The 221,871-nt window shown below is 61.5% G+C and carries 236 protein-coding genes and 4 tRNA genes (2 of these 240 running past the window's edge); 86 read left to right on the top strand and 154 right to left on the bottom strand.

The features are described from left to right. The 23 genes from AB8B20_RS01440 to AB8B20_RS01330 all read right to left on the bottom strand — a co-directional run. Positions 1-475 carry the start of a hypothetical protein gene (locus AB8B20_RS01440; protein ID WP_439071451.1) on the bottom strand. 950 nt of this gene lie to the left of the window's left edge, so the window shows 475 of its 1,425 coding nt (coding positions 1-475); it begins with the start codon at positions 473-475; its stop codon lies off the left edge, out of view. Positions 476-516: 41 nt separating this feature from the next. Continuing rightward, on the bottom strand, positions 517-984 hold the full coding sequence (locus tag AB8B20_RS01435; protein ID WP_439071450.1) for a hypothetical protein: 468 nt from the start codon (positions 982-984) through the stop codon (positions 517-519). A gap of 8 nt (positions 985-992) precedes the next feature. After that, complete coding sequence (locus tag AB8B20_RS01430; protein ID WP_439071449.1) at positions 993-4,814, bottom strand: host specificity factor TipJ family phage tail protein; 3,822 nt, start codon at positions 4,812-4,814, stop codon at positions 993-995. Continuing rightward, positions 4,811-5,209: a C40 family peptidase gene (locus AB8B20_RS01425; RefSeq protein ID WP_439071448.1), complete on the bottom strand. Its 399-nt coding sequence runs from the start codon at positions 5,207-5,209 to the stop codon at positions 4,811-4,813. Before AB8B20_RS01425 ends, AB8B20_RS01430 begins: the two co-directional genes overlap by 4 nt. A 242-nt stretch (positions 5,210-5,451) precedes the next feature. Further along, the gene (locus AB8B20_RS01420; RefSeq protein ID WP_439071447.1) at positions 5,452-5,934 is read right to left on the bottom strand and encodes a DUF1833 family protein; all 483 of its coding nucleotides are present in this window, start codon (positions 5,932-5,934) and stop codon (positions 5,452-5,454) included. A gap of 17 nt (positions 5,935-5,951) precedes the next feature. After that, on the bottom strand, positions 5,952-6,311 hold the full coding sequence (locus AB8B20_RS01415; protein WP_439071446.1) for a hypothetical protein: 360 nt from the start codon (positions 6,309-6,311) through the stop codon (positions 5,952-5,954). 3 nt (positions 6,312-6,314) lie between these two features. After that, a complete protein-coding gene (locus AB8B20_RS01410; protein WP_439090626.1) occupies positions 6,315-8,147 on the bottom strand; it encodes a hypothetical protein in 1,833 nt (610 codons plus the stop codon). A 309-nt stretch (positions 8,148-8,456) separates the two neighbouring features. After that, entirely contained in the window at positions 8,457-8,909 is a 453-nt protein-coding gene (locus AB8B20_RS01405; protein ID WP_439071444.1) for a gene transfer agent family protein, read from the bottom strand. Next, a complete protein-coding gene (locus tag AB8B20_RS01400) occupies positions 8,906-9,331 on the bottom strand; it encodes a phage tail tube protein (protein ID WP_231080170.1) in 426 nt (141 codons plus the stop codon). The genes AB8B20_RS01405 and AB8B20_RS01400 overlap by 4 nt, the downstream gene beginning before the upstream one ends. Positions 9,332-9,341: 10 nt before the next feature. Further along, positions 9,342-9,764: a DUF3168 domain-containing protein gene (locus AB8B20_RS01395; RefSeq protein ID WP_439071443.1), complete on the bottom strand. Its 423-nt coding sequence runs from the start codon at positions 9,762-9,764 to the stop codon at positions 9,342-9,344. Positions 9,765-9,766: 2 nt separating this feature from the next. After that, positions 9,767-10,156 carry a hypothetical protein gene (locus AB8B20_RS01390; RefSeq protein WP_439071442.1) on the bottom strand — a complete coding sequence of 130 codons (390 nt, stop codon included), beginning with the start codon at positions 10,154-10,156 and terminating at the stop codon, positions 9,767-9,769. Next, positions 10,153-10,494 carry a phage head closure protein gene (locus tag AB8B20_RS01385; RefSeq protein WP_439071441.1) on the bottom strand — a complete coding sequence of 114 codons (342 nt, stop codon included), beginning with the start codon at positions 10,492-10,494 and terminating at the stop codon, positions 10,153-10,155. The genes AB8B20_RS01390 and AB8B20_RS01385 overlap by 4 nt, the downstream gene beginning before the upstream one ends. Further along, entirely contained in the window at positions 10,494-11,087 is a 594-nt protein-coding gene (locus tag AB8B20_RS01380) for a class I SAM-dependent methyltransferase (protein ID WP_439071440.1), read from the bottom strand. The genes AB8B20_RS01385 and AB8B20_RS01380 overlap by 1 nt, the downstream gene beginning before the upstream one ends. After that, positions 11,014-11,970 (bottom strand): hypothetical protein, encoded by a 957-nt coding sequence (locus AB8B20_RS01375; RefSeq protein ID WP_439071439.1) that lies wholly within the window; start codon positions 11,968-11,970, stop codon positions 11,014-11,016. The genes AB8B20_RS01380 and AB8B20_RS01375 overlap by 74 nt, the downstream gene beginning before the upstream one ends. After that, positions 11,955-12,479, bottom strand: coding sequence for a hypothetical protein (locus AB8B20_RS01370; protein ID WP_439071438.1), 525 nt, complete (start codon positions 12,477-12,479; stop codon positions 11,955-11,957). The genes AB8B20_RS01375 and AB8B20_RS01370 overlap by 16 nt, the downstream gene beginning before the upstream one ends. A 52-nt stretch (positions 12,480-12,531) precedes the next feature. Further along, positions 12,532-12,876, bottom strand: a complete 345-nt coding sequence (locus tag AB8B20_RS01365; RefSeq protein ID WP_439071437.1) for a head-tail connector protein — start codon at positions 12,874-12,876, stop codon at positions 12,532-12,534. After that, a complete protein-coding gene (locus tag AB8B20_RS01360; RefSeq protein WP_439071436.1) occupies positions 12,876-13,907 on the bottom strand; it encodes a hypothetical protein in 1,032 nt (343 codons plus the stop codon). Before AB8B20_RS01360 ends, AB8B20_RS01365 begins: the two co-directional genes overlap by 1 nt. Continuing rightward, positions 13,904-15,295, bottom strand: a complete 1,392-nt coding sequence (locus AB8B20_RS01355; protein WP_439071435.1) for a phage portal protein — start codon at positions 15,293-15,295, stop codon at positions 13,904-13,906. Before AB8B20_RS01355 ends, AB8B20_RS01360 begins: the two co-directional genes overlap by 4 nt. 4 nt (positions 15,296-15,299) lie before the next feature. Next, positions 15,300-15,575, bottom strand: coding sequence for a hypothetical protein (locus tag AB8B20_RS01350; RefSeq protein WP_439071434.1), 276 nt, complete (start codon positions 15,573-15,575; stop codon positions 15,300-15,302). A gap of 54 nt (positions 15,576-15,629) precedes the next feature. Next, positions 15,630-17,009 (bottom strand): phage major capsid protein, encoded by a 1,380-nt coding sequence (locus AB8B20_RS01345; protein WP_439071433.1) that lies wholly within the window; start codon positions 17,007-17,009, stop codon positions 15,630-15,632. A 6-nt stretch (positions 17,010-17,015) separates the two neighbouring features. After that, a complete protein-coding gene (locus AB8B20_RS01340) occupies positions 17,016-17,639 on the bottom strand; it encodes an HK97 family phage prohead protease (protein ID WP_439071432.1) in 624 nt (207 codons plus the stop codon). A gap of 12 nt (positions 17,640-17,651) precedes the next feature. Further along, positions 17,652-19,346 carry a terminase large subunit gene (locus AB8B20_RS01335; RefSeq protein ID WP_439071431.1) on the bottom strand — a complete coding sequence of 565 codons (1,695 nt, stop codon included), beginning with the start codon at positions 19,344-19,346 and terminating at the stop codon, positions 17,652-17,654. Further along, positions 19,346-19,915, bottom strand: a complete 570-nt coding sequence (locus tag AB8B20_RS01330; RefSeq protein WP_231080156.1) for a hypothetical protein — start codon at positions 19,913-19,915, stop codon at positions 19,346-19,348. Before AB8B20_RS01330 ends, AB8B20_RS01335 begins: the two co-directional genes overlap by 1 nt. A 1,176-nt stretch (positions 19,916-21,091) precedes the next feature. Between AB8B20_RS01330 and AB8B20_RS01325 the strand changes: the two genes are divergently transcribed. Then, on the top strand, positions 21,092-21,328 hold the full coding sequence (locus tag AB8B20_RS01325) for a DUF2188 domain-containing protein (RefSeq protein ID WP_439071430.1): 237 nt from the start codon (positions 21,092-21,094) through the stop codon (positions 21,326-21,328). 73 nt (positions 21,329-21,401) lie between these two features. Here the strand turns inward: AB8B20_RS01325 and AB8B20_RS01320 are convergent, their stop codons facing one another. Further along, positions 21,402-21,614 carry a hypothetical protein gene (locus tag AB8B20_RS01320; RefSeq protein ID WP_439071429.1) on the bottom strand — a complete coding sequence of 71 codons (213 nt, stop codon included), beginning with the start codon at positions 21,612-21,614 and terminating at the stop codon, positions 21,402-21,404. A 206-nt stretch (positions 21,615-21,820) separates the two neighbouring features. On the opposite strand from AB8B20_RS01320, the gene AB8B20_RS01315 reads away from it, so the two are divergent. Further along, positions 21,821-22,084 carry a hypothetical protein gene (locus tag AB8B20_RS01315; protein ID WP_439071428.1) on the top strand — a complete coding sequence of 88 codons (264 nt, stop codon included), beginning with the start codon at positions 21,821-21,823 and terminating at the stop codon, positions 22,082-22,084. On the opposite strand, the gene AB8B20_RS01310 is transcribed toward AB8B20_RS01315, so the two are convergent. The 16 genes from AB8B20_RS01310 to AB8B20_RS01235 form a co-directional block, all read right to left on the bottom strand. After that, positions 22,085-22,273: a hypothetical protein gene (locus AB8B20_RS01310; protein WP_439071427.1), complete on the bottom strand. Its 189-nt coding sequence runs from the start codon at positions 22,271-22,273 to the stop codon at positions 22,085-22,087. Between the two features lie 264 nt (positions 22,274-22,537). Next, positions 22,538-22,957, bottom strand: coding sequence for a helix-turn-helix domain-containing protein (locus tag AB8B20_RS01305; RefSeq protein ID WP_439071426.1), 420 nt, complete (start codon positions 22,955-22,957; stop codon positions 22,538-22,540). Between the two features lie 97 nt (positions 22,958-23,054). Then, positions 23,055-23,663 carry a transcription termination/antitermination protein NusG gene (nusG, locus tag AB8B20_RS01300; protein WP_439071425.1) on the bottom strand — a complete coding sequence of 203 codons (609 nt, stop codon included), beginning with the start codon at positions 23,661-23,663 and terminating at the stop codon, positions 23,055-23,057. 170 nt (positions 23,664-23,833) lie between these two features. Then, entirely contained in the window at positions 23,834-24,919 is a 1,086-nt protein-coding gene (locus tag AB8B20_RS01295; protein WP_441253318.1) for a hypothetical protein, read from the bottom strand. After that, positions 24,919-25,401, bottom strand: coding sequence for a GIY-YIG nuclease family protein (locus AB8B20_RS01290; protein WP_439071423.1), 483 nt, complete (start codon positions 25,399-25,401; stop codon positions 24,919-24,921). The genes AB8B20_RS01295 and AB8B20_RS01290 overlap by 1 nt, the downstream gene beginning before the upstream one ends. Beyond that, the gene (locus tag AB8B20_RS01285) at positions 25,401-25,679 is read right to left on the bottom strand and encodes a DUF2312 domain-containing protein (protein ID WP_439071422.1); all 279 of its coding nucleotides are present in this window, start codon (positions 25,677-25,679) and stop codon (positions 25,401-25,403) included. The genes AB8B20_RS01290 and AB8B20_RS01285 overlap by 1 nt, the downstream gene beginning before the upstream one ends. Continuing rightward, positions 25,676-25,894 carry a hypothetical protein gene (locus AB8B20_RS01280; protein WP_439071421.1) on the bottom strand — a complete coding sequence of 73 codons (219 nt, stop codon included), beginning with the start codon at positions 25,892-25,894 and terminating at the stop codon, positions 25,676-25,678. The genes AB8B20_RS01285 and AB8B20_RS01280 overlap by 4 nt, the downstream gene beginning before the upstream one ends. Then, on the bottom strand, positions 25,891-26,466 hold the full coding sequence (locus AB8B20_RS01275; RefSeq protein ID WP_439071420.1) for a phosphohydrolase: 576 nt from the start codon (positions 26,464-26,466) through the stop codon (positions 25,891-25,893). The genes AB8B20_RS01280 and AB8B20_RS01275 overlap by 4 nt, the downstream gene beginning before the upstream one ends. Then, positions 26,463-27,053, bottom strand: coding sequence for an MT-A70 family methyltransferase (locus AB8B20_RS01270; protein WP_439071419.1), 591 nt, complete (start codon positions 27,051-27,053; stop codon positions 26,463-26,465). Before AB8B20_RS01270 ends, AB8B20_RS01275 begins: the two co-directional genes overlap by 4 nt. Beyond that, positions 27,050-27,403 carry a hypothetical protein gene (locus AB8B20_RS01265; RefSeq protein ID WP_439071418.1) on the bottom strand — a complete coding sequence of 118 codons (354 nt, stop codon included), beginning with the start codon at positions 27,401-27,403 and terminating at the stop codon, positions 27,050-27,052. Before AB8B20_RS01265 ends, AB8B20_RS01270 begins: the two co-directional genes overlap by 4 nt. Then, the gene (locus tag AB8B20_RS01260; RefSeq protein WP_439071417.1) at positions 27,403-27,765 is read right to left on the bottom strand and encodes a hypothetical protein; all 363 of its coding nucleotides are present in this window, start codon (positions 27,763-27,765) and stop codon (positions 27,403-27,405) included. The genes AB8B20_RS01265 and AB8B20_RS01260 overlap by 1 nt, the downstream gene beginning before the upstream one ends. Further along, entirely contained in the window at positions 27,762-28,448 is a 687-nt protein-coding gene (locus AB8B20_RS01255) for a hypothetical protein (protein WP_439071416.1), read from the bottom strand. Before AB8B20_RS01255 ends, AB8B20_RS01260 begins: the two co-directional genes overlap by 4 nt. After that, positions 28,445-28,990, bottom strand: coding sequence for a GcrA family cell cycle regulator (locus AB8B20_RS01250; RefSeq protein ID WP_439090628.1), 546 nt, complete (start codon positions 28,988-28,990; stop codon positions 28,445-28,447). The genes AB8B20_RS01255 and AB8B20_RS01250 overlap by 4 nt, the downstream gene beginning before the upstream one ends. Before the next feature lie 23 nt (positions 28,991-29,013). Then, the gene (locus AB8B20_RS01245) at positions 29,014-29,604 is read right to left on the bottom strand and encodes a hypothetical protein (protein ID WP_439071414.1); all 591 of its coding nucleotides are present in this window, start codon (positions 29,602-29,604) and stop codon (positions 29,014-29,016) included. A 6-nt stretch (positions 29,605-29,610) separates the two neighbouring features. Then, positions 29,611-29,904: a hypothetical protein gene (locus tag AB8B20_RS01240; RefSeq protein ID WP_439071413.1), complete on the bottom strand. Its 294-nt coding sequence runs from the start codon at positions 29,902-29,904 to the stop codon at positions 29,611-29,613. Between the two features lie 67 nt (positions 29,905-29,971). Next, positions 29,972-30,199, bottom strand: coding sequence for a helix-turn-helix domain-containing protein (locus tag AB8B20_RS01235; RefSeq protein WP_439071412.1), 228 nt, complete (start codon positions 30,197-30,199; stop codon positions 29,972-29,974). A 157-nt stretch (positions 30,200-30,356) separates the two neighbouring features. On the opposite strand from AB8B20_RS01235, the gene AB8B20_RS01230 reads away from it, so the two are divergent. The 23 genes from AB8B20_RS01230 to AB8B20_RS01120 all read left to right on the top strand — a co-directional run bounded on the left by AB8B20_RS01230 (position 30,357) and on the right by AB8B20_RS01120 (position 40,713). Next, positions 30,357-30,977 (top strand): XRE family transcriptional regulator, encoded by a 621-nt coding sequence (locus tag AB8B20_RS01230; RefSeq protein ID WP_439071411.1) that lies wholly within the window; start codon positions 30,357-30,359, stop codon positions 30,975-30,977. Positions 30,978-30,988: 11 nt separating this feature from the next. Further along, complete coding sequence (locus tag AB8B20_RS01225; protein ID WP_439071410.1) at positions 30,989-31,465, top strand: hypothetical protein; 477 nt, start codon at positions 30,989-30,991, stop codon at positions 31,463-31,465. Between the two features lie 55 nt (positions 31,466-31,520). Continuing rightward, positions 31,521-31,781 (top strand): hypothetical protein, encoded by a 261-nt coding sequence (locus AB8B20_RS01220; protein ID WP_439071409.1) that lies wholly within the window; start codon positions 31,521-31,523, stop codon positions 31,779-31,781. 99 nt (positions 31,782-31,880) lie between these two features. Continuing rightward, positions 31,881-32,390 (top strand): hypothetical protein, encoded by a 510-nt coding sequence (locus tag AB8B20_RS01215; protein WP_439071408.1) that lies wholly within the window; start codon positions 31,881-31,883, stop codon positions 32,388-32,390. A 9-nt stretch (positions 32,391-32,399) separates the two neighbouring features. Beyond that, the gene (locus tag AB8B20_RS01210) at positions 32,400-32,582 is read left to right on the top strand and encodes a hypothetical protein (protein WP_439071407.1); all 183 of its coding nucleotides are present in this window, start codon (positions 32,400-32,402) and stop codon (positions 32,580-32,582) included. Positions 32,583-32,774: 192 nt separating this feature from the next. Further along, positions 32,775-33,422 (top strand): hypothetical protein, encoded by a 648-nt coding sequence (locus tag AB8B20_RS01205; protein WP_439071406.1) that lies wholly within the window; start codon positions 32,775-32,777, stop codon positions 33,420-33,422. After that, positions 33,419-33,676: a hypothetical protein gene (locus AB8B20_RS01200; protein ID WP_439071405.1), complete on the top strand. Its 258-nt coding sequence runs from the start codon at positions 33,419-33,421 to the stop codon at positions 33,674-33,676. Before AB8B20_RS01205 ends, AB8B20_RS01200 begins: the two co-directional genes overlap by 4 nt. Further along, positions 33,676-33,867: a hypothetical protein gene (locus AB8B20_RS01195; RefSeq protein ID WP_439090629.1), complete on the top strand. Its 192-nt coding sequence runs from the start codon at positions 33,676-33,678 to the stop codon at positions 33,865-33,867. Before AB8B20_RS01200 ends, AB8B20_RS01195 begins: the two co-directional genes overlap by 1 nt. A 77-nt stretch (positions 33,868-33,944) precedes the next feature. Continuing rightward, the gene (locus AB8B20_RS01190) at positions 33,945-34,634 is read left to right on the top strand and encodes a hypothetical protein (RefSeq protein WP_439071403.1); all 690 of its coding nucleotides are present in this window, start codon (positions 33,945-33,947) and stop codon (positions 34,632-34,634) included. Then, positions 34,631-34,870, top strand: coding sequence for a hypothetical protein (locus AB8B20_RS01185; protein WP_439071402.1), 240 nt, complete (start codon positions 34,631-34,633; stop codon positions 34,868-34,870). The genes AB8B20_RS01190 and AB8B20_RS01185 overlap by 4 nt, the downstream gene beginning before the upstream one ends. Continuing rightward, positions 34,870-35,025 (top strand): hypothetical protein, encoded by a 156-nt coding sequence (locus tag AB8B20_RS01180; RefSeq protein WP_439071401.1) that lies wholly within the window; start codon positions 34,870-34,872, stop codon positions 35,023-35,025. Before AB8B20_RS01185 ends, AB8B20_RS01180 begins: the two co-directional genes overlap by 1 nt. Further along, complete coding sequence (locus AB8B20_RS01175; protein ID WP_439071400.1) at positions 35,022-35,435, top strand: HNH endonuclease; 414 nt, start codon at positions 35,022-35,024, stop codon at positions 35,433-35,435. Before AB8B20_RS01180 ends, AB8B20_RS01175 begins: the two co-directional genes overlap by 4 nt. After that, positions 35,432-35,875 (top strand): hypothetical protein, encoded by a 444-nt coding sequence (locus AB8B20_RS01170; protein ID WP_439071399.1) that lies wholly within the window; start codon positions 35,432-35,434, stop codon positions 35,873-35,875. Before AB8B20_RS01175 ends, AB8B20_RS01170 begins: the two co-directional genes overlap by 4 nt. Further along, positions 35,868-36,116, top strand: coding sequence for a hypothetical protein (locus AB8B20_RS01165; RefSeq protein ID WP_439071398.1), 249 nt, complete (start codon positions 35,868-35,870; stop codon positions 36,114-36,116). The genes AB8B20_RS01170 and AB8B20_RS01165 overlap by 8 nt, the downstream gene beginning before the upstream one ends. Beyond that, positions 36,113-36,895 carry a Lar family restriction alleviation protein gene (locus AB8B20_RS01160; protein WP_439071397.1) on the top strand — a complete coding sequence of 261 codons (783 nt, stop codon included), beginning with the start codon at positions 36,113-36,115 and terminating at the stop codon, positions 36,893-36,895. Before AB8B20_RS01165 ends, AB8B20_RS01160 begins: the two co-directional genes overlap by 4 nt. Next, a complete protein-coding gene (locus AB8B20_RS01155) occupies positions 36,888-37,208 on the top strand; it encodes a hypothetical protein (RefSeq protein ID WP_439071396.1) in 321 nt (106 codons plus the stop codon). The genes AB8B20_RS01160 and AB8B20_RS01155 overlap by 8 nt, the downstream gene beginning before the upstream one ends. Further along, positions 37,205-37,564 (top strand): hypothetical protein, encoded by a 360-nt coding sequence (locus AB8B20_RS01150; protein ID WP_439071395.1) that lies wholly within the window; start codon positions 37,205-37,207, stop codon positions 37,562-37,564. The genes AB8B20_RS01155 and AB8B20_RS01150 overlap by 4 nt, the downstream gene beginning before the upstream one ends. Continuing rightward, the gene (locus tag AB8B20_RS01145) at positions 37,551-38,072 is read left to right on the top strand and encodes a DNA N-6-adenine-methyltransferase (RefSeq protein ID WP_439071394.1); all 522 of its coding nucleotides are present in this window, start codon (positions 37,551-37,553) and stop codon (positions 38,070-38,072) included. The genes AB8B20_RS01150 and AB8B20_RS01145 overlap by 14 nt, the downstream gene beginning before the upstream one ends. Further along, complete coding sequence (locus tag AB8B20_RS01140) at positions 38,069-38,494, top strand: hypothetical protein (RefSeq protein ID WP_439071393.1); 426 nt, start codon at positions 38,069-38,071, stop codon at positions 38,492-38,494. The genes AB8B20_RS01145 and AB8B20_RS01140 overlap by 4 nt, the downstream gene beginning before the upstream one ends. Further along, positions 38,491-38,952 carry a hypothetical protein gene (locus tag AB8B20_RS01135; protein WP_439071392.1) on the top strand — a complete coding sequence of 154 codons (462 nt, stop codon included), beginning with the start codon at positions 38,491-38,493 and terminating at the stop codon, positions 38,950-38,952. The genes AB8B20_RS01140 and AB8B20_RS01135 overlap by 4 nt, the downstream gene beginning before the upstream one ends. After that, positions 38,949-39,488, top strand: coding sequence for a hypothetical protein (locus AB8B20_RS01130; RefSeq protein ID WP_439071391.1), 540 nt, complete (start codon positions 38,949-38,951; stop codon positions 39,486-39,488). Before AB8B20_RS01135 ends, AB8B20_RS01130 begins: the two co-directional genes overlap by 4 nt. Then, entirely contained in the window at positions 39,485-39,862 is a 378-nt protein-coding gene (locus AB8B20_RS01125; protein ID WP_439071390.1) for a hypothetical protein, read from the top strand. The genes AB8B20_RS01130 and AB8B20_RS01125 overlap by 4 nt, the downstream gene beginning before the upstream one ends. After that, positions 39,859-40,713 (top strand): site-specific integrase, encoded by an 855-nt coding sequence (locus AB8B20_RS01120; protein ID WP_439071389.1) that lies wholly within the window; start codon positions 39,859-39,861, stop codon positions 40,711-40,713. Before AB8B20_RS01125 ends, AB8B20_RS01120 begins: the two co-directional genes overlap by 4 nt. Positions 40,714-40,768: 55 nt before the next feature. Here AB8B20_RS01120 and AB8B20_RS01115 read toward each other — a convergent pair. From AB8B20_RS01115 to AB8B20_RS01085, 7 genes are all read right to left on the bottom strand, one after another. Then, a tRNA-Pro gene (locus tag AB8B20_RS01115) sits at positions 40,769-40,846 on the bottom strand. Between the two features lie 80 nt (positions 40,847-40,926). After that, positions 40,927-41,742 carry a MerR family transcriptional regulator gene (locus AB8B20_RS01110; RefSeq protein ID WP_439071388.1) on the bottom strand — a complete coding sequence of 272 codons (816 nt, stop codon included), beginning with the start codon at positions 41,740-41,742 and terminating at the stop codon, positions 40,927-40,929. Between the two features lie 96 nt (positions 41,743-41,838). After that, a complete protein-coding gene (locus AB8B20_RS01105) occupies positions 41,839-42,174 on the bottom strand; it encodes an integration host factor subunit alpha (protein WP_068730933.1) in 336 nt (111 codons plus the stop codon). Between the two features lie 145 nt (positions 42,175-42,319). Then, complete coding sequence (locus AB8B20_RS01100; protein ID WP_309944155.1) at positions 42,320-43,297, bottom strand: beta-ketoacyl-ACP synthase III; 978 nt, start codon at positions 43,295-43,297, stop codon at positions 42,320-42,322. Next, positions 43,294-44,355 (bottom strand): phosphate acyltransferase PlsX, encoded by a 1,062-nt coding sequence (gene plsX / locus AB8B20_RS01095; RefSeq protein WP_093759130.1) that lies wholly within the window; start codon positions 44,353-44,355, stop codon positions 43,294-43,296. Before plsX ends, AB8B20_RS01100 begins: the two co-directional genes overlap by 4 nt. A 202-nt stretch (positions 44,356-44,557) precedes the next feature. Then, entirely contained in the window at positions 44,558-45,148 is a 591-nt protein-coding gene (locus AB8B20_RS01090) for a YceD family protein (protein WP_093758804.1), read from the bottom strand. After that, on the bottom strand, positions 45,145-45,687 hold the full coding sequence (locus tag AB8B20_RS01085; protein ID WP_439071387.1) for a ubiquinol-cytochrome C chaperone family protein: 543 nt from the start codon (positions 45,685-45,687) through the stop codon (positions 45,145-45,147). Before AB8B20_RS01085 ends, AB8B20_RS01090 begins: the two co-directional genes overlap by 4 nt. Positions 45,688-45,827: 140 nt before the next feature. Between AB8B20_RS01085 and AB8B20_RS01080 the strand changes: the two genes are divergently transcribed. Together AB8B20_RS01080 and AB8B20_RS01075 are read left to right on the top strand one after the other, a co-directional pair. After that, positions 45,828-46,298, top strand: coding sequence for an outer membrane protein assembly factor BamE (locus AB8B20_RS01080; protein ID WP_170849688.1), 471 nt, complete (start codon positions 45,828-45,830; stop codon positions 46,296-46,298). A gap of 157 nt (positions 46,299-46,455) precedes the next feature. Then, positions 46,456-47,460, top strand: a complete 1,005-nt coding sequence (locus AB8B20_RS01075; RefSeq protein ID WP_093758806.1) for a Bug family tripartite tricarboxylate transporter substrate binding protein — start codon at positions 46,456-46,458, stop codon at positions 47,458-47,460. A 128-nt stretch (positions 47,461-47,588) separates the two neighbouring features. Here AB8B20_RS01075 and AB8B20_RS01070 read toward each other — a convergent pair whose 3' ends face one another. The 4 genes from AB8B20_RS01070 to AB8B20_RS01055 form a co-directional block, all read right to left on the bottom strand. Then, a complete protein-coding gene (locus AB8B20_RS01070) occupies positions 47,589-47,831 on the bottom strand; it encodes a DUF2171 domain-containing protein (protein ID WP_089264607.1) in 243 nt (80 codons plus the stop codon). Positions 47,832-47,913: 82 nt separating this feature from the next. Continuing rightward, entirely contained in the window at positions 47,914-48,069 is a 156-nt protein-coding gene (locus AB8B20_RS01065) for a hypothetical protein (protein WP_165826963.1), read from the bottom strand. 88 nt (positions 48,070-48,157) lie between these two features. Then, entirely contained in the window at positions 48,158-48,991 is an 834-nt protein-coding gene (locus AB8B20_RS01060) for an arylamine N-acetyltransferase family protein (RefSeq protein WP_439071386.1), read from the bottom strand. A 1,064-nt stretch (positions 48,992-50,055) separates the two neighbouring features. Continuing rightward, complete coding sequence (locus tag AB8B20_RS01055; protein WP_093758807.1) at positions 50,056-50,856, bottom strand: hypothetical protein; 801 nt, start codon at positions 50,854-50,856, stop codon at positions 50,056-50,058. Between the two features lie 158 nt (positions 50,857-51,014). Between AB8B20_RS01055 and AB8B20_RS01050 the strand changes: the two genes are divergently transcribed. From AB8B20_RS01050 to AB8B20_RS01040, 3 genes are all read left to right on the top strand, one after another. Then, positions 51,015-51,497, top strand: coding sequence for a YaiI/YqxD family protein (locus tag AB8B20_RS01050; protein ID WP_093758808.1), 483 nt, complete (start codon positions 51,015-51,017; stop codon positions 51,495-51,497). Positions 51,498-51,506: 9 nt separating this feature from the next. After that, positions 51,507-53,318, top strand: a complete 1,812-nt coding sequence (locus tag AB8B20_RS01045; RefSeq protein ID WP_439071385.1) for an ABC-F family ATP-binding cassette domain-containing protein — start codon at positions 51,507-51,509, stop codon at positions 53,316-53,318. A 113-nt stretch (positions 53,319-53,431) separates the two neighbouring features. Continuing rightward, on the top strand, positions 53,432-54,511 hold the full coding sequence (locus tag AB8B20_RS01040) for a D-TA family PLP-dependent enzyme (RefSeq protein ID WP_439071384.1): 1,080 nt from the start codon (positions 53,432-53,434) through the stop codon (positions 54,509-54,511). 127 nt (positions 54,512-54,638) lie between these two features. Here AB8B20_RS01040 and AB8B20_RS01035 read toward each other — a convergent pair whose 3' ends face one another. The 9 genes from AB8B20_RS01035 to AB8B20_RS00995 form a co-directional block, all read right to left on the bottom strand. After that, positions 54,639-55,880, bottom strand: coding sequence for an NAD(P)/FAD-dependent oxidoreductase (locus AB8B20_RS01035; RefSeq protein WP_439071383.1), 1,242 nt, complete (start codon positions 55,878-55,880; stop codon positions 54,639-54,641). Positions 55,881-55,907: 27 nt separating this feature from the next. Beyond that, entirely contained in the window at positions 55,908-56,825 is a 918-nt protein-coding gene (locus AB8B20_RS01030; protein WP_439071382.1) for an SDR family NAD(P)-dependent oxidoreductase, read from the bottom strand. Between the two features lie 12 nt (positions 56,826-56,837). Then, complete coding sequence (locus AB8B20_RS01025; protein ID WP_439071381.1) at positions 56,838-57,299, bottom strand: MaoC family dehydratase; 462 nt, start codon at positions 57,297-57,299, stop codon at positions 56,838-56,840. Positions 57,300-57,405: 106 nt separating this feature from the next. After that, positions 57,406-59,148, bottom strand: a complete 1,743-nt coding sequence (locus tag AB8B20_RS01020) for an AMP-binding protein (protein ID WP_439071380.1) — start codon at positions 59,146-59,148, stop codon at positions 57,406-57,408. A 13-nt stretch (positions 59,149-59,161) separates the two neighbouring features. Further along, positions 59,162-60,049, bottom strand: a complete 888-nt coding sequence (gene mmsB, locus AB8B20_RS01015; RefSeq protein WP_089267276.1) for a 3-hydroxyisobutyrate dehydrogenase — start codon at positions 60,047-60,049, stop codon at positions 59,162-59,164. An 82-nt stretch (positions 60,050-60,131) separates the two neighbouring features. Further along, positions 60,132-61,202 (bottom strand): enoyl-CoA hydratase/isomerase family protein, encoded by a 1,071-nt coding sequence (locus AB8B20_RS01010; RefSeq protein WP_439071379.1) that lies wholly within the window; start codon positions 61,200-61,202, stop codon positions 60,132-60,134. After that, a complete protein-coding gene (locus AB8B20_RS01005) occupies positions 61,199-62,344 on the bottom strand; it encodes an isobutyryl-CoA dehydrogenase (RefSeq protein WP_439071378.1) in 1,146 nt (381 codons plus the stop codon). Before AB8B20_RS01005 ends, AB8B20_RS01010 begins: the two co-directional genes overlap by 4 nt. Positions 62,345-62,432: 88 nt before the next feature. Beyond that, positions 62,433-63,929 (bottom strand): CoA-acylating methylmalonate-semialdehyde dehydrogenase, encoded by a 1,497-nt coding sequence (locus AB8B20_RS01000; RefSeq protein WP_068730703.1) that lies wholly within the window; start codon positions 63,927-63,929, stop codon positions 62,433-62,435. 163 nt (positions 63,930-64,092) lie between these two features. After that, positions 64,093-64,788 (bottom strand): TetR family transcriptional regulator, encoded by a 696-nt coding sequence (locus AB8B20_RS00995; protein ID WP_439071377.1) that lies wholly within the window; start codon positions 64,786-64,788, stop codon positions 64,093-64,095. A 175-nt stretch (positions 64,789-64,963) separates the two neighbouring features. On the opposite strand from AB8B20_RS00995, the gene AB8B20_RS00990 reads away from it, so the two are divergent. The 4 genes from AB8B20_RS00990 to fabF all read left to right on the top strand — a co-directional run bounded on the left by AB8B20_RS00990 (position 64,964) and on the right by fabF (position 69,711). After that, complete coding sequence (locus tag AB8B20_RS00990) at positions 64,964-65,734, top strand: enoyl-CoA hydratase (RefSeq protein ID WP_089267272.1); 771 nt, start codon at positions 64,964-64,966, stop codon at positions 65,732-65,734. Positions 65,735-65,843: 109 nt separating this feature from the next. Beyond that, positions 65,844-67,040, top strand: coding sequence for an acetyl-CoA C-acyltransferase (locus AB8B20_RS00985; RefSeq protein ID WP_439071376.1), 1,197 nt, complete (start codon positions 65,844-65,846; stop codon positions 67,038-67,040). Between the two features lie 74 nt (positions 67,041-67,114). Then, positions 67,115-68,398, top strand: a complete 1,284-nt coding sequence (locus AB8B20_RS00980; protein WP_439058180.1) for an MFS transporter — start codon at positions 67,115-67,117, stop codon at positions 68,396-68,398. A 50-nt stretch (positions 68,399-68,448) separates the two neighbouring features. Beyond that, complete coding sequence (fabF, locus tag AB8B20_RS00975) at positions 68,449-69,711, top strand: beta-ketoacyl-ACP synthase II (RefSeq protein ID WP_439071375.1); 1,263 nt, start codon at positions 68,449-68,451, stop codon at positions 69,709-69,711. A 1-nt stretch (position 69,712) separates the two neighbouring features. Here fabF and AB8B20_RS00970 read toward each other — a convergent pair whose 3' ends face one another. Next, positions 69,713-71,269 carry an acyl-CoA carboxylase subunit beta gene (locus AB8B20_RS00970; RefSeq protein ID WP_184516056.1) on the bottom strand — a complete coding sequence of 519 codons (1,557 nt, stop codon included), beginning with the start codon at positions 71,267-71,269 and terminating at the stop codon, positions 69,713-69,715. Continuing rightward, a complete protein-coding gene (locus tag AB8B20_RS00965; RefSeq protein WP_439071374.1) occupies positions 71,199-72,167 on the bottom strand; it encodes an IclR family transcriptional regulator in 969 nt (322 codons plus the stop codon). The genes AB8B20_RS00970 and AB8B20_RS00965 overlap by 71 nt, the downstream gene beginning before the upstream one ends. 238 nt (positions 72,168-72,405) lie before the next feature. Between AB8B20_RS00965 and AB8B20_RS00960 the strand changes: the two genes are divergently transcribed. The 3 genes from AB8B20_RS00960 to AB8B20_RS00950 all read left to right on the top strand — a co-directional run bounded on the left by AB8B20_RS00960 (position 72,406) and on the right by AB8B20_RS00950 (position 76,208). Next, entirely contained in the window at positions 72,406-72,627 is a 222-nt protein-coding gene (locus tag AB8B20_RS00960; protein WP_068730696.1) for an acetyl-CoA carboxylase biotin carboxyl carrier protein subunit, read from the top strand. Between the two features lie 179 nt (positions 72,628-72,806). Then, complete coding sequence (locus tag AB8B20_RS00955) at positions 72,807-73,958, top strand: TAXI family TRAP transporter solute-binding subunit (protein ID WP_439071373.1); 1,152 nt, start codon at positions 72,807-72,809, stop codon at positions 73,956-73,958. Positions 73,959-74,003: 45 nt separating this feature from the next. Then, positions 74,004-76,208 (top strand): TRAP transporter permease, encoded by a 2,205-nt coding sequence (locus AB8B20_RS00950; RefSeq protein WP_439071372.1) that lies wholly within the window; start codon positions 74,004-74,006, stop codon positions 76,206-76,208. 35 nt (positions 76,209-76,243) lie between these two features. On the opposite strand, the gene AB8B20_RS00945 is transcribed toward AB8B20_RS00950, so the two are convergent. Then, complete coding sequence (locus tag AB8B20_RS00945; protein WP_089267265.1) at positions 76,244-76,696, bottom strand: hypothetical protein; 453 nt, start codon at positions 76,694-76,696, stop codon at positions 76,244-76,246. A 158-nt stretch (positions 76,697-76,854) separates the two neighbouring features. Then, on the bottom strand, positions 76,855-78,372 hold the full coding sequence (gene ilvA / locus AB8B20_RS00940) for a threonine ammonia-lyase, biosynthetic (protein WP_115033224.1): 1,518 nt from the start codon (positions 78,370-78,372) through the stop codon (positions 76,855-76,857). 222 nt (positions 78,373-78,594) lie between these two features. Here ilvA and AB8B20_RS00935 point away from each other — a divergent pair, with 222 nt between their 5' ends. Next, positions 78,595-79,668 (top strand): acyltransferase family protein, encoded by a 1,074-nt coding sequence (locus AB8B20_RS00935; protein WP_439071371.1) that lies wholly within the window; start codon positions 78,595-78,597, stop codon positions 79,666-79,668. Here the strand turns inward: AB8B20_RS00935 and AB8B20_RS00930 are convergent. Then, positions 79,665-81,095: an O-antigen ligase domain-containing protein gene (locus AB8B20_RS00930; protein WP_439071370.1), complete on the bottom strand. Its 1,431-nt coding sequence runs from the start codon at positions 81,093-81,095 to the stop codon at positions 79,665-79,667. The genes AB8B20_RS00935 and AB8B20_RS00930 overlap by 4 nt on opposite strands. A gap of 105 nt (positions 81,096-81,200) precedes the next feature. Between AB8B20_RS00930 and AB8B20_RS00925 the strand changes: the two genes are divergently transcribed. Then, positions 81,201-81,277 (top strand) — tRNA-Arg (locus AB8B20_RS00925). Between the two features lie 46 nt (positions 81,278-81,323). Here the strand turns inward: AB8B20_RS00925 and AB8B20_RS00920 are convergent. Continuing rightward, on the bottom strand, positions 81,324-82,280 hold the full coding sequence (locus AB8B20_RS00920) for a hypothetical protein (protein ID WP_439071369.1): 957 nt from the start codon (positions 82,278-82,280) through the stop codon (positions 81,324-81,326). A 242-nt stretch (positions 82,281-82,522) separates the two neighbouring features. On the opposite strand from AB8B20_RS00920, the gene AB8B20_RS00915 reads away from it, so the two are divergent. The 3 genes from AB8B20_RS00915 (at position 82,523) to AB8B20_RS00905 (ending at position 83,593) form a co-directional block, all read left to right on the top strand. Next, on the top strand, positions 82,523-82,834 hold the full coding sequence (locus AB8B20_RS00915) for a pilus assembly protein PilZ (RefSeq protein WP_089267262.1): 312 nt from the start codon (positions 82,523-82,525) through the stop codon (positions 82,832-82,834). A gap of 157 nt (positions 82,835-82,991) precedes the next feature. Continuing rightward, entirely contained in the window at positions 82,992-83,210 is a 219-nt protein-coding gene (locus AB8B20_RS00910) for a hypothetical protein (RefSeq protein ID WP_093759133.1), read from the top strand. Between the two features lie 104 nt (positions 83,211-83,314). Next, entirely contained in the window at positions 83,315-83,593 is a 279-nt protein-coding gene (locus AB8B20_RS00905) for a hypothetical protein (RefSeq protein ID WP_439071368.1), read from the top strand. Here the strand turns inward: AB8B20_RS00905 and AB8B20_RS00900 are convergent. Beyond that, positions 83,562-83,801, bottom strand: coding sequence for a hypothetical protein (locus tag AB8B20_RS00900; RefSeq protein WP_439071367.1), 240 nt, complete (start codon positions 83,799-83,801; stop codon positions 83,562-83,564). The genes AB8B20_RS00905 and AB8B20_RS00900 overlap by 32 nt on opposite strands. A 498-nt stretch (positions 83,802-84,299) precedes the next feature. On the opposite strand from AB8B20_RS00900, the gene AB8B20_RS00895 reads away from it, so the two are divergent. Then, positions 84,300-85,499, top strand: coding sequence for an MFS transporter (locus tag AB8B20_RS00895; protein WP_439071366.1), 1,200 nt, complete (start codon positions 84,300-84,302; stop codon positions 85,497-85,499). Positions 85,500-85,503: 4 nt separating this feature from the next. On the opposite strand, the gene AB8B20_RS00890 is transcribed toward AB8B20_RS00895, so the two are convergent. After that, positions 85,504-85,956, bottom strand: coding sequence for a hypothetical protein (locus AB8B20_RS00890; RefSeq protein WP_439071365.1), 453 nt, complete (start codon positions 85,954-85,956; stop codon positions 85,504-85,506). A 402-nt stretch (positions 85,957-86,358) separates the two neighbouring features. On the opposite strand from AB8B20_RS00890, the gene AB8B20_RS00885 reads away from it, so the two are divergent. Beyond that, the gene (locus tag AB8B20_RS00885; protein WP_089267259.1) at positions 86,359-86,718 is read left to right on the top strand and encodes a GrlR family regulatory protein; all 360 of its coding nucleotides are present in this window, start codon (positions 86,359-86,361) and stop codon (positions 86,716-86,718) included. A 9-nt stretch (positions 86,719-86,727) separates the two neighbouring features. On the opposite strand, the gene AB8B20_RS00880 is transcribed toward AB8B20_RS00885, so the two are convergent. Together AB8B20_RS00880 and AB8B20_RS00875 are read right to left on the bottom strand one after the other, a co-directional pair. After that, complete coding sequence (locus AB8B20_RS00880) at positions 86,728-89,409, bottom strand: PAS domain S-box protein (RefSeq protein WP_439071364.1); 2,682 nt, start codon at positions 89,407-89,409, stop codon at positions 86,728-86,730. Between the two features lie 102 nt (positions 89,410-89,511). Next, the gene (locus AB8B20_RS00875; protein WP_439071363.1) at positions 89,512-91,692 is read right to left on the bottom strand and encodes a PQQ-dependent dehydrogenase, methanol/ethanol family; all 2,181 of its coding nucleotides are present in this window, start codon (positions 91,690-91,692) and stop codon (positions 89,512-89,514) included. Between the two features lie 242 nt (positions 91,693-91,934). Here AB8B20_RS00875 and AB8B20_RS00870 point away from each other — a divergent pair, with 242 nt between their 5' ends. After that, positions 91,935-93,503 carry a long-chain-fatty-acid--CoA ligase gene (locus tag AB8B20_RS00870; RefSeq protein WP_439071362.1) on the top strand — a complete coding sequence of 523 codons (1,569 nt, stop codon included), beginning with the start codon at positions 91,935-91,937 and terminating at the stop codon, positions 93,501-93,503. 9 nt (positions 93,504-93,512) lie between these two features. Here AB8B20_RS00870 and AB8B20_RS00865 read toward each other — a convergent pair whose 3' ends face one another. The 9 genes from AB8B20_RS00865 to AB8B20_RS00825 all read right to left on the bottom strand — a co-directional run bounded on the left by AB8B20_RS00865 (position 93,513) and on the right by AB8B20_RS00825 (position 102,437). Then, positions 93,513-94,313: an NUDIX hydrolase gene (locus AB8B20_RS00865; RefSeq protein ID WP_439058165.1), complete on the bottom strand. Its 801-nt coding sequence runs from the start codon at positions 94,311-94,313 to the stop codon at positions 93,513-93,515. 161 nt (positions 94,314-94,474) lie between these two features. Further along, positions 94,475-95,431, bottom strand: a complete 957-nt coding sequence (locus AB8B20_RS00860) for a dihydrodipicolinate synthase family protein (protein WP_439073006.1) — start codon at positions 95,429-95,431, stop codon at positions 94,475-94,477. A gap of 79 nt (positions 95,432-95,510) precedes the next feature. Continuing rightward, positions 95,511-96,389, bottom strand: a complete 879-nt coding sequence (locus AB8B20_RS00855) for an SDR family oxidoreductase (protein ID WP_439071361.1) — start codon at positions 96,387-96,389, stop codon at positions 95,511-95,513. 141 nt (positions 96,390-96,530) lie between these two features. Then, positions 96,531-97,391: a MaoC/PaaZ C-terminal domain-containing protein gene (locus tag AB8B20_RS00850; protein WP_439071360.1), complete on the bottom strand. Its 861-nt coding sequence runs from the start codon at positions 97,389-97,391 to the stop codon at positions 96,531-96,533. 144 nt (positions 97,392-97,535) lie between these two features. Then, complete coding sequence (locus AB8B20_RS00845; protein WP_089267252.1) at positions 97,536-97,925, bottom strand: Zn-ribbon domain-containing OB-fold protein; 390 nt, start codon at positions 97,923-97,925, stop codon at positions 97,536-97,538. After that, a complete protein-coding gene (locus AB8B20_RS00840) occupies positions 97,925-99,073 on the bottom strand; it encodes a thiolase domain-containing protein (protein ID WP_068730675.1) in 1,149 nt (382 codons plus the stop codon). The genes AB8B20_RS00845 and AB8B20_RS00840 overlap by 1 nt, the downstream gene beginning before the upstream one ends. Positions 99,074-100,112: 1,039 nt before the next feature. Then, positions 100,113-100,550, bottom strand: coding sequence for a DUF1489 family protein (locus AB8B20_RS00835; protein ID WP_116664113.1), 438 nt, complete (start codon positions 100,548-100,550; stop codon positions 100,113-100,115). 50 nt (positions 100,551-100,600) lie between these two features. Continuing rightward, positions 100,601-101,554, bottom strand: a complete 954-nt coding sequence (locus tag AB8B20_RS00830) for a hypothetical protein (RefSeq protein WP_439071359.1) — start codon at positions 101,552-101,554, stop codon at positions 100,601-100,603. 226 nt (positions 101,555-101,780) lie between these two features. Continuing rightward, positions 101,781-102,437: a glutathione S-transferase family protein gene (locus AB8B20_RS00825; protein ID WP_120290250.1), complete on the bottom strand. Its 657-nt coding sequence runs from the start codon at positions 102,435-102,437 to the stop codon at positions 101,781-101,783. Between the two features lie 128 nt (positions 102,438-102,565). On the opposite strand from AB8B20_RS00825, the gene AB8B20_RS00820 reads away from it, so the two are divergent. Further along, positions 102,566-103,282 (top strand): DUF599 domain-containing protein, encoded by a 717-nt coding sequence (locus tag AB8B20_RS00820; protein WP_439064611.1) that lies wholly within the window; start codon positions 102,566-102,568, stop codon positions 103,280-103,282. Here the strand turns inward: AB8B20_RS00820 and AB8B20_RS00815 are convergent. Further along, a complete protein-coding gene (locus AB8B20_RS00815; protein ID WP_439071358.1) occupies positions 103,257-104,195 on the bottom strand; it encodes a hypothetical protein in 939 nt (312 codons plus the stop codon). The two genes, AB8B20_RS00820 and AB8B20_RS00815, sit on opposite strands and share 26 nt — an antisense overlap. A 116-nt stretch (positions 104,196-104,311) precedes the next feature. Here AB8B20_RS00815 and AB8B20_RS00810 point away from each other — a divergent pair, with 116 nt between their 5' ends. After that, positions 104,312-104,623, top strand: coding sequence for a DUF3253 domain-containing protein (locus tag AB8B20_RS00810; RefSeq protein ID WP_439071357.1), 312 nt, complete (start codon positions 104,312-104,314; stop codon positions 104,621-104,623). A gap of 4 nt (positions 104,624-104,627) precedes the next feature. Here AB8B20_RS00810 and AB8B20_RS00805 read toward each other — a convergent pair whose 3' ends face one another. The 5 genes from AB8B20_RS00805 to AB8B20_RS00785 all read right to left on the bottom strand — a co-directional run bounded on the left by AB8B20_RS00805 (position 104,628) and on the right by AB8B20_RS00785 (position 108,383). Beyond that, a complete protein-coding gene (locus tag AB8B20_RS00805) occupies positions 104,628-105,431 on the bottom strand; it encodes a YdcF family protein (RefSeq protein ID WP_439071356.1) in 804 nt (267 codons plus the stop codon). An 86-nt stretch (positions 105,432-105,517) separates the two neighbouring features. Then, complete coding sequence (locus AB8B20_RS00800) at positions 105,518-106,336, bottom strand: aldo/keto reductase (RefSeq protein ID WP_439071355.1); 819 nt, start codon at positions 106,334-106,336, stop codon at positions 105,518-105,520. A 96-nt stretch (positions 106,337-106,432) separates the two neighbouring features. Continuing rightward, entirely contained in the window at positions 106,433-106,765 is a 333-nt protein-coding gene (locus AB8B20_RS00795) for a helix-turn-helix domain-containing protein (protein WP_439071354.1), read from the bottom strand. A gap of 279 nt (positions 106,766-107,044) precedes the next feature. Beyond that, positions 107,045-107,803, bottom strand: a complete 759-nt coding sequence (locus tag AB8B20_RS00790) for a hypothetical protein (RefSeq protein WP_439071353.1) — start codon at positions 107,801-107,803, stop codon at positions 107,045-107,047. Positions 107,804-107,897: 94 nt separating this feature from the next. After that, a complete protein-coding gene (locus AB8B20_RS00785) occupies positions 107,898-108,383 on the bottom strand; it encodes a lysozyme inhibitor LprI family protein (protein WP_439071352.1) in 486 nt (161 codons plus the stop codon). Positions 108,384-108,944: 561 nt separating this feature from the next. On the opposite strand from AB8B20_RS00785, the gene AB8B20_RS00780 reads away from it, so the two are divergent. After that, positions 108,945-109,340 (top strand): hypothetical protein, encoded by a 396-nt coding sequence (locus tag AB8B20_RS00780; RefSeq protein ID WP_089267240.1) that lies wholly within the window; start codon positions 108,945-108,947, stop codon positions 109,338-109,340. Positions 109,341-109,429: 89 nt separating this feature from the next. On the opposite strand, the gene AB8B20_RS00775 is transcribed toward AB8B20_RS00780, so the two are convergent. Next, positions 109,430-110,653, bottom strand: a complete 1,224-nt coding sequence (locus AB8B20_RS00775) for a CaiB/BaiF CoA transferase family protein (RefSeq protein ID WP_439071351.1) — start codon at positions 110,651-110,653, stop codon at positions 109,430-109,432. 286 nt (positions 110,654-110,939) lie between these two features. Here AB8B20_RS00775 and pstS point away from each other — a divergent pair, with 286 nt between their 5' ends. After that, entirely contained in the window at positions 110,940-112,223 is a 1,284-nt protein-coding gene (pstS, locus tag AB8B20_RS00770) for a phosphate ABC transporter substrate-binding protein PstS (protein WP_441253317.1), read from the top strand. A 352-nt stretch (positions 112,224-112,575) separates the two neighbouring features. Here pstS and AB8B20_RS00765 read toward each other — a convergent pair whose 3' ends face one another. Next, a complete protein-coding gene (locus tag AB8B20_RS00765; RefSeq protein ID WP_439071347.1) occupies positions 112,576-112,938 on the bottom strand; it encodes a hypothetical protein in 363 nt (120 codons plus the stop codon). A 412-nt stretch (positions 112,939-113,350) separates the two neighbouring features. Between AB8B20_RS00765 and AB8B20_RS00760 the strand changes: the two genes are divergently transcribed. After that, positions 113,351-114,241, top strand: a complete 891-nt coding sequence (locus tag AB8B20_RS00760; protein ID WP_244558524.1) for a tetratricopeptide repeat protein — start codon at positions 113,351-113,353, stop codon at positions 114,239-114,241. A 189-nt stretch (positions 114,242-114,430) separates the two neighbouring features. Here AB8B20_RS00760 and mgtE read toward each other — a convergent pair whose 3' ends face one another. Then, positions 114,431-115,861, bottom strand: coding sequence for a magnesium transporter (gene mgtE, locus AB8B20_RS00755; RefSeq protein WP_439071345.1), 1,431 nt, complete (start codon positions 115,859-115,861; stop codon positions 114,431-114,433). 136 nt (positions 115,862-115,997) lie between these two features. Between mgtE and AB8B20_RS00750 the strand changes: the two genes are divergently transcribed. After that, positions 115,998-116,807 carry a polysaccharide deacetylase family protein gene (locus AB8B20_RS00750; protein WP_439071343.1) on the top strand — a complete coding sequence of 270 codons (810 nt, stop codon included), beginning with the start codon at positions 115,998-116,000 and terminating at the stop codon, positions 116,805-116,807. A gap of 117 nt (positions 116,808-116,924) precedes the next feature. Then, positions 116,925-118,223 (top strand): polysaccharide deacetylase family protein, encoded by a 1,299-nt coding sequence (locus tag AB8B20_RS00745; protein WP_439071341.1) that lies wholly within the window; start codon positions 116,925-116,927, stop codon positions 118,221-118,223. A gap of 11 nt (positions 118,224-118,234) precedes the next feature. Here AB8B20_RS00745 and AB8B20_RS00740 read toward each other — a convergent pair whose 3' ends face one another. After that, the gene (locus AB8B20_RS00740; protein ID WP_092151266.1) at positions 118,235-118,606 is read right to left on the bottom strand and encodes a hypothetical protein; all 372 of its coding nucleotides are present in this window, start codon (positions 118,604-118,606) and stop codon (positions 118,235-118,237) included. A gap of 449 nt (positions 118,607-119,055) precedes the next feature. Here AB8B20_RS00740 and AB8B20_RS00735 point away from each other — a divergent pair, with 449 nt between their 5' ends. The 3 genes from AB8B20_RS00735 to AB8B20_RS00725 all read left to right on the top strand — a co-directional run bounded on the left by AB8B20_RS00735 (position 119,056) and on the right by AB8B20_RS00725 (position 121,047). Continuing rightward, positions 119,056-120,252 (top strand): MFS transporter, encoded by a 1,197-nt coding sequence (locus AB8B20_RS00735; RefSeq protein ID WP_439071339.1) that lies wholly within the window; start codon positions 119,056-119,058, stop codon positions 120,250-120,252. Positions 120,253-120,547: 295 nt separating this feature from the next. Further along, on the top strand, positions 120,548-120,700 hold the full coding sequence (locus tag AB8B20_RS00730) for a type II toxin-antitoxin system RelE/ParE family toxin (protein ID WP_439071337.1): 153 nt from the start codon (positions 120,548-120,550) through the stop codon (positions 120,698-120,700). Between the two features lie 2 nt (positions 120,701-120,702). Further along, positions 120,703-121,047: an addiction module antidote protein gene (locus AB8B20_RS00725; RefSeq protein WP_439071335.1), complete on the top strand. Its 345-nt coding sequence runs from the start codon at positions 120,703-120,705 to the stop codon at positions 121,045-121,047. A 46-nt stretch (positions 121,048-121,093) separates the two neighbouring features. On the opposite strand, the gene AB8B20_RS00720 is transcribed toward AB8B20_RS00725, so the two are convergent. Continuing rightward, positions 121,094-121,178: transfer RNA gene (locus AB8B20_RS00720), tRNA-Leu, on the bottom strand. A gap of 101 nt (positions 121,179-121,279) precedes the next feature. Further along, complete coding sequence (locus AB8B20_RS00715; protein WP_068730739.1) at positions 121,280-121,522, bottom strand: FliM/FliN family flagellar motor switch protein; 243 nt, start codon at positions 121,520-121,522, stop codon at positions 121,280-121,282. 81 nt (positions 121,523-121,603) lie between these two features. Here AB8B20_RS00715 and lipB point away from each other — a divergent pair, with 81 nt between their 5' ends. Further along, entirely contained in the window at positions 121,604-122,332 is a 729-nt protein-coding gene (lipB, locus tag AB8B20_RS00710) for a lipoyl(octanoyl) transferase LipB (protein WP_439071333.1), read from the top strand. 15 nt (positions 122,333-122,347) lie between these two features. On the opposite strand, the gene AB8B20_RS00705 is transcribed toward lipB, so the two are convergent. The 3 genes from AB8B20_RS00705 to AB8B20_RS00695 are packed head-to-tail and all read right to left on the bottom strand — an operon-like array spanning position 122,348 to position 125,526. Next, entirely contained in the window at positions 122,348-122,647 is a 300-nt protein-coding gene (locus AB8B20_RS00705) for an acylphosphatase (RefSeq protein ID WP_439071332.1), read from the bottom strand. Next, a complete protein-coding gene (locus AB8B20_RS00700) occupies positions 122,648-123,454 on the bottom strand; it encodes an isocitrate lyase/PEP mutase family protein (protein ID WP_439073005.1) in 807 nt (268 codons plus the stop codon). A 56-nt stretch (positions 123,455-123,510) separates the two neighbouring features. Beyond that, entirely contained in the window at positions 123,511-125,526 is a 2,016-nt protein-coding gene (locus AB8B20_RS00695; protein WP_439071330.1) for an acetyl-CoA carboxylase biotin carboxylase subunit, read from the bottom strand. Between the two features lie 156 nt (positions 125,527-125,682). On the opposite strand from AB8B20_RS00695, the gene AB8B20_RS00690 reads away from it, so the two are divergent. Next, positions 125,683-127,512, top strand: coding sequence for an alkaline phosphatase family protein (locus AB8B20_RS00690; RefSeq protein WP_439071328.1), 1,830 nt, complete (start codon positions 125,683-125,685; stop codon positions 127,510-127,512). Positions 127,513-127,581: 69 nt separating this feature from the next. Here the strand turns inward: AB8B20_RS00690 and AB8B20_RS00685 are convergent, their stop codons facing one another. After that, a complete protein-coding gene (locus AB8B20_RS00685) occupies positions 127,582-128,148 on the bottom strand; it encodes a hypothetical protein (RefSeq protein WP_439071326.1) in 567 nt (188 codons plus the stop codon). Between the two features lie 100 nt (positions 128,149-128,248). Next, positions 128,249-128,464: a hypothetical protein gene (locus AB8B20_RS00680; RefSeq protein WP_089267221.1), complete on the bottom strand. Its 216-nt coding sequence runs from the start codon at positions 128,462-128,464 to the stop codon at positions 128,249-128,251. Positions 128,465-128,531: 67 nt separating this feature from the next. Between AB8B20_RS00680 and AB8B20_RS00675 the strand changes: the two genes are divergently transcribed. The 3 genes from AB8B20_RS00675 (at position 128,532) to AB8B20_RS00665 (ending at position 131,456) form a co-directional block, all read left to right on the top strand. Beyond that, positions 128,532-129,191 (top strand): peroxiredoxin, encoded by a 660-nt coding sequence (locus AB8B20_RS00675; RefSeq protein ID WP_089267220.1) that lies wholly within the window; start codon positions 128,532-128,534, stop codon positions 129,189-129,191. 331 nt (positions 129,192-129,522) lie between these two features. Continuing rightward, complete coding sequence (locus AB8B20_RS00670) at positions 129,523-131,019, top strand: cryptochrome/photolyase family protein (RefSeq protein WP_439071324.1); 1,497 nt, start codon at positions 129,523-129,525, stop codon at positions 131,017-131,019. 74 nt (positions 131,020-131,093) lie between these two features. After that, a complete protein-coding gene (locus tag AB8B20_RS00665; RefSeq protein ID WP_068730647.1) occupies positions 131,094-131,456 on the top strand; it encodes a hypothetical protein in 363 nt (120 codons plus the stop codon). A gap of 82 nt (positions 131,457-131,538) precedes the next feature. On the opposite strand, the gene AB8B20_RS00660 is transcribed toward AB8B20_RS00665, so the two are convergent. Further along, positions 131,539-132,426, bottom strand: coding sequence for a DMT family transporter (locus AB8B20_RS00660; RefSeq protein WP_439071322.1), 888 nt, complete (start codon positions 132,424-132,426; stop codon positions 131,539-131,541). 102 nt (positions 132,427-132,528) lie between these two features. Between AB8B20_RS00660 and AB8B20_RS00655 the strand changes: the two genes are divergently transcribed. Further along, a complete protein-coding gene (locus AB8B20_RS00655) occupies positions 132,529-133,656 on the top strand; it encodes an S-(hydroxymethyl)glutathione dehydrogenase/class III alcohol dehydrogenase (RefSeq protein WP_439071320.1) in 1,128 nt (375 codons plus the stop codon). Positions 133,657-133,736: 80 nt separating this feature from the next. On the opposite strand, the gene AB8B20_RS00650 is transcribed toward AB8B20_RS00655, so the two are convergent. Then, positions 133,737-134,747 carry a bile acid:sodium symporter family protein gene (locus AB8B20_RS00650; RefSeq protein ID WP_439071319.1) on the bottom strand — a complete coding sequence of 337 codons (1,011 nt, stop codon included), beginning with the start codon at positions 134,745-134,747 and terminating at the stop codon, positions 133,737-133,739. 98 nt (positions 134,748-134,845) lie between these two features. On the opposite strand from AB8B20_RS00650, the gene AB8B20_RS00645 reads away from it, so the two are divergent. Then, a complete protein-coding gene (locus AB8B20_RS00645; protein WP_439071317.1) occupies positions 134,846-135,709 on the top strand; it encodes a LysR substrate-binding domain-containing protein in 864 nt (287 codons plus the stop codon). Between the two features lie 42 nt (positions 135,710-135,751). Here the strand turns inward: AB8B20_RS00645 and AB8B20_RS00640 are convergent, their stop codons facing one another. The 15 genes from AB8B20_RS00640 to AB8B20_RS00570 all read right to left on the bottom strand — a co-directional run bounded on the left by AB8B20_RS00640 (position 135,752) and on the right by AB8B20_RS00570 (position 152,518). Continuing rightward, a complete protein-coding gene (locus AB8B20_RS00640) occupies positions 135,752-137,830 on the bottom strand; it encodes an acetate--CoA ligase family protein (RefSeq protein WP_439071315.1) in 2,079 nt (692 codons plus the stop codon). Beyond that, positions 137,827-138,195, bottom strand: coding sequence for a Zn-ribbon domain-containing OB-fold protein (locus tag AB8B20_RS00635; RefSeq protein ID WP_439071314.1), 369 nt, complete (start codon positions 138,193-138,195; stop codon positions 137,827-137,829). The genes AB8B20_RS00640 and AB8B20_RS00635 overlap by 4 nt, the downstream gene beginning before the upstream one ends. Next, a complete protein-coding gene (locus tag AB8B20_RS00630) occupies positions 138,192-139,328 on the bottom strand; it encodes a thiolase family protein (RefSeq protein WP_439071313.1) in 1,137 nt (378 codons plus the stop codon). Before AB8B20_RS00630 ends, AB8B20_RS00635 begins: the two co-directional genes overlap by 4 nt. A gap of 174 nt (positions 139,329-139,502) precedes the next feature. Further along, on the bottom strand, positions 139,503-140,669 hold the full coding sequence (locus AB8B20_RS00625; protein ID WP_089267210.1) for an acyl-CoA dehydrogenase family protein: 1,167 nt from the start codon (positions 140,667-140,669) through the stop codon (positions 139,503-139,505). Positions 140,670-140,672: 3 nt separating this feature from the next. After that, positions 140,673-141,896 carry a CaiB/BaiF CoA transferase family protein gene (locus AB8B20_RS00620; RefSeq protein WP_439071310.1) on the bottom strand — a complete coding sequence of 408 codons (1,224 nt, stop codon included), beginning with the start codon at positions 141,894-141,896 and terminating at the stop codon, positions 140,673-140,675. Between the two features lie 142 nt (positions 141,897-142,038). Then, complete coding sequence (locus AB8B20_RS00615) at positions 142,039-143,592, bottom strand: class I adenylate-forming enzyme family protein (protein ID WP_439071309.1); 1,554 nt, start codon at positions 143,590-143,592, stop codon at positions 142,039-142,041. 29 nt (positions 143,593-143,621) lie between these two features. Then, complete coding sequence (locus tag AB8B20_RS00610; protein WP_439071307.1) at positions 143,622-144,791, bottom strand: acetyl-CoA acetyltransferase; 1,170 nt, start codon at positions 144,789-144,791, stop codon at positions 143,622-143,624. 49 nt (positions 144,792-144,840) lie between these two features. Further along, a complete protein-coding gene (gene eda, locus AB8B20_RS00605) occupies positions 144,841-145,503 on the bottom strand; it encodes a bifunctional 4-hydroxy-2-oxoglutarate aldolase/2-dehydro-3-deoxy-phosphogluconate aldolase (RefSeq protein WP_439071306.1) in 663 nt (220 codons plus the stop codon). Positions 145,504-145,539: 36 nt separating this feature from the next. Further along, positions 145,540-146,442: a sugar kinase gene (locus AB8B20_RS00600; protein WP_439071304.1), complete on the bottom strand. Its 903-nt coding sequence runs from the start codon at positions 146,440-146,442 to the stop codon at positions 145,540-145,542. A 7-nt stretch (positions 146,443-146,449) separates the two neighbouring features. After that, entirely contained in the window at positions 146,450-147,436 is a 987-nt protein-coding gene (denD, locus tag AB8B20_RS00595) for a D-erythronate dehydrogenase (RefSeq protein WP_439071302.1), read from the bottom strand. 163 nt (positions 147,437-147,599) lie between these two features. After that, positions 147,600-148,517, bottom strand: coding sequence for a carbohydrate ABC transporter permease (locus AB8B20_RS00590; RefSeq protein WP_089267203.1), 918 nt, complete (start codon positions 148,515-148,517; stop codon positions 147,600-147,602). Then, positions 148,510-149,469, bottom strand: a complete 960-nt coding sequence (locus AB8B20_RS00585; RefSeq protein ID WP_120291092.1) for a carbohydrate ABC transporter permease — start codon at positions 149,467-149,469, stop codon at positions 148,510-148,512. Before AB8B20_RS00585 ends, AB8B20_RS00590 begins: the two co-directional genes overlap by 8 nt. 70 nt (positions 149,470-149,539) lie before the next feature. After that, entirely contained in the window at positions 149,540-149,953 is a 414-nt protein-coding gene (locus AB8B20_RS00580) for a RidA family protein (protein WP_439071300.1), read from the bottom strand. A 98-nt stretch (positions 149,954-150,051) separates the two neighbouring features. After that, positions 150,052-151,377 (bottom strand): ABC transporter substrate-binding protein, encoded by a 1,326-nt coding sequence (locus AB8B20_RS00575; protein WP_093758875.1) that lies wholly within the window; start codon positions 151,375-151,377, stop codon positions 150,052-150,054. Between the two features lie 73 nt (positions 151,378-151,450). Continuing rightward, the gene (locus AB8B20_RS00570) at positions 151,451-152,518 is read right to left on the bottom strand and encodes an ABC transporter ATP-binding protein (protein WP_089267200.1); all 1,068 of its coding nucleotides are present in this window, start codon (positions 152,516-152,518) and stop codon (positions 151,451-151,453) included. Between the two features lie 234 nt (positions 152,519-152,752). Here AB8B20_RS00570 and AB8B20_RS00565 point away from each other — a divergent pair, with 234 nt between their 5' ends. The 3 genes from AB8B20_RS00565 (at position 152,753) to AB8B20_RS00555 (ending at position 156,216) form a co-directional block, all read left to right on the top strand. Continuing rightward, the gene (locus AB8B20_RS00565; protein WP_439071298.1) at positions 152,753-154,591 is read left to right on the top strand and encodes an IlvD/Edd family dehydratase; all 1,839 of its coding nucleotides are present in this window, start codon (positions 152,753-152,755) and stop codon (positions 154,589-154,591) included. Between the two features lie 127 nt (positions 154,592-154,718). After that, a complete protein-coding gene (locus tag AB8B20_RS00560) occupies positions 154,719-155,453 on the top strand; it encodes an SDR family oxidoreductase (RefSeq protein ID WP_439071296.1) in 735 nt (244 codons plus the stop codon). A 16-nt stretch (positions 155,454-155,469) separates the two neighbouring features. Continuing rightward, positions 155,470-156,216 carry an SDR family oxidoreductase gene (locus tag AB8B20_RS00555; protein ID WP_120291084.1) on the top strand — a complete coding sequence of 249 codons (747 nt, stop codon included), beginning with the start codon at positions 155,470-155,472 and terminating at the stop codon, positions 156,214-156,216. Positions 156,217-156,229: 13 nt separating this feature from the next. On the opposite strand, the gene AB8B20_RS00550 is transcribed toward AB8B20_RS00555, so the two are convergent. The 6 genes from AB8B20_RS00550 to AB8B20_RS00525 form a co-directional block, all read right to left on the bottom strand. After that, positions 156,230-157,018, bottom strand: a complete 789-nt coding sequence (locus AB8B20_RS00550) for an energy transducer TonB family protein (protein WP_309944423.1) — start codon at positions 157,016-157,018, stop codon at positions 156,230-156,232. A gap of 15 nt (positions 157,019-157,033) precedes the next feature. Beyond that, complete coding sequence (exbD, locus tag AB8B20_RS00545; RefSeq protein ID WP_439071294.1) at positions 157,034-157,516, bottom strand: TonB system transport protein ExbD; 483 nt, start codon at positions 157,514-157,516, stop codon at positions 157,034-157,036. Positions 157,517-157,518: 2 nt separating this feature from the next. Beyond that, positions 157,519-158,448, bottom strand: coding sequence for a tonB-system energizer ExbB (exbB, locus tag AB8B20_RS00540; protein ID WP_439071292.1), 930 nt, complete (start codon positions 158,446-158,448; stop codon positions 157,519-157,521). Positions 158,449-158,450: 2 nt separating this feature from the next. Beyond that, positions 158,451-159,140 (bottom strand): Fe2+-dependent dioxygenase, encoded by a 690-nt coding sequence (locus AB8B20_RS00535; protein ID WP_439071291.1) that lies wholly within the window; start codon positions 159,138-159,140, stop codon positions 158,451-158,453. Between the two features lie 3 nt (positions 159,141-159,143). After that, entirely contained in the window at positions 159,144-161,588 is a 2,445-nt protein-coding gene (locus AB8B20_RS00530; protein WP_439071289.1) for a TonB-dependent receptor, read from the bottom strand. Between the two features lie 176 nt (positions 161,589-161,764). Then, a complete protein-coding gene (locus AB8B20_RS00525) occupies positions 161,765-162,004 on the bottom strand; it encodes a hypothetical protein (protein ID WP_089267192.1) in 240 nt (79 codons plus the stop codon). A 336-nt stretch (positions 162,005-162,340) separates the two neighbouring features. On the opposite strand from AB8B20_RS00525, the gene AB8B20_RS00520 reads away from it, so the two are divergent. Both AB8B20_RS00520 and AB8B20_RS00515 read left to right on the top strand, forming a co-directional pair. After that, positions 162,341-163,507, top strand: coding sequence for an efflux RND transporter periplasmic adaptor subunit (locus AB8B20_RS00520; RefSeq protein ID WP_439071288.1), 1,167 nt, complete (start codon positions 162,341-162,343; stop codon positions 163,505-163,507). Positions 163,508-163,509: 2 nt separating this feature from the next. Next, on the top strand, positions 163,510-166,653 hold the full coding sequence (locus AB8B20_RS00515; RefSeq protein WP_439071286.1) for a multidrug efflux RND transporter permease subunit: 3,144 nt from the start codon (positions 163,510-163,512) through the stop codon (positions 166,651-166,653). Positions 166,654-166,665: 12 nt separating this feature from the next. On the opposite strand, the gene AB8B20_RS00510 is transcribed toward AB8B20_RS00515, so the two are convergent. Next, positions 166,666-167,391 (bottom strand): spermidine synthase, encoded by a 726-nt coding sequence (locus AB8B20_RS00510; protein ID WP_439071285.1) that lies wholly within the window; start codon positions 167,389-167,391, stop codon positions 166,666-166,668. A 188-nt stretch (positions 167,392-167,579) separates the two neighbouring features. On the opposite strand from AB8B20_RS00510, the gene AB8B20_RS00505 reads away from it, so the two are divergent. Next, positions 167,580-167,777 carry a response regulator gene (locus AB8B20_RS00505; RefSeq protein WP_158596832.1) on the top strand — a complete coding sequence of 66 codons (198 nt, stop codon included), beginning with the start codon at positions 167,580-167,582 and terminating at the stop codon, positions 167,775-167,777. Here the strand turns inward: AB8B20_RS00505 and AB8B20_RS00500 are convergent. From AB8B20_RS00500 to AB8B20_RS00490, 3 genes are all read right to left on the bottom strand, one after another. Beyond that, positions 167,753-168,079, bottom strand: coding sequence for a pilus assembly protein PilZ (locus AB8B20_RS00500; RefSeq protein ID WP_068730616.1), 327 nt, complete (start codon positions 168,077-168,079; stop codon positions 167,753-167,755). The genes AB8B20_RS00505 and AB8B20_RS00500 overlap by 25 nt on opposite strands. Positions 168,080-168,087: 8 nt before the next feature. Then, entirely contained in the window at positions 168,088-168,969 is an 882-nt protein-coding gene (locus tag AB8B20_RS00495) for a CheR family methyltransferase (protein ID WP_439071283.1), read from the bottom strand. Between the two features lie 302 nt (positions 168,970-169,271). Continuing rightward, a complete protein-coding gene (locus AB8B20_RS00490; RefSeq protein ID WP_439071281.1) occupies positions 169,272-170,963 on the bottom strand; it encodes a methyl-accepting chemotaxis protein in 1,692 nt (563 codons plus the stop codon). 1,392 nt (positions 170,964-172,355) lie between these two features. On the opposite strand from AB8B20_RS00490, the gene AB8B20_RS00485 reads away from it, so the two are divergent. Beyond that, positions 172,356-173,765, top strand: a complete 1,410-nt coding sequence (locus AB8B20_RS00485; RefSeq protein WP_439071279.1) for a tyrosine-type recombinase/integrase — start codon at positions 172,356-172,358, stop codon at positions 173,763-173,765. Positions 173,766-174,351: 586 nt separating this feature from the next. Here the strand turns inward: AB8B20_RS00485 and AB8B20_RS00480 are convergent. The 9 genes from AB8B20_RS00480 to AB8B20_RS00440 all read right to left on the bottom strand — a co-directional run bounded on the left by AB8B20_RS00480 (position 174,352) and on the right by AB8B20_RS00440 (position 182,470). Further along, a tRNA-Gln gene (locus AB8B20_RS00480) sits at positions 174,352-174,425 on the bottom strand. Positions 174,426-174,608: 183 nt separating this feature from the next. After that, positions 174,609-176,030 (bottom strand): purine-cytosine permease family protein, encoded by a 1,422-nt coding sequence (locus AB8B20_RS00475; RefSeq protein WP_439071277.1) that lies wholly within the window; start codon positions 176,028-176,030, stop codon positions 174,609-174,611. Between the two features lie 72 nt (positions 176,031-176,102). After that, entirely contained in the window at positions 176,103-177,062 is a 960-nt protein-coding gene (locus tag AB8B20_RS00470; RefSeq protein WP_068730601.1) for a catechol 2,3-dioxygenase, read from the bottom strand. 152 nt (positions 177,063-177,214) lie between these two features. After that, entirely contained in the window at positions 177,215-178,063 is an 849-nt protein-coding gene (locus AB8B20_RS00465; protein ID WP_439071276.1) for an ABC transporter substrate-binding protein, read from the bottom strand. A gap of 17 nt (positions 178,064-178,080) precedes the next feature. Beyond that, positions 178,081-178,773 (bottom strand): 4-carboxy-4-hydroxy-2-oxoadipate aldolase/oxaloacetate decarboxylase, encoded by a 693-nt coding sequence (locus AB8B20_RS00460; RefSeq protein ID WP_089267178.1) that lies wholly within the window; start codon positions 178,771-178,773, stop codon positions 178,081-178,083. Then, a complete protein-coding gene (locus tag AB8B20_RS00455; RefSeq protein ID WP_439071275.1) occupies positions 178,770-179,492 on the bottom strand; it encodes a PIG-L deacetylase family protein in 723 nt (240 codons plus the stop codon). The genes AB8B20_RS00460 and AB8B20_RS00455 overlap by 4 nt, the downstream gene beginning before the upstream one ends. 28 nt (positions 179,493-179,520) lie before the next feature. Beyond that, positions 179,521-180,390 (bottom strand): amidohydrolase family protein, encoded by an 870-nt coding sequence (locus AB8B20_RS00450; RefSeq protein ID WP_439071273.1) that lies wholly within the window; start codon positions 180,388-180,390, stop codon positions 179,521-179,523. Continuing rightward, positions 180,387-181,391: a Bug family tripartite tricarboxylate transporter substrate binding protein gene (locus tag AB8B20_RS00445; protein WP_439071272.1), complete on the bottom strand. Its 1,005-nt coding sequence runs from the start codon at positions 181,389-181,391 to the stop codon at positions 180,387-180,389. The genes AB8B20_RS00450 and AB8B20_RS00445 overlap by 4 nt, the downstream gene beginning before the upstream one ends. A gap of 182 nt (positions 181,392-181,573) precedes the next feature. Next, positions 181,574-182,470, bottom strand: coding sequence for a LysR family transcriptional regulator (locus AB8B20_RS00440; RefSeq protein WP_439071270.1), 897 nt, complete (start codon positions 182,468-182,470; stop codon positions 181,574-181,576). A 305-nt stretch (positions 182,471-182,775) separates the two neighbouring features. Here AB8B20_RS00440 and AB8B20_RS00435 point away from each other — a divergent pair, with 305 nt between their 5' ends. From AB8B20_RS00435 to AB8B20_RS00425, 3 genes are all read left to right on the top strand, one after another. Then, on the top strand, positions 182,776-184,536 hold the full coding sequence (locus AB8B20_RS00435; RefSeq protein WP_439071269.1) for an ATP-binding protein: 1,761 nt from the start codon (positions 182,776-182,778) through the stop codon (positions 184,534-184,536). Positions 184,537-184,626: 90 nt separating this feature from the next. Continuing rightward, positions 184,627-185,205, top strand: coding sequence for a peroxidase-related enzyme (locus tag AB8B20_RS00430; RefSeq protein ID WP_089267324.1), 579 nt, complete (start codon positions 184,627-184,629; stop codon positions 185,203-185,205). A gap of 27 nt (positions 185,206-185,232) precedes the next feature. Beyond that, complete coding sequence (locus tag AB8B20_RS00425; protein WP_439071267.1) at positions 185,233-185,742, top strand: MgtC/SapB family protein; 510 nt, start codon at positions 185,233-185,235, stop codon at positions 185,740-185,742. Here the strand turns inward: AB8B20_RS00425 and AB8B20_RS00420 are convergent. Continuing rightward, on the bottom strand, positions 185,703-186,329 hold the full coding sequence (locus AB8B20_RS00420) for a ParB-like protein (RefSeq protein ID WP_093758901.1): 627 nt from the start codon (positions 186,327-186,329) through the stop codon (positions 185,703-185,705). The genes AB8B20_RS00425 and AB8B20_RS00420 overlap by 40 nt on opposite strands. A gap of 175 nt (positions 186,330-186,504) precedes the next feature. Here AB8B20_RS00420 and AB8B20_RS00415 point away from each other — a divergent pair, with 175 nt between their 5' ends. The 7 genes from AB8B20_RS00415 to AB8B20_RS00385 all read left to right on the top strand — a co-directional run bounded on the left by AB8B20_RS00415 (position 186,505) and on the right by AB8B20_RS00385 (position 192,460). Further along, positions 186,505-186,852: a hypothetical protein gene (locus AB8B20_RS00415; RefSeq protein ID WP_068730592.1), complete on the top strand. Its 348-nt coding sequence runs from the start codon at positions 186,505-186,507 to the stop codon at positions 186,850-186,852. Positions 186,853-187,041: 189 nt separating this feature from the next. Then, positions 187,042-187,323 (top strand): acyl carrier protein, encoded by a 282-nt coding sequence (locus AB8B20_RS00410; protein WP_002711294.1) that lies wholly within the window; start codon positions 187,042-187,044, stop codon positions 187,321-187,323. A 9-nt stretch (positions 187,324-187,332) separates the two neighbouring features. After that, entirely contained in the window at positions 187,333-187,806 is a 474-nt protein-coding gene (locus AB8B20_RS00405; RefSeq protein WP_093758902.1) for a 3-hydroxyacyl-ACP dehydratase FabZ family protein, read from the top strand. Then, positions 187,799-189,001: a beta-ketoacyl-ACP synthase gene (locus AB8B20_RS00400; RefSeq protein ID WP_439071265.1), complete on the top strand. Its 1,203-nt coding sequence runs from the start codon at positions 187,799-187,801 to the stop codon at positions 188,999-189,001. Before AB8B20_RS00405 ends, AB8B20_RS00400 begins: the two co-directional genes overlap by 8 nt. A 116-nt stretch (positions 189,002-189,117) precedes the next feature. After that, entirely contained in the window at positions 189,118-190,398 is a 1,281-nt protein-coding gene (locus AB8B20_RS00395; protein ID WP_089267167.1) for a beta-ketoacyl-ACP synthase, read from the top strand. A gap of 104 nt (positions 190,399-190,502) precedes the next feature. After that, entirely contained in the window at positions 190,503-191,525 is a 1,023-nt protein-coding gene (locus tag AB8B20_RS00390; protein WP_439071263.1) for a zinc-binding dehydrogenase, read from the top strand. After that, positions 191,525-192,460, top strand: a complete 936-nt coding sequence (locus AB8B20_RS00385; RefSeq protein ID WP_439071262.1) for a lipid A biosynthesis lauroyl acyltransferase — start codon at positions 191,525-191,527, stop codon at positions 192,458-192,460. Before AB8B20_RS00390 ends, AB8B20_RS00385 begins: the two co-directional genes overlap by 1 nt. A 3-nt stretch (positions 192,461-192,463) precedes the next feature. Here AB8B20_RS00385 and AB8B20_RS00380 read toward each other — a convergent pair whose 3' ends face one another. From AB8B20_RS00380 to AB8B20_RS00325, 12 genes are all read right to left on the bottom strand, one after another. Beyond that, positions 192,464-193,531 carry a polyamine ABC transporter substrate-binding protein gene (locus AB8B20_RS00380; protein ID WP_439073004.1) on the bottom strand — a complete coding sequence of 356 codons (1,068 nt, stop codon included), beginning with the start codon at positions 193,529-193,531 and terminating at the stop codon, positions 192,464-192,466. A 64-nt stretch (positions 193,532-193,595) separates the two neighbouring features. Next, entirely contained in the window at positions 193,596-194,750 is a 1,155-nt protein-coding gene (locus AB8B20_RS00375) for an aminotransferase (protein ID WP_439071260.1), read from the bottom strand. Between the two features lie 7 nt (positions 194,751-194,757). Then, positions 194,758-195,090 (bottom strand): rhodanese-like domain-containing protein, encoded by a 333-nt coding sequence (locus tag AB8B20_RS00370; protein WP_439058099.1) that lies wholly within the window; start codon positions 195,088-195,090, stop codon positions 194,758-194,760. 169 nt (positions 195,091-195,259) lie between these two features. Further along, positions 195,260-197,182 (bottom strand): potassium transporter Kup, encoded by a 1,923-nt coding sequence (locus tag AB8B20_RS00365; RefSeq protein WP_439071258.1) that lies wholly within the window; start codon positions 197,180-197,182, stop codon positions 195,260-195,262. Positions 197,183-197,306: 124 nt separating this feature from the next. Beyond that, entirely contained in the window at positions 197,307-199,208 is a 1,902-nt protein-coding gene (locus AB8B20_RS00360; RefSeq protein ID WP_089267162.1) for a potassium transporter Kup, read from the bottom strand. Positions 199,209-199,379: 171 nt separating this feature from the next. Then, positions 199,380-200,204, bottom strand: a complete 825-nt coding sequence (locus AB8B20_RS00355; RefSeq protein WP_068730582.1) for an OmpA/MotB family protein — start codon at positions 200,202-200,204, stop codon at positions 199,380-199,382. Positions 200,205-200,232: 28 nt separating this feature from the next. Next, positions 200,233-201,006: a motility protein A gene (locus tag AB8B20_RS00350; RefSeq protein ID WP_068730581.1), complete on the bottom strand. Its 774-nt coding sequence runs from the start codon at positions 201,004-201,006 to the stop codon at positions 200,233-200,235. A 213-nt stretch (positions 201,007-201,219) separates the two neighbouring features. Next, on the bottom strand, positions 201,220-201,966 hold the full coding sequence (locus tag AB8B20_RS00345; RefSeq protein WP_439071257.1) for a class I SAM-dependent methyltransferase: 747 nt from the start codon (positions 201,964-201,966) through the stop codon (positions 201,220-201,222). A gap of 132 nt (positions 201,967-202,098) precedes the next feature. Further along, positions 202,099-202,818, bottom strand: a complete 720-nt coding sequence (locus AB8B20_RS00340) for an RraA family protein (protein ID WP_309944514.1) — start codon at positions 202,816-202,818, stop codon at positions 202,099-202,101. Positions 202,819-202,991: 173 nt separating this feature from the next. Beyond that, the gene (gene pssA / locus AB8B20_RS00335; protein WP_309946216.1) at positions 202,992-203,867 is read right to left on the bottom strand and encodes a CDP-diacylglycerol--serine O-phosphatidyltransferase; all 876 of its coding nucleotides are present in this window, start codon (positions 203,865-203,867) and stop codon (positions 202,992-202,994) included. Positions 203,868-203,947: 80 nt separating this feature from the next. After that, entirely contained in the window at positions 203,948-204,646 is a 699-nt protein-coding gene (locus tag AB8B20_RS00330; protein WP_068730577.1) for a phosphatidylserine decarboxylase, read from the bottom strand. 51 nt (positions 204,647-204,697) lie between these two features. After that, positions 204,698-206,653: an ABCB family ABC transporter ATP-binding protein/permease gene (locus AB8B20_RS00325; protein ID WP_439071255.1), complete on the bottom strand. Its 1,956-nt coding sequence runs from the start codon at positions 206,651-206,653 to the stop codon at positions 204,698-204,700. Between the two features lie 209 nt (positions 206,654-206,862). On the opposite strand from AB8B20_RS00325, the gene AB8B20_RS00320 reads away from it, so the two are divergent. After that, entirely contained in the window at positions 206,863-207,468 is a 606-nt protein-coding gene (locus AB8B20_RS00320) for a TIGR00730 family Rossman fold protein (RefSeq protein ID WP_089267321.1), read from the top strand. 6 nt (positions 207,469-207,474) lie between these two features. Here AB8B20_RS00320 and AB8B20_RS00315 read toward each other — a convergent pair whose 3' ends face one another. The 3 genes from AB8B20_RS00315 to cysS form a co-directional block, all read right to left on the bottom strand. Continuing rightward, positions 207,475-207,867, bottom strand: a complete 393-nt coding sequence (locus AB8B20_RS00315) for a VOC family protein (RefSeq protein ID WP_439071254.1) — start codon at positions 207,865-207,867, stop codon at positions 207,475-207,477. A gap of 25 nt (positions 207,868-207,892) precedes the next feature. Next, positions 207,893-208,387, bottom strand: coding sequence for a GNAT family N-acetyltransferase (locus tag AB8B20_RS00310; RefSeq protein ID WP_231081152.1), 495 nt, complete (start codon positions 208,385-208,387; stop codon positions 207,893-207,895). A gap of 115 nt (positions 208,388-208,502) precedes the next feature. After that, positions 208,503-209,897: a cysteine--tRNA ligase gene (gene cysS / locus AB8B20_RS00305; protein ID WP_439071252.1), complete on the bottom strand. Its 1,395-nt coding sequence runs from the start codon at positions 209,895-209,897 to the stop codon at positions 208,503-208,505. Between the two features lie 302 nt (positions 209,898-210,199). Here cysS and AB8B20_RS00300 point away from each other — a divergent pair, with 302 nt between their 5' ends. After that, the gene (locus AB8B20_RS00300; protein WP_089267154.1) at positions 210,200-210,505 is read left to right on the top strand and encodes a hypothetical protein; all 306 of its coding nucleotides are present in this window, start codon (positions 210,200-210,202) and stop codon (positions 210,503-210,505) included. 230 nt (positions 210,506-210,735) lie between these two features. Next, the gene (locus AB8B20_RS00295) at positions 210,736-211,923 is read left to right on the top strand and encodes a DUF2865 domain-containing protein (RefSeq protein WP_439071251.1); all 1,188 of its coding nucleotides are present in this window, start codon (positions 210,736-210,738) and stop codon (positions 211,921-211,923) included. 12 nt (positions 211,924-211,935) lie between these two features. On the opposite strand, the gene AB8B20_RS00290 is transcribed toward AB8B20_RS00295, so the two are convergent. The 3 genes from AB8B20_RS00290 to AB8B20_RS00280 are packed head-to-tail and all read right to left on the bottom strand — an operon-like array spanning position 211,936 to position 215,478. Then, positions 211,936-213,690, bottom strand: a complete 1,755-nt coding sequence (locus AB8B20_RS00290) for an NAD+ synthase (RefSeq protein WP_439071249.1) — start codon at positions 213,688-213,690, stop codon at positions 211,936-211,938. Between the two features lie 43 nt (positions 213,691-213,733). Then, the gene (locus tag AB8B20_RS00285) at positions 213,734-214,087 is read right to left on the bottom strand and encodes a diacylglycerol kinase (protein WP_120291006.1); all 354 of its coding nucleotides are present in this window, start codon (positions 214,085-214,087) and stop codon (positions 213,734-213,736) included. Between the two features lie 2 nt (positions 214,088-214,089). Next, the gene (locus AB8B20_RS00280) at positions 214,090-215,478 is read right to left on the bottom strand and encodes a class II 3-deoxy-7-phosphoheptulonate synthase (protein WP_184515692.1); all 1,389 of its coding nucleotides are present in this window, start codon (positions 215,476-215,478) and stop codon (positions 214,090-214,092) included. 159 nt (positions 215,479-215,637) lie between these two features. On the opposite strand from AB8B20_RS00280, the gene AB8B20_RS00275 reads away from it, so the two are divergent. Further along, positions 215,638-216,558, top strand: coding sequence for an alpha/beta hydrolase family protein (locus AB8B20_RS00275; protein WP_309944529.1), 921 nt, complete (start codon positions 215,638-215,640; stop codon positions 216,556-216,558). Between the two features lie 118 nt (positions 216,559-216,676). On the opposite strand, the gene gor is transcribed toward AB8B20_RS00275, so the two are convergent. The 3 genes from gor to rpiA are packed head-to-tail and all read right to left on the bottom strand — an operon-like array spanning position 216,677 to position 219,378. Next, complete coding sequence (gene gor / locus AB8B20_RS00270) at positions 216,677-218,062, bottom strand: glutathione-disulfide reductase (protein WP_439071247.1); 1,386 nt, start codon at positions 218,060-218,062, stop codon at positions 216,677-216,679. A 54-nt stretch (positions 218,063-218,116) separates the two neighbouring features. Continuing rightward, positions 218,117-218,656 carry a DUF2059 domain-containing protein gene (locus AB8B20_RS00265; protein ID WP_093758922.1) on the bottom strand — a complete coding sequence of 180 codons (540 nt, stop codon included), beginning with the start codon at positions 218,654-218,656 and terminating at the stop codon, positions 218,117-218,119. 23 nt (positions 218,657-218,679) lie between these two features. Further along, positions 218,680-219,378 (bottom strand): ribose-5-phosphate isomerase RpiA, encoded by a 699-nt coding sequence (rpiA, locus tag AB8B20_RS00260; RefSeq protein ID WP_184515683.1) that lies wholly within the window; start codon positions 219,376-219,378, stop codon positions 218,680-218,682. A 192-nt stretch (positions 219,379-219,570) separates the two neighbouring features. On the opposite strand from rpiA, the gene AB8B20_RS00255 reads away from it, so the two are divergent. The 3 genes from AB8B20_RS00255 to moaA all read left to right on the top strand — a co-directional run. Beyond that, positions 219,571-220,254: an HAD family hydrolase gene (locus AB8B20_RS00255; RefSeq protein ID WP_184515680.1), complete on the top strand. Its 684-nt coding sequence runs from the start codon at positions 219,571-219,573 to the stop codon at positions 220,252-220,254. Positions 220,255-220,403: 149 nt separating this feature from the next. Then, complete coding sequence (locus tag AB8B20_RS00250; protein WP_089267143.1) at positions 220,404-220,847, top strand: hypothetical protein; 444 nt, start codon at positions 220,404-220,406, stop codon at positions 220,845-220,847. Positions 220,848-220,959: 112 nt separating this feature from the next. Next, positions 220,960-221,871 carry the 5' portion of a GTP 3',8-cyclase MoaA gene (gene moaA, locus AB8B20_RS00245; protein WP_175367385.1) on the top strand. The gene runs 120 nt beyond the window's last position, so 912 of the gene's 1,032 nt are visible here — the first part of the coding sequence; it begins with the start codon at positions 220,960-220,962; the stop codon falls past the right edge of the window.

Raw genomic sequence — 221,871 nt, 5'->3', positions numbered from 1 at the left:
CCCCGACCACGCAGGCCGACCCGAAAGATGTGATCGGCGTTGTGCCATTGATCGTCTGAACGGCGGACGGAGCCGCGCAGATATCCGTGGTGGAGGCGGCCGTGACGGAGGCCGTTCCACCGCCGACGGGCGGAGCCCAGAGGTGGTTCGTGGAATCCAGCGCGCCGAGCGCCACCCAAGAGGTCCCGTCATACTGCTTGAACACATTCGGCGTCACCGATGTATCAAGCCAGACCTGGCCTTTGATCGCGACGGCTGAGCAGTCCGTGGCAGGCGCCGTTGCGCCAGAATTGCTCGATATCAGAGCGGCTACAGCCGCATTGACGCCCTGCGCAAAAGTGAGCCCCGAGACGGTCCCCGTCGTCGGTAGACACCCGGTGCCTTGCGCGGCCGGCGATTGATTGGTGCCGCCCAGCGTGAGGGCAAGTGCGATGGCCGCAAGCGGGAGCGCTCGCAGAAAGCGGAGAGCTTTCATTCTGATATCCTCAGCGGTGAACGGTTTGGGTTGGTGCGCGGTCAGCGCGTCTTGCGGCCGATCGCAAGCGCGATCCGCGTCTTGTCAGTCCATTCTGGACCTAGGATTGACGCGGTCAGACGTCCAGCTGTCGCTTCTTTGATTGCATCGGCGAGCGCCTGCGATGACGTCCCGATACCTTTGGCATCATCTGCGAACGGGCGCTGGATATCGGTCTGCCACTTTGCCGACTCGAAAGCGTTATCGAAGTCCAGCGTGATGTCGCGGCAATTGTCATCGCTGCAGAAAATGGTCACCGGTTGCTTTGGCATCGCCTCCAGTAGCTTCTGAAGCGCATTGACTTCAGCCTGTTCAAGCTCCCCCCAAGCGTATGGGTTGACCTTGCCCGATGCAGTCGCCTGCTTCACGGGTTCGATCCGCGTAACGTTCACGGGAGGCTTAAAATATGCCGCCGCAGACAAGCCGAGCGCCGCGGTCGAAACCGCATAAAGAATGACGATGTGCTTCATGGTATCTCCTACCAGCCTTGGATGGTGATGTTGGTCTTTGGTGCGTCGGTCGGCACGCCGACCAGCCGCGGAATGATCGTGCAGCCGTTGAGGGTCTCGTTGATCACTTCGAAGTCGAAGGCCTGCAGCGCGGTGTTGGTGATCTGGATGGCCGGCAACGGGTCGGTATTGGGTCCGGCATTGAACGGCTCTGCGAGCGTCTTCCCGTTTGAGGCATAGACAATTGCAAGCCCGGCCGCCGGCACCGTGATCTGATTGAGCGAGGTGCCGACCCCAGCGACGAGTGCCCAGGTATCGAGGCGGTCGGGAACATCGACTGTAACGGTGAATGACAGCGCGATAGCGACGACTTGGGGGTCTCGGGTTTTGAGAACCAGCCGCGCTCGGAAGTAGCGACCGACATAAAGCCCCGGCTCGTATTTAGTCCAAGGCCCGAATGAGACGTCGGCGTTGAAGACATCCGGCTCAGCAAAGATGTCGTTGTCGGGATTGTCGACGGGATCGAGCGAAAAGACGTCGCCGACGGCATCGTTCTGGGCGACGGAGACTTCTGGATACACCTCGACAAGGTCAGACGATCCAGTCGCTAGAAAGTCTGGATTGTTGAGGATGTCAGGATTGTTGAGGAAGTCGTCCGTAACGGTCTGGCTCGTGCCTTTCCATGTGATCGTAACCCGGCACGGCATTGCTCTGAGCGCGTCAATGTAGCGTGACGGATGCAACTCGTATGTGCCGTCGCCCTGCCCGCCCTTGTTGAGAACATCGGCTTCGGCAAGGAAGTCATCGATCGAGAGGAAATCGCTCGTTCCGCCAGTTCGGATGAGAGACCCCGATTTGCCGACGGTGCCGGTAAAGACACCATTCCAACCATCGGCGAGCTCGTCGCGAACAGCGAGCACGTTCCGAACAAGCGATGCGCCGACGATCTCAAGCTTGGCTGCATTAACACTGTAGGCTCGGCTCAGATCGGGACCGACATAAGCCTTTACCCAATACGTCCCGTTGCCGTGCGCCGCGAAAGGCGGATGAGCCAGCGTCCCGAGTTCAAGCGCCGATTCCCAGCTGTCTCCCTTGCGTACCGCATAGCGAACCGGTCGGTAATCCGTGACCTCATTCCACGAGATTGATCCAGTACCATCCACGTAGACGGCACCACGAATGATATCAACATCATGAGGGGCCGCGGAGAGTCCGAGCAGCGTCAGCCCGGATAGCGTGCTCCATCCGGATACGTCGTTGCCCTCGAACTGGAAGCGGACCCTGTAGCCCCAGACACCCGGCGCCGGCAGCGGCACGTCGAGTGAAAATTGCGGATATGGCAGGACATCCAGCGGCTGCCACGGTCCATCACCATCTGCGAACTGAACTTCCGACGCGGCGATGCGCCCCCGCCGAGCCGCAGTCCAGGACAGACGGATGATGGCGCGAACCGAATTTCCGATTCCATCGGTCGCTTCGAGATACCGGAAGTCCTGCGGGGCAAGACTGAAGGGATCGGCCGGCACCGTGACATTAGGGTTATACGGCGGGATCGCTCCCTGATCCGCCAGCGATATTTCGGGCGCGTCATCGACCAGCGTCAGGGTCGCGACGAGGTCTTTTTGATGCGTGATGCCTTTGACGCGATAGATGGCGGTCTCTTGCTCGGTCTCGCCGAAACCGAACAGCGTGCCGCGCTTCACCAGCGAGAGGTCGCCGAGGACGGTCAGGCTTGTGTATTCGCCTGCCTGCGTGGCCGGGTCGACCGAACAACCAAACGACCGGACATCCTCCGGCACACGGAACCGGAAGCCATACGACTTGCCAAGCTCGATGGTGACGACCTCGTCAAAGGTCACCACCTGCCCGCTCACTGATTTAACCCGGCCTGATGCGAGGCCGATCAGCATGACATCGTGCGTGACCCTGACGCGATCGCCGCGGGTGCAGATCAGATGCTCCCACCCGACATTGAGCGAGATGTTTTCCGGCCGAAGCCGGTTTTGCGCGATATGGAAGCGCCCATGCTTCCAGATCAGGTCTGGATCAGTGACACCGGGGAACTGCAGTCCTTCGAACAACGTGGCGTTGGTGGCGTCATAACCGTCGTCGTAAACGATGCGCTCATCGGCGGTGTACGAATTGTTCTCGTTGATAAAGTTAACGCGCCATCCGTGCGGCTGCTGAGCATACGTCCGCTGGCCCTGAAAGCCCCACGAGTTGCGCGGCGTGAAGTGGTCCACGATAGAATCGGTCGGCCGATCCCAGATCACGCCCCACTTGCCGTCGATGAAGGTCGGAACGGCGCGGCCCGCCGCTGCAACGTCACAGAGCTTGTCGTACACCGACCCGACGGAGGTGATGACCTGGTTGAATTTGAAACCGTTGTTGACGCAGTACACCCACCACGCCTGCAGATTGCCCAAGTCGATCTGATCGTCGGGCACGGGACGAGCGTTCGCCGGCCCTTGAAGAACGTGCCGAAACAGGTCGGCAGGCCACTGCGAAGCGGTGTTCGGCGTCCATTCCGTCCCATTAAAAGCCGTCACGAGCGACGAGCACAGCCCGTTGAGCGTGCTGATCACGCCATTCAGCTGGTTTGTCGCCTTGATCCGAATGGCCGTCAGACATAGCGGCTTCGGGAACGTGATCGGCGGCATCACCTTGATGCTGCGGAGCGCTGTCCACGTAAGGTCATCGACGATCTTGTCGTTGTCGTCGTGATCGCCGCTCGTCTTCCAAAGCCGGACGTCATACTGACCACGGGCGACCGTAAAGATCGTTCCTCGCCGCGAGGTGGTGGTCGATCGGTTAAAAAAGACCGTCCCGCCGGAGACCCAGTTGTTTTGACCGGTCAGACTATATTCGATGCCGACATGCGCTGTGATCGCGCGTTGCTCACCGCTTTTCTCGTCGATCAGGTACATGCCCTTCGGGGCGGTGATATCGACCGATATCTGATCCGTGTCCGGAGCCGTCGTCCGCAGATGCCAGCCGTCTGCATTCCGCAGTTCGATCGACAGCGATTCCTGATCCACATCGCCGGGATACAGTGTGATCGGCGGATCGCCGGGAAGTCCGGCGCGATGCTCGATCTCCACATCCGAGTACTGCGCAAGGGGCGTTTCGCCGATCTGCATCTGGCTGACGTCTTGCGCACCGTATCCCCAACAGAAAAGCATCCGTAGATATTCGTCATCGCCAATAAGCTCGGTGTACGGCTTCGCCGCGTAGTAAGGCGACTGCCGATGAACGCCGAGAACAACGGGGATCAGTCCGAACGGATTAGCCTGGTTTTGCGCTCCTTGGATCGAGTTGACGGAAGCTGGCGCCCCGTTTGAAACCGAGTCTGCGGGGCGCACGGGGAACAGCGCGTTTAGTGCCATCGTACCCGCTAGGACGATCCCTGCGGAGGTCAACGCCGTCGCAACGGATATCCCGGCAGCACTGGTAACTCCGATCGCGCCTGCCAAGGCCCCGCCGACTGGCCCCGCCAACGCGAATGCCGCCACCACGACGACGAGCGACAGCACCGAACGCAGGATATTGCCGTTCTGTGGACGCAGCCGAAACGTAAGCGTGGTGCCGGCCTTCACGCGCACCTTGGACCAGTTCGCCGTTTCGACGATATGGTCGCCCAGATACACGACGAAGTCGCGGCTCAGCACCAGACCTGGACGAGCCGACAGCGCCATCATCATGATTTCCATGATGGACAGGCCAGCCGGAACGAAGCATCTGATACGGTGTCCAGAAATCGCATTTAACGGGTGCGTGGTCCCGATAACGCGCACCGACGCCTCGGGCGGGATGATCTCCCCGTGCAGCGATGCTTTGATGAGAGCGTTCATTCATGGTCTCGATACCGATAGAAGCCCACGACCCGATGCTTCAGCGGGCCTTCGCGATAGCGTTCGATGATGCTGGTCTCGCCGGCCGAGACATGGAGAAGCCGGCCCGGCTCGGTGACTATGCCGACATGACGCGGGAAGCGGCCCTCACGCATCAGCACAGCGTCGAAGGCCTGCTCTTGCCCGGCGGTTATCTCGTCCCACGGGTCGAGTTCTTCGGCGATCAGCGCCGCCAGCGCCTTGCGGTCGTCAGCAGTGACGTATTGGTCGGAATAGGATGGAAGCTCGATGCCGCGCAGCTCGCGCATCACAGCCTGCAGCAAGCCCCAGCAATCGTATGTCGGGCCCCTGCCCTTATCGGCATATGGGAGGCCGACAAAGCGATCGAAGGTCACCTGGGATAAGAGCCCACTAGCGGCCCGGCAGGCCTAACCTCCCGCGCTTCGCCACGGCAGTCCGCGGCGATCATCGCCATAGCGGAGCTTCGCTGCATCACTGCATCGCGCAGGAAGACGCAGGTTTGCTGGGATGGAAGTTCCGCCCGCTGTTCGACGCGGTCCATCGGACCGCAGAATTCGCCGTAGCAGGTGAACGTCAGGACAAAGACAGCCGTCATTACGCCGGTCATCGCATCACCTCAGATAAAAAGGCCGGGGAAGTAAGCCGGCGAAAAACTTCCTGATGGGTAAGGCTCCGTCGTCAGTGAATCCATCGTCAGGTCGAACTGCAGCGTCATCGCGTCGTATGTCAGGTTCGACATGTCGAGCGCCGGCCAGTTCATCTCGACCATGTCCGGGTCCGAGGCCAAGACCGCTTCGATCTTCACCGAGGGCGGCGAATTCACCGAGCGTGCAAGTGGCACAAGGCCGCGGTCGACGTTGGCGATCGTCAGCTTCGATGCCGGCGGCGATTTGTCCTGTTCATCCGGGATCGTGACGTCGACGCCCGCATACATAAAGGTGATGCCGCGGCTTACCGTGCCGTAGGTCAACGGGTCCGTACCCAAGCGCGTGGTCGGATCAGTCGTCAGATAGATCGGCTCATCCAATTCTGGGTGCGTGATGGTCAGCAGGAAGATCGGCACCTCGCCGGACTCCTGCCCGAAGATCGCCTCCCGCATATTGAGCGAAAGGACCCTCACGGCAGCACCTCAAGCGAAATAGGGACGCGGTACGTCCCGCCGCCGATCTGTTGCCAGCTGATCTGACTTCCTTTCGGGAACCGGACTAGCAACGTCTCACCAAGCACCGTCGGGTCAGGGAAATTGAACGGCAGCGCGCCCTTGATGAGCGTCACGTTGAAAAACTGACGTAAAATTGCGAGTTGCGACCGCTCCACTTTGATCTGTCCTGACAGCGGACGCACCACGGCCGAAGTGCGGAGCCTAGTGATCGAAACACCGGCATCCGGCTTATATTCGAGGATCCCATCGCCCTCACCTTCGGAATAACCGATGTTGAGGCACTGAGGCAGTTCGGCGGGCCAAGCATCAACCACGGGTCACCTCGACGCCAGCCGGCCGCGCTGGGCCAGCACCTGGCTGGTCGCGCTGCCCGGGTTTGCGGCGTTCTTTGCTGTGATTGAATCGACGAACACGGTCAGGTCGAAACCGCCGGCGCCGTCGTCTGACTTTTGCGTTTGGCCGGCGCGGCTGGAATCTTCGACCAAATTGACGGTAACGTCTCCGCCACCACCACGGGAAGCCGCGGAGTTCGGGATCACCTGAGACCCTCTGGGCAGATTGACGATCTCCGGTCCGTTTTCGCCGACCCAGCTTGGACCGCCCCGCCAGTTATCAGTTCCACTGGCGTTACGACCCGTTCCGAAAATCGATGAAAAGAACGATGCTGCAGGCGACAAGCCGCCGGATGATGGAGCGTTAAAGATCGACGCGAAACTGGAGTTGATCGCGCTGCTGGCCAACGTGCGGGCAAGATTGGCCAGAACATCGTTCAGGCTCCTACCCTGCACGATTGCATCACTGAACGCCGTTGACAACGCAGACCCAAACTGCTGGCTGGCGCTGTTGATCCTCGCCAAGGATTCCCGCGCCATATCGTAGGCGGCCGTCGCCGCTCCCACCGCCACAGGCGTCTCAAGGAACTTCTTGTTATGCTCTGCGGTCAACTGAATGCCTGACGCGGTCAATGCTTGTTGGGCACTCATCGTGGTGCGAAGCTTCTCATATGCATTGATCTGCGCCTGGGTGACTTCGCCGCCATCCCGCATGATCGCGTTCAAAAGCTGGAATTCTGCACGCAGTTGTTGCTGCACTGCGTTGTTCTGAAATGTCGCTGCGGTATCGGCATTTATCGTTGCCGTTCGCTTGGTGAGCTGGTCGATGGTGGTCTCGAACTGATCACGCCCATTGTCGGCTGCAATCTTCGGACCAGGATTGACGCTAACATTTCGGTTTATAGGTACACGGATCGGGTCGACGTCCTTCTGACGCTTGGCGATCTCATCATTCAGGTCCTGGATGGCGTCGTCGACGGCGTCCTTGGTAATCTGATGATCGGCATTCTGGATGTTCGATCCCTGGAACAGTTGGATCGGGTTCAGCGGCTGGCCGGCGTCTAGGGTCTTCTTGATGTCTTCATACTGCTTCAGCAACCCGTTGAGCTGATTGAGGCTTGCCGTGTCGATGTTTGGCGTGATCGCGAAGTCTTTGATCGCAGAGATGAAGCTGTAAACGGACTTCACAGCATTGATCACGGCGACGGCGCCATTTACTGCGTCGTTGAGCAGCGGCAGCACATCACCGACGGCCGCCTTCAAGCTGGAACCCCAGATCGTGGCGGCCTTCTGCCATTCCTCGGTGAAGACCTTGGCCTTCTGAATGGTTGCGTCGTCGATCACGGCGCCTGCGGCGTTGGCCTGGGCTGCCAGCTTCAGATAATTGTCGCCGGCCTCATGCAAGCTCTGAGAGAACTCCCGCGAGAAGCCGAGGAAGCTGCCTATCTGCAAGGCGTCCTGGATAGTCGGCGCGCGCTTGATGATGTCGACGGCACTGACGATGAGCGAGTTGGTGTCTTTGAGCTGCCCGTTGCTGTCCTTGATCGCGACGCCATTCGCCTGGAAGACCCGGGTCAGATCGTTGGCCTGGAACTTGGCGTCCTGAAGGCGGGTCGCGAAGGAATCCACCGAGCGGCTAAATTCGTCATCACCAAGGCCGAGCGAATTCGCGCCAAACTTGAGCTGTTGAAAGCGCTCGGTGCTGAGCCCGACGCGATCGGCAATCGAGGCAGTATCGGCGAGCGATTTATTCAGGCCGGCAACGAGAGTAATGACCGCGCCAACGGCTACGCCGGCGATACCGAAGCCGGCGACCATGGAAGTCAGGGATTTCGTGTAGCTCTCGGTGTTCAGCTGTGGGTCAAAGGATTCAAACTTGGCCTCGATTTCGGCGACCTTCTTGTCGGCGGTGTCGCCGATAGCCTGCATCGCCTTGTCGTACTTCGTCGTCTTGGCATCGACGTCAATTGTTAGCGCTGGATTGGCCATCGCGTTCTAGCATCCTATTGAAGGCAGCATCACTGGGCGCTTCTGGCTTCTGTTCGGCGCCGTGGACGGCATTCCAGCCCTGAACGCAGGCGGCCAGCTCCCACGGCGTCAGTTCGTCGATCTCGCGCGGCGAAAAGCCTATTGCGGCTCCGGTTCCGTATTGAGCGGAGCGGACGAAGTAGAAGCGGCCGGCTTCGCTGCCCGCGTCTTTCGTTTTTTTTTACCCAGTTCGTCACCCTGCACGCCGTAGACGCCGGCGTACAAGACGCGCGCCGCCAATGGGGCCAGGGGGCCGAGCGGCTGATCCTCGACGAACTCTTTCATGAGCTTCAAGGTTTCCGGCACCGACGTTCCGCCGCCGATCAAGCCGAGCCTGATCGCATTGACAACATCAGCCTCGCGCCACGATCCGCCGCGGAGACGAGTGAAAATCTCCAGCGGCCCGCTCGGAATATGGATGATCTCGCCATCCATTCCCGTGGCGGAAACGCCGCACTTGTCCTGCAGCTCGAAAAGCTGCTTGTGCTTGGCGACGTTGAAGTCGTACTCGGCATTCCCGAACGGAAGCCGGATCGTGCCGTGACCGCTCACGGCGTGGTCCGCGAGACCTGACCGTCAGACTGCAGAGTGGCCGTGAAGGTGACGCGCTGGCCGCGCTGGCCAGTGATCTCAAGATCGGAAATCTTGAATGGGCCGAGCCAGACCAGCGTGCCCAAGGTAATCTGGACATTCTTGGTCTCACCGGACTCGAAATAGTCGTCCCAGTCAGTGAAGTCGTCTTTGTCGACGACACCCGAGAAGTCGCAGCTGGCGGAGTTCGATGTCACGTCGCGCTCGAGCCACGACGGCGCATCTTCGTCCGCGCAATCGGGCACATTCGTTTCCGACAGTGCCGCGGTTCGCTTGAACCCGCGCGACGTCGCGCCGCAGGGCTGAGCGAAGACTTCGGGCGACGCACCGTCACCGAGCTTGATGAGAAATTCAGAAAACCGAACCGTATCTGCGCGCGCCATGGCGAGCCTCCTAGTTTGTCAGGATGTGAAAGGTGAAAATGCCATGGCTGGTCAGGCCGTCGGGGTCGGGGATATAGTTCACGTCTTCGAGCAGGCAGCTGTTGACCGACAGCCCCGATTCCGAAAGGTCGACGTCATCGAGGGCGGCGATGATTTGCCTGCCCAAGGTCTTCAACTCGACTTTTCCGACAGCGCGCGACCAAGCATCGACCGTCACATACACCTCGGCTCCTTGGACGCACTCAATCTTTTCGTTGATGACCTGAACGTTTCCGAGCGATATGTAGGGCCATGCCGCGCCGGTGTCCGTCAATCGCTTTTGTTCTGTCGGCACGGCATCGTAAACACGTTGGCCCGCTACCGAGCCGGATCCCTTCAATGCGGCTACAATCGCCTTCTGAAGAGGAAGTGAGGGATCATCGATACCGGCCATGATCAGCTCAACACGCCGTCGGTGATTTTTTGGACAGCCCGCCGCTTCACGCCGGCTTTCTTAGCTCGGTAGGTGTTGAAGAAGAACGGTACGGCCGGTGCGTTGACGGTGCCGAATTCTTCGGCACGGGTGTAATCGTAAAACTTTCCCGAGCCTTGCCGCACTTCCTTGGTCGTCAGATCGCCGCCGGCCTGCACGCGCCACCTATTCCCACCGAGGTGAACGGCGGCCACTGATTTGGCCGTGTTGCCGCTCTTCACCTTCGCGCGTCCGCGGATAGCACTCGCCAGATCCTGCGCAGCAAACTCCGTGGCGCTTCCTGCATTCGCCTTGAGCTTTTCGCCGCGACGCTGCAGCTCGGCCTTAAGGGCTATGACACTGGCCTTGCTCATGCGGCGACTCCGATCTGACACAACATCTCGAGCCAGGCGCCGCCGTCGTCGGGGTCAATGATCGACTTGATGGCGTATTCCTTGCCTTCGCGCACGTCGCGCACGCGCCAGTCGGGTTGAACAAGGATCGTCTTGGAGTTCTGGCGGACCGTGATGTTAACGGCGTTCTGACTCTGCAGCCGGGCTGCTAGGATCGTCTCGCCGCCGAGTTTCGGCTTCACTTCTGCCCAGACAGCAAACTTTTCAACCCATCCGGATTGCGTATTGCCATAGTCGTCTTCAGCCTCTTCACGGCAATCAAAGACGATCCGATGGCGCAACGACCCGCTGGTTGCCATCACACCCTCTCGAACGCCAGCCATGTACCGGCGACATGCACGATGTCAGCGCCGGCGGCGGCCAGATCATCCAACACCTTGCTGACGTCGACGACTTCGAGTCCGTTGTCGTCATGATATACGATGACACCGCCGGGTCGGACGATCGCCTTTGCGAGATTCCGATCGTTCAGCACCGCCGCACGGCTGTGGTCTGCATCGACGAAGACGACGTCGCAGCCGGGCAGATCATCACGGACAAGGTCGAAAGTGCCACGGTCGCGTAGAAGCAACTCGAACCGCCCATCTGCGATGGCAAGCTCGCCCGGTGCCGCTGGGATTTCCTTCGCCTGAACCTTGCATGTGAAGTTGTAGCCCGGAGGAACATCGACGCCGACATAGCGGTCGACCGTCGCGACGTTCCGCAGGATGGCCGCCGCAGTGCGACCATTGTTGCAGCCAAATTCCACAACGGTACGGGCCTCAACGCTGCGCATGAGATGGATCAGGATATCGAGCTCGCCCGGATGGACGTATCGGCTAGGCAGCCCGCTCAGATCGGCCTTCGGCGCATCGATGGTGACGGTCGATCGCTTCGCTGGCGAATAGGTCAAGGCGGGATTTGGCTTGCTCAAGGTCAATGCTCTTTTTGCATGCGTGATGATGGCTGAAGCACTCACAGGGGTTGATGGGGTCGATACCCAGCACCGGTGCCGACTTCGCGCCATCGAAGAAGAAATCGCTTCGCTCGTATCCGCCGAATGTCATAGCCACCGGCGTTCCGACGGCCTGGGCGAGGACACCGGCGAAGCCCGGCGAGCAGAATACCATCGCGGACATGGACGTCAGCGCAGCCAAGGTCTCGAATTCGAGCTCGCCGGCATGACATTTTGCGTCCGCTTCAATGCGCTCGCCAACAATCCACTCCTTGCCCGGGACCAGATCGGCGACGGATACGACGAAAAACCGCTCACGGATCGATCGAAACAATTCTGCATACGCGGCATGGTCCGGATTGCGGGCGCCGCAGCCGCCCCAATCGGCGGGCCGGTCGACCAACGGCCGATACAGCATGATCGGCCGGTCCGTACCCCATTGCTCGAGCCAGACGGCTGCCTTTGCCTTCCAGCTCATCGGGATCGGTAACCGGAAGTCCGCGGTCTCGATGCCGGTCCCGGTTGTGGCGCACATTGCGGCCATGACAGAGCCGTGGCGGCGGACTAAGTCCGGCGGATAGGTGACGGTGAGTGCTCGGACGCCTGCCGGTGGGCGCGATCGCGAGAAAAGACTGAACTCCCGCATTGCATTCTTCGCCTGCGTGCGCAGCCGAGTCCGCTTGTTGATTACCTTTAGGCCCTCGCCTATCAGGTCGTGATAGACAGAGACCCATGAGCTCTCGAGCCAGACATCATGCGATGCCATCAGCTGGCGAATTACGGCTCGTTGGCGCAGATTGTCGCCAAGGCCCATCATCCCACGGACTAGAAGCGGCTCCATGCTTCCTCGAAACTCATTTTCGGATAGGCGTTGAGAGCCGATTCCGGATTGCAATTGAAGATCTCGATGCCTGGCGGCGTCGACCACTGAGCGGATAGCCAGCGCCGCACATTGTGCTGGCGCGGATTGTTGAGTCCTGCGGGATGCCGACCGTGCCAATGCTCGCCAGCAGCAAGCGTCATGTCATAGCCGACCAGGAGTATTCGCTTGGCGCCCCAATTGATCGCAAGGTTCAGCGCCTGAAACCCACTGTTCCCGCCGTCCCCAACCTGGTCGTCCGCCAGCAGGATGGAATGCTCACCGCGGGCGATCCTGACCCTCATTAAATCGAACTGCCGTGCCGCTGCGATCTCGTATGTCAGCCGCAGCCCCTTGAACGCTGGGACGCCCATATTCTTGCGCCACCACGCGCCGTCGCATGCATAGAGCGCATCGGCCCATGGACACAGCCGCCAGCTTTCGTTGACGGCAAGAAACTTCGCTCTCCCCCAGGCTCGACAAAGGGGCACGTTCTTTGCGCTCGGTCCCGACGCGACGACAACGGCCGTCTCGCCAGACCAATCAGGCGCACACAGGGTCATGGTACCGATGCAGCAGCGCCTTCACTGCGATTGAAAGATAGCCCTCGGCGAGCGTGTCTTCGTCGCCTCGATGCTCCCAGAGCCATGCAAGGATCATCAGCGTGGCGGCCTTGACCTGGGCCGGCGCTGTCTCTTCGTCCCAGGTTGGCGCTTCCCGCACCACGTAGCTGGCAATGTAATCTTCGACGGTTGATGTCGCCGCCGCGATCATGCGCTCCACTTCAGCGAAGCGGATGTCTCCCGAAAAGTCCGGGGGGCTGCCATCATCGCTTTCCAGGTCAAGCCGCAACTGGTCGTTGGCTTCCTCGATCGTGATCAAGTCCATCACGCAGCCTTACCGTCTTTGCCGTTCTGACCGCGCTTCACCGCCAACCGCCACGCGTCGGACGTCTCTGGCTTATCGGATGTGTCGCGCTGCGCGATCCAGAAGGAGCCGGACCAAGTCACGCCAGAGCCTTTTGCATAGTCCTGCGGACGCCAGACACCGCGATCCGTCACGACGGGTAGCGGGAAATCCTTCACAACGTCGCCGCGCGAGAACCGGAGCGTAAAGCCGCGTTCATCTTCAACGAGATCAAAATCATCGAAACCGAGACCGTCAGCACCATCGCGGCCGTCGGCGCCGTTCGCGCCCGGCAGGCCATCGCGCCCATCAGCGCCATTCTTACCAAGCACCGGTCCGAGATTCTTGTGCTCACCATTTGTCAGTGTCACGAGGAGATCCCCAGCGCGATCGATCACAGCGCCCGCAAGTCCGATGCCATTGAGACCGTCGGCCCCCTTCGCACCCGACGGTCCGTCCTTGCCGTCAGCGCCATCGCGACCTGCGGCCCCATCAACGCCATCGCGGCCATCATTCCCAGGAGCGCCATCAACACCGTCACGGCCGTCCTTACCGTCAGCGCCATCACGACCTGCGGCCCCATCAACGCCGTCGCGGCCATCTTTTCCGGCAGCGCCATCAACACCGTCACGGCCGTCCTTACCGGCCTGCGGTGGATGGGTCTCGATATAGCGCGCAACAGCAGCAGCGATTTGCTCATCTGACACGGGCGGCGCATCCTTGCCGGCCGGGCCGGGATCGCCTGGGGGGCCGGCCTCACCTTTCTCGCCGGCAACACCACGCTCACCGACGGGACCAGGCGCACCTTCCTTACCGTGGGCGCCGGGCTCGCCTTGCGGACCAGCAACCCCATCCGCGCCGCGCGCACCAGGTTCACCCTTCTCGCCGCGTTCTGGCTGACGGGCCTCCAGTTCAGCGATACGCTTCAAAAGCGACGCCTGCTCTGAGGCTACGAATTCACGGATGACCGGAGCAAGCTCGACGATCATGGCCTTGATCTGCTCAGTCTTCATGCTGCATCCCGATAAAGACCGAGTTCTTTGCGCAGGAGAGTTGCCGCAATCAGCCCGCGCGCTTCGTCGTCGCTGGCGTCATCTTCAGGCTTCGCCGGCGTCGGCAAAGCTAGAGCGCCAGAATCCGTCTTGAATGGATCGTCCTGGGCGTCCCGCTTTGCGAGCGCCGCAAGGCTGAAATCCTGTTGCTGCCTGTAGACGACGTTGCCGCCGGGCGTGGGACCAAGATTAATCCTCGCGCGGGCCTCATCGGGCGTGAAAGTGTTCTTGCCCTTATCGATCACTTCCATCTGCGTGACGCTATCCATGCGCAGCAGGTTGTCGGTGTCGAATTCAACGCCAAGGTTTTCGCCGTAGCCAATACCAAGTCCGAGATCGAGGCATTCCTCTGCATCTTCGATCAAGCGCTGAAGCGCCTGCGAGTAGTATTCGAGGTTCAGAGCTTGGACGTTCGATACTGTCGGCATCTGGCCGATACCGACCTTGTAAGGCGGGACATGATAGGTGGAGCATACGACCGTGTCGGCCCATTTCAGCTGTTCGATCAGCTGGGAGTCCTCGGCCGTGGTGGCGATCGACAAGAACTTCAGGTCATCGCCAAGCACGGCGACCTTGCCGACATTGTCGCCGGTGTAGTTCTTCTCCCAGTTATCCTTCAGCCGCTTCGCCGTATCTTCGGAAATCACCCCGGGCGCCGTCAGAATGCCGCTTGGCATCGATCGGTTGCCGAAGAACCGGGCCGAACTGTTCTGGATGTTGAGAGCTTTCGTCGCTGCAACCCCGTTCGCAAAGATCGGCGAGAGGCCGACCAGCGGATGGAACAGGCAGTTATAGCGATCGTGGATGATCTCAGTAGCCGGGACGATAACGCTCTCGGTGAGACCCGAGAGATTGTCCTGGTTCAACTGGTAGAATACGGACCCCTCATCGGACACCAGTGGCGTCACAAGACCAGGGTCGAGAATGTAGAGCGCCTTGACGTTGCCGCTGCCTTGGCCGCCGCGGTTATCCCTGCCCTTCAGTGCATAGGTATTGCCGCTGCTGAGCTTGGACAGGATCCAACTCTCCCAGAACTGGTTGCGGGTCTGGAAATGGTTCGGCTTCCGCAGCACAGGGCTATAGGCCGCGTTGTCGACTTCTTTCCAAATACCGTGGGAGTCCTTGGCGACCAGCTTCACCCGCAGCTTTGCAATGTCCGACGCGATAAGCGTCTTGCACGCGAAATTCGCCGGATTGGATAGAACATTGTCCCGGTTGACCTTGATGTTCCGCTGCCACGCGCCGACGAACGGCTCAAGGATCGTATACCACCCACGAGACTCGGCGACCGGCGACAAAGTGGTCGGCGCCGCCTTAGTGCGTGAAATATCAAACCCGAGCAGGCGCAATGGACTATTCCCCAGCCTGCGTGGCGACGATCTTCTCGAGCAACTGGTCTGACGTCCACCCATGGTACGGTTTCTTGCCCAGGACACGCTCATATTCCGCGCGCATCGAGCGCAGATCAGCGTCGTCGCCGTCCACCTCCGGCTTTACGACACCGGCCTTGGCCTTGCCGAGAGCGACCAGAACGCGGCTGTCCTTTTCGGACCGGACGATGAAGCCATCACCAGCCTTGAGACGGCGGGTGGCATATGTGAACGGCTTGGTCGCAATAAGATTTCGCATCATCAATCCTCGCGCGAGAGGAAGCGGGCGGCGAACCGCCCGCTCCAGTTTCGATTAGCCGGAGATAGCGCCGTAGTCCGCATCGCCGATATAGGCGACGGCCGAAGCGCGGCGCTTGGCGAAGTTCAGCGGACGGACGACCTTGATGGCCACCGAGTCCGTCTGGAACATCGACACGACGCTGGCATTAGCCGTCGGCGTATCGCTGGCACCGTCCGGGGCGCTGTCCATCTGGATCGCCGCCTCGGTCGAGAGCGAGACCTCCACGCCGCGGTCGCCGATCTTGTAGATGTCCGACGGCTTCAGCAGGATGAGGTCGCCCGCGCCTGCATTGCCGCCAGCGACGATGGGGTCGCCGAGCAGAGAGCCACCGGTCGCGGTCAGGCCGGGGAATGCCCAGTTGCCGAGCGCGTTCTGCATCAGGCCGAGCGACTTCGCGAGCGACTCGGTGCTGACGAACTGCAGGCCCTTGGCATTCTTCGCGGAGATGAACGTCGCATAGAGCGCCTTCACGTCCGCGATGACACCGTCGATGTCGTTGCCGGCGCTGGTGATCGCCGAAACGCCGTTGAGGATGCCGGCCGGCGAAACGCCGGACACAGCAGCCGCCGGACTGAGGAAGGTCTGATCGACACGCTGTGCCGAAGCTTCGACCAGGGCGTCGCGGACCAGCTTTTCAGCCGACGGAGACGAGTCCCGCAGCAGCTCCTTGGACACCACGGCGAGCGCGGCGACCTTGAGCGGCGTCAGGTTGACGTCCATGAAGTCGGCCTTGCTGACCGGGATAGACTTGGACTGGCCGACCCAGTAGCCCGTCGCCGCGCCGTCCTGGCCGGCGATGTTGACGTTAGCCGGGACCTCGCGGAGCGGCAGCTTGTCGAACACCGTCTGGGCGTACAGATATTCGATGAAGTCGGCTGTGTAGCGGTCGATATGGACCAACTCAGCGCCCCATTCACCGGACTCGGTGCCGCCACCGGCGACCGCAGCCTTGATGCTCTCAACGAGCTGAGGCGCAGCCTGGCCCCAGCGCTTGTGAGCGACACCCACAGCCGAGACATCGTCGATGCGCGCCAGCGTCTTGGCGATCACCATACGGGTGTAGTTCTGGCCGGGGAATGCTTCGTCCTTGTCGCCGCGCTTGATGACCGCCGGAGCGGCCAGGGCCCGGGCCTGCGTGCCCTGCTCGCCAGTGCCGCCGGCGATCGGCCGGGCGGTTTCAGCTGCCTTGCTCAGGCCGTCGAGCGTGCGAAGGCGGCCGAGATGCTGATCGACGGCTTCCACGTCCTTGGCGAAGCCATCATATTCTTCCTGCTGGGAAGCATCGAGGGTCGTGCCATCCTTGGCCGACTTGTCGATGACGCCTTCCATCAGGGCGACGAGGGACGCGCGCTTGGCCTCATAGGCCGAAATCTGTTCTGCGTACTTGCTCATGGTGATTTACCTTTTGATCGAGCGGATGATGAAGGGAGAAGCCCGATCGCGGGCGGGGTCAGCCAACCGAACCACGCGAGCGTCGTTGCCTGTCGCGGCTACGCTCTTGGGGTCGATTGGAATATCGGAATCGACCACACCGGCAGCGTCACGCAGCCTGCGGTCTATCGATTTGACGGCGGAGATGATGGCCTCAGCGTTTGCCGGGATCGACACGGTCGAGAGCTCGAAAATCTCGATCTCCTGAAACTCGATGCCGCCATCATCCTTGAAGGCGTATTTCAGCGGACGGAAGCCGATTGAGACAGCACGCACGAGACCGTGCTCGATCTCGCCCCACGCTGTGTCAACGCGATCCTTAAGCGGTCCTGCATCGCTAATGACCGGCATTTCGGCCTGAAACTTGATGCCCTTCGGCGTCGGCTTCTCAAAGGTAACGTTGCCGATCGGCGCATCGTGATTGTGCTGATGCAGCAACACGAGCGGATTTGCGAACTTGGCGCCCATCGGGTTGATGATGTCCTGCACGCGGTCCATCGCTGGCGTCGTAGCCCAGCCGGAGAACGTGCGGCGCTTCCCATCGAGTGCTTTCACCTCGATGACAGAATAGGCGCGGGTGAGCGCGGTCATGGGCATTGTTCCTTAGACGAACAGCATCTGGAATTCGGGGTTGCGCTTAGCCTCTGGGTTCCGAGACATCAGCATCACGGCGTTGAACGCGGCGATCAGAGGGTCGATCTTTGCCTTGCCAGCAATCTGCTTGGTGACCAGTACGGCGTTGCCGCGCTTCTCCACTTTGGCGTTACCGACGACCCAGTTCATCAGAGCTGAGCCATCATGCTCGATGGTGCCATCGGCGAGCTTCCGCTCGAGGCCGAGGACGGCGCCGTTCAGTTTGTATCCCTGGGCGATGCCCTGCAGCTGCTTCTCTTCGATGCCACGGGACACCATCTCTTCGATCATCGCCGTGACGCCGAAGGGATCGAGCCCGATCGCGGCCTCTTCCGGAAGCAGCCCGGCTTTCTGAACTCGCTCGATGATGTCAGCCAGTTCCTCGACGTCCTGCGTCGGGTGCTCGCAGATGGTGAGCGACTTCTCCTTCTCGAAGTCCCGAAGCCGCGGCGCGATCTCCTGCCGGAGCTTCAGCACATCCGGCTGGACCCAGGCATGAGCCCACAACAGCCATTTCCGCGTGTCGCGATCTCGGCCCAACAGAACAAGGCCGAGCAAGTCGTCCAGACCGCCGCCGTCGCCGCCGACCACCACCACATCGCTTCGCGTTAGTAGCGTGTCGAGGTCGCGCAGATCCTTGTTTGCGCAACGCTCCCAGTGATTGGCACCCGCCCAACGATTGTTCGCAAGGCGCAGACCGATCTCTACGTTCAGATGCTTGGCGAGGTAGACCTGATACTCACCGCCGGTCGCATCCTTGACCTTCTTGAGCTCGTCAACCAACCATTCGGCATCCACCGATCGGCCAATGTTGGGATTGGTCACATAGAAGAATGCTGGGTCGAGATAGGTCTCACTCTCGATCATCTTCTCCGGGAACTCGTAGAGAACCGGTAAGCTTTTGCGATCTTCAATCGTGCCATCGCGTACCGCGCGGAAGTACTCCAGCTTTGCCTTGAACACGCCGGCCGGCTCGGCGTCGGCCTGCGTCGACAGGTAGATGACGAAACCCTCTGGTCGCGAAACCTGCCCGCCGGTCGCCTCGCGAAGCATTGCGTCAGCGTGGGGCTTCTTACCGAACAGCCAGAGCTCATCGACCAGAACGAAGGCGGCCTTCTTTCCGGACACCGTCTCATTGTCGGCGGCGACCACCTTCAAGACCGCATTTGTGGTCCTGTGGGTGATCGATCGGATATGATCCTGGACGTGCAACAGGCCGCCCTGCGCCCAATCAAGCTCCGGATCCTCACGGATCATATCGCGCGCCGGTTGGAACGCGTTGTTGGCGACCTCAATTGTGGGGGCCAAGATCAGCAGCTCGGCGGAGTGGCGCCAGTTGCGGATGAGCGCCGTCACCATGATGCCGGCCGCGATTGTCGATTTGCTGTTCTTCTTGCTGATGAGCAGGAAGAATTCGCGGATCAGTCGGCGCGCCGTATCCGGGTTGTAGGCACCGAAGATCGCAGCGACAAAATCAAATACCCACGGCTCGCATGCCTCGCCGAAGGTCGGCTTTCCCGGCGCGTCGACAATCCGCAAGGACTTGAAGACGTCCAGCGCCGCGGCTGCCTCATCGGCGAACAGCGGGCTTGGAATAAGCGACCTACGCTGGACAATGCGATCTCGCCAGTCAGGGCAAGACGTCGTCCATTCGGGATTGAGCATCAGTGCGTCGAAACTGTTTTAGGCGCGGATGGTGGAGCATACTTGCTGCCCGGTTGAGCGACCTGTTCGGCGGAACGTTGGCGCTGAGCCTTCTTTCCGTTGTCGGCGCCGGCGCCTGACTCGTTGAGCGTCTTGGCCGCGAGTGCGAGAGACTTAAGCACCTCGGCCCGCTGTTTGAGGGACACCGCCTGCTTCAGCGCTTGGCGCTGCTGGTCGGCGTCCTCACCATCGATCGACGTATCGATCATCATCTCAAGCTCGCCGAGCTTTGACGTTGTGGCGTCGAGTTCATCCAGCAATCGAAGGGTGAGATTCCGGCCGCGTCCGACTATCGCCTCAGGGCTGGTCGTCTCTGGTGTGACCGGGGTCTGAACTATGGTTATCGTCTGGGGCTCGGTACGCACTTCCGGCTGCGTACCGGATTTGACCCAGCCCTCTTTCTTCGCTCGCTTGCGGATCGCGCCTTCCGAGATCGAGTACCACGCCGCGAGTTCGCGGTTAGACATTGATCCAGAAAGATAATCTCGCTTGATCTCATCCCAGTCGACGCTTGGCTTCTTGTCGGTCATTGACCAGTACGCAGAGCAGTACGCACCCTGATTTCTCCACCCAGGAAAAAATCTCTGAATGAGATGGGCGCCGGTCCAGAAGGCGAACGTCTGAATAAGTCAGACCTCCCCCCCTATGGATACTGCTTCCGCTCCTCCGATTGGATCAAGCTGTCGTGGACAGCCTTGGTCACAGTCTCGATGTTGTTGATGTCCCAGAACAGAACCGGGTCACCTCGATGTGGGATCTTGTGATTGGCCACTGGGCTATGGGGCGCTGGGTACCGGCCTATGGCTAGGTCACCCGAGCGCTGGCACCGGTAAGCATCCCGAAGGAATACCTCGTGGCGCAGCTGTTGCCATCTCTTCGTCTTGTACCATTGCCTCCAGGGAGACATCCTGTTGCGTGACAGGTCGGCCGCGACAACGTCGTTTGGAAGATAACCCAGCCTCGGAGGCTTCGTGCTCAAGCTGGGCTTCAGCATCTTCAAGCCCATGTCTATGCCTCACCTGTCGCTTGCGAGCGCGCCCGATCAAGGGGCTTAGCCTTAGGCAGAGCATCACCCCATCAAGGGGCTACCTCGTTCGAGGCGGCCATGCGGCGTTCAACTTAATTCCGAAAGATGCTGTCGTGCCGTCTCCAAGAGCATGGCCACCGACAATCTTCGCCGCGCAAGATGCGCTGTCATGGCCGATAGTTGATCGATACTCTTTGGCAGCTTCTCGCGGAAGATATCCTACAATCATCCCAGATACTTCAACGCGGACTGCGCTCGCATCGAAGTTATTATCGGCCTCTGTAATAAGCACAGCCTTGACCTTCACGTCATGGCCGCTTCCGCCATGCTTACGGTACTGCTTAGCTAAGGCGGCCTGGTATTGGGACTCCCCCACAACAGCCACCGTCCACCCGCGTCCAGGAGCGAGCTCCTTCGCATCAGGCGTGCCAAATAATCGAGAGAAAAACCCCATTCCGCGAGCTTAGCAAAACCATTGCTTACCGCAATCCACAGTCTCAGGGTCTGCCTCACGCATGGACAGGTCACAGGCGCCTTCCTGCGGGAAGATGGAGCGGCGCCGAGCTGTGATCCGTGCCTTGCCGCCATCCGTGGTCTTACGACCAAATGCCAAGACAACAACATTGTCCGTGCGCTGCACCATGGCCTACATTCCAATCAAGTGCGCGGGAGAAAACAGATGGCAGATCGAGCGAAGTTCTACGTCGTCAGCACCGAAGGAAAGTGGATAGTCGAGCATCTGGGCAAGAACCTCGGCACGTATAAGACGCAGACCGAGGCCATGGATGACGCGCGAAAGATCGCTAAGAGACAGCATGAAGAGGGTCACAAGGCCCAGGTGCTAGTGCAAGGTAAGGACAAGCAGTTCCGCACGGAATGGACCTACGGGGACGATCCTTCGGAAACGCTGGGCTAATCTAGTCTTTAGCCCATACATCCGTTTGCGGTTCGACCTGGCACCTCTACGTCACCTACGCGGTAGGGTAAGGTTAGCTTTTATTTCCTGACGCAAAGCGCCGATACTTCACCGGCTTGGGCACCGACATCTTCCGATCTCCGTCGTTCAAAATAATCGGCACCAGATCGTCGGCGATGATCTTCTCCATCACGACCTTAACGAGACGAGTTCGAGATATACCGCGAACTTTTGCAGCTTCCTCGAGATATTCGGTATCCAACGCAACAACAACGTTCTTAATCATTGTCCTTCCTAGCGAGCCGATAGAGGCAATCGCATAGGAGCCAAATCGTGCGCTCTCGCGATCAGATTAAGGTTTGTTAATGACAACGATTATTCCAGCGGTAGAGAATTACTGGTTTTGCCGGATCTGCGGCCTCAGCCTATCCTTGGCAAACGTCGGAATCGCGCGCCTAGCGCAACAACACCGGTGCTGGTAGCTTTGACCATATGACGAGTAATCCGAAATTGCCGAGAACGCTGAGCAAGTCGCCACTGAATATGCCCGAAGATGGAGACATCGAGTCCATCGTTGCTTTCGAAGTCGGCACAATGGCAATCAGTGACTCACCCCTGTTAGGCCTGCTGACTTTCGTGACTCGCGACGGCCACTACGATTTCATGATCGACGAGCAAATGGCCAACGCGATCGTTCAGGAAGTCCGTACCTTTCTTAGAGGCGACAGCCCGCAGCTTCCCGAAAACGACGAATAGTCAACTCACCCTTGGTCCGTAGAGCTTGGCGCCGATGCGCTTAAGCTCTTCCTGATCTACCCACGACAAGCGGTAGTCATTGAGGTTGACCACCAAGATGTCGGCGTTGCGAAAGCCGCTTGCCTTCAGCGCTTCACAGTCGATCGGGCGGCCCGGTGTCGGGCTGTTGGTTCGGAGGTGCATGGTCACGAATGAGTGCCGCTGCCGGTCGGCGCGAAACGATGGGCAGCGGGGATATTGGGAGACGCTTCGCGCGGGTCGCTATTCGCAACCGGTCTACCTGCAGCGCAGGTGCGGATCGCAACCGACCGGGATCTAACCGGCGCAATTGGCCCGACTTAGGAAACTCACGCATGACTGATTTGCGGTCTGACCGCAATATATTTTGATACATATTCACATCGTGAATCAGGAGAGAGAAATGTCGCAGCACTGCGCAGGGTAGTCCTGGGATCAGCCGACAGCTTCCCGTGCCGCCGTTCGCATCTGCGGGCCATTCATCGTAGGTGACAATAAAGCTGACGCGTCCACATAGAGCGCATCAGCTATCCGGAGTAGCCACTCGACTGATACGTCCAACTTGTCGTTTTCCAGCTTCCAAACGGTTATCACGTGGCAGCCTAGCTTTGCTGAGAGTTTCTCTTGGGTCAGTCCCCTCTCCTTCCGGACAGCAGCGATTTGCGAACCGACCTCTCGCGTTTTTTTCCCCGCAGCCAGCCCACGAAGCGTCTCAGTTAAACCCCGAGCCGAGCTCTCTGATTGCTTGACGATGACGTATCCGCTGGCGGCGAGTGCTTTTGTGATTTGTTCGGGCGTGGGGACAGATTTCCATTGGGAAGCAGCCTCGGCCAAAACGGCTTCAGGTGATAGCATCTCACATCTCCTTTATGACGACGCGCCCAGAACCAGGGCTACTTCACGCACCCCCATTCAACATCGGTATCTTCTGGGGGGCCACTGATAAATCTGCTCAGAATGTGACCTCCATAATGTCCACATGCGGAACCAGCATCGCGATGTGGTCGACCAATATCTTGACCGTCCCGTCACCGCGTTTCTGCTGCATCGCGCCATAGACTTCCTTGCCTAGAGCAGTTGAGAACACCCGAACATTGCGGTTCTTCTCAAAGGGCACACTCGGTGTCTGCTTCGACTTCGGCAGCGCCGCCTGCTCGAGCTTGCGCTTCTCAGCAGCGACGGCGGCCTGGAACGCCTCAAATGCAGCCTCGTCCACCGCACGCAGATCGGCAATCTCACTGTCCGTCAATGTCGCATAATACGGCCTGTCCAGATTGCCCGTAGGTCGCGTGTAGAAGTCGCGAATGCCGCGATTTACCTTCTTGACGGCATGGCAATCCTCGTTCGAGCCAAGGATGCGAACGAAGGCATAGCCCGGAATCAGCGCCTTCGGGGTCGCTTCCATGGACAGCACGGGCCGACCAGACTGATCCCGCTTGTTGGTAGGCCGGCGGATGTAGCTGGCTGGGCACATGGCCTCAAAGCCCCGATCCGTCAAAGCAGACACCGCGGTCAATTCGCGGTTCGGTTCGCAGAGCAGAATATGCCAAGCCTGATTCACGGTCGTATCCCTTTCAGTCTCAATTGCAGTGCGAACGGCCCGGAATACGCTGGGCTACGAAATCAACGCCAAGGCGAGCAGCCCAACCAAGACCACAAGCAGCAACGCCAAAACGCCGTAGCCCTTGCTCCCGAGCCACCACGCCGCATCGCCCATAGTGCGCGGGGCGGTCATGCTGCCGCCTCGTCGCCTGAAGGCGGCAGCTTCTCGCCGGTTGCTTCGTCGTAGCCTGGGGGGAAGCGCTTCATGAACCATGCGCCAAAGCGTTCCACGCCATCGATGTTCACGGTGTAGAGCTTGATCTTCAGCTTGTGGTCCGAGGCAAAACTCAGATTTGCGGCAAGTTCCGGGGTGTCGTTGTCAGCGAAATACCAACTCGGGTCGATGCGGCGGGTTGTATTCGGACAAACAAGCTCAGCAGCCATCGCCTCGGGAGGGCACCGGCAAGACGACGCACCCGGTGCGTTACCTGCCCATCGCGGCCAGCTGGACTCGTTGATGATCCAACGCTTCACCGCTTCGCGCCAATCCTTCTCAGCCGGTTCAAACGGGCCAGAGTCCTGCACCAGGACCGGCGCAGCGCCGGTGAAATCCTGTTCACCGAGCCATCGCCATGCAACTTTCACATACCTGGTCGCATAGTTGTTTTGCTTTCGAACCTTTGCGCAGTAGGCCTTGGCGCTGAACGTGATCACGGCTGGATCTACGCCAGCGCCGATCAACTTCGAGAATTCAGTTTCAGCCCGCTCTTGCTGTTCGTCCGAGTCCCTACGTGGATATTCCTTCCAAAATTCATTGAAACGATCACGCTCTGCCGGGCTCGCGCCTTCGCGGGCCGGCCCAGGTCCGTGGTCCTTGGTAGGGGTACTAGGTACTAGGTCAGCATCGGAGCCTCGCGAATCCTCGCGAATGATCGTCTCGTCCTCTCGATATGGCGGCAAGCGAGACGCTGACGGACGATCAATCTTCTGATGTTCCAACCACTTGGTGATTTCTAGGTACTGCGATCCACCGACCTCATAGCGTCGGATACATCCCTTGCCGGCGAGCTCAGTCAACCAACCATCGATCAGCGATGCGGCGTCCTCATCGTATGGATACAGAAGGCTCGCGAGCAATCGCGAGGCAGCGCGAGCCCTCCCTGCATCATCTGCGATCGTGAAAAGCTGAATGAACAGCAACCTGGCGTCTCGAGACAGAGACCCGATCGTCTCAGACTGCGGCAGTTCTGGTTTTATGGTTCTGATGCGCGCCATTACCGGCCCTTGGTCAAGCTGGTGACGTTGGAGTTCTCCGCATAGTGCTCTCGCCACGCCCGGAAGACCTTGATCTCCCGCTCCCAATGCGGGAGTCCGATCAACTCGGATAGATCATCGACGGTCGGCTCGGCGCCGTCCCCTGCGCAGTTGCGAATGAAGTAGTCTTTGAAGGCGACGCAAAACATGCACATCGCTTCGATCGGGTCGACGTCAAACCACTCGCCCTCTAGTCGGTGATCGGCGTAGAAGGCGTGAAATGCCGCTTCGAAAGAACGCGCGATCTCTCGTTGCGGTGTGTTAATTGCCATCGTCGCCCGCAGTTTCACATGCGACCCGGTCTGAATTGACGCCAGCCTGGCGGCCATATTGCCAGTGATGCCTATCTTGATGGGTCGCAGCGGTTCATTCTCGCGGCCGAACGGCGAGATGATGTAAAGATAGACCCCATCCTTCGGCATGTTTTCGACGACCAATGGCATCAGAGCATCCCCAACGCGCTTAAATAGGTCTCCAGGATCGTTTCGCGCTCGGCGCGCTCGTTGGCGTCCTGCTTGCGCATGCGGATAATGGTGCGCAGCGCCTTCACGTCGTAGCCGTTGCCTTTGGCTTCGCCGTAGACGTCCTTGATGTCGTCGGAGATCGTCTTCTTTTCTTCTTCGAGGCGCTCAATACGCTCCACAATCGCCTTGAGCTGGTCCTTGGCGAAGCTGTGGGTGGCCGCTTTCTGCTCGATTCCTGTGTTGTTGACGGCGCTCATTTGTTTCCCCCAAGTGCTGCATTCGCCTCGGCGATGCGCATTGCCTCACTGAACGGCGCCACGATGGGCCCGCCGAGCTCCCACGCGATCACGCTGTGATCCGGGCTGCTGTCGTCCATCCCGACGTAGCTCCAGCCCACGGCGTACCATTCAGCCACTTCGGCATCCGGTACCGATATCGTCTGGAAGCGCGCCTTCTCTGCTGCTTCGGTCATGACGCCTCCGCGAGTTCGGCGAATGTTGCGAGGAACTGCGCTTTGGCTTCCTCTGGCGACCAGAACTGAAGTGTCACGCCTAGCGGGCTGGTATCCGTCGACCATGGCACTGGCGCCGGCTCCATATTTTGGGCCCGCTCGTCAGTCAGGATTGCCATGTCGATGCGCTTCACCTCATCCGGCATGCCGAGATGAAGATGAAAACGCACCTCAACGGCACGCATGATCTTGTCCTCAGCCTCACGGTACCCGACTAAGAATGGCTTCAGCGGGCGCGGCACGTCCACCAAGTAGGCCTCGCTGGCATCGTGCAGCAGCGCCCATAGCTTGTTCTGAGGGCTGGCGACGCGCGAGAGCAGGACTGAGTGCTCTGCTACGCTGTAGAAACGACGGCAGTGCCCGCCGAACCGGCACAGCATCGATAGCGCGTGCGCGATGTCTTGGATTTCAACCTCGTGCGGCCGAGGATCGATGGGCCAAAATTGTTTCCCAGTTGCCGTTTGAATCCAGTCCCCGCGGACACTACCGCCCACGAGATCCGCAGCAGCGGTTGCTACCTGTGCTGCTTTCATGCTGCCACCTCGTCAAATTTGGTCGCCTCGTTACCCCATCCGTCGAAGCCGGGGCGAGTCTCTCGGCTGAACAGATCGGCGCGGCGGAGCGCATTGGGCGTGCTGGCCACGACGTGGTCGTAGAACTCGACCGGCTTTCGCGAATGCTCGCGGGCGATTCCGTCGAAGCGGATGTCGTAGATGTCTGTCGACTCCAGCGCGCGGTGCCCGGGATTGCCAGCAGTGCAGACCAAGATCGGCTCATGCATGGTGCGGACGCGATAGCCGGGGCCCATACGAACTGCGCCATTCACCGTCGTCTTGCGCCACGACATCTCGGTAATCGGCGTGAAGCCCCAAGCCTTGGCGACTTCCTGCGCCTGACACGTCGCCATGGCCCAGCCGCATGTCCACAGCAGCAGCAGGCAGTCGCCGCTGGCCAACTGGCCCACCGGCAGCGCCTTGATGGCGTCCAGTGACATGCAATCATACTGTGCCTGCGGAGACTTGCCCTCGCCTGCCTCGGATCGGAGCTCGAACGTCCATGGCGGGTCCGCTACGATCACGTCATAGCCGAACATCTGCATGGTGCCGAAGGGCCAGTTCACGCGCGCCTCCCGTAGAACAGGCCTGAGGCGTAGACGGTGTACTTGTGGCGATGCTTGACCGGATCACGGGACCGACGGGATTCCTTGGTCTCGACGATCACACCGTCCTTGATTGCTCGGATCCAGACAGCGCCGGCTGAATTCGGATGGGACGGCTTCGCCTTGATCAGCGGCAGCACGTCATCGATGAATACCTCGCACTGGCGCAGCGCCACATGACGAATGGCAGCAGCCAGCGCCGCCGGGTAATTGGAGCCGGATAGCGTTTCGGCGAACTCGGCCTCCACCATGCCGATGTCTCGCAGTTCGCGCGCGCTGTAGTCGTCAAAGCTGAGCTGCTGCGCTTCCATCAGAGACGGGCCTCCGCTGTGTTGCGACGATCGAGGGCTGATTGTCCGGGCGCCGGGTCGCCGAGCAGCATCGCGGTGACGCTTCTTGGCGCATAGTTCCGGTGCAGCGCCGCGTCGATCTGGTCGGCGTTCGGCTGCGGCCGGGAGGCGATGGTCACGATCTTCTTCGGCTTCTCACGCCATGCGGTCGCGTGACGCTCTTTGGTGTCAGCGCGGAACTTCGCGTCGTCGACCCAGCGGATATGAGATCGAGCAGCGCGTTTGCTGCGGCCCACCTGCTGCCGGAACGTTTCATCTGACGCCTCGATCGCCATCAGATGACGTGCGAGTGCGCTTTCTTCGGCCGACCATGTCTTGTTCATGTCCGCATCTCCCGGCGATCGAGCGCGGAATAGCCCGGAGGCGGATCACCAAAGGCGACAGCCGTCAGTGAGCGCTGAGCCACGGCGCGGCGGCGCGCGTCATCCAGAAGATGCGACGGAACCTTAACCGGTCGATCCTTGAAAACGGGCAGCGGTGGCTCGGCGGCGACCAGCTTCGAGACGCGGATCTTCTGCGGCTGCTTTTGCCGTCCCTTTTTCCGTTCAGGCGCTTCAATCCCGCGCCTCCGCAGATCGTCCATTCTGATCCTGGATGCCAGGCGCCGCGTGTATGTGGCGTTCACGCCAAGCGAGGCTTGAAGCGCGACCATCTCATCGAGGCGCCCCTCAGCTAGAAGCCCCAGCAGCTGGGCGCGCTGCTCCCTTGTCGCCTTCACTTGCGTGAGCGGGCGCTTCTCACGTCCTGCTCGGCGAACGGTGTTGTAATTTTCGTAGTAGGCTTTGCGCTTTTGACGGAACTCCGCGCGCTGCCAATAAACCACGGTGACGTGATTACGGCGGATGGCACGGGCTATGGCCATCTTCGTCATGCCTGCATGCGTCATCTCGGAGATCGCTAACGCACGCGCGACCGTGAACCGCGGAGCACGGAAGGGACCGAAGAAATCTTCCTCCGACACTCTGGTTCGCTTCAGCACATCAGCAATGATTTCCTCCGCGCTCATGCTGCTTCGACGCTCCGGCTGAAATTGGTGGCGTTCATGCCGCGACGGCCGCCGACGACCTTGAAGCGCTGGCTGGTGTCCTGCGTATGGGTGATCTCGTGGTGATGCCCGCACCATGAAGCGCCTGGCAGCGTCTCCGTGCCACAGCACAGGAAGTCCGGCGACGCGCCCTCAATGAACCGGCACTGATTGACCCGATCAGTGCTGAACGGCCGCAGATCTCCGAATGGGAGGTTGAGCGAGCCAATAAACGGCGCTGGCTCGATGACAGGCTCCGGTGCTCGGATGACGATCTGCTTCGGAAAGACTGGCTTAGCGGGACGCGGCTTACGACCAGTCGGCTTGCGGCCTGCTCCGGGCATTCCCCGGCGCTCAGTCTTAATGCCAAGCCGATGAGCGCGCCCGATGGCGGCATTGCGGGAGAAGGTCGTGGCATAGTCGGCGTTAATCTGCTCTGCCGCTGCGGAGAATGATCGCCCAAGATCGATCAGACGACGCAAGTCGCTATCCTGCTCAGGTGTCCATTTCGGCGCGCCGCGCATGTCAGGCCCTTCCTTCGGCTTCGTCATCGTCCCCTCCCCGCGTAGGCTCGCTTGGCTGGGGCGGCTTTGGCCGGAGCCATGGAGCGATCTTCAACGCGCACCACGTCCTGATGAAGAAAGCCCAAGGCAGTCTCCGTCTGAGCAAATTTGCGGTTCTGAATCGTCTGTGCATCGAGGTCGCCTTTGATACGGCGGCGTCCGCTGACGTCGGCTGGCCGGCTGGTTTCGAGAAGGAGGATTTCTTGGTCGAGCTCGGCGGCCTGACGTCGGCGCGCGGCGGTTGCGATTACCCGCTGCGCCCACCACCACCATTTCGGCTGCGCGCCATCCATCAGGATCTGGAGGACCTCGAAGCCGTCCTCGGACTGCAGCATCAACTGCAATTCCTCGATCGTGTAGCTGCGAGCATTGGACAAACGGTGCTTGGCGACGCGCTCGGTGCAGTCGATAAGGTTTGCGAGAAAACCCCACGTTTTAAGGGGCTGGCGAGCTTTGAAGAATTCCGTAATCGCCTCATGAAGTGGGGAAACGATACCCAAAATGGGATTTTGTGAACCCATTTTGGCACCCCCGGAATTCGACATGTCAGCAGTAGTGACCGATGCTGCACGCATGATGACTTACGCCCCAACAGTTGATTTGGAATTTGAAAAGCTCTCGCTCACGGCGACGCTGCGCAACGTGATGGCGTTCTTGGAGAACAGGCCGTCGGCTTCGAGAGCATCAACGACTTCGTCAAAAGAAAAAGCGGAGCCAGTCGAAGCCAGCCCCGCGAGTGCCGGCGCGGGAGTATTGAACGCCGGGGTTGGAAAAGGTGCGGCGACCGCTTGGGGGGAAGCAGTCGCCGCGCGCACACCGGCCTTGGAGGACACCGAAGTGCGATCTGAATGGGAACGGATGCGAGCGCCCGTCATGCGGCACCCAACAGGCGCGCAGCGATGAGAAGTGCCGACATACAGAATGCTATTTCACCGGCGAGCTTCATGCTGCACCTGCCTGCGCCGGTGCGTTCGATGTCTCACCGATGCCAAAGAAATCGTTGGGTGCGACATCACCGTTGGTCTCAACGCTGATCTTTTCCATCGTCAACCGGTCCGGCACTCGCCGGCCCGTTTTGAAGCGAAAAAGAGTGACCCGCGAAACGCTGATGCGTCGCGCAAACTCGTTGTCAGGGGTGCCAGTAACCGTGAGCCATGCGTCGAGTTTCATACCTTCTCTTAGTGTCCATAATGGAAACTGTCAATCTAATGTTTCCGTTTTGGTAGCTAGAAAAGGCTTCCGCAGTGGAAACAATGCGGTAATGGCACGCAGAGCTTCCCCTCCTGAAAATCCGACCGGCCTTTATCATGCACGGGAATACCGCCGCATGAGTCAGGATGAACTCGTGCGGGCAAGTGGCGTGTCGAAGGGGCAAATCAGTAAACTGGAGCGGTCCGCAGGTCCCAATTCCCGAGAGCTGACCCGCGCTTGGGCGGAGAAATTTGCAGCCGCGCTCCGGATGCCGGCCGATCGCATCATGTTTTGGGACAAGTACGGACCACCAGACGAGGACGATAGCGATCACCTTCCGTCCGAATCCGTCGCCGAAGCGCTCACGTCGTCCGCGGCGCCTCGCACGGTGAAACTAAAGGGGTATGTCGGCGCAAGCGGCGAAGCTGTCTATTACCGTTTGGCAGATGAGGATCTTGAGGAAGTGGAAGCACCAGAAGGGGCCACCGACCACACAGTGGCCGTCGAGGTGCGAGGTAAAAGTCTCGGGCCGGCGCTCGAGTCGTGGCTCGTTTATTACGACGACGTGCGATCCCCGATCACGCCCGACATGCTCAACCAGCTTTGCGTTGTAGGCCTTGCTGACGACCGGCTGCTAGTGAAGCGCCTAGAGCGCAAGGATGGACAAGTCGTTCTCGTATCAAACAATGGCGACCCAGACATTACCGGCGCTGTTATTGAATGGGCCGCCAAAGTAACAGCGATGAAGCCGCGCTAAGGGGAAACATCATGGGGTTAAAGGCCAATTTGGGCGCCTCTCTGATGATGGCATGTATGGCCGTAGCGACGGCCGACCAGGCCAACGCAGCTTCTGCCGATAAGCGCTCGTTTCCAGCCAAGGGAACTAAGACCTGCCGGATTACGCAGTATTCGAGCAAGTACCAATCGGAGAAAGGCAATCCGAGCACACGAACCCTGCCGCGTCCGTCGGTGAACAAGAACGGCTCCGTCGATATGGGATTTGCCGAAGACCTATATCCAGGGACGAAGCTCTACTTTCTCATCGACGGCCGGCGCTATGTCGGCCCAGCTGGATACAAGGTCGGCCTCGACAAGCGCGCGGTCGAGGCTTTGAAGAAGGACCCGGTTGTCCAATACACGTTTACGCGCTGGCCGTACCGGAATGAACTTAATGGCGCCGATGTGATCGAAGGCTTTGACGCCGCGTACCAAGATTGCCTTCAATTTATGAAGAGTGGCGCATAGTCCTTGTCCACCGCCCATACGCCGTGGTGGATGAACGGAATCTGGGGAGATCCAAATGGACCCGATGGAAGCCCTAAAGCACGTCAGAACGTTTATCCGAGTAGCGGCTCAGACGGACGACGTCGACGCGATCCATAGGAACCTCAAGGAAGCCGAGACACTCATCGCAAAGGTGCTGTCGCCTGCCCGGCAACCGAAGAGCCTGCCGGCGTCTAAGAAGCCCGCTTCGCCGCTCGACAAGATTTTGGATGAGCCAAGGATCGGGCTTGGGAATGAGCAGAATGCCCGGGAGAAAGCGAAAAACCGAAGCAGTTAGCGGGCGGCACTCGTGAGAAGGCGGCTGAAGGTATAAGTAGCCAATGCCATCGAATGAGATAGTGTCGCTCTATCGATTCCCGCCAAAGATGCACCCCAGATGATCAAACTGCTATCGACTGAAGACGGTTCTTGGCCAGCGCTTATGGCTAAATGGAAGCAGCAGTGCGAGGAATTTGGTCAGGATTTCGATGAGTTCGCACCGGCCTCCTTTTCGGTATTGAACCCGCTTGCCACTAATGGACACCACAAAGCGGCAGTGTATGGCTTCTATGTCGGAGAGGAATGCTGGGTGGTGTGTGAGGTAAACCATACCATGCTACCCGGATATGACGGATACGTCCTCCGGGTTCGAAACATGACATTTGCGCCGCGGTTCGATTTCGAAGATGTTGAGGTGGACGCCTACGGTCGCGTACTTACAGGACTTTTTGGCGGCGTTCTCGCCCTGTCTCATGATGTCCGCAAGGCGCCCCACATCAAGTTCCACCTTCGGAGCCCGGCGGATCGGACCTTTTTCCAGGCTCTCACGGAGCCTTTACTAAGAATTCAGGAATTTGACAGCGTGTCCGTAAAAGGTGCATGGCTGTACGTAACAAAAAAGCAGTAGAAGACTTATATGTGTGAAGTAGCCATGGAGGGCACTGTCGTGAACCCGTTTGAGAAAACCGAATTTAGGGAATCTCTGAAGAGCGCTTTTGTGGAGGCCATCCACAAGATCGGATATCGCAACTTCAAGAAAATCTCGTGGTTCGCTTCGAACGAAATGGCTTCCAGCGAAGAAATCCGCAAGGCAGCCTGATCCGCTCCTGCAATCAATTGCACAGCCCGCCCTCACCCGGCGGGCTTTTTGCTGCCTGTTACCCTGCGAGGTAATTCCCACCGCACCATGCGGCTGAAGAGCGCGTTTGAATTAGTTTCCACATCGGAAACTTTCCGGTTGACGTTTAGTTTCCAATATGGATACTCTCTCCCATCATATCGGGAGAGCGACATGGCGAAAGCCGAGGTTGGGAAGAACGAGCCGAGCACACCAGTCGCTCCGATCGTCCTCGTCAAGGCGAGCGATCCAGACCAGAAGCCGGTACTGTTCGCCTGCGGAAAATGCGGTCATCTCTATTCGCCGCGCATCTACGCCTGCAAGGAAGAGATCGCACTTCAGACCGCGCGCGACGCCGCGACCGACTGTTATAACTGTAAGACGCATAGCTCTTGTCAGCACTGCGGCGCGCAGTGTGAAAAGCTATGGACGGCGTGTGAGGCATGCCGCCGGGCGAAGCGCCTAGCGAGCGCCAAGCAAGTTCCCCACGGTGAGATTGAAGAGTGCTTCGGGTTTGACGGAGGCGAGTTCTACCGCAGCCCGGTAGACGCTGCCGACGACGGCGAGGACTGGGTTTACGCCAGCACGTTCCGGACGTTCTCGATCGATGGCGAGCGCCTCGACGAGTCCATTCTCGACGACCACCACGAAGATGCGTCGATAGATGACCTCGTTGGGCATGCCGAGCTTTGGGCCGCCATAGAGAAGTTCAACGCCGCCCAGACGTCCGGCTCATTTGACCAAGATCAGTTCCGTATCGCGAATGTCGCAAAGCTCCGCGACCCGCAGAACCATGATGCGGCCGCTGCAGGTGCCGCATGATCCGCGCCGCCTCCACTCCCCGCTATAGCGATTTTCGCCAAGACGAATTGGTGCGTTACGCCCATGGCAAATGTCGGGCCAAGCACCGGCCCGATGGCGCCAAGCTCCGATGGTTTCCGCAGATTGGCAGGGACATCGTCAACGACTCCGAATTTCCAAATGGTCACGACACCAATTTTGATGCCGTGAAGCGCGCGCAAGAAATCCGAGAGCACTGCCTGGAGCTGCTCGGCGAACCGAACGGGAGCGTATGATGCGCATGTCCGAGGAATTCGCGCGGCTTGATGAAGAAGCCCGCGTCCACGAAGGCCCAGATCAAGAGCCGGATATCGCGGACATCGTCGCCGTCGCGGTCCCCTTCCTCCTCGAATACATCTGCTATGCCCTCGCGGTCGCATGCTGCCTTGTTTGGATCGCGATCGGCAGCACAGGGGGGCGCGTCTGATGCCGCGCGCCTCCGCCAAGAAGCGTCGACAGGCCCCGCCCGCCAATGTGCTGGCAGGCCTCTCCCCTATCGCGCTGATGCTGCTGGACGCCGGTGCACGCCATCCACATGGCCGCCCGAACCAGCTTCGCCGCGAGGACGATCTATACGCCCGCGAACTGGAAGAGCTGCGCGAGCGTGGCCTGATGCGCTGGGTCGGCATCGACCCAATGATCACCGAAGAAGGCCGGGACGCCGTCGGCGCCGATCCACAGCTTGGCGATGCTCGCTGGAGCGAATGGAACGCCGAGCGGATTCGCGCCAAGAACGCGACCAAACCGGTCGAGCGCGTCTCCGTCACGCGATTGGCCAGCGAAGACCCGATCACCGACATGAACTATCGCATCCTCCGAACCATGAAGATGGCGGCCGTGGTGTTCGTGCGGATGAGCCCCGATCTGACTGCAAACGGCAAGGTGTTTGCATCTCGCGATGGCTCGCTGTCCAAGAAGTTTTACTTCGACCCGGGGAAGATGATTGAGCAGCCGGAGACGCGAGACAACCTTGTGCTGGCGCTTCTCAGTCGCGGCACCTGCCGATGGATCACCGACACCTTTGCCGGCACCAACATGTTCGGGTGCACTCAGCCGCTTGTCGGCGATCAGTGGACCGAGCGCGACCTGAAGACTTGGGCATCGCTCGACCGTCGCGCGGGCAGCATCAACGTCCGCATCGCGAACGGCGGCAATCGTACCCATCAGCGCGGCCAATATGGAGCGACAGCATGACTGTTCATATCCTACGCTTGCCTGCGTCGAGCGAAGAATGCGCCGAGGAATTCGGGCGGGATCTGTGGTTCCGGCGCGTCGACCCGTCCGACCCTGAAGCCTGCGAGGTCGAATTGCTCGATCTCTACCCGCACCGGCGGCGCGAAGTCCTTGCCAACAAGGACGGCGCAATGGACTTCGCCGCGCAACTTTACCTCAACACCATTCAAACCGCCGTCACAGAGGAGATTCACTGATGGACTTCGCACTCTTCATCGCGGCTGTTGCACTCGGAGCCACTGGCGGCGCGCTCGTCACCTTCGCCTGGTTGTCTGACCGCCTTACACCGACGCCGGATATTCCGGCCGGCGCCGTGACTGTTGAGGATATCGCGCGCGGAGCTGGCGTATGAATATCCGCGGGCAGGAACGCCGCGAATTCCCGCTGTCGGTGCGCAAGGCCGCGTTTAAGCGATGCTGCCGCGATGGCACCCCACACTGCGAAACGTGCGGGTGCGAGCTCAACGGCCGCACGTCGACGATATACGAACACGTCGTCCCCGACGGACTCGGCGGCGAGCCGACGCTCGACAATTGCAAGGTCCACTGTCGCACCTGCGCCGACGTCAAGACCTTCACCGAAGACAATCCGCGCATGCAGAAGGCCGATCGCGTACTGAAGAAGAACCACGGCCTGCGAGCGAAGGGGCATGGCGGCTTCCCCAAAGCGAAGCCTCAGAACCGCGCAACCGGCGGCGTCGACAAGTGGCGGGGGTACGCGCGCCCTTCCCATGACCAAACAAGCACTGGAGACGCGTCATGAACCAGTCCGTTCTGGTGAAGCGCCCTGTCGCATTCCGCCTGCCTAGAATGGACAGTGCGACCGCCGGTCAGACCCTCTCTGCTACCGAATGGCGCTACTTCACCGATGAAGCTGAGGCTTACAGAGAAGCCGAGGCACTCGGCATCGACTACCAAGCCCTGTTCGTTCGCGACGGCACCGTGATCACCTTGACCGAGGCTGAGGTTCTCGAAGCCGCCATCAACCGCATGGGGTGGCCCGAGATCCACGCGTTCAATGACGAGCGCCGCCGCGGTCAGGACATCTACGAGGATGCGGGCGGCTTCTGGATGCGCGCCATCCGCCGCCTGTTTGGCCTGCCGTCCCCCTATAGCGAGATCGAGACTTATCAGCAGGCCGCACGACGCATGGTGGCTGAGGCTTCCGCAGTCGGCTCCCATGAGGAGAAATCCCATGATTAAGCTCACCCCTGCGCAAATCAGTGCGCTGAACGATTGCAACGAGGCGGGCTCTCTGTGGCGGAAGCCGGAGAACTACTGGCGCTGGCTCAGAACTTTGCCAAACGGGCAAGTGTATATGGCCGCCAGTAACCCCACCATCTTCGTTCTAAGGAAGCAGAAGTTGCTTCGGTTGTCTTCGGAGCACGAAGTGAAGTGCACCGACGCCGGCCGCGCCGCCCTGGCTGAGGGAGGCGCAAAGTGAGCGAGCTTTTGCCCTGCCCGTTCTGCGGCGGTAATGCTGAATTGCAGCAAAGCAAGGACCATGGATTCGTCCGCCGTTTTGTCTATTGCCAGCCCTGCGGAGCCAGGAGCCCCAACTATCACGAGGATGGCAACGCCACGTATTGGTGGAACACTCGCCACCCTGCCCCAGAAACATCGTGCTCGGCTTCCGCGGTCACCATTGACCGGAAGCATTATGACGCGCTGATCCATGAACATCAGGAGCTAACGGCCATCCGCACCACTGCCATGACGGCAAGTGCGGAGCCTATCGCGCCGAAGTGCAAGACGATCTACGTCAAGCCGCTGCGAACGCTTGTTGCAATCGATGAGCGTTTTGCAGATCGCATTCGAGACCTGCTGAATGCCACCCCACCCTCAGACGCCGCAAGGGAGGCGCTGACAGCCGACGATGCGTGGCATGAACTGGTCGAAAAAGACGACCGCAACTCGCCGGAGGAATATCCGGAGATGTGCCTGATCACCATTGAAGAACTGCGCAACTTCATGGATCGCGCCGCCCTATCTGCAGCCCCCGTCTCGGCGTGGCAGGAGATTGATACTGCGCCGAAGGATGGGACCAACTTTGTCGCCATCTACGGGGACGATTTTGACGGCACTTTCTGGATCTTGTTCTGGAATGACACATGCTTCGAGTGCGTGTCTGGAGGATATCAGGTCGATCACGCGACCCACTGGATGCCGCTCCCTGCGCCGCCGATCTCTCGCAATGAACGCGGAGGCGCGGCCAATGGCTAAGCATGTTTGCTCAAACCGATATGCCGGAGAAGGTGCTCGTGGCGGGTGCTATTTCGAGATCGAGCCGGCGGACGGCAAGCGAAATGACATCGTCAATCTAAACGTTGGCTGGTCATGCGTCGTTGTCCATCGCGACGACATCCCCGTCACTTGGCTGTCTGAAGTGATTGCCATCGCTACAGCCCATGAAGGTGGCATCGCTGGTTTCTTGGCCCATCACAACTACGGCGGCGGATACGCTCTCCAGTGTGATCCGGCCCCGGGCCATAATGAGACGATGGCCTCCCAGCCTATTACCGGAGAACGATCGTGAGGCCCACACCGCCGGATTTGATGCCTGCCTATGATTTTACGCGATTTCCTGATTTGGCGCGTGAAGTTGAACGCATGGCATCAACGGGGAGCACAGGATCTCTGGTTGATTGGGATCGATTTTTGAATGCTCTGAACTCCGCGCTTGCATATGCATGTGCACGGGTTGTTGAAGACCACGCAGCATCTCATCAGCCAGGCTTACACGACGCAATTAATGAATCTTTCCACGTCTACTCAAACGATGATGAGATGCGCACAGCCTTCGTTCAAGGCGCTCTCTACCAGATGAAAAACACCGCGCAACCCAGCTCCGAGTTGCCGGTCAAGGAAGGCGGCACCAATGGCCTTGCATGAGCAATGCGTCGGTGCGACCGATGAATGGTACACGCCGGCCTACGTCTTCGAAAAAATGGGTTGCCAGTTTGGTGACGACGTTTCCAGCCCCGGCCAGCACGTTACACCGTGGATTCCGGCATTACGCTTCATCACGGAACGAAGCCTCGAACTATGCTGGCGTGGTCTTGTATGGATGAACGCTCCCTTCGGCAGCCGAAACGGCCTGACGCCTTGGCTTGAGAAGTTTTTCGAGCACGGCAACGGTATTGCCCTGGTGCCGGACAGAACGTCAGCACCTTGGTGGCAGCGATTTGCGGTCGAGGCCGACGCCATCCTGTTCGTATCACCAAAGATCAAGTTCATCGGCGAGGATGGCCGGCCCGGAAAATCACCTGCACAGGGCACAGCCTTGTTCGCTGTAGGTCCCGAAGCGGTCGAAGCGCTGAAACGCGCGGCTGCGAATGGTCTTGGTGTTCTCATGGCTCCCGCGTTTGTTGGGGATCACGAGACTGGTGGTGCGACATGATCATCTGGCTTGATCACAAAATCTTCGGCAACGGTCACGGGCTCGCGTCACCGTATTTCGACGACAAGTTCTATTGGCTCAGCGGCCAGCTTTACACATGGATGGGCGGTTTTGGTGCACAGCTTCACAGCATTCAATGGCGCCACCCTCTCGCCGGCGAACGCCGCAAGCTTTTTGGCTATGAATTTCAGGTATTCCACAGCCGCCGTCAGTTCCTCTGGCTCTGGCGGGATCGATGGTTCGCCATTCCGACCCCGATCGGCCGCGTTTACGTCGCTTGGGCGCGCGTCGATCTCCCGCGCGATCTCGACAAGGCCAATGCTGAGCTACGCCACATGGAGATGCAGGTTGGAAGCGCGACACCAATCCGCAGCGAGAAACTGTGGAGGCCAGCGGTGATTGCGACGGAGCGCCAGGCATGAGCAGTCTATATAAGCGCGCAAATCCATCGCAGAAACGCATCCTCCGTGTCGTTGAAGGTGCAGTCAGAAATGCAGCCCACGCGCATTCGGATATTATCGTCCCAAACAGTTTTGCCCGCTCGGTAGCGAAGCGGGCAGCAGGAACACTGACGGCTCAATGGCCTGATGTGTTGGCGGCTGGCTTTGACGAGCCGTCAGATCGTGTTGGTGCAGATATTTCTTGGACTGCCCAACCACAGGGCGCTCAACGTCTCAAGCGCGCTGGAAGGGGATCGCCTCACCCGCTAAGGCGATCCCCGCTTCCAGTTTTATGGAAGACGCTATCGGCGCAGATCCGGCCGATGCGCGAAGCCGGTCAGTCGGAACGAGCCGCGGCCTTCATCGACGTTCTCAAATTGATTGCGTCCATGCAGCGCGATGGTGTTTCCGTCCCCTCTCACGAGGGCGAGACGTCGTGATTATAGCCGCACAGCATAAGCCCGGACATCCGTTACCGTCCAATACAGACTACCAGCCGACATGCGCGTGGCCAGAGAAGTGCTACGTTCAATGGGGTGGATCAGGCGTCGTTCTGTCCGCCGATGGCAATTATCGAACTGCGTTCTTCGAGGCATTTCCAGGAGACAATGCGGGCGGTTTCCTGCGCGGAGAAGGCAGAACGATTGCCGATGCGGAGGCCGCCTGCTTCCGCCGCTACGTCAAGGAATCTGCGTGCAACCATCGATGGGGCCGTAAGAAATACTTGAACGGCGGGGCGATCTGCTACGGCTGCGGTGCGTTTAAAACCGTCTTCAAGGCGGTTCATGTCTTCGGCGAGTGGCGGAAACCGATCTCCAAGGACGAGGCGTGGATGTTGAGCTTGCCGCCTATCGATCCTGCGGCCGACCTAGACGGGCGCCGCCGCAAGCATCGGCGCAGCTTGGCACTTCGCCGGACCGTCTTTGGTGAAGACACTTCCGCGCCCCTTCCGCAGAAACTCGGGGGCAGCCCATGATGCCAGCCGACGACGAGATGATCACGCTGAAGGAGGCTTCGGAAATCTTCTTCCGTGGTAAGCGCACGCCCGGCGTCTTGAAGGATCAGGCGCTGCGAGGCAACCTTGCCGCTACGAAGATCGGCGGCAGGTATTTTACGACGATCACTGACTTGAAGGTTATGGTGGAGAAATGCCGCGTCAAAGCAGAGGGCCGCATCTCTGGCTCGACAAAGAGCGAGACCGATGGACAATCATCGACCGTAAGCACCGTACTCGCACTCCGTTCTCTTCAAGAGAGCTTCCGCAAGCCGAAAACGCGCTCAACAGCTATCTCACCAGCAAACACACCGTCGCCAAAAGTGACCAAAACCCGCCACTCGCAGACCTTTTGAAGGCCTATCTCGTGGAGCATTTGCATCAGATCCCGTCCGGTTCGAACACCGAATACAACGTCCGCAACTTGTCAAAGTGGTGGGGGTTGAAGCGGCTCGAAGACGTGACCGCGGCGAACTGCATCGCATATGCCGAGACAAAGAACCGGCCTGGAGCGCGCAACGATTTGAAGGTGCTGCGATCGGCGATCAATCACTGGCACGCATACCACGGCCCGCTGAAAGCCATCCCGCCTGTGAAGCTCCCCGCCGCGTCGCCTGCTCGGGAGCGTTGGCTGACCCGATCTGAGGCAGCCCGTTTGCTTTGGGCGGCCCGGCGGATTCCGCGACTGGCACGGTTCATCGTCATCGGATGGCACACCGGATCGCGCTCGATCAACATCTTCGGGCTGCGCTGGGACATGGTGAAATTTGAAAGCAACATAGTGCTTCGACGGGCGCCGGGCGTGGCTGAGAGCCACAAGCGCACCCCGCCTGTCCGTGGTGGAGAGCGGTTGATGGCGCACCTGCGACGCTGGAAGCGGCTGGACGAGGCAGCCTTCGCCAAGGCAAACGAGGCTCGAGCCGCGCGGGGGGACGCGCCGCTGAAGCCGTGCCCCTATGTTATCCACTGGAATTGGCAGCCCGTGGCCAAGCTACAGAAGGTCTGGCCGGCCGCCGTGAAGGCCGCTGAGCTTGGAAAAGACGTAACGCCACACGTTTTGCGGCACTCAAGAGTTACGCATTTGCTGAAGAACGGAATTTCGATCTGGGACACGGCCAAATCGGTCGGAATGACTGCCGAGATGGTCGAACGCGTCTATGGCCACCACCATCCCGACTGGCAGAAAGGACCTTCCCAGGTACGTTAGATTACCGTAGGATTACCGAGCGACACTTCTAAATTCAAGAAATGCCTTATTTAAATGGTCGGAGCGAGAGGATTCGAACCTCCGACCCCTAGTCTCCCAGACTAGTGCGCTAACCGGGCTGCGCTACGCTCCGATGGGGCATCGTGTAGCTTCGATCCGTCCGAGGCGCAAGAAGGCTGAGCGGATTGAAACGGATTGGTTGTGGGACGGTGGCTAGCCATCCTTCATCGCCGTATCGAGCGCCCGGCGCGCCGCCAGCAGCTCCTCGAGCACGGCTTCGAGCCGTTCGCGCTCCAACCGGCGCTGCGGGTTTGGCCTTGGGCTCGGGACCGCAGCCGGTCTTGCGCTCTGCGTCGGAGCCGTCATCGCCGGTTCGGGCCGCCCCGCAACAGGATTTGCCAATACGGGGTTTGCCCGCGACGGCGGCCGCTGCAGCTGTGACTCCGCACGCGGCGACGTCGATGTCATCGGAGGTTCGCGGCGGGCGGCGACGGGAGCGGCAGCAGCTTCCTCCTCGTCTTCTTCCTCAGCCTCTTCGTCCTCCCCCTCTTCGCCGTCGTCTTCGTCGCCCTCTTCTTCTTCCTCGTCCTCGGCGCCTTCGGCGTCAGCTTCGTCTTCGGCTTCTTCCTCGATGTCCTCGTCGCGTTCAGCCTCGTCCTCGGCTTCTTCTTCCTCATGATCCTCTTCGGCCACGGGACGCTTCGCCTGGACGCGCGGCGCGATAGCGGCAGAGGTCGGCGCGAAGCTCGGCGCAGCGTGGCCATCGACCAGCCCCTGCACCGACTTGATGCCGTTCTCTTTCAGGATTCGTTGCACGCCGCGGATGGTATAACCTTCGCCGTAGAGCAACCGGCGGATGCCGCGCAGCAGATCGACATCGTCCGGACGATAGTATCGCCGGCCGCCGGATCGCTTCATCGGTTTGATTTGAGTGAACCGCGTTTCCCAGAACCGCAGAACATGCTGCGGTATATCGAGATCGTCAGCGACCTCGCTTATGGTTCGAAACGCATCCGGCGCTTTGTCCAAGTGCAGGATCCCTGTGGTTCGCCCTGTGGTTCACCAAAAGCGTTTTCAAGCGAAGTGGCTACCGGTTCGCGTGAAGAAAACGCGTCAAAACAAACGCTAGTCGTCGTGATCTTTACCGTTGCCCACTGCGGTACTGTCGCCATTGATCCGCTGTTTCAGGATCGCCGACGGCTTGAATACCATCACTCGCCGCGGCGAGATCGGTACTTCTGTGCCCGTCTTCGGATTGCGGCCGATGCGCTCGCCTTTTTTGCGCACCATGAAAGAGCCGAACGACGACAGCTTCACTGTCTCGCCCTTCTCCAGACAATCCGTAATTTCTTTCAAAACCAGTTCAACAAACGCGGACGACTCCGTGCGCGAGAGACCTACCTTTTGGTAGACCGCTTCGCACAGATCAACGCGTGTGACTGTTTTTCCCGTGCCCGTCATCGCCTGCCCCAACTACTCTCGGCGAACCAAATTCGCGTCAGAAATTAGGAGGTTAACGCGCTCCGGTCAACAGTCACCATCGATGCAAAGGCATGGAAAATCATGACAATTTGAGATGTTGTCGATCTGCATCATCACCGGCGCATCACCAGCGAATGAGTGCAGACCCCCAGGTGAAGCCGCCGCCCATGGCTTCGAGCAGGACGAGATCGCCCTTCTTGATGCGGCCGTCATTGACCGCCACCGACAATGCGAGCGGAATCGACGCCGCCGACGTGTTGCCGTGAAGATCCACGGTCAGCACCACCTTTTGCGGTGCAATATGCAATTTGTGCGCGGACGCATCGATAATGCGCTTGTTGGCCTGATGCGGCACGAACCAGTCGATGGTTTCGGCGCTGGCGCCGGTGGCTTTGAAGGCGTCGACGATCACGTCGGTGATCATGCCCACCGCATGTTTGAAGACCTCACGGCCTTCCATGCGCAGGTAACCCACCGTCTGCGTCGAGGACGGGCCGCCATCGACAAACAGCTTTTCCTTGTGCCGGCCGTCCGAGCGCAGATGCGTGGTCAGCACGCCGCGATCGCTGGCTTCGCCGGCCTGGGTCTGTGCTTCCAGCACCACCGCACCGGCGCCATCGCCGAACAGCACGCAGGTTCCGCGATCGGTCCAGTCGAGAATGCGCGAGAAAGTCTCTGCGCCGATCACCAGCGCGCGCTTGCCGGCGCCGGTGCGCAGCAGGCTGTCGGCGGTGGTCAATCCAAAGATAAAGCCGGAACACACCGCCTGCAGATCGAACGCTGCGCCATGGGTGATACCCAGCGCGTTCTGCACCGCAACGGCCGTTGCCGGGAACGTATTGTCCGGGGTCGAGGTTGCGAGCACGATCAGGTCGATGGACTGCGCGTCGACGCCGGCATTGGCCAGCGCCGCCTGCGCGGCCTTGATCGCCAGATGCGAGGTGAACTCGCCGTCAGCAGCGATGTGGCGCTGCTTGATACCGGTGCGCTGGACGATCCACTCGTCCGATGTGTCAACCTTGGATGCCAGTTCGGCATTGGTCAGGATCCGCTCCGGCAGGTAAGAGCCGCAGCCGAGCACGACCGAACGTATCGCAGTCACGAGACAGCCTCCTGCGCAGCCGGGCTCGCAGGGAGCGCTTGGCCGTCGCGGTTGAGCATTTGATTGATCTTGGTGAGAAGGTCGTAGCGGACCATGTCGTAACCGACATCCACCGCATAGGCGAAACCGTCGGCATTGGTGCCACCGTGGCTCTTCACCACGATGCCGCGCAGGCCGAGAAACACCGCGCCGTTGGACTTGTTGGGATCGACCTTGTCGCGCACCGCCTTGAAGGCGTTCTTGGCGAACAGGTAGCCGATGCGCGAGCGCCAGGTGCGCGCCATGGCATTGCGCAGATATTCGGCGAACTGCCGCGCCGTGCCTTCGGCCGCCTTGAGCGCGATATTGCCGCTGAAGCCTTCTGTGACGATCACGTCGGCATCGCCGCGGCCGATGCCGTCGCCTTCGACGAAGCCGATGAATTCGAGCTGCGGCAGATTGGCGGTGCGCAGCAGTTCGGCGGCATCGCGGATTTCGTCGCCGCCCTTGATTTCCTCGACGCCGATATTGAGCAGACCGACCGTCGGCCGGGCCAGATCGAACAGCGCGCTGGCCATGGCGCTGCCCATGACAGCGAGAGTCTTCAGGTGGTTGGCGTCGCCGCCGATGGTGGCGCCGAGATCGAGCACGACGGAATCGCCGCGCGTGGTCGGCCAGATCGCGGCCAGGCCGGGACGCTCGATACCATCGAGCATGCGCAGGCAAAAGCGCGCCATCGCCATCAGCGCGCCGGTATTGCCGGCGGAGATCGCGACATCGGCCTCGCCCTTCTTCACCGCCTCGATCGCCAGCCACATCGACGAGACCTTGCGGCCACGGCGCAGCGCCTGGCTTGGCTTGTCATGCATGCTGACGGCAACGTCGGTATGGATCACCTTCGATACGGCCTTCAGTGCCGGATGATTGGCGAGTTCTTTCTCGATCAGCGCGCTGTCACCGAACAGCAGGAACTCGCTGTCGGGATGCCGGGTCAACGAAATCGCGGCGCCGGGAATGACCACCGATGCGCCGATGTCGCCACCCATGGCGTCTAGCGCGATGCGAACCTTTTTCGGCATGGACGTTCCGGAAACCTGTCTCTTGCGGCCTGTGACGCTCGTGGCCGCGGACGAAGTCTGCCGCATTTGGCAGCAGACGGCGAAGTTATGGCATTAACCCGATTTCGGCCGGGGACAATAGCGTTTCCGTGACCCGATACAACATCTTGACCAGGCGCTTTTGTCCCGCCAGCCGCACCGGGCGTGGAATCGGACCCCGGTCTCAGCCCTTCCCGGGCTTTTTGGATTTGGGCGTCTCAGGGGCGGTTTTCAGCGCTTTCAAGGCCGCAAACGGGTGCTCTTCCGGGTCCGGAACCTCGACCACCGGCTCGAACACGGCATCCGGCTTACGGGGATACGGGTCCAGCCCCAGAAACAGCGCGTCGGTCGCCAGTTTGCCGAGATCGATGAAGCCGTTTTCGATCGGCTCCGGCGGATCCGGGGTCTCCTCGTCGCTCTCGACGTCCTCGTCCACCGATTCGGCGAGTTCGCGAATCTGCGATGGCGGCGCGAAAATCACGTCGATCTCTTCCTCGAAATCGGCAGCCAGTGGGTCCAGCGTCACCACGCAGGTCTGCTCGACCTTGCCCCAGATGCGACCGGTCACATGCACCGTACCGCCCTTCACGGGGCTCAGCAGGAGTTCGCCTTTCACGGCGCCCACGCTGACGAGGCCGCCGAGTTCGGCGATCCGCTTGCGCTCCTCGGGCGTGGCCTCGATGTCGCGCGCCAGCCCCGTTTCCGGGATCTGGATCACGGCGATGGGCACGCTCCAGGGCGGCGTGAGATCCACGGTGCGGTCGGGTTTGTTCATGTCGTTACCAAGATCTCCGCAGGCGACGGGAAATGCCACGCGCCTGATGTCAGTGTCGTTGCATCCAGCGTGCCCAGACGGGCATTCGCCGCTTCGACATAAACAGCGAGACGCCGGGCGTTCTCGATGTCCATGCCGTTATAGATATTCTTCGACAGCGCCGCCGCCAGGGGCTCCCTGCCCGCGCCAAGCGCTGCGTCATAGGCGCCTGTCCGGCCGTAAAACGCGTCGCCGAATTCCCGCATTTTCTTCGGCACCTTCATGTCGCTGGTGCCGAGTTCGCGCAGGTTATCGTCCATATCGCCGCAGAACCTGTCGAAAAGTCCCTGCGACAACTCATCCTTGGGACTCATCCGGCGCAGCACCAGCCACAAGTGCAGCAGCAACATATCGAAACGCCCGTTTACCGTATCCGGTGCTCCCAAGTCCCGATAAAACAAGGGTTCTCGCGCCTGCGCCACGATCATGCCATAGATGGCTTCAATGGTGCCGCGCAACGGCGCCGGGGGCTTTCTGAAGTGACTGAACGGCCAGACCATCTTGGGTTCCTCAGGCGGGCCCCTCGGGCACGCGCATGTTGCATTCAGAGGTTCTGCCCGGTACGTCAACGCCTTCCGGGATGCAAGTCTTTCGGAAGCAAGGCCTTCCCGAGAATCAAGAGGATGGGACCCCCTCCGCTATGACAATTTCGACCTCCATCAGCGCGAAGGCGCGGCTGACACGTGGCTGGCGCGGCATGCGCGCCGTACTCGCGGTCGCGGCCCTCTGCGTCACGCTGGGCGCCTGTGCCGAGCAATTCCAGAAGGGCTACATCCTGCCCCCCGGCGCGCTGGAGCAGATCCCGATCGGCGCCAGCCAGGATCAGGTGCTGATCGTGATGGGCACGCCCTCCACCGTCGCCACGCTATCGGGCGAAGTGTTCTATTACATCTCGCAGCGCGCCGAACGCGCCGTCGCGTTCATGCCGCAGAAGGTCACCGACCAGCGCGTCATCGCGATCTATTTCGACAAGAACCGCAAGGTCATCCGGCTCGCCAATTACGGCCTGCAGGACGGCAAGATCTTCGACTTCATCAGCCGCACCACGCCGACCTCCGGTCAGGAAATGAGCTACCTCACGCCGCTGTTCAAGCTGATCAGTTTCCGCTAGGCGGAACTATCAAATCGCTGAATTGCAAAAGCCCCGCAGCACACGCTGCGGGGCTTTTCTTTACGCTGTGGCTAACGTCGGCTTGCCCGCCACCATCTGCCTCACTACGATTTCAGCAAGATCAAAAACCAAAACGACACCATCGAGGGAAGAAGCTATGACCAATCTGGTTACCCGTCGCCGTGTACTCACCGGCGCCGCCGCGATCACCAGCGCCGCGATCCTGCCGCGCGCGAGTCTCGGCGCCGGCGAATGGAAGCCCACCGAAACCGTCCGCGTCATCGTGCCCGCCGCAGCCGGCGGCTCCACCGACGTGATGGGCCGCATGCTGGCCGCGCATCTGCAGCCGGTCTGGGGCCAGTCGGTTGTGGTGGAAAACCGCTCGGGCGGCGGCGGCACCATCGGCACCGCCGAAGTCGCGCGTCTCAAGGGCGATGGCCACACCATCCTGGTCGGCAATCCCGGCCCCAACGCCATCGCCTACAGCATCTTCAAGAACCTGACCTACAAGAGCGATCAGTTGCAGGCGGTCTCCAACATGATCAAGATTCCAAACATCGTCTGCGCGCATCCGAGCGTGCCGATCAAGACGATCCCGGAGCTCATCGCCTATATCAAGGCCAATCCGGACAAGCTGAACTATGGCTCGTCGGGCGTCGGCCAGAGCCCGCATCTCACCGGCGCATGGTGGCTGCAGCTCACCGGACTGAAGATGCAGCACGTGCCGTTCCGCGGTGCAGGCCCTGCGCTGCAGGCGGCCCTCGCTGGCGACATCCAGATCCTGTTCGACAATCTCTATCCGTCGCTGCCCCAGGTGCTCGACGGCAAGCTCACCGGCCTTGCCGTCACCACGCAGCAGCGCAACGCGCAGGCGCCGAACGTGCCGGCGATGCGCGAGACCGCGCCCGAGCTGGAGAAGTTCGATGTCGCGTCCTGGTTCGGCGTGTTCTATCCGAAGAGCACACCGACCGAAGCCGTGACCGCGCTCAATGAGCAGATCAAGGTTCTGCTCGGCACCGACGCGACCAAGAAGACCATCGCAGCCATGGGCGCCGTGTCGGACTACGGCACACCTCAGCAATTCCAGACCTTCGTCGAGGCCGAGACGGCCAAGTTCAAGACCATCATCGACAAGGAAGGCCTGCAGATGGAGGTGAAGTGAGGCGCGCCTTACCAAACACTCTGTCATGGCCGGGCCTGACCCGGCCATCCACCTTTATCCAGAGTCGTTCATCAAAGATGGATGCCCGGGTCAAGCCCGGGCATGACGAGTTTTAGCTGCTAGCGCCGTTACTTCTCTTCTTCCATGGCAAAGGCGACGTCGCCATTAGCCGAGAGCCGCACCTTGTCGCCCTCGACCTCGGCGACCAGACCGCCATCGATAAAGTGATGGTGACCCTTGTGGCTGCCCTCGCCGCTATCCTTCTTGGTCAGCTTGATGCGATTGCCCTCGACCTTGTCGACAGTGCCGACGTGCACGCCGTCCGCGCCGATGACTTCCATATGTTCTTTGATCTTGCTGAGCGCGCTCATGTCGTATCCTCTTATGTGGGGAATACTGAACGTGCGGCTGGGCAATAGGTTCAATCGCGATCCGGTGAGATCGGCGTCCCGATCATGCGCCCTTGTTCATCTTCTTGATCTTGGCGTCCTGTGCCTCGATCGCCAGTGTCAATTCCATGATGGCCTTAGACAAAAGCTCGGTGGCCTCCTTCTGGTCCTGCGACTTGGCGGCGCGCAGCGCGTAGTTCTTGGCGGATGACAGCGACATTTGACGGTCCTCGTGATGATCCCGAGGGCGAATTAGCCGAAGGCGTCATTCGCTGCAATCGGGTCCAAATGGAGAGATTACGCAGCAGTCAACGGCGCCCTGCGTTTGTGATGATGACCGCGAAAATCTCATCGGCGGATGCCGGCGGCGTGACGCCGAAGGTCTCGTCGAGAACCTGCTGCAACTCCGCAGCGCTGCCGAGCACGCGTTCAGACACCGGTTCGCCGTCACGTCCCTCGGTCGTCAGGTGGCGATTGACCAGTTTATGACGCCGGCCGTTGCTGACGCGCTCCATCACCAGCGTCGAGGTGAAGGGCACGAAGGGACTGGTCGATGTGTACCAGTTGCCGAGCTCGTAATCCGACGGCAGTTGCGGCGCGAGGTCAAACACATACATCGTCCGCCAGCCGTCCGCCCGCTTCGCGCTCAGCGACAACAGGCCATCTGCTTCGATCAGCCGATAGGTCCCCATCGCCGTTTGCTGCTCGGTCCCCGCGAGGAGCCGCAGGGGTGCATCGAGTACGCAGGCGCCAAAGCCGGTATCGGCGAGATAGGGTCCGTCCGGAAGATCGACCTTCAGGAGCATGTGCGTCCTGGGGCCAAGCGGACTGTCCGGCGGCGCATTCCAGCGCACGCGGGCGCCGAGGCCAGTGACCTTGAAGCCGATCGTCTCGAGCGCGGCCCGCAGCATCGCGTTCAGCTCATAGCAATAGCCACCGCGTCGGCCATCGATGAGTTTCTGCTGCAATGACGCCATGTCCAGTTTGACCGGCAGATGGAGAAACGGATTGAGACCCTCGAACGGCAGCGCATTGATGTGAGCGACATGAATGGCCGTCAGTGTCGCCAGATCCGGCGCAACCGGCCCGTCAAAGCCGATCCGCGCGAGATAGCGATCCAGCCGAAAAACATCCGTCATCATTTCTGCCTCTTCATCATCTCGCCACTGACATAGCCCATCCGACGGCAGCGGGCGACAACGTACCGCCTAAGCTGTCATTCCGGGGCAAACTAATTGGTTTGCCTGAGGGCGCACGAAAGCGGCGGAGCCGCTGTAGTGCGAACCCGGAATCCCGACGTGTTTGGCACGATCGGAGACTCGCGATGTCGAGATTCCGGGTTCGCGATACGCCGCCTGCGGCGCCTCCCCGCGCCCCTGAATGACGAGCGTGGAGCTGGAAGACGTCAAACATTTTTTCCTATCTCTCGTTGACAACATCCCTAACTTGATTATATTCCCCTTCGTCCTGCCCCACCGAGAGGGGCGATCGCGATCGTCACGTTCGCGGGGTGGGATGCGGTGGACGCCGGAGATGCGGCGTCACGCGGTTCATGGGGGACGTCTGTCTTCGGGCAGGACGGATCTGCGCCAGCACTGCCACTGGCAAGGAGACGGCCGACCCTGGGTGGAAAGACTCCCTGGACAGTGTGACGGACGACCAAATCGAAACGCGTCCGGCTTAAGTGCTTGAGGCTACCCTGTCCCTCCGCCCTGGGACACTAATTTTGGTGATGGGGCCGTTCGCCAAGGCAGATGTGCAGGCAACCGAAAAAACACCGCAGGCGGAACGCCGGGCACTTGCTCGGCGCCTCCGAAAGTCCTGATGCACTCACAATTGCGGAAGACCGCATTCGCATCAGGCCCAAGGGTGCAACGGGCACCCGGCGTTCCGCACGCCCTCTCACAGGGGGCGGGAATGCAAGCAACGACGGCGCCCCCGCGCCGCAAACAATGGGGGCGATGACGCATGTCTGAAGGGTAGTGGCTGTTTGACAGTTGAATCTACGATGGCGCTCTGGCGCTAAAGAATCCCTCCCCCTTGCGGGGAGGGTCGGCCGATAGGCCGGGGTGGGGGTGCCACGAGCAACGTCCTCACGTGGGGCACCCCACCCGTCACGTTTGTTCGCTCCGCTCTCAAACGCGCCACCCTCCCCGCTCGCTACGCTCGGGGGAGGGAAAAGGAAGAGCGCCGCTGCTCTACAACATCAAGCCGCCACGACCTCGCGCGGCTGAGTGATCGCGATATGCTGGCAATGCGCCACGGGTGTCGTGCCATTGGCCACGATGATCGCATCGAGCTCGACGAACCGATGCCCCTTCTTCTCATAATTGGCGGTCACCTTCGCCCGCGCGATCAACTCGTCATCGGTATTCGCGGTCGCCAACAACTGCATCCTGCTGCCGACGTGAATCCACGGCCCGAGCAGCGCATTGTCCACCAGCACCTTGTTCATGATCCGCTGCAGCACGCCGGGATGCACGATGCCCTCGCGCAGATACCGATCGTCGGCCTCGCGCACCTCACCCAGATATTCGGCAAGTCCATCCTCCGGCCAGACCCGCGGCGCGGTGCCGAGCCACTTGTCGAGCGCGTAGGAATTGGCATCCACCGGCAGCCGCTTCGACACAGCCGCCGTATCCGGGAATTTATCCAGCGACGGCACCACCGGGAAGGCCGTCAGCGATGCGGTCCCGGCCGCACGAATCTCGCCGCCGCCCTCAACGCTCAGCGCGAGCCCCTCGCCGGCTTCCTCGGCGATCACCTCGACCGTCTCGCCGTCATAGACCGGCTTGGTGAAACGGGCCTCGATCAGGCCACGCTCCAGAAAGTCCCGTCCCCAGTGCTGCACCGGCGGATGGATCATATAGGCCAGCACGTCGACGCCAGGCACCAATCCACCGCTGAAACCGAATTTCCGGGCGACAGAATCGTCATGCATCTTGTTTTCGGACTGTTTGGCGGTGTTAAACGCCTCAACACGGTACGGTTCGAGCCGTTTGGTCATGATTCCTCCCGAAAACTGCGCGAAATTGAGTGTTCGCCTTGGCAGGAGATGATACCCGTCACCATGTTCGAGGCAAGGCGACGGGCGGGGAACTGTCCCGCGTCAGCGCCACATCGCCCACCCGCAAATGACTGCCTTTTCGTGGAACTTGTGCTCCCTTGACCACACGCATCTATATCGACGCCGACGCCTGCCCGGTCAAAGACGAGATTTACCGCGTCGCCGCCCGCTTCAGCCTGCCCGTCAGCGTGGTCGCCGGAAACTTCATCCGGGTGCCTGACGATCCCCTGATCGAGCGGATTGCCGCAGGGTCGGGCATGGATGCGGCCGACGACTGGATTGCGGAACGCGCCCAGAAGGGCGATATCGTGATCACGGCCGACGTTCCGCTGGCCAGCCGCTGCGTCAAGGCGGGCGCCGCGGTAATTGCCCCTAATGGCAAGCCGTTCACAGAACAATCCATCGGGATGACGCTCGCGGTACGCAACCTGATGACCGATCTGCGGTCATCGGGCGAAATCACCGGTGGTCCCAAATCATTCGCGCCGCGCGATCGCTCGGCGTTCCTGTCGGCCTTGGATCAAACCATCCGCCGCATCCAGCGCGACCCGGCCTTTGCGCCCGCGCCGAAACAAAGTTGAACTGATCTCATGGCTCCTCCGCTTATCCAGCTGAAAGACATCTTCCTGACCTTCGGCGGCACGCCGCTGCTCAACGGCGTCGAACTGTCGGTGTCGCAAGGCGAACGCGTCTGTCTGATCGGCCGCAACGGCTCCGGCAAGTCGACGCTGCTGAAGATCGTGGCCGGGATCGTCGAAAACGACAAAGGCAGCCGCTTCGTGCAGCCCGGTGCCACCGTGCAGTATCTGCCGCAGGAGCCGGACTTCTCCGGCTATGCGACGACGCTCGCTTATGTCGAGGCCGGCATGGGCGACGGCCACAACATCTATCAGGCGCAATATCTGCTCGAACAGCTCGGGCTCACCGGCCACGAGGATCCGAACAATCTGTCCGGCGGTGAAGCGCGCCGCACGGCGCTGGCCCGCGTGCTGGCGCCCGAGCCTGACATCCTGTTGCTCGACGAGCCCACCAACCATCTCGATCTCACGACGATCGAGTGGCTGGAAGGCGAACTGGCCAGCCGGCGCTGCGCGCTGGTGCTGATCAGCCATGACCGCCGCTTCCTGACCAATCTCTCGCGTGCCACCGCCTGGCTCGATCGCGGCCAGATCCGCCAGATCGATCGCGGCTTCTCGGCCTTCGAACAATGGCGCGATGACGTGCTCGCCGAAGAAGAGCGCGACCAGCACAAGCTCGACCGCAAGATCGTCAATGAAGAACACTGGCTGCGCCACGGCGTCTCCGGCCGCCGCAAGCGCAACGTCAAGCGCCTCGCCGGCCTGCATGAACTGCGCGCACAGCGCCAGGACTATCGCGGCGCCGCGGGCAACGCGACACTCGCCGCTGCCGAGGCGGAAAAGTCCGGCAAGCTGATCTTCGAAGCGAAGAACATCTGCCGCACTTATGGTGACCGCAAGATCGTCGACGACTTCTCGATCCGCGTGCAGCGTGGCGATCGCATTGGTGTGGTCGGTCCGAACGGTGCGGGCAAGACCACGATGATCAACATGCTCACCGGCACCGAGCCGCCGGATTCGGGCACCATCCGCTTCGGTGCCAATATCGAGATGGCGACGCTGGACCAGCATCGCGAAAGCCTCAACCCGAAGACCACGCTGGCCGAAGCGCTCACCGGCGGCCGCGGCGACCATGTGATGGTCAATGGCACGCCCAAGCATGTGGTCAGCTACATGAAGGACTTCCTGTTCTCGCAGGAGCAGATGCGCACCCCGCTCGAAGTGCTGTCCGGCGGTGAACGCGGCCGCCTGATGCTGGCGCGGGCGCTGGCCAAACCATCGAATGTGCTGGTGCTGGACGAACCGACCAACGACCTCGATCTCGAAACCCTCGACGTGCTCGAGGACATGCTCGGCGACTACGAAGGCACCGTGATCCTGATCAGCCATGACCGCGACTTCCTCGATCGCGTCGTCACCTCGGTGATCGTGCCGGAAGGCAACGGCAAGTGGATGGAATATGCCGGCGGCTATACCGACATGCTGGCGCAGCGCGGCGCCGACCTGAAGCGCGAGGCCAAGACCGAAGCCGTGGCTGCCAAGAACAACGGCAGCAAGTCGGACGCGTCGAAGCCCGCGGGCAAGCGCAAGCTGAACTTCAAGGACAAGCACGCGCTGGAAACGCTGCCGAAGGCGATGGACAATCTGCGCTCCGAAATCGCCAAGCAGCAGCGCCATCTCGACGATCCCAACCTCTACAAGAAGGATCGCAAGAAGTTCGACACTGCGACCGCCGCGCTCTCAAAGGCGCAGAAGGAATTGCAGGACTCGGAAGAGCAATGGCTGGAGCTGGAAATGCTCCGCGAAGAAATCGAGAACGCGTAACTGTCAGTCGTCATTGCGAGCGAAGCGAAGCAATCCAGAGGCAACAAGCGAAGACTGGATTGCTTCGTCGCTTCGCTCCTCGCAATGACGGTGGAAATGCCGGAGACGACACAATGACCACCACACTCGCCGCCAAGATCGCCAACGAATACGGCACACCTGCCCTCGTCATCGACATGGATCGCGTCGAGCGCAACATCGCGCGCATCCAGAAGGTCTGCGACGATGCCGGCATTGCCAACCGGCCGCATATCAAGACCCACAAGAGCCCGGTGATCGCGAAGATGCAGATCGCAGCTGGCGCGAAAGGCATCACCTGCCAGAAGCTTGGTGAGGCCGAGATCATGGCCGATGCCGGGATCGACGACATCCTGATCAGCTACAACCTGCTCGGCGACGAGAAGATGGCGCGGCTTGGCATGCTGCAGGCCAAGGCGAATGTCACCGTAGCCGCCGACAATTCCGTTGTCATCGGCGACTTGCCGAAAGCCGCCGCGATTTCGGGCCGGAACGTCAACGTCATGGTCGAATGCGATACCGGCCGCAAGCGCGCCGGCGTCGAGACGCCCGCGGAAGCCATCGCTCTCGCCAAGGAGATCGCGGCCTCGAAAGGCCTCACCTTCGCAGGCTTCATGCTGTACCCAACGGAAACCGGCTGGCCCGACGCACAGAAATTCTACGATGAAGCATTGGCCGGCGTTCACGCACTCGGTCTGGAGCCCACGATCGTCTCGACCGGCGGCACGCCGAACCTCAGGAATGTCGGTTCGCTCAAGGGGGCCACCGAACATCGCTTCGGCACCTATATCTACAACGACCGCATGCAGGTCGCCGCTGGTTCGGCCACCTGGGACGATTGCGCGCTGAATGTCTATTCCACCGTCGTCAGCCGCGCCGGCCCGGAACGCGGCATCCTCGATGCCGGGTCCAAGACGCTGACGCCCGACACCGGCGGCCTGGACGGCTACGGCCTGATCCTCGAACATCCCGAAGCCAAGATCGCGCGCTTCGCCGAAGAACACGGCTTCCTCGATCTCGGCCGCAGCAACACCCGCCCCAATGTCGGCGACGTCGTCCGCATCGTGCCGAACCACGTCTGCGTGGTCGTCAACATGTTCGATGAAGTGGTGATGGTGCGCGGTGACGAGATTATCGGCACGCTGCCGGTGGCCGCGCGTGGGAAGCTGCGCTGACGCGACAGCGCTTACACTCGGGACCCCATCCTGAGGAGGCGCCGCTTGGCGCCGTCTCGAAGGATGGACACACATTCATGGTTCGAGACGCGCGCAAGAGCGCGCTCCTCACCATGAGGTCGGCGTTCTATCGGGGCGAAAAAGCCAGCCACCTCAAAACGCCCTCGCCCGCTGCAGCGCCTGTCGCAAACGACGCCTGCAGTAGGTAACCGCCGGTCGGCGCTTCCCAATCGAGCATCTCGCCGGCGACGAATGTGCCCGGCATACGCTTCAGCATGAAGGCGTCATCGATCTCATCGAACGAGACGCCACCCGCCGTCGAAATAGCGCGGGCGATCGGCGCGACGCCATTGAGCGTCACCGGCACGGCGTTGATCAAGGCAGCCAACTTCTCCGGCGGCAATGACGCCAGTTGAATGCCCTCTGGGACAGCGACTTCCTGCAGCAGCCCAATGGCCACCGGCGACAGATGGATCGCCTTGCGCAGGAAATTGGAGAAAGACTGCTTGCCACGCGATGCTGCCAGCTTCGTGGTCAGCTCCTTCGCATCGAGGTCCGGTCTAAGAGCAACGCGCAGCGTCGCCTTGCCGTCCGCGATGACCGCTTCGCGCAACAGAGACGACAGCGCATAGATGCCACCGCCTTCGATACCGCCACGCGTGACCATCGCCTCGCCGCGCACGCTGTGTGCACCGAACGACAGCGCAACACCCTTCAGCGGCTGACCTTCGAAACGGTCCTTGAAGATCTCCGACCACGCGACCGTAAAACCGGAATTCGCCGGGCGCAGCGGCGCGATGCTCAAGCCCTTCACCGCCAGCACATCCACCCATGCGCCGTCAGAGCCGAGCCGCGGCCAGCTTGCACCGCCGAGTGCGAGCACGACGCTCTTGCAAGCGATCGCCTGCGCATCGCTCGAAGTCTGAAACGTCAAACGCCCCTCGTCGTCCCATCCAGTCCAGCGGTGACGAAAGGCAAACCGCACGCCACTCTCGTCCAGCCGCCGCAGCCACGCCCGCAAAAGCGGCGAGGCCTTGAAGGCCTGCGGAAATACCCGGCCGCTGGAGCCGACAAAGGTCGGCTGCCCCAGCGCCTCGCTCCAGTCGCGTAGCGCGGTCGGCGTGAAAGCCGAGATCGACGGCGCAAGCTGCGCCTCCGCCGCGCCATAGCGTTTGAGGAATTCCGGCAGCGGCTCACTATGAGTGAGATTGAGTCCGCCGCGTCCGGCCATCAGAAACTTGCGACCAGCCGATGGCATCGCGTCATAGACCGTGACGGCAGCGCCGCCACGACTCAGAACCTCGGCCGCCATCAGCCCGGCAGGGCCGGCACCGATCACCGCAACTTGGTTCTTCACAGGCTCAGTCAAGGTCACACGATCCGGCGAAGCCGCCGATCAGGCCTTCACGCCCAAGCGAATGGCAGCCTGCTCGACATACTTCTGGGTCTGATGGAACGCGCCTTCCAGCGCCTTGGCCTTGGACATATCACTAATGTCCGCGAAATGCGCGGCAATCGTATCCGGGCTCCAGTCAGCTTCGGCGAAATTGACACCTTCGCTTTCGAGAATCTTGATGACCGCGAAGGAGCCTGCGCCGGCGCCCATGATGGTCTTGGTCGGTGCATTCTCGCTCAGGAGATACTCGACCGCCGGCGTGATCGCTTCCGGCTTCATCAGTTGCAGCGCCTGCGCTGGCAACAGTTCCTCGGTCATGCGCGTGGCTGCCGTCGGTGACACAATGTTGACGCGGATGTCCGTCTTGCGACCTTCCTCGGCGAGCACATTCATCAGGCCGACCATGCCGGTTTTGGCCGCGCCGTAATTGGCCTGACCGAAATTGCCGTACAGACCCGACGACGAGGTGGTGAGCACAATGCGCCCGTAGTTGCGCGCGCGCATACCTTCCCAAACGGCCTTGCAGCAATAGAAAGTGCCGGTGAGATGCACGTCGAGCACCTTAGCGAAGTCGGCGAGCTCCATCTTTGCGAACGACTTGTCGCGGAGAATGCCGGCATTGGCGCACATCAGGTCGACGCTGCCCCACTCCTTGGTGGCCTTCTCGACCATCGCCTTGACCTGCTCGAAATTGGAGACATCAGCGCCATCGGCCATCGCCGTGCCGCCGGCTGCGCGGATTTCCTCGACCACGGTTTCCGCCGCCGTCAGCGAACCGCCGGTGCCGTCGCGCGCGCCGCCGAAATCGTTGACGACGACCTTGGCGCCGAGCTTCGCAAGGCCCAGCGCATGGGCGCGGCCCAATCCATTGCCGGCGCCGGTGACGATGGCGACGCGGCCGTCAAATCGAATGGTCATTTGGAACTCTCCTCAATTGAAATAGACTAGGCCGAGCCAGTCGGCGACCAGCGCCGGCTTGTCCTCGCCTTCGATTTCGACACTCACGCTGGTGCGCGTGAACAATTCCTTCGGCTTGCGCAACGTCGCCTCGGTCAGCGTGAAGCGGCCGCGGATGCGCGATCCTGCCTTGACTGGCGACACGAAGCGGATCTTGTCGGTGCCGTAATTGACGCCCATGGCGACATCGGCGAGTTGCGGTAGCGCCTCATAGGAAAACACCGAGAGCATCGACATGGTCAGGAAGCCATGAGCGATCGTCGTGCCGAATGGCGTTTCGCGCGCACGCGCGGGATCGACATGGATGAACTGAAAATCCTCCGTCGCCGCGGCGAACGCATCGATGCGCTTCTGGTCCATGACATGCCAGGGCGACACGCCGACTTCCTTGCCTACCATGGCGATATAGGCATCACGTTCAATCATCGCGCTCATTCAGTCTCAGTCCTCAAAATCCAGTTGCGTTGCGGGCGCAGATTCCACAGCGCACACCCTGACGCCAAGCGAAATTGTGCGCTGCAGCCATGCAAAGCGCGACAAATTACCGCTCGCCCTCTTGCGATCCTGCCGCGCGGAGTGCCTGCAATTCGGGGAAATCCTCTTCGCGAAACTCGACGCCGCGCAAGGGATCGCTGCGATCGTCGGCGTGTTCGAGCCGACGCAGATGGACCCTGCGAATCTTGCCCGAAATCGTCTTCGGCAGCTCGGTGACGAACTCGATCCGACGTATACGTTTGAACGGCGCCAGACGCACATGCAGATGCTGATAGATCGACAGCGCCGTCGCCCTGGACGGCGCGGTATCGCCGATCAGCAACACATAGGCCTTGGGGATGGCGAGCCGGATCGGATCGGGGCTCGGCACGATGGCGGCCTCAGCCACGGCATCGTGTTCGAGCAGGATACTCTCCAGCTCGAACGGGCTGATGCGATAGTCCGAGGATTTGAACACATCGTCGGAGCGACCGACGAAAGTAAGATAGCCATCGTCATCGGCAAATACGACGTCGCCGCTGCGATAGATCTCACCGCTTGCACCGCTGACACTACCGTCTTCGGCCTGATAACCCTGCATCAGTCCTGCCGGGCGATCGGCGCCGAGCACGAGACTGACCTCGCCCTCCTTCGCCGGATTGCCATCGGCATCGACAACGCGAACCTTCCAGCCCGGCAGCGGACGGCCCATCGAGCCGACCTTGACGGTCTGGCCCGGCGAATTGCCGGCCAGCGCGGTGGTCTCGGTCTGGCCGTAGCCGTCGCGAATGGTGAAGCCCCAGGCCGCCTTGACCTGATCGATCACTTCCGGATTGAGCGGCTCACCGGCGCCACAGACTTCGCGCAGCGCGACCTTGAAGGTGGCAAGCTTCTCCTGAATGAAGAGCCGCCACACTGTCGGCGGCGCGCACAGTGTCGTCACGCCGCAGCGGCCGATGGTGGCAAGCAGGCCCTTGGCGTCGAAACGCGGCTGATTGACCACGAACACCGTTGCGCCGGCATTCCATGGCGCAAAGAAGCAGCTCCAGGCATGCTTGGCCCAGCCCGGTGAAGAGATGTTGAGATGGACGTCGCCCGGCTGCAGTCCGATCCAAAACATCGTCGAGAGTCCGCCGACGGGATAGCTGCGCTGGCTGTGCCGCACGAGCTTCGGCTTCGCCGTGGTGCCCGAGGTGAAATAGAGCAGCATCGGATCGTCGGCTTTGGTCGAACCACCCGGCGTGAATGTATCGGGGAAATCCGCGGAGCTTTCGAAGGCGAGCCAGCCGTCATGGGGCGACGTGGCGTTGACGACGATCTGACCAATGCCCGCGGTCTTCAGGCTGCCGAACTTGGCCACCTGGTCCTCTGCCGCCACCACAAGCTTGGCACGTCCGCGGTCGAGCCGGTCCTGCAATTCATCCGGGGTCAGCAGCGTGGTTGCAGGAATGATGACGACGCCGAGCTTGATCGCCGCCAGCATGGTCTCCCACAGCGGCACCACATTGCCGAGCAGCAGCAACAGATGATCGCCGCGCTTCAGCCCCTGCGCGCGCAGGAAATTGGCAACCTGATTGGAGCGACGCGACAGCACCTCGAACGACAACTTCGTCTCGCGGCTGGCGGCCGCATCGACGATCCAGAGCGCGGTCCGGTCCTTGCTGACGGGATCATGGGCGAGTTCGGCATCGAACCAGTCGAGCGCCCAGTTGAAGTCGACCGGATCGGGCCAGCGAAAGCCGGCAACGGCGGTGGCGTAGTCGGTGCGGTGTTCGAGGAGGAAGGCGCGGGCCTGCTTGAACGTGGTCATACCGACGCTCCCGCTATTTCGGCATCAGATGCCGCAGATGATGAATGATCCCCGAGAAGTCATCACCGCCGTGACCTTCCTTCTCATAGGTCTCATAGATGCTCTCGGCATGGGCGCCGAGCGGCGTCCTGGCGCCGGCGGCCTTGGCGGCTTCCTGCGACAGCCTGAGATCCTTGAGCATCAGTGCTGCGGCAAAACCCGGCTTGTATTCATTGTTGGCCGGCGATGTCGGCACCGGTCCCGGCACCGGGCAATAGGTGGTCAGCGACCAGCACTGGCCCGACGAGGTCGAGGCCACATCGAACAGCGCCTGATGCGACAGACCGAGCTTCTCGGCGAGCACGAAGGCTTCGCTGACGCCGATCATCGAAATGCCGAGGATCATGTTGTTGCAGATCTTGGCCGCCTGCCCCGCGCCAGCATCGCCGCAATGGACAATCTTCTTGCCCATGGCTTCCAGGACGGGCTTGGCCGACGCGAACGCCTTGGCATCGCCGCCAGCCATGAAGGTCAGCGTCGCGCCCTTGGCGCCGCCAGTGCCACCGGAGACCGGCGCATCGACCGACGGCAGCTTCTGCGCAGCCGCCAGTTCATGCGCCTTGCGTGCGCTTTCCACGTCGATGGTCGAGCAATCGATCATCAGCGCCCCCTTGGCGGCAACGGGAATGACCTCGCTCCAGACCGACACCACGTGTTTGCCGGCCGGCAGCATGGTAATGATGACCTCGGCGCCCTTCACGGCATCGACCGCCTTGTCAGCAATGGTCACGCCATCCGCCCTCGCCTGCGCGCGGGACGCCTCGACGAGATCGAAGCCCGTCACCTTGTGGCCCGCCTTGACCAGGTTGGCGGCCATCGGGCCACCCATATTGCCGAGACCGATGAATGCAATGCTGGTCATGTCCTGCCCTCGTGATCGTTTGTTTGTTTTTAAAGCCTGATGAAAACGGCGAAATCCAACTTTCGTTCAGAACGCTCGACCTTCAGAAGGTCAGCTCAACATCCCGTTTGGCCAGATAGCGCGCGACAATCTCCGGTGTCACGCCCTCGAGCTCCGGTGGCTGCCATTTCGGATTGCGATCCTTGTCGATGATGGCCGCACGCACGCCCTCGACGAAATCGGCGCTATCAAACACCTCCAGCGCCGCGAGATATTCGCGCGACAGACATTCCTCGAGCGACTTCGACGCGCGCGCTAGCCGCAACAGCTTCAGGGTAACCTTGAGCCCCCGCGGTGATTTGTCGGACATGGCCTTGAGCGTCGCCAGCGCGAAATCTGAACCGTCCTGCTCAAGCGCAGCCACGATCTCCTCGACGCTGTCATGGGCGAAAGCGCGATCGATCAGCGCACGCTGCGCCGTGACTGGACCGGTTTGTTCCGGAGCTCCGAACTTCTTGAGTGTCGTCATCACCGACGCGGCATCGGCACCTGCCGACAGCTGTGTCAGCGCCTCGCGCAATGCCGGCCATTTGACGGTGTCGATCAGGACGTCCGCCATATGTGCAGCAAGCGCATCGGCACCATTTGCCGTCAGCCCGGTCAGACCGAAATACGTCCCAAGTTCGCCCGGCGCGCGCGACAACAGCCATGTACCACCGACGTCCGGGAAGAAGCCGAGGCCCACTTCCGGCATCGCCATCCTGGTCTTCTCGGTGACGATGCGGTGGCTGGCATGGCCGGCCAGACCGACGCCGCCGCCCATCACGAAGCCATCCATGTAAGCGACATAGGGTTTCGGAAATTTCGCGATACGCGCGTTGACAATGTACTCCTCGCGCCAAAAGATCTTGCCGAGATCGCCTTTGACCTTGGCGCTCTCATAGAGACCGCGAATGTCGCCACCAGCGCACAGCCCGCGCTCGCCTGCTCCTTCGAGAATGATGAGCGCAATCTTCGGATCGGCCTCAAACATATCGAGCGCCGTCGCGATCTCGCGGGTCATCTCCAGCGTCAGCGCATTCAAAGCCTTCGGTCGGTTCAGCCGGATCACACCGGCCGCACCTTCCCGCGCGACGATGAGGTCGCCTGTCTCCGTTGCCACGTCCGAACTCATCGCGCGCCCTCGATCAACTTGCGCGACACGATCAGCCGCATGATTTCATTGGTGCCTTCGAGGATCTGGTGCACGCGCAAATCGCGCACGATCTTCTCGATGCCGTATTCGGCGAGATAGCCATAGCCGCCATGCAGCTGCAGCGCATCGTTGGCGACCTCGAAACCGATATCAGTGCCGAAGCGCTTGGCCATCGCGCAGAGCATGCCGGCATCGGCATCCTTGCGGTCCAGCGCCGCCGCCGCCCGCCACAGAAACGTGCGCGCGGCTTCCAATTCGGTCGCCATATCGGCGACGCGGAACTGGAGTGCCTGGAATTCGTCGAGTCGCTTGCCGAACGCCTTCCGCTCTTTCATGTAGCTCAACGACTTGTCGAGCGCCGACTGCGCGCCACCAAGCGAACACGCGGCGATGTTGAGACGACCACCGTCGAGGCCGGCCATGGCGATCTTGAAGCCGATGCCTTCGTCACCGAGCCGGTTGGCGATCGGCACGCGGCAATTTTCGAAGATCACCGCGCGTGTCGACTGCGCATTCCAGCCCATCTTGCGTTCGTTGTTGCCGAACGACAGACCGGGCGTGCCGGCCTCCACCACGATGGTCGAGACGCCGCCGGCCCCCTCGCCGCCCGTACGGACCATCACGACGTAGACGTCGGTATCGCCGGCCCCGGAGATGAATTGCTTCTGGCCGTTGAGCACATAGTGGTCGCCGTCGATGACAGCGCGGGTGCGCAGCGCCGCTGCATCCGATCCCGAGCCGGGCTCAGTCAGGCAGTAGCTCGCCAGCAGCTCCATAGTGCAAAGTCGCGGCAGCCACTTCTGGCGCTGCGCTTCGCTGCCATAGGAATCAATCATCCACGACGCCATGTTGTGGATCGAAATGAAGGCCGAGGTGGTCGGACAGCCGGTCGCCAGCGCCTCGAAAATCAGCGCGGCGTCGAAACGCGTCAGCGCGGAGCCGCCGACATCGTCACGGATGTAGATACCGCCCATGCCGAGCTGCGCGGCTTCGCGCATCACCTCTTTGGGGAAATGCTTGTCCTCGTCCCATTTGAGCGCAAAGGGAGCGATCTTTTCCGCAGCGAATTCGCGCGCCATGTCGCGAATAGCGGTCTGTTCCTCATCGAGAGCGAATTGCATCACGCCCTTCTTGTTGATTGTTGATCAGCCGGGAAAATGAAACGGCCCGGTGCACCACCTTTGGGAGCGCCGGGCCGCTTGCGTGTTCTTACTTCATCAACGGGATCGAGAACTCGGCGCCTTCCTTGACACCAGATGGCCAGCGCGCGGTCACCGTCTTGGTCTTGGTGTAGAAGCGGATCGAATCCGGGCCGTGCTGGTTGAGATCGCCGAAGCCGGACTTTTTCCAGCCACCGAAGGTGTAATAGGCGATCGGCACCGGGATCGGCACGTTGATGCCGACCATGCCGACATTGACCTTGGCGGCGAAGTCGCGCGCAGCGTCACCGTCACGGGTGAAGATCGCAACGCCGTTGCCGTAGTCATGATCCGACGGCAGCGCGAGAGCTTCTTCGTAATCGTGGGCCCGCACCACCGACAGCACGGGCCCGAAGATCTCTTCCTTGTAGATGCGCATGTCCTTGGTGACGTTGTCGAACAGACAGCCACCCATATAGAAGCCGTTCTCGTAGCCCTGCATCTTGAAGCCACGGCCATCGACGGCGAGCGTGGCGCCTTCCTTGATGCCGATATCGACGTAGTTCTTGACGCGGTCGACGGCTTCCTTGGTCACCAGCGGACCGAAGTCGGCGGACGGATCCACGGAGGTGCCGATCTTCAGGCTCTCGACGCGCGGGATGAGCTTTTCCATCAGACGGTCGGCGGTGGTCTTGCCAACAGGCACGGCCACCGAGATCGCCATGCAGCGCTCGCCAGCGGAGCCGTAGCCGGCGCCGATCAACGCATCGACGGTCTGGTCCATATCCGCATCGGGCATGATGATGGCGTGGTTCTTCGCGCCGCCGAAGCATTGAGCGCGTTTGCCGGTCGCGGCCGCGCGCTCATAGATGTACTGGGCAATCGGCGACGAGCCGACGAAGCCGACGGCCTTGATGTCTTCGTCGTCGAGGATTGCGTCGACGGCTTCCTTGTCGCCGTTGACGACATTGAGGATGCCCGGCGGCAGGCCGGCTTCGATCATCAGCGCAGCGAGCATCATCGGCACGCCCGGATCGCGCTCGGATGGCTTGAGGATGAAGGCGTTGCCGCAGGCGATTGCCGGACCGAATTTCCACATCGGGATCATCGCCGGGAAGTTGAACGGCGTGATGCCCGCGACGACGCCGAGCGCCTGCCGCATCGAATAGATGTCGATGCCGGGACCTGCGCCTTCGGTGTATTCACCTTTCATCAGATGCGGAATGCCGCAGGCGAATTCGATCACTTCGAGACCGCGCTGAATGTCGCCCTTGGCGTCCGGCACAGTCTTGCCATGCTCACGCGCCAGGCAATCGGCCAGCTTGTCGTAGTCGCGATTGGCGAGTTCGAGGAATTTCATCAGCACGCGGGCGCGGCGCTGTGGATTGGTGTTGCCCCAGGCGACCTGCGCCTCGGCAGCATTGAGAACAGCGGCGCGCATTTCGGCCTTGGAGGCCAGCGCAACCTTGGCCTGAACCTCGCCGGTCATCGGCTCGAAAACGTCGGCGAAACGCCCCGACTTGCCCTCGACCTCACGGCCGCCGATGAAATGTCCGATCGTGCGCATGCGTTTCCTCCCGGGAGCCAAATTTGGCCCGATGTTGATCAGGCTTTATGGCGTTTGGAAAGGCCCTGCACGCGCGGCGGATTTGCGAAATTGCAGGCTCGCTGCCGTTTAGCCCTGTCAGAATGTCACCGCCGCGACAATGTCGCAGGCAGTGCGCCGATTATCAATTCTTGGCGGCTGATACGGCCTTGGTTGCCACCTTCTTCGCAGTCGGCTTTCTAGCCGTGCTCTTGGGAGCCACAGCCTTGGACACAGCAGGGTTGGACGCTGCAGGCTTCGGCGCTGCAGCACGGCCCAGCACCGCCTCGCGGCCAGCGCTCAAAAGCTCTTCGGACAACTCGCCATTGCCGGCGGCGCGGGCGAGCACGATGGTGCCCATCATGGTGGCAAGCGCCGCCATCGCCTGTCTGCGCGCCGACTTGCTCGGTCCGCCACGAAACTGCTCGGACATCATCTCGATCATCTGATCGAGCTTGGTGGCAAACACCTTGCGCGTCTTGGGGCTCTCGCGCGCGATCTCAGCGCCCAGCGCCGGGACGGCGCAGCCATGGCCCGGATTGTCGCGGTGCTGCGGCGACAGGTAAGAATCCACGATCGTGGCCAGGCGCTGATCCGGCGCCGCCTGCCCAGCCAACTGACGCCAGCGATCGGTCGAGCGGTCCATTGCATAGGCGAAGGCTTCGATTACCAATGCCTCGCGCGAATCGAAATGCGCGTAGAAGCCGCCATGGGTCAGACCCGCGTCCTTCATGAGGTCAGCCACGCCGATGCCATGCGCGCCTTTTTCGCGCAGACGCACGGAAGCCTTCTTCACGATCCGCGCATGCGTCTCGAGCTTGTGTTCCTTGGAATAGCGCATCAGCGGTCCATTCAAGACAAATAGATGATGTCGATCATATTACTCGCACCGGTCCACACGCGCAACGCGCACCTGGCCGCAGGCCTTGACAACACCGCAGTTTGACGGGGAATTGATAGGATAAGACCGGCGATCCGCTCCGGCCCAAGGGAATGCCAAGGGACGAGACGATTTCATGCATATGCTCAATCCCCATTGCGGTGTCGAACGTGACCCGCGAGGTATAGTTCGGCTGACGATCTGCAACGCCGGCTCACTCAATATCCTCAATTCAGCCGCAATCAAGGGCGTTCGCGAAGGCATCGAGGTATTGGCCACAGAACGCGCCATTCGCGCGCTTGTCATCGCCGGCCAGAGCGAAAAGAGCATGATTGGCGGTGCCGACATCAAGGAAATGGCGACGCTGGATCAGGCCTCCGCCGAGAAGTTCATTTCCGGCTTGCGCGATCTCTGCGAAGCCGCCCGCGCTTTTCCCGCGCCCGTGATCGCCCGCATCCCGGGCTGGTGCCTCGGCGGCGGCCTCGAATTTGCTGCCGCCTGCGATTTCCGTATCGCTTCGCATGATTCCAAATACGCCATGCCCGAGGTCAGGGTCGGTATTCCCTCGGTGATTCACGCTGCCCTCTTGCCGCGCCTGATCGGTTGGGGCCGTGCGCGCTGGCTGATCATGACCGCCGCCACCATCGATGCACCAACCGCGCTCAATTGGGGTCTGGTCGATGTGGTTGCGGCCGAAGGCGCGCTTGATGCCGAAGTTGAAAAGACGATCGAAGCCATACTCGAGTGTGGACCCGAGGCTATGCGGTCGCAAAAAGCCCTGCTGAAACAGTGGGAAGAGCTGCCGCTGAAGGAATCCGTCAATCTCAGCGTCGGCGTGTTCGGCGAGGCCTATCTGACCGGCGAGCCGCAGCGACTGATGCAGGGTTTCATCAACCGCAAACGCTAGCAGCTCGACCTCACGAGAATTTTGCACAGGCCGGCATTGCGTATCTTGCAGCGCATCATATGATGAGTGTCATCCAAATGACCCGCGCTTGCGCGAAGGAGCCTCCATCATGCCCGCAGCTTCAGATCCGGTCGTCATCGTCTCGGCCACCCGCACTCCGCTCGGCCGCTTCCAGGGCGAACTATCGCCCTTCTCCGGCCACAAGCTCGGCAGCCACGTCATCGGTGCCGCCGTGGCACGCGCGAAACTGACACCCGAGCGCATCGATGAAGTCTTCATGGGCTGCGTGCTTCCCGCCGGCCAGGGTCAGGCGCCCGCCCGCCAGGCCGCCCGAGGTGCCAAGCTGCCGGATGCCACCGGGGCCACGACGATCAACAAGGTCTGCGGCTCCGGCATGAAGGCGACCATGCTTGCCCACGACATCATCCATGCCGGTTCGGCCGAGATCGTCGTCTCCGGCGGCATGGAGAGCATGACCAATGCGCCCTATTTACTGCAGAAGGCACGCGGCGGTTATCGCGTCGGCCATGATCGCATCATCGATCACATGCTGATGGATGGGCTTGAGGATGCCTATGAGGTCGGTCGCTCGATGGGTGACTTCGGAGAAGCCACCGCTGAGGCCTATCAGTTCACGCGTGGAGATCAGGACGCCTATGCAATCGAAACCCTGACCCGCGCGCGAAAGGCGGTGGAGAGCGGCGCCTTCAAGGCCGAGATCACGCCACTGACCATCGTCGAGAAGTCCGGACCGCGCGAGATCGCCAATGATGAACATCCGCTGAAGGTCGATCCCGCCAAGATCCCGAACCTCAAACCAGCCTTCCGTAGCAACGGCACCATCACGCCCGCTGCTTCGTCCGCGAATGCCGATGGCGCTGCTGCCCTGGTGCTCGCCAAGCGTTCCCTCGTGGATCGTGAGGGCCTGCCCGCGCTGGCGGTTATCCATGGCCACGCCACGCACAGCCAGGAACCGCAATGGTTCACGACTGCGCCCATTCCGGCAATCCGCAAACTGCTCGACAAGGTCGGCTGGAGCGTCGGCGATGTTGATCTGTTCGAGATCAATGAGGCCTTCGCCGTGGTGCCAATGGCCGCGCAACGCGACCTTGGCATCCCTCGCGAGAAGCTCAACGTCAACGGCGGCGCCTGCGCGCTGGGCCATCCCATCGGCGCAACGGGCGCGCGGCTGATCGTGACGCTGCTGCACGCGCTGGAAGCCAGAGGCCTGAAACGCGGCGTCGCGGCACTGTGCATCGGCGGCGGCGAAGCCACCGCGGTTGCCATCGAACGCATCGTTCGCTGAACCGCCTTTCCCAGATATGATCGTCGCGGCGATGGTCGTCGCGACGCCTATTCTCGTTGATTGCAGGATTACCGATGATTTCCGGATGGCTCTCGACTGCCCTCGCCCGCCGCAACATTCACTATGGATGGGCGATGATCGCCGTGACCTTCGTGACGGCGCTGGTCAGCGCCGCTGCGGTGGGAGCGCCCGGCGTGTTCATCGTGCCGCTGCAGAAGGAATTCGGCTGGAGCACCGCCGAGATTTCCTCGGCGATGTCGATCCGCTTCGTGTTGTTCGGCCTGATGGCGCCCTTCGCCGCGGCGCTGATGAACCGTTACGGGTTGCGCAACGTCACCCTGATTGCCCTGCTCGTCGTTGCTGCAAGCCTCATATTATCGCTCGGGATGACGCAGGTCTGGCAGCTCATGGCGCTCTGGGGCGTCGCCGTTGGTATTGGCACTGGGATGACGGCGCTGGTGCTCGGCGCCACCGTCGCAGCGCGCTGGTTCAGCGCACGCCGTGGCCTCGTCGTGGGCATCCTTACCGCGAGCGCGGCCACCGGCCAGCTGATCTTCCTGCCGATCCTCGCCAGCATCACCGAGCACAGCAACTGGCGCTGGGCACTGGCGCTCATGTGCGTGATGCTGGCCATAGCCGCACTCGGGGTGCTGCTGGTGATGCGGGACCGTCCCAGCGACATCGGCATTCGCCCCTATGGCGACACCAGCACCGAACCGCTGGCCGCGCCGCCACCGAACACCTCGCCGATCATGGCGGCAGCGCTCGGTGCCCTGCGCGATGCTGCCCAGACCAAGGTGTTCTGGATCCTGTTCGCCACGTTCTTCATCTGCGGCGCCAGCACCAACGGGCTCGTGCAGGTGCACCTGATCCCGATGTGCCTCGACTTCGGCATCCCGCAGATTCAGGCGGCCGGACTGCTTGCAGCCATGGGCGTGTTCGATTTCGTCGGCACCATCGCGTCAGGCTGGCTGTCTGACCGGTATGACAATCGTTACCTGCTGTTCTGGTACTATGGCCTGCGCGGCCTGTCGCTGCTGGCGCTGCCGTTTACCGACTTCTCGTTCTATGGCCTGTCGCTGTTCGCGCTGTTCTACGGCCTGGACTGGATCGCCACCGTGCCGCCCACCGTGCGGCTTACAGCGTCGAAGTTTGGACCTGAACGCGCGGGTCTGGTATTCGGCTGGATCTTCGCCGGCCATCAGTTAGGCGCAGCAACGGCGGCATTCGGCGCTGGCCTGTCGCGCACGGTACTGCTCAGCTATCTGCCTGCCTTTTTCGCGGCAGGTGCGCTATGTATTATTGCAGCGCTGATCGTGCTGGCGATTTCAAAGGACAAGAAGGTCGCGACCGCCTGATCCCCGCGGGATCAGGCTGCTCGCCACTCATATCAGAACGGGAATTCATCATGCGCCGCGTTGTCATTACGGGGATGGGAGCGGTGTCGCCGCTCGGTTGCGGCGTCGAGATCAACTGGTCCCGGTTGCTCGCCGGTCAATCCGGTCTCCGCCTGTTGCCGGAGGCCATGACCGCTGATCTCGCCGCCAAGGTCGGCGGTCAGGTGCCCGACATCGCCAACGATCCGGAAGGCGGTTTCGATCCTGACAAGGCGGCGCCGCGCAAGGACCAGAAGAAGATGGATCGCTTCATCCTGTTTGCGCTGATGGCTGCCGATGAAGCCATCGCGCAAGCCGGCTGGCTGCCGAAGGATGCGCGAGAACGCCAACGCACCGCCACGATCGTCGCCTCCGGCATCGGCGGCTTTCCGGCGATTGCCGACGCGGTCCGCACCACCGACACCAAGGGCATCCGCCGGCTGTCACCGTTCACCGTGCCCTCGTTCCTGGTCAATCTTGCGGCCGGTCATATCTCAATCCGCTACGGCTTCGAAGGTGCACTCGGCGCCCCCGTGACAGCCTGCGCCGCCGGCGTGCAGGCGATCGGCGATGCAGCGCGTCTCATTCGCTCCGGCGAAGCGGATGTCGCCATCGCCGGGGGTGCCGAAGCCTGTATCGACCGTGTCAGCCTCGGCGGCTTCGCCGCCGCTCGCGCGCTCTCCACCGACTTCGTCGCCAATCCGGAGCGCGCCTCGCGCCCGTTCGATCGCGACCGCGACGGCTTTGTCATGGGCGAAGGCGCCGGCGTCGTGGTGCTTGAGGAACTGGATCATGCCTTGGCGCGTGGCGCGAAGCCGATCGCCGAACTGATCGGCTACGGCACGACGTCCGATGCGTTCCATATGACAGCCGGTCGTGAGGACGGCGACGGCGCCAGGCGCGCGATGGATATCGCTCTGGCACAGGCCAACATCACGCCTGCCGATGTCCAGCATCTGAACGCCCATGCCACATCGACGCCGGTCGGCGATCACGGCGAGCTCGAAGCGATCAAGTCGATCTTCGGGACAAACGGCAGCGTCGCTGTGAGTTCAACCAAATCCGCGACGGGCCACCTGCTCGGCGCAGCCGGAGGGCTTGAGGCGGTCTACGCAATCCTCGCGCTGCGTGACCAGATCGCTCCGGCCACGCTCAATCTCGAAAATCCCGATCCGTCTGCCGATGGCATCGATCTGATCCGCGGCAAGGCGCGGCCGATGGCCATTGAGCACGTGCTCTCGAATGGCTTCGGCTTCGGCGGCGTCAATGCCAGCGTGCTGCTGCGGCGAGTATAGCTTACGGCCGCATCGCGAGCCGTGACGGGCCTGCCGTGCGGAGCGGTTCGGCAAGACGTGCAAACTCACACAGCAGCGAGCGCGTCTTCGTGGGGTTGATGACTTCCTCGACCCAGAACTTCTCGGCCGAACGGAATGGCGAGCGCAGCTTGTTGAGGCGCTCCTCGATTTCCTGCTGCTTGAGCTTTGGATCGTCCGCCGCGTCGATCTCGGCGCGATAGGCCGCCTCGATGCCGCCTTCCAGCGGCAGCGAGCCCCAATAGGCCGAAGGCCATGCGTAACGCATCGAGAACCGGTTGGCCGGCTGATGCACCACGCCAGCGACGCCGAACGCATTGCGGATGATGATCGTGCACCACGGCACCGTGGTCTGATTGACCGCGGCCATGGCGCGCACGCCGTGACGGATAGTCGCTGCCTTCTCCGCATCGAGCCCGATCATGAAACCCGGGCAATCCATGAGATAGACGACAGGCAGATGGAACGTCTCGGCGAGGTCGACGAAGCGCACGACCTTCTGGCAGGCTTCCGCGGTCCACGAGCCGCCATAGTGGAACGGATCGCTGGCAAGCAGCAGCACCGCACGGCCTTCGAGACGCGCAAAACCGGTGATGATCGGCCGGCCGAAATTTGCCGCCATCTCGAAAAACGAGCCTTTGTCGACGACGGCGTCGATGATCGGGCGCATCTTGTAGACCTGCCGGCGATTGCGCGGCACGGCTTTCAGCAGAGATTCTTCCGCACGTTCGGGATCGTCATTGCAGGCGATCGTCGGCGGCAAGTCATAGACAGACGATGGCAGATAGGACAGGAAGCGCCGCGCGCAGGCGAATGCCTCCTCTTCGGTCTCCACGGCATGATCGACGCCGCCAGCGCGCGTCTGGATATCGGCGCCGCCGAGTTCCTTCTTCTCAAGCGACTGGCCGAGGCGCGCGACAACGGGAGGCCCGGCGACGAACATCGCGGAATTCTTCGTCATCACCGAATAATGGCTGGCTGCGAGCCGCGCAGCGCCGAGGCCGGCGACTGAACCAAGGCCAAGGCCAACGACCGGCACCTGCGCCAGATTGGACGTCGTGTACCAGTACCAGCGCGTGCCCCCGACACCGCCCGGCAGATTGGCTGCGCCCCTGGTCTCGATGGTCTTGACCGAACCGCCGCCGCCAGAACCTTCAATCACGCGAATGATCGGCAGCCGGAAGTCGTGCGCCATTTCCTCGGCCATCAGCGGTTTGGCCGAGATCGACGCATCAGCCGAACCGCCGCGCACGGTGAAGTCATCGCCAACAACGACGACAGGCCGGCCGTCGATCTTGCCACGACCGAACACGCAATTAGCCGGCGTCAGATGCTTCAGCTCGCCAGACGCATCGTATTCACCGATGCCGGAGACTGCCCCGACTTCGTGAAAGCTTTTTGCATCTATCAGTCTGTCGATACGTTCACGAACTGTGAGCCGGCCTTGGTCATGCTGCCGCTTGACCTTGTCAGCGCCCCCCATCTCCCGCGCGAAGGCTTCGCGCCGGGCGAGGTCGTCGAGTTCCGGCTTCCAGTTCATTCATTCCCTCCGGGAGCATTTTTTTCTGAGCTGTTGGCGCGGGAGGCCCATCTGGAACGGGCGCACTGGTCAGGCCGCTATCTGCATTCTGAACCATCATGCTGATCGTGCCGCTGAGCTGACGCAGGATCGGAGCGATCTCGTCCTGCAGGCGCTGCTCGTCATACATGGCGGCAAGCAGACCGATGGTGACGACCACATAGGTCTGATACTGCGGCGACCAGATCGGCGTCGCAATGCCGGTAATATGCGGCGACCAAAGGCCACCTGCGAGGACGTAGCCGTTGTCACGCAGACATTCACGGTTCCCAACGATCTTGCCGCGCAGGATCTTGGCGTCCTCGGGCATTTCGCGCGCAATATCGTTGATCAGAGCATTGCCCACGTCTTCGTCGAGCGCTGCGGTGTAGGCATGACCGGCTGCAGTCCGGCCCATGGCAATGCGGCTGCCGGTGGTCGAATGCAATCCGAGCGCGTGATCGGCGCGGGCATATTCGAGATAGACCATGTGGAAACGATCGGGAATCGTGAAGCCGATCGTGCCAGGTACCTGCTCCGCCACTTCCTGCAAACGCAGGCGGATCAGGTTGCGCACCTGAAGTCCCCGCATCATCGAAGCACTCATCGCGACCGCACTCGATCCGATGCGGTACTTCTGATCTGCCGGCAGATAGGCGAGCTGGCCCATGCGCGTCAGCGTATGCGTCAGGCGCGATACGGTGGACCGCGGCAGGCCGCAACGATTGGAGATTTCGAGATTACCAAGCCGGGCATCATGGCCCTCGAAGCAGCGAAGAATATCAAAGGCGCGCGAGACCACCTGGATCACATCGCCGTCGCCTGCCAGATCGCTGGCGAGCATGCCTTGTTTGCTGAGCCGTTCCGAACGTCGTCCCATGATGCGTTTCCCTTAAAACGACGCATCTCACGGGGAGCCAATCCGTTGGATTGCCCCGATGTGCGCCGCCGTCCCGTTCCACTCTGCGGAATTATATTCCACTTGCGGGCTACGCTACCTCAGGCAATCTGCGGCGACAACACCAAGCTGCTCGTTTCTTTTCATTCTTAGGAATTGTCCGGTCGCGTCGGCGCTACACCTATAGCGAGCAGCCGCCCGCGTGATCGCGGAGAACACCATGCCAGAGATCAAGATCCTCAGCGAAGTCGCCGGCCGCATCTGCTCACTGCCGCTCGCAACCGGCGATTCCGTGAACGAAGGCGACGAAGTGGCATTTGTCGAAGCCATGAAGATGGAAATTCCGGTCGCCTCACCTGCCGCAGGTAAAATCAAATCGATGATTGTCGCGGTCGACGACGTGGTCGCGGAAGGACAGTTGCTCGGCACAGTCGAGACGTGAGCAGACATGCAGTGGCGGCCTCGACTGCCGTACCAATGTGCTGCGGCATTCTGTCTGAGATGGTGACCGATCCCATCATGCAGCGAACGGCCTCAGGACATTGCCAGCGCCTGACGGCGATGACATGATCGCCGAACAATAAAAAGCAATTCGCAAAGCGAATGCATCTGGAGGGGAAAATGCTTCACCGGCTCATCGCGCTGGCGTCCGTTGCCGTGCTCAGTACGACCGGCGCTGTATGCGCACAGGATATCAAGCTTCCACCGACCATGGCGGTCACCGCCTATGACACCGGCACTGCCGGCTTCAACATCGCCGTCGCCGTCGGCAAGATGATGAAGGACAAATATTCTACCGACGTGCGTGTGCTGCCTGCCGGCAATGATGTCGCGCGGCTGGCGCCATTGCGCGCCGGTCGCGCCACGATTGCCTGGATGGGCTCGGGCATCTACTTCGCGCAGGAAGGCGTGTTCGAATTCGGCGTCAAGGAATGGGGTCCACAGCCAGCGCAGGTCACGCTGTCGACCATCGACTGCAATGGCGCCTCGCTCGGCGTCGCCCGCGATATCGGCGTGAAGGAGATCAAGGATCTACGCGGCAAACGCGTCGGCTTCGTCGTCGGCTCACCTGCCCTGAACCAGAACTCGCTTGCGATCATGGCGTTCGGCGGTCTCACCAAGGCAGACATCAAGCCGATCGAGTTCGCAAGCTACGGTGCAATGTGGAAAGGCATGGTGAACAACGACGTCGATGCAGCCTTTGCTACCACGATCACTGGCCCAGCCAAGGAGGTCGAGACCTCGCCGCGCGGCATCATCTGGCCGCCGCTCCCAGCGGAAGACAAGGCCGGCTGGGAGCGCGTCAAGCGTGTGGCACCGTTCTTCAATCCGCATGTCGCGACCTGCGGCGCGGGCATCACAGCAGCAGCGCCCGTCAACATGAGCACCTACCCCTACCCCGTCGCGACCGTCTACGGCTCGCAGACGGAAGATCAGATCTACGCGATCACCAAGGCGATGATCGTCAACTTCGACGCCTACAAGGACAACGCACCAGGCGCTTTGGGCCTCGCCGTAAAAGCGCAGTCCATGAAATGGGTCGTTCCGTTTCATCCCGGCGCCGTGAAAGCCCTCAAGGAAGCCGGCAACTGGACGCTAGAAGACCAGGCACACAATGACGGACTGCTGAAGCGGCAGGACGTCTTGAAGGCCGCATGGAGCGAATACGCCAAGGCCAGTGCATCAGCCGGTGAAAAGGAGTTTCTCGACGGCTGGATGACGGCCCGCGCGGCTGCACTCAAGAAGGCCGGCATGCCGAACGGCTTCGAATAACGTCGTCATTTCTAGCTATAACCGCGAACAATAATCGGTGCCACTATGTCAATTTCGTCACCCGATCATGCGCGGCTCGTATCCGACATTCCCGTAAAAATGGAGCTCGACGATCCCCATGGGGTCGCCGACCTCCAGGAATCCGAGGTCTCGCGCGTCCGCGCCTTGCACAGCGTATGGCGCTGGGCGCTGATACTGGCCACCCTCGCGACCATCCTGCTCTGCATCAACCAGCAATTTTCGTTGCGCTTCTTTGTCGATGTCACGCAGCTCAACACCGAATATTTCTATCTACTGATCGCGTTGATGCTGCCGTTCACGTTCCTGATCTTTCCGGGAACGTCAAAGGCCGATCTCGACCGAGTGCCGTGGTACGACGTCGTGCTGTTCATCGCGACCTTCGCGGCCGCGATCTTCCTGATGATGAACATCCGCAAAGCCGCGCAATTTGGCTGGGAATTCGACGGCGCACCTAAACCCGTGATCGCCGCAGGTCTCGTGATGTGGTTCGTGCTGATGGAGGCGCTGCGCCGCACCGGCGGCTGGAGCCTGTTGCTCAGCGTCTTCCCCTTCACGCTGTATCCACTGTTTGCCGACGCCAAATGGCTCGGACCGTTCCGCGGCACCCAGTCGACGCTGGAGCAAACCACGGCCTATCACGTGCTGTCGGGCGAAAGCCTGCTCGGCATTCCGATCCAGGCATTTGCCGACACCGTGATCGGCTTCCTGGTGTTCGGCACGGCGCTGATGATGACAGGTGCCGGCAAGTTCTTCATCAACATTGCCTTCGCGATGTGCGGTACCTTCCGTGGTGGCGCGGCAAAGGTGTGCATCTTTGCATCCGGCCTGCTCGGCACCGTAGGCGGCAGCATCGTGTCCAATGTGCTCACCGCTGGAACGATGACGATCCCCGCGATGAAGAAAACCGGCTTCACGCCGTCCTATTCAGGAGCGATCGAGGCCTGCGCGTCCACCGGCGCCGTGCTGGCACCGCCGGTGCTGGGCGCGACGGCCTTCGTCATGGCGCAGTTCATGAACACGAGCTATGCCGACGTCGCGCTCGCCGCCACCATTCCGTCCATCTTGTATTACTTCGGTCTGTTCGCGCAGGTCGACAGCTACGCCGCGCGCCACAAGCTCGAAGGCATCCCGCGCGAGGAACTGCCCCGCTTCATGGATGCGCTCAAGGAGGGCTGGTACTATCTCTTTGTCATCGCGATCCTTGTCGTAATGCTGCTGTACTTCAAACGCGAGAGCCACGCGCCGTTCTACGCCACCGCTTTGCTGGTCATCCTGCATCAATGGTCAGGCCCGGCACCGTGGAAGAAGGGCAACACCGCCGTCCTGACGCTCTCGATTGTGCTGACCGGATTGATGGTCTGGCTCGATCTCCAGAACGCCTATCTATGGGGAATGTGCATCCTCGCTGCGCTCAATGAATTCTTCCCTGGCAAGAATTGGGGCGGCGCGCGCTGGATCCACTTCCTCGAACTCAACGGTAAGACCTTCGTCGAACTGATCGCCATTCTCGCCGGCTGTGGCCTGCTGATCGGCGCGTTCTCGCTCACCGGCGTAATCTCGAGCCTGGCCAACGACCTTCTGGCGATCGCCGGCGGCAACGTCTTCCTGCTGCTGATCATGTGTGCCTTCACCAGCCTGATCCTCGGCCTCGGCCTGACGACGACGTCCTGCTACATCTTCCTCGCTATCCTTGTCGCACCGGCGCTGGAGAAGCTCGGCCTCAACAAGATGGCCGTACACATGTTCATCTTCTATTGGGGCATGCTGTCGTCGATCACGCCACCGGTCGCCATCGCATCCTTTGCCGCCGCCGGCATCGCCGGCGCGCCGGCGATGAAGACCGGCTGGGAGTCGATGTGGGTCGGCAGCATCATCTATTTCATCCCGTTCTTCTTCGTGCTGAATCCGGCGCTGCTATTGCAGGGCGACAGCCCCTACCTCGAAGCGTTCGGCCTCACCGGCCTTGCCTGTCTCGGCATTGTCTTCATCTGCGGCGGCATTCAGGGCTATCAAGCCTATGTCGGCGATCTCCGCCGTGCGGGCGCGATGGAATGGCCACTACGTGTGCTGCTGGTGATCGGTGGCTTCGTGATGGCGACACCCGGCGGCGGCATCAATCCGCTGTCGCAGTGGCAGATCGTCGCCCTCGCCGCCTGCATTCTCGCGCCGACGGTGCTGATCGCGCTGGCGCTGATCAGGCGCGGCGATGCCCGGCTCGCGGTGTCATGACCGCGAAGGCATTCAGGTCGATTGAAGATTGAAAGCTAGAAAAACTCTTCCGGGCAGGGATCGACGATCTTCCAGAGATCCATGCCGTTCTTGATCTTTTTCATTTCCGGCGTGAGACCGCCGTTGCGCGCTAGCCAGTCTTTCACCGGCGGCGGATAATAGGCCATCAGGTCCGAGGTGCCCTCGTAGCTGATCACCTTCATGCCGAAGGTGAAGGCCTTGTCGTAATAGGCCTGATGGAAGCCCAAGCTGGCGCGCGGAGTCACGCAGACCTTGTTCATCGGCACGATGCCGAACACCAGGGTGCAGGCCGAATTGCAGATGCCGTCGATGATCACCCGCTCCTTGCGGTCGCGGATGCGCTCATACTTAGCCTTGTATTCCTCGACATAGCCGCCGTGGTCGCGGGTGATGCGCAAATCTGCCTTGGCCGGAGCCACGGACAGCACCAGCAGGGACATCAGGACAGGCAGCAGCGAAAGGCGCATCGCGTGATGAAACCGGTAAGGGACCCCAAGCCAACGCCCTTTTCCGGCATCAGCACACCGCCCGACTCTGGCCGGACAGTGCTAGTATTCCGTTAAGCATCGCCTTTGAGCGAAAAAAAGGCAGAAATCGGCCCTGCCTCACTCTCTGCCCACCCGGCCTAGCCGTTCAGGAACATCCGGTAGACCGGATTTTGCGTTTCGTCCTCATAGGGATAGCCGAGGGAGGTCAGCCGCTGCGTCAGGGTCGGCCGGTCGGCCTCCGGGACTTCAATCCCAACCAGTACCCGGCCGTAATCCGCACCGTGGTTACGGTAGTGGAACAGCGTGATGTTCCAGTCCGCGCCCATCTGATCGAGGAATTTCAGCAAGGCGCCCGGACGCTCCGGAAACTCGAAGCGCAGGATAACCTCGTCCCGCAAAGCCGGCGGTGCTCGCCCGCCAACCATATAGCGGATGTGCAGCTTGGCGGTTTCGTCTGCGCTGATGTCCAGCACCTTGTAGCCGAGCGCCTGCAACTGCCCGATCAGCTCGCCCTTGTCGTTCTTGGCGCCGCTCAGCTTCAGGCCGACAAAGACATTGGCTTCCTTGGCGTCGGCATAGCGATAGTTGAACTCGGTGATGTTGTGATTGCCGATGGTCTGAATAAAGCGGCGATAGCTGCCGGGCTGCTCCGGAATGGTCACGCCCAGCAGGATCTCACGCGCTTCACCGACCTCGGCACGCTCTGCGACGTGCCGCAGGCGATCGAAATTCATGTTGGCGCCGCTGTTGATGGCGACCAGCGCCCCCGTGCGCGTGGGATTGTTCGCGGCATAGCTCTTCAGTCCTGCCAGCGCCAAGGCGCCGGCCGGCTCCGCAATCACGCGCATATCCTCGAAAATATCCTTGATGGCAGCGCACATCTCGTCGGTGTCGGCCGTGATCACATCATCAAGCAATTCGCGGCAGAGACGGAATGTTTCGACGCCGGCCTGGCGCACGGCGACGCCGTCAGCGAACAAACCGACGCGATTGAGGACGACGCGCTCGCCGGCATCAATTGCGGCTTTCATCGATGCGGCATCGACGGGCTCGACACCGATGACCTTGGTCTCCGGGCGCAGAAACTTGATGAAGGACGCCACGCCAGCCGCAAGCCCGCCGCCGCCGATCGGCACAAATACCGCCTCGATCGGATCGGGATGCTGCTGCAGGATTTCCATGCCGATAGTGCCCTGCCCCGCGATCACGTCGGGATCGTCATAGGGATGCACGAAGGTCAGCTTCTGCTCGGCCTCGAGCTTGCGCGCATGCGCCGCTGCTTCGTCGAACGTGTCGCCGAACAGCACGGCATTGCCGCCCCAATATCTGACAGCATCGATCTTGATCGGCGGCGTGGTCACCGGCATCACGATGGTTGCCTTGATCCCGAGCCGCTGCGCCGACAGCGCCACGCCTTGCGCATGATTGCCAGCCGACGCGCAAATCACGCCGGCCGCGCGCTGCTCCGCGGACAGCCCTGCAATGCGGTTGTACGCGCCACGAATCTTGAACGAGAACACCGGCTGCAAATCCTCGCGCTTGAGCAGCACGGGGCTCCCCATGCGCGCGGTCAGCCGAACCATCGGGTCCAGCGGCGTCTGGATCGCGACGTCATAGACGCGGCTGTCCAGGATTTTGCGAACGTAGTCAGTCACGAGAGGTCCTTGAACGTGTCGGCGTACCAATGGAGCACAGAACTGCTTGCCGGCAGCTTGTCGGGCAGATGGGCACCGAAATGACCGAGAAATCAAGCCCCGTTTGCGCCTAAACACCTGTGCGGTTGGGCACGATTTCCCATATCGACGTTAACGATGGCGTACGGCTCCCAGCGTATATTGGCTTGCTGATCCAGATCATCAGAACCAGCGGCGCCCACGATGCAACTATCACCAATCGAACAGGCAGCAATATCAGGCCCCCGAGGCGATCACGCGCGTCAGGTCTGGATTGATTTTGCACGCGGTATAGGCGTCATTCTCGTGGTCTATGGCCACGTACTCGGCGGCCTGATACCGCCGCATCTGTTTCCTGACGGACCGCTCGCGCAGTGGATGAGCTATACGCTCTATACGTTCCACATGCCGCTGTTCTTCTTTCTCGCAGGCCTGAACGTGCAGCACAGCCTCGCACGCGGCGCTCGGCCGTTCCTCGCCGGCAAGGCATGGACGATCGCCTACCCTTATGTGCTGTGGTCGCTGATCCAGGGCGGCGTGATCATGCTGATATCGCGCAATGCCAATATTCCCATCACCGCCAGCGACCTCATGGCGATCTGGTATCGGCCGATGGCGCAATTCTGGTTTCTGTATGCCCTGATGATCTGCCACGTACTGGCCGTGCTCATTCCCAATCGCACCATCATGATTGTCGTCGCGCTCGCCGGTCTGATCGTGTTCATGCTGTTGCCGATCCGGCCCGATCTTGCGCTCACCACGCATCACCTGCCGTTTTATGTCGCAGGTCTCTATGCAACCCGCATCGTGATGGCGTGGCAGCCTCATGGGCGAACGGGCTGGATCATGTTGACCGTGATCGCCACCGCTTTCGCTGCGGCGGTTGCGATTGGAGGACCGCTCTCCGGCTTCGATGCAAATGGCGCGACTTCGCTTCCGGCATGCATTCTCGGCATCACCAGTGTGGTGGTGCTTTGCAAATTGCTGAACGAGACGCGGCATCGCTGGCTTGCACTCGTCGGCGTCATGTCCATGACGATCTATGTGCTGCACATCATGGCTGGGTCGGGAACGCGGATCATCATGCAGATGCTGCACGTGCCGCCAATGCCGTGGGCCTATCTCCTCGCAGGCACCGCGGCCGGCGTACTCTTGCCCATGGTAGCCCATGTCGTGTTGCAGCGGCTGAACCTGCTGGCACCACTCGGGCTTGCGCCACTGCCGAGGCGCAAACCTGCACCCGCTCCGTTTGTCAGCCAGGCAGCCCGGTCAGACTAAACTCTGCCGGTTCGCGCCTGCTCCAGGGGCATCACGGCATCCTCGGCAGGTCTGACAGTCTGGTCGTGCGGACAGGCCATCGCGAAGATCATCCAGAACAGAGCAGATATCTCACCTGACGAGATACTGGTCAGAGGCAAGTGAATCAGGATACCGCCAAGCGACAGAGCGCCGAGCACCACGCCTTCTTTGGTCGGCATCCGCCATGCCGCAGACGTGCTCCAGACCCCGACCCAGATATAGGCTGCCAAGCAGAGCAGTCCAACGGGAATGCCGAGCGTGAGCCAGCTCGCAATGATCTGGCCATCGACCGGCATGGTGCCCGCGACACCGATATCGGTGAAGCTGAAACCAGATCCCACCACCATGCTGTCAGGTGTATTCCACAGCGTCACGAATTCTTCGAGACGCTCGTTGCCGCTGCCATCCTCGGAACCGCTGCCGAGCGACTGCAGCCGCTCGGTGATCACATCGCCGAAGGGCGTGAACAGGACCGCCGCCATGGCTGCGCCGACGATGCCAAGTCCGGTCGCAAGCGCCCGCCGCCGTGTGGATTGAAACACCATGCAGAACACCACGGCCAGCGCGAGCGCGATCCAGCCGGTCCGATACAGCGACAGCAACAGACCCAGTGCCGCGGGCGCCAGGGCAATCAGAGACTGCCAGCCGGGTCTCAGAAAGCCCAACAACAGCAGTCCCGTTGCGGTGAAGGTCGCGTAAGTGGCGGGCCCGTTCATCGTGCTGAAGACGCGCACCATATAGGGTAGCGGATAGCCTGCCGACAGGATCGAGGCGTAGTTCATCCAGAACCGATCCCAACTCGGCGGATCGACATATTGCCAGATGCCGTAGAGACCCGTCAGCGGCAGCACCACCAGAAAGATACGCGCCATGGCATTGACGAGTTCGCCGTCGGACCTTGCGCGCTGCTGCAAAGCGATGCCGTAAAGCACAGGTGCCGCCCACTTCAACGCACCTGTCGCGGCGCTCATCCAGTCATTCTGAAAAACCGACAGCATGGCACCGTAAGCGATGCAGGCCAGCACGATAGCCGGCGCGATCAGCCAGGGATCGCGCAACTGCTCGCGGGACGACAGCAACGTCCACAGGCTCGGTAACGGCGTCAGGATGAACAACAGCGGCCCGATCAGCATGATGCTGGCCGCGTCGTAGCCCACCGACACATCGACCACGCGCCGCACGAATGGCGCGAAGGCAAACAGCAGGATGGCCGATTGGACATGGGCCGCGGTGCTGCGTCGCCACGCCAGCCAGCCAGCAGCGGCGCAGCCGACCACGAAGAGCGGACGCGACAGACCGCCCAGCGCGGGACCGACCACCAAGGTTACGATCAGAAGCAGCGCAGTCGGTAGCCACCCGGACAGGACGAAATCCGCCGGACCGGATTTGAGTCGGCCTTGATTCATAACGGCAGACTATCGCGAGCAGCCTCCCCGACGTTAGGCAAAACCGTTGCGCTCCCCCATCGCGGGGCTAGCTTTTGCGACTTTCGCCGCTATGGTGCCGCCGTCGCACTCGTAGCTCAGCTGGATAGAGCATCGGATTTCGATTCCGAGGGTCGGGCGTTCGAATCGCTCCGAGTGCACCATCACAGGTGCCCTTAAACGCCTGTGTCCATTCGGCTTTTCCAGAGACTAGGCGCTCGCTTCGCGCTCGATCGTCCGCAGCCGCACGAATGCCGCCCAAGCTTGGGGAAACTCGGCACTCTTGGCATCGATGGCCATCAAAGCCCGGAGGGCTTCCCGAATTTCGTCCGGCGAAGGCCGCTGAGATGAGGTTCCCGCTTTGGACTTCGCCCAGAGATCTTCAACCGATTTTGCCAGCACCAACGCCTCGGCATTCGTTCGTTTCTGCACATGCTTTGCCAACACGTGGTCCGGCGGAAAGACTGGCCACGCGGTCGGCGGCTTGTCGGCACGCCAGTCGGCTTCGGGGCCGGGCGTGGTTTTGAATGTCTGGTTTCCCGATTGCTGCCCGCCGGAGCCGGGTTGGCCTGCCAGACGTCCGAGTTGCTGCTCGGTCGTCCCGGCCGGTCCACTGCCCGCAGGTGATAGTTGCGACGCCATATCCGTAAGCACTGACGGATCGGCTGTCGGCAGCGTCTTTTGAACCAGCTTGATCGCCTGGAGCGCACTGGGTGATATGCCGATCTTCTGTTGAGCCAGCTTCTCTTCTTCTTCAGAGACCGGACAAGCCTTGTACGCATCGTGCCGTTGCGCGATCTCTCCATCGTCGTCGATACGCGCAAAGTCGATGGCGACCGTGTAAACGAAAGCTCGATGCCCGGTGTAAGCTCCCGATTTGTCCTTGGCGTTCACGCTGCCGCAAACATATTTCCTGTTATCGACCTGGACCGACCGCAAGCCATCGAATTGCGCAGATGACGGATTGAGCAAGAGTCGCATGACTGCAGCACGCGCCTTCGAGTTATTGGTTGTCAGGATGGCATCCAGCGCATAGTCGGGCCGAATGAAGGACGGCTGATAATAGAACACGGATGCGGCCGCAAAAAACGCTGCACCCACGCCGGCAGATATCAGGGCAGCTGGCGTGTTCATGCAGTAACGTGCTCCACCGAGGCCCTTCAACAAGCCAGGGATTCCACTTTACATTGCACCAGCTTGTAACCATTCCGTTAACGCGCACCTCCACAACCGCCGCGTCTGAAACCCGTCGTTGCGGTTGCACGATTCAACCGAATAAGGCTGTGCGCCGCGGCGCTCTTTGAAAACAACATCTCGATGGCGTGCTGAACCGCAAAGTCTGCCGTCAGCGGCATTTACCAGCCGTTACCACCATCCAATTTAAAATCCCCGGCGCCAAGGAAGCGTCGATGACCCCTGAAAAACCAAATGCTGGCCGCGTCGCGTTCGAGCGCGGTTTCCCTGTCTGGCTCATGGCCATTGACGGCACATGGCGCCGCAGCTGCCGCATCATGGACGTGTCCGAGACGGGCGCACGCCTTATCGTCGAGAGTTCGATCGAGGGCATTAATCTCAAGGAATTCTTCCTGCTGCTGTCGTCCACAGGACTGGCGTTCCGTCGCTGCGAGCTGGCCTGGGTCAATGGCGAGGAAATCGGCGCGACATTTCTGCGACAGGGCGCCAAGAAGAAAGCCGCTCGGCCGGCTGACACCGAATCCTGACATCCCTGCGACCGTTTCCGGAACCTGGCACCGACACGCAGCGGCTGACGCTCTCCACGGATCTGCCCAACTTTGCGGCAGGAACATTCGCGCGCCCGAACTCTTGTTGTCCCGTGAACAGTTGGGTGCGTTTATCCGTTTGAACCCGGGAGCCACCGTGAAGAATTTTTCCCATGCCGCGTTTCCGCCAGACACAATCTCAGTGATGAAACAAGCGCTGGACGGGGCTGTTTCAACGCTGCCGCATCCCGTCAACTCCGCTCACGTGCAATCCATCGCCGAAAGCATCCTGCGCACCACAAGCGAGGGTGAACGCGATCCCACGATGCTCCAGACCATGGCGCTGCTGGAATTGCGGATTACCCAGCGGGACTGACGGCCGATCGATCATCACGACCTCGTGGATAACGAAAGTGGGGCTTGCTGCAGCGCAACCAGATGCCATATTCCGCGTTATCGCCTCATCACGGAGGTTGCCGCATGCCCTACGCGCTGTTTTCAAATTCGGTCAAAGTCAGCAAGGCCTTCCCCAACAAATCCGATGTCTGGCGGCATGCCGTCGAGAGTGGCTTGGTGATGGAAGTCGGCCTGGGCGAGGAAGATCCGCCGCGTCGTCTTCTCGATATCGGCTATGCGATCCACGCATGTGCCGCCGATCCAGTCGAGAAATCGGCCGCTACAGGCATGAGCGAGCACGACATCAGCCAGATGATTGCCGCCTGTCAGCTCAATCAGCGGTCCGCAGCCGCCGCATCGTAAATTCAATGTCGCCGTCTGGCAGCTCGCGCCAGCGCTCAACTTCGCTCATGTAGGCTTGCTTCGGGAACCGATCCAGAAACGCCCGCGCCATCTTGCGGGCGTTTTCGCGTGGCTGTGTGAAGCTCTCGCGCACATAGCCGTCATCAAGGGCACGCCGCTGCTGGCGCGCGGCCATTCTCTCCGCCAGATCGCGCGGTGTTCCCGGCATTGCTGCTACTCCGGACACAAGCAACGTCTGATAGATTGTCACGGATGACCGGCAGATCAAGCGTCATGTTTCACGGCGCGACAGGTTTGCGCTCAGAAGAAAGGGCGCACCGATCACTCGGCGCGCCCCCTTCCCTGTTCTCGCTGAACCAGGCGCCGAGACGCCCTTCCGAAGCTCAAAGAGTGAGCTTAGCGGGCGGCCTCAGCGAGGTGACAGCGCTTGGAATTAGACACTGGACCACCTCCTTTCATTGTTCGTGACAGCCTGAGTATAGGAAAGATTCGCGCCGTGTTAAGGGGCGCGATCCAGACGAGCCATGCAATCTCGCACAGGGCGCGCGAGCCAGCCGCCGTTGTGAAGGCTTGGCCATGCATGCATCATCTTTCTCTGCTGTTGCTCCGCGCATCACCTGAGCAAGCATTGGACAGCGGTAAAATCAATCAAGGACGGAAGCGACCATTGGGCTTGCCCCACCTTGTCCATTAGGTCTCTTCCCCGATGTCCAGCAATCTCGACGCCCGGCCGAAAGGCGTGATGACGCGTCGCGCTGCCATTATTTTTCAGATCGCAACGCTCGGCACTGTCGCCATGTTCGCCAGCGCACCGACACCACTCTACCGGATCTATCAGGACCACTGGCACCTCTCGCCGGTCATGGTCACGACGGTGTTCTCCGCCTATGCGCTCAGTCTGCTGGTTGCGCTGCTGACGGTCGGGGGATTGTCGGATTATATCGGTCGCCGGCCCGTGATGTTCTCGGCGCTGATCCTGAATGTCCTGGCACTGCTGGTTTTCATTACGGCAGATTCCGTCGTGGCACTGATCACCGCCCGCATCATTCAGGGATTTGCAACCGGCATTGCCTTCGGCACCATCGGTGCTGCCATGCTCGATCTGAACCGCGCGCACGGATCGCTGATGAACAGCCTGACGCCCGTAACGGGCACAGGGATCGGCGCGTTGCTATCAGGCGTGCTCGTCAGCTACGCGCCAATGCCGACCCAACTGGTCTATCTGCTGCTCCTCGCAGTAACGCTCATACAAGCCGTTCTGCTGTGGTGGATGCCGGAAACGGTTGCGCGTCGTCCCGGCGCATGGGCGTCGCTCCGACCGATCGTGACCGTACCGCCTCACGTGCGACAACCCTTGACCCTAGTCTCGCCGGGCAACGTTGCCGTCTGGGCGTTGGGCGGATTCTACTTGTCGCTGATGCCCTCGCTGCTCCGGCTCATCACCGGATCGAATTCGCCTCTCCTTGGTGGAATCGCCGTGACGGCGCTGACCTTGAGCGGTGCCGCCTCTATGCTGGTGGCGCGCAAATGGCCTGGCACCACCATTCTGATCCGCAGCATGGTGTGTCTTATTCTCGGCGTGGTGATCACGCTGGGCGGGGTCTACACACAGAGCATCCCGCAACTATTGGTCGGCACCGTCATTGCCGGTTTCGGCTTCGGCGCCGGATTCTTCGGTAGCATCCGGACCGTTGTGCCGCTTGTCCCCGCGCATGAACGCGCTGGATTGCTCTCCGTAATTTTCATCATCTGCTATCTCGCCTTCAGCCTGCCGACTATCGTCGCAGGCTTGGCGATCCCGACGCTCGGCCTGCCGCTGACGCTCGATATCTATGGCGCCGCGGTCATTGTCCTCGCGGCGATCTCGCTGATCGCCGCGCTCGCATCGGTCCGCCGGGCGTTGTGACCAGCTACGTCATGCTACCTGGCATGAAACAACGGATCACTGTGCCGGACGACCCCTGTATCGGCCACACCATGGTGCGACCGACGCGGTTCGGCACCGTGATGACAGCTTCGTCAGGTACGTCGAGCCACATCCCGTCGATCCGCACCTTGTAGTGTCCACTGTTGGATTCCCAATCCACATCGCTGACGGCGCTGCCGTCTGCATCGGAACAACACGGACCCTTGCCGCTGCGCAGACTATCGAACCAGGCTTTCAGATCGGGGCTGGTATTGGCGAATTGTCCGCGATCGCGCGCAGCGACCGATTGCATCAGCGGCACAGATAACAGAGCCGCAATACACAAGGTCGGCACTCCCAGCTTCAGCCTGCCTGCACGACGCCGGACGCGTCGATCGTGAGAGATAGTAGTTGGCGAACACGGCGCGTCGGCGCCGGAAGTCATCCAGTCGCTCATTTGCTTGCTCCAGCCCCCGGCCGGCACAATGATGTTCAGGTTTGTCGCGGGCAACGTGCCCGCCTCTTCCGTAGTCACTCACGCAAAGCGCATCATACGACTATCGAAGAACGGCTGCGCTTCAACTTCGCGGCAGACGCCCAATCAAACGATAGGCGATTCTCCGTTAGCACCGGCAGGCTCTCTTCGCACTGCAGCGAATTTGTGGTGATAACTTCAATGGCAGAGGTATTTAAGAACGCCCTCGTCGTGAAGTGCCAAGGCGGCAAGCGAGCGCACCTGCGTCACTCGGTCTTTCGCTCGTGCACCAACAGCGCCCGCGAATGCGTTGACGTTGGTATACGGTCTTTGCAATACTTCTGATTGCGCAACCAAGGGACGGGTTCGCGCCATCGGGCTATTATGAAGAATGGACTCTACTCGATCCATGTCGAGCTTCTCGACGGGCGTTCAGGCAAGGGCAGCGGTGTTGTAACCTTTCGCGAAGGCGAACTGCTCGGCGGCGACGCGTACCTGTTCTACGTCGGTACCTATGTTCTCAACAAGGAAGCCGGCACCTTCAAGGGCGAGGTTTCCGTCATGCAGCACACGCCCAGCCCTGACATGAGTCCACTGTTCGGTGGCCAGAGCCAACCGGTCGGTATCGGTCTGTCGGGTACTTTCACGGATACGTCGGCGACGATGAACGGCACAGCGCTCGTCGGCAAGCACAGCCAGATATTCCGCGCGACACTGCGCAAGCTTGCGGAATTTCAGCAGTAGCAGCGGCCGCTATTCCGCAGCCATCTCCAGCGGCGCGACGCGCGGCAGGATGATCTGGATGCGCGTTCCCTGCCCCGGATCGGACTGCAGATGCAGACGACCACCGAGGCGGCTGGTGACGATGCTGTAGACGATGTGCAGGCCCAGGCCTGTGCCACCCTGATCCCGGCGCGTCGTGAAGAACGGGTCGAAAGCACGCCGCCGGACCTCAGGGCTCATGCCGACGCCGTTATCCGCGAAAAGAATTTCCACATGATCGTTGCCGGCTTCTTGCACCTTGATCTCGACCGAGCCACCATTGCCATCGGGAAATGCATGAGCTACGGAATTGAGGAACAGATTGGTCAGCACCTGACCATACGGACCCGGATAGCTGTTCATCGTCAGTCCCGGCTTGCAGTCGACCGAAAGCGCCAGCTTTTGTTTTCGTAATCCTGGCTTCAAACTCATCACCACCTGCTCGGTGAGATCGGCGAGATCAAAGACGCGCTGGTCGGAATAATTGCGGTCGGCGGAAACCTGCTTGAACGACTGGATCAACTCAGCCGCGCGATTGAGATTAGCAACCAATTGTGCCGCCGCGTCGCGGTTGGACTCGATGAACTCAGTCAGGGTCGAGCGGCGCAGCTCGCCGCGCGCAACCTCCTCGCCGAACAGCGCGATCTTGCGTTCCAGCGATGACGCCACGGTCAGGCTGATGCCCACGGGATTGTTGACCTCATGGGCCACACCGGCAACCAGCCGTCCAAGCGCCGCGAGCTTCTCCGCCTCGATCAAGGAATTCTGCGTCTCACGCAGATTGCGTAGCGCTGTCTCAGCGGCGTCCTTGGCCTTGAGCATCTCCTGCTCGCTGCGCTTGCGCTGGCCGATATCGAGCGCCACGGTCACGATGTTCTGGATATCACCATCGGTCGTCAGCAAAGGCAGCTTGTTGACCAGCCACTGCCGCATGACGCCGGCCGCGTCCTTGTATTCTTCCTCGTAGAAGCCAAGGCCCTTCCTGGTCGCCAGCACCATCTTGTCAGGCGAGTCGGTCTTCGACGCGCCAAAGCGCATCATCAACTCGCCAGTTGTTTTCCCGATCGCCTCACCGGGCTCGATGCCGAAAATTCCCGCCATGTAGCGGTTCATCAGGACGTATCGCAGATCGGTATCTTTTACGTTGATGACGGCAGGAACGGTATCGATGACCTGCTGCAGCAACCTGCGACCTTCCCTGATCGCGGCTTCGGCATGTTTCTGGTTGGTGATGTCGCGGACTGTTCCCTCATAGCGCACAACCTCGCTATTCTCGTCGCGGACCGCCGTGGCGCTGTCGGACAGCCAGAGGACCGTGTCGTGCCGTTGACGGACCTGATACTCGAATTCGCGCACCATTCCGTCGCTTGCCATGCGCTGCTGATACTCGGCGCGCGCCGCGGGATCGACATAGATGTTGCGCGAGATATCCAGCGTGGCGCGGATCAGGTCTTCCGGTGAATCATACCCCATCATCCGCGCCAGTGCCGGATTGGCATTGAGCAGCGCACCTGCCGGCGTCGTCACATAGATGCCGTCGACGGATCCTTCAAACAGCTTGCGATAACTCTCCTCCGCCAGCCTCTGCTCGGCCAACGCATGCAAGGCCGCCTCGCGCGCGGCATCGGCATCGACCAGCGTCTTGCGGAACACCTCCGCGGCGCGCGCGATGTCACCGATTTCATTCTCCAGATCCATGGCTGGGATCGGCGTGTGCTTGGCGCCACCAGCTAGCGCACGGATCGACTTGGCAATCGCCTTCAGCGGCTTCACGATCCGCCGCACCACGAACAGTGCCGCCAACAGCCCGACCAGAACGCCCGCCGTGCCAAGGATGATGCTTTGCCATCTTGCCTCGGTCAGCGTGCGCGCGAACTCGCGCGACAGCACCCGGCCACGACGGGCGCTAAGCTCCCGCAACAATTCGGTCACCCGGCCGATCAGGCGGCCTTCCGCCCCGAGCACATCCCTGTCGAGATCGGCGATCTCGCTCTCGGTTTCCGAAATCGATATGATTGCATCGGTGTAGGCATCGGCGGCCGCACGAAGCGCGGGCGTGCTGATCGGCAGCGCACGCATGCGCTGGGCGGCCTGCTCGGCTCCGATCGGATCGCGCGCCAGCAAAGCCGCCGCGATCTCGTTCTGCGCCCGGAACATGGCCTTGGCGGCATTTGAATTCGTCACATCCGGAACGGCGTTCTCGAATTGCTCACGGAGCGGCGGGAGCGTCGCCAGCATAGCGGAGCGACGTGCGATCAGCGATGAGACGCGCTCAATCCCTTCGCGGTACTTGGTCAACCGCGCGTCGACACCGTCGATCATGTCGCGCTGCTCGGGCGCAAGCTCGATCCGGGTCTTCTTCAGGAGATCGCCCAGCGCCGTGGCAGCCTGCGAGACCTTTTCCGGCTGTGCGTCGGGATCGGTGACGAAATCGCGTGCTGCCAGCCGCAGGCTGATCAGGCGGCGGTCGATGTTTTCGGCCAGATCGCCGACGCTCTGCAGCCGCTCAAGCTCGGCGAAGGTATTGTCAATATGACGGATCGCGACCACGCTGGCGATGCTGGTGATGAGGATCACCGTCAACACCAGCAGGAACCCGCTGAAAGTCAGCTGGCCGATCGAGAGCGAGGACGATCGGACCCGCTGAAAGAATGCCGCAATGGCAGAGGACATGGTTGTGGGACCGGACTTCAGAGCGTCCCAATATATCCCGACTTCAGCCGCCGGGGGAACATGCTGGACGGCCCGATCGGGCCGAACCGTCCAGCATGGTGTTTATTTCGGCCTAATCGCGTCGGCCGTGCCCTGGATGAAGGCCTGGATCTTGACCACATCCGCTTCCGTGAGCTTGCCGGTAAAATCAGGCATGCCCTTGTCCTTGAATGGCCCGTTGAACACGATGTCCTTCAGGTTGGTGATGGTCTCGGTGGAGACATAGCCCAGGTTGGGCACATTGCCGCCCTTGTCCACGCCGGGCACGCCGTGGCAGGTCGCGCAGGCATTAACGTAGATCGAAGTCCCTTCCGGCACGTGAGCGGGATCGTATTTGACCCCGGTCAGCAGATTGCCGATCTGGTACTTGGTAAAGGCTGGCAACGGCGCCTTGCCGCCAATGGCAAAGGTGTAGACCGTGCCGGGCGCCTCACGATCGGTGGCGCGCTGGGTGATGCCGAATACGCCGCCCCACCCGACCGCCACCGAGATGTATTGCACGCCATCGACCATATAGGTCGCAGGTGCGGCCACCACGCCGGTGCCGACCGGCGTTTCCCAGAGCTTCTCACCTGTCTTGGCATTGTAGGCGATGAAGCGGCCATCGGCGGAGCCCTGGAACACGAGATTGCCGGCCGTCGTGAGCGTGCCGCCATTCCAGGGTGCGATATACTCAGCGCGCCAGGCTTCCTTCTGCTTGACCGGATCCCAGGCGATGAGACGCCCGAACGGCAGATTCTTCGGTGGCGCCGCGTTGAGCGAGAAGCCGACATTCCAGCCGGTGGTGCCGCCGAACTTGTTCTCCGCCGGCGCATTCTGCACCAGCGCCTTCTCGCCCGTGAGGTTCAAAGGCACGCCCTGCGCCGGCAGATAGACCAGCCCGGTTTGCGGATTGAACGACATCGGATGCCAGTTATGGGCACCGAACGGTCCGGGAATGCTGTCGAAGGATTTGTCCGGCGAGCGGGCTTCCGGGACCTCGATCGGACGACCACTGGCATCGTAGCCGGTGGCCCAGTTTACATCGACAAAGTTCTTGGCCGAGATGAACTTGCCGTTGGTGCGATCGATGACGAAGAAGAAGCCATTCTTCGGCGCGTGCAGCACCACCTTGCGCGGTGCGCCGTCGATGGTGAGATCGGCCAGGATCATCGGCTGCGTCGAGGTATAGTCCCAGTTGTCGCCGGGCGTTTCCTGATAGTGCCAGAGATATTTCCCGGTATCGGCATTCAGCGCGACGATGGAGCCGAGATAGAGATTATCGCCGCCTCCCGGACTGCGCAGATTGCGATTCCACGGCGAGCCGTTGCCGGTGCCGATATAGACCATGTTCAGGTCGGGATCGAAGGTGATCGTATCCCAGGCCGAGCCGCCGCCGCCATTGACCCAGTATTTGCCGGCCGGATCCCAGGTCTTCGCCGCGGCAGCCATCGAGTCGTCCTCGAACGGCTTGGCCGGATCGCCGGGCACCGTGAACCAGCGCCATGCCTGATTGCCGGTCTCAGCGTCATAGGCCGTAACGTAACCGCGCACGCCATATTCGGCGCCACCATTGCCGATGACGACCTTGCCGTTGAACACGCGCGGCGCGCCGGTGATCGTATAGGACATCTTGCGGTCGATGACCGTGTCCTTCTCCCAGACCTTCGTGCCGGTCGCGGCATCCAGTGCGACCAGCCGGCCGTCATAGGCACCGACGAACACCTTGCCCTTGTAGAGCGCGACGCCGCGATTCACGACATCGCAGCAGCCACGATAGCCCTTCTCGCGATCTACGCCGGGATCGAAGGTCCATAGCCGCTTGCCGGTCCGGGTATCGACGGCATGCACCACGCTCCATGGCGCCGACACATACATGATGCCGTCCACCACAAGCGGCGTCGCTTCGACGCCGCGGATGGATTCCAGATTGTAGGTCCACATCAGGCCGATATCTTTGACGTTCTCGGCCGTGATCTGATTGAGCTTGCTGAAGCGCGTCTCGGCATAGTCGAGGCCGTAAGTCGGCCAGTCCTTGGACGTCGCCGTGTTGGCTGTAATTGCGGCGCTGTCGATCGCCGACGTGACGGCCTTGATATGATCCGGTGTGCCCTTCGTCTGTGCGTTGGCGGCACCGCCTAACAACGTCGCGCCAAGCGCTGCTGCGATGGATGTTCGGAGCCAACGGTGCAGTATTGTATGTGAGTTGAGTGTCCCGTTGAAAAATGGACGCGAAGACGCGCCCCGACGAGCAAGCTGTCTCATGCATTTCACTCCCAATGGCCTCTGGCGGGCCTGTCACGATGTTACGCGCAGGAGTTGAATCGTCAACAGATGAGAACAGTTCCAGATTTTTCTCTGACGCGTTTTGCATCGCAAAGCTCGCGCAAATCCTTTGAACCATCTGGTGAGATATAAGCGATCGGCTTCGCTTGCCCGCCCCTCACCCATCGCTATGATTGCGCCACAGAGATGCAGACAGCATCCGCAATACCGAGGGGAACGCCATGAACATTACGCAGGGCCTACGCCGTGCGCTGCAGACCAGCCCGCAGACGATAGCGACCATCGATGGCGATCGCCGCCGGACATGGCGCGAGGTTGGAGATCGCGTTGCGCGGCTCGCCGGTGCACTGCAAAAGCTTGGCGTCAAGCACGGCGACCGCGTGGCGGTGCTGATGCTGAACTCTGACCGCTATCTCGAACTCTATCTGGGCATCGCTTGGGCCGGCGCTGTGATCGTGCCGACCAATGTGCGTTGGAGCCAAGCCGAAATTCTCGACTCCCTACTTGACTGCCGCGCCAGCGCTCTGGTCGTCGACAGTGCCTTCGCCGCCATGGGCGTCGAACTCGCCAAGGCCATGCCACTCACGTTGGTCTATGCGGACGACGAAAAAGGTCCCGCGGAAGCGCACAACTACGATGAGCTGATCCAATCGACAGAGCCCGTGCTGGATGCGATGCGGACACGCGAGGATCTCGCGGGTATCTTTTACACTGGCGGCACCACAGGCCGTTCCAAAGGCGTGATGCTGAGCCACGGCAATATCATGAGCAACTCGCTGCACATGATGAGCGAAGGCCTGCTGCCTTACGGCTCGGTCTATCTCAACGCCGCACCGATGTTTCACGTCGCCAATGGCGGCGTAATGTTCACCTCGCTGGCCTCTGGCGGCACCAATGTCATCGTCCGGATGTTCAATCCGGAGTTGGTAATGCAGACCATCGCCCGCGAGAAAGTATCGGCGACGTTGATCGTCCCGACCATGATCCAGATGCTGGTCGATCACCCCGCTTTCGCGACCGCCGATCTGTCATCGCTGAAAATCATGATGTATGGCGCCTCGCCGATCAACGACGCGCTGCTGAAGCGTGCGATGGCGGGCATGCCGGGCACCGAATTCCATCAGCTCTACGGCATGACCGAACTGTCGCCGCTGGCGACGCATCTGCCGTGGGATCAGCATATCGGCGAGGAAGCCACCGCCAAGAACCGTCAACGCGCCTGTGGCCGCGCGGCGATCGGCTGCGAGGCCCGCATCGTCGACGCCGATCGCAATCCTGTGCCGAATGGCGAGGTCGGCGAAGTCGCCGTCCGCGGTCAGAACGTCATGATGGGCTATTGGGAACGCCCCGAAGAAACCGCGAAGGCCGTGATCGATGGCTGGATGCACACAGGCGACGGCGGCTACATGGACGACGAAGGCTACATCTATCTCGTCGACCGGATGAAGGACATGATCATCTCCGGCGGCGAGAACGTCTATTCCACCGAGGTCGAGAATGTCGTCGCACAACATCCGGCCGTGGCGCAATGCGCCGTGATCGGCATTCCCGACCCGCAATGGGGCGAGACCGTGCATGCCTTCGTCATTCCGAAGCCCGGTGCGAGTGTCAATGCCGCCGAGGTCATCGCCTTCTGCAAGGAGAAGATCGCCGGCTACAAGTGCCCACGCAGCGTGGACGTGCGCAACGAACCGCTCCCGCTGTCGGGTGCGGGCAAGGTGCTGAAACGCGAGTTGCGGCGGCCATTCTGGGAGAATGCCGCCGCGGCGCCGCAAGCCAAAGCGGGATAGACCAGCGCGCTATGGCGCGCCGGTGAGTTCGAACACCTCGCCGTCATAGCCGGCCTCGATCGGAATCCGTAGCTGGCGCTTGTCGCCATCGCGCGTGACGATGGGCGTGACGCTGACGATCGTGGTGCGGTTGGCGTCGTCGAGTGCCCCCGCGACGCTGGGCTGCTTACCGAGCTTGATGAGATTGCGCGTGGTCGGGAACGGCAGCGTGAAACGGCCCGATGCGCCGCCTTCCAGCGCTTCGCGCGGCGACAGCCAGATCGAGTCCGTGGACTCCTTGCCGTCATGCATGCCGACCTGTTCGGGCGGCGCCTCGGCGAGGAAGAACCAGGTGTCGAACCGCTTCTTCATGCCTTCCGGCGTGATCCAGTGTGCGTAGGGCACGAGCAGATCGAGCGCGAGCTCCAGATCGTTCTCGGCGATGATATCGGCGAATTTGACCTTGCCCTCGTTCAGCGCGTCGCGATGCTGATCAGCGATGGCGCTCGCCTTCGTCGCAGCGATCAAGTCGTTCGAGCCCCGCGGCCGCGCGAGCAGAATGCGGCTTTCCTCGAAGGTCTCGCGGATCGCGGCGATACGGAATGCCAGCATATCGGGATCGAGGCCCCGGCCGCCGCTATAGAGCTCGGACTGTGTGCCGATCTCGCGATCTCCGGCATCGACGCTGCCGCCAGGAAACACCAGCGCCCCCGATGCGAATTCGATCTGATAGTGCCGCACCATCATGAAGACGTCGATGGCGTCGGTTGCACCCTTGCGCAGCAGCAGGATGGTGGAAGCAGGACGCACAACGCCGAGCTCGCTTGGCATTCAGTTTCTCCCTGATCGGCATTCTTTGATGCCTGTTGTGCCGGCGATCGCCGACCTCTCGTTTGTCATGCCCGGACTTGATCCGGGCATCCATCTTCTACTTGGCAACCCTGAAGATGGATGGCCGGGTCAAGCCCGGCCATGACACTTCTGGGGAGTTATTAACCCGCAGCGCTCGACTGCGGTGCGATGTTCGCGCGTTTGTCGTAGCGCGCGACGCGCGAGAGGAGATAATCGACCTCCGCCTTCGCCTGCGCCGTGATCGCCACACCCGGCTTGCGCTGCACGCTTGATGCAATAACGCCGCGCTTCTGCAGCACGTATTTACGAACGGCGAGACCGATGCCGAGCTGCTGCTCGTAGCGGATCAGCGGCAGATGCGCGTCGAACAGATCATGTGCCTTGTCGCGCTCACCCTTCTTCTGGAGATTGACGACGTCGATCAACAGCTCAGGGAAGGCATAACCCGTCATCGCGCCATCAGCGCCGCGTTCCATTTCGAAATCCAGGAACACGCCGCCATTGCCGGTGAGGATCGAGGTTTCGCGCAAGCTGCCGTCCTTCTGGAAGTTGCGCAGCGCGGTGATCTTCTCCAGGCCCGGCCAGTCCTCGTGCTTCAGCATCACGCAGGACTTGGAGTCCATGATGATCTTGCGGATCACCGCGGGGGTCATGACCACGGTGAGGGTCAGCGGATAATCCTGCAGCACCCACGGCACGTCATCGCCAATGGCATCCACCGCCTGCTTGAAATAGTTGGTGATCTGGTCGTCGGTGCGCAGATGCGGCGGCGGGGCGATCATGACGCCGGCAGCGCCGGCATCCATCGATTTCAGCGCCAGCGAACGCATGGCGGCGAAACCGGGGGCGGAAACGCCGACGATGATCTGCATCTTGTCGCCGGCGCGCTTGATGAAGCGGGTGGCCACGGCCTCGGACTCGGCCCCTTCCAGCTTCGGCGCCTCGCCCATGATGCCGAGCACGGTTACGCCATCACAGCCGACCTGGGCATAGAAATCCGTCAGGCCGTCGATCGATTTGTCGTCGATGCGGCCGTCGTCGAGGAACGGGGTCGGTGCGATGGCGAAGGTGCCGGCGGCTTTGGCGGTCAGTTTCATCATGGGCCTCTGTGAATGGATGCTGGCATTCTACCGGGAAATATCCGGTCTGTCCGCCCGAACCGGGCCCAACTGCCCCTCAAAAACGCCGTGCCCCGTGCTGGCTTGACTCCTCCGAGAAGAAGATTTCGCCGGCATGAGTCACCACGTCCTGCGCAATCCAGCCGTCATGGGGCGGCTTCCAGCCTTCCATTTCCATCATCTTCATCTCGCGGACGCCGCGCGGGCCGGACACGCCGAGCACCTTGCCGGTCTGGCTGCCGGAGAGATCGCTGACCATATAGAGCACCGCCGGCGCGATGCCGCCCGGTCCCAGGGCCGCGCCGGGATTTTCGATATAGCGCGGCAGGTCCGCGGTCATCCGCGTCAGCGCGCCCGGCGCCAGCGTCCACACGCGGATATTGTATTTACGCCCCTCGATGGCCAGCACATTGGACAGGCCCCAGATGCCGCCCTTGGCTGCGCCGTAATTGCTCTGGCCGAAATTGCCGATCAGGCCGGAAGTCGAGGAGGTATTGACGATGACGCCGCCGCCGTTTTCCTTCATCCATTTGAAGGCCGGCTGGGTGACGCAGAATGTGCCTTTGAGATGCACCTTCATGACCTTGTCCCACGCCGCCTCGGACGCCTTGGCGAAGGTCTGATCGAGCAGGATGCCGGCATTGTTGACGAGGATGTCGACCTTGCCGAACGCCTTGATGGCGTCGTCGAACACCGACTGGCCGCCGGCCATGGTCGAAATGTCAGAACCGTTGGCGACGGCCTTGCCGCCTTCCTTCTTGATGGCATCGACGACCTGCTGCGCCATGGAGAGATCGGAACCTGAGCCGTCACGCGGGCCGCCGAGATCGTTGACCACCACGGAGGCACCCTCGCGCGCGAACAGTTTCGCGTAGGCTTCACCGAGGCCGCCACCGGCGCCAGTGATGATGGCAACCTTGCCGTCGAGAAGACCCATGACGTTCTCCCTGTATTTTTATGATTTTGTTTTTTGTTTTGCTCCGTCATGGCCGGGCTTGACCCGGCCATCCACGCCTTACTTCGTGAACAAGACGTGGATGCCCGGGACAAACCCGGGCATAACGTCGAGAGGATTGAGTTAAGCCAGCACGGTCTTGCCGCTCTTGATCACGGTGACGCCGCGTTCCTTCACCTTGGCCTCAAAACTCACCACGTTGCCGTCCTTCCACAAATCCATGCTGACGGTTTCGCCGGGAAACACCGGCGACGAGAACCGCACCGCATGCTGCTTGAAGGCGGAGGGATCGTAATCGGCATAGGTCTGCAGCACGCCGCGGCAGGTGATGCCATAGGTGCACATGCCGTGCAGGATCGGCCGCGGGAAGCCGGCGCGCTTGGCGAATTCCGGATCGGAATGCAGCGGGTTGCGGTCGCCGCACAGGCGATAGATCAACGCCTGATCGGGCCGCGTGGTGATATCGACCGTCTTGTCCGGTGCGCGCTTCGGCATCGCATGCGGCTCGGGCTGGCCTTCCGATTTGCCGCCAAAGCCGCCATCGCCGCGGGCGAAACGCGAGGCCACCAAGGTCGCCAGCGCCTCGCCGGCTTCATCGCGCAGGATCGTCTGATGCAGGATCACCGCGCCCTTGTCGGCGCCCTTGTCGAACACGCCGAGCACGCTGCTATCGGCGGTGATCTTCGCAGCCACCGGCAGCGGCTTGTGGAAGGTGATGTCGCGCTCGCCATCGACGACGAGCAGCTTGTTGAGACCCATCTCGCCCGGGCCGGAGCCCCATGCGGCAACCGATGCATAGGTCGGCACGACTTTCAGCGGACGCGGCGTATAGGTGCCTTCATTGACGAAAGCGAGTTCCTTCTCGTCCATCGGATCGGCGCCCATACCGATGCCATAGGCGTAGAGCATCACTTCGCGATCGGTCCAGGCATACTTCTGGCCGATGTTCTTCATCGCCATCAGGGCTTCGTGGTTGATGGGCATTTGAGCTCGCTCCCGATTTTCTTGCTTGTTGGGTTTGTCCCGAACTGTCATCGCCCGGCTTGACCGGGCGATCCAGTACACACAGGCCTTTCGGCGTTTACTGGATCACCCGCTTTCGCGGGTGATGACAGTTTGAGTGTGTCGCTACGCTGGCGTGAAGAACGGCAGCGGCGCGCCGTCGGTGGGCTTCCACACGAGTTTCACCTTCTGGCCGATCTTCAGACTGCCCGGATCGCAGTCGACGATGTTGGTCTGCACCGAGGGGCCTTCCTTCAGCGTCACATAGGCGATGACGTAGGGACCGGTCGCCGATTTGCGCATGTGGCTGTAGGTGTAGATCTCGCCCTCGCCCGACGACTGCTCCCATTCGGTCTTGTCGGAGAAACAGAACGGGCAGATCGCGCGCGGAAAGAAATGCGCTTCGCCGCAGGTCGTACAGCGCTTGATCATGAACTTGCCGTCCTTGGCCGCATCCCAGAACGGCTGCGATTCAGGATTGCCGGCGGGCGTCGGATACTTCTTGGCTTCAGTCATTACACGCGCTCCAGAATAGCGGTCGATGCGGCGTGACGCACGCCGAGCAGGCCTCCGGTGCCATGCGCGATCGCCAGATCGCAATTCGGCACCTGCACCTTGGGATGGGCTTCGCCGCGCAGCTGGCGCACGGCCTCTAAGATCTTGGTCATGCCGCCGCGATTGACGGGATGATTGCTGCAGAGGCCGCCGCCATCGGTGTTGAACGGCAGCTTGCCGACGCCCGAGATCAGGTTGCCGTCGGAGACGAACTTGCCGCCGTCGCCCTTCTTGCAGAAGCCGAGGTCTTCGAGCTGCATCAGCACGGTGATGGTGAAGCTGTCGTAGATGGACGCATACTTCATGTCCTGCGGCGTCACGCCCGCTTCCTCGAAAGCACGCGGACCGGACCACACACCGGCGGAGTAAGTGAGGTCGAGATCCTTGCCGCCGCGCGGACCCTTCATGGCTTCGCCATGGCCGATCAGGCGCACCAGGGGCTTCTTCAGGCTCTTGGCGATCTCGGGCGTGGTCACGATCATCGCACCGCCACCGTCACTGACGACGCAGCAATCCATGCGATGCAGGGGATCGGAAATCATCGGCGAGTTCAGCACGTCCTCGACGGTAACAACGTCCTTGAGCATCGCATGCGGGTTGTACTGCGCGTGATGCGAGGCTGCGACCTTGATCCAGGCGAGTTGTTCGCTGGTCGTCCCGTAGTCGTGCATATGACGCATGGCACACATGCCATAGGCATTGTGCGTGGTCGCGCCGTAAGCGGTCTCGAAATCGGCTTCGGCGCCCTGTAGACGCGGCGGCATCACGCCGGTGCGCGGCTTGCCGGCCAGTGTGACGAGTGCGATCGAGCACTTGCCCGCAGCAATCGCCTGCGCGGCATGGCCGAGATGGATGATGTAGGAGCAGCCGCCGGTCTCGGTGGAGTCGACGTGACGCGGCTTGAGGCCGAGATAGTCGACCATCGGCCACAGGCCCCCCTGCGCATCACCTGCGCAGAAATAGCCATCGACATCCTTGTGCGTCAGGCCTGCATCCTCAAGCGCGCCCTTGGCGACTTCGGCATGCAACTGCGCGATGGATTTGTCCGGCGCATGCCGGGTCGGGTGTTCGTAGATGCCGGCGATATATGCCTTGCCCTTGATGCTCAAACGTCTCTCCGATTGGTGTTTCGTCCCAGTTCAGTTTTTTGTGACCTTTCACGGCAGCCTTGGCAAGCGACAACATTTCACGCTGCGGACGTGAATTTCACAGAGCGGAATGGATGCAACACAGCCGGGAGCTTTTTCGCCAGTGATTAAGCTGTTTACCAATCTGGTCAGCGAGCTCTCACAAAAGCGGAGGTCAGGATTTCCGGAAGTGGTGGGCTGGACGGTGCCGACGACAGCGCGCGTTACGCGCAGGCCGCGACGTTCGATGCGGATTCAACTGTCAAACAGCCACTGTCCTTCAGACATGCGACATCGCCCCTGTTGTTTGCGGCGCGGGGGCGCCGTCGTGGTTTGCATTCCTGCCCCCTTGTGAGAGGGCGTGCGGAACGCCGGGTGCCCGTTGCACCCTTGGGCCTGATGCGAATGCGGTCTTCCGCAGGTTAGTGTGCATCAGGACTTTCGGAGGCGCCGAGCGATTGCCCGGCGTTCCGCATGCGGTGTTTTTTCGGTTGCTTGCACATCTGCCATGGCGAACGGTCCCATCACCAAAATTAATGTCCCAGGGCGGAGGGACAGGGTAGCCGCAAAGCACTTGGCCGAACGCGTTTCGAGTTGGTCGTCCGTCACACTGTCCAGGGCTCTTTCCATCCGAAGGCCGGCCGTCTCCTTGCCAGTGGCAGTGCTGGCGCAGATCCGTCCTGCCCGAAGACAGACGTTCCCCCATGAACCGCGTGACGCCGCATCTCCGGCGTCCACCGCATCCCACCCCGCGAACGTGACGATCGCGATCGCCCCTCTCGGTGGGACAGGACGAAGGGGAATATAAACCTGATGGAGATGCCGTCAACCGAGGATAGGAAAAAATGTTTAGGCGCTGTCTTGCCGCCCCACACTGTCATTCCGGGGCGTGGCCGGCCCTTGCCGGACGCGAACCCGGAATCTCAGCATGGGAGTCTCCGACGGCGCAAAACACTGCGGGATTCCGGGCTCATTCCGGTCCGCTGCGCGGCCCGGCCTGCCCCGGAATGACGATTGTGGGCTACAGCAGCCCCAGTTCCCGCAGTTCGCGCCGCATCGGCTCCGGCATCGCCTCGATACTCGCGGCAGCCTTGCCGAGATCCGGCGGGGCGTCCTTGTCGGTGAGGTAGCGCCAGCCCTGGAACGGGCGCAGCGGACGCGGCGCGACTGTGACCGGCTTTGGCTGCATCACCAGCCGACAGCGATTGATACCGTCGCTGTCGCGGAACGGTTCGATCGCAAGAATCTTTTCGCGCAAGGCGATCTCGCCCTTGATCACCCAATAGAGCGAACCGCCATCGAGCAGTTCGGCATCGCGTTTCGGCACCATGCGGGTGATGTGGATGTGATGCTGGGGTGCGCCGCGCGCTTTTGCTGCGCGCATCCGTTCAGAGAGATAGCTCTTGAAATCCGCGATGGATTCGCAGCCAACGGCGAGCTTGATGAGATGCAGGGGCATGGGTCAGAAATCGGCAGTGCGACGCGGTTTTACAAGGCGTTATCCACCGCTCAGTTATCGGCCGGCGGAGCCTCCGGTGCAAGCTGCACGGGCGCTGGGGCGGCAGGCGCCTGTGGACGAGCGGCGGTCTTCGGTGCGGGCTGCTTCTTCGCGGCAGCAGGTGGCGGCGTTGCCGCCGCGGCGCGCGGTGCCGGCGCCTGCGCATTGGCGGCCGCCGGTGGCTTCACGGGCGTTTCCGTCATGATCGAGATCGGCGGGATCGAGGACGAGGACGGGAAATCGGCCGTGGTCGGCTTGCCGGTCGGAACCGACGCCGGTAATCCGGCCAGCACGCCCGTCGCTGCGGCCGCAGCCGCAGGCGGCGCGTTCCAGCCGGGCGCATAGCGTGTCACAAGGCCCTCATAGGTGCGCTCTTCCATATTCGCGGCAATCCGCTTGTGATCGGTCAGCGCGGCATAGGCAGCGCAGCTCTCCGGCATGCAGCGATCGCGCGATTGCAGCACATAGGCAATCAGACCGTAGCGATCGCGCTCGATCGCGCGGCGCAGCCCCGCCAATTCAGGCGTCATAGATTTATTCGCTGCGGCGACATCGCCATACGACGTCAAACGATTGATCTGCGCAGCCGAGGCCGATACGGCAGCCGCCACCGAATCCGCCGAGCCAAACAGCACCTTCTCGCAGCCCGCGAGCACCATATCGCCGGCGAGATCGTCGAGGCAGGACAGCGCCGGCAGCGAGGCATTCACCTGAGGCATTGCAACGACGGCGTGCGATGCGTCCTGCCCTGCGGTTTCGGATTTGCGCAGCGTCGCCGCAGCAGCAACGCCGATCGCCAGCAGCGTGATCACGGTCAGCGCACCATTGGCGACGGACTTCTCGGCGCGCAGCAGCGTTGCCAGCACGATCAGGGCGAAGAAGATGGAGGCAGCCAGCGCGAGCCACATCGGAAGCGTCGGCGCGCGCCAGATTTGATCGAGCGAATTCGCCCATACCCCGTTCATCGAGTCGTCCCCGCATATGTGGAAGCCATATTTCCGAAGAAAATGCTTCCAAAGAAAGTCGGGCTGCCATGAACCCGCAATATGCGGTTGTTATGGCACGGCCCCGGTCATGACGAAATCGTGGCGGCGCGGGCCTGGATTCTGATGAAATCAGAACCTTGGCCCGATCTTTTATTTTGACGCGTTTTCTGGACGCGAACCGGGGTCCACTTCGCTCGAAAACGCTTTAGTCATCCTCGAAGCGCGGAATGACGATGGTCTCGGCGAGGCCCTCGTCGGTCCATTGCCGGAACGCCGGCAGCGCCTGCATCGTATCCATATACGCACGTGCTTCCGGCGTGACATCGATGTCGTAGGTCAGGAACCGGTGCACCACCGGCGCATACATGGCATCCGCGCCGCTGAAGGCGCCGAACAGATACGGTCCATATTTGCCGTAGCGTGCGCGGCAATCGGCCCAGATCTGCTGGATACGCCGGATATTGGCCTTGGCATCGTCGGACAGCGCCTTCGCGCGGACCGGCCGGTGCAGGTTCATACCGCATTCGTTGCGCAGCGGCATGAAACCGGAATGCATCTCGGCGGATACCGAACGCGCATGAGCGCGCGCGGCCCGGTCCTCAGGCCAGAGCTTTGCATCCGGAAAACGCTCGGCGGCATATTCGATGATCGCCAGCGAATCCCACACCGTGATCTCGCCATCGACGAGCGCCGGCACCTTACCGGACGGGGTCACATCGAGAATGCGCTGCTTGTCGGCGGCATCCGTGTAGAGCGGGACAAACACCTCCGCGAAGGGGATGCCGCAGGCCTTCAGCGCAACCCATGGCCGCATCGACCAGGACGAATAATTCTTGTTTCCGATCACCAGCGACAGCGACATCAACCACTCCTTGCGAGACCGGTAAATTGCCACGCATACGCCGCTGCAAGCAAGCCGCGTACACAGGCTTGTTGCTGCATCACGGCATGCGTGTCAGAAGTGCCAACTGATACAATAGGTGCTTCATGATCAACTATTCCTGGGTCGACGTCTTCGCGCTGGGCTTCTTCATCCTGGAGTGGACGACCTATGCGATCACGCTGGAGCACACCAAATACGGCCGCGACAGCCTGTCGGCACGCATGCACACCTATCGTGAGGTCTGGATGCGCCGCCTGCTGGAGCGCGAGGCGCGCATCGTCGATACCCACATCATGACCTCGCTGCAGAACGGTACCGCGTGGTTTGCATCGACCACGCTAATCGCCATCGGTGGCTCGCTGGCCCTGCTGCGCGCCACCAACGAAGTGATGCCGATGATGCAGAACCTGCCGCTCGGCTTCAACACCACGCCCGGCATGTGGGAGATCAAGTGCTTCGGGCTGATTCTGATTTTCGTCTACGCGTTCTTCAAATTCGCCTGGTCATACCGGCTGTTCAACTACGTCGCGATCCTGATCGGTGCGATGCCGCTGGCCTCGAAGCGCGACACGCCGGAGGCCGAAGCGCATGTGGTGCGCACCACGCGGATGTTTGGCGCGGCGGCCCGGCACTTCAACCGTGGGCAGCGCGCCTTCTTCTTCGCGCTCGGCTATCTCGGCTGGTTCGTCAGCCCCTGGGTGTTTCTGGTCTCGACGGCTGCCGTGGTGATCGTGACCTGGCGCCGGCAGTTCGCTTCCAATGCCTGGCAGGCCATGGCGCCCGATGCCGAAATAAGGGTTACCCCGCGAAATCCTGCGGCGTAAAATCGAGATCGAGCACTTTCCACTCGTCGTATTTGTCGGCCGGCAGCATCGCATAGGGCTGGCAGGCTTCCAGCGCCTGCTTGGCCGCCTGCATCAAGAGCGCGGCCTTGGCCGGCCGCCGGACCTCGATCACCGTGGGCTCCGCGACCAGCCGGCCGTCCGGCGAGAACACCGCGCGCAGCTTGACCTTGGCGTCATCGCCGCGCGCGACGGTGGTGGGCAGTTTCGAACAGGTTTTGAGATGCCGCCGGAAAGCGGCGATATCCAGCTTGGACAGGTCCGCCTGCTCTGACGCGGCGCCGCCGCCGAAGCCTTCAGGCAAGCCTAGCATGACGCCGTATTTCACGGTGATATCGGCCTCGGGCTGTGGCGGCGCCTGCTGCGGGCCGGGTTGCGGCGCCGGCGGCTGAGCCTGCAGCGCAGCCTGCTGTTGCAACGGCGGCTGCGTAGCGGGAGGCGCTGACGGAGGCGGCGTTGCGGGTGTGGCCTGCGGCTGTTGCTGGGCTTGCTGCTGAGGCGGCGGCGGTTGCTGGGCGGCCTGTTGCTGCGGTGACGGTGCGGGTTGCTGGGGCGATGTCTTCTGCGGCTGCGGCGGGGTGTTCTGCGCCGATGACTGCGGTTTGGCGGCGACGGCCTGTGTCTTCTGCTCTTCCAGGGTCGGCTTGTTGGTCAAATCAGGCAGCCGAAATTCCGGCTCCGGCTTCTTCTCTGGCTTTTTCTCGGGCTCCGGCGGCGTCTCCTCGGCCTTCTTTTCGGCCTCTGCGAGCTGCTGCGGCGTCACCAGATCGACGGCAACGCTCTCCTCGTGCTGCTCCATCGGACGTGCATCGGCGAAATAGACCCCGGCCGCCAAAGCGAGGTGGCCGACCACCGAGACGGCAATCGCTGCGCGGATGAGGTGCCTTGGTTCCATGGGGCTAATGAGACTTCTATACGCCGACTGGCCCGATCATAGCGTCGTGCCCTCCCCCGCGCCATGACCGCCATGCCACAGCTTGCGTCGTGCTGCCTGATCGGTCATGGCAAGGGATGTCCAAACCCAGTTCGAAGACCCCGAAGCCGTCAGCCGCCAAGCTGGCCCCGAAACCGAAGCCCTTGCCGCTCGACGAGGCGATCCTCGACGCGCTCACCCGCAACGGCGCGGGCACGCTGAGCCCGCCTGAGATTGCGCATGTGATCGAGCCGGAGGGCGACTGGCACGCGCTGCTGATGCCGATCCGCCGCGCCGCCGTGACGCTAGCGCTCGCCGACCGCCTCGTGATCTATCGCAAGGGCAAGCCGGTCGAAGATCCAAACGACTTCCGCGGCGTATATCGGCTGGGGCTGCCGAAGGCGGAGTGACGCATCACCGCTTCTTCGGCCCCGGCAGCAACTCGCTGCTGCGGCCGGCGAGCCAATAGGTGATCAGCCCTACCCATTCGTGAACCGCGATATCGCTCCGGCCAAGGCCGGCGCTGGCGGAATCGAAGGTCTCGGTGGCATCGATCCAGCCGCGCGTGCGCCAGTCCACCGGATAGGCCTCGACATCGAAGCCGACCCTGCGGAACGCGCCGATCGCGCGCGGCATATGCCAGGCGGACGTCACCAGCAGCCAGCGCTCGCCGGGCTTCGGCGACACCAGGCCTGCGGTGAAGGCGGCATTTTCGTCGGTGGTGCGGGAAGCGGTTTCGAGCGTGACGCGTTCGGGGGCCACGCCGAAACGCTGCAGCAGCTCGCCGGCAACGGGCGCTTCGGACAGCGACTTTTCAATCAGGCTGCCGGCGCCGCCGGTGAAGACGATACGCGCCTGCGGATAGCGGCGCGCCAGCTCCAGCATCGCCGTTATCCGCTCGCCGGCCGAATTGATCTCCAGCGAGCCGCGTGCCGCGGACGAATCCGAATCGATGGCGCCGCCAAGCACGATGATCCCGTCGGGTGCACGGCCATCGTCCTGCCATTTCGGAAAACGCTCGGTCAGCGACAGCATCAGCACATTGCCAACAGGCGAATAGCCGAACAGCAGCAGCAACAGGATGCCAAAGGTCACCAGCAATGTTCCGACACGCTGGCGCTGCAGCAGCACCAGCACAATGCCGACCACGCAGATGATGGCGATCGCATTGGACGGCTCCGTGAAGAAGCCGAGCATCTTGGAGAACGTGAAAAACATGAGGCCCTTGGCTTGCCGGACGGTGTCACTGCATGAGCCATCCTGCCCACAAGATCAATGCGGCAAATGCCGGCTGGCCTTATGGATCAATCCCATTTCGGCGCGAAGCCGTAGTCGGTCAGCCGCCCCTTCGGATGCGCCAGATGCGAAATCCGGGACATCTCGTTTTCGGACAGCATGAAATCGAACACATCGATATTCTCCGACAGACGCTCGACCTTGGAGGTGCGCGGGATCGCCACCGCGCCCTGCTGGACCAGCCAGCGCAGGCAAACCTGTGCTGCACTCTTGCCATGTGCCTTGCCGATCTCGGCAAGCGTTTCATCGCCGCGAACATTGCCCTGGGCGATGGGGCTGTAGGCGACCATGGCCAGACCATTCTGCCGGCAGGCGCCCTGCACCTTCACCTGGTCGAGATAGGGATGATACTCGACCTGATCGCAGACCAGCGGTTCGGGACATCCGGCGACCGCCTGTTCGATCAGCGCCACGGTGAAATTCGACAGGCCTATATGTCTGGTCAGGCCCATCTGCTTGGCATGCGCCAGCGCGCCGAGCGTTTCCTCCAGCGGCACCTGCGGGTTCGGCCAGTGCAGCAACAGCAGATCGACCTCGGTCATCCGCAGCCTGGTCAGGCTCTCCTTCACGGAGCGTTCGAGATTGTGAGGCGCGAAATGCGTGGTCCAGACCTTGGTCGTCACGAACATCTCGTTACGGCGAATGTGCGACGCGTGGATGCCCTCGCCGACATCGCGCTCGTTTTCATAGACCTGTGCGGTGTCGATGTGGCGATAGCCGAGCCGGATCGCCTGTTCGACGGTGCGTGCACAAGCGCGGCCACGCAGTTCCCATGTCCCGAGGCCAATGGCCGGGATGCGGGCGCCGTTTGCTTCCACGAACTGCATCATCTTCTCCTCTGACAGAGGAACGATACGAACGCCGACAAGCTTTTCCCGGACATCGCCGGCGCGTCAGCGCAGGCGATGATCCACAGTGATCGTTCAGGCGTCCGCGGCAACCGGCGCGAGCGCCGCGAACACCGTGTCCGGTGCATGTGCGATCACCGCCAGCAAGGCACGGGCCGGACCGCGCGGCATGCGCTTGCCCTGCTCCCAATTGCGGATCGTCTCGACGGGAACGCTGAGACGCGCGGCAAATTCCATCTGGGTCAGCTGCGCACGGCGGCGCAGATCGCGCACTTCGGCTTCGCCGGGTCGCACCGCGACCGGCTCCGGCACGACAGGCATATCGGGAACCAGCGGCACCTCGTGCCCGTCCCGCAATTCGACGATCCGTCCGTCAGCCTTCAACCGCAAGCGCATGTTCGACCTCATTGCGCGTGATGGTCGTCGATTGCAGTTAAGGAGCCGTGAAGACAAGTGAGCCGGCGATCCCGGTGTTGGCGATCGTCGGCCCCAAGAGATGCGCGATGGCCGGGCACCCTGTTGCTGAAACCGCGTGAAACATGCTTCGGCGAGCGAGGCCGCTTTGAACCATGAGCCGCCATCCGGGCATCGATAGGCATTCGGCTCGGGTATGTGATGCAGGTCGTGCGGGAGCGGGCATGGCTCGCTCCCATCCGTCGCAAAGCGCGAACGCTGCTCGCAGCCATTTCAATTCGTTGTGGTCTTGCCGCCGCGCATGGACACAAGCTTGTTTTCACGAAATCGGAGAATGAGCCAAGCGGTCTCATCGAAACCGTCTGCGAGCTTTCCCTCGTGCGAATACACGATCTGAGCAGCTTCCGACTTCGACGGCGGTCCCAACGCCGTGATTACCTCCTGACGCGACATACCTAAATGCAGCTTGCCGTCGAAGACGACGGGCGAGAATTTTTCCGGGATAATGCCACAATCGGTCGAAGCCCCGGCGTCTTTCTCGGTGAGCTCTTCAACGATTTCCGTGACGAGATGATCCGGGCCGCCTATCTCCCCGCCGGACACGACCCACAATCGATGCTGCGCGCGCCGATAACACAGCCAATAGATACTATCTCCAGCGTCGCCTCGGTGTTGGATGGTCCCTTCGCCCAGGGCTTCGCGAACCGCGTTGAGCCGCGTCTCCTCGAAGCGGCCCGCAAATGAGCCTAGCGAAAAGCGGGTCGCCAACCTCGTTACGACTGTCGGCGGCACGCGCTCGAACGCACGTTCGTTGATTGGGGGCGGCGGTGTCTGCGCGGAGCAGTCATCCGAGGGGATCGCAAATAAAAGCAGGAGCAAGAAGAGCGACTTTCGACCATCAACTCTGTATTGGCTTACATTAGAAATTGAGCGCATCTGCAATAGCATCTCTCGTTTAACAAGGATGGTCGCGAACCAAATAAAATCGTGACGAAAGAGGAATACTTCAGGTTTTGTTCGAAGGGCTGTCACGTCGTTTGCAAAAACAGCGGAAAGCTCTCGCGCTCTGCCCCCACATCGACGATACGCCCATGCGAGAGACAATTGAGAGTGGGACTAAGAGGTCTCAGTGCTCGTTGACCGCAGCGCCGAGCTTGATCAAGCTCAGCGCGCGGTTCGCGGTCTCGCGCAGGCGGCAGTAGTTCGCGTCGCCCCGGTACATGCCGGGCTCGACTTTGTCGAAGACCGCGCAGAAGCGATCACGCGACGCGACGAAGGTTGTCTGCGCGTCCTTGACCGCCTTGATCTTGTCGGCGAACCCGCCGGCCTCAACCTTCTTTAGCGCCTCATTGGTTTTCTGCGTCCAAATGGCGAGTTCGCGCGCCGCGCAGGCTTTCCATTTGGCGACATCGTCATTCACGCCCTCCGCCTTTTTGATGCACGGGTCGGCGACGAGCCCGACACACGCGCCGCCGAAACCGCCGGTTTCTTCCGCGGTCTTCAGGCAAGCATTGATCACTGCAACGTCGGCGGGCGCGGTGCCCTGGGCGAAAGCTATCGATGAGAGCGGGAGGCTTGCGGCGAGCAGCGCGGCGGAAAATTTGAGCTTCATTTGAGATCTCCGTTCGGCGCATCGAAAATATGGAACGCAATACCACTGTGAGCAAATGAAGCCCCGCGAGCCGGTACACCGGCGGGTGTGGCGGAAGGGCCGGACGTCGAGTGGGAAAGCGAAACGAGCGGGTACGCGGCTTTCGCTACGCTCTCTTCAATCAATGCCTTTGAATATGCCTTGGCCTGGCTCACGAGATTTTCAGACAATAAGTGACGCATGCAACTTTGGTCATCGAAGGCCCAGCATTGGTTCATCTGAATGTGGAATAGGAGCGCCGAGGTGGCGACTCTGAAGATCGCAATTCAAGTTGTATGGACGATATCTGTAGTTGGAGCGGCCACATTTTCAGTGCTCCTTATGGCTGGCAGCAGCACGGATTTGTTGGCGCTCTTGCCCTAAGCTCTGTCGGCTTCGCTTTGAGTGCCATTGTCGCCGCAAGCCCGGCCTTGGTGCTGCAATTGTTGCGTTGAGCACGCTGCTACGTTGACGGATAACGACGGCAGGACCGGTTTGGGCACCCGCCGGCTACGCCGCTGGCAACACTATGAGACTTCAAAATTGAACAAGATCGCCACGAAGACTGACGAAGGTGGCATGAAACGCTTTCTGATTTTCCCGGCTCTCTTTCCGCCTCTTGCGTTGGTCGTATTCACGGCGCCTGATGGGTTTAAGAATCTTCTCGATTGGATGGTTGAGTCCTACGCAATCGCGGTTATCCCGGCCTTGCTGCTGGCTTGGGTCGATTGGATGCTTTCTGCAAAGCCACTCCGAGTTATGGGAACGGCGGTGACGGCAGCACTCCCTGCAGTCTTGATCATGCTTTTCATGTGGGGAGGATCAAACGACTTATGGCCAATCTTGATGGTTGGGCTCGTCGGAGGACTACCAGCCGCGGTGTGTTCGTGGCTATCCGATGGCCGAACGTTAAGCATGAACGCGCGAGCGAACAGCTAAAGTTTAATTGGCTCTCCGACCGACTTGCGGCCGGTCGGAGATGAGAGCGAATACAAGTGTGACGCCATCGATCGCCTGCCCCGACCGGCCTAGACGATGCCCTTCGTCCTCAGCGCGGCGATCCGCTCGCCGTCGTAGCCGATGGTGGACAGGATTTCGTCCGTGTTGGAGCCGAGAAGTGGCGGCGCGTGATATTCGGTGATCGGCGTGCCCGAAAACATCAGCGGATTTCGTACGAGCGAAAGCGCCGGCTCGAAGGGATGGTTCGAGCTCACGCGCATACCGCGGGATTTCACATGAGGGTCCGCGAAAACCTGGTCGAAGTCGTTGATCGGGCCTGACGGCACGCCGACGGCCTCCAGACGTTCCAGCCAGTAGGCGACGGGCTGCTTCAGGAAAAGACCGGCGAAGATGGCCATGATCTCCTTGCCATGCTGGACACGATCGTTGTTCTTCAGGAAGCGCGGATCCTTGGCCAGGTCCGGCTCTCCGAGCACTTCGCATGTCCGCTGGAACTGGCCGTCATTGCCATTCACGAGCATCAACTCGCCATCGGTGCAACGGAAGACACCGGCAGGCATGCCGCCATTGCCCCAGGTTCCGCGCCGCGGCGGGACTTTTCCGCTGATGAGATAGGGTTGGAGCCAATGTGAAAGGGAGGCGATCACCGTATCGAACAGACAAGCATCGATTTGCTGCCCCTCGCCGCCGCCGGCATCGCGATGATAGAGCGCCGACATCACGCCGATGGTGGCATTCAAGCCGGTCATATAGTCCACGATCGAGGGACCGACCTTCATGGGGCCCTCACCCGGCTCGCCATCGAGATGGCCCGTCACGCTCATGAGACCACCCATCGCCTGCAGGATCGCATCATAGCCGGCGCGTGTGGCGTAGGGACCGCTTTGTCCGAAGCCCGTCACCGAGCAGTAAACGATGCGCGGGTTGATGGCTTTGATCGCGTCGTAGTCGAGGCCATAACGCTTGAGGTCGCCGACCTTGTAGTTTTCCAACAACACGTCGGCGGTCTTGACGAGTTCGCGAATGATCTCCTGGCCTTCAGGCTTGGCCACATTGACCGTGACCGATTTCTTGTTGCGATTGGCGCAAAGATAGAAGGAGTTGTCTCGCCTGCTGCCGTCCGGGTCGTTCAGATAAGGAGGGCCGAATGCGCGGGAATCGTCGCCGGTTCCAGGGCGTTCGATCTTGATGACTTCGGCGCCGAAATCGCCAAGCATCTGACCCGCGATCGGGCCGGCAAGCACCCGCGTCATATCGATAACCTTGATGCCCGAGAGCGGCAGAGCCGGCATGTATTCCTCCTGTTATGTTCATTCGTCACGTCGGCCACGGAGAACGTGTGAAGCGAGCGCTTACAGGAAAATCACCCCGAGTGCACCGCTTTGTGAGCATGAGGGGTATCCCATTCAAGAGGGCACGGAACAGCGCTCTTGATTTCCGGATGCCGAAATTTCAAGACTGAGCAGCCCCCTATGCATCATCAGGGGTAAGACCGCATCCAGAGTAAGGCCGACCGCTTTGCACCAGAAGGAGACATGAGCGCGGCGTCGCGCAGGCAACACAACGTTCAGCCCTTGCTTGCCAATCTACGATGACTGCCCCGCGCTTGAAGAATACGACAGTCAGTTGGCCGGGAGCGAACCTCCGCAGAACACGACGTTCTGCAAATCGAGAGCACGCTTTGAACCTATCATCCCGCCGATGGACACATGTTTCATCGGCAGGCTTCCGCCGCTGCGGGAGTCCGCGAGGCTCGTGCGCGAAGAACGGGTTCCGATATCTTGCGCCCGACCCGCACATGGGGAAATTAAAATGTGCAGATATATCGCGCTGGCTCCTCTGCTTCTTCAACTCCTCTCCCCAGGCACTTCACCGGCGGCGGAAGCCAGCGGCGCGGGCTCGACATTCGCTGCCCCGATCATCGAGAAGTGGAGCGCCGCATACAAAGCGGTCAGCGGCGATCGCGTCAGCTATCAACCGGTCGGCTCCAGCATCGGCGTGGACATGATCAAGAAAGCCGCCGTCGATTTCGGCACGACCGATCGACCATTGAGCCGCGCGGAACTGAAGAAGCTCAATATGCTTCAGTTCCCTCTCGCCATTGGTGGCGTGGTCCCGGTCGTCAACGTTCAGGGTATATTGCCCGGGCAGATGCGTTTCACGGGACCTGTTCTGGCGGACATCTTCCTAGGGAAGATCCGGCGATGGGACCATCCGGGCATTCGTTCGATCAACGCGGAACTGGTTCTGCCGAATTTGCCGATCACCGTGGTGCATCGTCTGGACGGGTCGGGTACGACCTTCAACTGGACAAACTACCTGTCAAAAATCAGCACGGATTGGAACACGAAGGTCGGGCAAGGCAATTCGGTGGACTGGCCGCTCGGACTTGGCGGCAAAGGCAACAATGGCGTCGCTTCGCTGGTCGCCATGGTGCCAGGCGCGATCGGCTATCTCGAATATTCGTATGCGCTCCAGAAATTCGACCGAATATCATTTGGGTCGGTGCAAAACGGATCCGGTCACTTCGCCATGCCGACGGTGGCCTCGTTTCGTGCCGCGGCCGAGAACGCCGATTGGAAAGCCGCTGAAGACTTCGCGGTGATTCTCGCAGATGCCCCCGGCGCAGACGCCTATCCGATCGCGGCGACCACCTATGTGCTCATGCCCAGGAAACCGGCGTGGTCAAAGAGCGAGACCAGCGCGCTGGCATTTCTACGTTGGGCATTGGAACACGGACAGGCCCACGCGGAAGCACTCAACTACGTTCCGCTCCCGTCGAAACTGGTAAAGCAGATAGAGGCTTATCTGGACGCAGGGCCTGCGCAGCAAGATGACACGACGGACGCAAAGGGCAATTGAGAAGGCCGAAGCCTCGCACGACGACCGGCTCACGCACCACGGGCCTATCCGGTACGAGCGGCACTTCGTGCCCGTCCCACAATGCGACGATCGGCAGAACTCCCCGCGCTCTATGAGCGATGGAAACAGTCGTCGGCCGACATCGCGTCGACTCCACTTGCGCCGCGGCCCTGAAGGCTAGGGCTTCGGCCGTCATGGAGTGAGATTGATGGAATGGTTTAGCGTGGCCGAGAAGCCACCGCCGATCGCCGTTGACGCGATGCTGACGAACAAGGGGCTGGCCGAGACCCGCTGAGGCCGGTCGGTGCCTAGGCTAGTCCTATCAATCGTTTACAGCGAAATCCGTCATTTTCTAGCCGGCATCATCCTTGGCGAAACTGTAGATGAGCTCGCCGCAGAAAGCAGAATAACTGACCTTACCCTCGTGGGTGTCCATGACGGGCTTCTGCTTGGCAAGACACTTCCGCTGCGCCGGTTTGAAAGCCCCCTTCCAGATCACAGGGAAATCAGCCGCTTGTCGTAGATCTTGGTAAAGGATCGGATATTTGACCATCTGCGATACGGCCTTCTGGTCGCTCTTGCCGACGGCAGCATTGAATTGCGTCCAGAACGCTGCGAAACCGTCATCACTCCCCGCCGCCAGCGCCGGTCCCGCCGATATCAGCAAACCAGCCACAAGCAGCCCTCTCCCGATCACCAATCCGATCGACTTCATCTTCGCACCTCCATGCAATACTTAAGCATTGTTCAATATGTCGCTGATTGCCTCACAAGGTTCAGAGCCGAAATTAGGATAGCTCAATGGCAAGAACGCCTAAGAGCGCGGCCTCCCCCCCCGCAGACGGTCTTAAAATAAAAGCGTCACCACCACTCTCACGCTTAATGTAAGACGGCCTTTCTCAAGCGGGGGCGCATGGGAGAAAACCAAGGGGACGTTGCGGCCGTATAAAGCCAAGTCGCACGCCGGCATCCCGCCTCGTTGAACTTCTTCCCGTTGAAAAGCACAAATAGAGCGAACGCTTGAAATCCAATCGAGAGATTTTGCAATGTTAGCTTTCAGAGCATCGATTTGTGCTGCCTTCACCGTAATTGGCCTATCCCTTTCGTTTGTCGGGCCCTCGTTTGCGATGGAAGATACCGAAACTGCTTTCAGCCTCACCATGCAGATGAAAGAGTTCTATCGTTCGGGCAAATATTTGGAAGCGTTGCCGTTAGCTCAAAAAGCGTTGTCCCTTCGCGAGGCGGATCCCAACTCTAACGAGTCAGACACCGCTATGGCGCTGAATGACCTTGGAACCATCCACTACCAATTAGGCCAATACGCCGTGGCGGAACCGTTTTACAAGCGGTCGCTCGCTTTGCGCGAAAAGACGCTCGGTCCGGATCATGCGGAAATTGCCATGGTGCTCAACAATCTGGGCGACCTGTACCGCGCAGAGCAGCGATACGCGGAGGCAACGATATTCCTTAAACGGTCCATCTTGATCACCGAAAAATCGCGTGGCCCTGACGATCCGTCTATTGTCCTTGCGCTGAGCAATCTCGGTGCTGTCGCCAGCATGCAGGGCAACTATGCCCAGTCCGCGCCAATGTTCAAGAGAGGACTAGCCATACTGGAGAAGGCGAAAGGTCCCGACGATCCCGAAGCCACGGTGCTGATGAACAACCTGGCCGATGCTTACTTCCATCAACGGCGTTATGCTGATGCGGAGCGCTTGCTTAAACGGTCGATTGTGGTGAACGCGAAGGCTTTCGGCTCCAGCCATCCCGACATCGCACAGGCTCAGAACACTATGGCCGTGCTCTATTGGCGCCAAGGTCGAAAAGCCGATGCTGAGTCTCTGTTCAAGAAATCAATCGCCACGTTGGAAAGTTCACTAGGTCCGAGCCATCCAGATATTGCGGGGATTCTGATGAATCTTGCAGGTCTATATAAAGAGCAGGGTCGGTTTGAAGATGCACGGATATGCTTGAAACGGGTTGTGGCGGTACGCGACAAAACCGGATCGAATATCTAGGAGAAGCTGCTCGTGCGAACTGCGGTGTGCGAGGCTATGGACTGTTAACGCCGGTCGGGGTCCGCCTCCAGCGCGAGCGCATGGCTCAAGTAACAATTTTCAAGGAAAGTTCGCCGAGCGCGACCTTGAAAATATCCTGCCTAAAAAGGATGGGTTTCGCTGTGCTTTATCCATCATACGGACTGCGGACTACTTCAGACCGAACCACAGCGTCGCGATCCCCAAGAAAGCGAAGAAGCCGACCACGTCGGTCACGGTGGTCACGAATGTACCGGAGGCCACGGCCGGGTCGGCCTTGACGCGTTCGAGCACCATCGGGATCAGGATGCCACCGAGTGCGCCGGCGATCAGATTGCAGATCATTGCAAGGCCGATGACGATGCCGAGACCGGGCGTCCTGAACCAGGCATAGGCGGCGATGCCGGTGATCACGGCAAAGGCCAGTCCGTTGATCAGGCCGACAAGGCCTTCGCGGATCACGATACGCATGGCGTTGTTGGGGTTGAGCTGCCGCGTCGCCAATGCGCGCACCGCGACGGTCATGGTCTGGGTTGCGGCATTGCCGCCCTGGCTGGCGACGATGGGCGCCAGCACCGCCAGCGCCACCATCTGCTGCAGCTGGTCCTCGAACAGGCCCAGCACCGACGACGCAATGAAGGCGGTGGCGAGATTGATCAACAGCCAGGTAAAGCGGCCCTTGGCGATGGTCCAGAAATTGTCCGACAGTTCTTCGTCCGACGTGACGCCGCCGAGCGCCTTGAGGTCCTCGTCGGCCTCCTCCTCGATGACGTCGACGACGTCGTCGATGGTGATGACGCCGACCAGCCGGTCATCGGTATCGACCACAGGCGCCGCGACAAGATTGTACTTGCCGAACATCCGCGCCACTTCCTCCTGATCGTCCAACACCGAGACGCGGCGGCGGTCCTCATCGATCAGATCAGCCAGCAGCACCGGGCGGCGCGCGCGCAGCAGCGCATCCAGCGACACTGCGCCCTGCCAGCGCTGATCGGCGCCGACGGAATAGATCTCGTAGAACCGATCCGGCAGGTCCGGCGTTTCGCGCATATAGTCGATGACCTGACCGACATTCCAGTCCGGCGGGACCGCAATGAATTCGGTCTGCATCCGCCGGCCGGCGGAGTTTTCCGGGTAAGTGAGGCTGCGCTCGAGCGCCACGCGCTCGGACAGCGGCAGCTTCTCGAGAATCTCGTCCTGGACCTCCTCGTCGACGCCTTCGAGCAGTTCGACGGCATCGTCGGAATCGAGTTCGCGGACACCCTCGGCGACAGTTTCCGGCTCCAGTTCCTCGAGCAGTTCCTCGCGGACGGTGTCGTCGACCTCGTTGAGCGCCGAGAAGTCGAAATCGGCGCCGGTCAGCTCGATCAGGGGCGCGCGCTCGTCGGCATCGAGCGCTTCGATCAGGTCACCGAGATCGGCTTCATGCAGCTCGCCGACGATTTCCTTGAGGAATGCGGTATCGGCAACCTGAACCGCGTGCGAGATCGCCTCGACAAATTCGGGGCGGATGTCGCCTTCGGCATCGCGCATCGGCATCTTGTCGAGCGCCGACAATTCCTCGGGAGCGACCGATTGGGCGAGATCGACGTCATCGGCCATGCCGCACCTCGCCTGCTTGTTTGGGGGGTGACGGAGCTAGCGCTATCCTGTCGGAAATGCGCTAATCCATCTGTGAACGGAAGCTCGCATCAGGCATTACCCAATGCGCAATGCCTGATGCAATCGGAAAAATGCGGTGCGCGAAATCAGCGGCCGGGAAAGTGTCGTGATCGTGTTGAAGGCCGCCATTGTTGCCTTGATTGCATCGACCGTTGTCGCCCATGCCGAAGACTGCCCGCGCAAGGACACGCTCGGTACCGCACGCATTCTCACCGTGGATCCCAAGACCACTCCGCGGGTCGGAACGCAGAGCTTTCCGGATACGCTGCCGCTGGAAGACCGCGAGGTCGTGCTGACCTTCGACGATGGCCCGAATGCGCCGACCACGACGAAAATTCTCACGGCGCTGTCGCGCGAATGTGTTCGCGCGACCTTCTTCCTGATCGGCAACAGCGCGATGGCCAATGCGGCGCTGGTGAAGCGCATGGCCGCCGAGGGCCACACCATCGGCCATCACACCCTCGCCCATGCCGACCTCAAGAAGATCAGCAATGCGGCTGCCGTCGAACAGATCGACCGCGGCATCAGCGCCGACGAAATGGCGCTGAATGGCAAGGCCACCACCGTGCCGACCACGCCCTTCTTCCGGTTTCCCTATTTCGAGTCGACGCCAGCCCTGCTGGACATGCTGCAATCCCGCCGGATCGCAGTGTTCGGCGCGGATTTCTGGGCCAGCGACTGGAATCCCATGACCCCGCAGCAGCAACTGGAGCTGATTACCGGCCGGCTCAAGGCCGCCGGGCGGGGAATCATCCTGTTTCACGACACCAAGGCGCAGACTGCCGCGATGCTGCCCGATTTCCTGCGCTATCTCCGGGAGAACCGCTACCGGGTCGTACATATCATGCCGCCGGCCGCAGGGTCCGCCCGCTCCAGTTCCCAGTAGAACGCGCGATCATCAGGATGCGGAAAATACCGTCGGCGGGCCGACATGATTAACATTGCGTTCACAGCCGCCCCGGTAACTTCACAGCCGACATCAAAGCGAGTGACGGATCGACCAATGAACAAGGCGACGACTGACCGGGCACAACGCCTTCTGTGCCTGAGCCTGCTCACCGGCCTGACCCTGTTCACCGCCGCCGCAGCCTCCGCCACCAGCGCTCTGTCGGCCGAGGCGTGCCCGGGCAATCCCGGCGCGCTTGGCACCTCGCGCACCATCGTGGTCGATCCCCGCGAGCACCCCAAGATCGGCACCATGCAATATGCCGAGACGCTGCCGCTCCAGGACAAGGAGGTCGTGCTGACCTTCGACGACGGTCCGATCCCGAAACACTCGAACGCGATCCTCGATATACTGGCCTCCGAATGCGTGAAGGCGACGTTCTTCATCATCGGCCGGATGGCGAAGGAGCATCCCGAAGGCGTGCGCAAGCTGATCGCGCTCGGCCACACCGTCGGCACCCACAGCCAGAACCATCCGCTCAGCATGAACCGCATGCCGATCGAGAAGGCGCAGCAGGAAATCGAGGACGGCATCGCCAACACCACCGCGGCGCTCGGCGATCCTGCGCTGCTGTCGCCGTTCTTCCGCATTCCCGGCCTGCTGCGCGCCAGCGTGGTCGAGGACTATCTGGCCTCGCGCGGCATCCAGACCTGGAGCGCCGATTTCCCCGCCGACGACTGGCGCCATGTGTCGTCGCAGAAGGTCCATGACCTCGCGATCTCGCGCATCGCCGCCAAGGGCAAGGGCATCCTGTTGCTGCACGATATCCAGCCGCGCACCGTCGCCGCCCTGCCCGGCATCCTGCGCGACCTCAAGGCCGGCGGCTATCGCATCGTCCATGTCGAGGCGGCAACGCCGGACAAGCCGAAGACGCCCACCGAGCCGCAGCAGTGGCAGTTGCATCCGGTGTCGGAGACCGTGGCGGTCACGCGCTGGCACAAGGTGCCGACATTCGCCTTTGCCCATGACGACATGCTGCCCGCGCCGGCGATCTCGGCCTCCGACCAGATGCTGTCGCTAACCGAGAATTTCGATCGCATGCGCCGGCCACGCAATGCCGTGCCAACGCCCGAACAGGCTCCGTGGCCGCGCGCCGCGGCGCTGCATGCGATGACCAGCAGTGCCTCGCTGCCGGTACCGGCACAGGACCTGTTCGAGCTCGCCGAACGTCACGGCAAGCCGATCAAGGCACTCGTGCAGCTACCACATCACGCTCAACAGACGGCGCCTGCCCGCGGCAGCGATTCAGATGCGATTGCGAAACTGATCTCGATCGACGCCAGCGCCGCCAGACGCACCATCCCCGGCGCCATTCCCCCGGGCCTGCATCCGACGGCAGTTGCCGCCCCGCGCTGAGCGCGCCGGGATCAACTGACGATCTTGGCGATGCACAGCACCACGATGATGCCGAGGAACAGCAGGTCGATATAGGACTTCATCTCGCCGGCCTGGCGCTGCTCGACCACGTCCTTCACAACCATCTTGCGTGTTGCAACGGCAGCCGGGCCCTCACCGGACAAGCCGCCGAGCCGGCGTGCTTCGAGTTCGAGCTTCTCGATCGCCTTGAAGAAGATGAAGGTGCGCAGCGCCGAGATCGCCCGCATACCCGCATAGGCCAGCACCAGCGCCGCCACGATGGCGCGCTGCTGGTAGGTGCCGACGAAATTCAGGCTGAAATAGACCAGCGCCAGGAAGGCAAAGTTGGAGATGAAACGATAGGCATAGCTCAGATATTTCATGTCCGCTCCGGAAGATCGACGCTACCGGCCATGTCTAGCTGCCGGACGGCGGCGTTGCTACTGGCAAGTCGTTACCCGAGCGCTAAAGGATGATGACAACTGCAATGCATCTGGAGATTTATCCGCAACGCGCCAACGGACTTTTGTCAACGACGGCGCGCGCCAGTCAGCGCGCTGCGGCCGGCCGAGGAGCGACTGGCATGCTCGGCCCGGCGCGATGATGCCTGCGGCGGCTTCGGTAGCAAGATCACAGCGTCCCGCTCGGACACGGTGCGATAGCGCGACCGTGCGGCAGCGCTTCCCGCACTATACAACCTTGACAGAGGAACCTGCTTCGCCGTAACCAGCCGTCATTGCAGGGTGTCTCCCCGCCGTAAGCGTTAACGTCACTCAACGTGCTCAGCTCCGGACAGCCCCAATGTGGCTGGCCGCCTCGAAAGCACGTCGACATGAATCAGAACGCTCCTCCAAAATTCAAAGCTGCGTCCAGACCTGCGCCTCTCAGCCGCGACGACCGCAAGAGCCTGATCAAGCAGGTGCTGATCGTCTTTTTCGGCTTCCTCTCGGTCGGCCTGCCGCTGCCGCCGATCTCGCTCTATATCCATGACCAGCTCGGTTTCTCGGCCGGCGTGATCGGCTTCGCCATCGGCATCCAGTCGGTGATGACGGTGCTCACCCGGCATCGCGCCGGCACGCTCAGCGACCATCACGGTGCGCGTTACGCGATCCGGCTCGGCCTGCCGCTGTCGGCGCTGGCCGGCCTGTTCTATCTGCTGGCGGCCGTGGCGCCGCTGCCGGCCGAAGGCAAGCTCACGCTGCTGCTGATCGGACGCGTCGCGCTCGGCTTCGGCGAAAGCCTGTTCATCACCGGCGCCATGAGCTGGTGCATCGGACGGCTCGGCCCGCACCGCACCGGTCTCGTGATGTCGTGGCAGGGCATCGCCATGTATTCGGCGATTGGATTGGGCGCACCGATCGGCCTTGCGGTCTATGCATCGATCGGCTTTGCCGGCGTCGGCGTGCTGGCGGCCATCTCGCCACTGATCGCACTGGGGATCGCCTACGCCATCCCGGACGTGCCTGTGTCGGGCAGCACCGAACGCACGCCATTCTACAAGGTGATCGGACTGATCTGGCGATCCGGCACGGTGCTCTTCCTCGCCACCATTCCCTTCGCGGGGATCACCGGCTTTCTGGCACTAACCTATGTGGAGCGTGGCTGGTCCGGCGCAGGCATCGCGCTCGCCGCCTTCTCGACCGGATTCATCTTCGTGCGCCTGGTCGGCAGCCACCTGCCCGACCAGTTCGGCGGCGCGCGCGTCGCGATGACATCGCTGGCCATCGAGGCGCTGGGCCAGGCGCTGATCTGGCTGTCCACGAGTCCGATGCTCGCACTGCTCGGCGCGCTGGTCACCGGCATCGGATTCTCGCTGATCTTCCCGTCGATGGGTGTCGAAGCCACGCGCCGCGTGCCCATCGAACAGCGCGGCCGCGCGGTGGCGAATTTCATCGCCTTCTTCGACCTGGCGATCGGGCTGACGGCGCCTGCCGTCGGCTATGCGGCGGGCGTGTTTGGGTATGGGACGGCGTTTCTGATCGGCGCCGTCGCGGCGATCTGCGCGCTGGTGCTGGCAGCGAGCGGGTAAGGCCCGTAGCTCTCTGGCCAGCTCACTAATGATACCGGCACTGAACGATATCGAGCTGCTCCGTCTCGCCTTTGCCGGTGACCCGGCAGACCAGCCGGTGTTTACCGGTGATGCGTAGCGCGATTGATTACACCCCACAGATTACAATCCCGAATGGTAGAAATTCGCGAAGCACCCGAATTCACCAACTGGCTAGCTGCTCTGAAAGACCAGCGCGCCATTCTGCATATCGTTCGCAAGATCAACCGTCTCGCCGCGGGCAACCCGGGGATACCAAGCAGTCGGCGGACCAGTGATGGAACTCCAGATCGATCACGGGCCGGGCTATCGCGTCTATTACATCCGGCGCGGCCAAGTGCTCGTCATTCTGCTTTGCGGCGGCGACAAGCGGACGCAGAGCAAAGACATACGAAAGGCCATCGAAGTGGCGGAAGCATTGGAGGACTGAACATGAAAGTCAGTAAACTCAAAAAGTTCGACGCTGCCGAGCATCTTCGGACCCCCGAGCCGCGCGCCGAATACCTCAGCCTGGTTCTCGTCGATGGCGATCCCAACGAAGTCCGCGATGCCCTGAATGTCGTAGCGCGCGCACAGGGTATGGCCGAGGTTGCAAAGGCGACGGGCGTTACCCGCGAGGGGCTCTACAAAACGCTCGGCGAGACCGGAAATCCGGAATTCGCGACTATCCTCCGCGTGATCGGAGCTATGGGAATGCAGCTGACAGCACACGCAGCGGCTAGCCAAGAGCCCGCGTCTGGCGGCAACGCAACAGTCCGCCCGGCGCCGCGAACTTAACCCGCTTAGCAAGATCCGCCGTCAAACTCTTGGATTTATTGAGGTGTGGTGCGCTCGGAGGGACTCGAACCCCCACCCTGTTACGGACTGCCACCTCAAGGCAGCGCGTCTACCAATTCCGCCACGAGCGCTAAAGAAATCCGGCGAGGGCAAATCGCCCGGCCGGATCAACCGGCGCCGATGTAACAAACCAATGATGGGGAGACAAGGCCTCTTGGCCTCTTCGGGTCACCTATCTGTGGTCAGGCGACCGGGGCAGCATCTGCTTGACCTCAACCGCAATCCGGTTGCGATCGACCATCACCACGCCTGACGCGACAGGCAGGTTGTTGGCGAGGATTTTGACCTCGTCCTGCTCTGTGGCATCCAGTTCGATGATGGCGCCGCGGCTCAGCCGCATCACCTGATGGACGGGCATAGACGTGGTGCCGAGAACCACCATGATATCGACGGTAATTTTATCGAGGGTTGGCACGTCGGCCTCAAATTCCCAGATGCAGGATCGCACAGATGCAAGATTGCGGTGCCTGCGAGATCAACATGTTATGGTTAGCCAATGGTTAATGACCGCCAAACCCTCGATTTAACAGTGTTTTCTCGCGGCCTCCCCGGCCGGCCGGTGGAATGGCGGGTATCCGATGCCCCGATTCCCTATCCGGAGGCCGTGGCGGAGATGGAAGCCCGGGCTGCAGCCATTGCCGACGGCACGGCGCCGGAACTGGTCTGGCTGCTGGAACACCCCCCGCTCTATACGTCCGGCACCTCCGGCAAGTCGGACGACCTGCTGGATGCCCGATATCCGGTGTTCGAGACCGGCCGCGGCGGCCAGGTGACCTATCACGGCCCCGGCCAGCGGGTGGCCTATGTGCTGCTCGACCTGAAGGCGCGCCGCCCGGACGTGCGGGCCTATGTGGCGGCGCTGGAATACCTGATTATCCGGACGCTGGACGCCTTCAACGTGAAGGGCGAGCGGCGCGAGGACCGCGTCGGGGTCTGGGTTGCCCGTCCCGACAAGGGCGCGGGATACGAGGACAAGATCGCCGCCATCGGCGTGCGGCTGCGGCGCTGGGTCTCGTTCCACGGCATCGCCATCAATGTGGAACCGGATCTGGCGCATTTCGACGCCGTCGTGCCCTGCGGCGTGGTCGATCCGCGCTACGGCGTCACCAGCCTGGTCGATCTCCGCCTGCCGGTGACCATGACGGATGTGGACGTGGCACTGCGGCGGGCGTTCGGGGAAGTGTTCGGCGAGGCCGAGCAGTTCGCGGCGGAAACGACGGTCTGAGCGACGCGATCCGAATTACAGCGTCGGCAATTGCGAGAAAACCTCACCGTTAACGCGTAGGGCAAGCATGTCGGAGGTGGCATCGCTCGTCACGACGCTATCGACGCGCGCGGCCGTTGGACCACGGCGGCACGCCTCGATCATGTCAGTGACAATATCGGCGGGTCCCGCAAACACCGCTTCCACACTGCCATCGCGGCGGTTGCGCACCCAGCCTTCGAGGCCAAGCAACGGGGCTTGTTGGCCGGCCCAGTAGCGATAGCCAACGCCCTGCACGCGGCCGAAGATCATCACGTGACGGATCACGCCACTCATCTATTTCTTGAGTCCTAGGAAATCGATGCCGCGCTGTTTCACGACGGCACCGCGGGTGACGCTCTCCATCAACTCGCTTGAGGCAAGATTCTTCAGCTCCTTCGGCCCCGCACCTTCGCGTACTGCTTTAAGAGTCGCATGGACGGCAGCGGTCGCCGCGGAGATCGGCGCATGGCCCTGAATGGCGATGCGGACGCGCTGGGCGCTGAGAAAATCCCAGTCCATGTCGTCGGTGGGACTGCCGAGCACGATCGGCAACGTCGTCGCAGCAGCGGCCGCCTGCAGTTCGGCGCGGCTCTTGAGGCCGGTGAACATCACTGCATCGACGCCCGCACCTTCATAGGATTTGGCGCGTGCGATCGCGTCATCAACGGATGTGATCGACGCGGCGCCGGTGCGACCGACGATGACGAGCGCCGGGTCCTGTCTCGCATTCAGCGCAGCCTTGACCTTGCCGAGCCCCTCTTCCGGAGAGATCAGCTGCGCCTTCGCTTCGCCAAAGGCGGCAGGCAGCAGCGTGTCCTCGATGGTCAGGCCGGCGGCGCCGGCGGCTTCGAGTTCTTCCACCGTACGGCGGACATTGAGCGCATTGCCATAGCCGTGATCGGCATCGACCAGCACCGGCAGCGAGCCGGCGCGCGACATCCGCCGCATCTGCTCGGTGAGTTCGGACAGCGTGATCAGCGCGATGTCGGGATCGCCGAGAATGGCGAGCGACGCCGCCGAGCCGCCGAACATGCCGACCTCGAAGCCGAGGTCTTCGGCGATACGCACCGAGATCGCGTCATAGACCGATCCCGGACGCATGCAGCGATCGCCGGACAGGATCGCCCGGAGGCCGTAGCGGCGTTGCCGGAACGTCGTCACGCGAATTCAAGAATGAGCGCATCCACCGCCAGCGTTGCGCCGGCAGCGGCATGGATTTTCTTGACGGTGCCGTCGCGTTCGGCACGCAGCACGTTCTGCATCTTCATCGCCTCCACAACGGCCAGGGTCTCGCCGGCCTTGATGTCCTGGCCTTCGGTCACGGCAATCGAGACGACGAGGCCCGGCATCGGGCACAGCAGCTTCTTGCCGGTGTCGGCCTTGACGCCCACCGGCATCAGGCGCGCAGCGGTAGCCTCCGCCTCGGTGAAGACATTGACCGCGACTTCATAACCCTGATGCGCGATGCGGATGCCCGACGTCTGAGGGCGCACCTGCATGGCGACGTTATGGCCATCGATGGTGCCTTCCCAGACCGGCACGCCCGGCTTCCAGGACGACGAGAGCTTATGCGGCGCACCCGTCTTGCCGTCAGCACCGACGAAGGCCACCGTCACGACATCGCCGTCACGGGCCACGTCGAGCGCGATCTCCTCGCGCTCCAGCCACACGGCGCGGCGACCCGCACGGGTCACCGGACGGCCGATCAACTGGCCGGAAATCTGCCGCTTGCGTTCGCCGTAGATGGAGTCGACGGCCGCGGCCACCGCGGCGATACGGCGGGCGACTTCGCCCTCCGGCGCCCTGGCGGCGAAGCCCTTGGGAAATTCCTCGGCGATGAAGCCGGTGGAGAGATTGCCCTCGCGCCAGCGCGGATGGCTCATCAGCGCCGACAGGAACGGAATATTGTGTCTGATACCGTCGATATAGAAGGCGTCGAGCGCATGAGACTGCGCCTCGATGGCGGCGGCGCGCGACGGGGCGTGGGTGACAAGCTTGGCGATCATCGGATCGTAATAGATCGAGATCTCGCCGCCCTCCTGCACACCGGTGTCGTTGCGCACGGTGATGTTGTCGGACTTGCTCTCGGCCGGCGGACGATATTTCACGAGACGACCGATCGACGGCAGGAAGTTGCGGAACGGGTCTTCCGCATAAACGCGGGACTCCACAGCCCAGCCGGTCAGGGTGACGTCCTTCTGCGCCAGCTGCAGCTTCTCGCCGGCAGCGACACGGATCATCTGCTCGACGAGATCGACGCCGGTGACGAGCTCAGTCACGGGATGTTCGACCTGCAGACGGGTATTCATTTCGAGGAAGTAGAAGCTCTTGTCCTGACCGGCGACGAATTCCACGGTGCCGGCGCTGTCGTAATTCACGGCCTTGGCCAGCGCGACGGCCTGCTCGCCCATCTTGCGGCGGGTGGTCTCGTCGAGCAGCGGCGACGGGGCCTCCTCGATGACCTTCTGGTTGCGGCGCTGGATCGAGCATTCGCGCTCGCCGAGATAGATCACGTTGCCGTGCTTGTCGCCGAGCACCTGGATTTCGATGTGGCGGGGATCGACGATGAACTTCTCGATGAAGACACGGTCGTCGCCGAACGACGACTTCGCCTCGGCCTTGGCGAGGTTGAAACCCTCGACCACTTCCGAAGTCGAATGCGCGATGCGCATGCCCTTGCCGCCGCCGCCAGCGGACGCCTTGATCATCACGGGATAGCCGATCTCGTCGGCGATCTTCACGGCATGCTTGTCATCCTCGATAACACCGAGATAGCCCGGCACGGTGGAGACGTTGGCCTTCGCGGCGGCTTTCTTGGACTCGATCTTGTCGCCCATGGCGGCGATGGCGCCGGGATTGGGGCCGATGAACACGATACCGGCGGCCTCCAGCGCGCGTGGGAAAGCCTCGCGCTCGGACAGGAAGCCGTACCCGGGATGCACCGCTTCGGCGCCGGTCTTCTTGCAGGCCTCGACGATTTTCTCGATCAGGAGATAGCTCTCGGCCGCTGCCGGAGGTCCGATGAACACGGCCTCGTCGGCCATCTCGACATGCAGCGCATCGCGATCGGCTTCAGAATAGACGGCGACGGTCTTGATACCCATCTTGCGGGCGGACTTGATGACCCGGCAGGCAATCTCGCCGCGATTGGCGATCAGAATTTTTTTGAACATGAGCTGTCTTACTTGCAACCTTGAGGCGGGATCGGAAAGATGGGGTCGACGGTACAATGTGGCATGGCGCCGCAGTCGTAACAATTCTGTCGCGGACAAAAACTAGAGAAGACGTCTGGACCGGATCGGCCGAGTTCTTTCGAAGCGAGGTTTTTCATGCGCTGCGCCACCATCCTCTCCCTCAGTCTTACTTTTATATCCGCAACAACGGCTTTCGCCCAAAACAGCCCTCCCCGCAACCTCATTTTGTTCGTACCTGATGGGCTCCGGGCGCTGAAAGTGACGCCGGAAACGGCGCCTGCGATGTCCGCGGTGCGGGATAATGGCGTCAATTTCCGGAACTCGCATTCGCTGTTTCCGACCTTCACCATGGCCAATGCGTCGGGCATGGCGTCCGGCCATTATCTCGGCGATACCGGCGTGTTCTCGAACTCGATCTATACCGGCCACCCCACCCCGGTGCAGAACAACAGCCCGATCCCCTTCATCGAACACGACCAAGTACTGGGCGATCTCGACGAGCAGTTCAACGGCGACTACCTCAATGAGGAAACGCTGCTGAAGGCCGCGCGCAAGGCCGGCTATTCCACCGCCGCGATCGGCAAGGTCGGCCCGACCCTGATGTTCGATCACACCGAACGCACCGGCAAGGAGACGATCACCATCGACGACCAGACCGGCGGCATCGACAAAGCAGGCAAGCTGCTCGGCATTCCCCTGTCCGATGAGATGAAGGACGCCCTGGCGAAGGCTGGCCTCGCGGTCGAAACACCGGGCCGCGGCGAGAACGGCAAGGCTGGCGACGCCAAGACGCCGGGCACGGTCGAGGCGAATATCAAGCAGCAGGCCTATATGGCCGATGTCGCGAGCAAAGTGGTGCTGCCGATGTTCAAGGCACGCAACAAGCCGTTCGTGCTGATCTTCTGGTCGCGCGATCCCGATGGCACCCAGCACAACCAGGGCGACAGTCTCAACAAGGTGACGCCCGGCATCAACGGCCCCTCCTCGCTGGCCTCGATCAAGAACGCTGACGACAATCTGGCTCAGCTGCGCAAGACGCTCGACGATCTCGGCCTCGCCGCCAATACCAACATCATGATCTCGGCGGATCACGGCTTCTCGACGATCTCCAAGGAGAGCAAGACCTCGGCGACCATCAAGGGCACCTATGCTGATACACCGGAAGGCTTCCTGCCGTTGGGCTTCCTGGCCATCGATCTTGCCAAGTCGCTCGACCTGCCGCTGTTCGATCCCAACGACAAATTCGCCGCCGTTGTCGACAATGCGTATCCGAAAGCCGGCAATGCCTATATCGGCAAGGACAAGGATAAGCCCGAGCTGATCATCGCCACCAATGGCGGCTCTGACCTGATCTATCTGCCGACCGGCGACAAGGACCTCGCCGACCGCACCGTAAAGGCGCTGCTCAAACAGGATTACATCAGCGGCATCTTCGTTGAGGACTCGCTGGGCTCCTTCCCCGGCGCGCTGCCACTGTCGTCGATCAACCTGTCCGGCAAGGCTGTCACGCCGCATCCCGCGATCGTCGTCTCATTCCGCTCCTATTCGGAGGGCTGCGAAGAGCCGGCGGCGTGCCAGGTCGAGGTCGCCGACACCGTCCTGCGTCAGGGCCAGGGCATGCATGGTTCGTTCGGGCGCGGCGATACCCACAACTTTATGGCGGCGATCGGTCCGGACTTCAAAGCCGCCTTCGTCGATCCCCTGCCGGTCAGCAATGCCGATACCGGCATGACCGCCGCGCATCTGCTCGGTCTCAAGCGCGATGCCAAAGGCAGCCTGATCGGCCGTGTGATGAGCGAAGCGACGGTGACGGGCGAGACGCCGACGGCAACGACCGACTTGATGCGTTCGGCGCCCGACGATCAGGGTCTGGTCACGGTGCTGCAATTGCAGAAGGTCGGCGAGCACAAATATTTCGATGTCGCCGGTTTCCCCGGCCGGACTGTCGGTCTCGACGCGAAGTAAGGACAGCTCCAACAAAAAACGGCGGAGCCACGCTCCGCCGTTTTCGTATTCTGACGATCTGCGACCGGCTTACATGCCGATGTCGAACACATTCGGCAGTTGCAGCGTCGCGGCGCCGACTACGGTCGTGACCAGGGTCATGACGGCGGCATTGCTGACGCGCTTGGCGCGCATTTGCGACGCGATCCATTCGAGCACTTCGATATTCACGCCGACGGCCTTGGTCGGCGCCCAGGTCTCGATGGCAACATCGGGCGACAGCGCCACCGCACGCGGCGGCACCGGCAGGCCCGACGCGGACGCCGCGTGATGCACGACAGCCTTGGCGAACAGGTCGTCGAAACGACCGTCATCGCTGCGCTCGGCTGCAGCTTCGTTGATCGCGAACAGTGCCTCGGCCTCGTCGCGGCTGACCGGCTGGCTGGCAAGTGCCGACGCACCCAGGATGCGCTCACACCAGGCGGCGTCATCGGCATCAAGCGCACGGGAGAAATGGATACGGCCACGGGTGGTCGGGCCTTCGCCGGTGATAACGCCGTCGCGCACGATGGCGAGGGCGTGCGCCGCAGCGCGATGATCGTTGATGGAGGACGTTTCGATGGCGCCGAATACGTCGGCAGCGGCAGCGGATGACATTTCAAGCTCTTCTGTTTGCAGCATATTTCTCAACATACCCCAGCAATTCCATGGGCGACTTAACGCTCGGTTAAGAGATCGACAGGAGTTCTTCTTATCCCTAACCGTTGCAGTTCAGTCGCGCCGAGACGCTGCTGGGTTCGATCAGATGTGGCGATGCGGTCAGGCGGGATTGCGCCGCGCGGGAGGCAACATCACGGCATCCGATAACATCATGTTGCGTGGGTATTTTGCCGCAGCCGCCTTGCGTGAAACTGAATGCCAGTGCGCGCCGAATTTGAAGAAAGTTCTTGTCCTTTTTGCCGGACAGTTCCATTTACCAGAGTGCGCCTTTATAATGGCCCACGAAATTCATCTGTAAACAGAATGACATGAGGTCCATCATGACGCTCCAGATCAACGCCGTCGCCCCCGATTTCGAGGCCGAAACCACGGCTGGCCGCATCAAGTTCCACGACTGGATCGGCGATAGCTGGGCTCTTTTGTTCTCGCATCCGAAGGACTTCACCCCGGTCTGCACCACCGAGCTCGGCGCGCTTGCCAAGCTGCAGCCGGAATTCGACAAGCGCGGCGTCAAGCTGATCGGCCTCAGCGTCGACCCCGTGCACAAGCACGCGCTGTGGGTCGACGATATTAACGAAACCCAGGGCGCCCGCCCGACCTTCCCGATGATCGGCGACACCGACCTCAAGGTCTCGAAGCTCTACAACATGCTTCCGGCCGACGTGGCGGGCGATGCCGACAGCCGCACCGCCGCGGACAACGCCACCGTGCGCAACGTCTTCATCATCGGGCCGGACAAGAAGATCAAACTGGTGCTGGTCTATCCGATGACCACCGGCCGCAACTTCCAGGAAATCCTGCGCGTCATCGATTCACTGCAGATGACCGCCAAGCATCGCGTCGCCACGCCGGCAGACTGGAAGCATGGCGAGGACGTCATCATCGCCGGCTCCGTCACCAACGACGAAGCCAAGACGATCTATCCGAACGGCTGGAAAGAGCCGAAGCCTTATATCCGCATCGTGCCGCAGCCGAAGTAACGCTGCGACTGATTTGCAAGAACCAGAGAGGCGCCGCGAGAGATCGCGGCGCCTCTTTTCTTTGCCCCGTCGAATCGATGCTGCAGTCATGGGGTCGCCCTCTCCACGTCCTTGCAGGGAGCTCTCGCGACGAAGCCGAGGAAGAGCAGATCCAGCGGCGGCATGACGATCGACGTCGTCACCCAGAGAACGGCGTATCGGTTCGAAATAACTTCCAGTACCAATTCAGTAATAAATGTCCTGATACTAGGCGCCTATGAGCGCAGGGTTGCAAAGCCTCTCGCGGTATTCGCGGCCGGATCAATCACCCGACATCCGCGTTGGATGAGTGATGACCGATCAATCTTCGACCTCAACACCGACGCAGGCACCTATCGTCGTCTGGTTTCGCGACGACCTTCGTCTGTCCGATCACCCTGCCCTTCATGCCGCAGCCAAGCGCAATGCGCCGGTAATCTGTCTCTACATCCTCGATGAACAGAGCAAGGCATTGAAGCCACCGCAGGCGCGGCCGATGGGCGACGCGACGAGGTGGTGGCTAGCGCAGTCGCTGCGCGCGCTCAGCGCAAGCCTTGACGCCATCGGCGGCACGCTGGTGCTGCGCAAGGGCGCTGCGGCCGACGTCATTGTCGACGTGGCGCGCGCGGTCGATGCCAGCCACGTCTTCTGGAACGAGATCGCGCAGGCGCCGCATCTCGCGGTCGCCGATGGCGTCACCGAAGCGCTTGCCGACCTCGATATCGGCACGCAGAGCTTTCCGGGTGACCTGCTGGCGCATCCTGCGACAATCCGCGCCAAGGAGACCGGCACGAAGGAGAGCCGCGGCCTGCGCGTGTTCACACCGTTCTGGCGGCGCGTTCAGGCGATGGGCGAACCGGCGAAGCCGCTTCCGCCGCCGAAGAAACTCATACCCGCACCGAAACTGAAGAGCGACAAGCTCGCCGACTGGGCGCTAGAGCCATCGAAGCCCGACTGGGCCGGCGGTCTGCGCGAGATGTGGACGCCAGGCGAAGCCGCCGCGCAGAAACATCTCAAGCGCTTCCTCAAGGAGATCGCGGGCTATAGCAGCGACCGCGATCGGCCCGACCGCGAGATCACATCGCGCCTGTCGCCGCATCTTCGCTTCGGCGAGATCAGTCCGCGTCAGATCTGGACCGCGGCGCATTTCGCAGCTGCAGAACATCCGAAGCACAGCAGCGACATCGCAAAGTTCATGAGCGAAGTCGGCTGGCGCGAGTTCTGCCGCCATCTACTGTTCGATGTTCCCGATTTGGCCACGCGCAATCTGCAATCATCCTTCGATGAGTTCCCATGGAAGACCGATCGCAAGGCGCTGCGTGCGTGGCAACGCGGATTAACCGGCTATCCGATCGTCGATGCGGGCATGCGCGAGCTCTGGCACAGCGGTGTGATGCACAATCGCGTACGCATGGTGGTCGCATCCTTCCTCGTCAAACATCTGCTCATCGACTGGCGCGAGGGCGAGAAGTGGTTCTGGGATACGCTTGTCGACGCGGATGCGGGCAGCAATCCCGCCAACTGGCAGTGGGTCGCAGGCTCCGGCGCGGATGCAGCACCCTACTTCCGCGTCTTCAATCCGATCCTGCAGGGTGAGAAGTTCGATCCCGGTGGTGTCTATGTCAGGCGCTGGATACCCGAACTGACAGAACTATCCACAAAACATATTCATCAGCCTTGGACAGCTTCACCGCTCGAACTGAAAAACGCGGGAATCACTTTAGGCAAAGACTATCCGTCGCCGATCGTCGATCACAAAGTCGGTCGCGAGCGCGCATTAAAGGCGTACACAACGATACGAAATAGTTGACTGTCGATGACACACTCTTCAACACGCGCCCGAATCGGACTAACGTGAAAAAGTCGACAATGTTGGGGGATGCTATGAACGACGACACTCCAGTCCTGGAGCAAGTGACGGACGCGCTTAGCAGCGCAGCCGACGCGACTAAGGAAGTCGCCACCTCGGTGGCGAAGAAGGTCAAGAAGGCCGCAAAGAAAGTCGCAAAGAAAGTGACCCCGGCTAAGAAGACGAAGAAGTCCACCAAGAAAACTTCTGCGAAGAAATCTTCAAAGAAGAAAACCCAGAAAGCGAGACCAATGGCTAAGAAAGCAGTGAAGAAGACCGTCAAGAAGGCCGCCAAGAAGACCGTGAAGAAGGCTGCCAAGAAGACCGTGAAGAAGGCCGCCAAGAAGGCCGCTCCGAAGAAGGCCAAGAAGGCCAAGAAGGCTGCCAAGAAGAAGTAAGCTTCTTCGCAGATGTGAAAGCCTCCGGGTCCAAGCCCGGAGGCTTTTTCATGTCCGGGGTCTGGATTGACGCAGGATGGCATCAGGCCTTGGCGCGGTTGACCAGCAATACCGCAGCGCCGCAGGCAATCATGCCGATGATGGCAACGGCATCGAGCTTTTCACCAAACAGAACGAACGCCATCAGCGCCGTCACGGCCGGTACCAGATAGAACAGGCTCGCCACCTGGCTCGAGGCCTGACGCCGCAGCAGCCAGTACAGCAGCCCAACGGTGCCGATCGACAGCACCACCGCGAGCCACACCACCGACAGCACGAACTCCGCCGACCAGTGGATCACATTGGTCTCAAGGGCCAGCGCGCCGATGCCGAGCATGACCATTGCTGCGAGTTGCTGAATGAAGCTGCCCGTGCGCCAGTCGATGCCGCCGCAATAGCGCTTCTGATAGAGCGTGCCGACGGTGATCGTGATCAGCGAAACGCCGGACGCGAACCAGCCCCAGCCCGCCTCGCCCGTCATCGGCCGACCATGCAGGATCAGCAACACACCGGCGAGACCGAGCGCTACCCCGCCCCATTGCAGCGGCGTGACGCGCTCGCCGAGAAACCGACTGGCGAGGATTGAGGTGAGGATCGGCTGCAGACCCGGGATCAGCGCCGACAGACCGACTGGGACCTCGTGCGCCACCGCAAACACGGTGCCGGCGAGATAAAGCCCCTGCACCAGCAGCCCGGCGACGATGCTGTGGCCGATGCCCGCGCGATCCGGCCACGCCGGTCGTACCCACGCGACGATCACCGCCATGATCGCGACCACCAGCATCATGCGCACGGTCAGATAGGTCAGAGGTTCAGCGCCGTTCAGCACATACTTGGTGCCGATGAAGCCGGTGCTCCACAGCAGCACGAAGACGATGGGTGCGGCGCGTCCGATCAGGATTTCAAGATCGCTTTTCTGAACCTGTTTCATGGGCTGCTCAGTGCCCCATCATGTGCTAAGCGGCAATGGCTGTTTGCGCGGACCTGCCCGCCTGACATCACGACACCGAGACCATTATCGAAGGAATTTGCCATGGACGTTCGTGCCGCCGTTGCCATCAGTGCCGGGAAGCCGCTGGAGATCACCACCGTTCAGCTCGAAGGCCCGCGCGACGGCGAAGTGCTGATCGAGATCAAGGCCACCGGCATCTGCCACACCGACGAGTTCACGCTGTCGGGCGCCGATCCCGAAGGTCTGTTTCCGGCGATCCTCGGCCATGAAGGCGCCGGCGTTGTCGTCGATGTCGGCCGCGGCGTCACCTCCGTGAAGAAGGGTGACCATGTCATCCCGCTCTACACGCCGGAATGCCGCCAGTGCCCGTCGTGCCTGTCGCGCAAGACCAATCTCTGCACGTCGATCCGCGCGACGCAGGGTCAGGGCCTGATGCCCGATGGCACCTCGCGCTTCTCGCTCGAGGGCAAGCCTGTTCACCACTATATGGGCACCTCGACCTTCGCCAATTACACCGTGCTGCCTGAGATCGCAGTGGCGAAAATCCGCGAGGACGCGCCGTTCGACAAGGTCTGCTATATCGGCTGCGGCGTCACCACCGGCATCGGCGCGGTGTTCAACACCGCCAAGGTCGAGCAAGGCGCCAAGGCGATCGTGTTCGGCCTCGGCGGCATCGGCCTCAACGTGCTGCAGGGTCTTCGTCTCGCCGGCGCCGACATGATCATCGGCGTCGACATCAATAATGACCGCAAGGCCTGGGGCGAGCGCTTCGGCATGACCCACTTCGTCAACCCGAAAGAGCTGGGCAAGGATCTGGTCCCGCATCTCATCGACATGACCAAACGCGGTGCAGACCAGATCGGCGGCGCCGATTACACCTTCGACTGCACCGGCAATGTCACGGTGATGCGTCAGGCGCTGGAAGCCTGCCACCGCGGCTGGGGCGAATCCATCGTGATCGGCGTGGCGCCTGCCGGCGCTGAAATCTCGACACGCCCGTTCCAGCTGGTGACCGGCCGCGTCTGGCGCGGCTCCGCTTTCGGCGGCGCCCGCGGCCGTACCGATGTGCCGAGGATCGTCGACTGGTACATGCAGGGCAAGATCCAGATTGACCCGATGATCACCCACGTGATGCCGCTGAGCGACATCAACAAGGGGTTCGATCTGATGAAGCGCGGGGAGAGTATCCGCGGTGTGGTGACGTTTTAAGCGCATCCGCCGCTCTGAATAAAGACGGCGCGCGAAGCCAACGAGCTTCGCGCGCCATCCTTAACCCAGCGAGCGACGCCTCACGTCGACAGCATCGCGGCTTCGCCTTCGATACCCTGCTCAGCCCGGCGCCCCGCATAGCGCCGCGCAAGGATCGCACAGACGAACAATTGAGCCTGGTGAAACAGCATGATCGGCAGCACGATCAGGCCGAGGGCGTGACCCGGAAACAGGATCGCAGCCATCGGAATGCCGCTGGCCATGCTCTTCTTTGATCCGCAGAAGACAATGGCGATCTCGTCCTCGGTCGAGAAGCCCATCCAGCGGCTAGCCAGCATGGTCGAGACGATGACGACTGCCAGCACCGCCAGATCGATGGCGAGAACCGCTGCGAGAGTGCCGACCGAGAGCTGGCCCCAGATTCCCTCGACCATGCCGGCGCTGAAGGCGGCATAGACGATGAGCAGCACGGAGCCGCGATCGACCGTCGAGGTGAGACGCGAATGGGAGAGCAACCACGCACCGACCCAGGGGCGGATCAACTGCCCGACCACGAAGGGCGCGACGATCTGCGCGGCAATCTCCTCAAACGCCACGATAGAGAATCCGCTACCTGCCGAAGACAGCAACAGCGCAACCAGGATCGGCGTGAGCACGACGCCGAGCAGATTGGACACCGATGCGCTGCACAGCGCCGCCGGGACATTCCCGCGCGCGATCGCGGTGAAGGCGATAGATGATTGTACGGTGGACGGCAGCAGACACATGAAGAGAAGACCGGTGGCGAGGTCGGCTGGCAAATACGGACGCAGCGCGAGACTCGCCGCAACGCCGACGAGCGGAAACAGAAGATAGGTGCTGGAGAACACCATCGACTGCAGCCGCCAATGCAGCAGGCCCTCCTTCACCGCGGTCGGCGACAAGCGCGCACCATAAAGCAGGAAGAGGAGCGCGACAGCAGCGGTGACGGTGTGATCGACATAGACGGCGGCATCGCCGCGCGCGGGCAGGACGGCAGCCAGCGCGACTGTTGCTGTCAGCCACAACAGGAATTGATCGATCGGTAATCTGATATGGCGGCGTGTGATCATAGCGATGACCCTCTGTTTGATGGCCCAAATCTAATTTCTTCCGCCTTGATGCAAAATCCCCATAACAACGATATCAATCATCATGTATCGTGATGACCATGGATTACGTGCCAGTCGACCTGTTGCAAAGCTTCGTCGCGGTTACCGATGCCGGAAGCTTCACCGGTGCGGCCCGTTTGCTGGGCCTGCAACAATCGACCGTCAGCCAGCACATTCGCCGTCTTGAAGAGCAGACCGGCCGTCGCCTATTCGACCGCAGCACCCACCGGGTGGGCCTCACTCCGGATGGCGATGTTCTGCTCGATCATGCGCGCTCGATCCTGGAACGCTATGCCCATCTGCAGCAGTATCTGTCGGCTGCGCCGCTGCGCGGCCGGTTGCGGTTCGGCGCATCGGAAGATTTCGTGCTGTCGGCGTTGCCGAACGTGCTCGCCGCTTTCGCGCGCCGGCATCCGGAGCTTGATATCGAACTGCATTCGGGGCTAAGCGAGGATCTGCGCACGTCATTCGATGCGGGTCGGCTGGATCTCGCACTGGTGAAGCGGCGAGATGGCGACAGCCGGGGCAGGATTGCCTGGAAAGAGCCGATCGAATGGATGGCGCATCCCGAATTCCGGCTCGATCCCGACAGTCCCTTGCCGCTCATCCTCTACCCGCCGCCCAGCATCACGCGCGTCGGCGTGCTGGAGACTCTCGAAGCGGCGGGGCGACGATGGCGCATCGCATTCACGAGCGCCAATGTCTCCGGCCTGAGCGCTGCGGCGCGTGCCGGCATCGGCCTGTTGCCGCATTCAGTCCGCTTGATGCCGCCCGGTTTGACGATCCTGTCGTCACGCGAGGGCTTGCCGAAACTGCCCGACATCCAGTTCGCGGTGATCTTACCGGACCACCCGCCCCCTGCGGTCGAAGCGCTCGCTGCGACCATCATGAACTGGGCCGGTCCGCGCGATCGGCAGAGCTAACGGATCGTCCTTCTCTCCGGCTCACCGATCTGTCCATGCGCCCTACTCCCCCTTGAACACCACGGCGTCCACCACGACGCAGCCGTCCGAGTTCAGCATCACCGGATTGAGGTCGATGCTCATCACCCTGGCAGACGTATCCGCCATCAGCTCGCCGATCCGAACCATCGCATCGACCAGCGCATCGACATCCATCGGCGGCTCACCGCGGACGCCTTCGAACAGCGGCGCGATGCGCAGCTTCGCCAGCGCGCGCTTAGCATCGTCCCTGGTGAATGGCGGCAGCAACAGTGTGGTGTCCTTGAATACCTCGACATATTTGCCGCCGTCGCCGACCATGACCACCGGGCCGAACACGGGATCGCAATGCGCGCCGATCACGATCTCGCGGCGACCGCCGGTCATGGCGGCGACGATGACGCCGTCGAAGCGCGAGCCCTGCTTGCGGATGATCCCTTCCATCTCGGCATAGACCTCACCGACCGCCTCGCGCGAGGCGACGCCAAGCTTGACCAGACCAAGTTCCGACTTGTGGGCGATGTCGGCCGAGCAGCCCTTCACCACCACTTTACCGCCGATGGCATCGAATGCCGCCTCGGCTTCGGCGCGGGAATGCGCGAGCCGATACGGCACCACCGGGATGCCGCGCGATGCCAGCAGAGCGAGGCTGTCGGCTTCATTCAGCATCACGGTCTTGTCGGCCGAGATCAGCGACGATGATGAACCACGCTTGCGCGCCTTCACGCGCGCCATCAGCTCATGATGCGACACATATTGATTCAGCGCGGTGACCGCCTCGACCTCGGTCGGGAACACCGAGACACCCTGGGCCTGGAACTCCTTGGCGACGCTCGGCTGCGTCGCGGCGACCACCAGCGGCTTGCCGGTCTGCTCAGCGAAAGCGGCACTGTCGCGCGCGAAGGCCGGGACGTCGTAGCCCGGGCCCGCCACGGGCACGCCAATGACAAAAGCATCGGCCGCAGGATCTTCGGCGATCACCGGCAGGATGTCGCCGAACAGCCGGCTGTTCGACAGCAGCGCCGCGGTGAGATCGATCGGGTTGGTCGTGGTGGCGAAGCTTGGCAGGATGCCCTTCAGCTTCTTGTCGGTCTCGGGTGCCAGCTTGGCCATCGGCATGCCGACGGTCGAAGCAGCATCCGCGGTCATCACGCAGACCGCGCCGGAATTGCTGATCGCGACCAGGCGACGGCCCTGCGGCTTCCAGCCCTTCAGATAAAGCTCGGTCGCCTCGACGAGACCGCGCATGTCCGGCGCGCGCCAGATGCCGTGATGTTCGAGGAAGGCGTCGACCACGCGATCTTCATTGGCGAGCGCGCCGGTATGCGACTGCGCCGCCGCCTTGCCGGCATCGGTGCGGCCGGATTTCAGCGCGATGATCGGCAGGTTGCGATGGAGCGCGACTTCGGAGAGTTCCTCCAGATACTTCTTCTCCGGGATGCTCTCCAGATAGAGCAGCATCAGCTTCACTTCCGGATCCTCGGCGACCGCGATGGCGAGTTCGCCGACCGTGATGTCGCTATCATTGCCGGTGGCGTGGCTGTGGCGGACACCGATGCCGCGCGGATTGAGGAAGCCGACCGGCACCGTGGACAGGGCGCCGCTCTGGCTGAGCATGGCGACATGGCCTTCAACGCGCTCGAATTCCATGAACATGGTGGAGAAGGACGCGATGGCGCCGGTGCCGAAATTGGCGAGGCCCTGTGTATTCGGGCCAACGATGCGCATGCCGTGCTTATGCGCAATCTCGACCATGCGGCGCTCTTTCGCCTTGCCGGCGATCGCGTCGACCTCGCCGAAGCCCGAGGCCATCACCAGTGCGATCTTGACGCCAGCCTTGGCGCAATCCTCGACAGCGCCGATGGCATTATCGCCGGCGACCGCGACAATCACCATTTCCGGCGCTTCCGGCAGATCGGCGAGGCTCTTGTAGCACTTCTCGCCCTGAATCTCGGTGCGCGACGGATTGATCGGGTAGATCTTGCCCTTGAAGCCGAACTTCTGGAGATAGTGGACCGGACGGCCGCCGACCTTGTTGGGATTTTCCGAGGCGCCGATGATGGCCACGGATTTCGGATCGAGGGCGAAGCGCAGACGGCTCATTGAGGAGTCTTTTCGAAGAACGGTACGAGGCGGCCGGTGAATCGCCGATAGCCGGCTTTTACCTTGTCGCCGATGACGAGATCGTTGGCGCCGTGGGCCATCATGCGAAAGCCTTCGGCGGTGTCGATGAGCAGAATATTATAGGGCACATGCTCGCGCGCTTCCGGCGTGCCGGCGCGCAGCACGAGGGACGACGCATAGACGGTGCCCTCGCCGCTCGCTTGCTTGTCGTCGAGATCGGGCGACCCGCAGGCCGCGCAAAAACTGCGACGGAAATACTGGATCGATTGGCAGGCGCGGCAGCTTTGATAACTGATCGCTTCAGTGCCAGTGGTCCAGTCGGCGGCAGGCTCGAGCTCGCTCATGATACGCGCTCCAGGAACATGCTGACATGGGACGACAGCACACCGCCGTCACCGTGCAGCAGCGCGACGGAAGCATCCCTGACCTGACGGTTCTCGGCCCTGCCTGTCATCTGCAGATGTGTTTCGACGAGATGCGCCATGGCGCCACCGACGCCGCAATGACCGTAGCTCAGAAGACCGCCGTGGGTGTTGAGCGGCATCGCGCCGTGTTGGCTGAAATGACCGGCACGCACGCGTGCCGCTGCCTCGCCGCGGCCGGCAAGGCCGAGATCTTCGAGCAGCATCGCCAGTGTGATGGTGAAGCTGTCATAGACCGCGGCATAGCGCACGTCGGAGATTTCGATGCCCGTCGCCTTCTTCGCGCGCGCGATGGCGATCTCGGCGCCGAGTTCGGACAGCGCCGGCGCCGCGGTAATGTGCTGATGGGTATGCGCCTGCGCAGCGCCGCGGACGCGGATTTTGGTTGGGCTGGTCGGCTCATAGCTGATCACGAAAGCCGCGCCGCCATCGGACACCGGGCAGCAGTCGAGCAGCTTCAGCGGTGTCGCGATGGTCTTCGAGGCCATCACGTCGGCAACGTTGATCGGCTCGTGAAACTGCGCACCGGGATGAGTCAGCGCATGCTGGCGCATCAGCACAGCGAATTCGGCGAGGTCTTCCTGCGTGACGCCGTATTCATGCATGTATCTGTTAGCAACGAGGCCGTAATAGGCCGGGATGGTCGGGCCGAGCGGAACTTCGTAGGTGGGATGGCCGACCTGTGCCAGCGCCTGGATCGATGCGTCGCGGCTCTGGCCGGTGAGCCGGTTCTCGCCCCCGACCACCAGCACATGTTTGGCAACGCCGCCCTCGACCAGCTGATGCGCCAGCATCGCCATCGCCATCCCGGTGGCGCCGCCGACCTGGATGGCATGCGCGTAAGACGGCGTGATGCCGAAGTGCTCGGCGAACACGGTCGCCAGCATGATATGCGGCATGGTGGTGGAATAGCCGCACAGGAAGCCGTCGATATCGCCGCGTTTGAGGCCAGCATCGGCGAGCGCGAGCTCGGCGGCGCGGCTCATCAGGTCGATGGTCGATGAGCCCTCGTGCTTGCCGTAGGGAAGAAGACCAACGCCGGTGATGTAGCTCATGACAAACACTCCGGCAGCAGTGCTCCCCTCCCCCCAGCGAAGCTTCGCAAGGCGGCGACGGGTCGGGGGCGGGGGTAGCCGCGGATGACGTCGCCTGTGGTAACCCTGACCCTCCCCCGCAAGGGGGGAGGGAATCGAGAGGCCGGTGTTGCGACGCGACCACTATCGTCATCGTCAATACGACTTCGGCAAACCGAGCGCCTTCTCGGCGATGAAGCTCAGGATCAGTTCGCGGCTGATCGGTGCGATGCGCGGGATCAGTGACTCCCGCAAATAGCGCTCGACGTGATATTCCTTGGCATAACCAAAGCCGCCATGGGTCATCACCGCCTGCTCGCAGGCGTGATAGCCAGCTTCGCCCGCGAGATACTTCGCCGAATTCGCGGCGGGGCCACAGGGCAGTCCCTGGTCATATTGCCAGCCGGCCGACAGCACCATCAGCCAGGCGGCTTCCAGCTCCATCCAGTTCTTGGCGAGCGGATGCTGGATCGCCTGGTTCTGGCCGATCGGGCGGTTGAACACGTTGCGCACCTTGGCGTAGTCGGCCGCCTTCCTCAGTGCAGCCTTGCCGAGACCGACGGCTTCCGCCGCGATCAGGATGCGCTCCGGATTCATCCCGTGCAGGATATATTCGAAACCGTGGCCCTCCTCGCCGATGCGATCCTCGACCGGAATTTCAAAATCGGCAATGAACAGCTCGTTGGAGTCGACGGCCTTGCGGCCGAGCTTTTCGATCTCGTGCACGGCGATCTTGGAGCGGTCGAGATCCGTATAGAACAGGCTGAGCCCATGCGTCGGGCTCTTCACCTCTTCAAGCGGCGTGGTGCGCGCCAGCAACAGGATTTTTTCGGCGACCTGCGCGGTGGAGATCCAGACCTTCTGGCCGTTGACGATGTAGCGATCGCCCTTGCGCACGGCGCGGGTCTTGAGCTGCGTGGTGTTGAGACCGGTATTGGGCTCGGTCACCGCGAAGCAGGATTTCTCGGTGCCGTCCACGATGGGCGGCAGCATACGCGCGCATTGTTCGGGCGTGCCGAAGACGACGACGGGGTTGAGGCCGAACACATTCATATGCACGGCTGACGCACCCGACATGCCGGCGCCGGATTCCGAAATCGCCCTCATCATGATCGCGGCCTCAGTGATTCCCAAGCCCGAGCCGCCATATTCCTCGGGTATACAGATGCCGAGCCAGCCGGCATCGGCCATCGCCTTGTGGAAGTCGATGGGGAAACCGCCCTCCTTGTCCTTCTTCAGCCAGTAGGCATCGTCGAAGCGCGCGCAGATCTTCTCGATGGCGTCGCGGATGGATTCCTGGTTGGCGTCGAGGGCGAAATCCATGCGTTACAGCTCCGACGTATCTGGGATAGCGGCCTGTCGGAGCACGCCATCCTTGTGCATTTTCTCGATCTGCTCGGACGTATAGCCGACCTCGGCCAGCACTTCGGCATTCTGCTCGCCGAGATGCGACGCGAGACGAGTCGGATTGACCGGGGTCTTCGACCAGGTCGCCGACACCTTCATGCTGCGGATCGCGCCTTCGGTCGGATGCTCGACCTGCTGGAAGAAGTCGGTCGCCAGCATATGCGGGTCCTGCATCATGCTTTCGAGCGTGTGCATCGGGGTTGACGGCACGTCGGCGTCATCGAGCAGCTTGGCCCACTCAGCCGTCGTCCTGGTCTTAAAGATGCGCGACAGTTCGGCGTTCACCGTGTCGATATGCTGGATGCGCTGCGGGAAGGTCGCGAAACGCGGATCGTCAAACAGTTCCTCGCGGCCGACATGCTTGAGGAAGCTCTTCCACTGCTTGTCGTTATACACCATCGCACAGATATAGCCGTCCGAGGTCTGGTACGGCCGGCGGTCCGGCGAGAGGTGACGGCCGTAGCCGCCCTTGTCGAGCGGCGGATCGTAAGTGAGGCCGCCCATGTGGTCGCCCATCATGAAGCTCGCCATGGTCTCGAACATCGGGATATCGACGCGCTGGCCCTCGCCGGTCTTGTCCCGATGCACAACGCTGGCAAGGATGGCGCCAAGCGCGGTGAGCCCGACGATGCGATCGACCAGCGCATTCGGCACATAACGCGGCACACCGTCGCTGCTGATGCGCGCATTCAATGCGGGCAGCGCGGTGGCACCCTGGATCAGGTCGTCATAAGCGGGCTTGGCGGCATAGGGGCCGGCCTGGCTGAAGCCGAACACGCCGGCATAGATCAGCCGCGGATTGATCTTGGCCATGACGCCATAGCCGAGATTGAGCCGCGCCATTGCCGCCGGGCGGACATTGTAGACCAGCACGTCGGCGGTCTCGACCAGCTTGAGCAGCGCCGCACGCCCCTCTTCCTTCTTGAGGTCGATGCAGACGCAGCGCTTGCTGCGATTGGTATTCAGGAAAATCGGGCCCATGCCGGGATTGCGCATCGGCCCGATCGAGCGGACCACGTCGCCATCGGGGGACTCCACCTTGATCACATCAGCGCCGTAGTCACCCAGCGTCTGGGTGCAATAAGGCCCCATCATCACCGAAGTCATATCGATGATCCTGATCCCGTGAAGTGGTCCCGTCAAAGTCGTTTGCTCCCGAAAAACGTGGTGAGGCGCTGATCCGCGCCGCTATTGCCTTCGTCTTAGCGGGACGTTCGGCGGGCGCAAGGGCGCCAGACGCGGGGCCGTATGCGTGGGATGCCGGTACGCGTCAAAGTGGTAACGGCTAGCCGGCCCCCGCCGGTGCCGAAGCGCGCATCATCTCCCGCAGCTCGGTCTTGAGCACTTTGCCGTAATTGTTCTTCGGCAGCCCATCCAGATAGACGTAGCGCTTGGGGCGCTTGAAACGAGCGATATTGGCGAGGCAATGCGCGTCGAGCGCAGCATCGTCGGCGGATGCGCCGGGCTCCAGCACCACACAGGCGACCACGACCTCGCCCCAGTCCGGCTCCGGCACCCCGATCGCCGAGACTTCCCGCACAGCGGGATGCGTCAGCAGCGCCTCCTCGACCTCGCGCGGATAGATATTGGTACCGCCGGAAATGATGACGTCCTTGGAGCGGTCGGACAGCGTGAGAAAGCCATCTTCGTCGAGCCGCCCGACATCGCCGGTGCGGAGCCAGCCGTCCTTCAATGTCTCGGCGTTGGCCTTGTCGTTGTTCCAGTAGCCGAGCATCACAGCCGGCCCCTTGGCCTCGACCTCGCCGGTCTCGCCTGTAGGCAAAGGCTTGCCGTCGGCATCGGTGATCCTCACCGACATCACACTCTGTGCCGGGCCGACCGAAGCGAGGCGTTCGAGATAGCGCGGGTGTTCGGTATCGGCGTGGAAGGCGCGCGGCAGCGAAGTGATCGTCATCGGCGATTCACCCTGGCCGTAGATCTGCACGAAGCGCTGCCCCATGGTCGCTATGGCGTCGCGAATGTCGGCCAGATACATCGGCCCTCCGCCATAGACGATGGTGCGCAACCCCTCGCCGCTCTCGCCGCGCTTCTTCGCCGCATCGACCAGACGCCGCACCATGGTGGGTGCTGCAAACATCGCGACATCGCCAAGTTGCTTGCCGAGATCGAGCACTTCGTCCGGCTCAAAGCCCTGGCTCTCCGGCACGACGTGGCGCGCAGCCATACGGATATGGATGAAATTATAGAGACCGGCGCCATGCGAGATCGGCGCGGCATAGAGGATGGCATCGCGCTGATGCACCTGATCCACATCGGCGAGATAGCACATGGACATGGCCACCAGATTGCCATGGCTGAGCATCACGCCTTTCGGCCGCCCGGTGGTGCCGGAGGTGTAGAACAGCCAGGCGAGATCGTTGTCGTCGCGGGACCGCGGCACCGCGGACACCGGTTCACCATGCTGCAATTCGTGAAACGTCTCGCTGTCGATGGACAGCATCTGCATGCCGGTCGGCAGGTCTTCCTCGACCTGAACAAGCGCGCCACGGCTGTCGTCGTCGACAAAGGCCAGCCTCGCGCCAGCATTGTCGCAGATCCACGCGGCCTCGCGGCCATGCAACTTGGCATTGATCGGAATCACGACAGCGCCGATCCACCACACCGCATAGAGGCATTCAAGATATTGCGTGGCGTTCGACATGAACAGCGCGACGCGGTCGCCAGGCTGAATGCCGTAATCGCGCACGAGGCCGGCACCGATGGCAGCGGCACGGCGCGCGAAGGTAGCGTAGTCAGCCTGAACCGTGGTGCCGGTCAGCAGCGCCGGCGCGTGCGGATGCAGGCGTGCCGACGATGCCAGCCATTGTGCGACATTCATTGTACGATCTTCTTGGCGTCGCCCGCGCGTTACTTCGCGGGCTCGAGGATCGAGACGTAATTTGCCACTGCGGCACCACCCATGTTGAAGATGCCGGCGAGTTTCGCATTTTTGATCTGCATGCCCTCGGGCGCCTGACCCAGCAATTGCATTGCGCTGAGCACATGCATGGAGACGCCGGTGGCGCCGATGGGGTGACCCTTGGCCTTGAGGCCTCCGGACGGATTGATCGGCAGCTTGCCGTCCTTCTGGGTCCAGCCTTCCTTGATGGCGCGCGCGCCCTGCCCGCGCGGCGTCAGGCCCATCGCCTCATATTCGATCAGTTCGGCGACGGTGAAACAGTCATGCGTCTCGACGAAAGAGAGATCGCCGATCTCGACGCCGGCGGTCTTCAGCGCCTTCTGCCAGGCCACGGTGCAGCCCTCGAATTGAAGGATGTCGCGCTTGGACATCGGCAGGAAATCCTGCGCGTGGCCGGTGGCCTTGATGTTGACGGCCTTGCCCATGGTCTTGGCGGTCTCGGAATCGGTCAGCACCAATGCCGCGGCGCCGTCGGACACCAGCGAGCAGTCGGTGCGCTTCAAGGGACCGGCGACGAACGGGTTCTTTTCGCTTTCGGAGCGGCAGAATTCGAAGCCGACATCCTTGCGCATCTGCGCATAGGGATTGTGGACGCCATTGGCGTGGTTCTTGGCGGCGATCATGGCCAGCGCATCGGACTGATCTCCGTACTTCTGGAAATACTTCTGCGCGATGCCGCCGAACACGCCGGCGAAGCCCGCAGGCGTCTCGCCGTCTTCCGGCAGATAGGACGCGCGGAGCAGGTTCTTGCCGATCTCGGGACCCGGCGTGCGGGTCATCTGCTCGACGCCAACCACGAGCACGATCTTGGCGGCGCCGGCGGCGATGGACTTGATGCCCTGATGCACGGCGGCCGAACCGGTGGCACAGGCATTCTCGACGCGGGTGGCGGGCTTGAAGCGCAGTGCCGGATCGGCCTGCAGCACCAGCGACGCGGTAAAATCCTGCGGCGAGAAGCCGGCGTTGAAATGGCCGAGCACTATCTCATCGACGTCAGATGCGGAGATGCCGGCATCGGCCATGGCTTCGGTCGCGACGCGAACCACCATGCTCTCGACGGTCTCGGCGTCGAATTTCCCGAAAGGCATATGCGCCCAACCAACGATGCTGGCAGTCATGGTCGTCTCCCTGATCGATTTCAAATATTGAGCCCGTTATAGCCCGGCTTCATGGCGCTTGCAGGCTTTTCATGGTCCGCGCGCACATGGCCGTTATGCCTGCCCAATCGCCGGAACGTATCATTGACGACGGACAGATCCAGGACCCGCCGACCGCCAGAACCATCGGCTCGGTGAGCCAGCTCGCCGCATTGGCCTCGCCGATCCCGCCCGTCGGACAAAATCTGACATCCGGAAACGGGCCCGCCCATGCGCGCAACATCGCAATGCCACCGGCCTGTTCCGCGGGGAAGAACTTGAGCACATCAAAACCGCGTTCGCGCGCCTGCATCAGTTCCGAGGCCGAGGCGACGCCCGGCAGGAAATGCAGATCGCTGGAAGCTGCGATGTCCAGCAATTCGCGCGTCGCGCCGGGACTGACCGTAAAGCGCGCCCCGATGGCATAGGCCTTCTGGAAATCCCCCGGCGTGAGCACCGTGCCGATGCCGACAATGGCCTCCGGCACTTCGGCGATGACGGCCTTCGCCGCCTCCACTGCAGCCTCGGTGCGCAAGGTGATCTCCAGCGTGCGGATACCGCCGGCGACCAGTGCCCGCGCAAGCGGTAAGGCGTCGGCAACACGTTCGATCGTGAGCACGGGAACGACGAATGCTGCCTTCAGCAGCTTTCGCAGATGGTCCTGACGTTGACCGATATCGAGAGGCTTGTTCATGCGGATGGTCCTCCCATGAGGGTGCGTCGAACGCGATCATATCGGGGGCATCGCCGTGCGCGGGATGATCGCTCCGGGATGGCAGACGACAGTGCCGGCGAGATAGTGACCTGCCTGTGCGGCGGCGACAGGCTGAGCGCCGCTCAGACGTGCGTGCAGATAGGCAGCAGCGAAACTGTCGCCGGCCGCGGTGGTATCGACTACCGCGCCCCTGACCGGCTCGGCCTCGACGCGCTGCGGCTCGCCGTTGTGGCGTATGATGCTCGCGGGACTGTCGAGCTTGAGCACTACTTCATCTGCTTCAATACGCGACAGCAGCTTGTCCTCGGCCTCGCCGGGATAGAGCGGCAACAAGTCCTCGACCGAGGCGAGCACGATATCGGAGACCGCAAAAGCATCCTGAAACGCGGCGCGCGCCAGATCGAGATCGGGCCAGCCGCGGGCGCGGAAATTCGTGTCGAAGGCGATACGGACGCCGGCCGTGCGGCTGCGCTGGAGTGCGGCAAGCAAGCGGTCGCGCCCCGCCACGTCGAACAGCGACAGCGTGATGGCCGAGAGATAGATCAGATCATAGTCCGCGAGCGACGCCAGCAGCGCGTCGGTCTCGGGCAGACCTAGCAGGCTGCGGACAGCCGAGGCATCGCGCCAGTGATAGAAGCGGCGCTCGCCCGCCTCATTGGTCTCGATCATATACAAACCAGGCAGCTTGCCCTTGAGGCGCATCACACGCTCGGTGCCAATGCCCTCGGCCTGCCAGCCGGCAATCATCTCGTCGCTGAGCGGGTCGTCGCCAAGCGCGGTGACATAATCGACCTCCGCGCCAAGCCTGGCGAGATAGACCGCAGTGTTCAGCGTGTCGCCGCCAAAGGACCGCGTCAGGTGCCCAGCCGACATCTGACGCAGCTCGATCATGCATTCGCCGATGCTGGCGATCCGCATGGTGGCCTCACTCGACCAACTTGCCGCCGAGTTCATCCTCGATATGGATGCGGATGATGTCGTCGAAGGTTTTCTCGGCCGTGGTGAAGCCGAGCTTCAGCGCGCGCGCAGTGTCGAAATCGCGCGGCCAGCCGGACACGATTCCGGTGATGACCGGATCAGTCTCGCGCTTGATGCGGGCGACGACGTTCTTGCCGGCGACGCGCTCCAGCGCGGCGATCTGCTCGCCGACGGTGACTGACATGCCGGGCATGCTGAGATTACGCCGCGGGCCCATGGCCTGAAGATCCATGGTGCCAGCGTGAACGAGGAAGCCCACGGCTGAGCGCGGCGATGCGTGCCAGTGGCGGACATCCTCGGACACCGGCAGGATGGCTTCCTTGCCAGCCAGCGGCTCGCGGATGATGTTGGAGAAGAAACCGGAGGCGGCCTTGTTCGGTGCGCCCGGACGGACGCAGATGGTCGGCAGGCGGATGCCGATGCCGTCCAGGAAGCCCTTGCGGGTGTAGTCGGCGATCAGCATTTCGCAGATCGACTTCTGAGTGCCATAGGAGGTCAGCGGCGTGTGAATGAACTCGTCGCCGATCTTGTCGGGGAACGGCGCGCCGAATACCGCGATGGACGAGGTGAAGACCAGCCGCGGCTTGTAACCACCGCCGACGGCGCGGATAGCGTCAATCAGGTAGCGGGTGCCGTCGAGATTGATGCGATAGCCCTTGTCGAAATCGGCCTCCGCCTCCCCCGACACGATGGCAGCGAGATGAAAGATCACCTCAGGTTTGTGGGCGACCAGCGGCGCAGCCGTCTTTGGATCGGCGAAGTCCGATGTCACCAGTTCGATCGGAATCGACGCGCCCGCTGGCTTCGCCGGCGCCACCACATCCTGCAGCGTCATGCGGGTGATGTCGCGATTGCCGAGACGACCGTCGCGAACCAGTTTCTCTGTGAGCTTGCGGCCAACCATGCCGGCGGCGCCGAGGATGAGGATGTGCAAGGGAAAACTCCTTCTTGTTGTTCTTGGGTTCAACTCTGGCCCTCATGGTGAGGAGGCGCCTCTTTGGCTCCGTCTCGAACCATGAATGAGACTACGGCCATCCTTCGAGACGCGGTCGAAGGCGACCGCTCCTCAGGATGAGGGCGGTACATTGGGTAGCCGCCTACTCCTTCACCGCGCCTGTCATCGCCGACACATAGTGCTCGACGAAGAACGCATACAGGATCACCAGCGGCAGCGAGCCAACCAGCGCGCCGGCCATCAGCGAGCCCCATTTGTAGATGTCGCCATCGACGAATTCGTTGACGATGGCCACCGGCACGGTCTTGTTCTGGGTCGATTGCAGGAAGGTCAGCGCATAGATGAACTCGTTCCAGCACAGCGTGAACGAGAAGATGAAGGCCGAGATCAGGCCGGGCACCGCGAGCGGGATGATGATCTTGACCAGGATCTGCCAGCGCGAGGCGCCGTCGATCAGCGCGCACTCTTCGAGCTCGAACGGAATGGTCTTGAAATAGCCCATCAGGAGCCAGGTCGAGAACGGGATCAGGAGCGTCGGATAGACCAGGATCAGCGACAGCGGCGAGTCGAACAGGCCGTAAGCCTGGATGACCGACGCCAGCGGGATGAACAGGATCGACGGCGGCACGAGATAGGCCATGAAGATCAGCGCGCCAACCGTCTCCGCACCACGGAAGCGCAGCCGCACGATGGCATAGGCGGCGAGCACACTGGCGACGATCGACAGAAATGTCGAAGCCGCTGCCACATACATCGTATTCCACAGCCACTGCGGATAGTTGGTTTCGAACAGCAGCTTTTGAATGTGCTTGAAGGTCGGCTTGATCACCCAGAACGGATTGAACCGCTCCATGTCGATCAGTTGCTCGTCGGGTTTGATCGAGGTCAGCGCCATCCAGTAGAACGGGAACAGCAGGATCACCACGATGATGAACAGCGGGATGTAGAGCGTGACGATGCGCCTCGGCAGCGACTCCAGATAGGCCATGCCCTCGCTGTGATCGTCTTTCTCGACGGTCGGCGCGACGGCTGTGCGGTGATCGACGGCGTGATCAGTCATTGTCAGTGCCTTGCTGCCACTTGCGGCGTTGCATGCCGAACCAGGAAATGGCGATGGCTGCCAGGAGGAACGGGATCATGGCGGTGGCGATGGCTGCGCCCTCGCCGAGCCGACCCGAAAGAATGCCGCGCTGATAGCTCAGCGTCGCCATCAGATGCGTTGCATTCACCGGACCGCCGCGAGTCAGCGCCCAGATCAGCTGGAAGTCGGTAAACGTAAACAGCACCGAGAAGGTCATGACCACGGCGATGATCGGCGTCAGCAGCGGATAGGTGATGAAGCGGAAGCGCTGCCACGACGTGGCGCCATCCAGCGTCGCCGCTTCATAGAGCGACGGCGACACGGTCTGCAGGCCCGCCAGCAGCGTAATCGCGACGAACGGCACACCGCGCCAGATATTGGCGAAGATCACGCTCCCTCGTGCCCAGTTGCTGTCGCCCAAGAAATTGATGTTGTGGTCGATCAGGCCCATTTTGATCAGCGACCACGAGATGATCGAAAACTGCGAGTCGTAGATCCACCAGAACGCGATGGCCGACAGCACCGTCGGCACGATGAACGGGATCAGCACGGCGGCGCGGATCAGCGCCTTGAACGGCATGTGGCGGTTGAGCAGCAGCGCCAGATAGAGGCCGACGGCGAATTTGATGGCCGAGGCGACGATCGTATAGAGTAGCGTATTAAACACCGAGAGCCAGAAGATGCTGTCGTCCTTCAGCCACTCGTAGTTCTCTAGTCCGACAAACACGCCGCCGCGACCGATACGGTCATCAGTGAAGCTCATCCAGACGCCGAGGAACAGTGGGTAAGCGAGAAACAGCAGCAGGAATGCCGCGGCCGGCAGCATGAACCACAGTGCGAGCCAGTTGCGGTTGATCCGCAGCCGGTCCCAGGCCGAGGATCTGGGGATCACTTTCCCTGCCCCCGGCATCGATGTCTGGATCGTAGTCATTGCAAGATAGCTCCAGTCGGATGTCGGCTTTGGTCTGATGTCGTGCAGTCAGTCATGCGTCATGATCCGGTTACGGCAGGATCGCTTCGCCCTCGATCTCAACACGTGCGTGCGGATCGATCAGGGCGGAGACCTGAACCAGCGTCATCGCTGGAAAATGCTTGCCGAGCGTCGCGCCCCAGGCCTCGCCAATCGCGGCGCCGGACGTCTTGAATGCGTTGATGTCGGTGACATAGGCGCGCAGCATCACGATTTGTTTGGGCTCGCCGCCCGCCGTCTTCAGCACGGTGACGAGATTCTCCATTGCGTAGCGCCACTGCGTCCCGAAGTCGGATTCCGCGGCGACCTCGCCCTGCCCGTTCTGCTTGCCGAGTTGACCGGAGATGCGGACGCTCCGCGTACCGCCGGCCACCACCGCATGCGCAAAACCGCGCGGCCGTGCCCAGCCTTCCGGGAGAACTGTCTTGTAGTCGGTCTCTGGCATTCCCATTCCCATCGTTCAGGCAGCCTATTGTGAAATGAGATTCACGGCTGCTTCGGAGAGTTGCCGGCGCGGGTCGCTCCGCGCCGGCAAGGTCGTCCTCAGGCGCGGAAGATGCGCTTCGCCGCGCGCTCGGCAGACGACATCGCGGTCTTCACGTCCTCACGGCCCGTGCAGTAATTGGCGTACATGTCGACGACCACGAAGTCGGCGATCGCCGCCGCTGCATTCTCGCTCATCTGCGCTTCGCCCGCCGGGGTCGATGCCGTCGAAGCCACGTCGCGATATGGCGTGTTCTTCGGATCAGCGGTCCAGATCGGGTTCTTCTCGAAAGCGAGCTGGAACGGCGACAGGTAGCCCTGGGCTGACTCGACCCAGGGATTGAACTGCTCCGGCTCCATCATGAAGGCGGTGAACGCCTTGCAGGCCTGCGGGAACTTGGTGAAGGAGAAGATCAGGATCGGGAAGCCGAGATGAAGCTCACGCCGCTTGCCGTCCAGACCGACGGGCAAATGTGCATGGTTCATGTCTTCGGCAATCGCCGGGGCTTCCTTCTTCGCGGTCACATAGACCGAGATGCCGTTGGTGGTCAGATGCAGCTGGCCGGCGAGGAATGCCTTGTTGTTCGACGAGTCGTTCCACGACGCGGTGCCCGGAATGAAGTTGTCATAGAGGCCCTTCACATATTCCAGCGACTTCGCAGTCTCCGGCGAATTGATCGTGACCTTGTTGTCCTTGTCGATCAGCTTGCCGCCATGAGCCCACAGCGCCCAGTGCACCCAGCCATTGGCATCGCCCGAAGCGTGGCCGAGCGCCATGCCGGCCGGGGTGCCGTTCTTGTTCATACCCTTCACCAGATCCGAGAAACCGGCGAGATCGTTCGGGAACGTCTTGTGCCCGGCCTTCTCCGCAGCAGCGACACGGTAGTTCACGAGGCCACCGGTCGCAGCGACCGGAACGCCGATCCACTTGCCGTTATACATGCCATATTGCTTGCCGGACTCGGCCCAGCCGCCGTTCTTCTTGCCGAGATAATCGGCGACGTCGGAGACGTCCATGCACTTGGTCGGGAACAGGAACGGCAGGGAATACAGCCCCCAGACCATGTCGAGGCCCTGTCCGGTATTCGCCGCGACCGAAGCCTTCGGCTGAATGTCGTCATAGGATTCGTTGGAGACGGAGATGGTGACGCCGGTCGCCTTCTGGAAGGCATCGACGATCTTCATGAAGGCCACGTCTTCGGCTTCGACGAAGCGCTTCCAGCGCAGCAGGTTGATCTTGGCGCCGGCTTCCGGCTTCCACTGTGAGGCCTGCGCCCAGGCTTTTGCGTAGCCCAGCAATTGATCCGCGGACATGGTCGCCGCAGCAGCAAGCGTGATCGCGCCGCCCTTGAGCAGAGATCGGCGATCCGGTGTAAATCCAGTCATCTTTCGTCTTCTCCCTGTAATATTGGTTCGTTGATCGACCAATGTTTTGAAATTGATTCGGCAGAAAAGCGTGTCAGTTGACGCGCTTGCCGGTCTCCTTGTCGAACAGGTGCGCCGAATTCGCGCGCGGCCTGAGATGGATCTTGTCGCCCGGCGCGACCGGACGTCGATCACGGAAGATCGCGATGATGTCCTGGGTGCCGATGCGTGCGACGACCTGAGTCTCCGACCCCATCGGCTCGACCACCACGACCTCGGCCTCGATGCCGTCATCGGCGAATTCGAGATGCTCGGGACGAATGCCGTAAGTGACAGCCTTGTCGTTCCCTGCCGCAGGCGCTGCCGTAATCGGCAGCTTCGCGCCGTTGGCGGTTTCCACCCAGGGCTGGCCGCCATTCACCTTCAGCGTGCCTTCGAGAAAATTCATCGCAGGCGATCCGATGAAGCCCGCAACGAATTTGTTCTCGGGGCGATCGTAGAGCTCCAATGGCGCGCCCATCTGTTCGACGATGCCGTCCTGCATCACCACTATCTTGTCGGCCATGGTCATGGCCTCAATCTGGTCATGCGTCACATAGACCGTCGTGGTCTTGAGGCGCTGATGCAGTTCCTTGATCTCGGCGCGCATGGCGACGCGCAGCTTGGCATCGAGGTTGGACAGCGGCTCGTCGAACAAAAACACCTGCGGGTCACGCACAATGGCGCGGCCCATGGCCACGCGCTGGCGCTGCCCCCCCGACAACTGCCGGGGAAAACGCTCGAGCAATCGCCTCAAATCCAAGATATCGGCAGCGCGATTGACCTTCTGATCGATCTCGCTTTTGTCGGCACCGCGCAGCTTGAGCGAAAAGCCCATATTCTGTGCAACCGTCATATGCGGATAGAGCGCGTAATTCTGGAACACCATGGCGATGTCGCGCTCTTTCGGCTGGACATCATTGACCACGCGATCGCCGATCGAGATCGTGCCGGAGGTGATCTTCTCCAGGCCCGCCAACATGCGCAGCAATGTGGATTTTCCGCAGCCGGATGGCCCAACCAGAACCACGAACTGGCCATCCTCGATGGGGACCGACACGCCGTGGAGAACCTCAAAACCGCCAAAAGACTTACGAACGTCGTGAATCTGCACGGACGCCATACATTTCCCTCCCAAATGTCCCATTTTAGAGACTGCGTCCTCCGATTGCCGGAGCCGCCTGTTCTTACTTGTCTGACATCCTACCAGATTTTCTGGCGGCGTGTCGTTGGATCATAGTCGTAGAAAAACTTCGCAGATGCAAACGTTGCGAAGCAGCCAGTGGCGTGCAAACATTCGTGACCAATCAAAAGAGACGACGCACCAGAATATAAAGTGTGCGCTGCGGGAGAAATGATGACCAAGTCGACTTCGTCCACGCCGACTGCGGGGACCTCGCCTGCAAAGGCAACCAAGCGCAAACTTCGTTCGAGCGAATGGTTCAACGATCCCCACAATCCCGGAATGACTGCACTCTATCTTGAGCGCTATCTGAACTACGGCCTGACGCGTCACGAATTGCAGTCCGGCAAGCCGATCATCGGCATTGCGCAGACCGGCAACGACCTGTCGCCCTGCAATCGCCATCATCTCGAACTCGCCAAGCGCGTGCGCGAAGGCATTACCGCTGCCGGCGGTCTTGTGATGGAATTCCCGGTACATCCGATTCAGGAGACCGGTAAGCGGCCGACTGCGGCGCTTGATCGCAACCTTGCTTATCTCGGCCTTGTGGAAATCCTGTTCGGTTATCCGCTCGATGGCGTCGTGCTGACAACCGGCTGCGACAAAACCACGCCGGCCTGTTTGATGGCAGCAGCGACAGTCAATCTCCCCGCAATCGTGTTGTCCGGCGGTCCGATGTTGAACGGCTGGCACGAAGGCCAGCGTACCGGCTCCGGCACCGTGGTGTGGAAATCACGTGAACGCCTTGCCGCCGGCGAGATCGGCTACGAAGAATTCATGACGCTGGTCGCGTCCTCGGCGCCGTCGGTCGGCCATTGCAACACCATGGGCACCGCGTCGACGATGAACTCGCTGGCCGAAGCTTTGGGCATGTCACTGCCCGGCTGCGCTGCCATCCCCGCTCCCTATCGCGAGCGCGGCCAGATTGCCTATGAGACGGGCAGCCGTATCGTCGACATGGTGTGGGAGGACCTCAAGCCGTCCGACATCCTGACGCGCAAGGCGTTCGAGAACTGCATCGTGGTCAACTCCGCCATTGGGGGTTCGACCAACGCGCCCATTCATATCAACGCGCTGGCGCGTCATATCGGTGTCGAACTCGATATCAACGACTGGCAGAAATTCGGCCATGACGTACCGCTGCTGGTCAATATGCAGCCGGCCGGCTTCTATCTCGGCGAGGAATATCACCGCGCCGGTGGTGTGCCCTCGGTGGTGCGCGAGCTGATGAAGCACAAGCGCATCCATGAGGATGTGATCACGGTAAATGGCAAGACCATGGGCGAGAACTGCGCCGCCTCGCCCAAGCCGGACAACGACGTCATCTGGTCCTATGACAAACCGCTGGTGGCCGATGCCGGCTTCCTCGTCCTGCGCGGCAACCTGTTTGATTCCGCAATCATGAAGACCTCGGTAATCTCTAAGGAATTCCGCGATCGCTATCTGATCAATCCGAAGGATCCGAACGCATTTGAAGGCCGCGCCATCGTGTTCGAGGGGCCGGAGGATTACCACGACCGCATCGACGACGCCTCGCTCGATATTGACGAGCATTGCATCCTGTTCGTGCGCGGCACCGGCCCGATCGGCTATCCCGGCGGCGCGGAAGTCGTGAACATGCAGCCGCCGGCAGCGCTGATCAAACGCGGCATTCTATCGCTGCCCTGCATCGGCGATGGCCGGCAGTCGGGCACATCCGGCTCGCCGTCGATCCTCAACGCGACACCTGAAGCGGCAGCCAATGGGGGCCTCGCAATCCTGAAAACGGGCGACAAGGTGCGCATCGATCTCAACAAGGGCTCGGCGAATATCCTGATCTCCGACGAGGAGCTGAAGCGACGTCGCGCCGAACTGATGGCCAATGGCGGATTCAAATATCCGGCCAACCAGACGCCGTGGCAGGAGCTCTATCGCAACACCGTCGGCCAGCAGGCCACCGGTGCCTGCCTCGAACTGGCAACGCGCTATCGCGATATCGCCGGCACGGTCGGGACGGCGCGGCATAATCACTAATCCCTCGGTCGTCATTGCGAGCGCAGCGAAGCAATCCAGTCTTTCTTCTTGGCTTCTGGATTGCTTCGTCGCTTCGCTCCTCGCAATGACGGCGGAGAGTGAATGAAAAATTTCAGGGAGATCTCACATGTCTGACCGCTTGAAAGGCAAACGCGCCTTCGTCACCGCGGGCGCCGTCGGTATCGGCCGCGCCTGCGCACTGGCTTTTGCACGCGAAGGCGCAACGGTTTTCGCCACCGATATCGACGACAAGGGCGTCGCCCTGCTGACGAAGGACGGCGTGGCAGAGACAGCGCGACTCGACGTGCGCGACACGGCTGCCGTCGAAGCGATGGCGAAGAAGGTCGGCGATATCGACATCCTGCTCAACGCCGCCGGCTTCGTGCATCACGGCGCAGCACTGGAATGCTCCGATTCCGACTGGGACTTCTCGTTCGACCTGAACGTCAAATCGATGCACCGGACCATCCGTGCGTTCCTGCCCGGCATGCTTGCGCGCGGCAATGGTGCGATCGTCAACATTTCCTCCGCCGCCGGTGTCTTCAAGGCAGCGCCGAACCGCTATGTCTATGGCGCAACCAAAGCTGCTGTCGCCGCCCTCACCCGCGCTGTGGCTGTCGACTACATCACCAAAGGCATTCGCTGCAATGCGATCTGCCCCGGCACGATCGAAACGCCGTCGATGCTCGATCGCGCTGCGGCCGTAGGCCCGAATGGCCGCGAGCTGTTCGTGAGCCGGCAGCCGATGGGTCGTCTCGGGACCGCCGAGGAGATCGCATCCCTCGCCGTCTATCTCGCCAGCGACGAGAGCGCCTTCACCACCGGCGTCGCGCACATCATCGACGGCGGCTGGACGCTGTAACCGAGGACATCGCATCATGAACAAGATCGATTTGAACGGCCGCTGCGCCGTGGTCACGGGCGGCGCCCAGGGCTTTGGCCGCGCGATCACCGAACGTTTCGTCGCTTCCGGCGCCAAGGTGGCGATCTGGGATCAGGATATTGACCTGGCCGTAAGAACGGCGAGCGAAATCGGCGACGAAGTGATTGCCCTCAAAGTCGACGTCACGGACGTGGCTTCAATTGATGAAGCTCGTGATGCGACGCTTCAAGAGTTCGGCAAGATCGATATCCTGGTCAACAATGCCGGTATCACTGGATTCAACAAGCCGGTGTGGGAGATCGATTACGACGATTGGCGCAAGGTGATGCGCATCAATCTCGACGGCCCGTTCCTGTGCTGTAAGGCCGTCGTCCCCGTAATGCTGAAGCAGAATTACGGCCGTATCGTCAACATCGCCTCGATCGCCGGCAAGGAAGGCAATCCGAACGCCTCGCACTATTCGGCATCGAAGGCCGGCCTGATCGCGCTGACCAAGTCGCTCGGCAAGGAACTCGCCGGCCACGAGATCAACGTCAACGCCATCACGCCTGCTGCCGCGAAGACCGCGATCTTCGACCAGATGACGGAACAGCATATCAACTTCATGCTGTCGAAGATTCCGAAAGGACGTTTCGTGCTGGTGCAGGAGCTGGCCGCGATGGCCGCCTGGCTGGCCTCGGAAGACTGCGCCTTCTCGACCGGCGCGGTGTTCGATATTTCGGGCGGACGGGCGACCTACTAAGTCGCCCTTCTCGTCAGCCCTTGCCCTTGACGCGGAAGATCACGGGTACGGTGAAGCTCAGGCCGTCGTCGGCGATCAACGGCGGCGGCGCCGGCAGCGGGTCCGAGCGGCGCACCATGGCAACCGCGGCCTCGTCGAATGCGGCGTCGCCGGAGCCCTTCACGACCCGCACAGCCAGGACCTTACCGACGCGGTCGATCTCGAAATTCACCGTCACTTCGGCCGTCTTCTGCTGGCGCTCCTGCGGATAGCGCTTGTTCTTTTCGAGATAGGCGCTGAGCTGCTTGGACCAGATCGTCGACAGGCGCTTCTTGTCGGTGCCGATGCCGCCCTGCTGCGCCTGTGCTTTCTCGCCGGTCTTGGAATCATCGAGCTTCTGCTGCGCGGCCGCTTCCGACGCGACAGATTCCTGCGACGCTTGCTGCTGCTTTTGCGCCTTTTCGGGTGTCTCTTCTTCCGGCTTGGTCGCTTTGCTCTCCGTCACGACCTGATCGGGTTCTTCGCTCTCGTGCGGCGTCTCCTTGGGGAGATCGCTCTGCTTCTCGACAGCCTTCTGCTCCTGAACGGCCGGAGATGCGGTCGACGCTTCCGAATCCGGGCCCTGCGGAAGATCGGTCGGCTCGACGTCGGGCGACACCATTTCCATCCCGACTTCAATGGCATTGGCGCCGAGGCCGTCGTCGTCCTCTTCCTGCTGCATCTCGAACACAGCCGCAGCGATGCCGCCGACATGCAGCAGCACGGCGACAAGCGCCGCGATCAGCCACAGCCGCCAGGACGACTTTCTATCGAGCTCGGACATAGCGCTTCCGTAACGTCAGGGCTTCGGCGTGTCAGGTGCAGCGATCGGTGCCGGCGATGCCGCAGCGGCATCCGGAACACCTTCCAGTGCAACAAGCTTGGTCTTCTGATAGCCACCGGCACGCAGCCGTTCCATCACATCGAAGAATTCGCCATAGGGCACCGCGCGATCGACGCGCAGGAAGATCGGACGATCCTTGTTGCCGTCGCCCATCGCATCGAGCTGACGCACCAGATCGACGCGCTTGACCATGTTCTCGCCTATCGCGACAGCGAGATCCGGCTTGATGCTCACATAAGTCGGCTTGTCCGGCTTCTTCTGCGGCGTCACCGTAGAGGACGGCAGATTGATCGGCAGGTCCACCGTCGACAGCGGCGCGGCCACCATGAAGATGATCAGCAGAACCAGAATGACGTCGATGAAGGGCGTGACGTTGATTTCGTGATTTTCACCGAAATCATCATCGTCGTCTGCACCTTCGGAAAGCGACATACCCATGATTATTCAGCCGCTGCGCGTGCGTGTGAACTCGAATGCGTGCGATCAAGATCGCGTGACAGCAGACGACCGGCGGCGCCCTGCGCACGGCCGACGATTTCCATGTACGCCTTCGTCACGCGCGAGAAGTGATTGTAGATGATGACCGCCGGGATCGCCGCGACGAGGCCGATGGCGGTCGCCAGCAGCGCTTCGGCGATACCGGGCGCGACGACGGCGAGATTCGTGGTCTGCGATTTCGAAATGCCGATGAAGCTGTTCATGATGCCCCACACGGTGCCGAACAGTCCGACGAACGGCGACGTTGCGCCAATGGTCGCGAGGATGCCCATACCGGTGCGCACCTTGCGGCCTTCAGCACGAACGATCTCGCCGAAGCTCGACGCGGCGCGCTCCTTGATGCCTTCATCGCTCGAAATGCCGGCGGACATCCGCCCTTCCCGCATCGCCGCTGCCAAAAATCGCGACAGGATCGTGCCGCGCTCGCCGAGCGCCATCTGTGCTTCGGACAGCGAACGCGATTCACCGATCTTGCGGAGCGCGGCCTTCAGGCGACGCATGGCCCAGGTCAGTTCCATCATCTTGAAAATGCCGACCGTCCAGGTGACGACCGATGCGAAAGCCAGACCCACCATCACCGCCTTGACGATGATGTCCGCGCCCATGAACATTTTCCAGGGCGACAGATCGTGCTCACCGGTCGCGACCATCGGCCTGGGCGCGGCCTCCACCACCGGGCTAGCAAGAGCTGTCGACGCGGCCGGGCTTGCCGCTGGGCTGCTCGGCTGAGCAGTGACCGGGGCCGGCGCCGCAGCGGGAGCTGCCTGAGTAACCACTGGCGCCACGGACTTTGCAGCCTGCTGCGCAATGATTGGCGAAGCAAACGCGACCACTGCCAGCACAGCCAGCGACTTAAGAACAGTTCTAAACAAGCTTATACCTCGGCCCAGTAGCGGATGAGATTATGATAGATGCCCGTCAATTTGACCGTTTCTGGGTCGTCCCTTCCGAGACGTTCAACTAGGCTCTGAATCGCGCTGTCGAGATCGAAGATCATGCTGCGCGCATGAGCATCACGTATCATGCTCTGTAGCCAGAAAAAAGACGCTACGCGCATACCTGCCCTTAGAGGCGTTACAAGGTGCAAACTGGAAGCAGGATAAAGTACGAGGTGGCCGGCCGGCAGCTTCACCTCGTGTGAGCCGTAATTGTCTTCAATGACGAGCTCACCGCCTTCATATTCCTCCGGTTCAGAGAGGAACAGTGTCACTGATAGATCAGTGCGGATACGCATGCCGGTGAGATGATCACCGCGCACCGCATTGTCGACGTGCACGCCGAAGTGATGACCGTCCGAAGCGACGTAACGATTGAACAGCGGCGGGAAGATATGCAGCGGAATTGCTGCAGATAAGAACCGCGAATTCGACGTCAGCGCCGAGATGATGCGATTGCCGAGCGCGCGGGCGACATCGCTGTCCGGCGGCAGTTGCTCGTTCCTTTTGACCAGAGCCGATTGCGCACCGGCCGTCGAGCGACCGTCCTCCCAACCGGCCGCATCCATGATGCGGCGGAACTCCGCCACATCATTTTTGCTCAGAACATCAGGGATGCAGATCAGCATCCCCTAGAACTTCCCACTGAGAACAAGTGTTCCCGACCGGCCGGGCGCCACCAGCACGAATGGTGCAGCGCTGTTGTAGAAGCCGTCATAGTAGAGCTTGTTGGTCAGGTTGTTGACGAACAGCTTGAGGGTGATGTTCTGGTCGATCTTCTTCTCGACGAACATGTCGAAGCGCCAGAATTCCGGCAGGACCGTCGTGGTGGTCGTGTACAGAATGCCGCCGGTGCGCTGCGACTGATAAGTCGCCTGCCCACCCAGCTCCCAGCCATAGTCGAACTTGTACTTGGTCATCAGGTTGAACGACTGATGCGCGATGTTGGCGAGATCGCGCCCGATGAAAGCAGGCGTTGCCGAATTCAACACCTTGGATTCCATCAGAACCAGACCGCCGAACACGCTCCAGCGATCGGTAATCTTGCCGGCAACGCCGAGATCGATGCCGCGGATTCTGTATGACGCGCCAGCTACGACCTGCGTGGCACCGGCAACGGTCAGCTGCTCACGCGCATTGCTCTTGGTTGTCTCGAACAGGGCGCCTGTCAGCAACAGATGGCGATCGAACAGTTCCCACTTGGTACCGACTTCCGCCGACTTGTTCTTTTCCGGCGCGAATACCTGATTATAGGCGCCTGTGAGGTTGAAGCCGCCATAGCGTGCGTCGGTGCCGTCCAGTTCGGCACCGACCGGGTTGGTCGACGTGGCATAGGCCGCATAGACGCTGCCATAGGGTAGCGGCTTCAACGTCAGGCCGACATTCCAGTTTACATTTCCGCTATCTGCCTTTTGCGGGAACGTGGTGGTGGTCGCAAACGGCTTTCCCGCGCTGACGCTGTAATCGTCATAGCGAATGCCGGTGTTCAGATAGACGAGGTCATTGTAGTTCGCCGTATTGATGGCGTAGCCCGCATTGGTGTCGACCTTGATCACCGTTGGATTGTTGGCACGCGTGGGCTGCGCAAAAGCCGAATAGGTCAGATACGGATTATTGATCGGAACGATCACCGAGCCGATGCTCGTGCTGCCACCCGGCAGTGACTCCGTCGTTAGGCCCGTAAAAGTGTCGATATCGACCTTCTCACGCGAGATCTCCGCACCGACGATGGTCGTGTGCCTGATCGGACCGGTGTCGAACTTGAACTTCAAGTCTGACTGGTTGGCGATCGTGTCCGTGGTCTGATAGCGGCTGACGGCATTGAGCTGAACCAGTCCGTAACCGGCGGGATCAGCGAGATAGCCGGGAATGCCGGCGCGGGGCGCTTCCGGCAAAGTGCCGACATAGGCCAGGGTCGAACGTTCCAGCCGCATCTTGTTGCTGAAGGTGACATCCGGCGTCAGCGCGACTTCGGTGTTCAGCGAGCCGATATCCTGACGGGCATGCTGGAAGTCGCGATTGGCGAAGCCATAGTAGTTGTTGCGGTTCGCGATGCCGGTTTCCGTTGATGGCTTGTTGGCCGCGCGGTCCCATGGAATACCGAAATCCGGGATCGAATTGAGGTCGGTGTGGATGTAGTTGGCCGTGACCTTCACGGCATCGACCGGCGTCCACTTGATGGCCGCGAAGCCTCCCCAGCGATCGTCAGTCGTGGTGTTGCGGCCAGCAACATTGGCGTCCTGGAACAGGCCGCCGGCGCGCACCGACACCGTCGGGCTCAGTACCTGATTGGCGTCAATGGTCACGCGCTTGGTGGCATCGGTGCCGAAGGCGGTATCGATATTGGTGAAATTCTTGTCGCCCGCCTGTTTGGTGACGATGTTAATCGCACCGCCGGCAGTGCCGCGTCCGGCGAAGGACGATGCCGGACCGCGCAGGATCTCGACCTGTTCGGTGAAGAAGTTTTCACGAATGCTGACGGCCGGGTCGCGGATACCATCGACGAACACGTCATTGCGAGCATCGAAGCCGCGAATGAAGAAGCGATCGCCGAAAGCATTGCCACCCTCACCAGTGCCGAGCGTCACGCCGGCTGTCGAACGAACGGCATCGCGCAGCGATGTCGCGTTCTTGTCCTCGAGAACTTCCCGGGTGAGTACCGTGACGGTGCGCGGCGTATCCAGCAGCTTCTCGGTGAATTTTCCGCCCGCAAGCCGATCACCTTTATAGGGCGCGGCGGGATCAGCATAAGGATCAGCGGCTAGTCCGCCGGCATTCGGAAACGGCACCGGCGCGACCGGCGCCGGTTGAGCCCGGCGGGCGGCGCGGCGGAGCGCGGTGCGCGCGCGAATCTGGTCCGGAGTTGGCTTCGACGCCGCCGGCCGGGGCCGGGCAACCGGGGCATCCACTGTGACCGGCGGAAGGGTGGATTGCTGCGCTTCGGCACCGCTGAACGACGCAACCGCGATAAGACCCGCAACCGCCGTTACTTTTCGGCCAGAATGGGGATCGGCGCCCTCGCCGACACGAACCTCAGAAACAGCACGCAAAGACCGCGGCATTTTCGCCGTACCCATCGAATTCCCCCAAAACTGCGACGCCAGGACGCATCAAGTGCGATAATTTGTCCCATGGACGTAGTCGGCAGGAGAACGGGTGGTCAACGCAATTGGGCGAGAATGCAGGGTTCTTATGTTTGAATATGTCTAGATTGGCCGCGGCAGCTACCGGGAGGTAATATGAGAGGGTCGCCCTATTCGCTGCTCGGCGGCTTCATCAGCGAGAACATCTCGTCGACGGTCTGCAGCGCCGATTGCCTTACCCGATCCGTATTCTCCATGCCGGCGATGTTGATGCCACGCACGACGGCTTTGATCTCGTCCCGATAGTCGGTCAGGAAGCGCAGCGGATCCGGCGAGTCATTCGCGACCCGCGCGATCAATCCGGTAATCAAAATCTGACAGGCGATCATCCGCCCATTCAACTCGTCCATGTGCCGCTCCGGAGATTACACGTGCAAGCCGCTATGTCGGCTTCGACGAGCCTATGACGGATACGACGCGCAGTTACAACACCAGGCGCTTCTCACTGCGCCGGTGGATTGTCCAAGACGCCGCATAAAACGAGGCGCAGTGTCCTGTTGGAACGATGCGAGAAATCACGCGTAAATCATAGTGAACATGAAGATTTGGCAATGAAGCACGCGTTCAAGCGGTCGTGTGTTTACAGCATTTGAGTCGCCACCTAGCTGATCAGGAGCCGCCCAAGCGGGCGCGCATTGGACGCGCATGTCCGCGTCAGTGGCTGCCAAGAGATTGATGAGATCACCATGACAACGCTTACCCGTTCTCGATGGACTGGACTGATCGCTCTGACGCTGCTTGCGGCCGGCGGAACTATCGCATGGCAGCATTACGGAGCTACCGGAGCACAGCAGGCGAATGCCGACAAACCGCGCGGCCCTGCCCCCGTCCCGGTGAAAATCGCATCTGTCGAAAAAGCTGATTTCCCGGTTTATCTCGGCGGTTTAGGCACCGTGCAGGGTTTTAATACTGTCGTCGTGCGGACCCGTGTCGATGGTCAGATCGACACGATCGCTTTCACCGAAGGACAGATCGTCAAGGAGGATGACCTGCTCGCACAGATCGATCCGCGCCCGTTCCAGGCAGCGCTCGATCAGGCCAAGGCCAAGAAAGCGCAGGACGAAGCCAATCTCGCCAATGCCAATCTGGATTTGCAGCGCTTCACCAAACTCGGCGAATTCGCGACACGGCAACAGACAGACACACAACGCTCGACTGTGCAGCAGTTGAGCGCGCAGATCGCTGCCGACGATGCCGCGATCTCGAATGCACAGACCCAACTCGCTTACACCACGATCAAGGCTCCGATCTCCGGCCGCGTCGGCTTTCGTCAGGTCGACCAAGGCAACATCGTCAATGCTGCGACCCAGACCGGCATCGTCACTATCGCGCAGATCGAGCCGATCGCCGTAATCTTCACCGCGCCTGAACAGAACCTCATCGACATCAGCCAGTCGCTCGCGGAACATCCGCTCAAGGTGATCGCGCTGACCACCGACGGAAAGCGGACGCTCTCGGAAGGCACGCTCGCGGTCATCAACAATCAGGTGGATACGACCAGCGGCACGATCAGGCTGAAGGCGGTGTTCGATAACAAGGACCACGTGCTGTGGCCCGGCCTCTCAGTCTCGACGCGGCTGCTGGTGACCACCCTGAAGGATGCGACCGTCATTCCCGACGATGCCGTTCAACATGGGGCCGACGGGCTCTATGCCTTTGCGGTCGGGGCCGACAACAAAGCCGAGCTGAAGAAAATCAAGGTCGGCCGTTCCATCGATGGCCGCACGGTGGTCGAGGACGGGCTGAGCGCCGGCGAGCGCGTTATCGTCGCCGGGCAATATAAAGTGCAGCCGGGCGCGCTGGTAGCGACGTCAGTCGCAACATCCGCAGCCACTCCGGCGAAAGGCGAATAGCCATGAACGGAGGAATTTCAGCACCGTTCATTCGCTATCCGATCGCAACATCATTGCTGATGGCCGGCATCCTGTTCGTCGGCCTGGTCTCCTATCCCCAGCTTCCCGTCGCGCCTTTGCCGCAGGTTGACTTCCCGACCATCCAGGTAGCCGCCACTCTGCCCGGCGCCAGTCCCGAGACCATGGCATCCTCGGTGGCGCAGCCGCTGGAGCGACAGCTCGCGCAGATCCCCGGCGTAGCGCAGATGACCTCCACGAGTTCGCTCGGCACATCGGCAGTCACGATCCAGTTCGATCTCAACCGCTCGATCGACGGCGCTGCCAATGACGTGCAAGCTGCGATCAATGCCGCTGGCGGACAATTGCCGAAGACGCTTCCGAGTCCGCCCACCTATCGCAAGGTCAACCCGGCCGACTCGCCGATCATGCTGCTGTCGGCGACATCGGACACGCTGCCCATTACGACGGTCAGCGACAGTGTCGATGCGCAACTGGCGCAGCAGATCAGCCAGATCTCCGGTGTCGCCCAGGTTACGATCGGCGGCCAGCAAAAGCCGGCGATCCGCATCCAGATTGATCCTGCCAAGCTGGTGGCCAAGGGGCTGCAGCTCGAAGACATCCGCAGCCAGATCGCGATCACCACTGTCGACAGCCCGAAAGGCAATATCGACGGCGCGACCCGCAGTTACACGATCTACGCCAACGACCAGTTGCCGGAGTCGAAAGACTGGAACGACGTCATCATCGCCTATCGCAATGGTGGTCCGCTGCGGGTCAGGGATATCGGCACGGCGGTGACAGGCCCGGAAGACGCCAAGCAGGCGGCTTGGGCTAATGGCAAGCGCGGCGTGTTTCTGGTGATCTTCAAGCAGCCCGGCGCCAACGTCATCGACACTGTCGACAAGATCAAGGCCGAGCTGCCGCGTCTGGTGGCCGCGATCCCGCCGACCGTGAAGATCGAGGTCCTCAGCGATCGCACGCAGACCATCCGCGCCGCCGTGCAGGATGTCCAGTTCACACTGCTGCTGACCATCGCCCTCGTCGTGATGGTGATCTTCGTCTTCCTGCGCAGCGTCTGGGCCACCGTCATTCCCAGCGTGACCGTACCGCTCGCATTGCTCGGCGCCTGCGCGCTGATGTGGGTGTTCGGCTATACGCTCGACAATCTGTCGCTGATGGCGCTGACCATCTCGGTCGGTTTCGTGGTCGACGACGCCATCGTGATGCTGGAAAACATCACTAGGTATATCGAGGAAGGCGAAACGCCGATGGCTGCCGCGCTGAAAGGCGCCGGTGAAATCGGCTTCACCATCGTCTCGATATCAGTCTCGCTGGTTGCGGTGCTGATCCCGCTGCTGCTGATGGGTGGCATTATCGGCCGCCTGTTCCGCGAATTCGCCGTGACACTGACCATGACGATTTTCGTCTCGCTGGTGGTGTCGCTGACGCTAACCCCAATGATGGCCTCGCGCTTCCTGCGCGAAGAGAAACACGCCAAGCATGGCCGGCTCTATCAGCTCAGCGAGAATGCCTTCGACGCTCTGCTGCGCGCCTATGAGCGCGGCCTCGACCTCGTGCTGCGCTGGCGCCTGACGACGCTGATGGTGTTCTTCGCCACGCTCGTCCTGTCGGTCTATCTGTTCATGATTATCCCGAAGGGCTTCTTCCCGCAGCAGGACACCGGCCTGATCACCGCTTCCTCCGAAGCGTCGCAGGATATTTCCTTCGCCGACATGAAGATCCACCAGGAAGAACTCGGCAAGATCGTGCAGGCCGATCCCGACGTCGCCAGCGTAGCCATGTCGATTGGCGGCAGCGGCGGCGCGCTCAATACCGGGCGCATGTTCATTACCTTGAAACCGCGGGACGAACGTTCCGCCAATGCGCAACAGATCACCACACGGCTGCGACCGAAGCTGGAGAAGGTTCAGGGCGCGCGCTTGTTCATGCAGGCGGCACAGGACATCCGGCTCGGCGGCCGCGCCACCCGCACCCAGTTTGAATACACGCTGCAGGACGCGAACCTGTCCGAACTGAACGAGTGGGCGCCGAAGATTCTGGCCAAGATGCAGACGCTGCCGGGTCTACGCGACGTCGCCACCGACCAGCAGACCAAGGGCACGACGCTGACGCTGACCATCGATCGCGACAACGCCTCGCGCTACGGCATCCAACCGCAACTGATCGACGACACGCTGTATGATGCGTTCGGCCAGCGTCAGGTCGCGCAGTATTTCACGCAGTTGAACAGCTATCACGTCATTCTCGAGATATTGCCCGAGATGCAGGGCAAGCTCGACTCACTCGACAAGATCTATATCAAGTCGCCGACGACAAGCGACATGGTGCCACTGTCGGCCTTTGCCAAATGGACGACGGTGCCCGTGCGGCCGCTCTCGATCAGCCATCAGGGCCAATTCCCGGCGATCACCATCAGCTTCAATCTGGCGCAGGGCGTTGCCCTCGGACAGGCGACCGATGCCGTACAGGCTGCCATGCAGGATATCGGCGCGCCTTCGACCTTGCGCGGCACCTTCCAGGGCACAGCACAGGCGTTCCAGCAATCGCTATCGACAGTGCCGCTGCTGATCCTCGCCGCACTGGTGGTGGTCTATCTGATCCTCGGTATTCTCTATGAGAGCTACATCCACCCGCTGACGATCCTGTCCACGCTGCCCTCTGCCGGCGTCGGCGCGCTGGCGATCCTGATGGCGTTCGGTTTCGATTTCAGTCTGATCGCACTGATCGGCATCGTGCTGCTGATCGGCATCGTCAAGAAGAACGGCATCATGCTGGTGGACTTCGCAATTGCGGCCGAGCGCGACGAACATCTTGAACCGGAAGAAGCCATCCGCAAGGCCGCTATCCTACGTTTCCGCCCGATCATGATGACGACCATGGCAGCGCTGCTTGGCGGCGTGCCGTTGATGCTCGGCACTGGCACCGGTTCGGAAATCCGCCAGCCACTCGGCTACGCGATGGTCGGCGGCCTGATCGTCAGCCAGGCACTGACGCTGTTCACGACACCAGTGGTCTATGTCTATCTCGACAAGCTTTCCAATATCATGTCGAGCTGGGGACGATCGAAGCGCGACGACGATAACCGGTCGGACAAGCAGATGCTGGCGAAACAGGCCGCCGAATAGCGCAACGGCGCGCTATGCGGCCTCTTCGATCCTGGTGCCGACATAGACGGTGTTGGACACTTCCTCGTCTGCGCTCAGATTGTCGAAGGCCACGACATGCGCGGTGACGGCGCCAAAGACACTCTCCATCACGGCCGTGAATGCAGCTTCTGGTGGGTCGTTCGACCACAGCGCAAACACGCCGCCGGGCTTGAGATGCTCCGACAGACGCTGCAGCCCGGCCGCCGTGTAGAGCACGGCATGGCTCGGATGCAGCAGGTTGTCCGGCGCATGGTCGATATCGACCAGTATCGCATCGAAGCGACGACCGGGTTCATCGGGATCGAGATGACCACCCGTCGAGGTCGCCATCTTGAAGAAATCGCCATGGACGAGACGGCAGCGCCCGTCCGCCGACAATTCGCGGCCGATCGGGATCAGGCCGGCCTGATGCCATTCGATCACTTCGGGCAGTGCATCAATGACGACCAGCGAACCGACCTTCTCGTGCGCGAGAACTGCCTGCGCAGTGTAGCCCAGACCGAGACCGCCAACGACGACATCCAGCCCGTTGCCGGTTAGTGACGCCAGACCGATATCCGCCAGCGCGATCTCGGCAGCCGTGAATGCGCTCGACATCAGAAATTCGTCGCCGAGCTTGATCTCAAAGATATCGATGTCCGTGCCCGGCTTCCGCCGACGTCGCAGGGTCAGGACACCCATCGGCGTCGGGCGATAATCCAGTTCTTCGAACATCATGCTCATATCCAACCATGTACATGGCGCGTGCAACCCGGCAACAACGAAATGCCCCAAGTGTGCAAATCTGGACAGACACCTCCGGCGAAATGACTAAACACTTGGCGTCGTCGGCGATTCGTCGCGTCATGGTTGCGTGTTGCGTGGAGAGTGACTGCAGGCTCACTCCAGCGCGCGGGGGCGCCGCCATGAAACGCATTCTGGTCGTCGACGACGACCCACTCGTGTCCATGTCCATTAGGCTGACACTGGAACGCGAGGGCTTCGAAACCGTCTCGGCCGATGGTGGCGAGATCGGTCTATTCGTGTTGGAAGATACAAGCTTCGATGTGATGATCATCGATATCTTGATGCCGCATGATCAGGCGTCAGCCATATCGCCGTGATCGCTCTTCGCCGGCGATTTCTTCTTGCTACCTTTGGTGTTCAGGAAGCGAATATCGATCTGCGCACCGTTGACCTTGACCAGTTCGCAGCGGCGATAGGCAAGTCCGGTCGATGACAGCAGCAGGAAGAACTCTTTCAGATTGAGGCCCTCGATGGAGGTCTCGAGTATCAACTCAGCATCATGACTCGACACAGCCTTCAGCACGCAACTGCGCCGCCATGTGCCGTCGATGGCCATGATCCAGACATTGTAGCCACGCCCGAAAATGACGCGCCCGTTGGTTGCAACTTCTTCTGCCATGACCGCTCCTACGCCCGCATACTGGCGGGAGACGTCTTCAGTCCGGCACCCATGTCGGGCACGATCGATGGCGACGCTTGCGCACTCACCGGCAGATAGACACCGCGACGATTGGAGCAAACCCGATAGCGGTCAGTGAGACCGACCACGGTCTCGGCTGCCCCCAGGAACAGATAGCCGTCAGGTTCGCTAGCTTTGGCAAGCCTGCCGAAGATGTCAGTCTTGGTCGCCTGATCGAAATAAATCAGCACGTTGCGGCAGAAGATGACGTCGAACTTGCCGAGATGCGCGTAGTCCTGCAGCAGGTTGAACTGCTTGAACTGAACCATCGCGCGGATGTCAGCATTGAGCTGCCACGTCGTGCCGGTCTGCTTGAAGTGTTTCACCAGCAACTGGATCGGCAGGCCGCGCTGCACCTCGAACTGGGTGTAGACGCCAGTGCGTGATTTTTCGAGCACTTCGGGCGAGAGATCCGTGGCCACGATCTCGACGCGCCACCCCGTCAGCGCGGCGCCGAGTTCCTTCATGATCATGGCGAGCGAATATGGCTCCTGCCCGGTCGAGCCGGCGGCGCACCAGATCCGCAGGCTACGCTTGCCAGCGCGCGCCTTGATCAGGTCGGGAATGACCGTGTTCTGAAAATGCTCGAACGGTGTCTTGTCGCGAAAGAAGAAGGTCTCGTTGGTGGTCATGGCTTCGACCACATCCGAGATCATCGGCTCCGAACCGGCTTTCATCTTCTGAACGAGTTCGCTGATCCCGGCGACACCGGCCTTGCGCGCCAGCGGCATCAATCTGCTTTCGAGCAGGTACTTCTTGTCGGCCGATAGCACCAATCCGGAACGATCTTTCAGAATCTTCTGCAAATACTCATAATCGATAGGGGTCATGGTCTCTTTCTAAGACGCAACGCCGGTCCAAATAACTTGCAGCGACGACGGTATGCCGCTGCGTGCAAAAAGCGCGTAGTACACGATTGCAGCAAATGACTAAGAGATCGCCAAGACGCCGCAGGACGTTGCGCAGCGCCGGGCACAAAGTTGAGAAGCGCGACACATAACCGTTGCACGCGGTAGCCCATAACCTGCACAAACAGAACAGCGCACCAAGCGATGGGTGGAAGCGGCGTCAATTGACAATGAAAAAAGCCGGCGCTTTCGCGCCGGCTTCGAGGACTTGATATTTGTAAGCGTCAGGCTGCGCGTACGGCGTTCAGGAACTTGCTGACCTCGACCTTCAGACGCGTGCTGTCCGAGGACAGCGACTGCGCTGCAGAGAGCACCTGCGAGGATGCCGAGCCGGTCTCGCTGGCGCCACGCTGAACGTCTGTGATGTTCGACGAGACTTGCATCGTGCCCTGCGCTGCCTGCTGGACGTTGCGGGAGATTTCCTGGGTCGCAGCGCCCTGCTCTTCCACCGCCGACGCGATCGTCGAAGCGATCTCGGACATCCGGCCGATGGTGTCCCCGATCTCCTTGATGGCACCAACCGATTCCTGCGTCGCCGCCTGGATGCCGGAGATCTGCGTCGAAATCTCACCGGTGGCTTTCGCCGTCTGCTCGGCCAGCGCTTTCACTTCCGATGCCACCACTGCGAAGCCACGACCGGCCTCGCCGGCACGCGCTGCTTCGATAGTTGCGTTGAGCGCCAGAAGATTAGTCTGGCCGGCGATGTTGTTGATCAGCTCGACGACGTCACCGATGCGAGCGGCCGCACTGGCAAGCGCGCTGACGCGATCGTTGGTCAAGCGTGCCTGATCGACGGCCTGATTGGCGATGCTGGCCGATTCCTGCACCTGACGGCTGATTTCGTTCACTGACGAGGCCATCTCCTCGGTCGCCGAAGCAACCGACTGCACATTGGTCGAGGCTTCCTCCGAAGCGGCTGCCACGGTCGTTGTCAGCTCCTGCGAGCGTTCGGCGGTCGCGGTCAGCGTGCTGGCAGAGGCTTCCAGTTCGGTCGAAGCTGACGACACCGTCTCGACGATCTCGCCGATCATCGTTTCGAATTCGCGGGTGATGCTATCGACGCGGCGACCACGCTCGATCTTGGCTTCTGCATCGGTTGCTGCCGCTTCGTCGGCCGTACGCTTGTCGATCAGCGCCTGCTTGAAGATCTGCAGCGCGTCTCCCATCGTGCCGATCTCGGTCTTCATGCCCTGATGCGGCACGATGGCGGTCAGATCGCCCTGGCCCAGTGCCTGCATCGGCTTGACGATCGATGCGATGCCGCTGGAGACGTCCCGCACGAGATAGATGCCAATACCAATGCCAAGCACAGCCGAGATGACGAGGATAGCGACCACCATCAGGAAGGCAGCGTCGTAATTGGCGAGAGCGTCTGCACCGGCAGTGTCGGAGCCCCTGAGGTTGAGCTCGATGTCCTTGTTCAGAATTTCGTCAGCTTTCAGGCCGACCGGATTCACAGTCTTCGTGTTCAACGCATTAGCTTCCTGCGGCATCTTGCCGGCGCTCTTGCGCGACAGATCCATCACATCGAGCGTGCCTTTCTTGTAGGTGTCCCAGAGCTTGCTCCATTCCTCGTAGAGCGCGCGTTCTTCCGGCGAGGTGATCAGCTTCTCATACTTCGCACGGATGCCGTTGTTGCTCGTGACCACCGTCTCCAAGGTCTTCTCATTGGCCAGCTTTTCTTCGAGCGTCTCGGACAGCATGTGCTGACGGATCACATTGCGATAGGTGATCGTGCCCGAGCGCAAATCACCGAGCAGACGAACACTCGGCAGCCAGCTGGTCTGGATATCCACCGCATTGGCGTTGATCGCCTGCATCTTGCGAACCGCGATCAGGCCGAGACCCGTCATCGCAAGCAGCAACAATGAAAGAACAATGGTGATCTTGGCGCGAATAGACAGGCTGGCGAGCATGACGAAGGGTCCCTCGGTTTTCGACCGTTGGTCCGCAATGTGCGGGTGTCGTGGAAATGAAGCAGTCAGCAGAAGTGCAATGGCAGAGCGACGAACACGGAGGTCGATGACTTTCTTGTTATCAAATCCCGTTCCTGCAATTTGTAGGTATTATGTAAACCGTTGGTAAAGGTGCGACATTCTGACCGAACAAAAATGAACCGAAGCTCTCTTTTTCGATGGCCTGCAATATCAGCCAATTAGCAAGAAGTATCTGAGGTTGACATCCACACCTTCACTACTTATGGGCGCGCGCTGGCGTAGTGTGGCGACGGCGTAAGGCCTCCGGGCAAAGCAGCGAATCAAAATCGCAACTTTTGGTTCCAGCCGCCGACATACCGACCTGAAGTTTATCCGTCGCTCGACGTCGGGACAACGCGGCGTGCGAACACGACCGAGCGTGGTGGCCGGAGAATCAGGACCAATCTGGTCCGGATATTTTCCAGTCAGATTATAGCCGCCCAATTGCATCTCAATCCGAAGATAGTAGCTGCGCCCCATGCCGGTTGATTTGGTAGGTCTGGGACGACATGCAGCTGGGACACCGGAACGTCCTCCGATCGCCGGGCAGACTGGCTCTAGGCTGCGCCAAAATCTTGATTAGAGTGCGTGCCCCCCCGCAACGGCGGCACAGCAACAGATTGACTGCTGGTAGTTTCGTTGCTCTCACATCGATACCTCCGCGGGGTGAAGTCATCGACTCAAGTCCGGTTGTCTTGCTCCGTTCCACAACTTTTACTATGCGGTACTCCGTTGCAGCGCTCCTGATGATCGTCCGACAGCTTTCAGAGAGTTCCTTCGCCTCAGCTTGGAGCGGGCCGGTCATGGTAAAGGTGCGGCCCTCAAGCACCTTTTCTGAACCTGTTCCGGACGACATACTGCACCCAGTCGTCATCGCAGCTGGCGTTCAGCGCTGGCGGTCGGCGCGACGCACTTTCCTTCACCACCCTCGCCCTTGACGGGATGTCGCGAACCGACATTACGGTGCGTGAATGGTTCGGCTCATTGCCTATCGAGTCACGGGGCGGATCGACGACTTGCTGCCCGGCTCCGAGGAACATTGATTCTCTGGGCCCGAGACATGGCAAGCGGCAAGCACCCCAGGCCGTCGGAAGCCGTATATGGCCACGCCGCCGCAGGTACCGACCGGTCGCCATTCGAGCCTCGTGTGGACCATTGTTGTGGACCACCCGCTTTCTCGCAAGCCTACGGGTTAGAAGTCTTTGATCTGCGAAGGGAAATTCGAGTGTGGCTGGGAACTACCCCCCCCTACCCACACCGCATGAATAGACAGCAATTGCTTGTATGATAGCCTTTGCGGCAATATAAGAGGGTGTATTTCATGGGTGTATTGTGACCTCCAATAAGGCCAATCTTAAGCTCATCGGCAACACTTGGTACGTTGTGCTGGAGCTTACACAGAGCCAGCGACAGGCAATGCGGAAGGCGCGCTTCAAGCGCTCGCTGAAGACCACCAGTCTTCCCGAAGCCAACAAGCGGAAGCACGCGCACCTGACCGAGTTTAGAAAGCAATTGGACGAAGTGCGGAGCGCCCAAGGCGACCTCGAAGCCGCATTGAGGCTCGAAGCCGCCGAGATTAGAGCCAGCCTCGCTGCTCCCGACTCCAGCCCTAGGGAGCGCATAGAGGACCGTGAAGCCTTCACCGACACATTCGCGCTTGAAGCCGCCATCGAGCAGGTCGCGAAGCTGATCGAGGACAAGCACGGCCTCGAAGCATCACGACGCTTTCGCAAGGAGGCAACAGGGACAGGTATCCCCATCAAGGACCACTACGTCACCTTCACGGCTGAGTGCGAGGGCACAGGCCAGACCAAGAGCCAACACAAGTCCGCGATACTTCGGTATCTGGCATGGGCCGGCGAACTCACCTCTATCCAGCAAACTACCCGCCTGAAGGCTGGCGAGTATGTCACGGAACTCCTGCGCGCCTCAGGCCTCGCTCACAAGACCATCAAGCGCCATCTGTCGTCCCTATCCCAACTGTGGGAGTGGCTGGGCAGTAAGGGTCTGGTCGAGACGGACGTGAACCCTTGGCTCCGTCACAAGCTGGGCAAGAAGTCCAAGAAGGCCACACGAGGCTCCCTGAGCGACGAGCAACTCCTGAAGCTCCTACGAGGCACCTACAGCACCGCTCGATATGCTCAGGTGCTCTCGGACCTGATCTGTATCGCCCTGCTTGGCGGCCCTCGCCTTGAGGAAATGTGCGCTATGGAGACCAAGAACGTCCGCAAGCGCGCGGATGGCTACTGGCTCACGATAGCAAGGGCCAAGACCGACGCCGCAGAGCGGGACGTTCCCCTTCACCATCTCGCCGCGCCGATCGTCGAGCGCCGTTTGATGGACAAAGATAAATACCTGTTCAAGGGTCTGCTGCCTGGAGGACCGGACGACAAGCGTATGTGGTACGTCTCGAAGGCCTACGGACGGTACAGGAACAACGTGGGCGTAAAGGCGCGATGGCAAGACTTCCACGCTCTGCGTCACACATTCATGGCTATGATGGAAGGAGAGGAAGTACCTGAGAGCACCCTGAAGCTCGTCGTGGGTCACCAACGGGAGAGCATGACGTATGGCCTCTACTCAAAAGGACAGCGCGTTAAGCTGCGCAGCGTCGTCGCCAAGGTGGACTACGGCCCAAAGGTCATGGAAGCGCTGAAGGCTGCCTGCAACGCGACCAAAGAAGCTTCATACAAACGCCGTACGAAGTCTGAGATGAACTGTCATTGGGTGCTCACGCCTTGAGAGGCTCAGAGAGACACTTCGGACTAAGGAGAAAGACCTGACCAAGGCGCTGAACGTCACGGGCGTTGAGTATCTGGTGGAAGGCCATGGTCGTAAGGCCAAGACCTTTCTGCTGAAGCGGCACGCCGCCTAAAGCCCACCTTGCGGTGCAGACTTTAGCGGGCCTGCATCGGTCTTTTGCATCGGAGGATGCAGGACGACACCATGTCGGGCACCGTCCCGGTCTGCAGCCCTCAGACCTTCGCCCGTGCCTTACAAACTTTCAGCACCTCTCGCCCCTTCGCAGCCTTTCGGCCCCTCTTAGGTGCTCCGATCTGCTGAACGTACGTATTATGAACGTCCCAGAACGGCACCCCAAAGCGCTCAGTTATCCTCTCCAGCGAACCGCCGACCTCGTTTGCGAGGGCATCAAGGTCTTGGCTGATCTTGCTTGCTGACTGCATCAAGCCAAGAAGCGCCGCCAAATCGGCAAGCTGTCCAGCGCTGGGCATGCGGTTGCTGTTAGTGGGTGTATTCGATGGGTGTATTCGGGATTTGCCATTTCAGAACTCCTGTAAAATCAAGGAATTCTGGCCATTAGCTGGCTTGGCTGGGGAACTAGGATTCGAACCTAGACAAACAGAGTCAGAGTCTGTTGTGCTACCGTTACACCATTCCCCAAACGATTCAGAGACTTACAGGAAAATCCAGTCTGGAATCGGTCGGAACAGAGAAGCTCATCTCGTTCGGGCGCGTTCTAGCCCGTCCGCCGGACAAAGCGCAAGGCCTCTGGACGGAAATGACAGCTCATTGACACCACTGGCAATGGACAGGCCACACAAGGGGCGGCCTGCCCGCCTCGCCCTATTCGCCCGGTCCACCGACCGGGATGGCCATCGGCTCCGGCGCCAGACGCCTGCTGAGCGCCAGATAGACGCCGCCGCCTACAACGATGCCCGCCAGCCAGCTCAGATCCGCGCCGCCGAGAAGGTTGATCGAGATCGGCCCCTGCAACGCAGGCACCAGGCCATCCTGGAACAGCCAGGTGGCGATCAGTCCGGCGAAGAATGCGATCATGCCGCTCCAGTTGATATCGCCATAGATGCTGGTCTCCGGCGACTTGTAGAGTTCGGCGATGTCGATCTGGCTCTTCCGCCTGACGAAGAAGTCGGCCAACACCACCCCGGCATAGGGGCTCATCCACATCAGCAGGCTGATCAGCCAGTTATCGAACGCCTTGGCGAAAGACGGCGCGAAGATGAAATACACCGTCACCGCATAGCCCGCGATGCCAACGATCAGCGCCAGCGCCATGCGCGAGAAGCGGACGCCCATGCTGAGCGCCGCCAGTGCCGACGAATAGACGTTGAGGATGTTGGTGGCGATCGGCCCGTGCAGCACCAGCAGCAGCACGAGAATGCTGGCGATGCCACCGAACACGGCCGAGACCATCTTGGCCGGATCGGTATCGAGCGTCACCGACGCAATGGTGGCGCCGAGAATGGCCAGCCAGACCGACGGCACGAACATGCCGATATAGCTGTACCAGAACACGGCCTTCGACGAGGTCGAACGCGGCACGAAGCGCGAATAGTCCGACGCCCAGGTCACCCAGGAAATGCCCCAGCCAACGCCGACGGCAGTCATCAGCAGCGACAGCATCGCCAGATGCGGCCCCGGCGGCAGCGACGTCGTGTGATTCCAGTTGACGACGCCGGGCTGGCTCCAGGCCAGCACGCTCATCAGCACCATGATCACCACCGTGACCGGCACGGTGTATTTCTCGAAGGTGCGGATCGCATAGAAACCATAGGTGCCGATCACCACCTGCGTCACCATCACGATGGTGATGACCACGAGATTGGCAAACCAGCTATCGGCGATGCCGAACTGGCCGAGAATGGCCATCGAGATCTTGACCGGGAAATAGGTGTTCACGCCGATCCAGCCGAGCGTCATCAGGAACATCAACAGGCTCGGCAAATAGGCGCCGCGGCGCCCGAAGGCCGAGCGCGCGAGGACCATCTGGTTGACGCCGGTCTTGTGGCCCATGACCGTGAAGGCCGCGAAGATCGCGGAGCCGGCCGCATTGCCGATGACGATGACGGCGATGGTTTCCCACAGACCGAGCTTGAGAATGATACCAAGCGCGCCGAGCGCCCAGTTCACCGGTGCAATATTGGCGCCGGCCCAGATCCACATCTGCTGCGGCCCGGTGGAATCCCGGTCGGCATCGGGGATCGGTTCGATACTGTGGATGTCTGCCCGCAACTCAGAGTTAGTCATGCTCGCCCCCACGTCAGAAACAACCTGACGTCAACTAAGCAAGACGCGTACCAATCCCGGCAGAGCGGTTTGCTACTTGTGGGGCACCGGCGGCGTGCCGTGGGTGTGGAACGACTCGATGGTCTTGAGGCCCCAGGCCTGACCCTTCTTGCGCTCCTCCTCGGTCCAGACGATGGGCTTCCAGTCCGGCGCCAGGATCAGCCGCGCGCCAGCATTCGCGACTTCAACGCGGTTGCCGCCGGGCTCATAGACATAGAGGAAGAAGGTCTGCTGGATGGCATGTTTGTGCGGCCCGGTCTCGATGAAGACGCCATTTTCCAGAAAGATATCAGCCGCGCGCAGAATGTCTTCCCGGCTGTCGAGCGCGTAGGTGACGTGGTGGAAGCGCCCCTTGGTGCCGGAGTGATCGCGCGAATAGGCGAAGTCGTAGCTCTTGTTCGACATGGTCATCCACATCGCCGCTTCCGTGCCGTCATTGAGCACGATCTGCTCGGTCAGCCGGAGCCCCATATAGTGCTCGAAAAACTCGCGATTGGCCTTGATATCGACAGCAAGGCAGTTGAGGTGATCGAGCCGTCGCACATTGATGCCCCGCGCCGGATAGCGCTGCGCCTGATTTTTAAGCGCCGGCTTGAGTTCCGGCGGCGCCTCGTACCATTCGGTCTCGTAATAGAGTTCGACGATATGTCCGTCCGGGTCGCGGCAGCGGAATGCCGGCCCGTGGCCGAGGTCACCGTCGGTCCAGCCGATATCGTAGCCGGAGCCCTTCAGCGCCGCCACGCGGCGCTCCAGCGCCTGCGGGCTGCGGGCCCGCAGCGCCATATGCTCCATGCCCGACGTGTTCGACGCCGTCAGCTTCAGCGAATAGCGCTCATAGTCATCCCAGCCGCGCAGATAGACTGACTCGCCTTGCCGGCCCGACACGGTCATGCCCATCACGTCGACGAAGAATTTCAGGCTCTCGTCCGGCTTCGGCGTCAGCAGTTCGAGATGACCGAGATGGGCGAGATCGAAGATGGGTTCGGGAGTCATTGGTCGTTTCCTCCAGTATTCTAGTCGGGCTTACTCGATCCCCTCATGGTGAGGAGCGTGTCTTCGCGCGTCTCGAACCATGACGAATTGGGCGCTCATCCTTCGAGACGCGGTCGAAGACGACCGCTCCTCAGGATCAGGGCGACGGCGCGCTATCGCAACGCGCGCGTCACGTCGTCGAACAGCTCATCAACGCTGAACCTGCGCAGGATCAGCCCCTGCTGCGCAGAATAGTCTGTAATGAGAGCCAGCGAACGATTCATGGCATCCGCATCGAAAAACAGGCTCTTGCCGGCTGCCGCCGCCCTGCTCGCCTCCAGCATCCGCTGCACCTCGCGCACCACATCGGGGCGCGTATCGGACAATTGCTTGCTGACCACCACCATATGGTTGATCGGCACCACGCCATGCCTGGCCAGCCAGGCTTTCTCTGCAGCAGCCACGTCTGGGAACAACTGCGCCACCCGTGGATCGTCGCTCTTCTCCCCGAGCACGGCGTCCAGTGCACCTTCGAACAGCATCTGCATGATCGCCTTGCCGGCAGGTGCCTTGGTGGTGCTGTCGACATATTCCGCGACATGCGGATCCTCGAAGGTGATCCATTCGATCGCATCGAGATTGACGCCGTAGTCATTGGCGAGCATGCCGCGCAGCCATGCGCCGGTCGTCGTCGTAAACGAACGAATACCGACGCGTTTACCTTCCAGATCCTTCGGCCCGGAGATGCCTGCCGCCGGGTTCGTGACCGCGAAGCCAAACTGATGCCGCGCCATCATTACATCAGGCAGCAGCACCATCGGCTTGTCGAAGCTCTTCGCCATCAGATAGGTGACGATGGCCATTTCTGCGACATCGAAAGCGCCGTCGCGCACCATAGGCTTGAAGCCCTTGTTGGTGGGCGTGTAATCCGCAAAATCCAGTTGAACCAGATCGGATGTGATCGCGCCGGATTTAAGCGCAGCTGTATGCGGATGATCGCCGAGCAGAATACGGAGCCGCATCACAGCCTCCTTCTCGCTCAGGCCTGATCAGGATCGTCGACGTAAACCAGACCCGCTTTGGCGAGCGGCTCGCGCATATTGTACATGTCGAGACCGAGAATGCCGGACGCGAGCTTCTGCCGCTTGGCGTCTTCCTCTGCAAAACGCTTCTCGCCCTTCACCGCAACCTCAGCGGCATGTTTGCGCGGGATCACCACGACGCCGTCTTCATCGGCGACGATGACATCACCCGGCGTCACCTGCGCGCCGGCGCAGACCACCGGCACGTTCACCGCGCCGAGCGTCGCCTTGACCGTCCCCTTCGCCGAGATCGCGCGTGACCACACCGGAAAGCCCATCTCGCGCAACGTCTTGATATCGCGACATCCGGCATCGATGATCAGACCGACACCGCCGCGCGCCTTCAGCGACGTCGCGAGCAGATCGCCGAACATGCCGTCGGTGTTGTCCGTCGTGCAGGCCACCACCAGCATGTCGCCAGGTTTGCACTGCTCGATGGCCACATGCAGCATCCAGTTGTCACCGGGCTGTGCCAGCACCGTCACGGCGGTGCCGGCGGCCTCTGCGCCGGACCACACCGGCCGCATATAGGTCTTCATCAGGCCGAAGCGACCATAGGCTTCGTGCACCGTGGAGACACCGAGCGCGCCGAGCCGCTGCACGACGTCGGCATCCGCGCGTTGAATATTCCTGACGACGACGGGTTTCATGCCAGTGTCTCCATGGTCATCGGGAACAGGCGCTGATAGGCCTCGCCATAGGTCATGGCCGCGCCGGTGTTGCGGCCGCCCTGCATGCCGCGCTGCAAGGCCACGCGCTCGTAATAGGCCCAGAGGTGCTTTTGCGCCGCGAGAATTTCGAACGTCTTGCGCTTGATATCCCAGACCTCATCGATGTTGAGGATCACCTGCGGCTTGAAATTGCACATCTCCGGCTGATGCGGCTCGAACAGGAACACCGGCGGCGCGGAGTAGCTGTATTCCGCTTCAGGCTTGTGCCCCATCGCCTGCGCGATGATGCGGGCTTCCTGTGCGGCAGCGGTCGCTGCGGGATGATCGACATTGTAGGGATCTTCGAGCGAATGCGTCAGCACGAAGCTTGGATTGAGCTCCCGATAGATATCGATCAGCCGTTCTTTATGCGCTTCGGTCAGATGCAACGGATAATCGCCGGCATCGAAAAATTCGATCTCGGCGCCTAGCGACGCCGCCGCGCGCCCGGCTTCGTCTTTCCGGCCAGCCTTGACCTTGTCGAGCGTCATGCCCGCCTGCTTCCAGGCAAATTGCGACTCGCCGCGTTCGCCATATGCGAGACAGACGATCTTCACGCGATAGCCCTTCTTGGCATGCAGCGCGATGGCGCCGCCGGCGCGCCAGACGAAATCGCCGGGATGGGCTGAGACCACGAGGCCGGTCTTGGCTTTGGACATCGGATGTTCCTTCGGATTTTCGCATCGCTTAAGTGTCGAATTCAAATAATCGCGCGGGATTGTCGACGAGAATCTTCTGCTGAATCTCTGCGTCCGGCGCGAATAGCGGGATCAGATCGACGAGATCGCCGTCATTGGGCATCGCCTTGACGTTGGGATGCGGCCAGTCGGTACCCCAGATCACGCGATCCGGCGCGGTCTCGCAGATTATCTTCGCAAACGGCACGGCATCAGTGAAAGGCGGACCCATGGAGGTCACGCGCTCGCAACCGGAGACCTTCACCCAGCATTTCTCGTCGCGCTTCATCAGGTCGATCAGGGTGCGGAACGGCTGCTGCTCCAGGCCATCGGCGGCCTTGACGCGCCCCATATGATCGATGGTGTAGATCACCGGCAGCTTCGCCAGCAGGTCGGCATAATCAGGCAGATCGACCGCATCGAAATGCAGATCGACGTGCCAATTCATCGGCGCGATCATGTCGATGATGCGGTGAAACACTTTCATGTCCGGCGTGCCGCCAAGATGCCGCACGAAGTTGAAGCGGCAACCACGGAAGCCGCCTTCATGCAGTTCGCGCAGCCCCTTCTCCGTGATCGTGCCATCGATATTGGCCACCGCCCGGTAGCGGCCACCGCTCACCGCAATGGCGTCGAGCGCCACGCGGTTGTCAGTCCCATGCACGCTGGCATTGACGATGACGGCGCGGCCGATGCCGAGCTTCTTGTGCAGCGCCTGGAAGTCTTCCAGCGGCGCGTCCGGCGGAATGTAGGAACCGACATAGGGATATTTGTCGCCGGGCCCGAAGATATGCGTATGCGCGTCGCAAGCCAGCGGCGGCAGCTTGAACTTCGGCGTCATGGTGTGCGGATCGGGACCGGGAACGGTTGGTTTCGTCATTGTTTCGGAATTCCTGCCTTGTCGATCACGGCGGTCCACTTCGCGATATCGTCAACCAACCGGGCCTTCAGTTCGTCGGGCGAACTCGCTTTCGCCTCGATGCCGAGATCGAGCAGCTTCTGCTTCACATCGGGCATCGCCAATACTTCGCGCAGGCCCGCATTCAACCGCGCAATCGCTTCGGGCGGCGTACCTGACGGTGCGAACAGCGCATTCCATGACACCACGTCATAGCCCTTCACGCCCCCCTCGATCATCGTCGGTACATCTTTCAGGATCACCGAACGGGATTCGCCCGTGGTCCCGACGGGACGCATCTTGCCATCCTGCAGCGCGGATTTCATCCCGACATAATTGTCGATCATCACATCGATGTCTTCGCGCAACAGCCCGACAATGACTTCCGGCGTTCCGCGATAGGGCACGATCTGGAAGTTGATCCCGGCCGTGGATTTGAGCAATTCGGCCGACAGGTTCTGGGTGCTGCCGACGCTGATGGTGCCGACATTCAATTTGCCGGGATTGTCGCGCGCGAACTTGATGACGTCGGCCAGCGTCTTGTGTTGCGAATTCGTATTGGTGCCGACAATGAAATCGAAGAAGCCGATGCTGGAGATCGGCGCAAAGTTCTTTACGGGATCGAATGGCAGACTCTTGAACAGCGGTACGCTGACGGCGGTGCCGTTGCTGAGCAGCGCCAGCGTGTAGCCATCCGGCTGCGACGACAGCACTGCGCGCGCCGCAACGACGCCGCCCGCGCCCGGCATGTTTTCGATCACCAGACGCTGGCCGAGATTATCGCCGAGTTTTTCGGCCACGATGCGGATGGTGATATCGGCGACGCCACCGGCCGCGAACGGCACGATCACGCGAATGGGCTTGGCCGGATAGCCGGACTGGGCCTGCGCCACAGGTACCGCGTTCGTGAGGAATATCGCACCGAGCGCCAAATGCGCGGCGCTCAGCAGATGCTTGAGCCTGGTCGGGAAGCGGAGCGTCATGATGGATTGAAGACGCCTGATGCGTCCACCCTTGCCGTTTTTATGTCGGTACCCATGGCCGTCACGTCATCGCGACAAGGCTATGGACCGTTCTGCTCCCGCAGTAGCCAATTCCGATATATGAAACAAATGAGAAATCTGGGATAATCGTGCAGTTTCCTGCATATATCCTGCCGACCGGATTATCCCGCAGCCTTGAAGTATTTCCGCGTCAGATCGATCAGCGCCTGCGCCGGCTTGCTCACCGGCTGTCCACGCTTGACGATGATGCCGACCGTACGGCTGACGCTGGGATTCCGCAGCGGAAGGGCGATCAAGCCGGCAGTTCCCTGCGTCGCCACCGCGATGCTGGGCACCACGGCGATGCCGAGCTTCTCGAACACCATGCCCACCGCCGTCTGCAGATGCTGCACCTCGTAGCGCCAGTTCAGCTTATCGCGGCGATGGCCGAGCGCGTCGTCGATCAGGGCCCTATTGCCAGCCTGCGGACTGATACGGATCAGCGGCATATCCTCGAGATGCGACCAGGCCACGAACTTGCGTTGCGCAAAGGCATGATCCTTCGTGCACAACAAGACAAAACGTTCCTTGATCAGCGGGGTCACAGCCAGATCCCATATATTGGTCGCCGTGATCGTGATGCCGAACTCTGCCTGCCCGGACTGCACCAAAGTGGCAATCTCGCTGGCTGAATTGTCGTGGATCTTGATCGAAATCCCCGGATGCTCCGCATTGAACTGCTTCAGCACCCGCGGCAGGTGATAGGCGGCGATGGTCGGCAGGCAGCCGAGCGCGATGTGCTCCTGCCGCTTGCGGCCCCGTGCCCGCAGCAGATCGATGGAATCGGACAACTCCCCGATCATCCGCCGCGCGGTCGGCAGCAGTTCCAGCCCGGCCGGGGTCAGTGCCACCTGCCGCGTGGTGCGGGCCAGCAGCTGAAAGCCGAGATCCTCTTCCAATTTCTTGATCCGGTGGCTCAGTGCCGTCTGCGACAGATTGAGGTGCGTGGCCGCGCGCGAAAAGCTGCCCCGCTCCGCGATGCTCAGAAACGCCTGCAGGCCGGGGAAATCGATGCGCATGAGAGGTCCGTACACGGGCCGAAGGCCACCCCGTTGAGATAACGCAGCGATAACGAACCATGCAAGGTCACGACGCCGGCATATACCGACATCTCGGGCTGGTTAAAACCGCGTAAAGCCAGATCGGCAGCCTTGAACGGCAAGGTATCCAGTGCTGGAGTTTCGCACTCCAATGCGGAGCTAATTCCGCAATGCAAGTTTGACGAGCAGAGCCCACCGATAGCCCGCGGGCGCGCCTTAACAATTTGTGCAGTCCCTGACCGGCATAGTCGACCCAAACCGGGGCGCGAGACGCGAATTCATCAATGACCAATTTAAACGCAGCGGCGTCGTTCGGGCGCATTATCTCGGTACGAGGCTCGCTGGCCCGCGTCGGATTGCTCGCCGTGAGCCCGATGACACCCTCGGAGATGCGCGGCACCGTCGGCCGCTTCGTCAGCATCCGTTGCGCCTCCTCGACCATCATTGCCATGATCACGGAAGTGTCTGCCGAGAACATGCATGCATCGGACATGTATATCGCGAGTGCCTCGGTCGATCTGCTCGGCGAGATCATGGGGTACGGAGACAAGGCCAAATTCCAGCGCGGCGTCACCAACTATCCCACCATTGACGATATCGTCGATCTGATCAGCAATCACGATCTGCGCACGGTCTATGCGCCGTCCGGCTCAGAGCAGATCAACGTGGGCACACTGCAGCAGGACAAGTCGGTCGCCGCTTATGTCGACGTCGAGGAAATGCTGAGCAAGCACTTCGCGGTGCTCGGCTCCACGGGTGTCGGTAAATCCACCGGCGTGTCGCTGCTGCTCAATGAAATCCTAAAGTCACGCCCACATCTGCGCATCTTCCTGCTCGATGTGCATAACGAATATGGCCGCTGCTTCGGCGATAAGTCGCTGGTGCTGAACCCGCGCAATCTGAAACTGCCGTTCTGGCTGTTCAATTTCGAGGAGATCGTCGACGTGCTGTTCGCCGGTCGCCCCGGCGTGCCCGAAGAGCTCGAAATCCTCTCGGAAGTCATCCCGATCGCCAAGGGCGTCTACACGCAATACCAGAACGCCGACCGCATTGGCCTCAAGCGCATCGATCCCAAGACCATCGGCTACACCGTCGATACGCCGGTGCCTTATCGCCTGGTCGATTTGATCTCGCTGATCGACGAGCGCATGGGCAAGCTCGAGAACCGCTCGTCGCGCATCCAGTATCACAAGCTGATCTCGCGCATCGAAGCGGTGAAGAACGATCCGCGCTACGCCTTCATGTTCGACAACGCCAATGTCGGCGGCGACACCATGGCGGAAGTGATCAGCCATCTGTTCCGCCTGCCCGCCAACGGCAAGCCGATGACCATCATGCAGCTCGCCGGCTTCCCCGCGGAAGTCGTCGATAGCGTGGTATCGGTGCTGTGCCGGATGGCATTCGACTTCGGCCTGTGGAGTGACGGCGCCTCGCCGCTGCTGTTCGTCTGCGAGGAAGCGCATCGCTACGCCTCCGCCGACCGCAATATCGGCTTTGGCCCGACCCGCAAGGCAGTGTCGCGCATCGCCAAGGAAGGCCGCAAGTACGGCGTCTATCTCGGCCTTGTGACGCAGCGTCCGGCAGAACTCGACGCCACGATCATTTCCCAGTGCAACACACTGTTCGCCATGCGCCTCGCCAACGAGCGCGACCAGGCGCTGCTGCGCTCCGCGGTGTCGGATGCCGCTGCCAACCTGCTCTCCTTCGTGCCGTCACTCGGCACGCGCGAAGTCCTTGCCTTCGGTGAAGGCGTCGCATTGCCGACCCGCCTGCGTTTCAAGGAAGTGCCGCCGCATCAGCTGCCGCGCTCCGAAGCTACCATCGCGACGGTGCCGTCGGTAGCTGCGGGTCACGACATGCAGTTCGTCAGCGCGGTGCTGGAACGCTGGCGCGGCGCCACCTCGCATCGCGAGGTACCGAACGATCCCGGCTTCATCGAACGCCCGCTGGCGACGCCGAGCCGCAGCGTCGAAGCCCCGATGCTGCAACCCTCGCTCGGCCTCGATCCGGATCGCTTCTCGCTGCTCAAGAAGCCGCTACGTTAATCGCATCGGCATGCATTGCCGCAAGCGCTTTGCGGTGACGGCGTGATCGCCTATGGTCTCGTGAAACAGAAACGTTCACGGGAATGCCAGATGACCCAGCCGATTGCGCAACGCTTTCCGACACCCGCCCTCGATAAGCTGCCCGAGGACATCCGCACGCGCATTATGGGCGTGCAGGAAAAGTCCGGCTTCGTGCCGAACGTGTTCCTGTCGCTGGCCTATCGCCCCGACGAATTCCGCGCGTTCTTCGCCTATCACGACGCGCTGATGGAAAAGGACAGCGGGTTGACCAAGGCCGAGCGTGAGATGATCGTGGTCGCGACGTCAGCCGCCAACCAGTGCCATTATTGCGTCATCGCGCATGGTGCGATCCTGCGCATTCGCGCCAAGAACCCGACCATCGCCGACCAGATCGCCGTCAACTACCGCAAGGCCGACATCACGCCGAAGCAGCGTGCGATGCTGGATTTCGCCATGAAAGTGAGCCGGTCCGCCGAGACCATTGGCGAGCAGGATTTCGCCGAGGTCTCCGGCCACGGCTTCAGCGACGACGATATCTGGGACATCACCGCGATCTCGGCCTTCTTCGCGCTGTCGAACCGGATGGCCAATGTCACCAACATGAAGCCGAATGACGAATTCTATATGATGGGCCGGCTGCCAAAGTAACGGCACGGGGTTTAGAAGGATCTCGCATTGCTCGACTGGTCGGACATCATCCTACGTCTCGGCATCGCCGCCCTAGTTGGCGGAGCCATCGGCCTCAACCGCGATCTGCACGGCAAGCCCGTCGGCGTACGCACGCTGGGGCTCGTCAGCCTGGCCACCGCGATGATCGTGGTGCTGGCCGATCCGCTCGGCAAAGGCGGCTTCACGGATGCCGGCAGCCGGGTCATTCAGGGCATACTCACCGGCGTCGGCTTTCTCGGTGCCGGCGTGATCTTCCATGCCGAGCGCCATTTCCGCGTCCGCGGCCTGACCAGCGCCGCCTGCGTCTGGCTGACCGCCTGTGTCGGCATCATGTGCGGCGCCGGCCATTGGCGCATCGTCACCGTCTCGGTGGTGATCGCCTTCCTCGTGCTACTGCTTGGCGGAAGGATCGAACGCGCCCTGCATCGCGTGCTCGGCGGCAAAGGCGATCCCGCTGCGACCCCGATGGATGCGCCTCAGTCGTCGGACGCCGGTCCGCACCAGCCCGGCAAATAGATCGCATCCTTGCTTTTGGCGATCGCCAGCGCTTTCTCCAATGCCTTGGCGAAATCTGCGTCGATCTCCTTGGTGGAGAGCCGGCTGCGAAACAGGTCCGCCCACAGGAATTCGCTGAACGGCGTGGTGTCCTTGGCATAGCCGCCGGCGCGGCGAATTTCACCGGCAAGGCTGCGGAACGGATCGTCCTTCAGGCCCGTCACCGATTTCGGAATGTCCTTGAAGTGTCGTCGCTCGCCCTTGGCGTCATAGGGATAGGCCCAGCGGCGGTGATCGAGCACACCCCAGAAGGCTTTCATATCGACCATCGTGAGATCCGCGATCACGGTGACGAGCACATCCTTCACGCCTTCGTCATGCAGCGCACGTGCGAGATGATGGTGATCGACCACGTAATGGCGCTGATCCGGCCCCAGCACCACGGGGATCATGTGCTGGCCGAGCAGTTCGGCCTGTTTGCGCTTGGACTTATGCGCGCGCCAGCGTTTGCGCTTCTCCTTCACCTCGCGCATGCCCACCGTCATCTGCGTTGGCCGCAGCGACAGGATCGGGACCGGATGCAGCAACGGTTCGCGTGTGTTCGGCATATGGCCTCCCATATCTAATGTCTGTCCGGAACGAACTATGGCATGGCCGCTGCGCCGATGCGGATCAGTTCCACGTCATCTCTGACGATTGCCGCATCCGTGCCATGCGGACTTTATCTGCGCGAAGCGGCCGCCTCGTGGTACACTGCGACATTGCATGCGCAGACCCACGACGATGAAGACCCAGCAGCCGATTATCAGAGAGGATGACGAGCACCGCGTGCTTCGCTTCGTGCCGCGCACCTCCGACACGCTGCCACACCATCCCACCGCTCCCGCCGACCACCCCCGTCGTCGCCAAACCACCGGCGCCAGCGACCTGTCCCGCTATCAACAGGCACAGGACGACCCCGACGACTTCCGCCACCGGATGCTGGCCAATAGCGCAGCCTTCGGCTTCACGGTGATCCTGGTGGGTGTCGGGATCTGGCTCGCGGTCAGCATCGCGGATCTCCGCAAAACCCAGGATTGCGTGTTGATGGGCCGCCGCGACTGCGCCCATATTGTTGCGCCGCACGGCTGAGGCGCGCCAAACGCTCTTTCCACAGCCCACAGGGGCTGGTGAGCAGGCGCTCAACTGCATTGAACTGCCGCCCCCGCTCCGATATACGGGCAATCGACTCTATACGGCGGACCGGGACTGCCCCGGGGCGAAGCCCTGTCTTTGCGCGCGCCGATCGAACATTATCTTCAATATATCAAAGGCTTAGTAATGTCCTCCACATTCGATCAGGTCGCTACAATCATCGCCGAGACTTGCGACATTCCCCGCGACACGATCACACCGGAAAGCCACGCCATCGACGATCTGGGGATCGACAGCCTCGACTTCCTGGATATCGCTTTTGCGATCGACAAGGCGTTCGGGATCAAGCTGCCGCTCGAAAAATGGACCCAGGAGGTCAATGACGGCAAGGCGACCACCGAGCAGTATTTCGTCCTGAAGAACCTCAGCGCGCGCATCGACGAGTTGGTCGCGGCCAAGGGCGCGTAACGCCCCGCCATGAACCTCGAATATTTTCACCTGATCGACCGCATCACCGACCTCAATGTCGGCGAACGGACGATCACGGTCGAAGCCAACGTTCCCGAGACCAGCACCATCTTCGAGGGCCACTTCCCGGGCTACCCACTGATGCCCGGCGTGCTGCTGATCGAGTCGATGGCGCAGACTTCGGGCTGGCTGCTGATCGCGCTGATGAAGTTCGAGCGTATGCCCTTCCTCGCCGCGGTGAAGGAAGCCAAGATGCGTACCTTCATCACGCCCGGCACGAAGCTGGACATCAACGCCAGCGTGCTGCACGAAGGCGACGGCTTCTACATGACCACTGTCAAGATCAAGGTCGACGGCAAGCTGACCTGCAACGCGCAGCTCACCTTCAAGACCGTCCCGTTCCCCCATCCGGATCTGCGCGGACACATGGACATCGTGGCCGAGCGCATCGGATTTCCCCTACAGGCGATCACCAATGGCTGAAACCCGACCGATGACATCCGAGCCGGTGGAAGCGTGGATCACCGGCATTGGCCTCGCCACGTCATTGGGCGAAGGCCCTGACGCGCATTGGGATGCGTTGAACAACACGCGCATCAACGTCGATGAAACCGGCTTCGCTCCGAACATCGTCCACCCCCTCGCGCCGGTCTCATACGACGCGCAGATCCCCAAGAAGGGCGATCAGCGTCAGATGGAAGCCTGGCAGCGGATCGGCACCTATGCCGCCGGCCTCGCGCTGGATTCAGCTGGCGTCAAAGGCAACAAGGACATCCTGTCGAGGATGGACATGATCGTTGCCGCCGGTGGCGGTGAGCGCGACCTGGCTGTCGATTCCGGTATCCTGAATTCGGAGGGCTATGGCGCTGCGACACCGGGCCTGCTCAACGAAAAACTGCTCAACGACCTCAGGCCGACTCTGTTTCTGGCGCAGCTCTCCAACCTGCTCGCCGGCAATATCGCCATCGTGCACGGCGTCACCGGTTCGTCCCGCACCTTCATGGGCGAGGAAGCGGCTGGCGTGGACGCCGCGCGCATCGCACTGGCCCGCATCGCTGACGGCCAGAGCGACATCGCGCTGATCGGCGCCGCACATAATGGTGAGCGCAAGGACCTGCTGCTGCTGTACGAATTCGACGACTTCAACCTGAAGAACAAGTTCGAAACCGTCTGGGCGCGCGAGAAGAATTCCGGCTTTGCGCTCGGCTCTGCCGGCGCATTCCTCGTCATCGAATCCAGGGCGCATGCAGAAGCGCGCGGTGCCAAGCCTCTCGCACGTCTCAAGAGCGTGGTCGCCGATCATGCCCGTCGCAAGACTCCCGGCGAAGTCACCGCTTCGCTGCAGGGGTTGTGGTCGAAGCTCGGCGCGAAGAGCGACGCTGCGATCATCACCGGCGCGACCGGCGCGGAACCCGTGACATCGGAAGAGCGCGCCTTCCTGAAGGATCATGCGGATGTCGCCATCCGCGGCACCGGCACTCTCTTCGGTCATACGCTCGAAACCCAATTCCCGCTTGGCCTCGGCCTTGCGGCGTTGGCGATCTCGCGCGGCGCAATGTTTCCGCCGAACGATTCGACCGGCCTCGAGATTGAAAAGTCCGGCAAGCCCACCCAGATTGTGGTGATCGGCGCCGGCCACTGGCGCGGCGAAGGCATGGCGCTGGTTGAAGCCATCTAGAACCCATCTGGGCTCTAGATTTTTCTTATGTTTGAGCAAGATCTTATCCGAAAACCGGCATCCACTTTTCGGGATCATGCTCAAGTTAAGCGGTCGACGCGGCCGACGGAGAGAGCATGACTGCAACGCGCGATAAATTCGGCCGACCGATCGTTGTCGTTACGGGCATGGGTGTTGCGACATCGCTCGGCGCCGGCAAGGAAGACAACTGGGCCAAACTCACCGCCGGCGAATCCGGCATTCGCACCATCACGCGTTTTCCCACCGACGGCATGAAGACGACTATGGCGGGCACGATCGATTTCGTGCCGGTCGAGCCGTTTTCCTCCACCGACCTCTCCGAGAAGCTCGGCGAGCTCGTCACCGAGGAAGCCATCGCGCAGGCCAATATCGGCAGCAAGGGCGACTTCCCCGGCCCGCTGTTCCTGGCGGTTGCGCCCGTCGAAGTCGAGTGGCCGCAGCGCCAGGTGCTGGCCAAGGCCGCAGGCGCCAATAGCGATATCAATTACGACACACTGCTGCGCGTCGCCGGCGGCGGCAAGTTCGTCCAGTATCACCGCCGCTTCCTGTTCGGCTCGGTCGCCGACCATCTCGCGGACACGTTCGGCACAAAAGGCTCGCCAATCTCGCTGTCGACCGCTTGTGCCTCCGGCGCTACTGCGATCCAGCTCGGCGTCGAGGCGATCCGCCGCGGCGAAGCCGATGCGGCGCTGTGCGTGGCCACGGACGGCTCGGTGAACCCGGAAGCGCTGATCCGCTTCTCGCTGCTATCGGCACTCTCGACCCATAACGACCCGCCGCAGAAAGCTGTCCGTCCCTTCGCCAAGAACCGCGATGGTTTCGTGATGGCCGAAGGCGCCGGTGCGCTGGTCCTGGAAAGCCTGGAAGCCGCCACGGCGCGCGGCGCCAAGATCCTCGGCATTGTCGCCGGTTGCGGCGAGCTCGCAGACTCCTTCCACCGCACCCGCTCCAGCCCGGACGGCAAGCCGATCATCGGCTGCGTGAATAACGCACTGGTCGATGCCGGCCTTACGTCAGACCAGATCGACTACATCAACGCCCACGGCACCGGCACGCCGGAAAACGACAAGATGGAGTATCTCGGCATTTCCAGCGTGTTCGGTGAGCGCGCCAAAGAAATTCCGGTCTCGTCGAACAAGTCCATGGTCGGCCACACGCTCTCCGCCGCCGGCGCAGTCGAGGCGGTGTTCTCGCTGCTCACCTTGGAACACCAGCGGATCCCGCCGACGATCAATTACGATGTTCCCGATCCGGCCATACCGTTCGACGTGGTTCCCAATACCGCCCGCGATGCACGCGTGACGGCCGTGATGTCGAATTCCTTCGGCTTTGGCGGCCAGAATGCCTCGCTGATCCTCACCGGCGAGCCCGTTTAAGGCTCCCCGGCCCCGTTGGCCGCCCCTCGCCGGTTGACGTCATGACGTGAACCGGCGATACGCAGGCCATCCGAAATCAACCTTTCTTGCCGGAGACGCGGTTCATGCGTGCGCTCAATCTTGTTGCCGATCGTGAGCTCGTCGTCGTCGACGTGCCGCCGCCCCCGCCGCCTGGTGCCGGCGAAGTGCAGATCCGCGTCAAGGCTGTCGGCCTGAACCATATCGACGTCTGGGGCTTCCGCGGCATGGCCTTCGCCAAGCGCAAGCTGCCGCTGTCGATCGGCGCCGAAGCCTCGGGCGAAGTCGCTGCGGTCGGCGAAGGCGTCACTAATGTAAAGCCCGGCCAGAAGGTTGTGATGTATGGCGCTCTGACCTGCGGCCACTGCAAGGCCTGTCAGGAAGGCCGCGACAATTTCTGCGAGAACGTCGGCGGTCTCTATGGCTTCCACATCGACGGCTTTTCGCGCGAACTGATGAACATGCCGGCGCGTTTGGTGATCCCTGTCCCTGACAGCATCAGCTTCCGCGACGCGGCCTGCGCCCCGATCGCCTTCTCGACCGTGCAGCACATGCTGTTCGACAATGCCAAGCTGCAGCCCGGCGAGACCATTCTCGTTCATGCCGGCGGCTCCGGCATCGGTACCGTGGCCATCATGATGGCCAAGAAGATCGGCTGCACCGTCATCACCACCGTGGGCGACGATTCCAAGATCGAGGGTGTGAAGGCCCTCGGCGCCGACCACGTCATCAACTATCGCAAGGATCGCTTCGAGGGCGAGACCCGCAAGATCACCAAGAAGAAGGGCGTCGATGTCGTGTTCGAACATGTCGGCGCTGACACCTTCAATGGTTCGCTGCTGGTGATGAAGCGCGGCGGACGTCTGGTCACCTGCGGTTCGACCTCGGGCCCGACCACGACGATCAACCTGATGCAGCTGTTCCAACAGCAATACCGCATCTTCGGATCGTTCGGCGCCACCATGAAGAACATTGCCGAGAGCCTCGACAAGATGGCTGACGGCATGCTGCCGGTGATTGATACCGAAGTGCCGATCAGCGACGTCGAGACCGCGCTGAAGCGGATGGAAACCCGCCAGGTGTTCGGCAAGATCATCGTTCACTTCTGATGCTCCGCCTGCTGCTTCGCACCAAGGCCCGCATTCGCGATGCCCTGAAGCCTGCAGGCGACGCTGCTGTCGGCGCACTGACGATCGGCATCCTGCGCACCACGCGCTATTTCGATCCGGTCAAGACCGCCAATCGGTTTGGCAAGATCACCCAGCGCATCGGCCCGCTGTTTCGCGAAGACAAGATCGGCCGCGCCAATCTCACCGCCGCCTTCCCCGAGAAATCACCGGACGAGATCGAGAAGATCCTCGCGGGTGTCTGGGACAATATGGGCCGCATCGGTGCGGAATTCGCGCATCTCGACAAGATCTGGGACTACGACCCGGCCAATCCGACCAAGCCGAGCAATGTCGAATTCTCGGCGCGCACCGGCGAAATTTTCGATCAACTGCGCGACGACGGCAAACCGGCGCTGATTTTCGCCAGCCATCTCGGCAATTGGGAAATTCCTGCGCTCGCCGCCGTGGCCCACGGCTTGGACGCAGCCGTGCTCTATCGGCGACCGAACAGCGCCGCCGCTGACCGCGCCATTCACCAGACGCGCGCGATCAACATGGGCAACCTCATTCCGGCCAGCCACGACGCGCCGCTCAAGCTCGCGCACGCGCTGAACGAGGGCAAGCACGTCGCCATGCTGGTGGATCAATGGTTCACCAATGGCGTGCCAGTGAATTTTTTTGGCCGCAAGACGAATGCCAATCCGATGCTGGCGCGGCTATTGCGTCAGGTCGATTGCCCGATCCACGGCGTTCGTATCATCCGCCTGCCCGATCATCGCTTCCGCATCGAAGTCTCCGAAGAGGTGAAACCGGTGCGCGATGCCAATGGCAAAGTCGACGTCCAAGGCACCATGCAAGCGGTGACGTCCGTGCTGGAAGGCTGGATCCGGGAATATCCCGAGCAGTGGCTGTGGCTGCACCGGCGCTGGCGATAACGCTCAGCGTCCCGTCTTTACCTTCGTCCACAGCCGGTTGATCGCGCGTTGCGTCGCCGGATCGCGCGCCGTAATGACGAACAGCTTCTGCAGCATCGCCTCATCCGGATAGATCGTCTTGTCGTTGAGGATTTTCGGGTCGATCAGCTTCTGGCTGGCGAGATTGCCATTGGCATAGCCGAGGAAATCCGAATTCTTCGCCGCAACATCGGGGCGGTAGAGATAGTTGATCAGCTCATAGGCCTCATTGACGTTCTTCGCATCGGCGGGGATCGCCAGGTTGTCGAAGAACATCTGCGCGCCCTCCTTCGGCACCGCATAGCCGATCTCGATGCCGTTTTTCGCCTCATCCGCTCGTGCACGCGCCTGGATGATGTCGCCGGACCAGCCGACCACCAGGCAGATCTCGCCGGTCGCCAGTGCGCTCAGATATTCGGAGGAGTGAAACTTGCGGACATTGCCTCTGATCTTGCCGACGAGATCGGCGGCCTTTTCGAGATCCGGCTGCTTGGTGGAATTGGGATCGAGACCCAACGCATTCAACGCCGCCGGCAGAATGTCATCGGCGGAGTCCAGCATGTGAACACCGCAATCCTTGAATTTCGCGAGATTCTCCGGCTTGAAGACGATGTCCCAGCTATCGATTTTCGCGTCAGGCCCGAGGATTTTGGCGACCTGCTTGACGTTGTAGCCGATGCCGGTGGTGCCCCACATGTAGTTCGCGGCAAACTGATTGCCGGGGTCGTAAATCGCAAGGCGCTTCGTCACTTCCGGCCAGGCATTGGCGAGGTTCGGCAGCTTCGCCTTGTCGAGCTTCTGGAACACCTTTGCGGTGATCTGGCGCTGCAGGAAATAAGCTGTCGGCACCACGACATCGTAACCGGATTTGCCGGCCAGGAGCCGCGTCTCCAGCGTCTCATTGGCATCGAAGGTGTCATAGACGACCTTGATGCCGGTCTCCCTGGTGAAGGCCTCCAGCACACCGGGAGCCATGTAGTTCGACCAGTTGTAGAAGTTGACGACGCGCTCCGGTTTCTGGTCTTGCTTTTGTTCTTGCGCCTCCAAGGGCATGGACCACAGCAGCGCCACTCCGACGACCCACGCGATCCCCTGCTTGCCCATGCGTATCAAACTCCTAGCGGCGGTGAACGGCGTTGGACAAGCGCTCCAGCGCGGTATCGAGCGTTGCGTCGTTCTTGGCGAAACAGAAACGCACCACCGAGGTCACCTTGTCCTGCTCATAGAAGGCCGACACCGGAATCGCCGCGACCTTGTAGTCGTAGACGAGACGCCGGCAGAATTCCTCGTCGGTCTCGTTCAGTCCCAGCGGCGACAGATCGACGGTGAGGAAGTACGTGCCCTGCGATTTGATGACGGGAAAGCCGATGCTCTCCAGACCCGCGGCCAGCCGATCGCGGCTACGCGAAAGCTCGTTGCGCATCTGCTTGAAGTAATCGTCGGACTTGCCGAGGCCATAGGCGACCGCAACCTGCAGGTTCGGCGCGGTCGTGAAGGTCAGGAACTGATGCACTTTGGCGCAGACGCGGAGCAGATGCGGCGCGGCGCAAACGAAACCGATCTTCCAGCCGGTCAGCGAGAAGATCTTGCCGGCGGAGCCGACCTTGATGGTGCGATCGCGCATGCCGGGAATGGTGATCAGCGGGATATGGTCGTGGCCGTCGAAGGTCACATGTTCCCAGACTTCGTCGCAGATCGCGATCGTATCGAATTCCTGACAGAACTTCGCCAGCAGTTCGAGATCCTCGCGCGGCGACACCACTGCAGCCGGATTGAGCGGGCTGTTGAACAGCACGGCCTTGGTCTTGTGATTGAAGACCGCGCGCAGGTCTTCCTCCGTGAGGCGCCAGTGCGGCGGCTTGAGGCTGACCAGACGCGGAATGCCGCCGGCCTGCCGGATGATCGGCAAATAAGAATCGTAGACCGGCTGGAAGCACACGACTTCGTCGCCGGGCTCCACCACCGCAAGGATCGACGAGGTCAGCGCCTCGGTACCGCCGGAGGTCACCATGACCTCGGTCATCGGATCGAGCGAGAGCTTGTGCCAGTGCTGGTAATGCGTGGCGATCGCCTGACGCAGCTCCGGGATGCCCATCATCGACGGATACTGGTTATAGCCGTTCAGCACCGCATCGGCGGCCGCCTGACGGATATCGTCGGGACCGGGATGATCGGGAAAGCCCTGCCCGAGATTGATGGCGTTGTGGTCGCGCGCGAGCTGCGACATCGCCTCGAACACCGTGACGGGCAGCTCAGAGAAGATCTTGTTCATCGAGCGATCAGCCAACCTTTGTCGGCAGGCCTGCGGCCTTCCATCCAAGGATTCCACCGGCGAGGTGCTTGTCATAGGCAAGGCCATCGGCCTGGGCGGCCAGCGACGCCGTCACCGAGCGCTTGCCCGAACGGCATGCAAACACGATCTGCTTGCCCGCGGGATCAGGCAGATCGGCGCTGTCGAAGGTCGACAGCGGGACCACGACAGCGTCCGGATAGGCCTCGACCGCGACCTCGTTGGGTTCGCGCACGTCAACCAGCAAATACTTGCCTTCAGTGATCCCCTTGGACACTTCCTCGGGCGTCAAATCGTGAACGGTATGAGCTTCGCCTGCCACCACAACCTCCTGCCGCCCCGGTGTCCGGAGCGAATGCGAAGGGGCGGAAACGCCCCTGTTTTCGGGCGCCAACGTCGCCTCTCGCGCGGCGAAAATCAAGCGCCGGAAGAGCTTATTGTCGGGCCTGATCTTGCCCGAAAACCGCAAGCCCACTTTTCGGGATCAGGCCTTAAATAGTCACCTGCGTGCCCACTTCGACCACCCTCCCCGTGGGGATCTGGAAATAGTCGGTCGCGTCATTGGCGGTGCGGCTGAGCGCGATGAACAGATGATCCTGCCAGCGCGGCATGCCGGAATGCGCCGCAGGCTTCAGCGCCCTGCGCGAGAGGAAGAACGAGGTCGACATGATGTCGAACTGCCAGCCGGTCTTGCGTGCAATCGCCAGGGATTTCGGCACATTCGGCGATTCCATGAAGCCGAAGCGGAGTGTGATCTTCGAGAAGGTCGCGCTGATCTCTTCCATGCGCACGCGTTCGCTCGGATCGATGCGCGGCGTCGGTGCGGTTTCGATGGTGAGAATAACGTTCTTCTCGTGAAGTACTTTGTAGTGTTTCAGACTATGCATCAGCGCCGTCGGCGCACTCTGCGGATCGCTGGTGAGAAATACCGCCGTGCCGGCCACGCGCTGCGGCGGACGTTTCTCCAACATGGCCACAAGATCGGCCAGCGGAAACTCCAGCTTGCGCGACTTCTCGAACAGCAGGCGGCTGCCGCGCCGCCACGTATACATCATGAGAATGATCACGCCGCCCATCACCAGCGGCACCCAGCCGCCGTCGAACACCTTCAAGAGGTTCGCGGTGAGGAACGTGACGTCGATCACCAGAAACGGCACAATCAGCGCCGCAGCCGCGATCGGCGACCACTTCCAGCCGCGCCAGATCACCACAAAGCCCATCATCGCGGTAACAACCATGGTGCCGGTAACCGAGATGCCATAGGCCGAGGCCAGCGAGCTCGATGACTTGAACAGCACGACAAGCACGATCACAGCGATAAACAGCAGCATATTGACGCGCGGAATGTAGATCTGGCCGGAATGCGACTCCGATGTGTGCCGGATTTCGAAACGCGGCAGCAGGCCAAGCTGGATCGCCTGCTGCGTCAGCGAATAGGCGCCGGTGATCACGGCCTGACTCGCAATCACGGTGGCAGTCGCCGCGAGGATCACCATGGGGATCAGCGCCCAGTCGGGAAACATCAGATAGAACGGATTTTCCAGCGCGGTGGGATCATGCATCACCAGCGCAGCCTGGCCGAAATAGTTGATGGCCAGTGACGGCAGCACGAGAAACAGCCAGGCCAGCTGGATCGGTTTTTTGCCGAAATGGCCGAGATCGGCATAGAGCGCTTCGGCGCCGGTCACGGCGAGAAACACTGCGCCCAACGTCACGAAGGCGATGATGCCGTGATGGAACATGAAGTAGATCGCGTGCACGGGATTGAGTGCCGCGAGCACTTCAGGATGCTTCACGATCTGCGGAATGGCCGCTACCGCGATCACGATGAACCATATGCACATGATCGGTCCGAAGAACGTCGCGACCTTCGCAGTGCCACGCGATTGCACGGCGAAAAGCGCCACAAGGATCACGATGGTGAGCGGTACAACATAGGGATCGAAGGCGGTGGTGACGAGCTTGACGCCCTCGATGGCCGAGAGCACGGACAGCGCCGGCGTAATCACCGCGTCGCCATAGAACAACGCCGCGGCGATGATGCCGAGCATCACCACCACCGGCCCGCTCGATCCGATCGCGCGCTGGGCCAGCGCCATCAGGGCCAGCGGGCCACCCTCGCCGTTATTGTCTGCGCGCAGCAGCAGCACGACATATTTGAGCGTCACGACGATGATCAGGGCCCACAGGATCAGCGAGAGGACGCCCAGGATTGCTTCATTGTCGATGCCGGGCGCCTTGTGGCCCCCGGCCGCGACCAGCGCCTCACGGAGCGCGTAAAGCGGGCTGGTGCCGATGTCGCCATAGACGACACCGATACTGCCCATGACGAGCGAGCCGAAGCCGGCCGTCGAGTGCCCATGGGTAGGGTCCGCCGGGGATGCCGCGGCGGGAGATGCGCTATCGATGGTCATGGAAACGGCCTCGAAGACTTCTGAATCGCAGGTCTCTGAACAGCGGGGCAGCGAGGCCGTTCCCGGCCCCGATGATCACACTCGTTATAGCGCAAATCGGGGAACCGGACATGACAAAAGATGCTTAGATCGTCACCTGAGTACCGACCTCCACCACGCGTCCGGTGGGGATCTGGAAATAGTCGGTGGCGTCGTTCGCCGAACGGCTGAGCGCGATGAACAGATGGTCCTGCCACAGCGGCATGCCGGATTGCGCCGACGGCTTCAGCGAGCGCCGCGACACGAAGAACGACGTCGCCATGATGTCGAACTGCCAGCCGAGTTTACGCGCGACGACGAGCGCCTTGGGCACGTTCGGCGATTCCATGAAGCCGAAGCGCAGCTTTACCATCGAGAATTTGTCGCTGATATTCTCCATGCGAACGCGTTCGGCCAGATCGACCTTCGGCGTTTGCGCAGTCTCGATGGTCAGGATCACATTGTGTTCGTGCAGAACCTTGTTGTGCTTCAGATTATGCAGCAGCGCCGTCGGCACGAATTCGGGATCGCTGGTGAGAAACACCGCGGTGCCCTTCACGATATGCGGGGGGCGCTTTTCCAGACTCTTGATAAGATCGCGCAGCGGCACTTCGATACGGCGCGTCTTGGTGATCAGGATCGCCGCGCCGCGGCGCCAGGTCCAGATCATGCCGGCCATCAGTACGCCGAACAGCAGCGGCACCCAGGCGCCTTCCAGCAGTTTCAGGAGATTGGCACTGAGGAAGGCCAGATCGACGAACACCAGCGGCGCGATGATCGCCGCGGCAGTCGCGGCCTTCCAGTTCCACAGCTTCCATATCACCACAAAGCCCATGATGCCATCGGCCACCATGGTGGTGGAGACCGCGATGCCATAGGCCGAGGCCAGACCACTCGACGATTTGAACAGCAGCACCAGCAGCAGCACACCAATCAGCAGCAGACGATTGACCCGAGGCAAATAGATCTGGCCGGCATGGGTCTCGGAGGTGAAGCGCACTTCGAAACGCGGCAACAGGCCGAGCTGCACCGCCTGACGCACGAGCGAATATGCTCCTGTGATGACGGCCTGGCTCGCAATCACGGTCGCGGCCGTCGCCAGCGCGATCAACGGCAACAGCATCGATTCCGGTGCCATCCGATAGAACGGATTTTCGATCGCGGCCGGGTTCGACAGCACGAGCGCGCCCTGCCCGAAATAATTGATCATCAACGCCGGCAGCACGAAGAAGAACCAGCCGTATTGAATTGGCCTGCGACCGAAATGGCCGAGATCGGCATAGAGCGCCTCGCCGCCGGTGACGGCCAGGAAGACTGCGCCCAGGGTCACCAGACCGATGGTCCCGTGGGTCAGCATGAACTGCACGGCATAATACGGATTGATCGCCTTCAGCACCGTCGGATCATCGAAGATATGCGAGGCGCCCATCAGCGCCAGCGCCGTGAACCAGATGATCATCACCGGACCGAAGGCGGAGGCCACCTTGGCGGTGCCAATCCGCTGTACCGAGAACAGCACGACGAGAATCGCGACCGTGACCGGCACGACGTAAGGTTCGAGCGCAGGTGCCTTGAGCTTGAGGCCTTCCACCGCCGAGAGCACCGAGATCGCCGGAGTGATCATGGAATCGCCGATGAACATCGAGGCGCCGATCACGCCCAGTACCATCAGCGGCAAGCTCCGCCGACCCAAGGCACGCTGGCCGAGCGCCATCAGCGACAGTGTTCCACCCTCGCCATTGTTGTCGGCGCGCAGCAGGAACAGCACATATTTGGCTGTCACGACGATGAACAGCGCCCACAGGATCAGCGAGAGCACGCCGAGCACGATGACGGGCGTCACCGGCGCGCCATGAGTCGCGCCGTGTACCGCCTCGCGGAATGCGTAAAGCGGCGACGTTCCGATGTCGCCGAACACGACGCCGATACTGCCGACCGTAAGCGACCAGAAGCCGGTATGAACCGGAACTTCGATCGGTCCCTCGCCTGTTGTTTCCGTAACGGCCATTCTGCTCGTAACGCCTCTGGACAATCCGGACCCGGCTATGGCGCGCCGGGCAATGCCAGTCAACCGGGACACTAGCCTATCCTGCCGCAGATCGCTTATCGGGAGCGCAGCAAAAATCGGCATTGCCCAGCAAAAAAAGAGGCTGGAGCAGTAAAAAAGGAATTGACTGTTTTACGGCTTGAGGTTTGGCGGCAGCGGAGGGTCTTCCCGCATCAGCGTAATGGTCACCCGCCGGTTGGCAGCCATGGTCGGATCATCGGGGAATAGCGGCTGGCTGTCTGCCTTGCCCGACACCGAGAAGATATGGGACGACGGCAGGCCTTCGCGTTCCAGAATCTGCCGAACGACATTGGCGCGATCGGCCGACAGATCGAATGCATCGTATTCGCTGCGCGCCGGCACGAAGCCCGCGGCGGTGTGACCGACGATAGCCACGCGCAGCGGTGTTGCCTTCAGCGGCCCGGCGAGCTTCTGCAGCAACAGACGTGTGCGCTCATAGGGAACCTTGGATCCGTCAGCAAACATCGAGCGGCCGTTCTGGTCGATGATTTCCAGATTGAGGCCCTGCTTGGTCTCCTCGAACATGATGTTCTTGGAGATCTCGTTGATCTCCGGCATGTCCTGCAGCGCCTGCCGCAGTGATGCCGAGGCGAGCGCGAATTCGCGGTCCATCTTCAGCTTGGCGCCCGCGGGACGGCCGCCCTTCTCGCTCGGACTGGTGATGTTCGACGCATCGTCCGGCGACACATGGTCCTTGTTCTTCGTCTGACCGCGCGTCGGCAGACCATCGGATTCGATCACACCTGAATAACGCGCATCGGATTGCACGCCGAATGCTTCGCGAACCGAGCCGGCAACGATCTTGAGTTTGGCGCCATCAGGGCTGGAGAATGCCACCAGCATGACGAAGTAGCTGAGCAGCAGCGCCATCAGGTCGGCGAAGGTCACGAACCAGCCATGGCCGCCGTGTGCTTCTCCGCGTTTTTTCTTCGCCATCGGACGTGCTCCGAGCCTGCCTCCAGTGTTACGCTGGGACCGGCTCACTTTCGTCATGGCGGTGCTTCTCGGGCAGATAGGCCAGCAGCATTTCGCGGACCAGCGCCGGGCTCTTCGAGTCGCGGATCATCAGGATGCCGTCGATGATGAGCGTGCGGTTGGTCTCCTCATCGAGCACCTTGACGTGCAGCTTGTCGGCAATGGGCAGACAGATCAGGTTGCCGACGATAGCGCCGTACAATGTAGCGAGCAGCGCGACGGCCATGAACGGGCCGAGCTTGGACGGATCGGACATGTTCGAGAACATCTGCACCATGCCAAGCAGCGTGCCGATCATGCCGAAGGCCGGCGCGCAATCGCCGATGGCGCGGTAGATCTTCGAGCCTTCGTCGAGATGCATGAGGAAATTGTCGCGGTCGCGCTCAAGATTGTCGCGGATGAATTCGAGGTCGTAACCGTCGGCAACGAAGCGGATTCCCTTGGCGAGGAATGCGTCATCAGTTTCGACTTTTTCGAGTCCGACCGGTCCCTGCTTCCTCGCGATTTCCGCGATGCGTGCGAGTTCGTCAACGAGATCACGAGCGTTCAGGCGGCTCAGCGTGAACGCAAATTTGGCGCCGAGCGGAATGCCATGAAGGATGGACGAGAGCGGAAAGCGGATCAGAGTCGCAGCAAACGAACCGCCGAAAATGATGATGACGGCGTGGATGTCGTAGAACATCCCGAAGCTGCCGCCCATGAGGACCAGGGTACACAGCACAATGATGCCAGCGACAAAACCGACGAGTGTTGTGATATCCATGTCAACTCCGACGCTATACACGTATCGAACGACGCCCGTCCTGGACGGCGGCACGCCTCGAGATCAGGCCGCGCGAAGGTACCTTAGCGATACTGCGATTAAGGACGCGTTACCGCTTCACGGTTCATTAACGACAGATTAATGACGTGCGAGCACGCGTGGAACGATACGGAAAGTTCGTTCAGCAGACAGATTGAGGATGATTGTGCGGCGTCAAACAGCGCGCTGGACGACCACGAAGGTACGTGACCCCGGCGCGTGGGTCGGGTCATCGAGAAACTCGATCGGCTTGAGGCCGGCGGCCACGCAGAAGTCGGCGATCGTATTCTTCGGCAACGGCTTTGCACCGCGCCACGACGTATCCGCCGTCAGCGGATCCTTGCCGAGCAGCGCCTTGATCCTCTGGATGACAGGTGTCGGGACGAACTTGGCGATATGCCAGAGGATCGTCGGATATTCGTGCGCCGTTCGGAAGTGAATGAGTCCAAGCGCGGATGGACGCAGGATGCGGGCAACCTCGACTAGATTGGCCTTCACGACGTCATGCGACGGCATGTGCTGAAAGACCTCATATGACCACACGAAATCCGCAGTTTCGGACGCTAAGGGAAACACGACGCCATTGCCGGCGACGAAGTCGAGATTGCTGAACGCCGCTGCCGCCGCCTTGGCCTTTTCCACCATGACGTCGGACACATCAATGCCAACAGCCCTGGTGAAACGCCGGCCAAGTGCCTGCGTGAAACGTCCGACACCGCAGCCGATATCGACCGCCGTCTTGCCGACGGGATCAACTGCATATTTTGCGAGAAAAGGGTCGATCAGCAGCGTCGCGCGTTCGCGACCGAGTGCGAAGAATTTTTCGGGATCGTGATCCCACAACTCGGTCTCGACGTAAAAGAACGGGTCACGATTTGCGCGCTCATTCCAGGCTTTCTTCATATCCTTGGTCTGAGGCAATACCGTCTCCAATACCCGTCTCCACGGCAGAACGGGCAGTTAGCCCGAAGCCCTCCGGCCGCGCAAGCAACCGGAGCTGGTTCGGGTTGATCGGCATCTAACCTTTATCGTTAGTCTTAATAGACCCGGATTTCAGTGTATTTCCGACGAGCGCGCCATCGCCTCTTTCAGCTTCTCGAGCGTGAATGACGGACTGCGCGCGATATCGAGAATGGGTGTCTCCCGCCGCCCGCATAGCTCTGCCGCTTCCGGCAGTTTCGCGGCGACATCGAGCGGGATCACAACCGCGCCGTGCTGATCGGCATGGATTAGATCGTCCGAACGGACACTCATGCCGGCAACGCGTATTTCATTGCCGAACTCGCTCACATGCACATGCGCATGCGACGGACCGATCGTGCCGGCGAGCGCCTGGAAGTCCGGTGCCCATTGCGGGATATCGCGGATCGAACCATCGGTGACCACACCGAGGCAACCGAGCGCCCTGTGGACGGCGCTGTTCACCTCGCCCCAGAACGCGCCATAGCCCGCGTCGGGCCCGTCGATATCCTGGATCACGCTGATGCGCGGACCGATGCCCGTACCGACATAGTCGTAGTAAGCGAGCCGCCGCGCCTTCTGCTCCGCGGCAGGCAGACCGGACGCCATGGTCGCGCGAATGGTCGCGGTGCGCGCATAGCCGACGATGGGCGGCAGATTGGGAAACGGACAAACCAGCGGACGCGTGGTGTAGCCGATCAGCCGGCGATCGGGGGCGACGATCTCCATCGCATTGCAGATGGTCGGCGTGTCGTAGCGGCCCAGTGCTTCCAGAACGGATGCGGGCAGCGGACCGGTCGCGGAATTCGTCACGGCGTTTCTCCTGTGGGTGATTATCGCATCCCGTCTTCGCGGGACGTCGTCGTCGCTGAGTGACTTCGGATATAGCCGACTTCAGTGCATGCCCAAAACGAAATGCAGCCGCTTTCGTCGTGGCTGCTATCGCGGGGGAAAGCGGCTGCATGAATTGTTCGCGAGATGGATAATCAGTTCAGGCGTGCGGGCCGATCATCCGGTGCGATCTCAGGTGCACCCGGCGTATAGGGCGGCGATGCATTGGGCGCCGCCGGATCGACAGGGACCACCGACTGCGCGGCGAGCGCGCGTTCCTGATCGCGATACGATTTCCAGCCCAGCGGCAGGCTCAGCAGATACATGATCGAGAGCGCCGACAGGATGTGCCAGGGGTAGCCGATCAGCAGCGCGATGAAGAGCACGACGCCGACGAACACCGGCAGCACCAACTCGCGCGGCACCCGCATGTTCACGGCCTTGCCGGAGAACACCGGCAGCCGCGACACCATCAGGAAGCCGACCAGCAGCGTGTAAAGGGTCGTCAGGATGGCCGGCGGCATCGGCGTGCCCAGGAAGCCCAGATAGATCGGCAGCATCACGGTGAGCGCGCCCAGCGGCGCCGGCATGCCCGTGAAAAAGTTCGCGGCAAAGGCCGGCTTGTCCGGATCGTCCATGGTGGCGTTGAAACGCGCCAGCCGCAGACTGCCGGCGATGGCAAACACCATCGCGGCGATCCAGCCAGCATTGCTGAGATCGTGGAGCTGCCAGAAATACAGGATAAGGCCAGGCGCCACGCCGAAATTGACGAAGTCAGCCAAGCTGTCGAGTTCGGCGCCGAATTTGGACTGGCCCTTGATCATGCGGGCGACACGGCCGTCAACGCCATCGAGCACGGCGGCGAACACGATGGCCGCCACAGCAAGTTCCATCCGCCCCTCGGTGGACAGGCGGATCGCCGTCAGGCCGGCGCAGATCGCCAGCAGCGTGATCATGTTCGGCACCAGCATCCGGATCGGAATGGTCCGGAACCGGCGGCGGCGCGTCTCGGGAGACTGGTCAGGAGGCATTTGCATGGCGTGATCCTAGCAAATCCCACCCTGCTCCGCCATTGTGGCGTCCTGCCGCCGAAAGCGGCAGGAAATCGGGGTTAATCGACGCGGTAGGTGCGGCCGCCGTCACCGATCCGGAAATCGGCCAGCACGGTCTCGCCGGCGATCGCGGTCTGCCCCACGGCCACCAGCGCCTTGCTGCCTTCCGGCAGGTAGATATCCAGCCGGGAGCCGAAGCGAATGAGGCCGAAGCGCTCGCCGGCGCTCAGGGTCTGGCCCTCGCGCACGAAGGATACGATCCGGCGCGCCACAAGCCCGGCGATCTGCACCACGCCGATCCGGCCGCCGGGGGTCGAAATAACCAGCGAATTGCGCTCGTTGTCCTCGCTGGCCTTGTCCAGCTCAGCATTGATGAACTTGCCCGGCCGATAGGCAATGCGCTCGATCCTGCCAGCCACCGGGCTGCGGTTCACGTGGACGTTGAAGACACTCATGAACACCGAAATGCGCAGCAGTGGCTGATCGCCGAGGCCGAGTTCGGCCGGTGGCAGCACCGGCTGCACCATCGATACTTTCCCGTCGGCGGGCGACACCACGACACCCTCGCGGGTCGGGGTCACGCGCACCGGATCGCGAAAGAACAGTGCACACCAGACGGTCAGCACCGTGCCGATCCAGCCCAGCGGCGTCCAAATCCAGAACAGCACCAGGCTCGCCAGCGCAAAAGCGCCAATGAACGGATAGCCTTCCTTGTGGATCGGCGGGATCTGACCACGGATGGAATTTGCGATGGACATGGGTGCTTAAAACCTGGGTTCGGGCAGAATCTGGCCCTGCTTTAGCAGAGATTATTCCGCTGCGTCAGGCGTCATCAGCCGGTCGTCATCGACCGGCGGCGGGGTGCGATTGGGGGCGATGGCATCGTCGCCGATCTGGGCCAGCCGCTCACGGGCCTCCTGGGCCTCGCGCTGCCGGTTCCACATGCTGGCATAGAGACCGCCCGCCGCCAGCAACTGGCCATGGGTACCGCGCTCGGCGATACGGCCCTGATCGAGCACAATGATCTCGTCGGCGCCGACGATGGTGGACAGCCGATGCGCAATCACCAGCGAGGTGCGACCCTGCGAGACCTTCTCCAGCGCGTCCTGGATTTCCTGCTCGGTATGGCTATCGAGCGCCGACGTCGCTTCGTCGAGCAGCAGGATCGGCGGCGCCTTGAGCACGGTCCGTGCAATGGCCACGCGCTGCTTCTCGCCGCCGGAGAGTTTCAGGCCGCGTTCGCCGACCTCGGTCTCGTAGCCCTTCGGCGACATCCGGATGAACGGGTCGATCTGCGCCATGCGGGCGGCTTCCTCGACCTCTTCGTCCGTCGCGTCCCAACGGCCATAGCGAATGTTGTAGCGGATGGTGTCGTTAAACAGCACTGTGTCCTGCGGGACCATGCCGATCGACTGGCGCAACGAGGCCTGCGTGACATTGCGGATGTTCTGGCCATCGATGGAGATTGTGCCGCCCGACACATCGTATAGCCGGAATAGCAGCCGCGAGATCGTCGACTTGCCGGCGCCCGACGGGCCGACGATGGCGACGGTCTTGCCGGCCGGCACCTCGAAGGAGAGCCCCTTCAGGATCGGCCGCTCCGGGTCATAGGCGAAACGCACGTCGTCGAAGCGCACAGCGCCTGATGTCACCAGCAGCGGCTTGGCGTCGGAGATATCCTTCACCTCCGGATTGCGGTTCAGGACACCGAACATCTTCTCGATGTCGATGATCGCCTGCTTGATCTCGCGATACACCATGCCCATGAAATTCAGCGGTTGGTAGAGCTGGATCATCATGGCGTTGATCATGACGAAATCGCCCACCGTGTGGGTGCCGTTGCGCACGCCGACCGCGCACATCAGCATCGTCGATGTCAGACCGAGCGTGAAAATGATCGCCTGCCCGGTATTGAGCACAGCCAGCGACGTATAGGTCTTGACGCTGGCGCGCTCGAAACGCTCGACGGTCTTGTCATAGCGTTCGGCCTCGCGCGTTTCGGCGCTGAAATATTTGACTGTCTCATAGTTCAGCAGCGAGTCGATCGCCTTGGTATTCGCTTCGGTATCGGACTCGTTCATGTTGCGGCGGATGGCGATGCGCCACTCGGTCGCCAGATACGTATAGTACATGTAGACGACCACGGTGATTGCCACGACCAGCACATAGCGCCAGTCGAACTGCCACAGCAGCACCCCCATCACCAGCAACAGCTCGACGATGGTCGGCACCAGTTGCAGGATCACCATCCGCACGATGACTTCGATGCCTGCGCGGCCGCGTTCGAGCACGCGCGTCAGACCACCGGTCTTGCGCTCCAGATGAAAGCGCAGCGACAGTTCGTGCATGTGGACGAAAGTGAGATAGGCCAGCTTGCGCACTGCATGCATGGCCACCTTGGCGAAGATGCCGTCGCGCCACTGCGTGAAGATCGCCATCAGTACGCGGATTGCGCCGTAGCTGACGGTCATGGCGACCGGCGATGCGATCAGCCACAGCGTCCAGTTCGAGGACTGGACCGGAGCCGTATCGGCACCGGTCAGCGCATCGATCGCCCATTTGAAGGTGAACGGCACTGTCAGTGTGGCCGCCTTGGCGACCAGTAGCAGCAGCATCGACCAGACGACGCGCATCTTCAGGTCGTCGCGGTCGCCCGGCCAGATATAGGGCCACAAATGGGCGAGCGTTCCGAACAGCGTGCCGCGTTCGATATGGGCCGGGTTAGGAACTGTCTCGTCGTTCAGCGCAGGATCGGAATCAGACATGCACGGCGCCTGGAACGAACGGAGCTGCGGCCCGGGGCCGGCTCAAAATGGAGGTCGATTTCATTAGAATGCATATAGGCGCTTTGCCGGAACGTCGCACCCTCGCGGAGCATTCTTTTCCCTGCGGAGAGGTGTCCCGGGCAGGAATTTCCCGTATCACGTTCATTCCGTGTCTTGACGCTGTTATCCCGCAGTGCCACATGAAATCTATGAGCACAATTAAAACGATCTGCGTCTATTGCGGCTCCGGCCCCGGTACCAATCCCAGTTTCGTCGAATCAGCGGTCGCGCTCGGCAAGATTATGGCCGAGCAAGGCATCGGCCTGGTCTATGGCGGCGGCTCCATCGGCCTGATGGGCGCGGTCGCCAAGTCCGTGCTGGACAATGGCGGCCGGGTCACCGGCATCATCCCGGAATTCCTGACCAAGCGCGAAAACGCGCTGACCGCCGCCCAGGAGCTGATCGTTACCCACGACATGCATGAGCGCAAACGGCTGATGTTCGAGCGATCGGACGCCTTCGTCGCCCTGCCCGGCGGCATCGGCACGTTGGAAGAGCTGGTCGAACAGCTCACCTGGCAGCAGCTCGGCCGCCACAGCAAGCCGATCCTGATGGCCAATATCGATAACTTCTGGGAGCCGCTGCTCGAGCTGCTCAAACACATGCGCTCGACCGCCTTCATCCGGCCGACACTGCCGCTGGACGTGCTGACGGCCGACCGTGCCGAAGACATCCTACCCCGGCTCCGCACCGCTGCGGCGCTGGCTTCCGACGAAGCCAAGAAGCTGGCTCCCGACGTCGCGACGCGGCTCTGAGGCCTTCTACGACGTGGTGGCGTCGTCTTTCGGGAACGTCACCACCTCGATACGATTGCCATCGGCATCGGCGATGAAAGTCGCATAGTAGCGCACGCGATCATGCGGCCGGAGCGAGGGCGCGCTTTCCGAGACGCCGCCTGCGGCGATGGCTGCCGCATAAAACGCATTAACCTCATCCGTCGTCTTCGCGCGAAGGCAAAGATGCACACCGCTATCAAGCGGTAGCGGTGCCATGCCTGCACGCAGATTAATCCAGACTTCCGGATAGGAAGTGCCGAACCCAACCATTGCCGGCCGTGTTACCAGCCGGGTCATGCCAAGCGGCGCGAAACTACGCTCGTAGAAGGGCACGGCACGTTCGAGATTGCTGACCGCGATAGAGATGTGATCGATCATCGGTCTTCCCCCAGCCTTCTTCGATTTAGGCGGCCCCGGATTCGCCCAGCGTCTTCTGCATCGTGGTGTTGGCAAGCCACTCATCATTCAGCGGCACGCTGTTGCGCTGTGTCGGGATGTAGCCGCGTTTCTTGAAGAAGGGCTCGGCGGTGTCGCTGGCATCCACGGTCAGCAGCTTGGCGCCGCGCGCACCAGCGAGCCTCTCGATCGCATCGATCAGCAGTGATGCAACACCGCGCAAGGCGGCATTCGGATGCACGTAAAGCAGGTCGATGTGGTTGGCGCCTTTCAGCGATGCAAAGCCGACCGGCACGCCGTCCAATGTCGCAATCAGCGTGAGTTGCGACGCCAGCCGCTTCCCGAAGGCCACCTCGTCGTCGACTGTGGCGGCCCAGGCTTCCTGCTGCGCTTCGCTGTAGTCTTCCCCCGTCAATTCCTCGATGCTGGCCACATAGATCGCAGCCGCAATCGCGGTGTCATCCGGCAGGAACGGCCGCAGTGCCGGTTTCGCCTCGCCCATCGCGCTCACCAGAAATCCACCAGCTTCAGTGCCAGCGCGATCGCGCCGACGATCAGCGCCCATTTCAGCGCGATGTAATATTTCCAGTGCTTTGGAAACGGTGTGTCGGGTCGGCTCATCGCGCGATCTCCCAGGTGGTGCCTTCCTTCGAGTCCTTGATGACGACGCCCATGGCGGCAAGTTCGTCGCGAATACGATCCGACTCCTTGAAGTCCTTGCGGGCCCGCGCGGCTGTGCGATCCGCAATCAAACCATCGACCTTTGCTGCATCGATCCCGCTGGCCTGTTGTTTGCGTCCATTCCATGCAGCAGCCGTTTCCGACAGGAAACCGAGCGCACGCAACGACGCTGCAAACTGGCTGCGATCGCCGTCATTGCCTGCGGCCGCACTGTTGCGAAGACCGTGCAGCGCTGCAACAGCCAGCGACGTGTTCAGATCGTCGAACATCGGCTCCATCACCTTGTCGGAGACGTCGCCACCTGTTGCATCCGCCGCGACCCAATACCAGTCATCGAGTGTCTTGGCGCTCTCTTCCAAACCCTTCACGGTCCAGTCGATCGGCGAGCGATAATGAGTCTTCAGCATGTTCAGGCGCAACACTTCGCCTGGCCAGTCATTCAGCAATTCCCGGATCGTGAAGAAATTGCCGAGGCTCTTCGACATCTTCTCGCCTTCAACCTGCAGGAAGCCGTTGTGCATCCAGTAATTCGCCATCGCATGCGTGCCATGGGCGCAGCGCGACTGGGCGATTTCGTTTTCATGATGCGGGAAGATCAGGTCGAGACCGCCGCCATGAATGTCGAAGATCGTGCCGAGATAGGCCTCCGCCATTGCCGAGCACTCGATGTGCCAGCCCGGACGGCCTCTGCCCCACGGGCTGTCCCAGCCGGGCTCTTCCGCGGATGACTGCTTCCACAGCACGAAGTCGGTCGGATGCTTCTTGTGCGCATCTACTGCGACGCGCGCACCGGCCTGCTGGTCTTCCAGTTTGCGGCCGGAGAGTGCGCCATAGTCGGCCATCGACTGGGTGTCGAACAACACTTCGCCCGCAGCCTCGTAGGCGTGGCCGCGCGCGATCAATTCCCTGATCAGCGTCACCATGTCGGTCTTGCCGTCGGGCCGCGGCAGCACGAAGTCCGTCGCCCGCGGCTGCACTGTCGGCAACAGACAGCCCAGCGCTGCGACGTCGGCCTGAAACTGATTGGCGGTCGTTTCGGTGACTTTGCGAATTGCCTCGTTCAGCGGCAGCCCGGGAAAGTCGCGCAACGCGCGGTCGTTGATCTTGTCGTCGACGTCGGTGATGTTGCGGACATAGGTGACTTTGTCGACTCCGTAGACGTATCGCAGCAGCCGGTACAGCACGTCGAACACGATGACCGGGCGCGCATTGCCGATATGGGCGAAGTCGTAGACCGTCGGCCCGCAGACATACATCCGGACATTGTCGGCATCGATCGGCGTGAAGACGCGCTTCTCGCGGGTCAGGGTGTCGTAAAGGCGCAGTTCCATGGATGTCCGTCCCTAGCGGCCGGGCGTCCTCTCATCCCTCTTGAGATTGATCTCGTGTGAGAAAAGACGGCCTCAGCCAGCGAATCGCTAGCTCTTAATCTCGCGGCAAATGCCACAAATGGCGAGAGAACCGTTCATCGGGGCACCATGGGGCAACCCCAGGTGGCCCGTCAAGGGTGTGGAACTATGCCGCAAAGGGCTGATTTCGGCCTCAATCCATCGCTACCCCGCCCATGGTTAATGATTATTAATCTTTGGGGCGTATCGAATGAGGGCGAATTTCCTCATTCATTCGGTGAGTTATGAAATCCATTTCAGTCGTTCTGACGGCGGCATTTGTTCTGGCCGCTTCCTCGGCCTTTGCCGATTCTCGCGTCTTCATCATCGCCAACCAGTCTGACGGTTACGGTATCGACCAGTGCCTCGCCCGCGGCGAGAAGTGCGGCGCGCATGCCGCCCTGTCCTATTGCAAATCGCGCGCCTTCGACCAGGCAGTCGCCTATCGCCGCGTCGATCCCGATGAAGTGACCGGCTCGGTCCCGACGTCAGGCAGCGCCTGCCATCATGGCAAATGCGACGAATTCGTTGCGATTACCTGCCAGCGCTGACATCCCGCGGCTTGCGACTTTCTTGCGTCACGCTTGCGGCCACAGTGAGGCCCCGGAAACGACGTGACCCCGCCGCGAGAAGCAGCTATGGAAAGCCGCGTTCGCCGCCGCATTTTCATCGCGCGCGTCTGGCAACGTCGGCGAGAGGTTGGCGGCGGTATCGACGCGCGATGCCGCACCACCCCGCTTGTTTCTGTCTCGCTCGCTTCTGACTCGCGCATTGGCCGGATATGTCTGACACTGTGACTGCTTCCCTTTCTCGCTGGGCTTTCGTTGGTGCCGCACTGGTTGGTGCGCTGTCGCTGGGCACTCCTGCATCGGCGCAGAACGGACCGCCCCCGGGCTATCCCGCGCAGCAGGTCTATCCGCCGAGCCAGGCGCAGCAGCAGGGCTCCGCCAATCCGATGTGCGGGCGCCTCGAGGCGCAGCTTGCGACCATCGATCGCGGCAACGGCCTCGATCCCGCGCGCGCCGAACAGCTTCGCCGCTATGAGGACGCAGCGTCCAAACAGCAAAGCGAGCTCGACCGCGTCTCGGCGCAGGCCAAGCGGATGGGCTGCGACAGTTCCGGCTTCTTCTCGCTGTTCAATGGCCAGTCGCAGCAATGCGGTCCGGTCAACAACCAGATCCAGCAGATGCGCGGCAATCTGGATCAGATCACCAGCAATCTCGAACGTCTGCGCGTCGGCACGCCCGGCAGTTCGGACCGTGATACCCAGCGCCGCTCGGTGCTGCTGGCCCTCGCGCAGAACAATTGCGGCCCGCAATACGCCGCCGCTGCGCAGCGCGCCGCGCCGCAGAACTCAGGCCCCGGCGGTTTCCTGAGCAATCTGTTCGGCAACAACGAGCCAAGCCCCGGCGCACCGCCGCTGGACGGCAATATGAGCCCCGTTCCGTCCGGCACCTATCGGACCGTCTGCGTGCGCACCTGCGATGGCTTCTATTTCCCGATCTCGTTCGCGACGATCCCGGCGCGTTTCGGCGATGACGAGCGAACCTGCAAGAATCTCTGCCCGGCCTCCGACGCCAACCTGTTCACCTATCGCAATCCCGGCGAAGACATGAACTCGGCCGTCTCGGTTTCGGGGCAGCCCTATTCGTCGTCGCCGAACGCTTTCAAGTATCGCACCGAATTCAATCCGTCGTGCTCCTGCAAGGCGCAAGGCCAGACCTGGTCCGAGGCGTTGAAGAATGTCGACGACAAATCGGCAGCGGAGAATGGCGACATCATCGTCACCGAGGAACGTGCCAAGCGGATGTCGCAGCCGCAGGCCAAGGGCACACCCGCCGCATTGAAGAAGGGTGCGGCGACCGATGCGCCTGCAGCAGCTACGCCCGCGCAACCGGCGGCGCCGTCCACTCCTGGCCAGATCCGGACCGTCGGCCCGCAATTCCTGCCAAATAACGCGCCGCGTTAGGCGGCGCGCGTTCTAGCCGTCGAACGCTTCCGCCGAGCCCTTGCTGGCGCGCGTGACAAGATCTTCGTCCGGCTTCGGCAACGGATTGGCCAGATCGCGAAACTTGTTGGTGATCGGATAGCGGCGATCCCTGCCAAAGTTCTTCCGCGTCACTTTCACGCCCGGTGCCGCCTGCCGGCGCTTGTATTCGGCGATGTTGAGCAGCCGATCGATGCGCGTCACAACGTCTTTCTCGTAACCGGCCGCGACAATCTCCGACAGCGGCTCTTCGCGTTCGACGAGGCGTTCGAGAATACCATCGAGAATATCGTAGGGGGGTAGCGAGTCCTGGTCGGTCTGGTTTTCGCGCAGTTCGGCCGTGGGCGGACGGATAATGATGTTGTTGGGGATCACTTCGCCATCGGGACCGAGCGCGCCTTCGGGCTTCCATGAATTGCGCAAGGTCGAGATACGGAACACCTGGGTCTTGTAGAGATCCTTGATCGGATTGAATCCGCCATTCATGTCGCCATAGAGCGTGGCGTAGCCGACCGACATTTCCGACTTGTTGCCGGTCGTCACGACCATCGCGCCGGTCTTGTTGGAGACGGCCATCAACAGCGTACCACGGGTGCGCGCCTGCAGGTTCTCTTCGGTGATGTCGCGCGCGAGACCCTTGAAGGTATCGGCAAGGATCTTCTCGAAGCCGTTGACCGCATCGGCGATGGGCAGGATCTCGTAACGGAAACCCAGCGCCTTCGCGAGCTTGTCGGCATCGTCGAGCGACACCTGTGCGGTGTAGCGAAATGGCAGCATGATGCCGCGCACGCGGTCGGCGCCGAGCGCATCCACGGCGATCGCGGCGCAAAGCGCGGAGTCGATACCGCCGGAGATGCCCATCAGCACGCCGGGGAAGCCGTTCTTGTTGACGTAATCGCGCAAGCCAAGCACACAGGCGGCGTAGTCGCCCTCGTCGCCTTCCGGTACCGGTGCGATCGGTCCGTCGCAGCGCCAGTGGCCGTCGATCTTCTCGAATGTCAGCGTTGTGACGCTCTCGGTGAAGGACGGCAATTGCGCACCCAGCGAGCGGTCGGCATTGAGCACAAAGCTCGCGCCGTCGAACACCAGTTCGTCCTGACCGCCGACCTGGTTGAGATAGACCATCGGCAAATGGCTCTCGGTGACGCGGGCGACCTGCACCGACAAGCGCAGATCCGTCTTGCCGCGGGCATATGGCGAACCGTTCGGCACGATCAGGATTTCGGCGCCGGTCTCGGTCAGCGTCTCGACCACGTCTTCGTAGTCGGCGGACTCTTCCATCCAGGTGTCTTCGCAGATCGGTACGCCGACGCGCAGGCCGCGGATGGTGACGGGTCCCGAGACCGAGCCGCGCGCGAAGACGCGCTTCTCGTCGAACACACCGTAATTCGGCAGATTGACCTTGAAACGGATCGCGCTGATGCGGCCGTCGTCGAGCAGCGCGCAGGCATTGTAGAGCTTGCCGCCATCGACCCAGGGCGAGCCGATCAACACAGCCGGACCACCGTCCGCGGTCTCGCGCGCCAGCTCCTCGATGGCCGCGCGGCAGGCCGCCTGAAATGCCGGTTTCAGCACCAGATCTTCCGGTGGGTAGCCGGCGATGAACAATTCAGGAAACACGATCAGCGTCGCGCCGTCGGCTTTGGCCTGCGCCCGCGCAGCGCGCGCCTTGGCGGCATTGCCGGTGATGTCACCGACGATGGGATTGAGCTGGGCGAGTGTGACGGTGAAGCGCGTCAATTCTGTCATGGAAACATCCAAGCCTACCGGCTCATCCTTCGCAACTGCAGGATTAGAAGATGCCTATGCGCTCACCGAGCGCATACAGCCAGGTCATGCCGGCGATCACAAGTGCGACGCCGACGGCCGCCGATCCCATGTCCTTCACACGCCCGATCTGCGGATCGTGTTCGGTAGTGAGCCGGTCGGCCAGTTTCTCGATGGCGGTGTTGAGCAGTTCGACGGTGAGCAGCAGCAAAACCACCGCCACCAGCTCGAGCCGACGCGCTGCGGTGGTCCCGATGAGAAACGACAAAGGCACCGCGAGGAGCAGTGCAAACAGCTCCTCGCGAATGGCCTGCTCCGATCGCGTCGCGAAGGTCAGGCCATTCCAGGTGTTGATGCAGGCCCGCCAGAGGCGCGACAAGTTTAGAGACCCGATGCCACCGGCAGCGGCTCCGCCCTGTCGACGCGGGACGTCTTCAGCAATTCGGCGATCAGGAACGCCATGTCGATGGACTGCTCGGCATTCAGACGCGGATCGCAGACCGTGTGGTAGCGGTCGTTGAGGTCCTCATCCGAAATGGCGCGCGCGCCACCGGTGCATTCCGTCACGTTCTGGCCGGTCATCTCCAGATGCACGCCGCCCGGATGGGTGCCTTCGGCGGCATGGATCTGGAAGAACGACTTCACTTCCGACAGGATACGATCGAATGGACGGGTCTTGTAGCCGGAATTCGACGTGATGGTGTTGCCGTGCATCGGATCGCACGACCATACCACCGAGCGCCCTTCCTTCTGCACCGCGCGGATGAAGCCCGGCAGATGCTCCCCAACCTTCTCGTGGCCAAAGCGGTTGATCAGCGTCAGGCGGCCGGGCTCATTGTCCGGATTGAGGACGTCGATCAGCTTGATCAGTTCATCCGGCTTCAGCGACGGGCCGCACTTCAGGCCGATCGGGTTCTTGATGCCGCGGAAATATTCCACATGGGCATGATCGAGCTGCCGCGTGCGGTCGCCGATCCAGATCATGTGGCCGGAGGTCGCGTACCAGTCGCCCGTCGTGGAATCGACGCGCGTGAAGGCCTGCTCGTAACCGAGCAGCAGCGCTTCGTGGCTGGTGTAGAAATCCGTCGAACGCAGTTCCGGATGGCTTTCCAGATTGAGGCCGCAGGCGCGCATGAAGTTCAGCGCGTCCGAGATACGGTCGGCCAGTTCCTTGTAACGGCGCGACTGCTGTGAATCCTTCAGGAAGCCGAGCATCCACTGATGCACGCTGCCGAGATTGGCGAAACCGCCGGTCGCGAAAGCGCGCAGCAGATTCAGCGTCGCCGCCGACTGGCGATAGGCCATCAGCTGGCGCTGTGGATCGGGCACGCGCGATTCTGGCGTGAAGGCGATGTCATTGATGATGTCGCCGCGATAGCTCGGCAGTTCCACGCCGTTGAGCTTCTCCATCGGCGAGGACCGCGGCTTGGCGAACTGGCCGGCGATACGGCCGATCTTCACCACGGGCAGCGCGCCGGCATAGGTCAGCACCACCGACATCTGCAGGAAGGCGCGGAAGAAATCGCGGATATTGTTGGCGCCATGCTCGGCAAAGCTCTCGGCGCAATCGCCGCCCTGCAGCAGGAAGGCTTCGCCGGCAGCCACGCGGGCGAGCGACTTCTTCAGATTGCGGGCTTCGCCTGCAAAAACCAGCGGCGGAAACGTGGCAAGCTGCGCCTCGACATCGCCAAGGGCCTTGAGATCCGGGTATTCCGGCATTTGCAGCACGGGCTTGCCGCGCCAGCTATCGGGCGTCCACCGCTCGGACATCACTTCTCTCCTGAAAACCGCGCTTTATGGCTGCGGAGGCCGCGTTATACACAGCGTAGATGGGGATCGCCAGTTCGAAATCCACATTGCGCCCCAAGCCCTTGCAGCCAAAGCCGAATTCGCATTTGCTAGGCCCGGGCAAGGAACATATGGGACACCATGGGAGAAACTGCGGTGTCGGAGGCTGCACTGGACGACGCTTTTGCCGATGACATCACCTTCCAGGCGACCGACGGCTATTCGTTGGGCGCGACGCTGTACCTGCCCCGCGGCGCCCGCACCCACGCGGTTCTGATCAATTCCGCAACCGCCGTTCCCCGCAAAATCTACAGAGGCTTCGCCAGCTACCTCGCCAGCCGCGGCTGCGCCGTGCTGACCTATGACTATCGCGGCACCGGAGATTCGCGGCCCAAGGCCGATCCCCTGTCCGGCCGGTCGAACGCGCTGGTCGGCTTCAAGGCGTCCATGACCGACTGGGCTGCGCTCGATGTTACCGCCGCGGTGACCTGGATGCGCGAGCGCTACAAGGCAATGCCACTTGCCTTTGTCGGGCATTCCTTCGGCGGTCAGGCACTCGGCCTGATCCCCAACAATTCCGAGGTGTCGCGCGCCCTGCTCATCGCGGCACAGGCCGGCACTTGGCGGCTGATGACGCCGCCTGAGGGCTACCGCATCTATGCGCTCATGAAATTCGTCGGCGCGCCGCTGGCGCGCGTCATCGGCTATGCGCCCGGCAGGATAGGCCTTGGCTACGATCTGCCACGCGACGTGTTTCTGGAATGGGCGGGCTGGGTCACCAGCGATCGCTACTTCTTCGACGACAGCAAGCTCAGGGCGCTGGTGAACTTTCCGCGCTACCGCGGCGAGATGCGGGCCCTGAGCTTCTCAGACGATCCATGGGCCACACGCGCCGCCGTCGAAATGCTCTGCGCCGGCTTCACGTCGATCAAGCCGGAGATCGACAGTATCCGCCCTATCGAGGCCGGCTCGAAAAAGGTCGGCCATTTCGGCTTCTTCCGACCGGAGCACCGCGACACGCTGTGGCGCGGCGCTGCCGAATGGATCCAGATGGAGAAATAGCGCAGATCGTAGGATGGGTAGAGCGCAGCGAAACCCATCAATCTCTTCGGTGAAAGCGATGGGTTTCGCGAAGACGCTCTACCCATCCTACGATCGCAACGACGACGCCCTGGTCAAACTATTCCGCGGCTTCGCGCACGTAGCGTGCGGTGGGCGTGCGCATCGTCACCAGCTCCTCGGCCGCACTCGGATGCACCGCCACCGTGGCGTCGAAGTCAGCCTTGGTCGCCTTCAGCTTCACGCAGATGCCCAGCACCTGGATGAGTTCGGCCGCCTCCGGTCCGACGATATGGGCGCCGACCACGATATCCGTCGCGCCATCGACCACCAGCTTCATCAGCACCCGGCTTTCGCTGCCGGAAATCGTCGATTTGATCGACCGGAAATTGGTCTTGTAGATATCGACGTGACTGAAGGTGGCGCGCGCCTCTCCTTCGCTCATGCCGACGGTGCCGACTTCCGGCTGCGTGAACACCGCGGTCGGGATATTGCTGTGATCGACCTTCACGGTCTTCTTGCCGAACACCGTATCGGCAAACGCGTGGCCTTCGCGGATCGCCACCGGCGTGAGGTTGACGCGATTGGTGACGTCACCGACCGCGTAGATATGCGGCACATTGGTTTGCGAGAACTCGTTGACGATGATGCCGCCATGGGCGGGCTTGAGCGCAACGCCAGCCTTCTCGAGGCCGAGATTGGCGGTGTTCGGATTGCGCCCGATCGCGAACAACACCTGATCGGACGCGATGCTTGCGCCGCTGGACAGATGCGTCGTGAATTCGTGCCGGTGTTTCTCGACCTTGGTCACCGTGCAGCCGGTAAGGATGGTGATGCCATCCTTTTCCATCTCGCTGCGGACATGGGCGCGCACGTCTTCATCGAAGCCGCGCAGGATGTTGTCGCCGCGATAGATCACCGTCACGTCGGAGCCCAATCCTGCAAAGATGCAGGCAAATTCGAGCGCGATATAGCCGCCGCCCTGGATCACGATGCGCCTCGGCAGTTCAGGCAGATGAAACACCTCGTTGGAGGAAATCACATGCTCGATGCCGGGAATCGCCGGCCCATGATTGGGCGCGCCGCCGGTCGCAATCAGGATATGCTTGGCGTTCACCGTCTCGCCGGTGCCGAGGCGCAGCGTGTGCGGATCCTCGAACACTGCGCGGGTCTTGACGGTCGTCGCGCCGGTCTTCTCCACATTGGACTGATAGACGCCCTCGAGCCGGGCGATCTCCTTGTCCTTGTTGGCGATGAAGGTCGACCAGTCGAACGTCGCCGTCGGGATCGTCCAACCGAAACCGGCGGCATCGTCGATCTCGCGCTGGACATGCGAGGCATAGACCATCAGCTTCTTCGGCACGCAGCCGCGGATCACGCAGGTGCCGCCGAAGCGATATTCCTCGGCCACCATGACCTTCGCGCCGTAGCCGGCAGCGATACGGGCGGCGCGCACGCCGCCAGAACCACCACCAATGACAAACAGATCGACGTCGACGTCAGCCATGATCGCTCCGAACTGGGGGCTGAGACCCGGGATGACGGGCCTCAGCTTACGCCCTTAGATTTCCTTGCCGCGCTTGCGCATTTCAGCGCGGAACAGGCCGTTGACCTGCTCCGAAAACTGCTGCGCCCACTGCTGCATATAGGTCATGCTGGCGGAAATCGACTGGGGCTCCTGCACCAGAAGTTTCTGGCCGAGCGGCGACTTGTAGAAAGTCGCAAGGTCCTTCAACTCCGCCTCTGTGAAGTCGCTGGCATAGATCTTCGCCATCTGCTCGGTGATCTCCTTGTCGCGCCCGGCCATCGTCTGCGCGATGGTGATGGCGACCTCATTGAGATCTTTCTGATAGTTCAGATTGCTCTGCAGCAGCGAATCCTTGACGCGCTGAACCATGTTCGGCACGGCATTGGCATACATCGCGCTGGCGTTCTTCATCGCCAGAATTTCCTTGGCGTAAGCGATCGCAGCTGGCGACGCCGGCTTGATCGGCCGCGCCTGTCCTTCTGGAGACGCCTGCTGCGCGGAGACCGGCAGCGCGATCACTGCAACGCTGAGCGCTAGACCAGCGGACAGCAGCATGTGCGAGAGCTTCTTCATTCCAATTCTCCTTGATTGCGCCGTTACGGACGCTCGAAAACGCGAATTCCCTGCGATCCTGCCAGCATGGCGGTGCTTGCCAGGCCGATAAACAAACCGTGCTCGACCACGCCCGGAATGGCGCCGAGCAGCCCGGCCAGTCGGGGCGCATCGGTGATGGTCCCGAGCCGGGCGTCGATGATCCAGTGGCCGCCATCGGTGACGAAAGCATGACCGTCCTTGCCGCTGCGAATGGCCATTTCGCCGGATAGGCCGCACTTGGCGAACACATCGGCAATCGCGCGGCGCGTGGCCGACAGGCCGAACGGGATCACTTCCACAGGCAGCGGGAAGCGGCCGAGGGTCGGCACCCATTTGGAATCGTCGGCGATGACAATCATGCGGTCGGACGCCGCCGCCACGATCTTCTCGCGCAGCAATGCGCCGCCGCCGCCCTTGATGAGATTCAGCGCCGGATCGACTTCGTCGGCACCGTCGACCGTGAGATCGAGCCGATCGACCTCGTCGAGTGTGGTCAGCGGCACGCCGCAACGCTGCGCATCGGCCCGCGTGGCCTCAGACGTCGGAACGCCAATAACCTTGAGACCGCCCGCCACGCGTTCACCGAGCAGTTCGACGAAGTGCTTCGCTGTCGATCCCGTGCCGAGTCCGAGCTTCATGCCATCACGCACATGTTCGAGCGCCTTGGCGGCAGCCTGTCGTTTCAGCTCGTCCATATTCATCGGCGCAGCGGTCCTTGCGGTTCACAATCGGTCCCGCGGACGGGATGCGCCGCATATCTAGCGACGTTTGGGGGCAAGGAACAGGGCGAAGGGCGTGCTTTCCCTGGGAATGCAGGCCTGCATTCCCAGGGGGATGCTGGGCTACGTCCGCCCCCCTTGCGGGATCGGCCGCGGACCGGTAGCGATCCGCTCATGACCCAAGCTCCCCTCGTCGTTTTCGACCTCGACGGTACCCTCGTCGATACCGCCCCTGATCTCATCAGCGCGCTGAATCATGTGCTTCATCAGGAGGGGTTGGCCCCCGTCCCGCTGGAATCCGCGCGGAAAATGATCGGCCAGGGCGCCCGGCGCCTGATCGAACGCGGGCTCGAGCTTGAGGGGCGGGAAATGACCCCGGACGAGGTCACACGCCTGACCGAGGATTTCATCGCTTATTACGCGGAGCATATCGCCGACGAGTCGCGCCCCTTCGAGGGCCTGATTGCGGCGCTCGACGAAATGGCGGGGCGTGGCTACCGCTTCGCGGTTTGCACCAACAAGCTGGAATGGCTGTCGAAGCTGCTGCTCGACAAGCTGGAGCTGACCAACCGATTTGCGGCGATCTGCGGCGCCGACACGTTCGGCGTCGCGAAGCCCGATCCTGTCATCCTGCAGCAGACGGTAGCGCGTGCCGGTGGCGTGATGTCGTCCGTTGTCATGGTCGGCGATGCCGGCCCCGATGTCGGTGTGGCGCGGCGGGCCAATGTCCCGGTGATCGGCGTTACATTCGGCTATACCGATGTCCCGATTATCGAGCTCAAGCCCGACATCGTGATCGACCATTTCCGCGATCTACCGGCGACTGTCGACCGCCTGTTGCCACGCCGCCTCGCCTAGCCTGTTCAGATAATTGAGTTTCTCAGGTTGTTCGGCGACTTCATTAACCATCAATTAACTATAAGCGGCCTGCGTGTTGCGTCATATGTGCGACGCTCCTATGGTTGCCGGGGGATGGCGGCTAGCCGCAAAACGTGACGGATATACCCATGCGTAGAGTAATAGTTTTGGCAGCGGCAGGCCTGAGCCTGGCCGGTTGCACCTCGTTCTCCATGGACGCATTCAAATCGGCACCGGAACCGGTTACCGTACAATTCGACTCGGTTCCGCCCGGCGCAGAGGTGGTCACGTCCATTGGCCCGAGCTGCAAGACCCCGTGCTCGCTGCCTCTGGCGACGGAAACCGGGTTCAGTGCAACCTTTACCCTCGCAAAATTCCAGCCGATGACAGTTCCGGTGACCGTCACCCGCGTCCCCGGGGATTTCACCTCGCCGGCACGAACCACGGTCGATCCCAGCCCGGTCGTCGCCGAGTTGCAGCCTGCGACGCCGCCACGCCGCGCCCGCAAGGCTGCCAAGCGTGCAGCAGCGCCTGCCGCGGCCCCGGCGGCCGCCGCATCTGCGGCGGGCTCGCCGTTCCCCGCGCCTCGCTGATCCACCAAACATATACGTTGGCGTGATTGTGCCAGCTGCAACACGTGACTAGATTGAACGTGCGGCGTTTTTCGCCGCGCGAGCAACCCGTGTTTTGCAGTCAGGCATCTGAATGACCGTCTCCGAGTTGAGCCCCGCCCTGGCCTCCTCTGCCATGACCGACCCGTTCGGCCGGCGGATCAACTATTTGCGTGTTTCGGTGACCGATCGCTGCGATCTGCGCTGCTTCTATTGCATGTCGGAAGACATGACGTTCCTGCCCAAGGCCGACCTGCTGACGCTGGAAGAGCTCGACCGGCTCTGCTCGGCGTTCATCGCCAAGGGCGTTACCAAGCTGCGGCTCACTGGCGGCGAACCGCTTGTCCGGCGCAACGTCATGGGCCTCGTGCGTTCGCTGTCGCGCCACCTCAAGACCGGCGCGCTGAAAGAGCTGACGCTGACCACCAATGGCTCGCTGTTGTCCAAATATGCCGCTGAGCTCGCGGATTGCGGCGTGAAGCGCATCAACGTCTCCCTGGACACGCTCGATCCCGCGAAATTCCGCGCCATTACGCGCTGGGGCGACCTCAACAAGGTGCTGGCCGGTATCGACGCGGCGCAGGCTGCGGGCCTGGCCGTGAAGATCAATGCCGTCGCCTTGAAGAACATGAATGAGGACGAGATCCCCTCATTGATCGAATGGGCCCACGGCCGCGATATGGCGCTGACGCTGATCGAAGTGATGCCGATGGGCGATATCGGCGAAGGCCGTATCGACCAGTATGTGCCGCTGTCTATGCTGCGCGCACGCCTCGCCAGTCAGTTCACGATGACCGATCTGCCCGACGATACCGGCGGTCCTGCCCGCTATGTTCGCGTTGCTGAAACTGGCGGCAAGATCGGCTTCATCACGCCGATGACCCATAATTTCTGCGAGGCGTGCAATCGCGTGCGCATCACCTGCACCGGAACGATCCATACCTGCTTGGGCCACGAGGATGCCTCCGACCTCCGCAAGCCGCTGCGGGCTTCCGCCGACAACGAC

It is taken from the genome of Tardiphaga sp. 866_E4_N1_4 (assembly GCF_052076075.1).
Lineage (GTDB): Bacteria > Pseudomonadota > Alphaproteobacteria > Rhizobiales > Xanthobacteraceae > Tardiphaga > Tardiphaga robiniae.
This window is presented reverse-complemented; position numbering and strand designations above follow the sequence as displayed.

Bases quoted from the DNA above. Each gene is read 5' to 3' on its own strand.
- AB8B20_RS01330 (WP_231080156.1), bottom strand. From the start codon at position 19,915: ATGACCGACAAGAAGCCAAGCGTCGACTGGGATGAGATCAAGCGAGAT.
- AB8B20_RS00690 (WP_439071328.1), top strand. From the start codon at position 125,683: ATGCGCTGCGCCACCATCCTCTCCCTCAGTCTTACTTTTATATCCGCA.
- AB8B20_RS00875 (WP_439071363.1), bottom strand. From the start codon at position 91,692: ATGAGACAGCTTGCTCGTCGGGGCGCGTCTTCGCGTCCATTTTTCAAC.
- AB8B20_RS01235 (WP_439071412.1), bottom strand. From the start codon at position 30,199: ATGAAACTCGACGCATGGCTCACGGTTACTGGCACCCCTGACAACGAG.
- AB8B20_RS00565 (WP_439071298.1), top strand. From the start codon at position 152,753: ATGACCAAGTCGACTTCGTCCACGCCGACTGCGGGGACCTCGCCTGCA.
- AB8B20_RS01065 (WP_165826963.1), bottom strand. From the start codon at position 48,069: ATGTCGCTGTCATCCGCCAAGAACTACGCGCTGCGCGCCGCCAAGTCG.
- AB8B20_RS01215 (WP_439071408.1), top strand. From the start codon at position 31,881: ATGATCAAACTGCTATCGACTGAAGACGGTTCTTGGCCAGCGCTTATG.
- AB8B20_RS01260 (WP_439071417.1), bottom strand. From the start codon at position 27,765: ATGAACAAGACATGGTCGGCCGAAGAAAGCGCACTCGCACGTCATCTG.
- AB8B20_RS00570 (WP_089267200.1), bottom strand. From the start codon at position 152,518: ATGGCGTCCGTGCAGATTCACGACGTTCGTAAGTCTTTTGGCGGTTTT.
- AB8B20_RS01175 (WP_439071400.1), top strand. From the start codon at position 35,022: ATGAATATCCGCGGGCAGGAACGCCGCGAATTCCCGCTGTCGGTGCGC.
- AB8B20_RS01125 (WP_439071390.1), top strand. From the start codon at position 39,485: ATGATGCCAGCCGACGACGAGATGATCACGCTGAAGGAGGCTTCGGAA.
- AB8B20_RS00610 (WP_439071307.1), bottom strand. From the start codon at position 144,791: ATGACTGCCAGCATCGTTGGTTGGGCGCATATGCCTTTCGGGAAATTC.
- AB8B20_RS00415 (WP_068730592.1), top strand. From the start codon at position 186,505: ATGAAGACCCAGCAGCCGATTATCAGAGAGGATGACGAGCACCGCGTG.
- AB8B20_RS00300 (WP_089267154.1), top strand. From the start codon at position 210,200: ATGAAATCCATTTCAGTCGTTCTGACGGCGGCATTTGTTCTGGCCGCT.
- AB8B20_RS01255 (WP_439071416.1), bottom strand. From the start codon at position 28,448: ATGAGCGCGGAGGAAATCATTGCTGATGTGCTGAAGCGAACCAGAGTG.
- AB8B20_RS00775 (WP_439071351.1), bottom strand. From the start codon at position 110,653: ATGCCGGCTCTGCCGCTCTCGGGCATCAAGGTTATCGATATGACGCGG.
- AB8B20_RS00470 (WP_068730601.1), bottom strand. From the start codon at position 177,062: ATGACTCCCGAACCCATCTTCGATCTCGCCCATCTCGGTCATCTCGAA.
- AB8B20_RS00495 (WP_439071283.1), bottom strand. From the start codon at position 168,969: ATGACCCCTATCGATTATGAGTATTTGCAGAAGATTCTGAAAGATCGT.
- AB8B20_RS00375 (WP_439071260.1), bottom strand. From the start codon at position 194,750: ATGAACAAGATCTTCTCTGAGCTGCCCGTCACGGTGTTCGAGGCGATG.
- AB8B20_RS00580 (WP_439071300.1), bottom strand. From the start codon at position 149,953: ATGCCAGAGACCGACTACAAGACAGTTCTCCCGGAAGGCTGGGCACGG.
- AB8B20_RS01375 (WP_439071439.1), bottom strand. From the start codon at position 11,970: ATGGAGCCGCTTCTAGTCCGTGGGATGATGGGCCTTGGCGACAATCTG.
- AB8B20_RS01055 (WP_093758807.1), bottom strand. From the start codon at position 50,856: ATGACCAAACGGCTCGAACCGTACCGTGTTGAGGCGTTTAACACCGCC.
- AB8B20_RS01045 (WP_439071385.1), top strand. From the start codon at position 51,507: ATGGCTCCTCCGCTTATCCAGCTGAAAGACATCTTCCTGACCTTCGGC.
- AB8B20_RS00795 (WP_439071354.1), bottom strand. From the start codon at position 106,765: ATGAGGTCGAACATGCGCTTGCGGTTGAAGGCTGACGGACGGATCGTC.
- AB8B20_RS00870 (WP_439071362.1), top strand. From the start codon at position 91,935: ATGAACATTACGCAGGGCCTACGCCGTGCGCTGCAGACCAGCCCGCAG.
- AB8B20_RS00360 (WP_089267162.1), bottom strand. From the start codon at position 199,208: ATGGCCGTTACGGAAACAACAGGCGAGGGACCGATCGAAGTTCCGGTT.
- AB8B20_RS00990 (WP_089267272.1), top strand. From the start codon at position 64,964: ATGCATATGCTCAATCCCCATTGCGGTGTCGAACGTGACCCGCGAGGT.
- AB8B20_RS00255 (WP_184515680.1), top strand. From the start codon at position 219,571: ATGACCCAAGCTCCCCTCGTCGTTTTCGACCTCGACGGTACCCTCGTC.
- AB8B20_RS00330 (WP_068730577.1), bottom strand. From the start codon at position 204,646: ATGTCCATCGCAAATTCCATCCGTGGTCAGATCCCGCCGATCCACAAG.
- AB8B20_RS01205 (WP_439071406.1), top strand. From the start codon at position 32,775: ATGGCGAAAGCCGAGGTTGGGAAGAACGAGCCGAGCACACCAGTCGCT.
- AB8B20_RS01140 (WP_439071393.1), top strand. From the start codon at position 38,069: ATGATCATCTGGCTTGATCACAAAATCTTCGGCAACGGTCACGGGCTC.
- AB8B20_RS00550 (WP_309944423.1), bottom strand. From the start codon at position 157,018: ATGTCCGAGCTCGATAGAAAGTCGTCCTGGCGGCTGTGGCTGATCGCG.
- AB8B20_RS00410 (WP_002711294.1), top strand. From the start codon at position 187,042: ATGTCCTCCACATTCGATCAGGTCGCTACAATCATCGCCGAGACTTGC.
- AB8B20_RS01290 (WP_439071423.1), bottom strand. From the start codon at position 25,401: ATGCCATTGGTCGTCGAAAACATGCCGAAGGATGGGGTCTATCTTTAC.
- AB8B20_RS00675 (WP_089267220.1), top strand. From the start codon at position 128,532: ATGACGCTCCAGATCAACGCCGTCGCCCCCGATTTCGAGGCCGAAACC.
- AB8B20_RS01320 (WP_439071429.1), bottom strand. From the start codon at position 21,614: ATGATTAAGAACGTTGTTGTTGCGTTGGATACCGAATATCTCGAGGAA.
- AB8B20_RS01010 (WP_439071379.1), bottom strand. From the start codon at position 61,202: ATGAGTTCGGACGTGGCAACGGAGACAGGCGACCTCATCGTCGCGCGG.
- AB8B20_RS00465 (WP_439071276.1), bottom strand. From the start codon at position 178,063: ATGCGGCTCCGTATTCTGCTCGGCGATCATCCGCATACAGCTGCGCTT.
- AB8B20_RS01170 (WP_439071399.1), top strand. From the start codon at position 35,432: ATGAACCAGTCCGTTCTGGTGAAGCGCCCTGTCGCATTCCGCCTGCCT.
- AB8B20_RS01025 (WP_439071381.1), bottom strand. From the start codon at position 57,299: ATGAGCGCGATGATTGAACGTGATGCCTATATCGCCATGGTAGGCAAG.
- AB8B20_RS00490 (WP_439071281.1), bottom strand. From the start codon at position 170,963: ATGCTCGCCAGCCTGTCTATTCGCGCCAAGATCACCATTGTTCTTTCA.
- AB8B20_RS00615 (WP_439071309.1), bottom strand. From the start codon at position 143,592: ATGAATGTCGCACAATGGCTGGCATCGTCGGCACGCCTGCATCCGCAC.
- AB8B20_RS00670 (WP_439071324.1), top strand. From the start codon at position 129,523: ATGACCGATCAATCTTCGACCTCAACACCGACGCAGGCACCTATCGTC.
- AB8B20_RS00315 (WP_439071254.1), bottom strand. From the start codon at position 207,867: ATGATCGATCACATCTCTATCGCGGTCAGCAATCTCGAACGTGCCGTG.
- AB8B20_RS00765 (WP_439071347.1), bottom strand. From the start codon at position 112,938: ATGAAGTCGATCGGATTGGTGATCGGGAGAGGGCTGCTTGTGGCTGGT.
- AB8B20_RS00275 (WP_309944529.1), top strand. From the start codon at position 215,638: ATGGGAGAAACTGCGGTGTCGGAGGCTGCACTGGACGACGCTTTTGCC.
- gor (WP_439071247.1), bottom strand. From the start codon at position 218,062: ATGGCTGACGTCGACGTCGATCTGTTTGTCATTGGTGGTGGTTCTGGC.
- AB8B20_RS00915 (WP_089267262.1), top strand. From the start codon at position 82,523: ATGACCCCTGAAAAACCAAATGCTGGCCGCGTCGCGTTCGAGCGCGGT.
- AB8B20_RS00385 (WP_439071262.1), top strand. From the start codon at position 191,525: ATGCTCCGCCTGCTGCTTCGCACCAAGGCCCGCATTCGCGATGCCCTG.
- AB8B20_RS01240 (WP_439071413.1), bottom strand. From the start codon at position 29,904: ATGACGGGCGCTCGCATCCGTTCCCATTCAGATCGCACTTCGGTGTCC.
- AB8B20_RS01410 (WP_439090626.1), bottom strand. From the start codon at position 8,147: ATGGTCGCCGGCTTCGGTATCGCCGGCGTAGCCGTTGGCGCGGTCATT.
- AB8B20_RS01275 (WP_439071420.1), bottom strand. From the start codon at position 26,466: ATGAAAGCAGCACAGGTAGCAACCGCTGCTGCGGATCTCGTGGGCGGT.
- AB8B20_RS00730 (WP_439071337.1), top strand. From the start codon at position 120,548: ATGGAACTCCAGATCGATCACGGGCCGGGCTATCGCGTCTATTACATC.
- AB8B20_RS00405 (WP_093758902.1), top strand. From the start codon at position 187,333: ATGAACCTCGAATATTTTCACCTGATCGACCGCATCACCGACCTCAAT.
- AB8B20_RS00890 (WP_439071365.1), bottom strand. From the start codon at position 85,956: ATGAGCGACTGGATGACTTCCGGCGCCGACGCGCCGTGTTCGCCAACT.
- AB8B20_RS00880 (WP_439071364.1), bottom strand. From the start codon at position 89,409: ATGTCCTCTGCCATTGCGGCATTCTTTCAGCGGGTCCGATCGTCCTCG.
- AB8B20_RS00520 (WP_439071288.1), top strand. From the start codon at position 162,341: ATGACAACGCTTACCCGTTCTCGATGGACTGGACTGATCGCTCTGACG.
- AB8B20_RS01245 (WP_439071414.1), bottom strand. From the start codon at position 29,604: ATGCGTGCAGCATCGGTCACTACTGCTGACATGTCGAATTCCGGGGGT.
- AB8B20_RS00350 (WP_068730581.1), bottom strand. From the start codon at position 201,006: ATGGATATCACAACACTCGTCGGTTTTGTCGCTGGCATCATTGTGCTG.
- AB8B20_RS00535 (WP_439071291.1), bottom strand. From the start codon at position 159,140: ATGCTGATCTGCATCCCTGATGTTCTGAGCAAAAATGATGTGGCGGAG.
- AB8B20_RS01195 (WP_439090629.1), top strand. From the start codon at position 33,676: ATGCGCATGTCCGAGGAATTCGCGCGGCTTGATGAAGAAGCCCGCGTC.
- AB8B20_RS00510 (WP_439071285.1), bottom strand. From the start codon at position 167,391: ATGATGTTCGAAGAACTGGATTATCGCCCGACGCCGATGGGTGTCCTG.
- AB8B20_RS00760 (WP_244558524.1), top strand. From the start codon at position 113,351: ATGGAAGATACCGAAACTGCTTTCAGCCTCACCATGCAGATGAAAGAG.
- AB8B20_RS01030 (WP_439071382.1), bottom strand. From the start codon at position 56,825: ATGACCATTCGATTTGACGGCCGCGTCGCCATCGTCACCGGCGCCGGC.
- AB8B20_RS01210 (WP_439071407.1), top strand. From the start codon at position 32,400: ATGTGTGAAGTAGCCATGGAGGGCACTGTCGTGAACCCGTTTGAGAAA.
- AB8B20_RS01420 (WP_439071447.1), bottom strand. From the start codon at position 5,934: ATGCGGGAGGCGATCTTCGGGCAGGAGTCCGGCGAGGTGCCGATCTTC.
- AB8B20_RS00855 (WP_439071361.1), bottom strand. From the start codon at position 96,389: ATGGGTCTTCTCGACGGCAAGGTTGCCATCATCACTGGCGCCGGTGGC.
- AB8B20_RS00805 (WP_439071356.1), bottom strand. From the start codon at position 105,431: ATGTTTTTCACGTTCTCCAAGATGCTCGGCTTCTTCACGGAGCCGTCC.
- AB8B20_RS01005 (WP_439071378.1), bottom strand. From the start codon at position 62,344: ATGCAATTCGCTCTCGATGAGGAACAGACCGCTATTCGCGACATGGCG.
- AB8B20_RS00525 (WP_089267192.1), bottom strand. From the start codon at position 162,004: ATGGACGAGTTGAATGGGCGGATGATCGCCTGTCAGATTTTGATTACC.
- AB8B20_RS00700 (WP_439073005.1), bottom strand. From the start codon at position 123,454: ATGCGTCCGGGATCGGTCTATGACGCGATCTCGGTGCGTATCGCCGAA.
- AB8B20_RS01305 (WP_439071426.1), bottom strand. From the start codon at position 22,957: ATGCTATCACCTGAAGCCGTTTTGGCCGAGGCTGCTTCCCAATGGAAA.
- mmsB (WP_089267276.1), bottom strand. From the start codon at position 60,049: ATGACCAGCATTGCATTCATCGGTCTCGGCAATATGGGTGGCCCGATG.
- AB8B20_RS01400 (WP_231080170.1), bottom strand. From the start codon at position 9,331: ATGGCGCGCGCAGATACGGTTCGGTTTTCTGAATTTCTCATCAAGCTC.
- AB8B20_RS00800 (WP_439071355.1), bottom strand. From the start codon at position 106,336: ATGCAGTTCGTGGAAGCAAACGGCGCCCGCATCCCGGCCATTGGCCTC.
- AB8B20_RS00585 (WP_120291092.1), bottom strand. From the start codon at position 149,469: ATGACTACGATCCAGACATCGATGCCGGGGGCAGGGAAAGTGATCCCC.
- AB8B20_RS01315 (WP_439071428.1), top strand. From the start codon at position 21,821: ATGACGAGTAATCCGAAATTGCCGAGAACGCTGAGCAAGTCGCCACTG.
- exbD (WP_439071294.1), bottom strand. From the start codon at position 157,516: ATGGGTATGTCGCTTTCCGAAGGTGCAGACGACGATGATGATTTCGGT.
- AB8B20_RS00295 (WP_439071251.1), top strand. From the start codon at position 210,736: ATGTCTGACACTGTGACTGCTTCCCTTTCTCGCTGGGCTTTCGTTGGT.
- AB8B20_RS00970 (WP_184516056.1), bottom strand. From the start codon at position 71,269: ATGAACTGGAAGCCGGAACTCGACGACCTCGCCCGGCGCGAAGCCTTC.
- AB8B20_RS00635 (WP_439071314.1), bottom strand. From the start codon at position 138,195: ATGAGCGAGCTCGAGCCTGCCGCCGACTGGACCACTGGCACTGAAGCG.
- AB8B20_RS00685 (WP_439071326.1), bottom strand. From the start codon at position 128,148: ATGTCATCCGCTGCCGCTGCCGACGTATTCGGCGCCATCGAAACGTCC.
- rpiA (WP_184515683.1), bottom strand. From the start codon at position 219,378: ATGAATATGGACGAGCTGAAACGACAGGCTGCCGCCAAGGCGCTCGAA.
- AB8B20_RS00310 (WP_231081152.1), bottom strand. From the start codon at position 208,387: ATGGGCGAGGCGAAACCGGCACTGCGGCCGTTCCTGCCGGATGACACC.
- AB8B20_RS01385 (WP_439071441.1), bottom strand. From the start codon at position 10,494: ATGGCAACCAGCGGGTCGTTGCGCCATCGGATCGTCTTTGATTGCCGT.
- AB8B20_RS00475 (WP_439071277.1), bottom strand. From the start codon at position 176,030: ATGACTAACTCTGAGTTGCGGGCAGACATCCACAGTATCGAACCGATC.
- AB8B20_RS01340 (WP_439071432.1), bottom strand. From the start codon at position 17,639: ATGACCGCGCTCACCCGCGCCTATTCTGTCATCGAGGTGAAAGCACTC.
- AB8B20_RS00640 (WP_439071315.1), bottom strand. From the start codon at position 137,830: ATGAGCCGTCTGCGCTTCGCCCTCGATCCGAAATCCGTGGCCATCATC.
- AB8B20_RS00785 (WP_439071352.1), bottom strand. From the start codon at position 108,383: ATGAAGCTCAAATTTTCCGCCGCGCTGCTCGCCGCAAGCCTCCCGCTC.
- AB8B20_RS01225 (WP_439071410.1), top strand. From the start codon at position 30,989: ATGGGGTTAAAGGCCAATTTGGGCGCCTCTCTGATGATGGCATGTATG.
- AB8B20_RS00895 (WP_439071366.1), top strand. From the start codon at position 84,300: ATGTCCAGCAATCTCGACGCCCGGCCGAAAGGCGTGATGACGCGTCGC.
- AB8B20_RS00740 (WP_092151266.1), bottom strand. From the start codon at position 118,606: ATGAAATATCTGAGCTATGCCTATCGTTTCATCTCCAACTTTGCCTTC.
- AB8B20_RS01190 (WP_439071403.1), top strand. From the start codon at position 33,945: ATGCTGCTGGACGCCGGTGCACGCCATCCACATGGCCGCCCGAACCAG.
- AB8B20_RS01075 (WP_093758806.1), top strand. From the start codon at position 46,456: ATGACCAATCTGGTTACCCGTCGCCGTGTACTCACCGGCGCCGCCGCG.
- AB8B20_RS01360 (WP_439071436.1), bottom strand. From the start codon at position 13,907: ATGAAGACTGAGCAGATCAAGGCCATGATCGTCGAGCTTGCTCCGGTC.
- AB8B20_RS01435 (WP_439071450.1), bottom strand. From the start codon at position 984: ATGAAGCACATCGTCATTCTTTATGCGGTTTCGACCGCGGCGCTCGGC.
- AB8B20_RS00950 (WP_439071372.1), top strand. From the start codon at position 74,004: ATGTCAATTTCGTCACCCGATCATGCGCGGCTCGTATCCGACATTCCC.
- AB8B20_RS01350 (WP_439071434.1), bottom strand. From the start codon at position 15,575: ATGCGAAATCTTATTGCGACCAAGCCGTTCACATATGCCACCCGCCGT.
- AB8B20_RS00390 (WP_439071263.1), top strand. From the start codon at position 190,503: ATGCGTGCGCTCAATCTTGTTGCCGATCGTGAGCTCGTCGTCGTCGAC.
- AB8B20_RS00530 (WP_439071289.1), bottom strand. From the start codon at position 161,588: ATGGGTACGGCGAAAATGCCGCGGTCTTTGCGTGCTGTTTCTGAGGTT.
- AB8B20_RS00995 (WP_439071377.1), bottom strand. From the start codon at position 64,788: ATGCGCTATTCCAAGGAACACAAGCTCGAGACGCATGCGCGGATCGTG.
- AB8B20_RS00825 (WP_120290250.1), bottom strand. From the start codon at position 102,437: ATGTCGCTGTCGCTGGTGATCGGAAACAAGAATTATTCGTCCTGGTCG.
- AB8B20_RS00560 (WP_439071296.1), top strand. From the start codon at position 154,719: ATGTCTGACCGCTTGAAAGGCAAACGCGCCTTCGTCACCGCGGGCGCC.
- AB8B20_RS00645 (WP_439071317.1), top strand. From the start codon at position 134,846: ATGGATTACGTGCCAGTCGACCTGTTGCAAAGCTTCGTCGCGGTTACC.
- AB8B20_RS01040 (WP_439071384.1), top strand. From the start codon at position 53,432: ATGACCACCACACTCGCCGCCAAGATCGCCAACGAATACGGCACACCT.
- AB8B20_RS00325 (WP_439071255.1), bottom strand. From the start codon at position 206,653: ATGTCTGATTCCGATCCTGCGCTGAACGACGAGACAGTTCCTAACCCG.
- AB8B20_RS01220 (WP_439071409.1), top strand. From the start codon at position 31,521: ATGGACCCGATGGAAGCCCTAAAGCACGTCAGAACGTTTATCCGAGTA.
- AB8B20_RS00265 (WP_093758922.1), bottom strand. From the start codon at position 218,656: ATGAAGAAGCTCTCGCACATGCTGCTGTCCGCTGGTCTAGCGCTCAGC.
- pssA (WP_309946216.1), bottom strand. From the start codon at position 203,867: ATGCCTCCTGACCAGTCTCCCGAGACGCGCCGCCGCCGGTTCCGGACC.
- AB8B20_RS01090 (WP_093758804.1), bottom strand. From the start codon at position 45,148: ATGAACAAACCCGACCGCACCGTGGATCTCACGCCGCCCTGGAGCGTG.
- fabF (WP_439071375.1), top strand. From the start codon at position 68,449: ATGCGCCGCGTTGTCATTACGGGGATGGGAGCGGTGTCGCCGCTCGGT.
- AB8B20_RS00450 (WP_439071273.1), bottom strand. From the start codon at position 180,390: ATGACGAAACCAACCGTTCCCGGTCCCGATCCGCACACCATGACGCCG.
- AB8B20_RS01180 (WP_439071401.1), top strand. From the start codon at position 34,870: ATGGACTTCGCACTCTTCATCGCGGCTGTTGCACTCGGAGCCACTGGC.
- AB8B20_RS01335 (WP_439071431.1), bottom strand. From the start codon at position 19,346: ATGCTCAATCCCGAATGGACGACGTCTTGCCCTGACTGGCGAGATCGC.
- AB8B20_RS01145 (WP_439071394.1), top strand. From the start codon at position 37,551: ATGGCCTTGCATGAGCAATGCGTCGGTGCGACCGATGAATGGTACACG.
- plsX (WP_093759130.1), bottom strand. From the start codon at position 44,355: ATGCCGAAAAAGGTTCGCATCGCGCTAGACGCCATGGGTGGCGACATC.
- AB8B20_RS00435 (WP_439071269.1), top strand. From the start codon at position 182,776: ATGACCAATTTAAACGCAGCGGCGTCGTTCGGGCGCATTATCTCGGTA.
- AB8B20_RS00600 (WP_439071304.1), bottom strand. From the start codon at position 146,442: ATGCGGATCGCCAGCATCGGCGAATGCATGATCGAGCTGCGTCAGATG.
- AB8B20_RS01155 (WP_439071396.1), top strand. From the start codon at position 36,888: ATGGCTAAGCATGTTTGCTCAAACCGATATGCCGGAGAAGGTGCTCGT.
- AB8B20_RS01395 (WP_439071443.1), bottom strand. From the start codon at position 9,764: ATGGCCGGTATCGATGATCCCTCACTTCCTCTTCAGAAGGCGATTGTA.
- AB8B20_RS00835 (WP_116664113.1), bottom strand. From the start codon at position 100,550: ATGCCCCTGCATCTCATCAAGCTCGCCGTTGGCTGCGAATCCATCGCG.
- AB8B20_RS00930 (WP_439071370.1), bottom strand. From the start codon at position 81,095: ATGAATCAAGGCCGACTCAAATCCGGTCCGGCGGATTTCGTCCTGTCC.
- AB8B20_RS01135 (WP_439071392.1), top strand. From the start codon at position 38,491: ATGAGCAGTCTATATAAGCGCGCAAATCCATCGCAGAAACGCATCCTC.
- cysS (WP_439071252.1), bottom strand. From the start codon at position 209,897: ATGGAACTGCGCCTTTACGACACCCTGACCCGCGAGAAGCGCGTCTTC.
- AB8B20_RS01080 (WP_170849688.1), top strand. From the start codon at position 45,828: ATGACAATTTCGACCTCCATCAGCGCGAAGGCGCGGCTGACACGTGGC.
- AB8B20_RS00985 (WP_439071376.1), top strand. From the start codon at position 65,844: ATGCCCGCAGCTTCAGATCCGGTCGTCATCGTCTCGGCCACCCGCACT.
- AB8B20_RS01230 (WP_439071411.1), top strand. From the start codon at position 30,357: ATGAGTCAGGATGAACTCGTGCGGGCAAGTGGCGTGTCGAAGGGGCAA.
- AB8B20_RS01325 (WP_439071430.1), top strand. From the start codon at position 21,092: ATGGCAGATCGAGCGAAGTTCTACGTCGTCAGCACCGAAGGAAAGTGG.
- AB8B20_RS01060 (WP_439071386.1), bottom strand. From the start codon at position 48,991: ATGATGACGGATGTTTTTCGGCTGGATCGCTATCTCGCGCGGATCGGC.
- AB8B20_RS01345 (WP_439071433.1), bottom strand. From the start codon at position 17,009: ATGAGCAAGTACGCAGAACAGATTTCGGCCTATGAGGCCAAGCGCGCG.
- AB8B20_RS00980 (WP_439058180.1), top strand. From the start codon at position 67,115: ATGATTTCCGGATGGCTCTCGACTGCCCTCGCCCGCCGCAACATTCAC.
- AB8B20_RS00555 (WP_120291084.1), top strand. From the start codon at position 155,470: ATGAACAAGATCGATTTGAACGGCCGCTGCGCCGTGGTCACGGGCGGC.
- AB8B20_RS00680 (WP_089267221.1), bottom strand. From the start codon at position 128,464: ATGGAACTGTCCGGCAAAAAGGACAAGAACTTTCTTCAAATTCGGCGC.
- AB8B20_RS00705 (WP_439071332.1), bottom strand. From the start codon at position 122,647: ATGAGTGGCGTGATCCGTCACGTGATGATCTTCGGCCGCGTGCAGGGC.
- AB8B20_RS00885 (WP_089267259.1), top strand. From the start codon at position 86,359: ATGAAGAATGGACTCTACTCGATCCATGTCGAGCTTCTCGACGGGCGT.
- AB8B20_RS00590 (WP_089267203.1), bottom strand. From the start codon at position 148,517: ATGACTGATCACGCCGTCGATCACCGCACAGCCGTCGCGCCGACCGTC.
- AB8B20_RS00365 (WP_439071258.1), bottom strand. From the start codon at position 197,182: ATGACCATCGATAGCGCATCTCCCGCCGCGGCATCCCCGGCGGACCCT.
- AB8B20_RS01165 (WP_439071398.1), top strand. From the start codon at position 35,868: ATGATTAAGCTCACCCCTGCGCAAATCAGTGCGCTGAACGATTGCAAC.
- AB8B20_RS00575 (WP_093758875.1), bottom strand. From the start codon at position 151,377: ATGACTGGATTTACACCGGATCGCCGATCTCTGCTCAAGGGCGGCGCG.
- AB8B20_RS01105 (WP_068730933.1), bottom strand. From the start codon at position 42,174: ATGACGGGCACGGGAAAAACAGTCACACGCGTTGATCTGTGCGAAGCG.
- AB8B20_RS01295 (WP_441253318.1), bottom strand. From the start codon at position 24,919: ATGGCGCGCATCAGAACCATAAAACCAGAACTGCCGCAGTCTGAGACG.
- AB8B20_RS01390 (WP_439071442.1), bottom strand. From the start codon at position 10,156: ATGAGCAAGGCCAGTGTCATAGCCCTTAAGGCCGAGCTGCAGCGTCGC.
- AB8B20_RS01285 (WP_439071422.1), bottom strand. From the start codon at position 25,679: ATGAGCGCCGTCAACAACACAGGAATCGAGCAGAAAGCGGCCACCCAC.
- AB8B20_RS00815 (WP_439071358.1), bottom strand. From the start codon at position 104,195: ATGGAACCAAGGCACCTCATCCGCGCAGCGATTGCCGTCTCGGTGGTC.
- AB8B20_RS00935 (WP_439071371.1), top strand. From the start codon at position 78,595: ATGCAACTATCACCAATCGAACAGGCAGCAATATCAGGCCCCCGAGGC.
- AB8B20_RS00505 (WP_158596832.1), top strand. From the start codon at position 167,580: ATGAAACGCATTCTGGTCGTCGACGACGACCCACTCGTGTCCATGTCC.
- AB8B20_RS00420 (WP_093758901.1), bottom strand. From the start codon at position 186,329: ATGCCGAACACACGCGAACCGTTGCTGCATCCGGTCCCGATCCTGTCG.
- AB8B20_RS00500 (WP_068730616.1), bottom strand. From the start codon at position 168,079: ATGGCAGAAGAAGTTGCAACCAACGGGCGCGTCATTTTCGGGCGTGGC.
- AB8B20_RS00320 (WP_089267321.1), top strand. From the start codon at position 206,863: ATGAGCACAATTAAAACGATCTGCGTCTATTGCGGCTCCGGCCCCGGT.
- AB8B20_RS00955 (WP_439071373.1), top strand. From the start codon at position 72,807: ATGCTTCACCGGCTCATCGCGCTGGCGTCCGTTGCCGTGCTCAGTACG.
- AB8B20_RS00250 (WP_089267143.1), top strand. From the start codon at position 220,404: ATGCGTAGAGTAATAGTTTTGGCAGCGGCAGGCCTGAGCCTGGCCGGT.
- AB8B20_RS00625 (WP_089267210.1), bottom strand. From the start codon at position 140,669: ATGGATTTCGCCCTCGACGCCAACCAGGAATCCATCCGCGACGCCATC.
- AB8B20_RS00400 (WP_439071265.1), top strand. From the start codon at position 187,799: ATGGCTGAAACCCGACCGATGACATCCGAGCCGGTGGAAGCGTGGATC.
- mgtE (WP_439071345.1), bottom strand. From the start codon at position 115,861: ATGGCCGATGACGTCGATCTCGCCCAATCGGTCGCTCCCGAGGAATTG.
- AB8B20_RS00430 (WP_089267324.1), top strand. From the start codon at position 184,627: ATGACCCAGCCGATTGCGCAACGCTTTCCGACACCCGCCCTCGATAAG.
- AB8B20_RS00380 (WP_439073004.1), bottom strand. From the start codon at position 193,531: ATGCCCTTGGAGGCGCAAGAACAAAAGCAAGACCAGAAACCGGAGCGC.
- AB8B20_RS00945 (WP_089267265.1), bottom strand. From the start codon at position 76,696: ATGCGCCTTTCGCTGCTGCCTGTCCTGATGTCCCTGCTGGTGCTGTCC.
- AB8B20_RS00900 (WP_439071367.1), bottom strand. From the start codon at position 83,801: ATGCCGGGAACACCGCGCGATCTGGCGGAGAGAATGGCCGCGCGCCAG.
- AB8B20_RS00725 (WP_439071335.1), top strand. From the start codon at position 120,703: ATGAAAGTCAGTAAACTCAAAAAGTTCGACGCTGCCGAGCATCTTCGG.
- lipB (WP_439071333.1), top strand. From the start codon at position 121,604: ATGGTTAATGACCGCCAAACCCTCGATTTAACAGTGTTTTCTCGCGGC.
- AB8B20_RS00865 (WP_439058165.1), bottom strand. From the start codon at position 94,313: ATGCCAAGCGAGCTCGGCGTTGTGCGTCCTGCTTCCACCATCCTGCTG.
- AB8B20_RS00655 (WP_439071320.1), top strand. From the start codon at position 132,529: ATGGACGTTCGTGCCGCCGTTGCCATCAGTGCCGGGAAGCCGCTGGAG.
- AB8B20_RS00850 (WP_439071360.1), bottom strand. From the start codon at position 97,391: ATGCCCATCAACCACGAAGCCCTGATGGCGATGAAGAACATCGGCCAG.
- AB8B20_RS01020 (WP_439071380.1), bottom strand. From the start codon at position 59,148: ATGACCACGTTCAAGCAGGCCCGCGCCTTCCTCCTCGAACACCGCACC.
- AB8B20_RS00845 (WP_089267252.1), bottom strand. From the start codon at position 97,925: ATGACTGAAGCCAAGAAGTATCCGACGCCCGCCGGCAATCCTGAATCG.
- AB8B20_RS00695 (WP_439071330.1), bottom strand. From the start codon at position 125,526: ATGTTCAAAAAAATTCTGATCGCCAATCGCGGCGAGATTGCCTGCCGG.
- AB8B20_RS01000 (WP_068730703.1), bottom strand. From the start codon at position 63,929: ATGCGCACGATCGGACATTTCATCGGCGGCCGTGAGGTCGAGGGCAAG.
- AB8B20_RS01250 (WP_439090628.1), bottom strand. From the start codon at position 28,990: ATGCGCGGCGCGCCGAAATGGACACCTGAGCAGGATAGCGACTTGCGT.
- AB8B20_RS01280 (WP_439071421.1), bottom strand. From the start codon at position 25,894: ATGACCGAAGCAGCAGAGAAGGCGCGCTTCCAGACGATATCGGTACCG.
- AB8B20_RS01070 (WP_089264607.1), bottom strand. From the start codon at position 47,831: ATGAGCGCGCTCAGCAAGATCAAAGAACATATGGAAGTCATCGGCGCG.
- AB8B20_RS00860 (WP_439073006.1), bottom strand. From the start codon at position 95,431: ATGAAACTGACCGCCAAAGCCGCCGGCACCTTCGCCATCGCACCGACC.
- AB8B20_RS00395 (WP_089267167.1), top strand. From the start codon at position 189,118: ATGACTGCAACGCGCGATAAATTCGGCCGACCGATCGTTGTCGTTACG.
- AB8B20_RS00660 (WP_439071322.1), bottom strand. From the start codon at position 132,426: ATGAAACAGGTTCAGAAAAGCGATCTTGAAATCCTGATCGGACGCGCC.
- AB8B20_RS00830 (WP_439071359.1), bottom strand. From the start codon at position 101,554: ATGAACGGGGTATGGGCGAATTCGCTCGATCAAATCTGGCGCGCGCCG.
- AB8B20_RS00960 (WP_068730696.1), top strand. From the start codon at position 72,406: ATGCCAGAGATCAAGATCCTCAGCGAAGTCGCCGGCCGCATCTGCTCA.
- AB8B20_RS00440 (WP_439071270.1), bottom strand. From the start codon at position 182,470: ATGCGCATCGATTTCCCCGGCCTGCAGGCGTTTCTGAGCATCGCGGAG.
- eda (WP_439071306.1), bottom strand. From the start codon at position 145,503: ATGAACAAGCCTCTCGATATCGGTCAACGTCAGGACCATCTGCGAAAG.
- AB8B20_RS00455 (WP_439071275.1), bottom strand. From the start codon at position 179,492: ATGTCCAAAGCCAAGACCGGCCTCGTGGTCTCAGCCCATCCCGGCGAT.
- AB8B20_RS00445 (WP_439071272.1), bottom strand. From the start codon at position 181,391: ATGACGCTCCGCTTCCCGACCAGGCTCAAGCATCTGCTGAGCGCCGCG.
- AB8B20_RS00515 (WP_439071286.1), top strand. From the start codon at position 163,510: ATGAACGGAGGAATTTCAGCACCGTTCATTCGCTATCCGATCGCAACA.
- AB8B20_RS00745 (WP_439071341.1), top strand. From the start codon at position 116,925: ATGAACAAGGCGACGACTGACCGGGCACAACGCCTTCTGTGCCTGAGC.
- AB8B20_RS01265 (WP_439071418.1), bottom strand. From the start codon at position 27,403: ATGGAAGCGCAGCAGCTCAGCTTTGACGACTACAGCGCGCGCGAACTG.
- AB8B20_RS00355 (WP_068730582.1), bottom strand. From the start codon at position 200,204: ATGGCGAAGAAAAAACGCGGAGAAGCACACGGCGGCCATGGCTGGTTC.
- AB8B20_RS00735 (WP_439071339.1), top strand. From the start codon at position 119,056: ATGAATCAGAACGCTCCTCCAAAATTCAAAGCTGCGTCCAGACCTGCG.
- AB8B20_RS00650 (WP_439071319.1), bottom strand. From the start codon at position 134,747: ATGATCACACGCCGCCATATCAGATTACCGATCGATCAATTCCTGTTG.
- AB8B20_RS00460 (WP_089267178.1), bottom strand. From the start codon at position 178,773: ATGAAACCCGTCGTCGTCAGGAATATTCAACGCGCGGATGCCGACGTC.
- AB8B20_RS00290 (WP_439071249.1), bottom strand. From the start codon at position 213,690: ATGACAGAATTGACGCGCTTCACCGTCACACTCGCCCAGCTCAATCCC.
- AB8B20_RS01200 (WP_439071405.1), top strand. From the start codon at position 33,419: ATGATCCGCGCCGCCTCCACTCCCCGCTATAGCGATTTTCGCCAAGAC.
- AB8B20_RS00905 (WP_439071368.1), top strand. From the start codon at position 83,315: ATGCCCTACGCGCTGTTTTCAAATTCGGTCAAAGTCAGCAAGGCCTTC.
- AB8B20_RS01365 (WP_439071437.1), bottom strand. From the start codon at position 12,876: ATGGACTTGATCACGATCGAGGAAGCCAACGACCAGTTGCGGCTTGAC.
- AB8B20_RS01185 (WP_439071402.1), top strand. From the start codon at position 34,631: ATGACTGTTCATATCCTACGCTTGCCTGCGTCGAGCGAAGAATGCGCC.
- AB8B20_RS00630 (WP_439071313.1), bottom strand. From the start codon at position 139,328: ATGAGCTACATCACCGGCGTTGGTCTTCTTCCCTACGGCAAGCACGAG.
- AB8B20_RS00810 (WP_439071357.1), top strand. From the start codon at position 104,312: ATGTCCAAACCCAGTTCGAAGACCCCGAAGCCGTCAGCCGCCAAGCTG.
- AB8B20_RS01085 (WP_439071387.1), bottom strand. From the start codon at position 45,687: ATGGTCTGGCCGTTCAGTCACTTCAGAAAGCCCCCGGCGCCGTTGCGC.
- AB8B20_RS00280 (WP_184515692.1), bottom strand. From the start codon at position 215,478: ATGTCCGAGCGGTGGACGCCCGATAGCTGGCGCGGCAAGCCCGTGCTG.
- AB8B20_RS00665 (WP_068730647.1), top strand. From the start codon at position 131,094: ATGAACGACGACACTCCAGTCCTGGAGCAAGTGACGGACGCGCTTAGC.
- AB8B20_RS00965 (WP_439071374.1), bottom strand. From the start codon at position 72,167: ATGGGACGACGTTCGGAACGGCTCAGCAAACAAGGCATGCTCGCCAGC.
- AB8B20_RS01430 (WP_439071449.1), bottom strand. From the start codon at position 4,814: ATGAACGCTCTCATCAAAGCATCGCTGCACGGGGAGATCATCCCGCCC.